Origin of the sequence: Nocardioides sp., assembly GCA_037045645.1 — a bacterium.
Taxonomy (GTDB): Bacteria; Actinomycetota; Actinomycetes; order Propionibacteriales; family Nocardioidaceae; genus Nocardioides.
Window position 1 is genome coordinate 456508 of sequence record JBAOIH010000001.1, and the last position, 230686, is coordinate 687193.

Consider the following 230686-nt stretch of genomic DNA (forward strand, 5'->3'; position numbering starts at 1 on the left):
TTGCGCTCCAGCCGCGCGACCTCGGTTTCGCTTGGCTCGACGGCCTGCTCCTCGACGGGCGTGTAGCCGGCGCCACGCTGCATCTCGCGCACGATCTGGCGGGTCCGGTCCGACACTTGCGCATCGGGCTGCAAGACCACGAAGAGCGAGGGCTCCCGCGCGGCGCTTTGCGCCAGGATCGTCGCGACGCCGTCGAGCCGTTTGAGCATGCTGTCGCGCTGGGCGTCGGTGAGCGTCTCCTCTGTTCGCGCGCGTACGCGTTCCTCACGCGCCAGCAGCGCCACAGCCTGGAAACGCGCCCGAAGTTCGGGCCCGATCTGACCGCGGCCGACCGCGGTCTCGATCTCGCGGACGGCGCGCGCGAGGATGGGCATCACGCCGTCGTTGTCGCGCTTGCGGGACTGATTGCGTCCGCGGCGGTTGCTGCCCGAGCGGCGATCACGCTGAGTGGTCAACCCACACTTCTTTCGATCGTGTTACGTCGCTGCGCCTGACAACACAGCGATCCGGCCCCGGTGGGCGGGTGCGTCCAGAACTACGGACGGCCCGGCGTACGGCAAGAACTGCGGGGTCCGGAGAAGTGGCTGCCGAACTCGTACGCGCCGGGGGAGCCGATCTTCAGGCGCGATTCCGCGCGCTCGTACGACCGGCTCAAAGGCCAGTGTAGCCGCACGCCACCCAGAACACGCGTTCGCTCTCAGTGATGATGCGCGGGTGCCTGCTGCTGAGCGCACTGGCAACGCTCGGACTGCGGCACTCCGGCGAGTGCCTCCTCGATGTGCTCACCGCATCCGGTCCAGGTGGCTTTGCCGCAGACGCGACAGGTGACCGCTTGGCACATGTGTCCTCCTCCGGTGGGGTTCCACTGTTTCACAAACGCGTGTACGACAGGTCGCTATGGTCGCAATAGCGAGTCAACGCCGACGAACAAGGAGCCGTCTTATGGCGACGATCAACGCGACCGAGGCCACTTTCGAGGAACTCGTCACCGGCAACGGCATCGTGCTGGTGGACTTCTGGGCCGAGTGGTGTGGCCCGTGCCGCCAGTTCGCGCCGATCTATGAGGAGACCTCGGCCAAGCATCCCGACATCGTCTTCGCCAAGATCGACACCGAGGCCGAACAGGGGCTCGCGGCGCAGGCACAGATCACGTCCATCCCGACCCTGATGGCGTTTCGTGACCAGGTCCTGGTCTTCGCGCAACCGGGTGCCATGCCCGCGGCGGCTCTGGAGCAGGTCATCGAGGCGGTCCGCGCCCTCGATATGGACGACGTACGCCGGCAGATCGCCGAACAGCAACCGCCGCAGTGATGGCAGGATCGCGACCGTGAGTTATCGCTTCGTCAAAGGACATGGCACGGAGAACGACTTCGTGGTCGTGCCCGGCGACGTCGCACTGACTGTCGAGCGCGTACGCGCGTTGTGTGATCGGCGGGCCGGGATCGGCGGCGACGGCGTCATCGGCGCAGTCCAGCGGGATGGTCGTTGGTTCATGGACTATCGCAACGCCGACGGCTCGATCGCCGAGATGTGCGGGAACGGCATCCGTGTGTTCGCCCGTTATCTGCAGGAGTACGAGGGGGTGAGTTTCCCGCTCGAGATCGACACCCGCGATGGCATCAAAACACTCACGGCGACGCGGGACGGCTTCTCTGCCGACCTCGGTGCCCCGAAGATCGTCGGGATGACGCGGGTCGCTGCCGCCGACGGCAGTTGGCCGGCAGTTCACATCGATATGGGCAACCCGCACGCGGTCGCGTTCGTGGATTCACTCGACGACGCTGGTGGGCTGCTGGAGGCCCCGGCGTACGACGAGTCGGTCTATCCGGATGGGGTCAATGTCGAGTTCGTCCAGCGCGTCGGCCCCCGGCACGTTGCCATGCGCGTCTATGAGCGCGGTGCGGGCGAGACCCGGTCCTGCGGCACGGGCGCGGCTGCGGTCATGGTTGCCGCGGCGCGAGCCGACGACCTCGATCCCTCAGGCTCCCGGCAGGGGCTCGGGATAGACACGACCTACGTCGTAGACGTTCCCGGTGGTCGCCTCCAGGCGACCTGGACCGCGGACGACCGTGTCCTGCTCGCCGGGCCTGCGGTGCTGGTGGCGTGGGGGGAGACCGACCTCTGAGGAGACACCGGGCAGCATGTCGCTAGCCTTCGCGATATGGACATCAACGGATCCTCAGCCATCGTCACCGGTGCCGCCTCAGGCATCGGCGCCGCCGTCGCTCGCCAACTGGCGGCCAAGGGCGCGCGCGTGGTCGTCGCCGACCTGCAAGCCGACAAGGGCGAGGCGCTCGCCGAGGAGATCGGCGGCATCTTCGCCCTGGTCGACGTCACCAAGACCGAGCAGATCACCGCAGCGGTCAACGCCGCCGCCGAGATCGCTCCACTGCGCGCCTGTGTGAACTCGGCCGGCATCGGCTGGGCCCAGCGCACGATCGGTCGCGACGGCCAGCTCGAGTCGGCTCACGCCCTCGACGCCTTCCGCAAGGTCATCGAGATCAACCTGATCGGCACCTTCGACATGACTCGCCAGGCCGCCACGGTGATGTCGCGCAACGAGCCCGACGCCGACGGTCAGCGCGGCGCGATCGTCAACCTCGCCTCGGTCGCGGCCTTCGACGGCCAGATCGGCCAGGCGTCGTACTCCGCGTCCAAGGGCGGCGTCGTCGGCATGACACTGCCGGTCGCGCGCGACCTATCGGCCGCGGGCATTCGTCTCAACACCGTCGCTCCGGGCCTGATCGACACTCCGATCTATGGGGAGGGTGAGCAGTCCGAGCAGTTCAAGGCGCACCTGGGCCAGTCGGTGCTCTTCCCCAAGCGCCTTGGCGTGCCCGACGAGCTCGCCTCGATGGTCATCGAGTGCGTCACCAACTCCTACATGAACGGCGAGACGATCCGCGTCGACGGCGGCATCCGGATGCCTCCCAAGTGAGGTGACCGGCTTCGTCGAGCTGTCGTCGCCCCGAGGGCGCGCGGTCGTCCTCGCGGCGACCCTCGGGTCGGGCATGGCGATGCTCGACGGCACGGTCGTCAACGTCGCTTTGCGCGAGCTCGGCACCGACCTGGACGCCAGCCTCGCGCAGTTGCAGTGGATCACCAACGGCTACTTCCTGACGCTGGCCGGGCTGATCCTGCTCGGTGGTGCGCTCGGCGACCGCTGGGGACGGCGTCGCGTCTTCGAGCTCGGGGTCGTGCTCTTCGCGGTTTCGTCGCTGTTGTGCGGACTCGCCCCCACCGCCGAGGTGTTGATCGGTGCGCGGGTCGTACAAGGCATCGGCGGCGCACTGCTGACGCCTGGTTCCTTGGCGATCCTGCAGTCGGTCTTCGTGCCCGCGGATCGGGCTCGTGCGATCGGCACATGGTCGGGGATGGCGTCGTTCGCGACCGCCTTCGGCCCGCTGTTCGGCGGACTGCTGATCGAGGTGTCGTGGCGGTTGATCTTCCTGATCAACCTGCCTTTGGCGGTACTCACCCTGGTGGTCGCGCGGCGTGCTGTCCCCGAGACCCGAGACGAGTCCGCGACCGGGCGCTTCGACGTCGTGGGCGCTGTGTTGGCGGTCCTGGCGCTGGGCTCGACGACGTACGGACTGATCGAATGGGGGCGCTTCGCCGCGCTGTGGCTGGGCTTGGGCGGGCTGGCGTTGATGGTGTTCTTCGTGTGGTGGGAGCGGCGTACGCCTCGGCCGATGATGCCGACGTCGCTCTTCGGGTCGGTGCAGTTCAGCGCGGCCAACGCGATGACCTTCGTGGTCTATGCCGCGCTCGGCGCGATGATGTTCTTCCTGGTGCTGCAGTTGCAGACCTCGCTGGGCTGGTCGCCGCTGGCCGCCGGGCTGGCGACCCTGCCGATCAGCGTGTGCATGCTGTTGCTTGCCGGACGCGGCGGGGCGTACGGCGAACGCGTCGGCCCGCGCATCCCGATGACCGTCGGCCCGCTCGTGATGGCGTTCGGGACGGCCTGGCTGGCGCTTGTCGACGCCGGCGACGGCTATGTGTTGCACGTCCTGCCGGGCCTGGTGATCTTCGGTCTCGGGCTGGCCTTGATGGTGGCTCCGCTGACCGCGACGGTGCTGGCGGCCGTGCCCGACAACCGCGCGGGCGTGGCAAGTGGGATCAACAACGCGGTCGCCCGCGCGGGTTCACTGCTCGCTGTCGCTGCGTTGCCGGTCCTGGTGGGGTTGTCCGGCGACGACTATGCCGTGCCGGCACTGTTCAGTGACGGCTACCAGGCCGCGATGTTGCTGTGCGCGGGCCTGCTCGCGGCGGGCGGGCTGATCTCGTGGCTGCTGATCCGGACTCCTGGCCAGCCCGCGGCGCGGTGACCCCCTCAATCCTCGGCGGAGAACTGCGGCCGGGGGCGCAGTCGGGCGCCTTCTGACCCGCGCCGCGGCCGCAGTTCTTCCTCCCGAACGCCGTCAGGCGCGCACCCGCTCGCTCTTCGGGTCGTACGCCGGGCGCAGCGAGACGCTCGCCGCGAAACGTTCACCCGCCACGTCGACCTCCCACGTGCCGGAAGCCAACCAGTCGGGCGTCACAGCGTCTGGCGCCGTGACGTACGCCAACCCGACCGCCGCGCCCAGAGTCCAGCCGTAGGAGCCGGCGCGCACATAACCGACCACGACCCCGTCGCGCAGCACCGGCTCGGCGTGGAAGAGCAGTGGACCGCCTTCGCCGAGCCCCTGGTCGAGCACGATCTGTACCAGCCTGGACAGCATCGGACGGCCACGCCGCTCGGCCAACGCTGCTCGCCCGATGAACTCGTGGTCCCAGTCCACGGCGAAGCCCAGGCCGACGGCGAGGGGGCAGTCGGTGTTGTCGATGTCGTGGCCGAAGTCGCGATAGGCCTTCTCCATCCGCAACGACGACAACGCCTTGAGCCCGGTCAGCCGCACCCTCGGGTCGGCCGCGATGGCGTCCCAGACCTCGCCGGCTCGTGCCGCGGCGACATAGAGTTCATAGCCCAACTCGCCCAGATAGGTGATCCGGGCGCAGAGCGATTCCACGCCCGCCACCGTGATCACCCGCGCGGTGCGGAACGGGAACGCGGCCGTGGACAGGTCCTGGTCAGTCAGCCCGGCCAGCACGTCGCGAGACAACGGGCCTTGCAGGTTGATCTGCGCGAGTTTCGCGGTCACGTCGGTGACGGTCACCTCGCCGTGCAGGTGGCGGTTGAGCCAGTCGAGGGCTGCGCCGTGCGCGGTGTCGGAGGCCACGACCATGAACGAATCGGCGTCATGCTTGGTGACCGTCAGGTCAGCTTCGATCAGGCCACGTTCGTTGAGCCACTGGGTGTAGGTGATCGTCTCGGGCGCGCCGTCGACGTCACCGGCCGAGATCCGCGCCAGTGATGCGCCCGCATCCGGGCCTTCCACGAGGAACTTGGCCATGAACGACATGTCCATCAGCCCGGCGCCTTCGCGTACGGCCCGGTGCTCGTGCTCCCACTGCTCGAACCAGGGCGCAGCACACCACGTCGGCTCGGCCGTCGGGGTCTGCCCGGCCCCGGCATACCAGTCCGCCGACTCCCACCCCGAGACCTCGCGCAGATAGCCGCCGGCCGCGACCAGGCGGTCGTGCACCGGCGAGAGCAGCGCACCGCGTTGGGTGTGCAATTGCTTGCCCGGCGTGTGGGCGGCATAGACCGTGCCGAGGATCTCGGTCGTACGTTCGGCGCGATAGGCCGGCGCCAACTGGTAGGGCTGGAAGCGTGCGACGTCGAAGCCCGTCACGTCCACGCCGGGATCGCCCGACACGATCCATTCGGCGATGACTCGGCCCAGGCCACCGGCGGAGAGGATGCCGACCGAGTTCATCCCCGCTGCGACGAAGTAGCCCCGGATGCCGGGCACTTCGCCGACGGCGGGCGCGAGGTCCGGGGTGAAGGACTCGGGACCGCAGAAGAACGTGCGTACGCCGACCTCCTGGGTGATCGGCACCCGCGACATCGCGGTCTCCAGGAAGGGCGCCATCCGATCCCAGTCGGGCTTGAGGGTGGTGAAGGAGGCGTCGCCGGGGATGCCCTCCACGGCCCACGCCGCCGCGTGCGGTTCGAAGAGGCCGACCATCATGCCGCCACCCTCCTCGCGGTAGTAGCCGTACGAGGTGGGGTCTTCGAAGATCGGCCCATCGGGGTCGATGCCGTCGATGGAGTCGGTGATCAGGTAGTAGTGCTCAGCCGCCTGATTGGGGATGACCAGACCGCTGCGCTCGCCGAGTTCGCGAGCCCACATGCCGGTGGCGTTGACCACGTATTCACATTCGATGTCGCCGGCGCTCGTACGCACTCCGGTGACGGTGCGCAGCCCGTCTCCGGACATCAACACGTCCTCGACCGTGACGTCTTCGACGATCCGTACGCCGAGGTTCTTGGCACCGCGCGCCAACGACATGGTCAGGTCTACGGGGTTGACCCGGCCGTCGCCTGGGATGTGGAAGCCGCCGTGCAGATCGTCGGTGCGAGCCCACGGGAACAGATCGCGCATCTCGTCGTTGGAGACCTCGTGCACTTCCAGGCCGAGGTGGCGCTGGAACGCTGCGACCCGACGGTATTCGTGGAGGCGGTCCTGATCGGCGGCGGCCTCGATCAGACCGACCGGGCGGAAGCCCGTGGACATCCCGGTCTCGGCTTCCAGGCGCGCGTACAGGTCGCGTGAATAGAGACGGATCCCGGTGTTGGTCTCGCTCGTGGAGCCGAAGGTGGTCATCAGGCCTGCGGCGTGCCAGGTGGTGCCGGAGGTCAGCTTGTCGCGTTCGATGAGCACGGTGTCGGTGTAGCCGGCATGGGCGAGGTGATAGGCGATCGAGCAGCCGATGACGCCGCCACCGATGATCACGACACGTGCACGTGCAGGAAGGTTCACGCTTGTCACGCTAGTGCTCCGAGGCGCTCTTTGCCGTGCGAATCGCGTTGTCCGTGCGCGCGTCTAGGGTGGCGCCCGTGACGTTGATCGTGCATCGAGCTGAGCGGGCGGACCTGCTGGTCCCGGGCCTTGCCGCGGTGTTGCGCGAGCCGCAGGCAGATCCGTTCGCGATGGAGTTGGTGCTGGTCCCGGCGCGGGGTGTGGAGCGATGGCTCAGCCAGCAGCTCTCACACCTGCTTGGCAATGCCCCGGGGTCTGCCGACGGCGTGTGTGCGGGTGTCGAGTTCCGCTCCCCGGCCTCGCTGATCGCCGAGGTGCTGGGGACGCGCGACGAGGATCCCTGGCACCCCGACGTGCTTGCCTGGTCGGTGCTGCGCGTGCTCGACAGGTCGGTGGGGGAGCCGTGGGCGCGCGTCGTCGTCGACCATCTGGGTTATCTCTTCGAGCCCGGGTCGGACGAGTTCGTGTTGCGTCAGGGGCGGCGCTTTGCCGTGGCAAGACGCCTCGCCGGGCTGTTGGCGGCGTACGCCGGGCAGCGTCCCCACCTGCTCGTCGACTGGGAGGCGGGGGGCAACGGCGACGGGACCGGCCGAGCGCTGCCGGCCGACCTGGCCTGGCAGCCGGAGTTGTGGCGGCGAGTGCTGGCCGATGTCGGGGCACCGTCGCCGGTCGTACGGCATCGCGACGTGGTCGCGGCGCTCTCATCCGGGTCGCTCGCGTTGGACCTGCCCCCACGCCTGAGCCTGTTTGGCCACACCCGGCTCAGTCGCAGCGAGGCCGAATTGCTGGCTGCTGTCGGTGAGCGACGCGAGGTCCACGTGTGGATGCCGCATCCCAGCGATGCGCTCTGGGCCGCGCGCGCGGTGCCGTCGCTGGGCACCCGTCGACTGGACGACGAGTCTCACCTCGCGGTCGAGCATCCGCTGCTGGCGACGATGGGGCGCGACGTGCGTGAGGCGCAGGCGGTGCTCGAAGCGGTGCATGCCCGCGATGGCGGGGCAGTGCCCGGGCCGACGCGACCGCGCACCCTGCTTGGCGCGATCCAGGCCGACATCGCCGCAGCCCGAGCGCCGCGACAGGCAGTCGGCTTGGGCGAGGACACAGGCGTACGCGGGTCGGTCCAAGTGCACGCCTGTCATGGCCCGGCCCGTCAGGTCGAGGTGCTGCGTGAGGTGCTGCTCAATCTGTTGGATGCCGATCCCACTCTGGAGCCACGCGACATCGTGGTGATGTGTCCCGATATCGATGTCTTCGCCCCCCTGATCCAGGCGTCCTTCGGTCTCGGCGAAGCGGTCGCGGGCAGCCATCCTGGTCATCGGTTGCGGGTGATGCTGGCCGATCGATCTCCGACGCAGACCAACCCGTTGCTCGGCGTGCTGACCAAGATCCTCGACCTGGGCGACGGGCGTGCCGAGGCAAGCCGGGTGCTCGACCTGCTGGCGGAAGAGCCGGTGCGGCGACGCTTCGGTTTCTCGGAGTCCGACCTGGAGACGCTGACCCGCTGGGTCACCAACTCGGGGATCCGCTGGGGTTGGGACGAACGGGGGCGAGCGGCGTACGGACTCGACGCGTTCGTGCAGAACACCTGGAAGTTCGGCCTCGACCGAGTGCTCGCAGGCGTTGCCCTTTCCGACGACTCCGACGCGACCCTGAAGACCACCGCGCCCTACGACGATGTCTCGACCACCGACATCGCCCTCGCTGGGCGCTTGGCCGAGGCCATCGAACGACTGCAACGTTGCGCCGAGAGGTTCGGCGGTGCGCACGGGGCGGCCGAATGGTTCGCCTTGCTCTCATCGACCGTCGAGCGGCTCGCGGAGCCGGCATATGGCGAGGAGTGGCAACAGGCACAACTTCACCGAGAGTTGTCCGCGCTTGGCGAAGAGGCGGGCGAGAGCACGGTTCTTCGACTGGGAGACATCCGCGCCATGCTGCACCGACAACTGGGCGGCCGGCCGACGCGCGCGAACTTCCGCACCGGGACGCTGACCATCTGCACGCTTACGCCCATGCGCTCGGTGCCGCATCGCGTGGTGTGCCTGCTCGGCATCGATGACCGTGTCTTCCCCCGCGGCGGCACCCTCGACGGCGACGACGTCCTCGGTCGGATCCCACTCGTCGGCGAACGCGACCAGCGTGGCGCCGACCGACAACTCTTCCTCGATGCGGTGATGGCCGCGACCGAGCATCTGGTGATCAGTTACACCGGTTTCCACGAATCGACAGGTGCCCCACGTCCTCCAGCCGTGCCCCTGCGTGAGTTCCTCGACGTCGTGGAAGTCGCCGCACCGGGGTTCAAGATTGCCGAGCACAAGTCGCAGGCTTTTCACCCGGCCTATCTGGGTGTGCCAGAGCGCGGCGTGTTGCTCCCGCAGTCGTACGACAGCGACTCGGCGCGTGCCGCCCGGGTGGCCGCGTCACCACGACATCCGGCTCCGCGCCTGATCGATGTCCGCCTGCCACCAGCGCCGCTTGGCGACATCGCGTTGACGGACCTGCGTGAGGCGGTGTTCTCTCCGGCCAAGGCATTCGTCCGGCAACGGCTGATGACCGAAGTGCCCCGTGAGCGCGACGAGGTCTCCGACTCGATGCCGGCCGCTGTGGGCGGACTCGCGGCCTGGCAATCCGGCGACCGGATGCTGCAGGCACTCCTGCGTCGTCACGACCTGGGCGACGTCCTCCACCGCGAGTGGCAGCAGGGGGCCGCGCCACCGGGGGCGTACGGCTGGCACGGCGTCAAGGAGGCGGCGAAGACGGCGCACAAACTCGTCGAGGAGTTCAGGTCTTCGATCGGAGAGCAGGAGTCGACCGACACAGACGTCGACATCAAGCTGGCGGATGGCCGTCGAGTCGTCGGCACCGTGCCGGGGGTCTTTGGCAATCGTCTCGTCCGGGTCGGGTACTCGACGTTGGGCGCGAAATCGAGGCTGCAACTCTGGCTGGATCTGGTGGCGCTGAGTGCGGCCGATCCCGGCGCCGGCTTCGTGGGTCGTACGATCGGTCGCGGTCCCGAGGCGGGAGTGGATCCGGTCCGCGGCACCTTCCGCCCGGTGGTCGATCCGCTGGGCGTGTTGGAGTCGCTCGTGGCATTGCATGATCGGGCGCTGACCCAGGTCATTCCGCTGGAGCAGGAGACCGCTCGGGCCTGGGCGTTGGTGGTGCATCGGCGACGCAACGCCCCGGACTGGATGATCCAGCGCGACGCCCGCGAGGCATGGAACAAGAGCCGACCTCCGGAGTTGACCCATGCCTGGGGCAGACGTCCCCGCTGGGAGGAAGCGCGCGACCTCCCCGGCCCTGACGGGCAGCCGGTCTTCGGTCACGAGGCACTCGGTCTCTGGTTGCCGATCCTGCAGTCGGAGGAGGAGTGATGGAAGCCTTCGACCTCACCGCACCGTTGCCGGGCACCGGCATCACCGTCCTCGAAGCCAGTGCCGGCACCGGCAAGACCTTCACGCTGGCCGCCCTTGCGACGCGCTTCATCGCGGAGGGTGCCCGCCTCGACGAGTTGCTGCTGATCACCTTCAGCCGGGCGGCGACCCAGGAATTGCGAGATCGGGTGCGCGAGCAGTTGGTGGCGGCGGCTGCCGAACTGGCCTTGCCGGAGGCCACGACGCCGCTGGGGGGAGTGCTGCGCCGAGACGCCGATCGTCGCGAACTCGACGATGCGTCGATCGAGGTGAGGCGGCGACGTCTGCTGGACGCAGTGGCCCACTACGACGCGGCAACCATCGCCACCACCCACGAGTTCTGCCATGCGGTGCTGCGCTCGCTGGGGGTCGCGGGAAACTCCGACGCCCGCGAGACCTTGCGCGAGGACCTGAGCGGACTGACCGACGATGTGGTCACCGACCACTATCTGGCGCGCTGGTCCGGCACGGCCGAGCCTCCGGTGACGTTCAAAGAGGCGCGCATCGCGGCCGAGAACGCGCTGGCCCAGCCGCACGCCGCGCTGCGCCCTCGTGATTTTGACCAAGACAGCCGCGAGGCGGCCCTGGTGTCCTTTGCCGGGGGCGTACGTGACGAGGTCGCGCACCGCAAGCAACGTGCCGCGATCCTGACGTTCGACGACCTGCTCGATCGACTCGCCACGGCACTCGAGGGCGAGGACTCCGCGGCTGCCGAGCGGATGCGGGCACGCTGGAAGGTGATCTTGGTCGACGAGTTCCAAGACACCGACCCGGTGCAGTGGCAGGTGCTCTCGCGAGCCTTCGCGAAGTCCAGCGTGCTGGTCCTGATCGGTGATCCCAAGCAGGCGATCTATGCCTTCCGCGGTGGTGACACGCCGACCTATCTCAGCGCGGTCGACGGTGCCGAGACCCGCACGCTCGACCGCAATCACCGATCCGACCCGGCGGTCGTCGACGCCTTGCAGGCGTTGTTGCGTGGGGCTGAGTTGGGCGACGAGCAGATCGTGGTGCATCCGGTCACCGCGGCCCGGGAAGGGAGTTCGCTCTCCGGCACCCAGCGCGGCATCGACTATGAGGTCAGGGGAGGAGTGCGGCTGCGTCGCGTCTCGCGCGAGGGACTCGATCTCACCAAGTCGCAGACCATTCGTCCGGCGGACTGGAAGCCGCTAGTGGCGGCTGACGTCGCAGCCGACATCAGCCGGCAACTCAGCGCGGGCGCGTCGGTGACCGACCCCGACGGGACGATCCGTCCGTTGGACGCGGGCGACGTGGCGATTCTGCTGCACTCGATCCGGCTGGAAGGGGGACCGATCCAGGCCGAACTCACCAAGCGCGGCATCCCGTGGGTCGTCAACTCCGCCGACAGCGTGATGACCGGTCCTGCTGCAGCGGCCTGGCTGCGCCTGCTCGAGGCGATGGAGCAACCGTCGCAGCCGCGCCGCATTCATGCCGCCGCGTTGACGCCGTTCTTCGACACGACCGCTGATCAACTCGTCGCCGGCGGCACCGACCTCTCCGATCGACTCGGCGAGCGGATCCGTTCGTGGCTCGACCTGTGCCGCTCACGTGGAGTCGCCGCCGTGCTCGCGGCTGCGCACGCAGACGGGCTGGCCGCACGAGTGCTGGGCTGGGAGAGCGGTGAGCGCATCCTTACCGACCTCAACCACGTGGGCGAGTTGCTCCATTGCGCCGCCCAGGAGGACCGCCTGGGCCTGACCGGTCTGACTCGCTGGCTGCGCGACGCGATCGATGAGGGCAATCGCACCGACGCGCGCCGTCGGCGACTCGATGTCGATGCCCAGGCCGTGCAGTTCGTGACGATCCACGGTTCGAAAGGCCTCGAATACCCCCTCGTCTACCTGCCGGGTCTTTTCGACCGACGGGTCAAGGACTGGGTGACCACGCACCTCTACCACGAGAACGCACAACGATGCCTCGACGTCGCAGGCACCGAACAGGCTCGCGCGCAGGCGCGGGTGGAGGAAGCCCAAGAGGACCTGCGGTTGGCCTACGTCGCGATGACGCGTGCTCGCGCCCAGTTGGTGCTGTGGTGGGCACCCACGTGGGATGGCAAGAACGCGTCGCTCACCCGTCTGCTGTTCGGGCGCGAGCCCGACGGGGCGTACGTCTCGCCCACAGCGCCGTTCCCCGACACCGACGTGGCGTGCGACCAGGTGCTCAAACGCTGGGAGGCGGCGGGTGCGTTCAGGCTGGAGGACGCCGTCGTCCATTCCGGAGCCGTACGCGAGACCGATCCCGCGCCGCGGTTGGCGGCTCGCAGTTTCGACCGCACGCTGGACCTGGCGTGGCGCCGTACGTCGTACTCCGGACTGATCCGCGCCGAGCAGGTGTCGGTCACCTATGCCGAGCCCGAAGTCGCCGGCACCGATGACGAGGTCGAGATCGAGCCAATGCTCGACCTGACCGCGCCGGAGGCCCCCGCAGAGATTGCGCCCGAACTCGTCTCGCCCATGGACGGCCTGGCCGGTGGCGCCACCTTCGGATCTCTGGTGCATGCCGTCCTCGAACTCGCCGACCCCGAGGTGCCGGACCTTCGTGCCGAGCTGATCCGACATCTCGACGTCCAACGTCGCTGGTGGGCGGTCCCGGAGCCGACCGAGACTCTCGCCGATGCCCTCCTGCCGATGAACCACAGCCCACTCGGCCCGCTCGCCTCCGGGCTCACGCTCGCCGAGATTCCGCTACGCGATCGGTTGCGGGAACTCGACTTCGAGATCCCGCTCGCGGACGGCGACCGCGAGGGTGAGCGAGGACGGCGGTTGGCGGACTTCGCGACGGCGATCCGGGCCCACCTTCCGCCCGGCGACCCGGTGCGCGAATACGCCGACAAACTCGACAACCCGTCCCTGGGGGAGCAGGTGCTGCGCGGCTATCTCTCGGGCTCCATCGACGTGGTGTTGCGGATGCTCGACGAGACGGGCAACCCCCGTTTCGTGGTCGTCGACTACAAGACCAACACTCTTGGTGAGCCGGGCCGCTCGCTGACTGCGCTCGACTACACCCCCGACAAGGTCACCGCCGCCATGGTGCATTCGCACTATCCCCTGCAAGCGCTGCTCTACTCGGTCGTGCTGCACCGCTTCCTGCGCTGGCGGCTGCCTGCGTACGACCCGGAGACCCATCTGGGCGGTGTGCTCTACCTCTACGTGCGCGGCATGGTCGGTCCGGCCACGCCAATCATCGACGGCGTGCCGTGTGGGGTGTTCTCGTGGCGCCCACCCACCGCCTTGATCCTCGAACTCTCCAAGATCCTGGACGGGGGACGCCCATGACCATCGCCGGATCAGAACGGCACGTCGCCGATCGGCGCCTGGCGTTGGGGGCTGTCGGGGTGCTCGCCGAGTTCAACCGTGCGGGTGCGCTGGACTCCGCGGACGTGCAGGTCGCGGCTCGGCTCGCAGGTCTGGTGAACGAGTCGGACGAGTCGGTGCGGCTTGCGGTGGCACTGGCCGTACGCGCTGCTCGCGCGGGCTCGGTGTGCGTGGATCTCGCGACCGTGGCACAGCAGCCGATGGAACTCGAAGGAGAGGTGACCTGGCCCGACGCGGCGCAGTGGCCGCAGCGGGTCGCGGCCAGTGCCGTCGCCGAGGCCGGTCTCGTGCGGTTGGCCGGGTCGCTGCTCTACCTCGATCGACACTGGCGTGAAGAAGAGCAGGTCCACGCGGACGTGATGGCGCGCCTTGCCCTGACTGCGCCGAAGGTCGACGAACTCATGCTTGAGGCCGGAGCTCTGCGCCTGTTTGCAGAGGGTTGGGAGGAGCAGCGACACGCGTGCCTGGCCGCTGCGCGGCAGTGGACCACGGTGCTCACCGGAGGTCCCGGCACCGGCAAGACCGCCTCGGTGGCGCGGATGCTGCTGCTGATGGGGGAGCAGTTCGAGCACGAGGCCGGGCGGGCACCTCGCATCGGCCTCGCGGCGCCGACCGGCAAGGCCGCCACCCGACTTCAGGAATCCGTGGCAAGGGAGCGCGCCACGCTCACGGATCCGTCGGCCGGCTATCTCGATGCCTTGGGTGCCACGACGATGCAGCGGCTGTTGGGCACCCGCTTCCCGGACTCGTCCACCCGCTTCAGGCACCATCGGGAAAACCGGCTGCCCTTCGACATCATCGTGATCGACGAGGTGTCGATGCTGCCGCTGTCGATGATGGCGCGGCTGCTGGAGGCCGTACGTCCCGACACCAGACTCATCCTGGTGGGCGACCCTGATCAGCTCGCGTCGGTGGAGGCGGGCAATGTGCTCGCCGATCTGGTGCAGGGCCTGGCGCTGCTGGGGCAGGCACAGCCGGAAGGACCGGCCGCCACGGTGGTGCAGCGGCTCGTACGCACGCACCGATTCGAGGCCGGAGCCGCGCTCGACCAACTGGCAGCGGCGGTGCGCGCCGACGATGCCGATCGCGTGGTTGCTCTGCTGACCGCGGGCGATGGCGCGCTCAGCCTGGTCGACCCCGAGGATGACGAAGCCCTCAAGGCGGCTGAGCTGCGAGTCGTCGATGCCGCATTCGCCGTCACCTTGGCCGCCGATCGCGTAACCCGAGCAGAGGGGCCTTTGGCCGAAGACGACGGACGAGCCGTCACCGATCTGCTCGACGCGCACCGGCTGCTGTGCGCTCACCGCACCGGCCCCTATGGCGTCTCGAGCTGGAACCGTCAGATCCAGCGACTGCTCGCGGAGCGTACGGGGGTGACTCACTACACCGAATGGTTCCCTGGACGGCCGGTGTTGATCACGGCCAACGATCGCGGTCTGGGCCTGTCCAACGGTGACCTCGGTGTCACCGTGAGCCTGCCCGACGGTCGACTGCGCGTCCTGGTCCGGCTCGGCGAGAAGGCGGTGGCGTTCGCGACCACCCGGCTGGCGTCGGCCGAGACCGTCTATGCCATGACCGTGCACAAGAGCCAGGGGTCCGAGGCGCGTGCGGTGACCGTCGTGCTGCCGGCGGAGGACTCCCCGTTGCTCACACGCGAGCTCTTCTACACCGCGGTGACAAGGGCACAAGAGCAGGTCACGGTGATCGGCACCGAGGCTTCCCTGCGGGCGGCGTTGGCGCGACGCGTCGTACGCGCAAGTGGTCTGGCGTTGCGGCTCGCCGGTCGACTGCCGGGGCAATGAGAGAGTGACACCGTCGCCCGAAATATTCGAAAGAGCGCAGGTTCAGTGACATTGTGATCGCCGTCGCTCCACGGTGGGAGTCCCACACCCCACCTGGCCTTCAGGTGTTTCGGGACTGCGTCAGGCTGCGATGGATCGCGCCTCCCGCCCTCTCCCCGACAGCGACGTCAGTTCGCCCACGAGGTGCACCCCAGCGAGATCGCGTACGACTACTGGACCACCGTGCGCACCATGGAGGCGATCGGGCACCGCGAGGCGTTCGGCCTCAACTGGGACCCGTCGCACTTCGTGTGGCAAGACCTCGACCCGGTTGGGTTCTTGTGGGACTTCAAGGACCCGATCTATCACGTGGACTGCAAGGACGCCAAGAAGCAGTCGGCACCGGCCGCAACGGCCGAATGGGCTCGCACTGGCGTTCGACGCCCCGAGGCTGCCTTCAACGCCGCGTTCAGTACGCAGGGCTGACCCCCCAAGCCCGAAGAACTGCGGCCGCTGGGAAGGGCCAGGTCACCTGGACTCTTCCCGCGGCCGCAGTTCTTCGTGTCTTCCAGGGGTCAGTCGGGCGAAAACCCTTCGCCGCTTGTCGGTGCCGCGCCGTAGGCTTGTCGGCATATGACGAACGCACGCGATCTCGACCCGCACTTCTCGCTCTCCGACGCCTTGGCCAAGACGACCGGCTGGGATGACGACGACTTCGATGACGACTCCGTCGACGACTGGGAGTCGGGGTATGCCGATGACACCGACGACGGCACTGACGACGGGGCCGGCGAAGATCCCGAGCTGACCACTGGAGAGCAGGACCTCGCCGAGCGCCACCAACTGCGCCGCGTCGCCGGGATCCGGACCGAACTCGAAGACATCACCGAGGTCGAATATCGCCAGCTCCGTCTGGAGCGGGTGGTGCTCGTCGGCGTATGGACCGAAGGCACGGTCTCCGACGCGGAGAACTCGATGGCCGAACTCGCCCTGCTCGCCGAGACGGCCGGCTCGGAGGTGCTGGAGGCGGTCTTCCAGCGGCGTACGAAACCCGACCCGGCCACCTATATCGGCCGCGGCAAGGTCGAGGCGATCAAAGAGATCGTCCAGGCGACCGGCGCCGACACCGTGATCTGCGACGGCGAACTCGCCCCCAGCCAACTTCGCAACCTCGAAGACAAGATCAAGGTCAAGGTCGTCGACCGGACCGCCCTGATCCTCGACATCTTCGCCCAGCACGCCAAGAGCAAGGAGGGCCAGGCACAGGTCGAGCTGGCCCAGCTCAGCTACATGAAGCAGCGACTGCGCGGCTGGGGTGGCAACCTGTCGCGCCAAGCCGGTGGCCGTGTCGGCGCGGACGGCGGCGGCATCGGTGGCCGTGGCCCCGGTGAGACCAAGATCGAGACCGATCGCCGCCGGATCAACACCAAGATCGCCAAACTGCGCCGCGAGCTCAAGGAGATGAAGGGCACCCGTGACGTCAAGCGTCAGGAGCGGCGCCGCCACCACATCCCTAGCGTCGCGATCGCGGGCTACACCAACGCCGGGAAGTCCAGCCTGCTCAACCGGCTCACCAAGGCCGGAGTGCTGATCGAGGATGCGCTCTTCGCGACCCTCGACCCGACGACCAGGCGTACGACCACCAGCGACGGCCGCGGCTATGTCGTGACCGACACGGTGGGGTTCGTACGCCACCTGCCGCACCAACTCGTCGAGGCTTTCCGCTCCACCTTGGAGGAGGTCGCCGACGCCGACCTGATCCTGCATGTGGTCGACGGCTCGCACGCCGACCCCGAGGGGCAGATCGCAGCCGTACGCCAGGTGCTCGCGGACATCGAGGCGACCAAGATCCCCGAGTTGATCGTGATCAACAAGGCCGACGCCGCGGATCCCCTGGTGCTGAGCAGGCTCAAGGCGCGCGAACCGCACTCCGTCGTGGTCTCCGCCAAGACCGGCGAGGGCATCGAAGCGTTGCTGGAGGCGGTCGAGGCCGATCTGCCCAAGCCCGGCGTGGAGTTCAGTGCATTGTTGCCCTACGAACGCGGTGACCTGGTCGACCGATTGCACAAGGAGGCCGAGATCGGCTCCCTGGAGCACACCGCGGACGGCACCTTGGTGACCGGAAGGGCGCACGAGGACCTGGCTGCGGCGCTGGCGCCGTACGGTTCCTGATCGGGAAAGTGCCCTCCGGATTCGGCGCTGGTTGGACGGTGTTGGATCATTCTTCTCATGTCACGTGGCGTCTGGATCCGCTTTTTGCTCGTGATCGGCCTCTTGGCCGGTTGCGCGGCCCTCGCAATCAAGAAGGAACCCAGGCTCGGTCTCGACCTTCGCGGCGGCACCCAGATCACGCTGCAGACCGAGTCGACCGACCGGGTCGAGGCCAACACGGAGAATACGGACAAGGCGCTCGAGGTGCTGCGTGGCCGAGTCGACGCGCTGGGTATCGCCGAGCCGACACTGACCCGCTCGGGTTCTGACCGGATCATCGTCGAACTCCCCGACGTCCAGGACCCCCGGCGCGCGGTGGCCACGATCGGTCGGACCGCCCAACTGAGCGTGCGTCCAGTGTTGGAGGACACGCTCACGAAGGACGCGGTGAAGAAGGCCGAGAGGGCCGAGAAGAAGTCGGGCAAGGAGTCGGGTATCGCCTACCTGCTCGACAAGGACGCTCCGGAGGAAGGTCCGTACCTGAAACTCGGCCCCGCCGTGATGACCGGCACCGAGATCACCAGCGCCAAGGCGCAGATGCCCGAGAACAGCGCCCAATGGGTGGTCGCAGTCGGCTTCACCGGCAAGGGCAAGTCGGCCTGGCAGAAGGAATCCGGCGAGGCAGCCTGCGCTCAGGGGCGGACGAACCGGGTCGCGTTCGTGCTCGACAAGGAAGTCATCTCGGCGCCGACCGTGGGCCAGGAGTTCTGCCCGGCGGGCATCCCGGGCAACACCCAGATCGAGTCGTTCCCGTTCCAAGAAGCCCAAGACCTCGCCGTCCTGATCGAGGGCGGCGCGCTGCCGCTGCCGGTCAAGGTGATCGAGCAGCGGATCGTGGGCCCGACGCTTGGCAAGGCCGCCATCGAGGCGTCCTGGAAGGCCGGCGTGCTCGGTCTGATCCTGACCCTGCTCTTCATCACCATCGTCTACCGCCTCGTCGGCTTCCTGGCCACGCTGGCGCTCACGTCGTACGCCCTGCTGTCGTACGCCTTCCTCGTCGGTCTCGGCTCCACGCTGACGTTGCCCGGTCTGGCCGGTTTCGTGCTCGCCATCGGCCTGGCGATCGATGCGAACGTGCTCGTGTTTGAGAGAGCGCGCGAGGAGTACGCCGACAATCCCAGTGCGGGCATGCGTCGCGCACTGATGATCGGCTTCAACAAGGCGTGGACCGCGATCATCGACTCCAACGTCACGACCCTGCTCGCGGCGGCCCTGCTGTTCGTGCTCGGCTCCGGACCGATCAAGGGCTTCGGTGTCACGTTGTCCATCGGTGTGGTCGCCTCGATGATCTCTGCCCTGATCATCGCGCGGGTGCTCACCGAGATGGCCGTCTCGACGAAGTGGGTGCAGAAGCGTCCCAAGATCACCGGTCTGGGCGACGTGGGACGCGTACGCACCTGGCTGGAGGAGAAGGCCCCCGACATCATGTCGCGGCGCAAGCTCTGGCTCAGCCTGACCGGCATGGTCCTCGTCGCGTCGATCGCCGGCATCTTCGGTCCGGGGCTCAATCTGGGCGTGGAGTTCACCGGTGGTCGGGTGATGCAGTACTCCACCGGCAAGGTGATCAGCGCCGACACCGCCCGCGCGGCGGTGGCTGATGCCGGCTATCCCGAGGCCGTCGTACAGCGCTCCGAGAAGGAGATTTCGGTACGCGTGGGTCAGGTCTCGGATCAGGAGGCGATCGCGATCGGTGAGGCGATCGGCAAGGTGTCTGACGGCGCCAAGAAGATCCAGGACGACAAGATCGGTGCCTCCCTGGGCAAGGAGTTGCGCAACAAGGCGTTGATCGCCTTCGGGATCGCCTTCCTCGTGCAGTTGCTGTATCTGGCGTTCCGGTTCAAATGGACCTTCGGTCTGTCCGCGGTGCTGGCGATGTTCCACGATGTGCTGATCGTGACCGGCGTCTTCGCCTGGCTGCAGAAACCGATCGACGGCGTCTTCCTGGCTGCCGCGATGACGATCATCGGCCTCTCGGTCAACGACACGGTCGTGGTCTTCGACCGCATCCGAGAACGTTGGTATGCCTCGCGCGGCGAGTCGTTCGCCGCCGTCGCCAACAAGGCCTGCGTCGAGACCATGCCGCGTACGGTGAACACCGGTCTGGGCGCGATGTTCATCCTCGCAGCGTTGGCGATCTTCGGTGGCGATTCGTTGCGCGACTTCTCGATCGCGCTGTTGCTGGGTCTGATCATCGGTACGTACTCGTCCGTGTTCGTCGCCACGCCGATCCTCACCTACCTTCAGGAGAAGTGGCCGCTTTCGCGGGCGCCGAAGGTCAAGCTGGTGCGCGACACCGGTGAGAACGCCGGCGCGGTCGTCTGATCCGGTCGACGGCCTCCGCAGTTGTCGGTGGCCGCGGCTAGGGTGCTCCGGTGCCTGCTGAAGCCTCGGATACCTCGGTCGTACGCGATGTGCTCGCGGCTGCTGTCGAGGCGCTGGGTGGGCAGGAGCGGGCCGGTCAGGTCGAGATGGCCGCGGCTGTGTCTCGGGCGTTCGTGGACGACACGCACCTGCTGGTGCAGGCCGGCACCGGCACGGGCAAGTCGCTGGGATACCTGGTGCCCGCGTTGCTGCACGACTCACGGGTGGTGGTCGCGACCGCGACACTGGCATTGCAGCACCAGCTCGTCGAGCGCGACATCCCCCGGCTGGTGGAGGCGGTCGGGAAGCTGCCTGGGGTCGACGCGTCGTACGCAGTCCTCAAAGGCCGCTCCAACTACGCCTGCCTGCACCGCATCCGCGAGGGGGTGCCCGATGATCAGGGCACTCTGGTCGACGTGCCGGAGGGCTCGCTGGGTGCCGAGGTGCTCAAACTTCGAGCCTGGGCCGAGAAGGAGTCCGAGAGCGGCGGCACGGGGGAGAAGGACAACGCCCCTCGCCACCACGACCGGGTCTGGCGCCAGGTGTCGGTCAACCACCGCGAATGCCTCGGCGCGACCAAGTGCCCCTTCGCCCAGGAGTGCTTCGCCGAGCGTGCCAAGGAGAAGGCGCACCGCTCGCACCTGATCGTCACCAACCACTCCCTGCTCGCGATCGACGCGATCGAGGGGGTGCCGATGATCCCGGAGTACGACGCGGTGGTCATCGACGAGGCGCACGAGGTGGTGTCGCGGGTGACCCAGGCGGCCACCGACGAGTTGGCGGTCGCAGACGTTGAACGTGCCGCGACTCGTGCCCAGCGTTATGTCGACGGTGACGAGGCCGACCGGCTCGCCGAGGCGGCAGACGCGCTGGCCGACGCGATGGCGGCGGCACCTGCTGGCCGCTTCGACGCCGTTCCCGAGCAGCTCGCAGAGGCGCTCGGGTCGGTCCGGGACGCGGCCCGAGCACTCGTGTCCGCGTTCCCCCGCGAGGGGGCCGAGGCCGATGCCGACGCAGCGAAGACCCAAGCCCGCGGGCTGGTCCAGGAGGTCTTCGTCAACGCCGAGCGGATGGCGTCGAACGCCGACGCCGACGTGCTGTGGATGAGCGAGGCGGCCGAGATCGGCACTCGGCGCATCCCCGCGCGGCTTTATGTCGCCCCGCTGCAGGTGTGGGGACCGATGCGGGACAAGCTGTTGGCCGACAAGACGGCCGTCTTCACCTCGGCCACCCTGATGCTCGGCGGCGACTTCCGTACCGTCGCGACCTCGGTCGGCCTCAAACCCTCCGAGCAGGTCACCGCTCCGGTAGTTGAGGAGCCGCGCCAACCGGTGGTTGAGGAGCCTGCGCAGCAGGCGTCTCGAAACCACGACACCCGTCAACCGGTGGTTGAGGAGCCTGCGCAGCAGGCGTCTCGAAACCACGACACCCGGCCCTGGCGCGGTCTCGACGTCGGCTCACCGTTCGACTATCCCCAGCAGGCGATCCTGTACGTCGCGCGCCACCTGCCACAGCCCGGTCGAGACGGTCTCGGCGAGAAGCAACTCGACGAGATCGTGCGCCTCGTCGACGCCGCCGACGGTCGTACGCTCGGCCTGTTCTCCTCCCGCCGAGCCGCGGACCGCGCGGCAGAGGCCGTACGCGAGCGGCTGCCGCACCTGACGACGTTGGCTCAAGGGGATGCCCAGTTGCCCGAACTCACTCGACAGTTCGTCGAGGACCCGCACACCTGCCTGTTCGGCACGCTGTCGTTGTGGCAGGGACTCGACGTGCCGGGGGAGACCTGCCAACTGGTGATCATCGATCGCATCCCGTTCCCTCGCCCCGACGATCCGTTGATGTCGGCGCGCGCGAAGGCAGCTGACGCGGAAGGTCGCAACGGCTTCATGGAGGTCTCGGCGACCCATGCAGCCTTGCTGATCGCGCAGGGTGCGGGCCGGTTGATCCGTACGACCACCGACCGGGGCGTGGTTGCGGTGCTCGACCCCCGCTTGGTGACCGCGCGTTATGGCAACTTCATCAAAGCGTCGCTGCCGCCGATGTGGACCACCACCGACCCGGCGATCGCCGAACAGGCACTCAAGCGGCTGGCTGCCGGCTGAGCACCTGCCGGTGGCTACTAGCGGACGCGCACCTTGATCAGCTTGGCTGTGGACGCGGCGAAGGCGTCGGTGCCGAGGTAGATCGTCTTGATCTTGTACTTCCCCTTGGGCAGGGCGGGGAACTTGACCTTGACTTTGCCGTTGGTCAGCGTCTTGACGAGTCCCTTGCGAGCTTTGGTTGGGGCACCCTTGCCCTTGATCCGCACGCGGACCTTGCCGGTGGGCGTGGCGGTGTCGCTGGCGACCTTGATCTTGACGGTGAATCGCTTGCCTGCCTGCGCACGCTTGGCCTGCTGCTTGGTGAGTTTGGCGCGCGTGGCGGTGACAGCCAGCCGGCGTGCCGGGGACGCTCGACGTCGGTGTCCCGCTTGGCGGCAAGACTGTCGGTGTCCCGCTCGGCGAAGAGACGGTCGTGGTCGTGGTGGGTGTGCTCGTGGTCGGGGTCGTCGTCGGCGTCACCACCACGTGCGGCGTGGCCTTCCACGAGAAGAGATCACCCACGCCGTTGGTGTCCCCCGACACGAGATCTGACGCTCCGGAATAGAAGCCGAGAAGTTGTCCGTCCGCGCTGATCGACGTCTGGTCCGAACCCTGGTTGCCTGATGATCCGGATAGGCCTAGAGAGACGATCCGCGTGGTGCCCGCCACCAAGTCGCGATAGAAGACGTCGCTCTTGCCATTGGTGTCGCCCTCGACGAGGTTAGAGGCTCGGGAACTAAACGCCACGTACCTGCCGCCGCTGCTCACCACCGTATCGATCGAGTCGTCGTTGCCTCGCTGTCCCGCCGCGTCGACGGACACCTTGGCCACTGACCCCGCAGCGAGGTCCCACACGAACGCCTCTTGCAGGTAGTCATCGCCCCCGGGTTGCGCTCGATAGCCGACAAAGAGCCCGTCAGCGCTGATGGTGGCGTCGGTCTGGCTACCGGCCGGAGCATTGGGCTGCGGGACCTTCTGCACACTTCCGGTGGTGAGGTCGCGTACGAAGACGTTGGTGTCTGCGACGTCACCTGGGACCAGGTCCGTGGCGTTCGAGACGAAGGCCACCCGGCGGCCATCGGCACTGAGGGTGGCTCCCCATGCCTTGGTGGCGATCAGGGACGAGGTACTGGTGGTGGTGTCGTAGAGCCGCAATGTGAAGTCAGACCAGTCGCCATATGCGATCCGCGTGCCGTCCTGGCTGATCGCCAGCGGATCGTCGTCGCCGACCCCGTGCCGGATCGGCAGCGCCTTGGTGGTCCCCGCGACCGTGTCGCGTACGTAGACGTTGGCGCTGGCTGGCTTAGTGGAGTCGAGGGTCGTGGCGTCGGATTGGAAGACCACGTAGCGACCGTCTGCGCTGATGCCGGCGTTCCATGACATGCCGTTGCTAGGCGTCCCGTCAGTAGCGACTGAGGCCAGGGAGGTCTGCCCCGTGGCGAGATTGCGTACGAACACATCGAGGTTGCCGTTGGTGTCGCCGGCGATGAGGTTGGTCGAGGCTGAATAGAAGACCACCCAGTTGCCGTCCGCACTCAGGATCGGTGAGTATCCGCCTGCGTCGGAGATCCCGCCCCCCGTTGCGTCGGTGATCAGGGAGATGCCCTGAGCGGTCGGCGCTCCCGTTGCGGCGGCAGCGAGCAGGGTTGTGCCGAGCGCGCCGACGGCTAAGACGGCGAGAGCAGCATGGCGAGCAGTGGTGTGACGAATCGACACGATCAGGTGACTCCTGGGTCCTTGACGGGGCAAGACCCACTCACCTCAACACGCCGGGGCACGACCGTGTGCGGATTCGCTGATCTCCGGCCAACTCCGGACAAAGTCCGAACAAGTCCGGACGCGGCCGCGCCAACTCACACGCGACGCAGCACAGCCGTCACCACGCCCAAGATGGTGGCGTTGGTGCCGTCGATCGGGTCGTAGTTGGGGTTGTGCGGCATCAGCCAGACCTGGCCGTCACGCTTGCGCAGGGTCTTGACCGTGGCCTCGCCATCGATCATCGCCGCCACGATCTGGCCGCTCTCGGCGGTCTGCTCCTGTCGTACGACCACATAGTCGCCGTGGCAGATCGCCGCGTCGATCATCGAGTCACCGGAGACCTCGAGCAGGTAGAGGTTGCCGTCGCCGACGAGCTGCTTGGGCAGCGGGAACACGTCTTCGACGTTCTGCTCGGCAAGGATCGGGCCACCGGCCGCGATCCGACCGACGACCGGGATGTTGACCGCCGCGGGTGCCGCGTTGCCGATGTCGGTGACGTCCACCTCGTGCTCCTCGACGCCGGAGATGCTGCGGCGGGCGGCGAGCACCTCGGGGAGGAACACCTCAAGTGCCCGAGGACGGTTGGGGTCGCGGCGGAGGAATCCCTTCTCCTCCAGGGTCCGCAACTGATGCGCGACGCTGGACGAGGAGGTCAGGCCCACCGCGGCACCGATCTCGCGCATGCTGGGCGGATAGCCCTTGTTCTCCAGCGAGCGCCGGATCACGGTGAGGATCTTCTGCTGTCGCGGTGTGAGCCCGGTGGAGTCGGGAGGGCCGTCGGGGAACTCGCTCACCTTGGCGTTCTTCGCGCGCCCGGTTGCCTTCGCCATGCCTTCACTGCCTCCCAAGTGGCGGCCGGAATCCCCGGCCTCGAATCAGATGCCTCACCGTAGGCCGCCCGGGCCCCAGGATCAAACACCTGTTCGAGTGGCGTGTCGCGCGTTCACCGAAGGTGCGCGACGCCCTCTTCGAGGAGCCCCTGCGCTGCGGTGTAGGTGGCCATCACTGCCGCGTCCCAGCGCGGGTCGGTCGTCTCGAGTACGAACTGGCTCAGTCCGATGAGGCTGTCAGACAGCAAGAAGAGCAAGGCACCTGCTGAGGCGGTGCGGCGGGCGTACGCCGGCTGCCGCGGCCCGAGGTTGAGCGCCGCCGCGGACACCGCAGTGAGTGCGCCGGAGTAGCCGGCCAGCACCGGCCCCAGCGGCGGGTGTTCCATGCTGGCCTTCACCGCGACGCCCGGCGCCCCCAGCGCCCAGCCCGTGGCGAGGACCTTCGCGCTCGTCGTACGCCAACCACCGGGGGAGACCCGCGGGGCGAGCGCGCTCAACCACCCGGTTTGCCCGAGAGCGAAGGCGCCTGCTCCGGGCACGAAAGCCCGGGCGCCCGGGCGCATCAACGCGATGTCGCCGACCCAGCTCCCGGCCAGGGCAGCGTACGTCGCGCGCCGGGCGGGGGCTTGGGTGCGGGCGGCGGTCACCGCCGCAAGGGCCGGCATCAGCAGGGGCTTGGTGACCAGCCGTGCTCGCTGCCGGCCTTTGGTAGCGAACCAGGTGTCGGCGATCGAGAGGGCTGCGTAAGCGAGCTGGCGTCGCCGGTGTGGCTGCATTGGCGCAACCTACGCCGAGGGGTCACGAACTCGCACCGAGGGGTCATGAAATCGCACCGAGGGGTCACGAACCTTTCGAACACGCGTACGGTCGAATGCTTGACTCGTTCGAACATGCGCTCTAATCTCGTACGCATGTTCGATCGGAGGTCTGATCGAACCACCGAGAGTCGGGCGGGCCAGCACGAGGCCGATTCGAAATGTCGGTGGTCGCGGTTAGACATCGGATCAAGCAAGGCACCGACTTCGGTGGCCACCCGGCCGCCACTTCCCCAGGAGGTCCCGATGAGCACCATCGCCATCAACCACACCGTTCGTACGACTCCTCGCTCCGCCGGCAGGGCGCCCCATGGCCAACTGCGGCTGACCCGTCGCGGTCGCGCCGTCGTGATCGCCTTCGGGGTGATCGTGGTGTTGGCGCTCGGGATGTTCCTGGGTGCGGGTTCGGTGGCGAGTCGGTTCGCCGGGCCGACGGAGACGACCGTGATCAAGGTCGAGCCTGGCCAGACCCTGTGGGGCATCGCGGCCGAGGTGACCGACAGCGGGGATGACGTGCGCGACACGATGTACGACATCCAGCGGATGAACGCGATGACGTCCAGCACGTTGCAGGCAGGTCAGAAACTGCGCGTCCCGCTCGCCGACTGAACCCCTTTCGAGTTTCACAACTGAATACAGGCATCGTCGACTCGGCTCGACCCGGTCGACGATGTGGGGAAGACGAGGGGTGGACCGGCTTGGCGGCGGGTCTGCCCCTCGCGCCTTTCCGTTCGGCTTGTCAGTGCCGGTGCGACCTGATCGGTCGGTCGGCCGGCCCGTCGGGAGAGGTGATCCCGAGGGCTCGCAGCAAGCGCAAGCCCAGCATCAGAGCCAGGAAGAGGCACGCCATCGCGCCGACCGTGGCGACGACGAGCAGCCACCAACCGGTGCCTTCTCCCGAGCGGGCGGCCGTACCGAAGTCGATGGCGAGATAGATCAGATATCCCCAAGCGATCAGCGCCAGCGTGATAGCGGCGCATAAACCCAAGACCTGCGGGGAGAACTGCCGAGGCGGCCGTGCTCCCCGTCGTGCCCCCGCCCGTTTCCCGCCCGCCACGTGTCTCATTGTGTCGGATGGGGCAACCCCTTGCGTGGGCGGCGCACCCTGCGATCACCTAGTGGGAAGATCACTGCCACCGGGTGACAGCGATCTTCCAGCTTGTTGCCTTCGAACAACCCTGACCGGTCCTGTCTCGCGGCCGACGCACACGAACGGCCGAGTAATTCGTGGACCGACCCTCATCCCCAGCGGTTGGCGCATGTACGAATTGGAGTTCATCGCCTAACCCGGTGCGCGATCTCTTTCGCTGAAGATCGGGTTATCCCCAGGCCCGATGTGGGCATGGCTAAGGAACGGCCGGATGGATACGCTCGGTGTCGGCTTCTCGGGAAAGCAGGTGTTTGCGTTGCGGATGGTCCGTACGGTCGTGGTGCTGGTCGTGAGTCTGATTGGCCTGGCGGCGTGTGGTGGCGAAGATCCCACGGCGGATCCGACGCCGATCCAGGCGTCCTCGTCGTCCGTGTCTTCCCCGACTGCGTCGGAGTCGGAGTCGGCCGAGCCGGAGGTCGAGTTGTGGCAGCAGAAGTCGCGGGCGGGCGCGAAGGCTTTCGTGGATCACTGGCTTGAGGCCCTTGACGTGGCGCAAACGACCGGCGATCTTGGGCCGCTGCGGGCATCAAGCCACCGAAGGTGCGTTGGATGTACTGGGTATGTCAAGGCTGTGGGCCGGCTTTATGCTGCGGGTGGGCATATTAAGACTGGGCCATGGCTTGCTGCCCACAAGGCGTACGACAGACAACAGTCCCCGAGTTCGCCGCGAATCGTGGTGGATGTTCGGATACCCAAAGCGGTTCAGGTGCTGTCCTCTGGTGCGGAACCAGAGACCTTCCCCGCGGGCCGCGACACATTCGCCGCATGGCTTCGTTGGGTCAACGACCAGTGGGTGATGTGGGAGTGGGAGTTTCTGCGGTGAGGCGACTCTTTGCACTCTGCGTGTTCACCGGCGCGTTCCTGGCAGTTGTCCCCATTCCGTCGGCGGTTGCTGCATGTCCATCCGGCACTGAGCAAGTGAAGGTCGATGGTGGAGGAACGGTCGTGAGAGTCGAACGGGTTCTCTGCGTCCCCGCCATCTATCAGCAATCCGGCAACGGCGAAGACGGGTTCACGTACACCTTCATCAAGATGTGTGAGCGTTCGGGTTTCGGCTGCACTAAGTGGCAGGAGTGTCCGCGGGTCGATGGCAAGTTGGGCAACAAGTATTACGTGATGGCTTGGCCGCTGAAAGGCGGTGAGGCGATCGAGATCGGCGAGCGTTGCTACTACGACGGCGAGCAGATCACGGCTGAGATGGTGGCCAAGGAGTTCGCGAAGGAGACGCCGCCGAGTGTTGAGTTGATGGTGCAGCCGCCGGGCGGGCGGACGTTGGTCAACTTCGACACGGTCTATTCCACGCAGGCGGAGGCGTACGTGAAGCCGGTCCGTCTGCTGGGCGAGACGGTGGAATTGAAGATCAGCCCGGTCCGCTACACCTGGAATCACGGTGACGGCACGGATCAGCACACCACGCATCCGGGCCAGGAGTTCGACGGCCGCGAAGGGGTCGAGCCTTCTGAGGTGGAGGGGATGGTGACGCATCAGTACGTCGCGCTCGGGACGTACGCCGCGAGTGTCGCGGTCGAGTGGAATGCGGTCTATCGCATCCAGGGTGACACGGACTGGACTCCGGTCGACGGCACGGTGACCAGTCAGGGGCCGAGCGTGGACCTGGAGGTCCTGGAGGCCTACGCCAAGCTCGTGGCCTGACTTGTTGGTTCGCCAAGAGATCTCTCGGGAAGCAAGGTGTTTGGGTTGCGGATGGTCCGTACGGTCGTGGTGCTGGTCGTGAGTCTGATTGGCCTGGCGGCGTGTGGTGGCGAAGATCCCACGGCGGATCCGACGCCGATCCAGGCGTCCTCGTCGTCCGTGTCTTCCCCGACTGCGTCGGAGTCGGAGTCGGCCGAGCCGGAGGTCGAGTTGTGGCAGCAGAAGTCGCGCGCGGGCGCGAAGGCTTTCGTGGATCACTGGCTTGAGGCGTTGTACGTCGCCCAGTCGACCGGTGACGTGGGGCCCTTGCAACAGGTGAGCCATCGCAAGTGCTTTGGCTGCAACGGGTACATCCGCGTCACGAGAAACATCTACGGTGCCGGTGGACGATATGAATCCGGGCCTTGGAAAGCCATGCAGAAGTGGATCGATCAGAAGATCACACTGCCTCGCCCCCGCGTCTACGCGAACGTACGAGTTCCGGAATCCGTCGAGTATGCAAATCCGGACGCGGAGCCGGAACGCAATCGCGGCAATACCACGAGATATGCCGCCACCCTGTGGTGGGTCGACGACGGTTGGAAGGTGTATGAGTGGGAGTTCGTGCTGTGAAGGCGCAGCGCGGTCGCCTCGACTCCTGGCAGGTTCGCATTTGGGCCTGCGCCCTTGTGATGCTTTGTGCGGTTTTGCCGATTGATCGTCGTGTAGCGCCGAGCGCCCAAGCAGCCTGCCCAGGAGGGACGGAAGAGGTTACGATTTCCGCGGGTGGCGGCTCGTATCAAGTTGAGGAGTACGCCTGCGTCCCCGTCATCTATCAGCAATCCGGCAACGGTGAAGACGGGTTCACGTACACCTTCATCAAGATGTGTGAGCGTTCGGGTTTCGGCTGCACTAAGTGGCAGGAGTGTCCGCGGGTCGATGGCAAGTTGGGCAACAAGTATTACGTGATGGCTTGGCCGCTGAAAGGCGGTGAGGCGATCGAGATCGGCGAGCGTTGCTACTACGACGGCGAGCAGATCACGGCTGAGATGGTGGCCAAGGAGTTCGCGAAGGAGACGCCGCCGAGTGTTGAGTTGATTGTGCAGCCGCCGGGCGGGCGGACGTTGGTCAACTTCGACACGGTCTATTCCACGCAGGCGGAGGCGTACGTGAAGCCGGTCCGTCTGCTGGGCGAGACGGTGGAATTGAAGATCAGCCCGGTCCGCTACACCTGGAATCACGGTGACGGCACGGATCAGCACACCACGCATCCGGGCCAGGAGTTCGACGGCCGCGAAGGGGTCGAGCCTTCTGAGGTGGAGGGGATGGTGACGCATCAGTACGTCGCGCTCGGGACGTACGCCGCGAGTGTCGCGGTCGAGTGGAATGCGGTCTATCGCATCCAGGGTGACACGGACTGGACTCCGGTCGACGGCACGGTGACCAGTCAGGGGCCGAGCGTGGACCTGGAGGTCCTGGAGGCCTACGCCAAGCTCGTGGCCTGACTTGTTGGTTCGCCAAGAGATCTCTCGGGAAGCAAGGTGTTTGGGTTGCGGATGGTCCGTACGGTCGTGGTGCTGGTCGTGAGTCTGTTCGGCCTGGCGGCGTGTGGTGGCGAAGATCCCACTGCGGATCCGACGCCGATCCAGGCGCCCTCGTCGTCCGTGTCTTCCCCGAATGCGTCGGAGTCGGAGTCGGCCGAGCCGGAGGTCGAGTTGTGGCAGCAGAAGTCGCGGGCGGGCGCGAAGGCCTTCGTGGATCACTGGGCCGCGGTGTGGTCCGAAGCTGTGGTTACCGGTGAGCTCGATGAGTTTCGCTCGATCAGCCATCCAAAGTGTTTCGTGTGCAACTCGTATCTGGATGACGCGGAAAAGGTCTATGGCGACGGTGGCCACGTCGAGTCCGAGCCCTGGCGAGTACTTCGAAAGTGGTATGACCACCGGCAACCGTTGGAGAGTCCGCGCGTGACCGCGGACATGATCACGCCGCGCACCGTTGTGATCTGGAACGCCGAGGGGAAACGCGAAGTGATTCCGCAGGAGCGGACGCGCTACACGGCGGCACTGCGTTGGAGCGCAAGCGGTTGGCGCATGTTTGAGTTGGAGTACATCGCGTGAGGAGGTTCGCCGCCTTGGTGCTCCTTTTGCCACTGTTCCTAATTGCGAGCGCTGCTCCGTCAAACGCTGGCTGCCCCGCAGGGACGGAGTCGGGTCGATGGCAAGTTGGGCAACAAGTATTACGTGATGGCTTGGCCGCTGAAAGGCGGTGAGGCGATCGAGATCGGCGAGCGTTGCTACTACGACGGCGAGCAGATCACGGCTGAGATGGTGGCCAAGGAGTTCGCGAAGGAGACGCCGCCGAGTGTTGAGTTGATTGTGCAGCCGCCGGGCGGGCGGACGTTGGTCAACTTCGACACGGTCTATTCCACGCAGGCGGAGGCGTACGTGAAGCCGGTCCGTCTGCTGGGCGAGACGGTGGAGTTCGACGGCCGCGAAGGGACTGGACTCCGGTCGACGGCACGGTGACCAGTCAGGGGCCGAGCGAGGTCTTGGAGGCGTACGCCAAGCTCGTGGCCTGACTTAGTGGGAAGTTTGCAGTCACCCGGTGACAGCGAACTTCCAGTTAAGCCGGGCAGGATGCCGGACACGCCGCGCCGCGTGACGCGGGCCACCTGCGAATCCATGCGCTGACCTGCGCAGATGCGCCAAGCGGGCGAGCCGTACGAAATCGGGTGCCGGCGGGTCTTGCATGTCTAGTGGTCAGGGCTTACGGTTAACACAACATCTAGTACTTACACCGTTGTGGTTTGTCCACATCTAGTCCCCAGGCTGGGGATGACGATCCACAGGGGAGGGCTGGATGTCCACAAATCATCCACAGGCAGTCGGACCCCGAAAAGGGTCCTCGTTGCCGTGCCCGAAGCGAGGAAGGAGACGCCATGCACTGCCCCTATTGCCGCAATAGCGACACCCGCGTGCTCGACTCCCGCGTCGCTGAGGACGGTGCCTCGATTCGTCGTCGGCGCACCTGCGCCAGATGCGAGAAGCGCTTCACCACGGTCGAGTTGATGCAGTTGACGATCGTGAAGCGCTCGGGTGTCACGGAGCCGTTCAACCGCGACAAGGCGATCGCCGGGGCGAAGAAGGCATGCAAGGGCCGTCCGGTGACCGACGACCAGCTCGCCTGTCTGGGCCAGGAAGTCGAGGACGCGTTGCGTGGCTCCGGCTCGGCCGAGATCCCGGCCCACGAGGTCGGGCTGGCGATCCTGCGGCCGTTGAGGGAGCTGGACGAGGTGGCGTACCTGCGTTTCGCCAGCGTCTATCGCCAGTTCGACTCGGCCGAGGACTTCGAGCGCGAGATCGCGATGCTGCGCCACGAGCGTGGTTTCGAGACGGCCGCCAAGGCGGCCTCCTCAACCACCGACGAGACGGCCGCCAAGGCGGCCTCCTCAACCACCGACGAGACGCCCACCGAGACGGCGTACGAGGCCGTCGTACCCACCGGGTAACCACAGACCGCCCGGCACGTAGTGGGGAAGCTGCGTGCCGGGCTCCATCTTCCTCATCTCCCCAGGCATCCAGCCGCACCGGGCGCGATCGCCCGCACCCCAACACCGCCACCAGTTCACCGACGTACGACGCGTCACCAGGAGAGGAAACCCATGACCGAGACGGTTCGTCCCGAGGCCGAGACCGAGACCGCGAAGGGCGTGAAGATCGAGCGGGTGTTCTCCACCGAGGGCGTGCACCCGTACGACGAGATCACCTGGGAGCGCCGCGACGTCGTCCAGAAGAACTGGAAGACCCAGGCGACCGTCTTCGAGCAGCTCGGTGTCGAGTTCCCCGACTTCTGGAGCCTCAACGCCTCGACGATCGTCACGACCAAGTACTTCCGCGGCGCCGTCGGCACCCCGGAGCGCGAGTCGAGCCTCAAGGAGCTCATCGACCGCGTCGTGAAGACCTACCGCAAGGGCGGCGAGGACCACGGCTACTTCGCGAGCCCGGCCGACGCAGAACTCTTCGAGCACGAGCTCACCTGGCTGCTGGTGCACCAGTACTTCTCGTTCAACAGCCCCGTGTGGTTCAACGTCGGCACCCAGTCGCCGCAGCAGGTCAGCGCCTGCTTCATCTTGAGCGTCGACGACTCGATGGACTCGATCCTGAACTGGTACAAGGAAGAGGGCTTCATCTTCAAGGGCGGCTCCGGCGCGGGCCTCAACCTCTCGCGGATCCGCTCGTCGAAGGAACTGCTCTCCAGCGGTGGCACCGCGAGCGGCCCGGTCTCCTTCATGCGTGGTGCCGACGCGTCCGCCGGCACCATCAAGTCCGGTGGCGCCACGCGCCGCGCGGCCAAGATGGTCGTGCTCGACGTCGACCACCCCGACATCGAGGAGTTCGTCTCCACCAAGGCGCGCGAGGAGGACAAGATCCGCGCGCTGCGTGACGCCGGCTTCGACATGGACCTCGGTGGCGTCGACATCACCAGCGTGCAGTATCAGAACGCCAACAACTCCGTGCGCGTCACCGACGAGTTCATGCGTGCGGTCGAGGACGGCACCGACTTCGGTCTGCGTGGTCGCAAGACCGGCGAGGTCATCGAGACCGTCGACGCGCGCGAGCTCTTCGACAAGATCGCCACCGCCGCGTGGGAGTGCGCCGACCCGGGCCTGCAGTACGACGACACGATCAACGACTGGCACACCAACCCCGAGACCGGCCGGATCACCGCATCCAACCCGTGCTCGGAATACATGAGCCTCGACAACTCCTCATGCAACCTGGCGAGCCTCAACCTGTTGAAGTTCCTCAAGGATGACGACACCTTCGACGCGGCGCTCTTCGCCAAGGCCGTCGAAGTGGTCATCACCGCGATGGACATCTCGATCTGCTTCGCCGACTTCCCGACCGAGGCGATCGGCAAGACCACGGTTGACTACCGCCAGCTCGGCATCGGGTACGCCAACCTCGGCGCCCTGCTGATGGCGATGGGCCTGGGGTACGACTCCGAGGGCGGCCGCTCGATGGCTGCCGCCATCACCTCGCTGATGACCGGCACGTCGTACCGCCGCAGCGCCGAACTTGCCGCCGTCGTCGGGCCGTACGCCGGGTACGCCCGCAACGCCGACGCCCACAAGCGGGTGATGCGCAAGCACCAGGCGGCCAACGACGTCGTGCGTACGCTGCACACCAACGACGCCGCGACCCTCAAGCTCGCCACCCAGGCATGGGCCGACGTGATCTCGCTCGGTGAGGCCAACGGCTTCCGCAACGCGCAGGCCTCGGTGCTCGCGCCGACCGGCACCATCGGCTTCATGATGGACTGCGACACCACCGGCATCGAGCCGGACTTCTCGTTGGTGAAGTTCAAGAAGCTCGTCGGCGGCGGCTCGCTGCAGATCGTCAACCAGACGATCCCGCGGGCGCTGAAGAAGCTCGGCTACCAGGCCGAGCAGATCGAGGCGATCGTCGACTACATCGGCGAGCACGGCCACGTCATCGACGCGCCTGGTCTCAAGACCGAGCACTACGAGGTCTTCGACACCGCGATGGGCGCGCGTGCGCTCAAGCCGATGGGCCACGTACGGATGATGGCCGCCGCACAGCCGTTCCTCTCGGGCGCGATCTCCAAGACGGTCAACCTGCCGGAGTCGGCGACGGTCGAGGAGATCAAGGACGTCTACATGCAGTCCTGGAAGCTGGGGCTGAAGGCGACCGCGATCTATCGCGACAACTGCAAGGTCGGTCAGCCGCTGGCAGACGGTGGCGGCAAGGCCAAAAAGGACGCCGCCGATGCGGCAGCGGCTGCTGAGACGACCGAGGTCAAGGAGATCGAGAAGATCGTCTACCGCCCGACTCGCAAGCGGCTGCCCAAGTCGCGCGTTTCGCGGACGACGTCCTTCACCGTGGGCGGCGCCGAGGGGTACATGACCTCCGGTGCGCACGACGACGGCCAGCTCGGCGAGGTCTTCCTCAAGCTCGGCAAGCAGGGCTCGACCCTGGCCGGCGTGATGGACGCCTTCTCGATCGCGGTCTCGATCGGCCTGCAGTACGGCGTGCCGCTGGAGACGTACGTTTCCAAGTTCACCAACCTGCGCTTCGAGCCGGCCGGTCTCACCGACGACCCGGACGTACGGATGGCGCAGTCGCTGATGGACTACGTGTGGCGCCGCCTCGCGCTGGACTACCTGCCCTTCGAGAAGCGTTCGGCGCTGGGCATCTACTCCGCCGACGAGCGTCAGCGTCACCTCGAGACCGGCTCGTACGAGTTGCTGGTCGAGGAGACCGGGTCAGCCGACGAGTTGATCTCGTCGGACTCGGTGGTTGAGGAGCGGCACGCGTCTCGAAACCAGGTCGTCGAGGCCGAGGTCGTCGCGACTCCCGCGGCCAAGGAGGCGCACACCTCCGCCGAACTGCTGGAGAAGATCACCGGCACCGCGGTCGACTCCCCACTGTGCATGACGTGCGGCACCAAGATGCGCCCCGCCGGTTCGTGCTACGTGTGTGAGGGGTGTGGCAGCACCAGCGGCTGCAGCTGAGCGCGATAACGCCTGACAAGGTGGAAGATCACAGTCACCCCGTGGCTGCGATCTTCCACCTTGTGGCATTTCGCCACGTTATCCACAGGCATCTGGCTACCGAGTTTGACCGGCGTCCCACGCGAGATGCTCTTGAGCATGCTTGCTCTCGGGAGAGTCGTGTTGCCCCTGCTTGCCGTTCTGCTCGCGATGGTGGGGTGCACGACAGAGCCCTCGGTCGACCCCGCCGCGCCAAGCACGACGCATTCGAGCGCGCCAGAGCCAGAACGCGCGATCGACCAGGTGCCCGCGGGTCCCGCCACGCAGACGTGGTCACGCCAGATGGTGGCTGTCGAACAGCCCGAGATCGCGGGTGACGACGTCACCATTGCGGTGGTTCGGGCGCGCGGCGACGAGATGGACATCGTGGCGCTCGACCTGTCCTCGGGCGTAGAGCTCTGGCGCGCTCCCTATTTGCCGCCGCAGGACGTCTATGCGACGTGGCTGGGGTTCTCGGTGTTCGAATCCTCATCGGGGGATGCGTACGTCGTGTTCCAACGTGGAGTCGAGGGTGCGGAGCCCGCGACTCAAGCACCCTACGTCGCGGTTGATCCACGCACGGGCAAGGTGATCGCACGGACCCGGACAGTGACGTCGTATTGGCCGGCCGTGCGGTGCGCAGACGGCAAGGATGTATGTCTGGCCATCGGCCCTGACCGGTTTGCGCCCAAGACGCGTTGGGATCTGGATCGCTTCAAACTTGCCGCGGAGCGGCCACCACGCGCAGTGCCGGAGGGGGCGCACATCGACGACTCCGGACTCGTGACCAGTTATGACGGTGAATTCGAAGAGCGGAGGGTGGGCTGGTTTCACGAGGGGCGGCTCCAGTGGCTCAAGAGCGTGCAGAAGTTCAACCGAGCCAAGGGAGAGTGGATTATCGGTGGCAACGCAGGCCCGATCTACTACGAGTCCGCTGACACCTTGGTGTTGTCGTTCATTCGCCGGCCTACGCCCGGGATGCTGAGGCGACACGCGGAGGGGGAGGTGGTGCGTGATGACATGGTCACCGACCACCGGCAAGTCGGCGTCGATGTCAGCACCGGGAAGGTGGCGTGGACGCGTTCTGGCGTGGGAACCGATTGTGTCGCCGGTCGCAGCTACGAACTTCCCGTGAGGTGCCGGTGGACGGGCGCGAGGATGCATCGGATCGGATGGACGGAGCCCAGGCCGAAGGGTCTCACCCTGACCGTGGAGGGATACGACGCTGCTACCGGCTCGTCGATCTGGGAACGGGCCTTGCCCAACACGACGGCGAGACACCAGATTGCCTCCGAGACCTTCGTTAGCCAAGCAGACCTTGTGGAACGCGGAGAAGTTCGTCCGATCATCTCCAAAGACGGCGCCGAACTGGTCGCACTGGAGGACGGTTCAGGGCGACCCGCCGAAGATGAGGTGTTCCTATGCAGTCGTGGGTTGGAGTTCGACTACTCGACGGACAGGCAAGGACCGCAGTACATGGGACGAGATCGCGTCGTGCTTTACCCCTGTAGCCACCGCGAGAAGCCGATGAAGGCCGACCCGACTGCCGGCGGTCTCGTGACGGCGCTGGGTGTCGAGGAGTCTGGCGTCTATGTGGTCGCGTTGCGCGGGCGGCTGGTGGCGTACGAACTCAGCGACTAGTCCCAGCCCCCGCCGCGCCCTCGTTTGGTCTCACCGCGTCGCTTCTTGGCGGCGAGTCGACGCTCGACCGAGCCCCGGGTCGGCTTGGTGGCGCGACGCTTGCGGGGTGGGGCTGCGGCGGCCGTGCGTACGACCGACGCGAGCCGCTCGCGCGCAGCTCGCCGGTTCGCCAACTGCGTACGGTGCTCGCTGGCGGTGATGGTCAGCACGCCGGCGACCACGCGAGAGCCGAGCCGAGAGAGCAGTCGCGATCGGATCGTGTCGGACAAGACGCCCGACGAGGCGACATCCCAGGAGAGTTCGACTCGGCTGTCGGTGGTGTTGACGCCTTGGCCACCGGGGCCGGACGAGCGGGAGAAGCGCTCGGTGAGTTCGACGGCCGGGATCACCAACGTACGGCTCACGGGCAGGTCGGACATGTCCCTATCGTCTCGCAATGTCGGTGCTCCCGTTTACGGTCAGTGCTGGATGAGGGGAGTGGCGATGACTGAGGTCATGTTGACGGGGTACGACGCGAAGCGATGCGCGCGCCGGGTGCACAACGACTGGGATCCGACGATCGAGAAGGTGGCGTGGGACGTGCCGCCCACTTTGCAGATGAGGTTCGATGCCGGGCGGGCGTACGAGAACGAGGTGCTTGCTCAACTCGTCGCCGCACTGCCGGAGCCTCCCTTCGATTTCAGGCTCAGGCGCGACAAGCAGGAGGCCATCGACGCGACTTTGGTGGCGATGGATACCGGCGCGTCGGTGATCCTGGGAGGCTGGCTGCCCGACGACCCGGTCGGTGGTCGCACGGGACGCCCCGATCTGCTGCTGCGAGTCGATGGCGGCTATCTGCCTGGTGACGTGAAGGCACACAAACTGTTGGCCAAACGCAAGAGGGGGACGGCGTCGCTGGCCACGCTGGCCGACCCGGTCCACCCGGCCGACGTCGACGGCTGGGGTGTGAACGCGTCGGCCAGGTTCGACGACTACCTGCAACTGGCGCACTACTGGCGGATGCTGGAGGCGTTGGGGCGTACGACCGGCGCCGCGCGTGGCGTGATCATCGGGACCGACCGGGTTCAGCAGGATGCCCCCGCCGCAGTCCATCTTGATCTGGCGGCGCCGCTGTTCGAGACCTATTCGCGCTCGCGCGGCACAGCGAAGCGTTCGGCGCTGGAGCGCTATGACCACGAGCACGGCTTCCGAGTCGAGGTTGCGCGCGCGGCGGCCGAGGGGCAGGTGCTCGTGCAGCCGATCTTCACCGACGAGTGCGAGAGCTGCCCGTGGTCAGACTTCTGTCACGGCCAGGTCGAGGGCGACGTGGCCAGCGCCGCGATCACCTCGGGTCGACTCTCGGTGCGCGAGTGGCGGGCGTTGGCTGCGCAGGGTGTCGAATCACTCGAAGACCTGGCAGACCTGACAGCGGACGACGAGGCATTCCTCGGCGACTACCTGCCCGAGGTGACGCACGTCAAAGACCCACGAGGTCGCCTCGGGGCAGCCGTCCGGCGCGCACGGATGGCCCGCGATGGCCGTGAGATCGAGCGCCAGACCACCGGCCCGATCGAGGTGCCGCGTGCCGACATCGAGATCGACCTCGACCTGGAGTGGGATCTCGACGACCGCGTCTATCTCTGGGGCGTGCTGATCAAGCGGCCGGGCGAGGTGGCGAGTTATGAGCCGTTCGTCGACTTCGGCCACCTCGATCACGAAGGGGCGTACGCCTTGGCAACTCGCTTCGCGGGCTGGCTGCGCGACGAGATTGCCCGGGCCGAGGCGGCCGGGCACAGTCTGCTCGTCTACCACTACGCGCACCCCGAGCCTGCCTACCTCAAGAGGATCATGGGGGAGAGCGAGGTGGCCGATCTGACGGCACGATTCGTCGACCTGCTGCCGATCATGCGTACGCACTTCTTCGGGCTGCACGGGCTCGGCATCAAGCACGTGGCGCCCACATTCGGTGCCACGTGGGACGACGACGACCCGGGTGGGCTGCAGTCGCAACTGTGGCTACTCGACGCGAGGCATGCCGACGACGGGGGAGTCCGTGAGGCCGCGCGGGAACGGATCTTGACCTACAACCGTGACGATGTCCGGGCAACGGCGGCGATCCGTGTCGGACTGGCGATGCCTGACACCCGCTGATCTGTGAAGGCAGTCGATCCACAGGGCAGGATCTGGTCGAGTTCCACACCCGTCAGGACGTGCAGTCGACGTACGTCGTCCGAGCCGACCCTTACGCCAAACTCGGCGACCCGAGCCGCTTCCAGTTGAACCGGCGCAACTAAACCCCGGCGCTGAAGCGATCAGGCGTCGCGGATCAACGGTGGATGCAGCCGGGTCGCCGGACCGCGCCGGAACAGTTGCGCCGGGCGTCCGCCGCCGCGGCGTGTCGTTGCTCCGACGGGATCGAGGAAACCATCGGCCTTCGACACCTTGCGGTGGAAGTTGGCCGGATCGAGGCGAGTGCCCCACACCAACTCGTAGATGTGGCGCAACTCGCCGATCGTGAACTCCTCGGCGCAAAACGATGCCGCGAGTGGGTAGTACTCCAACTTCCCGCGCGCCCGCTCGATGCCGTGTTGCACGATCACGGCGTGGTCGAAGGCCAGACACGACGGATCGGCCAGCACCGCGGCAACGTCGTGCCAATCAGCAGAGGCCGCGTCGGAGCCGCCGACGGCGTCGCCAAGGTCTGGCGCGATAGCCAAATAGGAGACCGAAACCGTACGTCCGCGCGGGTCGCGACGCGGGGTGCCGTACGTCGCCAGTTGCTCGACGTGGCCGGGAGCCTGCACAGAGGTCTCCTCGGCCAACTCGCGCCGAGCGGCCGTTTCGAGTTCCTCGTCGATGCCGACGAAGCCGCCGGGCAGGGCCAGCCGCCCTCGATGTGGCTCCTCGCCACGCTCGATCAGCAGCACCTGGAAACGGTCGTTGCGCACCGTCAGGCACACGACATCGACGGTGACCGCAAAGATCGGATAGTCGCTGGTGTAGACCATGACTTTCACCGTACTCCCCATCTCGTCAGGACGACGATTAGGGGACCGCTAAGGCTACGTCCGAGCTGCGCTTGCTCGGACGGATGCTCGCTGCTGTCTGGTGCGTCAGGAGACCATGACTCGCACCGGAGACTATTTGCGATTAAGACACAAGGGGATATATTGTCGATATGACAAAAGATGTAATCAGGTTGACGGCGGCGCAGTCGGATCGCGCCATCGGGGTGCTGTTGGGCTCTGCGGTGGGTGATGCTCTGGGTGCCGGCTATGAGTTCGGAGCAGCCCCGTACGACGGCGCACCGCGCATGATCGGTGGTGGGTTGGGCGACTTCGCGCCAGGGGAGTGGACCGATGACACGGCTCAGGCAGTCGCGATCGCGCGGGTCGCCGCATCGGGTGCTGACCTGACCAGCGAAGCGGCCCATGATCTGATCGCAGCGGGCTTCCTGGAATGGTTTCGCGGTGGCCCTCCGGATGTCGGCAACCAGACTCGCCAGGTGCTGGGGGCAGTTGGCAGCGACAGCAGTGCGCGCCGGATGCGTACGCAGGCCCAACGAGTCCACGAGATCTCTGGTCGCTCCGCCGGCAACGGTTCCTTGATGCGTACGGCGCCGGTTGCGCTGGCGTTCCTGCGCCGACCTGAGTCGGAGCTGGTCGAGGCCGCGATGGCCATTTCTGCACTCACCCACCACGACCCGTTGGCGCGCGAAGGTGCGGCGTTGTGGTGCCTGATGATCCGCCACGCGGTGCTGCACGGGGAGTTCCCCGATGCCGGGTCGGTGTTGGCCCAGTTGCCCCACGCGGACTATTGGGCAGGCGTCCTGGCCGAGGCCGAGGCACAGCAGCCCGACGAATTCAGCCAGAACGGCTGGGTAGTCGGAGCGCTTCGGGCCGCCTGGTCGGCCATCAGGCACACACCGACCCCCGAAGTGCAGCCGTGCCGTCACCTTCAGGACTCGTTGGCCACCGCCATCGGGATCGGACACGACACCGACACGGTCGCGGCGATCGCGGGTGGTCTCTTGGGTGCCCGATGGGGGCAGAGCGCGATTCCGCAGGAGTGGCTGGGACAACTGCACGGCTGGGGTGCTCAAACCCAAGGAGCCGCCCACCTCGTGCGATGGGCCATCGAGACCGTGCAAGGCGGCCCGCAGGCAACGTGGCCGAGCGTCGCGCGCGTGGACTACCCGTCGGCGCCTGGCGTGGAGGCGTACGCGCCGCATCCGCTGGTGGACGGCGTGTGGATCGGCGGCGTACGCCCTCTCGATCGCCTGCCTGACCACATCGACGCCGTGGTGAGTCTGTGCCGGGTGGGAGCGCAGCAGGTGCCCGTGGAGTCGTACGTCGTACGACTGCTCGACACCGACTGCGCCGATAATCCGAACCTCGACTTCGCGGTTGATGACGCCGCCCGCACGGTGCTTCGGCTGCTTAAGCAGGGCAAGCGGGTCTTCCTGCACTGCGTGGCGGCCCACAGCCGTACGCCGACCGTCGCCGCGCGGGTCGCGATGCTGTCCGGTCATGAGTTTCGTGAGTCGCTCGACTCGGTGTGTGCGGCCCTTCCGGCAGCGAATCCGCAGGGGTTCCTGATCGAGGTGCTGGGGCGCTTGAGGCGCTCGGACGCCCGCGCAACTTGAGGCGCGAGCCGTAAGCCCGGCCGGGCGGCGGCAGGTGCCTAGGCTGCTGTCCAGTTGTGGTCGGCCTGGGAGGCGATGAGATGACCCGCGAGACCTATCAGGACGCCGATCTTCTTGCGGCGCTGCGCGCGGCGGCGGTGGGTGTGGAAGGCCCGCTGTCCGTGCAGGCGTACGCCATCTGGCAACGACGAAGCGGCGGGCCGACTTCGGCGCGGATCATCCAGCGGCTCGGCTCGTGGAGCGCCGCGCTGCGTGCGGCCGGGTTGGCGGCGCGTACGGCCGATCGCACCTATCACGCGAAGTGGGATGAGGACGCCGTGCTGGCCGCCGTGCGGGTGTTCTTGGCTGCGGGTGGTCCGAGCAGTTATGCGGCGTACGCCGATTGGTCGCGCGACCAGCCCGATGCGCCGAGCGCGCAGACCGTACGCAATCTGTGCGGCGGGTGGGCCGAAGCCAAGCGGCGCGCGGGCGACTGAGATTTTGCGCCCGATCGGCGCCTGACACGCGTGCACTTGCGCCCGGTCGGCGCCTGACACGCGTGCACTTGCGCCCGGTCAGCGCGTGGTGAGGCGATATACCCCGCGCCAGCCCACCAGACAGGCGCCGACGAACAGCGTCGCCACCACGATGAACGCCGGGTTGGTGCCTTGGTGAGATACCGCTCGCAAGACCATGCCGCCGACGACCGTGGTCAGCCATAGCACCAACCCGGACCACACCGAGGTCACCGCCCAGCCGCGCAAGGTCACGCCCAGCCAGCCCAGAGCCAGGCTGATCAGGAACGGCCACGCGGTGTGCGCGATGCCGCCCAAGCTTAGGCTCTCCTCGTGGCTGGCCCGGCCGATCGTCGCGAAGACGACGACCAGCGCCGCGTCGAGCGCGAACCAGCGTGCGCTCACGCCTGGTCAGCGCCAGTGGCCGGTGGGGACACTGCCCTGTGCTCGCTGGTGCCGCTTCCGGCGTACTTCTGCACCAGTGCCTCCAGGTCCATGCCGGTGGTCGACTTGAGCAGTTCCATGGTCTGGACGAGGTTGTTGGTGACCTGCTTGGGCAACTCGCCCGCGCCGTCGGACGAGATCACGGTCAGCTTGTCGATCGAGCCCATCGGTTTGGCCAACTCGGCCGCGACCTTGGGCAGCACCTCGATCAGCATCTGCAGCACGGCGGCCTCGTTGTATTGCGCGAATGCCGCAGCCTTCTTGTCCATCGCCTCGGCCTCGGCCTGCCCGGCAGCCAGGATCGCGGCACCTTGTGCCTCACCTTCGGCGCGCAGCGCCTCCGCTTCGGCGATACGGCGGGCCTTCTCGGCCTCACCGCGCTTGGCGCCCTCGATCGCCTCGGCCTCGGCCAGTGCCGAGCGACGCGACTTCTCACCCTCACCGGTCAGACGTGACTTCTCGGCCTCGGCTTCGGCAGCCGCGATCGAGGACGCCTTGCGGGCCTCGGCCTCCAGGATCTCGGACTGCCGGCGACCGGCGGCCTCGGTCTCGACGCGGTAGCGCTCGGCGTCGGCGGGCTTGCGGACCTCGGTGTCGAGCTGGCGCTCCTTGAGCGCGGCCTGGCGTACGGCCACCTTCTCCTGCTCGGTGAGGATCATCTGGTCACGGTCGGCCTGGGCCAACGGACCGGCGGCGGCAGCAGTCGCAGCAGCGGCGTCGGTCTCGGCCTTGATCTCCGACTCCTTCAGCGCCAGCGCGCGCTGGGTGATCGCGATCTCCTGCTCGGCTGCGATACGTGCCTGCTCGGCGGCCTGGCGGGCGTTGGCCTCCGCGATTGCCGCGAGCTGACCGAGCTTGGCGGCCTCGGGGCGACCGAGGTCGGCCAGATAGGAGCCGTCGTCGGTGATGTCTTGGATCTGGAAGGTGTCGAGTACGAGTCCCTGGCCGGTCAGCGAGGTCTCCGACTCGTCGGCGACGCGCTGGGCGAAGGCAGCGCGGTCACGGATGATCTGCTCGACCGACAGCGAACCCACGATCGACCGCAACGCTCCCGCGAGGACCTCCTGGGTGAACGTCTCGACCTCACCCTGCTGCGAGGCGAAACGCTGGGCAGCGGCCCGGATCGAGTCCTCGTTGCCGCCGACCTTGACGATCGCGACGCCGTCGAGGTTGAGCTTGATGCCCTGACCGGAGACGGCGCCGCGGATCTGCACCGGGATGCGTCGCGACGACAGGTCGATCGCGGCCAGCCGCTGCACGAAGGGCACCACGAATACACCCGAGCCCATCACGACCTTCTGGCCCGAGAGGTCCGTCGAGATCTCGCCGGTCTCCGGGTTGCGGACCTCCTTGCCCTTGCGGCCGGTGACGATGAACGCCTCGTGGGGGCCGGCCACCTTATAGCGCGTGGTGACCAGCAGGCCGATCAGGATCAGCAGGACGACTAGGCCGATCACGGCGATGACGACGGGGGACATGAGTGCTCCTTGGTGAGGCGATCAGGGGAGGAAGAGTGGCTCGACCTGGACGGAGGTGGGCGACAGGATCGAGACGATGGTGACGGTGGTGCCGGCCGGAACGGGAGCGGACGACTTGGCGTTGAGTCGGGTCACCTGACCAGCGACGCTGAGTGACACCGTGCCGAAACCGCCTTCGGGGATCTCGCTGATCACGGTGCCATTGCGTTCGAGCAGGTCATTCGTACGCACCGTGGCGTGGTCATTGCCGTGTCGCAGTTGGGCCGACACCCAGCCCGCGCCCGCGCCGAGCAGGACGCCCAGGACGAGACCGATGATGACGGACAACCCCATGGAGTCGGTGATGTCGTACGCGATCGCGCCTGCGAAGCCGAAGGCTCCGATGAAGGCCGACACGGCTTCGGTCGAGAAGAGCCCCCCGCTGACGGCGTCGAGAGCGCCGTCCAGATGATCGCCGATGATGAGCGCGATGAGCAGCAACGCGACGCCGACGCCGCCGATGATCAAGAACGCGGTCACGCGGCTCCCTCCGACTCCTGGGCCGATACTAGGCAGGTCCGTCCACCCCTGGGAGGGTCGGTCACTCGGGTTCGTCCCCCTCCGGCAAGGCGCGCAAACCGAACTTTCGTCTCGCCCACATCGTGGCGGTCGCGGTGAGGAGTACGCCGAGTGTGGCCGAGACCACCCACCAGGTCGACTCGCGACCCCAGAAGGCCTCGATCACCGCCCACCCGACCGTCGTATAGATGGTCGCCCAGGCCATCGAGCCGACCACGAGCGCGGGGACATAGCGGCGCCCGGGCATCTGCAATCCACCGGCTGCGACATTCACCGCCGTCTGCACTCCCACGGTCAGGAAGGACGCCGCCACGAGCGGGGCGCCGAAGCGTGCGACGACGCGTTCGGCACGGCGTACGGAGGGACGATCCAGCAACCCGCGCCAGCGCGAATCGACCGTGCGGGCGCCGCGCCCCATCCAATACAGCGCGGTGCCGCGCGCCAGGGAGCCACCCAAGAAGAAGACCCAGGTTGCCGCGATCGGCCAGTCGGCGAAGGGCGCGGCGACCAGAGGCATGGGCCCCAGTCTGCCCCGACCTTCAATCAGACCAGCGAGCGGTAGATCTGCGTCGTCTTGTCGGCGATCGCACCCCAGGAGAAGTGATCCATCGCACGCTGGCGGCCGGCCCGACCCATCTGGGCCGCACGCTCCGGATCAGCCAGCACCTGATTCATCGCGGCGGCGAAGTCCGCGACATACCGCTCGGGATCGAGCGGCGTGCCGGTGCCGTCTGACACCTGCTCGATCGGCACGAGCAGGCCGGTCTCACCGGAGACCACGACCTCGGGGATGCCGCCGGTCGCGGTCGCCACCACCGCGGTCTCGCACGCCATCGCCTCCAGGTTGACGATCCCCAGGGGCTCGTAGACGGACGGGCAGGCGAAGACGGTCGCGGCGGTGAGCAGCGCGGTCACGTCCGTGCGCGGCAGCATCTCGCGGATCCACACCACGCCGTCGCGAGTGGCGGCCAACCCGGCTGCGAGGTCGGAGACCTCCTTCTCGATCTCGGGGGTGTCAGGTGCTCCCGCGCACAGCACGATCTGCACCTCGGGAGCCAGTTCGGCACATGAGCGCAGGAACCACGGCAGTCCCTTCTGGCGGGTCACCCGGCCCACGAAGATCACCGACGGGCGATCCGGGTCGACGCCGAGTTCGCGTACGCGCTCGTGGTTGTGATGCGGCGACCACGAATCGGTGTCGATGCCGTTGTGTACGACGTGCACCCTCGCGGGGTCGACGGCCGGATAGGAGCGCAGGACATCGTCGCGCATGGCCGCAGAGACCGCGATGATCGCGCTCGCGGCCTCGTACGCCGTCTTCTCCACCCACGACGAGATGCGGTAGCCGCCGCCCAGTTGCTCGGCCTTCCACGGCCGCAGCGGCTCCAACGAGTGTGCCGAGATCACGTGCGGCACGTCGTAGAGGAGGGCGGCGAGGTGGCCGGCCATGTTGGCGTACCAGGTATGCGAGTGCACCAGGTCTGTGCCCGCGCAGCCGTCGGCCATCGCCAGGTCGACGCCGAGGGTCTTGAGAGCACCATTGGCGTCGGCGAGTTCGGCGAGTTCGGCGTACGACGAGGTGCCCGTCTCGTCCCGGGGAGCCCCGAACGCCCGCACGCGCGCATCGACCGCGCCGGCTGCGCGTCCGGAGTCACGAAGTGCCTTGACCAATTCGGTCACGTGGACACCGGCGCCACCGTAGATCTCGGGCGGATATTCCTTGGTCAGCACGTCGACTCGCATACCTGGAAGATAGTGCGCCCAGCACCGGCGGTCACGCTTGCGGCACGGCTGGCAAAGGGGAAGGCTGGAGCCATGAGTCCGTCGCGCAAGAAAGTGCTCGTCATCGTTCTGGCAGGCGGCGAGGGCAAGCGGCTGATGCCGCTCACCGCCGACCGCGCCAAGCCCGCGGTGCCGTTCGCGGGCATCTACCGGCTGATCGACTACGCGCTGTCCAACGTGGTCAACTCCGGCTATCTCAAGATCATCGTCCTCACCCAATACAAGTCGCACAGCCTCGACCGACACGTCACGCAGACCTGGCGGATGTCGACGATGCTGGGCAACTACGTCGCACCCGTGCCGGCCCAGCAGCGGGTCAACAAGTCCTGGTATCTCGGCAGTGCCGACGCGATCTTCCAGTCCCTCAACGCGATCAGGGACGAGAAGCCCGAAATCGTGGTGGTCGTAGGGGCCGATCACGTGTATCGGATGGACTTCTCCCAGATGGTGGCGGCGCACGTGGAGTCCGGTGCTGCGGCGACGGTCGCCGCGATCCGCCAGCCGATCAAGGACGCCAATCAGTTCGGCGTGATCGACGTGGTGCCGGAGGACCCGTGGCAGATCCGTGAGTTCCTGGAGAAGCCGCACGACCCGGTCGGGCTGCCCGACGCCCCGCACGAGGTGCTGGCCTCGATGGGCAACTACGTCTTCGACGCGGACGCGCTGGTCGAAGCCGTCACCCAGGACGCCACTCTCGCCGGCTCCAAGCACGACATGGGAGGCGACATCATCCCGGCCTTCGTGGAGAAGGGCGAGGCAGGCGTCTACGACTTCCGCGACAACGACGTACCCGGCTCGGATGACCGCGATCGCAACTACTGGCGTGACGTCGGGACGTTGCAGTCCTACTGGGAGGCGCACATGGACGTCACCGCGCCACTTCCCGTGTTCAACCTCTACAACTTCCAGTGGCCGATCTTCACGTCGTACGGTCCGCAGCCGCCCGCCAAACTCACCAGGGGAGCGCAGGGGCAGTTGTCGGTGGCCGAGAACGCCGTGCTCTCGCCCGGTGTCGTGGTCAGTGGTGGTCAGGTCCACGGGTCGGTGCTGTCACCCTCGTGCCGCGTACGGACGAATGCCCAGGTCACCGACTCGGTGCTGCTGCACGACGTACGGGTGGAGCGCAACGCCAGCGTCCACAACTGCATCATCGACAAGGGCGTCCTCATCCCCGAGGGAGTCGCGGTGGGCGTCGACAAGGAGCACGACCGGGCGCGTGGCTTCGCGGTCGAGGGTGACCTGACGATCATCGGCAAGGGTCAGATCGTGACGCCGTGAGCGATCTGCGATCTGCTCGATCCTCTCGGCGGGCGGTGGTGCTGATGCTCATACTGGCGCTGGGCCTGCTGGCGGGATGCCGGGAAGGTGACTCGGCGAGTGACCCCGCCGCGCAGACCACGACCGCAACCCCGACGAGCCCGACTGACTCCGCATCCGGGAGTCGCTTCGCGACGGTCGTACACGAGACGGCCGCCGGCGGCGAGGTCGGGCCGGTCGTACGTCTGGACTCCGCGCGAGCCGTCGACGAGTTCGTCGCCCAGTTCACCCGGGCAGGGCTGGGGGAGAAGATCAGGGCCGAGTTGGAGGTCCGCGACCTGCGACCTGGTGACGTGATGGTGGGGCGGGTCGTGGCGATCGGGTGCGACGTCCCGCAGGTGCTGATACGTGACGCGGGCGAGTTGCTCGTGGCGCAGCCGGTTCCCAAGTCCACCCACGAGTGCTTCGCGCCGATGACCTCGGTCGCGTTGGCGCCGGTCTCGCAGGACGAGGTTCCTCAGCCGACCGGTGGCGAATAGACCACCTGCAGGCCGTCGGGCACCTTCCGCTCCGAGCCGTCAGAGGGCGAGTTGAGTACGCCCAGCGTGCCGTCGGGAAGCAGGCCCGCCATCGCCGACGAGCCGCCGCCGTCCAGATTCAGCGCGTCCTCGCAGCCCCACTCCAGCATCAGGTTGGCCAGCTCCACCATCGTGTAGCCGCGCGAGAACGACTGCCGTCCGTCGATCACCGTCAAGAAGACCGTGTTGGTGTCGCGGTCGATGCCCACGGCCGTACGCGGGTGCATCTCGCGGTCGTCGACGACCGTACGCACGCCCTCATCGAGCAGTTGCTTGTTGCCCGTGATCGCCACCGGCGGACGTCCGGCGACGCGTGGACGCACCGTGATCCGGGTGCCCTTGCGCAGCGCCCGGAGCTGCTCGGCGCCCTTGCCGCGACCGATCAGCACGGCGCCGAAGATCTCGCGTCCGGTGCTGAGTCTCGTGCGGTTGCTGATCACCCGACCTCGGTCCACGACGACCTCGCGGACCCGCTTGGTCTGCCCGTCGGTGACGCGCGCGCCGACGGTATAGCCCCAGTCGGGGGAGTAGGCGCCGATGCTGCCTGGGGCGACGGTCGGGGAGTTGTAGTTGGCGAGGCGGAGTTTGGGGCGCTGCTTGATCTTGGCCTTGACGGCCAGTTCGCCGATCTGGGGTTTGCCGGCACGGTCGATCCAGAACCCGGCGTTCCAGCCTTCGACCGGGCCGTGGACGACGCCGGGACCGCGGCCGATGCCCACCCCGAGCGGCGCCTGGGTGTCGGCGATGTCGAAGAAGTCACCGTTGACTCCGAGCACCGCTCCCTCGCGCTCGACCATCGTCGAGACCGCCTCGCGGGTGCGTACGGTGTCTGCTCCCAGGTAGTCCATCGAGAGGCCCGGCTCGTCGAGGTCCACGGCCGCGACGTAGCCGCGGACGTTGCCGCGTGCGTCGATGCGGTCGAAGGACGTCACGGTCACTCCGGGCGCCACCGGCCAGACGGAGAGCACGCGGGTGGTCGGGGCCTTCGCGCGCGGGGAGAGCTTCGGGGCGATCTTGCCGATGACGCCGTCGGAGGAGTGGCGGGTACGACTTCCCTGCTGCGGCGTGTCCTCGTCGGCAGCGACCGCCACCGGGGCAAGAGCGGCTGCGAGGAGCATGACGGCGCAGGGTGTGAGGAGTCGTACGGTCCGAGAGCGCATGGCGTTCAGGGTAGGCACTGGTCACGACCCGTGGCTCTCCAGGTCGCGGCGCGTCCGGGATTGGGGTGCGGGGCGAGGTTGGTTTGATAGGGCTGTGGGCGCCACCAATCAACTCTGGGTGGGTGACAACCTGGAGGTTCTGCCCCGCCTGGCCGCAGAGTCGGTGGATTGTGTCTACATCGACCCGCCCTACAACACCGGGTCGACGTTCGCCTATCGCGATGACTTTCGCGACGGCAGCGGATTCGGCTCCCGCGCCACTCGGCATCGTGCCTGGGTCGAGATGATGCGCCCGCGCCTGGTGGCAGCGCACCGGGTGCTCGCACGGCGCGGTGCGATCTTCTGCTCGATCGACGACCACGAGGTGGCCTATCTGAGGTTGCTGCTCGACGAGGTCTTCGGCGAGGACAACTTCGTCTCGCAGATCGTGGTCAACCTCAATGCGAAGGGGCGCCAGCTCGGCCGTGGCTTCGCGACTTCCCACGAATACCTGCTGATCTATGCCAAGGCTCTGCCCGACTGCGCGCTCGACGCTTCCTCGGCCGCCCTCGTCGACCCGGCGGACTTCCCGCTGACGGCTCCGGACGGGCGCCGATTCCGGCACCTGCCGCTGCGCAACACCAACAAGAAGTTCAACCCGGCCACCGCACCCACCTTGGCGTACGCCCTGTGGGGCCACCCTGGCACCGGCCGGGTGAGCACGACGCCCTTCCCGGACGCCACCGAGGTGTGGCCGACTTTCGGCGACGGCGCCCCGGCCGTGTGGCGCTGGTCGCCGGGGCTGATCGATCAGCGACCCGATGATCTGGAATGTCGGCGCTTTCGGGGGCGTACGGGCGAACGAGTCGACATCTTCCAGCGCGATTGGCTGGAGCGTTCGCACCGGGGGAGCAGACGCAAGAAACTGCGTACGATCTGGCCGGCCGCCGAGATCGGTACCACCGACTCCGCCGTGGTCGAGTTGAAGGCGCTGATCGGTCCCGTCTTCGAATCCCCCAAGCCCACGGGGCTGTTGTTGCGGATCCTGGAAACGATGCCGTCGGACTCGGCGGTGCTGGATTTCTTCGCCGGCTCAGGTACGACCGGGCACGCCGTCGCGTTGGCCAACGCCGACGACGGCGGGACTCGGACATGCCTGAGTGTGCAGTCTCCTGAGCCGGTCCGGCCCGGCTCGAACGCCGACCTGGCCGGTTTCGCGACGGTCGCGCAGATCACCGAAGCCCGGTTGCGCCGCGTGGCCGAGATGGTGGGCGGCGGGTTCGAGATGCGGGCAGACTGACGGAGTGAGCGACGACTCGGGCCGCGACCATGTCCTTGACCGTGCCGTGCGACGCAGTCGTACGTCTGTCGGGTCGCGCGTCTCTCGCGTGCGGTCCAAGTCCTGGCAGATCGGCCAATGCGCCCTGGCCGCCGGAGTCGCCTGGTTCGTCGCGGCAGACCTGCTGGGCCACAACACGCCGTTCTTCGCGCCGATCGCTGCGGTCGTCAGCCTCGGCACGTCGTACGGCCAGCGTCTGCGTCGCGTCGTCGAGGTGACGATCGGGGTGGCGGTCGGTGTGCTGGTGGCCGATCTGCTCGTGCAACAGATCGGTTCCGGCGGCTGGCAGTTGGTGCTGATCGTGGCGCTGGCGATGTCGTCGGCCTTCCTGCTCGACGGTGGGCAACTGTTCGTGACGCAGGCGGCGGTGCAGTCGATCGTGGTGGCGACGCTGCTGCCGGATGCTGGTGCGGCGTTCATTCGCTGGTCCGATGCCTTGATCGGCGGTGCAGTGGCACTGGTGGCGGCCACGTTGGTCCCGGCGGCGCCGCTTCGGCGCCCGCGTGAGCAGGCAGCTGTCGTGGTCACCAAGATCGCGGGACTGCTGCGGGCCTCCGCCGACGTGATGCGCTCAGGGGAGACCGACGTGGCGTTGGATCTGCTCGCAGATGCTCGCGAGACCGACTACCTGATCCGGGAGTTGCGCGACGCGGCTGACGAGGGGATGGCGGTCGTGGCGTCGTCTCCCTTCCGCGTGCGCCACAAGCCGGGAATCCGGCGGATGGCCGATCTGGTCGACCCGCTCGACCGGGCGCTGCGCTCCACCCGGGTGCTGGTGCGACACACGGCTGTGTCGGCGTATCGCAGTCGCCCGGTGCCGTCGGCGTACGCCACCTTGGCCGACGACCTCGCTGCGGCCTGCGACCTGGTCGCGACCGAGTTGCACTTCGACCGGATGGCCGTGGACGCGCGCCCGGCTCTGCTCGAGGTGGCGACGGGCACCGGTCAGGTCGAGCGCAGCCAGACTCTTTCGGTGGAGGTGGTGCTGGCGCAGTTGCGCTCGGTGATCGCCGACCTGCTGCTGCTCACGGGTCTGGATCCCTTGGAGGCCTCGGACGCCCTGCCGCCGCCTCGCAGCGCGTGATTTCGCTTAGCCTTCGGTGAAGTCGGGGTGAAAACGTGGGTTATCCCCACCGACAAGATCGTTGATCAGACATCACTATGGTCTGCACAACCATGGGGGTTCGATGACAGATCTGAGCGAGGCTCTGGGAGCCGCGGCCCGACTCCAACAGCGCAGCGCGACGTTGCGCCCTGGTGCGCTGAGCGCCCTGACGCAACGGTGTGCGGACGACTCCCGCGAGGTAGCCCGGGCTCTCGTCGCGGTGGCCGTGGCGTTGCCCAGGGAGGTGTTGGCGCATGCGCCCTTCGTGGGCGTGCTCGCAGCCGAGAGCGCGCTGTCGGCCGGTGACGCCGCGCTGGCGCTGGCCGTGGCCTCGCGGGTCGCCGAGGTCGTGCCGGACTCCACGCCGGCCCACGTGGTGATCAGCGGCACCATGGCGCGTGCGTGCGCGCTGCCCATCCCGACCCCTCGGGCCGGTTGATCGAGTCACTCCAGCGGCGTGGTCAGCGGGCGGCGATCAGGTACACCGCGCCCGAGGCCATCAGGTTGGCCGGCCCGAGCGTACGCAGGCCTGTGGCCGCCGTGCCGTCTGCGGCGAGCAGTGCCCGGCGGCGCACCGTGAAGCCGGTTGCCTCGAAGAGATCCTCCAGATCCACCAGCGACGACAGGTGGATGTTGGGAGTGTCGAACCAGGCGTACGGCAACTCGCTCGACACCGGCATCCTGCCGCGCACCAGCAGCGAGGCACGGTGTCGCCACAGACCGAAGTTGGGCACCGACACGATCCCGTGCCCGGCTATCCGCGCCACCTGACGCAGCAGTTCCACCGGTTCCCTGGCTGCCTGCAGTGTCTGCGACACGACCACCACGTCATAGGAGTCGGGCGAGAACTCGTCGAGTTGGGTGTCGATGTCGAGCTCGATCACCGGGACACCGCGACGGATGGCGGCGACCACCGAGTCGGGATCCGAGTCGACACCGGTGCCGGTGCAGCCACGTTCGGTGAGAGCGGCGAGGAGTTGGCCGTCGCCGCAGCCGAGATCGAGCACTCGCGATCCGGGTGGCACCAGCCCCGCGACGACGTCGAGATCGGGTCTCATCTGATCGCCTCCGCTGCGTGGTCCAAGAACGCCGCGACGGTGCGCAGATAGTCGGGCACTTCCAGCAGGAAAGAGTCGTGTCCGTGTGGGGCCGAGATCTCCCGGAACGAGGTTGCGACCCCGACGCGTTCGAGGATTCGTACGATCCGGCGCGAGTGCTCGGTCGAGAAGCGCCAGTCGGAGTCGAACGACAAGACCAAGAAGCGAGCGCCATCACCTTGCCTGGCGGCATTGCCGAGCGCCTGGACGGCGTCCCAGTCGGCGAATGGGTCGAAGTAGTCGAGCAGTCGCGACAGATAGAGATACGACAGCGGGTCGAAACGATCCAAGAAGGACTGTCCTTGATGTTCCAGGTAGGACTCGACCGCGAAGTCGACGCCGAAGCGACGCCGCGGCTCGTCGGCGTCCTGGATGCGTCGACCGAACTTCTCGGCCATCGCGGCCTCGGACAGATAGGTGATGTGAGCCATCATCCGGGCAATCGCCAAGCCGGTGCGCGGGCCGGGTCCCCCGACCCGGCCGTCGTCGAAGTCCGGGTCCCGCATGATCGCCGAGCGCGCCACCGCGGAGAAGGCGATGTTCTGCGCAGAGAGGCGACTTGAGGCGGCCACGACGACGGCGTGGCCGATCTCCGTCGGGGCGTCGAGTGCCCACTGCAGGACCTGCATCCCGCCGAGCGAACCCCCGACGCAGGCCAGCAAACGTCCGATCCCCAAGTGCTCCATCAGGGCCCGATGCACCACCACCAGGTCACGCATGGACAAGAGGGGAAAGTCCAGGCCGTACGCCTCTCCGGTCGCCGGGTCGATCGACGAGGGGCCGGTCGTGCCGCGACAACCACCGAGCAGATTGGGGCAGATCACGAAGAAGCGATCCGTGTTGACCGGCAGCCCGGGGCCGACCATCGTGTCCCACCACCCCGTGGCGTGCGAGTCACCGGTCAGCGCATGCAGGACGAAGACGGCGTTGCTGGCGTCGGCGTTGAGTTCACCCCAGGTCTCGTACGCCACCTCGACCGGCCCTAGCGTCGCCCCGCCCTCAAGCACCAGCGGGTCATCGCGGGTGAAGAGGGTCGCGAACTGACGCGGATCGGGTCCGCTCAGATCGGGGGCGCTCGCGTCGGGCACGGACGTCAGGCTAGCGAGGCGGAGCTCAGGCGCTCGCCTTCGCAAGGGCTTGGTCGAGGTCGGCGATGATGTCGTCGACGTGCTCGATACCGATCGACAGCCGGACCATGTCCTCCGGCACGCCAGCGGCCTCCAACTCGTCTGGCGTCAACTGGCTGTGCGTGGTCGTGGCGTTGTGGATGGCCAGCGACTTCGCGTCACCGATGTTGGCCAGGTGGCTGAAGAGTTCCAGCCCCTCGACGAACTTCTTGCCGCCCTCGCGTCCGGTCTTGATCCCGAACGAGATCAGGCCGCCGTAGCCGCGGCCGGTGAGCGTCTTGTCGGCGTTGGCCTTGAACTGGTCGTCCTCCAGGCCGGGGTAGTTCACCCACGCGACAGACTCGTGGTTCTTGAGATGCTGCGCGACCTTGAGAGCGTTCTCCGAGTGCCGTTCCATGCGCAGGTGCAACGTCTCCAGCCCTTGCAGGAAGAGCCAGGAGTTCATCGGCGTGATCGCAGCACCGGTGTTGCGCAGCAGCACCGTGCGGGCCCGGATGATGTACGCCAGGTTGCCGACTGCCTCGGTCCACACCACACCGTGGTAGGCGCCGTCGGGTTTGGTCAGACCCGGGAAACGGTCGCTGTGTGCTGCCCAGTCGAAGTTGCCCGAGTCGACGATGATGCCGCCGATCGAAGTTCCGTGACCGCCGATGTACTTCGTCGCCGCGTGCACCACGACGTCGGCACCGAGCTCGAACGGCTTGCACAGGTACGGCGTGGGCGCGGTGTTGTCGATGATCAGCGGCAGACCCTGAGCGTGGGCGGCGTCAGCCCAGGCGCGGATGTCGACCACGTTGATCCGCGGGTTGCCGATGGTCTCGCCGAACACCATCCGGGTCTTGTCGTCGACGTGCTGGGCGAGTTCCTCGGGCTTGTTCGGGTCGACGAAGCGCACCTCGATGCCGAACTGGGGCAGCGTGTGCGCGAAGAGTGCGTACGTCCCGCCGTAGAGCGTGGAGAGCGCGACGATGTTGTCCCCGGCGTAGCAGAGGTTGAGCACGGCGTACGTCGTGGCTGTCGAACCCGAGGCGACGGCGAGAGCACCCACTCCGCCTTCGAGCTGGGTCATCCGCTGCTCGAAGACGTCTTGGGTCGGGTTCATGATGCGGGTGTAGATGTTGCCGGGCTCGGCGAGCGCGAAGAGATTCGCCGCGTGCTCGGTGTCGTTGAAGACGTACGACGTCGTCTGGTAGATCGGCACGGCGCGGGAGTTGGTGGCCGGGTCGGCCTGCTCCTGTCCGGCGTGGACGGCGAGGGTTTCGGGCTGTCGGGTCATGCGGGCAGTGTGGCCGCTCCACCCGAACGAAGCCTGAACATCTCGGATGGCGGGCATGAGTCTCACGATGTGTCTCGCCCGGATGCGGCTCACGACCTCTCGCTGGCCACTGACACGTACTTGGCCACAGGGGCCCACCTCACCCGGGACATTGCCGCGATGCTCACCGGAGACGCCGTCGAACTGCGCGGTACGCCTCGCCAAGCCGAGGAAGCCAGGTACGCCCCGCTGATGCGGATGCTCGCCGCGCAGGCTCGCGATCGCGGGAAGCGAGCCGACATTCGGGCGTCCTCGCGTCCGCTTACCCAGCGCGAATCCGAGGTCGCGGTGCTGCTGGTGGAAGGGTGCAGCGACGCCGTGATCGCGAGTCGGCTGGGCGTGTCGGTACGCACCGCCTCCTGGCACGTTCGCAAGGTGCTGAGTCGATTGGCGCCGCCCCGATCGTCGTCGGACGCCTGCTGAGCCGTCGGCAACGCGAAGTGTGCGTCCTGGTGGTCCGGGGGCTCAGCAACAGGGGCATCGCTGAGGTGCTGGGGTTGAGTGAGCGAACCGTGGAGCACCATATTGCGGCCGCCGCTCAGGCGTACGCAGTCCGCGGCCGCAGCCAACTGGCCGGTGCACTGCTGAAGGAATCGAGCCAGCTCGGGTCCAGCAGAAACCCCTAGTTCTTGCGCTTGGCAACGGCCCGAAGGCCCTCGCCAAAGGTGCGTGAATGACCCGTGCGGGCCATTGTCCGACTCGGGGGAATCCGACAAGGCTGGGCGAATCTCGACAGACCTGAGTCGGAGGAGAAAGCCCATGCGCCTGGCGATGCGGATCCTGGCGATCGTGGCCCTGCTGTGCGGGGTCGGCGCCGCTCTCGGCGCACCCAGCACGGCGACACCGACGACGATGAAGGCACGTGCTGGAACCACAGTGCTCCTCTCATCGGCAGGAGCCGACAATCCCGGGATCGCCGTCGAGAGCACCGGCACGGGGCACATCGCCTACTACGCCACCGACGGCGCGGGCGAGAAGACCCTGAAATACTGCCGCGTCCCGCGCGGCGCCGCAGGCTGTGACGTGAGAGCCAATCGTGGGATCTGCCCGAAACCTCGCTGTTCGGCACACCGGTCGTGGCCGTGACTGCCCCGGGGCGGATCGTGATCGCGGCGTACGCGTGCTGTGGCCCGGGCGAGGGGACGTACGCCGTCACCTCGACCGACGGCGGAGCCACCTGGGGGCAACCGATCCTGGCGGGCACCGTTCAAACGGACCGAGGAACGGGCGGTCCGGGTCCCTATTCGATGACGGTCCAAGAATCCACCACCAACGGCGTCAAGACCCAAGTGCTCTCTGCGACCGGCCCGCAGACGACCGAGGTCGCGGTGCTCGACCCCAACTATTGGTATCCCGGCGGCACCGCCATGGTGGACAGCCTGGTCCCGGCGGCGGCGATGACCGACCTCATCAATACGCAGGTGCGGGTCTTCAACCCCAGCACGGGGACGTCCTACGGCGACCCAGCCAACTGGCGGCCTCCCCAGATCCTCCCCGGCGAGGATGAACCCTCCATGGCAAGCACCGCAGCCGCTGCGTACGTCATGACGCACGCCGAGTTGAACGGTGACGCACTCCAAGACACCTATCGGGTCCGCAAGGTCAACAGCGATGGCACGCTGGGCGCTCCCGTACAGGCAAGCGACGTGGGCAACGTCATCTTCGGGCGGCTCGCGGCATCGCCGAGCGGTGGATTGAGTACGTTCTGGAGCACCGGTGGTGGCACGGAGGCAGACATCATGTCCTCGTTCAGCGCTGACGGCGTCACGTTCCAGCCGGCGCGGATGTTGGTCGAGAACGCCGACAGTTACGACCTCGCCCCAGCGATCACATCCGATGGCTCAGGATTCGTCGCGTGGGACGACAACGCCGGCAGTGTCTGGATGACCGGCATTCCTGCTGCCGTCGACGCCAACGCGTGTCGTCGTGAGTTGACGGTGCGCACCGGTGTCGTCGCCCGCGTGTCCGCGGGCTGCTGGACGAAGTCGGGCAGCAGTTACAAGACCAAGGCCGACGTCTCGATCAACGGCATCGAGTTCGTGACGGGCAGTGGGCCGGACACGGTGACGATCGACATGAGGACCCACAAGTTGACGGCGGGCAAGGGAGTCGTACAAAAGGCGGGGTTCATCGTCTTTGCGAAGGATTCCGGGACGTGGGATCTGGACAAGCTCACCACGTTCGACCATCTGACGGGCAGCCTCTTCGACTTCGGCATGGGAGGACACGCGACCGTCTCCTTCGCGGCTGGCAAAGCCACACTGAAGATCAACGTGAAGTTGCCCGATCCTTTCGACCCGGTGACCGGCGTCGCCACCTTGTTCACCACCCTCGACGGAGGACTTCAGGCCAACGAGGTGCGCGTCGAGGCCAAGCACGCCACGGTCGGTCCGATCACGATCGACAACTTGTTGATGTTCTATGACAGTGCTCAATCGACCTTCGGCGGGAATGCGACCCTCGGTCTGCCCGGCGGCGGAAGCATGTCGGTCGGCATCGGCTTCAACCATGGCGATCTGGTCGCTCTCTTCGCGGCCTACAAGGATGGCCCGCCGTTCCCGATCCCGCTGACTGCAGGCGTCTGGCTCAACGGCGTCGGCTTCGGGTACGACGGCACCGACGGCTTCCGGCTGTCAGGTGGGGCCGACCTGGGGATCCCCTCACCCAAGGGGGCCGTGGAGATCCGTGCCATCGGGGACCCGCCCGGCACCGGGGGTGGCATCAACTTCTGGGTGCCCAAGTCGCATGCGGGTTTCCAAATTGACGTCACTGCGCAGCTCTATCTGTGGGACTTCCACCTGGGTTCGGCATCCGCCGTTTATAGGTGGCCGGCCGACTTCAGCTTCAACGTCCAGGTCGGGATCGGCTGGGAATACCTGGGGATTCACGGCGGTGTCAGTGGACGAGTCAACCCGCCCAGCACCTACGAGATCGGCGGAAATGTCGAGGTCTGCGTCGTCTTCTGTGGCGGCGGTGACTTCTATCTGGGCACCAAGGGATTCGGCGCCTCGGCACACCTCAAGTTCTGGGGCAAGAAGTTCTGCATCATGGCCGGCTACATCCCCGGAGACGGCATGACCGGCGGCTTCACCTGCAACATGGGTCGCTTCACCGTCACTGGTGTCGGCGTGCCGGGCCCCGGCGGTGCGTGGATCGACTCCAGCCACACCGTGCACTTCCCGAGTTCGCAGCAGGACCAGACCTTCGCGCTCGACATCCCCGGCAATGGTGGGTTGCCCTCGGTGCGGATCAAGCAACCGGACGGGTCGGTGCTGATCGAGAGCGATCCGGCTGACCTGACCAAGGCGTTGCAGGTCGACAAGGCGCTGCTGCTGCCGCTGCCGGACCAGAACTCCGTACGCGTGATGGTTTCGATCCCGCCGACCACGGCTGGAGCGTCGTTCACCCTCGAGCCGGGGGAGGGAGGGGCTCCGATCGTGAAGGGCGCCAACCGGTCGGTCGAGTTCGCGGAGACCGGCAAGGGCGGTGGCAAGCAGTTGAAGTCGTACGCCAGGTCGAAAGGCAAGTTCACTTATCGGGCTTCTCCTGGCAAGGCAGGCAAGCGCAAACTCGTGATGCGCGTGCTCAACGCCGATGGCCTGCCGATCTCCCAGCAGGTGGTCGCCACTTACCAGGTGCCGGGCTGGACCAAGCCGAAGAAGCCGACCGCAATCAAGCTGACCTGGCGCAAGGGCAAGCTCAAGGTCACCTGGAAGGGCACAGCGCCGATGTTCCGGGTCACCGCGAAGATCGCGGACGGCCGGATCCTGGTGCTCCCGACCAAGAAGCACGCTGTAGTGATCCCGGCCGTGGACAAGAAGGAGCGAGTCGTGGTGTCCGTGCGCGGCCTGCTCAAGAACGGAGTCACGGGGAAGTCGGCGACCAAGAAGCGCCAAGTCGTGCGACGACGTCCTGATAGCGCGAGCCGGTCAGCCGGGCGAAGTGGTGCAGCGCATGGGCGTCCAGGCCGACCAGGCAGCGGGCCTGGTTCTTCAAGATCGCCCGCACGATGATCTGCGCGGCACGCTCAGGCGACATCTTGGCGAGCTTGTCGTCAAAGGTGCTGGCCACCTCGGCCTTGTCCTCCTTGTCGCTGACCCGGGCGTTGCGGGCGATCGCGGTCTTGATGCCGCCTGGGTGCACCGCCGTCACGCCGACCGGGTGGCCTGCGATCAGCATCTCCTCGCGCAGGGCTTCGGTGAGGCCGCGTACGGCGTACTTCGTCGCGTTGTAGAGCGACTGCCCCGGCATGGAGACGAGTCCGAACAACGATGACAGGTTCACCACGTGCCCGTCGCCGCTGGCGATCACGTGCGGCAGGAACTCCTTGGTGCCGTGGACGACACCCCAGAAGTTGATCGCGACGATCCACTCCATGTCGTCGTACGCCAGATCGGCGAAGTCCCCGGTGAGGGAGACGCCGGCGTTGTTGATGATCACGTTGACCCGGCCGAACTCGTCGGCGACGTCAGTCGCGTACGCGGCCATCGCTTCGCGGTCGGTCACGTCGAGGCGGTTGCGGCGTACGGTGCGTGCACCGGCGTGCTCCACGAGTCTTGCCGTCTCGGCAAGCCCGACCTCATCGACATCGCAGATCGCGACGTGCGCGCCCTTGCCCGCGGTCTCGACCGCCAGCGCCCGCCCGATCCCGGATGCTGCGCCGGTGATGACGACGACCTTGTCGTCGAGGCTCTTCATCGAGGTTCCGTGGTTTCGAGACGGGCTGCGCCCTCCTCAACCACCGGATGGCGGGCTGTGCCCTCCTCAACCACCGGTTGGCGGGCTGTGCCCTCCTCAACCACCGGTTGGCGGGCTGTGCCCTCCTCAACCACCGGTTGGCGGGCTGTGCCCTCCTCAACCACCGGTTGGCGGGCTGGGCGCTCCTCAACCACCGGGGCGGCGCTGACTTCGTACGCCTCGGGGTCCCAGTGGGCCAGGAGGGAGCGGAACTTGAAGGTTGTCCGTGGCCACAGCACGGTGTTCTTGCCGTGTTCGTCGAGGTACCACGACGAGCAGCCACCGGTGTTCCACACAGATTTCGTCAGGCGCTTCTGGACGTCGCCATTCCACGCGTCCACCGCCTGCTCGGTCGGCTCGATCGCCGCATAGCGATTGCGGCGCATCGCGCCCACACATTCGCGGATGTAGGCCACCTGCGACTCGATGATGTGCACCATCGACGAGTGTCCCAGCCCGGTGTTGGGTCCGACGATGAAGAACAGGTTCGGGAAGCCGCGCACCGTGGTGCCCTTGTAGGCCTGCATCCCCGACGCCTGCCAGGTTTGCGCGAGCGTTTGTCCCGTCCGCCCGGTGAGGCGTTCGGCGATCGGCAGATCGGTGGTGTGGAACCCGGTGGCGACGACGATCACGTCGACCGGTCGCTGCGTGCCTTCGGTCGTCGCAATCCCGGTTGCGGTGACGCGCGCGATCCGGTCGGTGACCAGGTCGACATTGGGTGCAGCGATCGCCGGGAAGTAGGTGTTGGAGATCAGGATCCGCTTGCAGCCGATGTCGTACGAAGGCGTCAACCTACGGACGAGGTCAGGGTCGCTGACGTGGTCGGTGAGGTTCTTCAGCGCCATCTTCTTCGCGGGCGCCGCCAACTTCGGGTTGATCGCGAAACCCGGCACATAACACTCGCGCCCCCAATAGATGCCCGCGCGGTAGGCCTTGCGGACGGCCGGCACATGCCGAAACAGGAAGCGCTCGGCTTTGGAGTACGCCCGGTCGTTGCGCGGCATCACATACGGCGCGCTGCGCTGATAGACGTCGAGATGGGCTGCGACCTTCTGCAGTTCCGGGACGATCTGGATCGCGCTCGCGCCGGTGCCGATCACTGCGATCCTCTTGCCGGTCAGGTCCACGCCATGATCCCAGCGAGCCGAGTGGAAGATCGCGCCCTCGAACTCGCCGAGGCCTTCGATGTCGGGAAGCCGCGGCTCGGACAGCCCGCCTGCGGCGCTGATCAGGGTGTTGGCGCGCACCGTGCCACGGGAGGTCTCGACGACCCACTCGTACGCCTGGTCGTCCCACTGCGCGCTCTCGACGAGCGTGTCGAAGACGAAGCGATCCAAGGTGCCGGACTCGTCGGCCACCCGCTTGAGGTACGCCTGGATCTCCGGCTGGGGCGAGAACGACATCGACCAATCGGGGTTGGGCGCGAAGCTCAACGAATAGAGCTGACTCGGTACGTCGCAGGCTGCACCGGGATAGGTGTTGTCGCGCCAGGTGCCGCCGACATCGGCGGCCTTCTCGATCACCAGGAAGTCGCGCTCGCCGTCCTCCTGGAGCTTGATCGCGGTACACAGCCCACCGAATCCGGCGCCGATGATGAGGTGTTCTACACGTTCCTTCACAGCGGGAGGCTAGCCGCCTGGAGACGTGATCGCCTTGGCTAGTAGGAGCGACGCCCGCCGCTGACGACCGGGTGCGGCCAGTGCTCGCCACCGACGCGACGTCCGGTCAGCGTGTCCCAGGTCAGTCGCAGGGTCAGTGAGTGGTCACCCTCGGCCCAACTCGCCACCTCCTCGTCCTCCTCCTCGCGGGTCACCGGCACGCAGCGCCCCAGCGCCAGGACGCTCCACCCGCGCTGCCGTTCGTAGTCGAGGTGATCGATCTCGAAGGCGATGGGACTGTGCACGGCGAAGGCGGCCAATTCGCTGTGCGGAGACGTACGGAACTCGACCGCCGTCACGGGGTCGCCCGGGACAAGCTCGTAGTTGACCGGGACGATGCACGGGCCGGCGGCGGTGGAGTACGCCACGCGGCCGACCAGGTCTGTGGCGAGCAGGTCGACACATTCGGCTGCGGTGAGTTCCATGGCTCTACCCCCTCGTGATCAGCGTGTCCTGTCAAGCGTGCCCCGTCAGTGGGGGAACGTCACCCGGATTGTGGTGTTTCCCGGGCTGCTGTGGAGGGTGACGTCGCCACCGTGGGCTCGGGTGATGGCGTCGACCAGTGACAATCCGAGCCCGGCGCCGCTGGCAGCCTCGTCGTCTGGCCGGGAGCGGGACTCGTCACCTCGTACGAACCTCTCGAATGCGTGTTCCGCGAGCCCCTCCTCGAAGCCCGGTCCGTCGTCGTGCACGGAGAACTCACCCGCCCGCACTCGTACCGTCACGGTGGTGCCGGGCGGTGTGTAGCGCCGGGCGTTGGTCAGCAGGTTGCTCAGCACCTGATGCAACCGCAATGCGTCGCCGGTGACCTCGACGCTCTCGTCGGGCAGATCGAGTTGCCACCGGTGACCGGGTGCGAGTACGCGTGCGTCCGCCACGCCTTCGAGGGCCAGGAGTGACAAGTCGACGGGCGCGGACTCCAACGGCCGGCCCGAATCGAGGCGAGCCAACAACAGCAGGTCCTCCACGAGACTGCTCATGCGCCCGGACGCGGTTTCGACGCGCTCGAGCGCGGTCTGTGCGGCCTGGGCATCGTCGGGCCGGCGGCGCGCGAGTTCGGCGTACCCCTTGATCGTGGCCAACGGCGTACGAAGCTCGTGCGAGGCGTCGGCGACGAACTGGCGGACCTGCTGTTCCGAACGGTGTCTCTCGCTGAGGGATTGCTCGACGTGGTCGAGCAGACTGTTGAGTGCGGCGCCGACCTGACCGATCTCGGTATGGGGATCGGTGAGTCGGGCAGGGACACGGTCGTGCAACTCGATCTCGCCGGTGGAGAGAGGCTGTTGGGCGACGCGGTGCGCGGTGCCCGCGACTTCGCGCAGTGGCGCAAGTTGGCGTCGTACGACCAACAGGCCGAGCACCCCGGCGCCCGCGACGCCGATCAGTCCGGCGAGCAGTTCGAGACGAATGAGGTTGCCGAGTGTCTCGTTGACGCGCCGCATCGGCAGGCCGGCTACGAGGATTCCGTCGCTGAGTTCCTCGCCCACGACGCGGTAGTTGCCCAGCCCTGGCACGCGCACCGTGTGCAGGTCGTCATCGTCGGGTGTGCTGTCGTCGAGGGCGCCGCGCAGCGCGGACAGTTGCTCTTGCGTGAGCGCCGTCGAGGCGGTCCAGCCTGGCCCGTCCTTCTCGGACAGGACCTGCCCTTGGGGGGTCCCGGATTCGGGGTAGATCGCGCGGAGGGCGCCGATCTGCTGGCCCGGTCCGAAGTCGTCCCGGCCCCCGTCGGTACCCCCGTCAGTACCCCCGTCCGGGTGGCCGCGTCCTCCGGCGTCGCCCAAGGTGCGCGACAGTGTGTCGCGCACCTCCGAGTCGAGTTGGCGGCTCAGGTGTTCGCGCATCGCGAGCGCGGTCGCGATGCCGATCAGCAGTGTGGTCACGGTGACCAGGAGGACCGTGATCGCGATCAGTCGCGTGGTGAGCGACCTGGGCCTGATCTTGGGCATCAGTCCGCCGGCTTCAATACATAGCCCGCGCCCCGCATGGTGTGGATCATCGGCTCCCGACCAGCATCGACCTTCTTGCGCAGGTAGGAGACATAGAGTTCGACCACGTTGGCCTGGCCACCGAAGTCGTAGTTCCAGACTCGGTCCAGGATCTGCGTCTTGCTGAGCACCCGCTTGGGGTTGCGCATCAGATAGCGCAACAGTTCGAACTCGGTGGCCGTCAGATTGATCTGATCACCCGCCCGGCGGACTTCGTGGCTGTCCTCGTCCAGCGACAGATCGCCTACTTGCAGCAGGCTCGAACTCGCAGCAGCCTGAGCACCGGCCCGGCGCATCAGCCCCCGGAGCCGGGCCACCACTTCCTCGAGCGAGAACGGCTTGGTGACGTAGTCGTCGCCACCTGCGGTCAGGCCCGCGACACGATCTTCGACGGAGTCACGTGCTGTCAGGAAGAGCACGGGAACATCGGCGTCGGCCGCGCGCATCCGCTTGAGGACCTCCAACCCGTCGAAGTCGGGGAGCATCCAGTCGAGGACGACCGCGTCGGGCCTGAACTCCTTCGCCGTCGACACGGCCTTCGACCCGGTGTGCGCCATCCGCACCTCCCAGCCCTCGTACTTCAACGCCATCGTCAGCAATTCGGCGAGGTTGACCTCGTCGTCGACGACGAGCACTCGTACGGGCGAACCATCGGCGCGGGTGAGTTCCATATCCCAATCGTGGCGGCTCAACCTGTGTGACTGCTGTGAGTCGAGTGTTGCCGATCCGGTGTGGTCGACCACAATGGTCCTGCCGTGAAGATCACCTACCCCGCCAATCTGCCCGTCTCGGCCCGCAAGGACGACATCGCCCAGGCCATTCGCGACCACCAGGTCGTGATCGTCGCGGGCGAGACAGGGTCCGGCAAGACCACCCAACTGCCCAAGATCTGCCTCGCGCTCGGTCGTGGCCAGGGCGCACGCAAGATCGGCCACACGCAGCCGCGCCGGATCGCCGCTCGCTCGGTCGCCGAAAGGATCGCCGAGGAACTCCAGACCCAGCTGGGAGACGCCGTCGGCTACCAGGTGCGATTCACCGACCGGACGAGCAAGGGCACCCGCATCAAAGTGATGACGGACGGCATCCTGCTTGCCGAACTCCAACGTGATCGACTGCTCAAGGCGTACGACACTCTCATCATCGACGAGGCGCACGAGCGTTCGCTCAACATCGACTTCCTGCTCGGCTACGTGAAACGGCTGCTGCCCAAGCGGCCCGACCTCAAGATCATCATCACCAGCGCGACGATCGACCCGGAGCGGTTCGCCGAGCACTTCAAGGACCGGCAGGGGAAGCCGGCACCGATCATCGAGGTGTCGGGCCGGACGTTCCCGGTGGAGATTCGCTACCGGCCGCTGATGGAGGTCGACCAGGACGACGAGGACGGTGAGGTCGTCGTACGCGATCAGACCGAAGCGATCCGCGAGGCCGTGACCGAACTCGGCAAAGAAGGCCCCGGCGACATCCTGGTCTTCCTGCCCGGGGAGCGAGAGATCCGAGACACCGCCGATGCGCTGGCCGACCTCACTCAGGACAAGCGTCCCGGCAAGACCTTGGAGATCACGCCGCTCTATGGCCGCCTCTCGGCCGCGGAGCAGCACCGCGTCTTCACCAGTCACCCGGATTCAGTACGCCGGGTCGTGCTCGCCACCAACGTGGCGGAGACCTCGCTGACGGTCCCCGGCATCCGGTATGTCGTGGACACAGGGGTGGCGCGGATCAGCCGGTTCTCCGCCCGTACGAAGGTGCAGCGACTCCCGATCGAACCGATCAGCCAGGCGTCGGCCAACCAGCGTTCTGGTCGGTGCGGACGCGTGGCGGACGGCATCGCGATCAGGCTCTATTCCGACGAGGACTTCGAAAGTCGACCGCGGTTCACCGACCCCGAGATCCTGCGGACCAATCTCGCGTCGGTGATCTTGCAGATGACATCCCTGCGTCTCGGGGATCTGGCCAACTTCCCGTTCCTCGACCCGCCGGACCGGCGCCACATCACCGCCGGCATGCAACTGTTGGAGGAATTGCGCGCACTCGAAACCCGCAAGACAGGGGAACGACCGCGCCTCACCCGGATCGGCCAGCGGCTGGCGCGGCTCCCGATCGATCCCCGGCTCGCCCGGATGATCCTGGAGGCCGAACGCCGCGGTTGCGTGCGCGACGTCATCGTGATCGCGGCAGCGCTGTCCCTGCAGGACCCGCGTGAGCGCCCGGAGGAGCAACGCCCCCAGGCCGACCAACAACACGCCCGCTTCACCGACCGGTCCAGCGACTTCCTGACCTGGCTGAACCTCTGGCGCTACGTGTCGACCCAGCAACAGGACCTGTCATCCAGTGCGTTCAGGCGGATGTGCAAGCGCGAGTTCCTCAACTATCTTCGCGTGCGCGAATGGCAGGAGTTCGAGTCGCAACTGCGCCAGGTTGCCCGCGAGATGGGCGTAGATCTCGGCAAACCTCACACCCCGTCACGCCGGACGCCGGAGACTGTCCCGCCGGACGCGGACAACATCCACCAGTCCCTCCTAGCGGGGCTCCTGTCCCACATCGGGGCGCTCGAAGAGCGTGAGCGCAAGACGCATTCCAAGGACAAACGTCCCGGACCGCGCGAATACCAGGGCGCTCGTGGTTCGCGGTTCGCGATCTTCCCCGGCAGCGCGCTGAAGGGCCAAAACCCCGACTTCTTGATGGCGGGGGAACTCGTCGAGACGGGGAGGCTCTGGGCGCGTCAGAACGCCTCCGTCAAGGCCGAATGGGCCGAACGCATCGGCGCTCACCTGGTGCAGCGTTCCTACTCCGAGCCGCACTGGTCCAAGAAGCGGGCGGCGGTGATGGCGCACGAGAAGGTGACGCTTTATGGCGTCCCGATCGTGGCCGACCGGTTGATCAACTACGGCAGGGTCGACCAGGAACTCGCGCGAGAGATCTTCATCCGGCACGCGCTGGTATACGGCGAGTGGCAGACCCGTCACCACTTCTTCCACACCAACCGCAGGATGCTCACCGAGGCCGAGGAACTCGAGCACCGAGCCCGGCGCCGCGACATCGTCGTCGACGAGCACACCCTGTTCGACTTCTACGACCAGCGGATCGGCCCGGAGGTCGTCAGCGGGGCGCATTTCGACACCTGGTGGAAGTCCCAACACAAGGACCTGTTGACCTTCGACCCCGACATGCTCACCCACGACGGGGCAGGCGTACGCGAGCTCGACTTCCCCGGCGTCTGGCGTTCCGATAGCAACCCGGCGTCCTCGCACCCCGAGCAGGATTCGGGCCTCACCTTCAAGATCAGCTATCACTTCGCGCCGGGCGCGGTCGACGACGGACTCACGATCGACGTCCCCGTCGCGACCCTCAACCAGGTCGATGCTGCGGACTTCTCCTGGCTGGTCCCGGGGCTGAGGGAAGAACTCGTGACCAGCCTGCTCCGCTCGCTGCCCAAGCACTTGCGGGTCAGCTTCGTTCCGGCCCCGAACACCGCACAGGCGTTCCTCAGCCACGTTCCCGCCGGGCAGGAGCCTCTCCTAGTTGCGCTGGAGCGGTATCTGCGTGGCACGACGGGCGTCCAGGTGCCGCGCGAGGCGTGGGACTGGACCAAGGTGGCACCGCACCTCCAACCGACCTTCCAGGTCGTCGACGAGAGGGGCCGGCCCGCGGCCAGGGGCAAGGACCTGGACGCCCTGAAGGCCCCGCTGCAGCCCGAGTTCGAGGCCGCCATGAGGGCGCTGGTCGACGAGGTCGGTGACCGTGCGGCGCGTCACCAGACCACCTGGACCTTCGGTGATCTCGCCGACACCTTGACCAGTCGTCGTGCCGGGCACGAGGTGCTGGGCTTCCCCGCGCTGAGCGACGAAGGTCGCAGCGTAGGTCTCAAGGTGTGCGGGAAGCTCCGAGGAGGCCGACGCATCGCACCGAGAGGGCGTACGCCGCCTGCTGCACCTTGCCTTGCGTCCCCAGGTGAAGCCCGACGAAGGGCTCGACAATCGCGACAAGCTGACGCTGGCCGGCTCGCCGTACGCCTCCGTCAGCGCCCTGCTCGACGACCTCGTCCTCGGCATCCTCACCGACGTCGTCGACGCGCGGCCCCTGCCGCGCACCAAGAAGGCGTACGACGACCTGGAACGGCTCGCCGCGCAGCAGCTCACCGCCGACCTGCCCACCGCGCGATTCGACCTGTTCCGCACCCTCACCGGCTGGCGCGAGACCGAGAAGTCCCTCTCGGGCCGAGCCGAACTCGCGACCCTGCCCGCGATGACCGACCTCCAGGCACAACTCGCCCGACTGGTGCACGACGGCTTCCTGGCAGAGGCGGGCGCCCAGAGGCTGCGCGAGTATCCGCGCTACCTCGAAGCGATCCGGCTGCGTAGATCGAAGGTGGATCAGGACCCGCTGCGGGACCGGACCATGATGGATCAGGTGCGCGACGTGCAGGACGCCTACCTCCACGAAGTCGAGGCGCTGCCACCAGGACGGGCCCACCCCGACCGACTGCGTGAGGCACGCTGGATGATCGAGGAACTGCGGGTGTCGCTGTTCGCCCAGCAACTCGGCACCAAAGGCAAGGTCAGCGATCAGCGGATCCGACGTACGCTGGCCAGATGACGCGCGAGCATCATCGCCCCTTCACCCCGGGCGCGGCCTTCTTCGAGGCGCGCGACGGCGGTGTCGGGGCGGAGCAGTTGCGCGAGGCCGCTGATCGCACCGCGACGCTGCTCGTACGCGGTGCACGCGACACCGACGACCCCGCACTGGCCCAACGCGTCCTTCATCTCGCGGACAACGAGGGTTTGGAGACGCTCGCAGAACTCTGGCGAGGCGCGCCGCCGGAATCCCTGGCCGGCGTGCTGTGGCGGCTCTATGTGCTGCGCACCTGGGTGCACGCAGCCCCCGTCCAGGCCGCTCGCGAATTCGAGGCAGGGCGTGGTCGGCACGACGTCGCCGAGGTCCTCGCGGGTGTGGCCGATCCACCCGGTCCCGACGAGGTCCGCGCCATGATCGACGACGCGTTGCGAGGCATCTGCGAGGGCGAGTTCGCCGACGTACTCCTCCGAGCGGGAGCTTTCGCGAGGGTGGTCGCTGCTGGCCGCGCAGCCGGCGCAGACCAGCCCGCTGACCAGGTCGTACGCATGCTCGCCCTGGCCGAGCACCTGGAGCGTGCCGGTCATGAAGAGTTGGCCGGGCGCCTGGCCTGAGGCGCGCGCGTGTTTTCGCGACCACGCGGGTCTACCATGTTCGGGCAGTACGCCGGGCTGAGGCAGCCCCGGGTCCCAAAATCAGCCGCCACGAGCGGCCACGCGCCGTGAGGCGCTCCCGGTCCGGCGTACTGCTCACCACATCCGGTCCACACGCGCCGACATGCCCATTTGCCGGGTCGGTAGTGTTCGCGCGTGACGTCGTGGATGCCTACGCCGAGGAGGCTTCGCCACATTTGCGCCTGTGTCGCGGCGCTGATGCTGTTGGGACTGGCGGGTTGCACCGAGAAGACCGACCCTGAACCGACGAAGTCCACTCCGACCACGACTCGGCCGGTCCAGGTGGCCGACCTCACCTTCGGTGTGTTCGGCTCGACCGAGGAGACGGTTGGCTTCCAGGCGATGGTGCGCCGATTCAACGCAGTCTCCGATACGTCGACCGTACGCATCCGGCGCTGGCAAGACAGCGAGCAGGCGGTCCGTGACATCGACCGCGGGCACGTGCCCGATGTCTTCCTCGTCTCGCGCCAGGACCTGGCCGCGCTGGTCGAGGACAAGAAGGTGCGACCGGTCGATCAACTGCTGGACGCCCGCGGCGTCGACTTCGGCGACGACTACGCGCGCGACGCGCTGCGTGCGTTCAGCGCCAACGAGGCACTGCAGTGCATGCCGTTCAGCATCTCCCCGATGGTGATCTTCTACAACACCGACTTGATCGACTTCGAGACCATGCGCGCGCAGGGGCTGGCGGCCCCGAAGTTGGACGACGAGGGCCGGCCGCCACGTTCGTGGTCCTTCGACCAGTTCATGGCGGCTGCGAAGTTCGGCACCAAACCGCGCAAGCAGATCAAGGGCCTGGCGATCGAGCCGAACCTGCGCGGACTCGCACCGTTCGTGCTCAGCGGTGGTGGCTCGCTCTTCGACGACGCCGCCACTCCTTCGTCGTTGGCATTGTCAGACGACGGCTCGGTCGACGCACTCGAGCGCACCCTGACGCTGCTGCGCGACGGTTCGCTCAACCTGAGCCAGACCCAACTCGACCGTGGCACGCCGATGCAGTGGTTCAAACGCGGCAAGGTGGCGATGGTGGCGGGATTTCGAGACTCCGTCCCCAGTTTGCGCCGGGTGCAGGGCCTGGAGTGGGACGTGATGCCGATGCCCAACCTCGATCGCCAGAGCACCATCGGTGACATCAGCGGGCTGTGCATCAGCGCGGATTCGCCGACCCCGGGCCTCGCCGCCGACTTCTTGACCTACGCCATCGGTTCCGACGCCGTGGGCCTGGTCGCGCGCGAAGGTTTCATGGTGCCGGCGAACCTGACGGTCGGCACCAGCGACGTGTTTCTTCAGGAGGGGCGTGCGCCCCGCAACAGCCGAGCCTTCATCCAGGCTGTGCCCAACATCTATGTGCCGCCGATGATCGACGTCTGGCCTGAGCTCGATGCCGCGACCGCACCCGGACTGCACCAACTTGTGCAGCGCACCGTCTTGGACCGCGACGGCATCCTCGACATCACCTCGCAGATCGACGAGGAGTCCGTGAGCCTGCTCGCGCCCGACTCGACGGGAAGCCCGACAGGATCTCCCACGAGCCGTTAGTCGGGTTCGTCCGCCTCGCGGATCGCCGCACACAGCGGCTCGGTGGTGAGCCCGATCTGCCACTCCCGGGCGCCCATGGCGCGCAACTGCTGGCCGACCGCCGCCTCGAGTTCCTCCGGAGCGCGGGCGGAGGGGGGCGCCCAGAGCAGGCGGCGCATCGTGTCGGGGGTCAGGAGGTTCTCCACCGGGACGTGCAGCGCTTCGGCGAGGGCTTGCACCGACGTACGGGCGGCGCTGAGCCGACGCGCCGCCACCGGATCCCGGTCGGCCCACAACCGCGCCTGCGGTGGGCCGTCGCCGCGCGGGGGTCGCCCGGGCAACTGGGCCTCCGGCATTTCGCGTGCGATCTCGAGGGCCTGGAGCCACTCGCGTGCATAGCGCCCCGCGCCGCGCCCGTGGAATCCCTTGAGGCCCAACAGTTCGCGGCGCTCGCGCGGCATCGCTCCCGCGGCGACCACGATCGCCGCGTCGGGCAACAGGCGACCAGGAGCGACGTCCTTGTCGCGCGCGATCTGGTCTCGGGCCTCCCACATCGCACGTACGGCAGCCAGCGCGCGCCGTCCGTGCACCCGGTGGGCGCCCGATGTGCGTCGCCACGGCTCCACGCGTACGGCCGGGGTGAAACCCAGCAGCGACTCGAACTCCTGCCGAGCCCACTCGGTCTTGTCCGCAACCGCAAGTTCTTCGATCAGGGCGGCTCGCAACTCGATCAGGACCTCGACGTCCAGGGCGGCGTACTCCAACCAGGAGTCCGGCAGCGGGCGCGTCGACCAGTCGGCCGCGGAGTGCTCCTTGCGCAATCGCTGTCCCAGCACCTCCTCGACCAGCGTCGCCAGGCCCACGCGAGGTTTGCCGAGCAGCCGCCCGGCCAACTCGGTGTCGAAGAGCGCCGTCGGGTGCAGGTCGATCTCCGCCAGGCAGGCCAGGTCCTGCGTGGCGGCATGCAGGATCCACTCGGTGCCGTCGAGGGCGTGGGAGATCGGCGCCATCGAGGACACGGCAGTGGGGTCGATCAGCGCGGTGCCTGCGCCGTCTCGACGCAGTTGCACCAGATAGGCCCGCTGCGAATATCGGTAGCCGGAGGCACGTTCGGCATCGATCGCCACCGGGCCGGTGCCTGCGGCGAGCAGTTCGGCGTACGCGCCCAGCGCCTGGTCGCTCTCGATCACACCGGGCAGGCCGTCACGCAACGACAGCCAGGGCAACTGCGGTGGCGCCTCCTCGTCGAGGGGATCGAGGCTTTCGTCGGTCATCGCAGGTCGGACCTGCCCGACCCTCGCTGACCACGTCGGCTCGGCATCGTGGCGACGCCCTCGGGCACAGGTTGCATCCCGGCGGCCTGACACAACAGCTCCGCCCAAGCGCGTACGTGTGCCGCGGCGTCTCGTGTTCCCACCAGGGAGGGAGTCCAGGAGGCGCGCACCTCGATCTGGCCGCTCCCGGGGTCGTCGGCCATGGTGCCGTAGCTCTCCGTGATCACCCGAGTGATCGTGCCCGAGGCGTTGTCCGCCTGAGCGCCGTGGCTGTCCAGGGCCTCTTCGAGCCAGGTCCAACCGACCTGGCCGAGCAGCGGATCGGTGACCATCTCCAACTCGAGGTCGGCGCGGGCATACGAGACGAAGCGGAAGACGCCGTCCCACGCGTCGTTGCCCGCCGGATCGTGCAGCAGGATCAGGCGACCGGTGGCGACGTCGATCCCGTCGATCGTCACGTCGGCGGACAGCGCGAACGCGTACGGCGCGATCCGCTGCGGTGCGGGCATCTCCTCGCACAGGATCTCCGAGCGCAGGGCAGTGGCGCGCATCGCCTCGACGGCGTCTGCGAACTCGTCCGGCACCATCCGCGCAGCGCGGCGGTGCGCCTCCTGCCCGGCGACCATGTGCCCACCGTAAGTCGCCGCTCCCGGGCCCGATAGCCCGCCACGCCGTCTGACCTGCCAAGATCGACCGGTGAGCACCGCTGATTCGAGACTTTCCGACAGCCCCTTCCTCAAGGCCGCCCGCGGCGAGCGTCCCGACCGTACGCCGGTCTGGTATATGCGCCAGGCGGGTCGTTCACTGCCCGAATATCTGGCCGTCCGCGAAGGCGTCGGGATGCTCGAATCGTGCATGACGCCCGATCTGGTCGTGGAGATCACCATGCAGCCGGTGCGCCGCTACGGCGTCGACGCGGCGATCTTTTTCTCCGACATCGTGCTTCCGCTCAAAGCCGTGGGGGTGGACCTCGATATCAAGGCCGGCATCGGGCCAGTGGTGGCCAACCCGGTGCGTACGCTCGACGACGTCGCCGCGATCCCCGACCTGACTGCCGAGCACGTCCCCTTCATCACCGAAGCGGTGCAGCGACTGGTTGCGCAGTTGGGCGGCACTCCGCTGATCGGCTTCGCGGGCGCGCCCTTCACCGTCGCGTCCTACCTGGTGGAAGGTGGACCCTCCAAGGAGCACGCCAAGACCAAGGCGATGATGTTCGGCGCGCCCGAGGTGTGGGACGCACTTATGCGAAAGATCGGGGCGATGGCCGCGACCTACCTGCGAGTTCAGGTCGAGGCCGGCGCCTCAGCGGTGCAACTGTTCGACTCCTGGGCAGGCGCGCTGACCCCGGCGGACTATCGCGAGCACGTGATGCCGCATTCGGCCGCCGTGCTCTCCTCAGCGGGCGACCTCGGTGTGCCGCGCATCCACTTCGGTGTCGGTACTTCGAACCTGTTGTCGCTGATGGGTGAGGCGGGCGCCGACGTGGTCGGCGTCGACTGGCGTACGCCACTGGCCGACGCCATCCCCAGGGTTGGTGGCCGCGCGGTCCAGGGCAACCTCGACCCGACACTGGTCTTCGCTCCCACCGAGGTGATGACCGCACGCGCCGCCGAGATCATCGAGGCGGGCCGGGCCGCGCCCGGTCACATCTTCAACCTTGGTCACGGGGTGATTCCGTCGACGGATCCGGGGCAGTTGGAGGAGTTGACCCGATTCGTGCAGACCTACGCCGGGTAACACGGCGCAACAGCAGCACGGGAGTCAGCAACAGCACCGTCAGGACCAGCAGCCACGGCAGCAGCCAGCCCGTCAGCGTCAACAGGCCACCGCCGAACGCCACCAGCGCCGACCAACCCGACTCCAGCCCGCCCAGGAACCCGTCTCGGTCGTCGGGTGCGTCCGCAGTCCGCGAGATCGACAGTTCGATCGTCGACATCGCGGTCTGATCCTTCAGGTACGCCTGCTGCTGGGCCAGCGAGTCCAACTCGGTCTGCCGCTTGGTGAGTTCCTCCTCGATGCGGATCACGTCTTGCATTGATTCGGCTCGATCCAGCAGGACCTCGATCCGGCGGATGCTGCGGCGCTGGGCGCGCACGCGTACGTCGTTGTCGATCACCTGGGTGGTCACGTCCTCGGCGCTCGACGAGACCGAGACCAGTTCCCCGACAGCCTTCAGTGCGGAGATCGCCTCGACGAAACTCTCCTCTGGCACCCGCACCGTGAGCGTCGCGTCCGTGACGTCGCCGTCCTCGTCGGTGTAGGCGTCCTCGGACCCGATCGTGCCGCCGAACTTGGCGATCACGTCGGCCGCATCGTCGCGTGTGGCTGCGACGTCGTCGCTGCGCAGTCGCACCGAGCCCGTACGGATGATGGCCCGCTCAGTCGGTTTCGACTCACGCTCGGCGGGCGGAGCGTCGGCTTGCAGACTGTCGCCCCCCGCCTCGTCGGCGCTCGACATCGGGTTCCCCGAGCCCGAACATCCGGTGAGGAAGAGCAGGGCCAGGAGGGCGGCGGCCAGCACGGTACGAAGTCGGTTCATGGCCATGCGACGTAGCGTGCCCGCGATCCGTTCCGTGGGGCCAGCGCCCACCGGTGGTTGAGGAGGGCGGAGCCCGTCTCGAAACCATGTCCGTCGTTCGCTCCTCGACCACGGAGGTGGCCCGCCGGTGGTTTCGAGACGCTCACTTCGTTCGCTCCTCGACCACCGAGGTGGTCCGCCGGTGGTTTCGAGACGCTCACTTCGTTCGCTCCTCGACCACGGAGGTGGTCCGCCGGTGGTTGAGGAGGGCGGAGCCCGTCTCGAAACCATGCCCGTCGTTCGCTCCTCGACCACCGAGACGGCCCGCCGGTGGTTTCGAGACGCTCACTTCGTTCGCTCCTCAACCACCGAGGTGGCCCGCCGGTGGTTGAGGAGGGCGGAGCCCGTCTCGAAACCACGCCCTTCGTTCGCTCCTCAACCACCGAGGTGGCCCGCCGGTGGTTGAGGAGGGCGGAGCCCGTCTCGAAACCACACCGCGCGCCAACCCCGCCTGCGATCGCCGCGCCGCCCGGTGCGACAGTGGAGCCATGGCTCGTGTCGCGATCGTCGGAGGGGGGATCGCCGGTCTCGCCGCCGCACACGCGCTGGCCGACGATCACGAGGTGCTGGTGCTCGAAAGCAGCGACCGGGTGGGCGGCAAACTGCGCTCCGAGACGATCGCCGGAGTCCGGGTCGACGTCGGTGCCGAGGCGATGCTCAACCGGCGACCGGAGGGTGTCGAGCTGGCCCGAACCCTCGGTCTCGCCATCGTCCACCCGACGACCGCCACGTCGCGGATCTGGGCGCGCGGCGCACTCAGGCCGCTCCCGCGCAGCCTGATGGGCGTACCCCTCGACGGCGACGACCTGGCCCGCAGTCACACGCTCTCGCCCGAGGGTCTGGCCACGGCGCTGGCCGAGAAGGACCTGCCGCCGAGCCAGTTCGACGACGACCGCACGATCGGTGACCTTGTCGCCGAACGCTTCGGCCCCGAGGTCGTCGACCGGCTCGTGGAGCCACTGCTCGGAGGCGTGTACGCCGGCCACGCTCGCGAGATCTCTTGTCACGCCGCGCTGCCGCAACTGGCTTCGCTGGCCTCGAAGGGGTCGATCCTGGCTCAGTCGCAGCACATCACGGGCAGTTATGCCGCCGAACACTCGCCGGTCTTCGCCGCGATCGACGGCGGGATGGGCCGCTTCCCCGAGGCACTCGCGGCCGACCCGCGGATCGCGGTGCGCACCCGCGCGGTCGTACGCCGACTCACCCGGTCCGGCCACGGTTTCACGCTCACGTTGGGCGCGACCAACGCCGAGGAGACCCTGACCGCCGATGCGGTCATCGTGGCCGCCCCGGCGTCTGCCGCGGCTCGGCTGCTCGGCGACCTGGCACCCGCCGCGTCCGCGGAACTCGTCACCTTCGAGTCAGCGTCCGTCGCGGTCGTGACCTTCGCGTTCCGTGCCGACGACCTGCCAGACGGTCTGGATGAGATCAGCGGCGTCCTGGTCCCGCCGATCGAGGAGCGTGACATCAAGGCCAGCACGCTGTCCTTCGCCAAGTGGGACTGGGTCCGAGCCGCGGGTGGAGACCTGCGATTCCTGCGTACGTCCCTGGGCCGCCACCGAGAGGAGGCGTCGCTGCAGCACCCCGACGAGGAACTCGTACGCCGCTCGCGCGCAGATCTCGCCGACCTCCTCACGCTCTCCGCCGAGCCCGTGGAGGTCCATGTCCAGCGCTGGGGCGGTGGGTTGCCGCAGTATGCGCTGGGTCATCTCGACCGGGTCGCGCGCATCCGCGAGTCCGTCGCCCAGGTGCCCGGCCTGGCGATCTGCGGGGCGGCGTACGACGGCGTCGGCATCCCCGCGGTGATCGCGTCCGCGCAGGCGGCTGCGACCCGGATCCGGGGCTGAACCGCGACCAGGGACAATGGACTCATGAGCAAGGTCAAGAAGGCACGGGAGATCAACGACACCCAGCGTTACACGATGTGGTCGGTCTTCCGGCTGCGCGACCTGCTGGGCGACGCGGACCGCGCGGCCGAGGCCGCCGAAGTGGACGACCTGCTCGACAAGCTCGCGGCCGACGACGTGGTCACCCGCGGTGTCTACGACGTCTCCGGACTCCGCGGTGACGCGGACGTGATGTTCTGGTGGCACGCCACCGAGGTCGAGCAGGTCCAGGAGGCCTACAACCGGCTCCGGCGCACCGCCTTCGGTCGCCGCCTCGACCCCGTGTGGAGCCAGGTGGCCCTGCACCGACCGGCCGAGTTCAACAAGTCCCACGTGCCCGCGTTCATGGCCGATGAGCGCGCACATGGCTACGTCTGCGTCTACCCGTTCGTACGCTCGTACGACTGGTATCTCCTGCCTGACGACGAGCGCCGTGCGCTGCTGGTCGAGCACGGCCAGATGGGCCGGGAGTACGCCGATGTGCGCGCCAACACCGTCTCGTCGTTCGCGCTTGGTGACTACGAGTGGATCCTGGCTTTCGAGGCCGACGACCTGGGCCGAATTGTCGACCTGATGCGCCATCTGCGCGGGTCCGAGGCGCGTCGTCACGTGCGTGAGGAGATCCCGTTCTACACCGGACCGCGTGCCGAGCCCGCGGACCTGATCGCGCGCCTGCCCTGACCTCCTGTCGGCACGCGACAGTTTCTCGGACGCAGGGGTGCACCCACCCCAACGGGTGAGAGGATTCGAGTGCGGGTGCTGCCGGAGCACCTCGAATCTGTGAGGTGACCCCCCATGTCGCGAGCGACTTCGACCACGCACCGCCGCCGGGCGGCTACCGGTGCCCTTGCCGCTGGTGCTCTGCTGGCCAGCACGCTCGTGGCGGCGACCGGATCGGCCCTCAGCGCGCCGGTGGAGTCGAATGCCCCGGCTTCGCAGCCGTCTGGTGACACCCCCCGATACCGTGGAGCCCCGGTCAACCCCGAGCCCTACACGATCACCCAGCCGGACGGGACGCAGATCCGGGCGGTCAACTTCGGCGACGCCCTCACCCAGGGGGTGGCGACGGCCAAGGGGCGCAACACCCTCGTCCGCGGCAACGACGGCGTGTGGCGCTACGCCAAGGGCCTGGACGCCGACGGCGACCTGGTGGCCTCCAGCGTGGTCGCGGGTCAGGGCAAGGCACCCAAGGCCGCGCACGGTCTGGCGCCTGCTCCCGCGGGGGCCGTGGACGACTCACAGACACCGAAGGCCGGCACCGGCACAGACAACCAGTTGGTGATCTTGGTGCGCTTCACCGACCGGGCTCCTGTGGGCACGACCGAGGCCGACTGGGCGGCGCAGTATTTCGGCGCCGCCAACAGCGTCGGCTCGTACTACAAGCAGGCCAGCAAGAACCAGTTCACCCTGGCACCCGCTGCTGAGACCTTCGGCACGGCCAACAACGGTGTCGTGGGCTGGCTGAGCCTGCCGTACGCCCACCCCAACACCGGCATCGACACCACCGCCAAGGAGACCTATGTCGCCGACGCCATCAAGGCGGCCAACCCGTACGTGAACTTCAAGTCGTTCGACACCAACAACAACGGTTCGCTCGACACCGACGAACTCCACATCACCGTGATCGGCGCCGGGTACGAAACCTCGTACTCCGGCACCACCGGCACCTGTGGTTCGAGCATCTGGGGACACCGGTGGAACCTGGCTTCGGCGGGCGTGCCCGTCCCCAACGTCGACGCGGTCAACGTGGGCGGCTTGGGCTATACGACCTTCGGTGAATGGCACTGCCGCTCCACCGACAATCCCGGCCACAAGGCAACCATCGGGATCATGGCCCACGAGTTCGGCCACGACATCAACTGGCCAGACCTCTACGACACCGACGGCTCGTCTGAGGGGATCGGCAACTGGAGCCTGATGGCCGGTGGCTCCTGGGGCCGACTCGCGGGTCAGCAGGCGGGCACATCGCCGACTCTTCCCGACGCGTGGTCGCGGATGTATCAGGGCTGGGCGTCACCACAGGTGGTTACCGCCACGACCAACAACATCTCGGTGCCGACCGGAGGCATCGTGCAGATGTCGCCGAACCCCGGTGGGATCGACTGGATCTTTCACCAGCAGATCGGCACGGGCCAATACTTCCTGGTGGAGAACCGTCAACTGACGGGGTACGACGCCTCGCTGCCTGGCTGTGGCCTGGTGGCGTACCGGATCAACGAAGGCGTCGAGATCAACAAGCCCAACCGGGACGAGACGAATCCGCTGGTCAAGGTGCTGGAGGCCGACGGTGACAACGCACTGGCACTCGGGGGCAATCGTGGCACGGCGGGTGATCCCTACCCGGGCACGAGCAACAACCGCGATCTCAACAACACCACCAACCCCAACACGAAGCTGAACAACGGCACCGCCACGAACGTCGCGATGCATGTGGACTCGACCACGTGTGGTGCCACCATGCAGATCGACGTCACGCCGCCCGCAGTTGTCCCGGTCGTACGCCCGGCCAACGACAATTTCGCCGCCGCCAAGGTGATTTCGGGGACCTCGGGCAACCAGAGCCAGACCACGACCAACGCCACCGTCGAGGTGGGCGAGCCCACCTCGACCACCTCGATGTCGGCCTCGGTGTGGTTCCGATGGACCGCGCCCGCGAGTGGCACCCTGACCCTGACGACGGCTGGCAGTTCGTACGACACCGGCCTCGGCGTGTACACCGGCACGGCGGTGAATGCGTTGATGCTGCGGGCGAGCAACGACGACGAGAACCTGGATGCCGGCATCCTGACGAGCAGACTGTCGATGTCCGTGGTCGCGGGCACGACGTACGCGATCCAGGTCAGTGGCTACAACGACGCGACCGGCAATCTGACTCTCGCGCACTCGTTCGCGCCGACCGCGACCCCGACGATCACCCCGACGGTCATTCCTACGGTGGTCCCCACGATTACGCCCACGGTCGCCCCGACCATCACGCCCACGGTCGCCCCGACCATCGCGCCCACAGTGGTCCCGACCGTGGTGGTCGACACGACCGCGCCCGACACCAAGATCGTGCGCAAGCCCAAGAAGCGCACCTACAAGCGCAAGTTCCGCTTCCGGTTCACCTCAACCGAGGCCGGCTCACACTTCGTGTGCAAGATCGACAAGCGTCGGGTCAAGCCGTGTACCTCACCGCTGCGCGGGAAGGTCAAGGCGGGCCGCAAGCACGTGCTTCGGGTCTGGGCGATCGACGCGGCGGGCAACAAGGACGCCACCCCGGCGAAGTATCGGTGGAAGGTCAAGCGCCGCTGATCGCGGGTTTGTCCTGCAGGCTCAATGAGATCGAGTTGATGCAGTAGCGATCCCCGGTGGGCGTGCCGTACCCATCGGGGAAGACGTGCCCCAGATGTGAGCCGCAGTTGGCGCAGCGCACTTCGACGCGCTTCATGCCGTGTGAGTTGTCTTCGAGGTATTCCACCGTGTCGGTGATGGGCTGATAGAAGGACGGCCAACCGCAGCCGGAGTGGAACTTGGTGTCCGATTCGAAGAGTTCGCTGCCGCAGGCCTTGCAGGCGTAGATCCCGGTCGTCTCGGTGTCGGTGTATTCACCGGTGAAAGGCCTCTCAGTGCCTGCCTGACGCAAGACCGCGTACTCCTCCGGCGACAGGGCGGCACGCCACTCGTCGTCTGACTTCTGCACGGTGTAAGCCATGTCGCCAGCCTACGTCGAGGTGAAAGCCACCCCCGGTGGTTGAGAAGCGCCCCACCTCCGGTGGTTGAGGAGCGCCCGCAGGGCGCGTCTCGAATCCACGCCCGCCCCACCCCCGGTGGTTGAGGAGCGCCCGCAGGGCGCGTCTCGAAACCACATCGCCCGACACTAACGTGGTGACCATGGCGAAGGCAGCGGCCGCCGTGGTGCGGGCGGGGGAGCGCGACGTACGCGTCTCGAGTCCCGATCGGGTGATCTACGAAGCGACCTCGCGGACGCCCGAGATCACCAAGTTGAGGGTGGCCCAGTACTTCGCCGACGTGGGTGACGGCCTGATGCGGGCGCTGCGTGATCGCCCCACCGCGCTGGAGCGCTGGACCTCGGGCGTACGCCCCGGCATGCGACTCGCCACCGGCCCCTTCGACAAGGGCGCCGACGCGTTCTATCAAAAGCGGGTGCCTAAGGGGGCGCCCGACTATCTGGAGTCCGTCGAGATCACCTTTCCGAGTGGCCGCAACGCCGACGAGGTGTGTCCCACCGAGATCGCGGTACCGGTCTGGTGCGCGCAGATGGGCACGCTGACCTTCCACCCGTGGCCGGTGCGCAGCAGTGACGTGGATCGTCCAGACGAACTCCGGATCGACCTCGATCCTCAGCCCGGGACGACGTTCACCGACGCCGTCCGTGTCGCCGCCGTCGCGCGGGATTTGTTGGAGGAGAAGGGGATCCGCGGCTTCGTGAAGACCAGCGGCAACCGGGGTGTGCACGTGTTCGTACGCATCCAGCCACGCTGGGAGTTCCTGGACGTACGCCATGCGGCAATCGGGTTCGGCAAGGAACTCGAACGCCGTGACGAGCGCGTCACCACGGCCTGGTGGAAGGAAGAACGCGGCCAGCGGATTTTCGTGGACTACAACCAGAACTGTCGGGACCGGACGATCGCCTCGGCGTACTCCTTGCGACCGCTGCCTGGTGCTCCGGTTTCGATGCCCTTGTCCTGGGAGAGATTGGCCAGTGTGACCGACCCCGGCGAGTTCAATCTCGTGACCGTGCCGCAGGTGCTCGCCGAACACGGCGACGCCTGGGCCGAGATCGACGACGTCGCGCACGACCTGACTCCACTGCTTGACCTCTTCGACGGAGTGGAGATGTCGTTTCCACCCGACTACCCCAAGATGCCGGGGGAGCCGCCGCGCGTCCAGCCGAGCAAGAAGGTGGCATCTCATTGGGATGACGCCGGGAACAGGATCGAGTCATGAGCGGACAGCAGCCAGATCCCGCCAGCGGACTGCCGCACGGCGCGAATCGTCCGCAGCACATCTACGGGGGCTCCGGTCCCGCGGGCGGCCCCTACATTCCGGCACCGCGCAAGAGCAATGCCGCAGCCGTGCTGCTGGGCGTCTTCTTCGTGATCTTCCTGCTCTGCGGCGGCTGCGTGGCGCTCGGGGTGGTCGCCTCCATGGTCACCAGCGGGGACGGCGACACGGTTGTTGTCGAATCCTCCTGGTCCGACACCGAGTGGCAGGACGACGAGACCGAGGAGCCGGCGCCGGTCATGGCGCTGCGTAAGGTTCGTCCGGGCCAGGCCTTCAAGATCAAGGGGTACGCCGTGCAGCCAGGCTGGGCGGCCCACCTCGACGGCACCATCAGCAAACTTCGCGTCAAGAGCCTCGACGGCGCGCAGGAGGGCCAGGAGTTGATCTTCCGGATCGCCGACGGTCAAGGCGCCCGCGCTGAGGCGTTCTGCCCCCTCGACCTGACCCGCAAGCCCAAGCCCGTCTTCTGCGCCACTGTCAACCCACCGGTTCTCGACCAGATCAGCACCATCAAGGCCGGCCTGCGGTAGCCGGCCTGCAACACCCGAGAAATCAGGAGAAATCCCATGTCCAGCAACCCTCCCGAGAACCCCTACGGTTCCAGCGATCCGACCGGTGGCCAGCCGCCGAGCGAGCCGAACGGCGCTAGCTCACAGCCGCCCAGCGATCCGTACGGCGCTAGCTCACCGCCGCCGAGTGATCCGTACGGTGCCCAGGCAAACAACCCCTATGGTGGCCAGCAGCCGAGTGCGCCATACGGTCAGCCGGGACAGCCCTACGGTCAGCCCGGGCAGCCGTACGGCGCCAGTGGCCCGTACGTTCCGCCGCAGAAGTCGAACAACAAGACCATCTGGATCGTACTCGGCGTGATCGGCGCCGCCATCGTGCTTTTCTGTGGAGGCTGCCTCGCCCTGGGCGCAATTGGCTTCAACGAGGCCAAGAAGGAGGTCGAGAAGCAGACCCAGCCCTACGACGGTGAGGGCGGCAGCGGCAACCCGATGACAGTGTCCGAGGGCGCCGAGTTCACCATCGATGACGTCACCTTCCTCTCCGGCTGGAGCGTCGACTCGATGGGCAACATCGTGGGCCTGAAGGCGACCCCGTCCGGTGGTGGCTTCTTGTCCTCGTCGACAGTGGAGTTCCGGATGCTCAAGGGCGGTTCGCCGATCGCCTCGGCCTCGTGCTTCGCGGTGGTCGCCGAAGACGAGACCGAAGACGTGAGCTGCATCTCCGATCAGTTCGAAGAGATCGGCGCGTGGGACGAGATCGAGGTCGAGGAGACCAACTGAGTCGAGCGCACGGGGGAGAGGTCGCCACCGGTAGCCTCTCCCTCGTGCCCGACGAATCCGCTGCCCCATCGAGCGCAGCCCGTGAGCGTCCGCTCTGGCTGCTGATCACCGGGTCGGGCCGCAGCGGCACCTCCTCGGTGGGTGGCGCTCTCAAGCGTCTGGGACTGCACGTCCCGCAGCCCGAGGTCGAGGCCGATCACAAGAATCCGCGCGGCTACTACGAGCCGGCCTGGCTCGCCGCGCTGCTCAAAGACTTCCTGGAGCCGATCCCGGTCCGCACCATCGACAGCCGACCGCGCACCGCCGAGATCGCGATGGCGGCGCTGGCCGACAGTGACGTCGAGTCGCAACTACGCGAGTGGTTGCGCGACCTGTTGGCCTACGACCAGGTCGCGATCAAGGACACCCGCGCCTACTGGGTCTATGACCTGTTCACTCGACTCTCTGCCGAGTTGGGTGCCGACCTGGCGTCGTTGACCATGCTGCGGCACCCGACGGAGGTCGTACGTTCGCGCGACACTGCTTATCTCTCGGGGCAGTCCGAAGAATTCCGTCGCGAACGCGAGACCACCAACGTCGCGGCCTGGATGAACTCCATCTTCGAGACCGAGCGCGCGACCCGCGCCAACCCGCGCGCGTTCGTGCGCTACACCGACTTGCGCGAGGACTGGCGTACGGCCCTGGCGCGGGCGGGAGACCAACTCGGTCTCAGTTATAACGCCGACCTGGCGCCACTCGACCAGGGTGGCGCCCACCACGACGTCGACGACTTCATCGACTCCGGGCTGTTCCGCTCCCAGGTCACCTGGGACGACATCCAGGTCGCGCCGGTGCTGCAGGAGATGGCCGAGGCCACCTGGCGGGCTGTCAACGCACTTGTCGACGACCCGCAGGACCAGGCCGCGATCGCCGAACTGCAGCGCCTGCGCGGCGAGTACGACGATCTCTATGCCTTCGCCTCGGCGATGACCATGGACGAACGCACCGCGCAGGTCGCTGCTGCCAAGCGGGACCTGAAGGAACGGCTGGCCAAACGCCGCCAGCGGATCACTCGGCTGGAGGAGCAGTTGGCGCAGGCGCGCGCTGAGGGCGCTGGCGGGCGTACGACACTCGAACCCGCCTTCCGACGGATGCTCAGTCGGCTGCGCCGCCGCTGACGATCGCCTCGAACAGGCGCTCCCAGCGCAGCGCGAGGGTGGCCGGATCCCACTCGGCCGACCGGACGAGCGCCGCCGCGCCAAGGTCGTGACGCAAGCGGTCGTCGAGTGCGACCCGTTGCAGCCCGGCGGCCAGCGCGGGCACGTCGTCGGCCGGTGTGAGCAGTCCGTCAGTGCCGTCGGTGATGATCTCGCGCGGGCCGGACGGGCAGTCGTACGACACGCAAGGCACTCCGGCCGCCATCGCCTCCTGCAGCACCAACGGGTAGCCCTCCGCGCGCGACGAGAGGGCCGCGATCGACGCCCGTGACCACTCGGTCGCGATGTCGTCGGTGCTGCCGGGCAGGTCGACCCGGTCCTGGATGCCCCGCGTGGCCGCAAGGTCTTCCAGTCGCTCGCGTTGGGGGCCGTCGCCGAAGATCCGCAGTCGCCAGCCGGGCAGGTCGTCTGCCACACGGGCAAAGGCCCGGATCAGGTGGCCGTACTGCTTCTCGGCGACCAATCGGCCTGCCGTCATGATCACCCGCGAGTCCAGCGTCGAACGGTCGAACGCCACCGGCGGCAACGGGTTGGGGATGACCTCCAGGCGCGCGGTGTCACCGAGACGATCACACAGCCAGTCTCTTTCGGCCGCGGTGAGCAGCACGACGGCCGCCGCCTCGGGAGCCGTACGCAACAGTGGCTCCAGGCCGCCTTTGCGTTGCGAGGTCGCACGGTGCTCCTGGTGTACGACCGGCGTGTGCGGCAGGAACCGCCGGGCCAGCGTCAGCAGCGCCGGGGTGACCGTGACGATCACGTCCGCGTCGATCTTCGGCAGTCCCGCCGCGATCCCGGCGTCCATCGCGGCGTCGAACTGCGCGTCCCACTCCTCCGGCACCAACCGCGACGGTTGAGTTGGGCCTCCCTGGGCGTTGAGTTGGGGATCCCTGACCGTTGAGTTGAGCCAGGTCAGCCGGATCGTCGGGTCGACCTCATACAGCGGCTCATCTGCTTGGCGTACGACACTGACCAACTCGACTTCATGCCCGTGGTCGAGGCCGACCAACGCGTTGGCCTGACTGATCACCGAGCGGGTCGTACCTCCGGGACCGGTGAGGTTGAAGACGAGGTACGCGACCTTCACAGGCCGGTAACGCCCTCGCCGTGCCCCGCCTGCTCGTCGAAGTTCTCACGCTCGAGCAGATGCAGAACGGGTACGCCCAGGCGCCGCCGCGCCCGCGAGGTCCAGTCGACGTGGAAGAACTCCGAGACCACATGGGAGCGAGTCAAGATAATGGCCTCACGGCCGTCGACCTGCTTGACCTTCGTCGCAAGTGCGTCGATCGGGTCATCGTGCACGATCTCGCCGTTGACGGTCGCGCCCGTGGAGCGCAGCGCGTTGAGCGTCGTGTCGCGCTCCTGCTCCGCCTGTTCCTCGGAGTCGTGCCGGATGGCCTCGAGGTCCTCCGGGTCCATCATCATCGCCGGGCTGGCCATGATCTCGCCTGCGGCCAACGAGCCCATCGAGGCCTCGATCCGGCTGGCGGCGTCGTCGTAGGGGATGAGCACGTGATAGACGACCTCGTCGGCGATCTCCTCGTGCAACGAGTGCACCTGGCGAGCATCCGCGGCCGTCAGCTCGTTCTCGATGAGCAACACCACGTCGTACGTGCCGATGCCATCGGCGATGGATTCGTTGGTGCCCTCGGTCATGTCGTCCTCCTGCGGCGCGTCACTCGACACTAAGAATCCTAGACAGGTCGTATTTCACGGGCTGTTCGAGTTGGTCATAGCCGCAAGATTCGGGGTCCCGATCGGGACGCCAGCGCTTGAAGTGGGCTGTGTGCCGGAAGCGCCGGCCCTCCATGTTGTCGTACTTCACTTCCAGCACCCGCTCGGGGCGCAGGGGCGTGAACGACAGGTCCTTGCCCTGACTCCAGCGACTGCCCGTGCCCGGAACCCGGTCGGGGTTGGCGATCATGAACTCCGCCCACTTGCCCCACGGATGTTCCTCGATGGGTACGACGAGCGCCTGGAGTTCCTCGATCAGCTCCGCGCGGCGTACGGCGGTGAAGTTGGCGCTCACCCCGACGTGCTGCAACTCGCCGTCGTCGTTGTAGAGCCCGAGCAGCAGGCTGCCCAGCAACGGCTGCTCGGGCGTGGAGTTCTTGTGCTCGCGATAGCCCGCGACCACCACGTCGGCGGTGCGCTCGTGCTTGATCTTGAGCATGGTGCGTTTGTTGGGTTCGTACGTCGCCCCGAGCGGCTTGGCGATCACGCCGTCGAGACCGGCCCCTTCGAACTCGTGGAACCACTGCTCTGCAAGCCGGGTGTCGGTGGTCGTACGCGTGAGGTAGCACGGACCGGTCAGGCCGCCGAGTGCCTGCTCCAATCGCATGCGCCGCGTATGGAATGTTTGCGCCCTCAGGTCCTCGTCACCCAGGGCCAGCACGTCGAACGCGACGTACGACGCGGGCGTCTTCTCGCTGAGCATGGTGATCCGCGAGACCGCCGGGTGGATGCGCTCTTGCAAGACCTCGAACTCCAAGCGCTTGCCGATCGCCACGAAGATCTCCCCGTCCAGCACACACCGATCGGGCAACTGCTCACGCATCGCCTCGACCAGTTCGGGGAAATAGCGAGTCAGCGGCTTGGTGTTGCGACTGGCGAGCTCGACCTCGTCGCCGTCCTTGAAGACCAGGCAACGGAAGCCGTCCCATTTGGGTTCGAAACTCAAGCCGCCGTACTTCGCGGGGTCAGGGACCCCCGACACCGCCTTGGCCAGCATCGGCAGCACGGGCGGCAGTACGGGAAGGTCCACTGCGCGAGCGTAGTTGAGACTGGCCGGTTCGCAGCGCTGCCAACGTGCTAGTTGACTGCGAAGGCGCTGATCTCGAACGCCGACCCGCAATCGTCGGTTCCGGGCCCGCAGTGGTTGTAGGCGCGCACGGGGAACCCCCAGCGTTTGTCGTAGCTGACGCCGAACTCGCGGGCACGTCGGTAGTAGCTCAACTTGTCGAAGAGGTCCTCGATCGTGAAGGCCTGCTCGACCGGCATCTTGCAACGTCTCTGGTTGCTGGTCACTTCCACGGCGCGGCCGTCCTTCACACTCACCCGCCACGGGCAGGGCGAGCACATCCCCTCGCAGGTCTCATAGGTGAATGCGTACGACTCCGGTTCGCGCGACTCCCACAACTGCCTGGCTGCATCCTGCTCGCGCCCGTCTGCCCCGGCGCGCCAGATGAAGACGACCACCAGGCCGACGAAGCCGAGGAGTGCCAGAATGAGAGCCGCGCGTCGCATCATGACGAGTGGACGTGCCGGACCGGGCCCAGGTTCCGGCTTTGAAGGTTCACTCCGGCGAGGAGTCGCGGACACCCACTCCGCCGGCAAGAACTGCGGCCTCGGACGGCCGCGGATCGCCGCCAAGTCCTCCCGCGGCCGCAGTTCTGTGGTCTCGTCGTCCGTGCGGATGCCGAAGGTGCACGTTAAAGGTGATGAAAGCCACATTGCTGCGCAAGTCGGGCATTTGTCCCTGTTTAGATCATGACCGCACACTCTTTACCAACGACGAGTGTCGGTCTCGGGAGCAGACGATCGAGGACATCATGACCCCACTCAGCCGCCGCAACGTCCTGCGGGGCGCGGCCTGGACCGTACCTGCGGTGACTGTCGTCACCGCTGCCCCCGCGTTCGCTGCAAGCCCGGAAGCCTCGGGCACCCCTATTTCCTGGTACGCCGAGTCGCTCACGCAGACTTCTCTGGCTGACTACTCCAATAATGGGTACGTCGAGATCTACGTCCATCACGACGATCCGTCGCAACCGGGTTATCTCAAGGTGATGCACTGGGCGTACAACAACACGCTGTACTGGCGCCCGGCGTTCGGCGCTGGCTTCGCCATGACCGGCGCCGTCATCACGTTCACGCTGCCTAACGATCAGGTGCTGAATGCGGTGAGCCCGACCGGCAACCAGTTCGGGGTGGCCCAGTTCAATGCGTTCACCTCGAGCCCAGCCGGCAAGTACATCTACGAGCAGAACCAATGGTCTGTCGCGCAGTCGGGCAACACCGTCACGCTGACCTACAGCGGTGACGTGCCGGCCCAATCTGCGGCGGGTTGGGTGTTCACGAGCAAGCCCGTGTCGGGCACTGTGGACCCGAACTACGCCTACCACGCCTCGGCCACGTTGGCCGCCTCCGCGCTCTGAGCATCGATAGCTCAGTTCGGTCGCTCGCGCCGGACGGCGCTCGACTCCGTCGCTCCCCGGCCTGAATGGGGGAGCTCGGTCGCTCGCGCCGGACGGCGCTCGACTCCGTCGCTCCCCGGCCTGAACTGGCGAGCTCGGTCGCTCGCGCCTGACGGCGCTCGACTCCGTCGCTCCCCGGGTAGGAGTCGAACCTACGTCGCTAATCCTGATTCAAAGTCAGGCGGGCCCTGCCGGCAGACCAACCGGGGATAGACCGCTAACCCTAGATGTCGACACCACAAGCGAGCACATCGGTGGGGGCGAAACTCGCTCGCCGCGCTGCTCCGGCCGAACGATCTCGCCGATCTCGTGATCTCCACGGCAGGAACCAGTGGGCACTTGGAGACGCCCGACGCCTGCTTCGGTGACTCCGACTGCCCACTCGACGAAGCGTTCGTTCTACCCTGACCACATGGCTCATGACGTGACCGTGATCGTCCTCGCCGCCGGTGGCGGCACCCGGATGAAGTCCAAGACCATGAAGGTCCTCCACCCAGTCGCCGGGCGCAGCATGGTCGGTCACGTGCTTACCGCAGTCAGGGCGGTGCAACCGACCCAACTCGTCGCGGTCGTCGGCCACCAACGCGACCAGGTCGGCCCGCACATCCAGCAGCTCGCACCCGATGCGGTGCTCGCGGTCCAGGAGGTGCTCGACGGAACGGGTGGTGCCGTACGGATCGCCACTCAGGCGCTCAAACCCAAGGGCACGGTGCTGGTGCTGACCGGCGATACCCCACTGCTCGAAGGCGCGTCGCTCAAGGCGTTCGCCGAGGAGCACGAGGCAGCCCAGCGTGCCGTCAGCATCCTGACCGGAGTCGTCGAACGCCCCACCGGCTATGGCCGGATCGTGCGCAACGACGAGGGTGATGTCGAGGCGATCGTCGAGGAGAAGGACGCCAGCCCCGAGCAGCGCGGCATCCACGAGATCAACTCCGGCATTCTCGCGTTCGAGGCGGAGTTCCTGCTCAGCGCACTGCCGCGGCTGAGCAACGACAACGCCAACGGCGAGTTCTATCTGACCGACACCGTCGGCATCGCGCGCGAGGACGGGCTGACGGTCGGCGCGTATCAGATCCACGACGTACGCCAGACCGAGGGCGCCAACGACCGTGCTCAACTCGCCGAGCTCGGCCGCGAACTCAATCAGCGCATCGTCAACCGCTGGATGAAGGACGGCGTGACGATCATGGATCCGGCCACTACCTGGATCGAGACCGACGTCGTACTCGAACCCGACGTCACGATCCTGCCGGGCACCCAACTCCTCGGCGCCACCCTGATCAGGGAGGACGCTGTCGTCGGCCCGGACACCACTCTCAAGGACTGCGAGGTCGGCGTCGGTGCACGCGTCAGTCGTACGCACGGCGAACTCGCCGTGATCGGTGACGGCGCCAACGTCGGACCCTTCACCCACCTGCGCCCGGGCACCCAACTCGGCGCCGGCGGCAAGATCGGTTCCTTCGCCGAGACCAAGAACGCGGTCATCGGGGAGAACGGCAAGGTGCCCCACCTGATCTACGTCGGCGACGCCGAGATCGGAGCTGACGCCAACATCGGCGCAGGCACGATCTTCGCCAACTACGACGGGTCCAAGAAGCACCGGACCACCGTCGGCGCGCGGGCTCGGGTCGGGTCCAACAACACTCTCGTGGCGCCGGTCAGCGTCGGAGAAGGTGCGGTCACCGGTGGCGGCGCGGTCATCCGAGAGGACGTACCCGCGGGTGCGCTCGCCGTCTCGGCCGGCAAGCAACGCAACATCGAGGGCCACGTCGAACGCAAGCGATCGGGTGCGGCAGAATCCTGACGTAATGCCCCACCCAGCCTCGACGCCGAAGTGAGCATGTTGTGACCCACGCGAAGACCCGGAAGACCACCAAGAAACAGCTCATGGTCTTCACCGGACGCGCACATCCCGGCCTGGCCGAGGATGTCGTCGAGGAACTCGGCACAGACCTGGTCCCCACCATCGCGTACGGCTTCGCCAACTCCGAGCTCTACGTCCGATATGAGCAGTCGGTCCGCGGTTGCGACGCCTTCGTGATCCAGAGCCACACCGCGCCGGTCAACGAGTGGATCATGGAGCACCTGATCATGGTCGACGCGCTCAAGCGCGCGAGTGCCAAGCGGGTCACGGTGGTGCTGCCGTTCTACGGGTACGCCCGCCAGGACAAGAAGCACCGTGGCCGCGAGCCGATCAGTGCCCGGCTGATCGCCGACCTCTTCAAGACCGCAGGTGCCGACCGGCTGATCTGCGTGGACCTGCACTCCGACCAGATCCAGGGCTTCTTCGACGGCCCCGTCGACCACCTGTTCGCGCTGCCGATCCTGGCGGACTATGTCCGCGAGAAGTACGCCGAGCAGTCGCTTGCCGTCGTCTCACCAGACGCCGGCCGGATCAAGGTCGCCGAGCGTTGGTCGGCTCGCCTGGGTGGCGCACCCTTGGCGTTCATTCACAAGACCCGTCGTACGGACCGGCCCAACGAGACCGTCGCCAACCGCGTCGTGGGTGAGGTCAAGGGCCGGGTGTGCGTGCTGGTCGACGACATGATCGACACCGGTGGCACGATCGTGCAGGCCGCCGAAGCCTTGGTGAAGGACGGTGCCGCCGGAGTGATCGTCGCCGCGACCCACCCGATCCTGTCCGGCCCGGCGGTCGAGAGACTCGTTGCCAGCCCGATCACCGAGGTCGTCGTGACCAACACGCTGCCCTTGACCGAGGAGCAGCGCTTCGACAAGCTCACTGTGCTGTCGATCGCTCCGCTGCTGTCTCAGGCGATCAAGGAAGTCTTCGAGGACGGCTCCGTGACCAAGATGTTCGACGGCCAGGCCTGACCGCCAACTACGCGAGAGGGGCCGCGATGTCGTCCAGCGCGTCCTCCCACCGCCTCCGCAAGACGGTCGGGATGTCATCGCCGGCCAGTCGCGCCTCGAAGAGTGCGAGTTGGTCAGCCGTGAGCGGCAGCGCGGGGAACGCCTGACCCAGGGTCGCGGCCAGCGCTGGGGTCGTCGTCGCCAGCCTCGGTGCCTCGTCGACATAGCGCGCGACGAGTGGCGCGAGTTCGACCGCGCGAGCCGGGTCCCACAACCCGACCACGATCGCCTTGGCCTCCCGGTTGGAGGTGTCGACGTCCAGCAGGCGTACGAATGCTCGCTCCTTCTCCGCCGGTGCATCCAACGCGGCCAGCGCCGACGCCGCGCCCAGCACAGCCTCGAGGTCTCCGTCAGCCAGTCGCGCGTGCTCGATCTCGGCAGGGCCGACGGCACCCAATCGCGCAAGGCGGATCAGACACGTCCAACGCAGCGTCCTGTCGAGTCGGACCCGGCCGGCGGTGCCGTCCACGAAGCCATCTGCGACCCATCGCTGCAGCAATCCGACATCTCGCGTCGTTTGCGCCAGGGTCTGGGCGAAGGCCGTCCAGGTCTGCGGATTCGAGGACTGGTCCATCCCACGCGTGCAGGTGGAGGCGAGCAGTTCCTCGGCCGCGAGGTGTGAGTCGACGGGGGTCCACCAGTGCAATGGCGCCCCGGTCGCCCAGGTCAGCATCTCGGTCACGGTCGTCGTCGAGGTCTCGGCGGGCAGCGCCTCGGCCAGCATCGCGAAGGCCTCACGTGCGTCGAGGCGCCCGCATCGCACCTGCTGAGTCAGGTGCACCCACAAGACTGCCCGCACCTGCCGGTCCTGAAGCAGACGCAGCCCGTCGACCAATGCCGCCGTTGTCACGGGATCGAGGTCCAGCGCCGCGAACGTCTCCCCGCCCGCATTGGGTACGACGTACGCCCCCTCGGGGAGGGCGACCGGCTCGTCTGCGAGATCCACCTGCACCCGTTGGACCAGAGACCAGTCCTCATCGAAGATCGCCACCGAGCAGTGATGGGGCCGGGTCCCGATGCGCTGCACGCGAGAGCCAGATTCCGCCCGCGTCACTTGCAACGTGTCGAAGCCGGTCGTGGTCAGCCATGCGTCGACCCAGGTGCGGACGTCTCGTTCGGTCACCGAGTCCAGGCATTCCACGAAGTCGGTGAGCGACGCGTTGGACCACGCGAAGGCACTCAGGTAGGCGTTCGACCCTGCCAGGAATGCCTCATCCCCGAGCCAGTGCACCAGTTGCCGCAAGGCCGCACCGCCCTTGGCGTAGGTGAGGGCGTCGAAGTTGCCGCGCGTGGTGTCGACGTCCGGCACGTCCTGCGTCGGTACGGCGACCGGGTGTGCTGAACGTCGCGAGTCCGCGGCGTACGACTCGGGGAGCGCCTGGACGGTGAAGTCGACCAGGAGGTCCGCGACCCCCGACGCCTCCTGTGCCATCCGATAGCCCATGTAGTCCGCGAACGACTCGATGAGCCAGGCGTCCTCCCACCACCGCATGGTGGCCATGTCTCCGAACCACATGTGCGCCATCTCGTGGGCGATGATCATCGCCCGGCGTCGCCGCAGCGGCAGTCGCAGTTCCTGGGGCGGCAACAGTTCGTCGCGATAGACCACACAACCGGGGAACTCCATGGCACCCCAGTTCAGCCCCGGCGCCATCACCTGGTCGTAGGAGTCGAAGCCGAAGGGTTCGTCGAAGAGCTCGCGATAGCGGTCGAAACAGGCTTCGGTGAACGTACGCAGTTCCTCGAGGTCGCGATCGAGTGCCTGCGACAACGAAGCGCGGGCGTGCCAGCCCATCGGAACCCCGGCGTACTCCCACTCCCGCGAGACCCATGGCCCGGCGCACATCGTGAACAGATACACCGGGATCGGCTTGGTCGGCACAAAGCTCCAGCGTTGCCCCCTGTCGCTCTCCCAGGCGCCGCCCAGCGCGGCGTTCGCGAGGACCGTCCATTCCCGCGGAGCCACGACGCTCAGCGTGAGAGGCGCCTTCAGGTCCGGTTGGTCGAAGCACGCGAACACGCGTTGCGCCACATCGAGGGAGGTGTACGCCGACACGTACGTCTCGCCGTCGACCGGGTCGGTGAAGGTGTGCAGCCCTTCGCCGTCGGTGACATAGGGGACCCGGGCGAGGACGGTGACGACGTTGTGGGCGGCCAGGTCGCGCAGCAACACGCGACCGGACGAGGCGTCGTACGAGCCCGACGCGCCCTCGATCTGCACGGCCTCGGCACCGGCCAGCTCCAGAAAGGTCGCGTGGTGGGGACGGCTGAAGTCGAAGGTCACCGTCACCCGCGACATCGCGTACGCCCGATCGGTCACATCGAGTTCGATCTCGTAGGAGTGCACGCGCACTTGCTCGGCGCGATCTCGCGCCTCCACCAGGGTCAGTGACACAACCGGCGAGCCTACGCCGAATTGGACGACACGCAGGCTGCTTCTAGACTTTCCCGGTTGCCTCGGCGAGGGACGCCACCAGTGGGTGCGAGTCCGTGATCGACAGGGCCGGCTCAAGATCAGCCGCGCTGTCGCGCGGCTTTCTTCGTCTCGGGGCAGTCCCAGACCACGAAGTTAGAGGAGAGTCATGTCCACCGAGAAGATCGCCGCCGACCTGCGCACCGAGTTCGGCAAGGGCGCCGCGCGGCGCATCCGCCGCGAAGACAAGATCCCCGTCGTCGTCTACGGCCACGGTGCCGACCCCGTTCACCTGATCCTGCCCGGGCACGTCACGATGATGGCGCTCAAGCACGGCGGCGCCAACGCCGTCGTCGAGCTCGAGTTCGACGGCACCAGCCAGCTTGCGCTGACCAAGGACGTCCAGGTCGACCCGATCCGCCGCGTCATCGAGCACATCGACTTCGTCGCGGTGAAGAAGGGTGAGAAGGTCGTCGTCGAGGTGCCCGTGCACGTCATGGGCGAGGCCGGCCCGGAGACGCTGGTCGTCACCGAGAACGCCACGTTGCGTGTCGAGGTCGAGGCCACGCACATTCCCGAGTCGTTCGAGGTCTCGGTCGAGGGCGCCGAGGTCGGCACCCAGATCCTGGCCAAGGACATCGCGCTGCCCGGCGGCGCGGTCCTGGTGGACGACGAGGAGCTGCTGATCGTCAACGTCACCCAGCAGATCTCCGCTGAAGCCCTCGAGGCCGAGCTGGAGGAGGCCGAGGCCGGGGCTGGCATCGAGCGCGACGAGGAGGCTGCCCCGGTCGCACGCGCCGACGAGGCAACCGAGGCTGAGGGCTCCGACTCGGAGTGACTCCCACCGATGTCTGGCTGATCGTCGGGCTCGGCAACCCGGGCCCGGCGTACGCCGGTCACCGCCACAACATCGGCTACCTGGTCAACGACGAGTTGGCCGACCGGCTCGGTGCACCATTCCGTGCGCACAAGACCGGACGTGCCGACGTGGTGGAGGGGCGGTTGGGTCCGATCGGACCTGACTCACCCCGGGTCGTGCTCGCCCGGCCTCGTTCCTACATGAACGAGGTCGGCGGGCCGGTCAAGGGGCTGGCCACCTTCTACAAGGTGGCACCCGAGCGCATCGTCGCGATCCACGACGAACTCGATATCGCCTTCGGCACGCTGCGACTCAAGCTGGGTGGCGGCGACAACGGCCACAACGGTCTGCGTTCGATGCGATCCGCGCTCGGCACCGGCGACTTCCACCGGGTGCGCTGCGGCATCGGTCGCCCACCCGGCCGTCAGGATGTTGCCGACTTCGTGCTCTCCAACTACTCCTCGACCGAGCGGCGTGAGTTGCCCTTCCAGGTCGGCGACGCCGCGGATGCCGTGGAGACGCTGATCCAGCAGGGGTTGGAACGCGCCCAACAGCAGTTCAATTCGTGAAAGGGTCCTCCTCGTGACCGACTTCGTCCCCACCACCGTCCTGCCGACCGACGCCGACGACCACGTGCTTGCCCCCTGGCTCGCCGACGCCGCGGGTGAGCGGCTCCTGCAGGTCCGTGCGGAGGGACTCGAAGGTCGCGAACTCAAAGACGCCGGAGACCAGGCCGCACAGGCGGTGTTGGCGGCCTTGCTCGCCGAGCACCGACCCGACGACGCGGTGCTCAGTGAGGAAGCCCGCGACGACCTGGCCCGACTCGACGCGTCTCGGGTGTGGATCATCGATCCGCTCGACGGCACCCGTGAGTTCAGCGAACCGCCGCGCGACGACTGGGCCGTGCACGTGGCGTTGTGGCAGGACGGCGACCTGGTGGCTGGCGCGGTCGCGCAGCCGGCGTTGGGGGAGACGTTCAGCACCGCACAGGCACCGACCGTGCCGGCGCGTACGAGCACCCGCCCGCGCATCGCCGTCAGCCGGACCCGTCCGCCTGCGTTCGTCGAGGCGCTGGCCGCGGAGATCGACGCCGAGCTCGTCCCGATGGGCTCCGCGGGGGTCAAGGTGATCTCGGTCGTACGCGACCTCACCGACGCGTACGTCCACGCCGGTGGGCAGTACGAATGGGACAACGCTGCTCCCGTGGCCGTCGCCCGGGCGGCCGGCCTGTTCTGCAGCCGGGTCGACGGCTCGGAGTTGGCCTACAACCAGCGCGACGTGTCACTGCCCGACCTGATCGTGTGCCGTCCCGAACTGGCCGAGCAGATCGTGGATTTCGTACGCCGGCACGGCACCGACTGACGAGGGGTCACGAAATCCGGCCGAGGAGTCACGAAACGCAGGTCTCGGCCCAATCCGACGCCAGACCGTCCGAGATCGCCTGCACCTGCAAGCACACCTGCTCCTTGGGCTTGGCAGTCACGAGCAGCGACCGGTCCGCCGTACGCTGCGAGTCGCCGGTCTCCGGGCGTCGCCACAGATAGGAATCCACGCCACCCTCGGGTTCGGTCCAGGAGAACTTCACGCCCTTGGGCGTGCGCGCGGCCGTGACCTCGGGCGGTCCCGAGGGGCCGTCTCCCAGGGGAGCCGGCGTCGAGGACGTCTGGGGGACCTCGATCGGGTCCTTGGGACGCTCACCACCTCGGATGATCAGCCAACCCACGAGCACACTCACCACGAGCGCGCCACCCGCGAGCGCCACCAGAGCTGAGCGTCGCTTGGGCTCGACCGGCAGATCCTCCGCGGGACGAGGCCGCGAGGCAGACGCCACGCCCGGATCAGGGCCGACCACACGTGGGCTCGAGGTCGAGCTCACCGACACGGGCTTGGCCCGCGTGTAGTCGTCATCCTCGCGCGGCGACGCCTGCGCCGCAGACGGGGCGAAGCTCGGCATGCCACCCTCGACCGCGATGGTCGTACGCGCGAAGCCGAGGGCGGACTCGATCCGCTGCAACGCCAACGCCAGGTCCATCGCCGACTCGGGTCGGTGCGTCGGCTGCTTGGCCAGCGTCTGCTGGAGCAGCCGATCCAGTGCGGGTGGCACGTCCGCCCGCTGAGTCGCCGGAGGCGCGGCATGCAGGATCCGGGCGCTGAGCGCCCGCGTCGAGTTGTCGCCGCCGGGGATCGCGTACGGCGAACGCCCCACGAGCAGGTGCCAGATCGTGGCGCCGAGCGAATAGACGTCGGAGGCCACCGAGCCGTTGGAGCGCCCGTCGAGCATCTCCGGCGGCGACCACGGGTACGAGATGCGTACCTCGTCGTCCGCCGCGACCTCCTGCATCTTTCCCGCGATGCCGAAGTCGGTGAGCGCCGGCTCGTTGTAGGTCGTCACCAGCACGTTGCTGGGCTTGATGTCACGGTGCACCATGCCGACTCGGTGGGCGGTCTCGATCGCGCTGGCCAGTTTGATGCCGGTACTGATCGCCTCCTGGACCGTGAGCGGGGTGGACCGCACGCGTACGCCCAGATCCGGCGGCGGGCAGTAGCGCATCACCAGGAACGGGCGTCCGTCCGGCGCGGTGCCGGCCGTCAGCACCGGGACGATGAACGGGTGATCGCCCAACCGACCCATCGCGTTGGCCTCGGACGTGAACATCGTCCGTTCGCGTTCGTTGAGGGTGACGTCCTCGCGGACCACCTTGATGGCGACGCGCTGTTGTGGCCACTCCTGCTCATAGGCGAAGACGTCGGCGAAGCCGCCACTGCCGAGGTGTTCCAGGAACCGGTAGCCGGGAAGGACCGGTGGTCTCACTGCATGGTCTCCTGGGTCACTTCGAAGGTCACTGCATAGACGTCGGCCAGATCGAGCACCCAGCCGTGCTCCAGGACGTACGGCTCGTGCGGACGGATCAGCTCGGGCTCCCGGCCCGGCACGTGCAGCCTGGTGCCACCTTGGGAGCCGAGGTCGCGCGCCAGCACCAGCCAGCCGTCCAGTTCGATCTGGAGATGCATCCGGGACAGGTACGTCGACTCGGTCGGCAGGTGCACCAGGTGCGGCCAGCGTTCGCCACCGGGGACGGCAGCCGGGCGGCGCCCGAACACGATGCCGCGGTCGACCGGCACCATCTCGCCACTCGGCAGGCGCAGCACTCCGAGTTGCGGTCGCGGGATGCGGACGGGCTCCTGCTGGCCCACCGGCTGGTGGCACACGCGGCAGGACACCGCGAATGCCGGGGTGGGGTGTCCCAGTCCGCAGCGCATCGCCAGCACGGTCTCGCCGTCCTCGTGGCGAAACACGGTGTGCTCGACCGCCTCGTCGTTCTCTCCGGCTGCGGTTTCGAACTCACCAGAGAGCACCCGCATCATCGTGTGACCGTCGTGGTCGCCGGTGTCGCGTGGTTCCTCGGTCGGAGCGGGGACCACTTCGCGCGGGGGAGTCGCGACCTGGGGTGCGAAATGGTCCGCGACGGGCACGGGCGTCGGGCGTACGGCCGGCCGCGACGGTGGACTGCTGGCTCGGGCGGCCAGGATGTGTTCGGGTACGCCCGCGATCAGGGGTGCGCCAGACAGGGCGGCCGCACCTGAGTTCGCAGCCGCGGTGTGCACCAGCGAGACAGCGCAAGCGGACACGACGCCACCGATCAAGGGCAGTCGCGGGTCGGCCATCGCGCCCAGCGACAGGGTGCGCTCGGAGCCGTCGGTGCTCAACCTGCCCTCACCCCGAGTCGCGGACTCGGCGCCGCCAGGTGTCAGGTCGGCCACGACCATCGACGGCAGTTCGACGGGGAAGTCCTTCTCGATGCGCAAGACGACATCCTCCACGACGCTTCCGGGTCGCTGCAGGAGCCGCCAGATGTCGTCGAGGGTGCGCTGGCTCAACTCGGCCGACACCAGAACCCAGCGCGCGTCCATGCCGATCAGGGTGCCCTGGCCGGGCGCGTACGTCGCCGCGATGGCCATACGCATCTCCTCCCGAGTCCCCGTCAACCGATGTCAAGGCTATGCTCCCCGCCCTGCACCCCTGACATTCTCGTCGGAGGTCAAGGTTTCGTCACGCTCGTCTCGGGGCAGGTTCGCGCGCGAGCCAAGGCCTCCGCTCGGGCGCGGTGTCAACTCACGGTATTAACTAAGACGGGCGCGGCAGTTGTCGTGTCGCCAGCCACAAGTTTCGGGGAGAGCATGCGTCAGGGTGGATTCATACAGCGCCACCGTGTCGCGATCGCTTCCTACGCTGCGACTCTGTTGGCGGTCGGTGTGGTCGCGGGGTACGCGATCTCGGCCGACGGCTACGAGTCGCACAAGACGCGACTCAACGACGGCGGCATCTGGGTCACCGGCAACGCCGACGGAGTCTTCGGACGCTTCAACAAGCCCGTGGACCAGGTCGACGGATTCTGGTTCACCGAGCCCGACCAGGATCTCGACGTCGTCCAGCAGGGAGCCGCGGTCGTCGGGATCGATCGCACCTCGGCGCAGTTGATCGCCTTCGACCCGACCACCGTACGGGCGGCCGAGGGCGGGGAGGGCGCGCTGCCCGCAGGGGCCGACATCTTGATGGCCGGCGGCACGCTGGCCACCCTGGTGCCGAACAGCGGCGAATTGCGAGCCGTACGCGTGGACACCGCCGCCGGGAAGCCGCTCGTCAGTTCCGTGGCCGAGGGCGCCGAGCCGATCAAGGTCGGCAAGGGCGCCGCTATGACGATCACCAGCGCGGGTGAGGTCGTGGCCGTGTCGGCTGACAACGACCAGGTGACCCGACTCACTCCGGCGACCGGCGCGATGACCGGGTTCGCCAAGCCCAGCAAGGCCGAGGCCGGCTTCGACGTCGGGGCTTTGACGACCATGACCTCCGTCGGCAAACGCCTCGTGTTCCTCAATGGTGAGACCGGTCAGCTCAACGTCCTCGGTGGTGGTGCCGCGACGCTCGACGAGTCCGCCGTACTGCAACAACCCGGTCCGTCCGCGGACACCGTGCTCGTCAGCAGCGGCGGCGAACTTCTCGAGGTCGATCTGGACACCGGCGACATGACCGGGGTCGCGGAGGGATTCTCCGGGGACGCCACCCAGCCCGTACGCCTGGGGGCGTGCGTGTTCGGCGCCTGGTCGGGTGGCCAGGGTGAGGTCGTCGGCGCCTGCGGCTCCGACGAACCGCAACGCGAGTCGATCGCCGATGACGCCAGCGACCTCGTGTTCCGCGTGAACCGCGGCGAGATCCTGCTCAACGACCGCGCCAGTGGCGCGGTGTGGAACATCGACGACATCGTGCTGCGCCGCCTCGACAACTGGGATGCCCTGCGCGCGGACGACTCCAAGGACGAGGACAAGGACGACAACACCAAGAACCGAGAGGGCGAGGAGCAGCCTCCGCGTGCCAACCCCGACGAGATGGGCGCGCGCCCAGGGCGCCTCAGCGTGCAGCACCCCCTCGACAACGACACCGCAGGGGAGGGCCGGATCCTGGCCATCCGCGGCATCAACGCCAAGACGGGCCCGGGCGAGATCTCGATCGGTCCCGATCGCCAGACCGTCCAGATTCTGCTGCCCGCCGGCGCCACCGGCACCACGAACTTCACCTACGTCATCGACGACGGCCGCAAGGACATGGTCGCCCAAGCCACGGTCTCGGTCGCCGCGCGCGGGCGTGGCAGCAACGAGGACCCCGAATTGCGTACGGGCTACAAGCCGCGCCAGTGGACGGTGCCGGCCAGCGGCACCATCGACGTCCCCGTGTTGGGTGACTGGCGCGACCCGGCCGACAGCGACCTGGTGACGCTGGCCGGCGCGACGGCCGTAGGCGGGGAGCGATCGGGTGCGATGGCGCGTACGACCGGCGACGGCCGGATCCGATTCACCGCGCCCGCCGAGGGCGGGTCGGTGACGGTCAAGTACGACGTGTCGGACGGGTTCGGTCGCCCGGTGCAGAGCGAGTTGACCTTCGCGGTGCAGTCGCCGACCGCGACCGACTCGATCCCCGCCGTCGCCGAGCCCGACATCGTGGCGGGCGAGGTCGGGCAGCCGATCGTGATCCGCCCGCTGGGCAATGACCTGCCCGGTGCCGACCCCCTGGCCCCCGACGCCGTACTCGAACTTGCGGGGAAGGTGGCGGCCAAGGGTGGCCTGGAGGTCAAGACGGACCTGGCCGAGGGCACGATCACCGTACGGTCGCGCGTCGCCAAGACCTTCTTCTTGTCCTATGCCGCCGCGTTCGGCTCTGCGAAGAACTCCGAGGGCCAGATCCGTGTCGATGTGGTGGAGCCCAAGGGGGACGTCCCCCCGGTAGCGATGCCGGACCAGGCGACGGTCTTCGGCACTGCGCCCACGATGGTCGACGTGCTGGCCAACGACGTGGATCTGCGCGGTGCCGTGCTGGTCACCACGAGTGCCTCGGCCGAGACCGAGAACCAACTCGACCTCGCCGTGATCCAGGGACGCTGGATCAGCATCCGACCTCGACAGGCGGTGATGGAGCCCCAGGTGCAGGTGGTGCGCTACCGGATGACCAACGGCACCAGCCGCCCGGTCGAGGGCGAAGTCACCGTCATCCAGCGCGATGCGGTGGCGGACAACACCCCGGTGACCACGAACGACCGCGCCAAGGTGCGGGCGGGATCCGGCATCAGCGTGGCCGCGCTGGACAACGACTTCAGTCTGTCCGGCGAGCAGTTGAGCCTGGTGAGCGATGCCGGTGGCAAGTCGGCGGGAGAATTGCGCGTCACGGGTGGCGGGAAGGATGCCGAGCGAGGCTTCGCGTACGTCTCGGGGCGTCTGGTGCGCTACGTCGCTCCCGTGGCCACCGAACCGCAGTCCTTCCAGATCCACTACGTCGCGACCAATTCCGAGGGGCTGACGGCGCCCGGCACCATCACCGTCGACGTCGTGCCGACCAAGGCGCGCAATCAGCAACCGCAGCCGCCGACCCTTGAGGGCCGGGTCGTGTCGGGTGACACCGTGAAGCTGCGACTCCCAGGTGCCGATGTCGACCCCGACGGCGACGGTGTCACGATGACCGGCATCGCGTCCGCGCCGAAGTTCGGTCGGATCGTGCGGATCGGCGCCAACTCGATCGAATACCGGGCGTTCCCCGATCAGGGCGGCACCGACGAGTTCGGCTATTCGGTGATCGACGCCAACGGTGCGATCGCCGAGGGCGTCGCGCGCGTCGCCGTCGTCCCGGCCGGGATCCCGCAACCTCCCCTGGCGGTCAACGACACGGTGGTTGCGGCGCCCGATCGACAAGTCCGCGCCGACGTGATGGCCAACGACCTGATCGCCAGTGGTGACTACGCCACCGTGGAGCTCATCGAGCCCGTCCCCGACGGAGTGGAACTCGACGGCCCTCTCGGTCCCATCCTGGTGGACGCTCCAGCCGACGGCGGCAAGAACATCCAGGTGCGTTATCGACTCACCAACGGCATCGACGAGTCACCGGCCACCCTCACGGTGCGCACGGTCAAGGGGCACAACAACCCGCCCGTCGCCTTCGACGCATTCGGCAGCAGCAGGGACGGCGATGCCGTCAGCGTCGACGTGCTGAAGACGGCGTACGACCCGGACGGCGCGAAGGCCGACCTCTCGGTCGAGGTCTTCGGTCCCACCGAGAGCGCGCCGACCGTCGAGGGTGCCGAGGTCACGGTGACGCGCCGGGAGTTCCCCCAGGTCGTTCCCTTCCGCATCGTCGATGCCGACGGTGGCGCCGCGACCGCCTCCATCTTCGTGCCCGCCAAGGCGCACAACGCGCCTTACCTTCGTGAGGGTGCCCAGATCACGCTCGACCCGGGGACGCGACGGACCGTTCCGCTCGAAGACCTGATCGTCGACCCGGCGGGCGGCAGGGTGAGGCTGACCAGGACGGGCGCCGTGAGCGCGGCGCCGGGTTCCCTTGCGGCACGCGCGACGAACCGCACCTCCCTGGAGGTCATCGCTGCCAAGCAGCCGGGCCCGGGCGTGGCGATCGTGGAGGTCGTCTCGTCGAAGGAACCGGCCAAGGGCGAGCAGCAGGCCGAAGCCACCTTGAGCATCCCCGTCCAGGTCGGCAAGACCCGCCCTATCCTCAACTGCCCCCAAGAGCCGATCCGGATCGACGCAGGCGACACGTTGGACGTCCAGATCGCCGCCCGCTGCCATGTCTGGCTGGCCGATGAGGCAGCAGGGCAGGTTCCCGCTTTCGAGGCGAACTGGCGCAGTCAGGCCGAAGGTCTGTCGATCGCGTCCCAGGATGGTTCGCAGGTAAGTGTTCAGGCAGCGCCGGATGCTCGTGACGGCGCCGAGGGCGTGCTGGCCGTACGCGCAGACGGGTCGGCGCCCGGCCTCATCCGCTTCGTCGTGCGAGGCCGCGACGATGCCCCACAGCCTACCCTGACCACGGCGACGATCGACGACATGGAGCCGGGCGAGTCCAGGACCCTCGACCTGGCGCAATATTTCACTCCCGGTGTCACCGATCCCGAACCGACCATTCTCGAGACCACTCAGCGCACCAGACTCGACGCCGACATCTCGTCCAGCGGGACCGAGGTCACGATCCGGATGGGGCAGGGCGCGAACGGGCGTGCGGAGTTCCTGGTCCGGATGAGTGACGTGCCGCGCGCGCAGACCAGGCCGCGTCGCCAGGCGCAGGGTCTGATCGTGGTCAACGTGCTCGGTGCGCCCGAAGCTCCCTCGGCTCCGGTCGCGTCCGTGGGCAAGGTGAGCCAGACCGCCACGGTGTCGTGGCGCGCGGCCGTCGCCAACGGCTCGCCCGTGAGTGGCTATGAGGTCCAGCCTTCCGGGATGCGCGTGCGACCGTGCCGGACCACCTCGTGCGAGATCGACGGCCTGCAGAACGGGCAGGCGTACCGCTTCCGGGTGCGTGCACTCAGCGCTGCGGGGACCTCGCCTTGGAGCGGCTGGTCCAACTCAGTGCGTCCGGACGCCCGTCCGGGCCAGGTCGGCGCCCTCCAGCAGCGCAAGGCCGACGACGGGGTCATCGTGCTCAGTTGGTCGCGGCCCAAGGACGACACCTCGGTCGACGGCTACCTGGTCCGCTGGGACGGCCGGGAGAAGTCCGTCACCGACCCGGGCGTGCTGCTCAACGGGCTCAACAACAACCGTCGCTACAAGGTGCGGGTCTATGCCAGGAACTCGGTCGGGCTGGGTCCCGTACGTGAGGGCACGTTCCAGTCCCAGGGGCCGACGAAGCCCCCTGCGCCGCCGGCTGTGCTGCCCGAGGACGCGGGCGGTGAGCAGGCGACGCTGCGGATTCGGTGGGACGCGGTGCCGCCGAATGGTGAGGGAGACATCTACTACCGGGTGCTGCACAACGAACGCCCGGTGGGTCACTGCACCGACATCTTGGGCACCGAGTGCGTGATCACCAACGTCGTCTACGACGGCAGCGATCACTCCTTCCGCATCGGTGCCTACGTGCCCGGATACGAGTTGCCCCGCTACGGCACTCCCGCGACCTGGAAGGCGGTCACCTCGCCGGCACCCTTCGATCCCTCCTGGAGTGTGTCTCCGACCGGCGTCGACAACCAGGCGGTGTTGCGTTTCAGCGTGCCGAACCTGCACGCGTCCGGTGGCACCATCTCGGTCCTGGTGGATGGGGTGGAGCGATTGTCGCGAGATGCGCTCGCGACCAACGGCCGCGAGGTGATCACCGTGCCCGACAACGCCGGGCCGCACGCGGTGGCGCTGCGCGCATGCAACGACCATGGCCTGTGCAACCAGACGTCGGCACCCAAGAACGTGCAGACCTTCGGGCCTTTGCAGGAGCGCCACTTCATCGCCGTCAACAGTGCGGTGATCGATGGCAACAAGATCCAGTGGACGATCAACATCGACTCCAACGGCGATCCTGCCCAGTTGCGCGTACGCCGCGAGAACGGCACCGTCGAGGGCCCGTTCGTCGCCACCACGCCGGGGCAGCAGGTCTTCACCACGAGTGCGGTCGAGATCGGGTTCTCCGCGACCGAGGACATCGTGGTGTATCTGGAGGATCCCTCGACGGGTCGTGGCCCGGTGCAGATGGGCCGCACCTCGGTGCTGACAGCCAAGCCACCGGCCCCGACAATCGCGATCTCGAAGGGCACAGCCTGCAAGGACGGCACCACCAACCCGTGCAGCTTCTATCCGAACGGCTGCACAGAGGACTCCTGCGCCAAGATCCGGGTCGTGTGGTCCAACTTCCCCAGTGGGGTTCGTTGCAGTCTGCACGACCAGGCCGGCTACCAGATGGGCTTCGACGTGGACGCCGGCAGCGGCAACGCCGACTCGGGTGCCTACTACGCGACGGTCGGCGGCCAGATCTATGCCCGGTGTGACTTCGGCAGGGATGCGGCGGGCGATCCGGTGGTCGCGACCTCCAACACCCTCACCTGGCCCGGGTAGCCGGACCCTACGCAGCCTTCCCACGCCCTCCTAGAAAGCACCCGACATGGCACTCTCCACCGAACAGGCCGACTGGTTCAAGCAGACCTTCGACGCCCTCACCGACAACATGGCCAAGGCCGTGCTTGGCAAGCGGCACGTCGTACGCCTCGCGCTGACCTGTCTGCTCTCGGAGGGTCATATCCTCCTCGAGGACGTCCCTGGCACCGGCAAGACGATGCTGGCGCGCGCGCTGGCCAATACGGTCCAGGGCAGCAACGCCCGGATCCAGTTCACCCCGGACCTGCTCCCCTCAGACGTGACCGGCGTGACCGTCTACGACCAGCACAAGGGGACCTTCGAGTTCCACCCGGGGCCGATCTTCCACACCATCGTCTTGGCCGATGAGATCAACCGCGCCTCGCCCAAGACCCAGAGCGCCCTGCTCGAAGTGATGGAGGAGGGTCACGTGACCGTGGAGGGCACCCGGCATTCGGTCGGCCGTCCCTTCATGGTGATCGCGACGCAGAACCCCATCGAGCAGGCCGGGACCTATCGGCTCCCCGAGGCGCAACTCGACCGGTTCCTGATGAAGACCTCTGTCGGCTACCCAGACCGCGCCGCAACGGTCGAGCTCCTCGACAACGCCCGCGTGCGTGACCGCGCCGGCCTCGTCGCGCCGGTGATCACCGCGGAGACGATCGCGCAGATGAGCGAGTTGGCCGATGACGTGTACGTCGACCCGGCCGTCGTCGGCTACGTCGCCGAGATCGCCGAGGAGTCTCGTCGGCAACCCCACGTGAAGTTGGGACTGTCGCCGCGCGGCTGCCTGGCCTTCATCCGCGTAGCCAAGACGTGGGCGGCGGCGGACGGGCGCCAGATGGTCGTGCCCGACGACATCAAGCAACTGGCCGAGCCGGTGCTGTGCCACCGCCTGCTGCTGGATGCCGAGGCCCAGTTCAGCGGTGTCACCGTCGACGGCGTGATCGCGAACCTGCTCGACTCCGTGGCCCCACCGACCGACCGCGTCCACTGACCGCGACCCTGCTAGGCACTCGACCATGACCAGAATCCGCAGCCTCATCGCGCTGATCAACCCCTTGGGTTGGGCCGTCGCGGTCCTGGGGGGGTGCGCCGGGCTGGCCGCGTGGCTGCTGCACTGGCGTGAGTTGGCAATCTTGGCGGTCGCCTGCGGACTGCTCCTGGCCTTCGCGATCCCCTTCCTGATCGGCAGCACCAAGGTGGCTGTCCGGTTGGTGTTGGAGCCCGAGCGCGTGGTCGCAGGCGAGTCCGTGGCAGCAGGCGTCGACGTGGCGAACGTGTCGTCTCGCCGCATGCTGCCGACGCTGCTCGACCTGCCGGTCGGCACCGCGTCGCACCGCTACGGGCTGCCCAGCCTGCCTGCCGGCGCGCACCACGAGGAGGCATTCACGATCCGCACCGAGCGTCGTGGCGTGATCCCCGTAGGTCCCGCGACCACCAGGCGCGGTGACCCGGTGGGCCTGTTCTCCCGCGACGTCACCTGGACCGACCAGCGCGAGGTGCTCGTACGCCCACCGCTGGTGCCGCTGGATTCGTTGGGCGCCGGACTGCTGCGCGACCTCGAAGGCGTCTCGACCGATGCGGTGTCGCAAAGTGATCTCGCCTTCCACGCGCTGCGCGAGTACGTGCCCGGTGACGACCTGCGACACATCCACTGGCGCTCCTCGGCCAAGGTGATGGCAGCGGCAGGGGAGAGTCAACTGCTCGTGCGCCAATACCTCGACACCCGCCGCAGCCATGCCACGGTGGTGGTGGATGACTCTGAGGCCTCGTGGGGCGACGAGAACGACTTCGAGATCGCGATGTCGGTCGCCGCTTCGTTGGCGGTACGTGCCGTACTCGACGAGTTCGAGACCTCCTTCGTCTGCGGTACGCACGCCGCCACCGGGGCTGACGGCAATCGCGCCCTCGACGCGGTGTGCCGGGCCGAGTTGGGTGCTGACGGCGCCGGAATAGGCCTGGTCGGCGCTGCTCGGCGGGCCGCCGTGCTGGCTCCCGACACGAGCCTGCTGTTTCTCGTCGGAGGCGCCGAGACAACGTTCGAGACCTTCGAACGCGCAGGCGTGACCTTCCCGCCCGAGGTGCGCAAGGTGGCGCTGATGGTGACGCCCGGGGAGACCAGCCGCGGCATCGAGTCCGGTGGACTGCAGGTGCTGCGACTTGCCGTCAAGGAAGACCTGGGCGCCTTGTTGCGATGGAGTGTGCGATGAGCCGCCGACGTGCCGAGCGGTCGGTGCTGCCGACGCGCGACCAATGGTGGGACGCCGCCTTCCTGGTCGTGGGCTCCGCCACGGCCTTGCTCGGCCTCGGCTCGACCTACCCGGGATGGAGTTTCCTCGTGGTCGGGATGGCCGGCCTCCTGCTGGCGATGGTGATCGCTCATCTCACGCACGTGTCCCGGCTCCCCGGCGTGGCCGCTGTGGCGGGGGCGATCGTGGCGTTCTTCCTGCTCGGGCCGGTGTTGTGCCTGCGTGCCGAGGGCTACGTGCTGCCCGGTCCTGGAGCGTGGAGCGCCTTGACCGATCAGGTGGTCTTCGGCTGGAAGGACCTGCTGACGACGCTGCCGCCGATCGACGGACGCGGGCCGTTGCTGGTTCTGCCCTTCGTCCTCGGACTGTCGACCGGGTTGTTGGGCACGTTGGGTGCGCGAGTGCAGGCCGGGCCCGCCTGGCTGCGCGTCGTGCTTCCGGTCTTCGCGCCGCTGCTTCTGCTCGCCGCCGTGATCCTGCTCGGCCTGCGCCAGCCCCACCATCTGATGCTGTCTGGTGGGTTGACGGCGGCTGCGGCGTTGGGGTGGCTGATCCTGCGCTCGCACCGCACCCAGACCCAGGTGCGTGGTGGCGCGGGTCGTCTGAGCAGGCTTGCCGCCGGTGGCGCGATCTTGGCGCTGGCCGCAGGCGCCGCCAGCCCGGTGGCCACCTGGGCCACCGGGGGCGACGACAAGGGCCGGGTCGTGCTCAGGACGTACGTCGAACCCCCCTTCGACGTCGGGCAGTACCCGTCGCCGTTGGCCGGCTTCCGGACCTACGTCAAGTACCCGAGCAACCCACCCAAGAGCAACGTGTACGACCGCGAACTCCTCACGGTGCAGGGAATGCCGGCGGGACGACGACTGCGCTTCGCGGTGCTCGACAACTACGACGGCGTCGTGTGGGGTGCCTCCAATCAGGCGCTCCCCGGAGTCGACAACGACACCTATCAACGTGTCGGTCCCAGTCTCGACAACGACACCGACGGCGAGGAGATCGAGGCGAAGGTGGTGCTGGGCGAGGCGTACAAGGGCGTCTGGTTGCCGTTGGCCGGCAACTTGCAAGACATCGACTTCGAGACCCAGGCGGACCTGCACTCCCAGGAGTTCCGCTACAACCTCGAGGCCGCCGGCGGCGTGATGCCCACGGGCTTGCGTCCGGGCGACGCGTACACCTTCACGTCCGTGATCCCGGCCGACGACGTGACCGAGAAGGAGCAGCCGTCGGCCGTGCTGAGCAGTGCCGGGATGGACCAGCCGTGGCTGGTCGAGGCCGCTGACAAGCTGTCCGATCCCGCGGCGCCACCGATGCAGCGGGTCTTCCAGATCGCCAACAAACTGCACAGCCAGGGCAAGTACTCCGACGGAGTGGCGGGCCGCGAGGTCATCTACACGCCCGGTCACTACGTCGAGCGGCTGGGGCGCGGCTTCCTCAACGCGACTCAGATCGTCGGCAACGCCGAGCAGTACTCCGCGGCGATGGCACTGCTGGCCAACAGTGTCGGCGTGCCGGCTCGCGTCGTGCTGGGCGCCGTGGTGCCCGAAGGCGGCCAGGTCAAGGGTGCGGACGTGACCGCCTGGGTGGAACTTCGGGTCGCCGACGGATCCTGGCGCACGCTGTCGACCGAGACCTACATGTCGCGCCAGAAACCGGCTGACGAACAGACCAAGAAGAAGCAGCAACAGTCCGGCGTGGTCATCCCGCCCCCCGCGCAGGTGCCCCCGCCCTCCACGATGGGGGAGCAGACCGACACCGAGATCACCCCTCGCGTCATCAAGCAGGCGGAGAAGAAGAAGGCGATCGCCACGATGCCTTCGTGGCTGCGCGCGATCCTGCTGTACGCGGGTGGCCCGCTGCTCGGCATCGCGCTGCTGTTGGCGATGATCGTCGGGCTCAAAGTACTGCGTCGGCGCCGTCGTCGTACGGCTGGTGCGACCTCGTCGCGGATCGTCAGTGGCTGGCGGGAGTTGACCGACCATGCCCGCGACCTGGGCGTGGCCGTACCCACCCGCGGCGTCACCCGTAGCGAACAGGCGGCGCTGTTGCCGTCGGGGGGTGCGTCGGCGTTGGCCCGGCGTACGGATCTCGTGGTGTTCGCGCCGACGGCTCCCGACTCCGATGCGGTGACGGCGTACTGGGCCGAGGTGGCCGCCGAACGCCGCGCGCTCTCCGAGGGAGCATCACGGCTGCGACGCTGGCGCGCGGTCGTGGACCCGCGTACTCTGTTCCGGCGTTGACCCGGGGTGGTGGGGTGTTCGGCCGCGGTCCCCGGGAATTGGGGAAAGTCTCGGCCCCCTACTAGACTTCATCGGTCGGCCCAACGTGGGCTGCATTTCGCGGTGCCTCGCGGCTGCCCGGATCTCACGCTGACCAGCGTCCTAGTTGGTTCGTCGTGCGCCTGGGATTGAGGTGCCCGGACAGTTGCACGAGGTCCACCACGCACGCGTGGAGGTTCCCGGGTCGGCAGACGTTGATCGTCAAGAAACAAATGGTCATCTCACAGATTGCGGAGGACATGCCGAAGAAAGAAGGCGTGATCGAGATCGAGGGCACCGTCGTGGAGGCCCTCCCCAACGCCATGTTCCGAGTCGAACTCTCGAACGGACACAAGGTGCTCGCCCACATCAGCGGCAAGATGCGCCAGCACTACATCCGGATCCTCCCCGAGGACCGCGTGGTGGTGGAACTTTCTCCGTACGACCTCACGCGGGGTCGCATCGTCTACCGGTACAAGTAACCAGCCACCAGAAAGGCCTCCGTCATGAAGGTCAACCCCTCCGTCAAGCCCATGTGCGACAAGTGCAAGGTGATTCGTCGCCACGGTCGTGTCATGGTGATCTGCGAGAACCCGCGCCACAAGCAGCGTCAGGGCTGAGGAGTGAGCCCGGAGGTAGCGACGAAGTCGCTGCCGTAGGGCGAGCCCCGCAAAGCCCTGACAATTCAAGAACGGCAAGGCTGAAGCGCCGCGCTCGAAGAGCGCGGGGCGTGTCAGCCGCAGATTGAGCACGCCCTCCGGCCGAGCATGCGAGGCCGGAACGGGCGCGTCGGAAATCCCGCAACGGACAAGACGGCCCGACCAACTGAATAACACCACACATCGTGATCGCTAGGCCGTACGCCCGTACGGACCGAAGCCACCTCCGGAGCGTTGGCCGGAGCTTCGCCCAGGCAGGCGAAGACGCGACACGACCGAAACCACCGCAGATTCAAGAAAGGCCACCACATGGCTCGCCTCGTTGGTGTGGACCTGCCGCGCGACAAGCGCATCGAGGTCGCACTCACCTACATCTACGGCATTGGCCGTACCACCGCCCAGAAGCTCCTGGAGACCACCGGCGTCAGCCCGGACCTCCGTGTGCACCAGCTGGGTGACGAGGAGCTGGTCAAGCTCCGCGACGCGATCGAAGCCGAGTACAAGATCGAAGGTGACCTCCGTCGTGAGGTCCAGGCGGACATCCGCCGCAAGATCGAGATCGGCAGCTACCAGGGTCGCCGCCACCGCATGGGCCTTCCGGTCCGCGGTCAGCGCACCAAGACCAACGCCCGCACCCGCAAGGGTCCCAAGCGCACGGTTGCCGGCAAGAAGAAGGCCAAGTGACCGATTCCGCTGGTTGAGGAGCCCGCCAGCGGGCGCCCTCGTTGCCATCGGAGTCGTCGCGAGTCCTCTCGTACGAAGCTTCCAGACCAGAACCTCAGGAGTAATACATGCCTCCCAAGAGCCGACAGGCTGCGGCAAAGACCAAGGTCCGCCGCAAGGAGAAGAAGAACATCGCTCAGGGCGAAGCCCACATCAAGAGCACCTTCAACAACACCATCGTCACGATCACCGACCCGACCGGTGCGGTGATCTCGTGGGCGTCCGCCGGCACCGTCGGCTTCAAGGGCTCCCGCAAGTCCACCCCGTTCGCCGCGCAGATGGCTGCCGAGGCCGCCGGACGCCGGGCGATGGATCACGGCATGAAGAAGATCGACGTCTTCGTCAAGGGTCCGGGCTCGGGCCGCGAGACGGCGATCCGTTCGCTGGGTGCGATCGGCCTTGAGGTCGGCACCATCCAGGACGTGACCCCCACGCCGCACAACGGCTGCCGGCCCCCGAAGCGGAGGCGTGTGTGACCGGTGGTTTCGAGACGCCTGCTTTGCAGGCTCCTCAACCACCGGGCGTACGCCCTCTCATCCAGGACTTGAAGGAGAACTAGAACAATGGCCCGTTACACCGGTCCCTTGACCAAGAAGTCGCGTCGTCTCGGCGTCGACCTGGTCGGCGGCGACGCCGCATTCGACAAGCGCCCCTACCCTCCCGGCCAGCACGGCCGCGGTCGGATCAAGGAGAGCGAATACCTGCTCCAGCTTCGTGAGAAGCAGAAGGCCCGCTACACCTACGGCATTCTGGAGCGCCAGTTCCACAACTACTACACCGAGGCGAGCCGCCGTCAGGGCAAGACCGGTGACAACCTGCTCCAGCTGCTCGAGTGCCGTCTGGACAACGTCGTCTACCGTGCCGGCTTCGCGCGTACGCGTCGCCACGCCCGCCAGCTCGTCACGCACGGTCACTTCCTGGTCAACGGCCGCAAGGTCAACGTGCCGTCGTTCCAGGTCACGCAGTACGACATCATCGACGTGCGCGAGAAGTCGCTGGAGATGACCCCGTTCATCGTGGCTCGTGAGACCCACGGTGAGCGCATCGTTCCGGCGTGGATGGAGGCGCACCCCAACCGGATGCGCATCCTGGTGCACCAGGTGCCGACTCGCGACCAGATCGAGATGCCCATCCAGGAGCAGTTGATCGTGGAGTTCTACTCCAAGAAGTGATCCGGTGGCTCCCCGGCCCTCCGGGGAGCCCTCCCAAACTCCATCTCCGCCAACCTCGCAGATTCGGGCCCGTCAAATAGCGGTCGAGCCCGGAAAGGAAGAAATCAGTGCTTATCGCACAGCGCCCCACCCTGTCGGAGGAGACCGTCGACGAGTTCCGCTCGCGGTTCGTCATCGAGCCTCTGGAGCCCGGCTTCGGCTACACCCTCGGCAACTCGCTTCGCCGTACGCTCCTCTCCTCGATCCCCGGTGCCTCGGTCACCAGCATCAAGGTCGACACCGTCCTGCACGAGTTCTCGACCATCGAGGGCGTCAAGGAAGACGTCACCGAGATCATCCTCAACCTCAAGGGCCTGGTCGTCTCCTCCGAGCACGACGAGCCCGTCACCATGTACCTGCGCAAGCAGGGTGCCGGTGACGTGACCGCCGCCGACATCGCGCCGCCGGCCGGTGTCGAGGTGCACAACCCCGACCTCAAGATCGCGACCTTGTCCGACAACGGCAAGCTCGAGATGGAGCTGGTCGTCGAGCGTGGCCGCGGCTACGTGTCTGCGGTGCAGAACAAGGGTGCCGACAACGAGATCGGCCGAATGCCGGTCGACTCGATCTACAGCCCCGTGCTGAAGGTCACCTACAAGGTCGAGGCCACCCGTGTCGAGCAGCGTACGGACTTCGACAAGCTCGTCATCGACGTCGAGACCAAGCCCTCGATCCGTCCCCGCGACGCGATCGCGTCGGCCGGCAAGACGCTGGTCGAGCTCTTCGGTCTTGCCCGTGAGCTCAACGTCGAGGCCGAAGGCATCGACATCGGCCCGTCGCCCGTCGACGAGCAGCTTGCTGCCGACCTGGCACTGCCGGTCGAGGACCTGCAGCTCACCGTGCGTTCCTACAACTGCCTCAAGCGCGAGGGCATCCACACCGTGGGTGAGCTCATCGGTCGCTCGGAGCAGGACCTCCTCGACATCCGCAACTTCGGTGCGAAGTCGATCGACGAGGTCAAGGCCAAGCTCGTCGAGATGGGTCTGTCCCTGAAGGACAGCGCCCCCGGCTTCGACCCGCACGCTGCGCTCGCGGCGTACGGCGACGATGACGACTACGGCGACGAGGCCTACATCGAGGACGAGCAGCTCTAAATCCCCAACCCTCTACTCCGGTACCTGACACGGCCGGGGAGAAACGAGAAACATCATGCCTACCCCCAAGAAGGGTCCCCGCCTCGGCGGCAGCCCCGCGCACCAGCGCCTGATGGTCGCGAACCTGGCCACCCAGCTCTTCGAGCACGGCCGGATCACCACCACCGAGGCTCGGGCGCGGTTCCTGCGCCCGGTCGCGGAGAAGCTGATCACCAAGGCCAAGAAGGGTGACCTGCACAACCGTCGCGAGGTCCTCAAGACCATCCGCGACAAGTCGGTCGTGCACGTGCTGTTCACCGAGATCGCCCCGCAGATGGCGCAGCGGCCCGGCGGCTACACCCGCATCACCAAGCTCGGTCCGCGCAAGGGCGACAACGCCCCCATGGCGGTCATCGAGTTGGTGACGGAGGCCTACGACCCCAAGCCGTCGGCGTCGAAGAAGAAGGCCGAGCCGGTTGCGGCTGCACCTGACGCCACCGACCCGGTCGAGGCCAAGGCCGAGGACGCGGACATCGCGACCTTCGCCGAGGTCGCGGGCGACGGTGACGCCGAGGTCGGCGCGGAGACCGAGGGTGGCGTGTCCGGCAAGTACGCCGGATCGCACGCGCCGCTGGAGAACGCCGACGAGGCTCCCGAGGGCTTCCCGATCAAGGGCAACGAAGACTCGATGAAGTTCCACGAGCCCGACGGCCAGTGGTTCGACCAGACGGTCGCCGAGGTGTGGTTCGACTCCGTCGAGTCCGCCGAGGCCGCTGGCTTCACCCGCGCCGGCGAGTGATCTGATCTAGCGACAAGTGGCCCGTCCCCGATGGGGGGCGGGCCACTTGGCATTTCATGCGGTACGAATTGCCCATGACGCATGCGTTGGTGATCGGCGAGGCCCTGGTCGACGTGGTGCGCCGCGAAGGTGAGCCCGAGGTCGCGTACGCGGGAGGTTCGGCGGCCAATGTCGCCGTCGCACTGGCCCGCCTGGAGCGAGACGTACGCTTCGCCACCTGTTTCGCCGAGGACGACTACGGCGCACTCATCGCGGCGCAGTTGTCCGATTCACGGGTGCGGCTGGCCGTCGACCCGCACACGATCGGGCGTACGTCTTCGGCAATCGCCAGCATCCAGCCCGACGGCTCGGCGGAGTATGTCTTCGACCTCGACTGGCGTCCGGCGGATCCTGGTGAGGACGTCCCGCTGGTGATTCATACGAGTTCGATCGGAGCCGTCCTGGAGCCGGGGGCGGATACCGTGCTGGAGGTGTTGGAGCGCTTCGCCGCCCGCGCGAGCATCTCGTACGACATCAATGCGCGACCGAGCATCACCGGAACCGGCCCCGAGGTGATCGAACGCGTCGAGCGACTCGTGTCCATCGCGGATGTGGTGAAGGCCTCCGACGAGGACTTCGAGGCGCTGTGGCCGGAGCGTTCCATGTCGGAGTCGTTGTGGGCGTTGTCCGAACTCGGCCCCGCGGCGGTGATCGCGACGCGAGGTCCCCAGGGGGTTCGTTTCGTCGCCGGTGGACAGGAGGAGACCGCGCCTGCGGTGCCGACCTCGGTGGCGGACACCATCGGCGCAGGCGACACGTTCGGCGCCGGACTCATCGACGCACTATGGCAGCGTGACCTGCTCGGCGCGGCCCGACGAGACGCCTTGGCCGAGCTGACCGCGCAGGAGTGGGTCGATCCGTTGCACTGGGCGGCGCGCTGCGCCGCGATCACGGTGTCCAGGCCGGGGGCTGACCCGCCGCGAAGGGCTGACCTGGCATAGCCGGTGTCGGTTTGGTGGTGAGCACGTCCAGGCCCCAGCACAAGGCGCCGATGAAGACCGGTTGGGCGAAGCCCAAAATCATCGAGATCAGCCCCAGCAGCCAGGTCGGCACGTTGCCCACAAGGGTCGGGAACCAGGCGAAGTAGCCGGCCAAGATCACGAATCCGGTGACCAAGCCCACTGGCCACACCCGTCCGTGGCGACGCGCCAGTCCCCACGCCAGCACAACGCCCAACGTGGAGATGATCCCCAGCACTGCGAAGGCAATCCGGAAACGGTCATATACCTCGAAGGAATAGCCCGTACCCCAGATCAGTGAGGGGATGAGGCTGGCCGTCGCAGCGGCGGCGACGGCCAGCAGGGCGTACGAACGCCGCTGTGCCGTGCGTGCACGCCAGCCCACGATCAGGGCCGCCAACCCGAAATAGAGCAGGGTTGACAACACGACCGCGGCAGTGAACCACCCGCCGACGATGGACAGGGCCCACGAGGTGATGGCGTTGACCACGATCGAGATGAGGAACGCGCCGCCTAGGACCGCAGCGGAGATCAGGGTCTCGCTCGGCGGGTCGGCCGTACGCCGGGTGTCGAGCCCAGCCGCGCCATGGGAAACGGTCATGTCGCGGATTGTTGCCCTCGGTGAGCATCGGGGACAGGTAGTTCACCAGGGCGGTCGGCTCGCGCGCGCTGAGCCGGAGGGCTTCTCACTCACGCATTGCGCGCGGCCTGGATAGCGGCCAGATCGAGGCGACGCATCCCGAGCATCGCCTGGGTCGCGCGCTGGTTCTCCTCGGGTGTTCCCCCTGACAATGCCTCCACGAGACCGTCGGGGATGACCTGCCACGACAGTCCGTACTTGTCCTTGAGCCAGCCGCACTGGCTCTCCTCGCCTTCGGCGACCAGCGTGTCCCAGAGCAGGTCGGCGGTTGCCTGATCGGGCAGGGTCACCTGGAGCGAGACGGCTTCGTTGAGGGTGAAGTGCGGCCCGCCGTTGAGGCCGGTGTACGGCACTCCGGCCAACGTGAACTCCACGACGAGTGGCTCCCCGTCGGGACCGCCGGGTGACGACCCGGTGATCAGCGAATCGGGCAGCAACGAGGTGTAGAACTCGGCGGCGTGGCGGGCCTGGTCGTCGAACCACAGGCACGTGGCCAGGCCGGTCACGGCGGTGATGGTGGACACCGGTGAACCGTACCGCCAACTCAACCCAGGTAGGTGTGGACCAGCGACACCACGCTCGCCCCCTCGCCGCTGGCAGCGGCGACGCGTTTCATCGACCCCGCGCGGATGTCCCCGGCCGCGAAGATCCCCGGCACCGTGGTGGCCAGATCGGCGGGCGGTATTCCGTCGGACCAGGCCCGCTGGGGCACGTCACGCCCGGTGAGCACGAAACCACGCTCGTCGCGGGCGACTTCGGGTGACAGCCAGTCGCAGCGGGGTTCGGCGCCGAGCAGCAGGAAGAGCCCGCGGACGTCTCGCCGGACGCGCTCGCGAGTGTGCAGGTTCTCGATCTCGACCCACTCCAACGCCGCCTCGCCGCCGCCGTTCACGATGTGGGAGTCGCCCACAACCTGGATCCTCGGGCTGAACTCGATCTCGTGGATCAGGTACGCACTCATCGTGGCGGTGAGGTCGGGGCGGCGTACGAGGATCGTCACCGATCTGGCGAACCGGGCCAGGTGGACGGCGGCCTGGCCGGCGGAGTTGCCGCCGCCGACCACGATCACATCCGCCCCCTGCATCTCCCGGGCCGCCGCCATCGCCGCGCCGTAGTGCACCCCGCGCCCGACAAGCTCCTCCAGCTCGGCAATGTCGAGGCGCCGGTAGGCGACACCGGTCGCGATCACGACGGCACGGGCGCGCACGTCGCCACCGTCCGTGCGTACGACGTGCGGCTCACCGTCACGTCCTACCGATAGCGATTCCACCGGCCAGCCGGTGAAGAAGCGCGTGCCGAAGCGCAAGGCCTGCGTCCGCGCGCGCTGGGCCAGTCGCATCCCGGAGATGCCACGTGGGAATCCGAGATAGTTGCGGATCATCGAACTCGTCCCGGCCTGACCGCCGATCACGTCACTCTCGATGGTCACCGTCGACAACCCCTCCGAGGAGCCGTACACGCTCGCGGCCAGACCGGCCGGTCCCGCGCCGACCACGCACAGGTCGACGACCTCGGTGACGTCGATGTCGTCGGGGCGGCCGTAGAGGCGGGTGGAGATGTCGCGTACCGAGGTGATGTGGGTGGCTTCGAGTCCGAACGCGTCCACGACCGGCCAGTGGTCGGCGGGTCCGGTGAAGCGCGCCACCACTTCGCGTCCCACGTCGCTGTCGGGATGGTGGATCTGGCAGGGCGCGCCGACGCGGTCAGCGAATTCCTTGAGGGCGTACGCCAACCCGTCACGCGTGGGCGAGATGATCTTCATCGAATCGACGACGGGCGCGGCCACCGTCGCTCCCCAGTCGTTGAGCAACTCGACGATCGCGGAGTGGAACTCCTCGTCGCGCACTCCACGAGGCAACAACAAGAACGCGTCGAAATCGCCGGCTGCCTGGCCCGGACGAAACGCCGGGCCTTCCTCGCGGAACCTCGACCACGGCGACAACACGACGCGCTTGGCGGTCGGGAGGTATCTGCGCATCTTGCCGATCGCCTCCAACACCGCAGCGTCGGGCAGCACGGTCTCGGTGACGAACAACGCGACCGGCACGTCCGCTTGGCCGAGTTCGTACGCACACCGGTACGCCTCGGCGGCACTGCGGCAGACCCGGACGTCGTACTCGCGCGCATAGCGGGCGAACTGTGCCTCAAGGACATCGGCGTGGTCGGCGCTGATCAAGACGATCGCGGGGTTGGCGGCCATGGCGCTCACTCTAGGGAGGCCCGGCTCTAGGGTGGGCGCGTGCGGATGCGGATCGACCTCGCCTACGACGGGACCGGCTTCCATGGCTGGGCGGCGCAGCCGGGTCTGCGTACGGTCCAGGGTGAGTTCGAGGCGGCGTTGTCGACGGTGCTGCGGGTGCCCGAACTTGCCGCGGTGGTGGCAGGTCGTACGGACACGGGCGTGCACGCGCGGGGACAGGTCGTCCACGTGGACGTGCCCAGCGGAGTCGTCGAGGAGTCGGCGGGCCGGGCACTCGGAGATCCGTACGACGCGCTGGTCCGTCGGTTGAACGGCGTGCTGCCGGTCGACGTCCGGGTGAGCCGCGCCCTGCCCGCCGCCCCCGGATTCGACGCGAGATTCGGCGCGACCTGGCGCCGCTATGTCTACCGCGTGACCGATGGCGTACCCGACCCGCTGACGCGTGGATTCGTGCTGTCCTGGCCCAAAGCCCTCGACGTGGACGCGATGAACGAGGCGTCGGCGCAGTTGCTCGGGCTTCGCGACTTCGCGGCCTTCTGCAAGCGCCGCGAGGGGGCGACGACGATCCGTACGCTGCTCGACTTCAGGTGGGCACGCGACGGCGCCGCCCTCACGGCACACGTTCGCGCCGACGCGTTCTGTCACTCCATGGTGCGCTCTTTGGTGGGATGTGTGCTCGCGGTGGGGGACGGACGACGCGGCGTGCGCTGGGCCGCGCAGGTCGCGGCGGCAGCCGTACGCGACTCCGCCGTCGCCGTGGCCCCGGCGCACGGCCTGACCTTGGAGGAGGTCGGCTACCCGGTCGATGCCGAACTCGAGGCCCAAGCAATCCGCGCCCGATCCAGGAGAGATGCATGAGCGACGACCACTACTTCGCCGCCGATCCCGGCGTCCCCTTCGAGCGCGAATCCTTCAGCTGCGAGGTGTGGGGACGTGAGTTGACGCTGACCTCCGGCGCGGGCGTCTTCAGCCGGGGTCACCTCGACCATGCGACCGGCGTGCTGTTTCGCGAGGTCGAGGCTCCGGTGCAGGGACGGTTCCTCGATCTGGGTTGTGGCTATGGCGTGATCGGGCTGGCGATCGCACAGGCGGTGCCGTTGGCCAACGTGATCGGCGTCGACGTCAACGAACGCGCGGTGGCGCTGGCCAACGAGAACGCCCGCGCGTTGGGGCTCTCGGGTCGTTTCGTCGCCACGCTTCCGGCGCAGGTGCCCAGCGACTGGTCCTTCGACGAGATCTGGTCCAACCCGCCGATCCGGATCGGCAAGGCGGCGCTGCACGACCTGCTGTTGACCTGGCTGCCCCGGCTGGAGCCAGGGGGACGGATGGTGATGGTGGTCGGCAAGAACCTCGGCGCCGACTCGCTCCAACGTTGGCTCGGCGAGCAGGGCTGGCCGACCACCAGGCTGGCGTCGGCGAAGGGCTTCCGGGTGCTGGAGTCGCGGCGCTGACCGCTCGGCTGGACCGACCTGGGAGGCTGGTCGGATGCAGCGCATCGTGGTGATCGGGGCCGACGCGACCGGAATGAGCGCAGCGCACCAGGCGTTGCGGCGGGCGAAGTCGCGTGGTCAGGACGTCGACATCGTCGTGCTGGAGCAGACGCAGCACACCTCCTACTCCGCCTGCGGGATCCCGTACTGGATCGCCGGCGACGTCGACTCCGGAGCCGACCTGGTCGCCCGGACGGCGCAGGAGCATCGCGACGCCGGACTGGACCTGCGACTGGGCGCGAAGGTGACCGCGGTCGACCTGGCCGCCCGCACCGTCACCGTAGGCGGTGAGCGGCTGTCGTACGACGACCTCGTCTTCACCACGGGTGCGCACCCGATCGTGCCCGACTGGGCTCGAGTGGATCAGGTCGAGGGGGTCGCACCGGTCAAGACGCTCGACGACGGCGCGGCCTGGCTCGATCGGCTGTCCGGAATGGGCCGGCGGGTGGTGATCGCGGGGGGCGGCTATATCGGCGTCGAGATGGCGGAGACGGCGCTGCGGCGCGGTCACGTGGTCAGCCTGATCACGCGCTCGCGGGTGATGAGCGCGCTCGATCCCGACATGGGCGAGTTGGTGGCGCAGCGACTGCGCGACGCCGGCGTGGAGGTCCTGGAGAACGCGGAGGTCAGAGGGCTGGTCGATGTCGACGGCCGCGTGAGCACCGTGGACACCACCCGAGGCAGCCACGACGCCGACCTGGTGGTTCTCGCCATGGGGGTGCGCCCCAACACCGAGTTGCTTGCCGGGCAGGTGGACCTGGCCGACTCCGGTGCGCTGCGCCCCGACGGACACGGGCGCGTCACCGAGCACCTGTGGGCCGCCGGCGACAACAGCGAGGTGCGCCACCGGGTCACCGGCGAATGGGCCTATCTCCCGTTAGGTACGCATGCCAACAAGCACGGCCGGGCGCTGGGGGACAGCGTCGCCGGGGGTGACCTGACGTTCGACGGGGCGCTGGGGACCGCGATCACCCGGTTCGCGTACGAGGGCGCGTACGCCGAGATCTCGTGCACCGGCCTGAGCGAAGCCCAGTCGGCCGACCTCGACACCGTCGCGGTCGTCACCGAGGGCACGACCGCGAGCGGCTATCTGCCCGACGCCGAACCGATCACGATCAAGATGCGCGCCGAACGCGGCTCGCGGCGACTGCTTGGCGTGCAGATCGTCGGGGGCCACGGCGCTGGCAAACGCATCGACACCGCCGCGGCCGTGCTCTGGCACCGTGAGACGGTCGACGACCTGGCGTGGATGGACCTGTCGTACGCCCCACCGTTCGCCACGGCCTGGGAGATCCTCCAGATCGCCGCGCGCCGGGTCGCCGAGCGTCTCTGAGGGGTAGTCCAGTGCGAAATGGTGGTGAATTCACCCCGCAACACGACCATTTCGCACTGGACTACGTCAGTTGGGGTCAGGCCGTCCGGCGGATCCGCCCCTCGTACTTGGCCTCCAACGCCTGGTTGTGCTCGTCGCCCTCGGGCACGTTGGCCGAGAGGTAGACCGGCGGGCGCGTGCCCGCGTCGGCAATCCGGCGTACGACCTCGGCCGTCACCATCTGAGCCAGCAGCGCGGCGGTGATCGACGAGACCGCGCAGGCCGAACCGCCCTGGGGCATCTCCAAGACGGCGTCCCCGTAGGGCGCGCCGTTGTCGAGCACCACGTCGGCATAGTCGATCAACTTCTTGCCGTCGGGGTGACGCGACTCCACGCCGCTCGTGTGTTGCATCGAGGTGATCGCGATCAGCGGGTGGCCGTGCTCCTTGACGATCCTGGACATCTCCACGATCGATCCGTTGACACCGGAGTTCGAGGCGATCACGAAGACGTCGCTGGGACGCGGTGCTGCGAGGTCATAGAGCCTCTGGGCGATATCCGGGTCGCGTTCCAAGATGCCACGCCCGAGCACCTCGGGGGATTCCCCGCCGTGCACCACCACGTCGCGCAACGAGATCCGATTGCTGGGCACCAGCCCACCGGCACGGCCCGCGAGCTCCATCGCCAGGCCCTCGGAGTGCCCGGAGCCGAAGGTCTGCAGTACGCCGTCGGCCAGCACGCTGCGCGCGATCAGGTCGGCGGCCTCCTGGACCGGACCGTCAGCCTGCTGGGCGACCTGGGCCATGATCGGGGTCAAGACGTCCAGGTAGCCCTGGGCGCTGAGTGTGGTCATGTTCGACACCTTCCTTGTGGAGTTGCTAGGAGTTGCGGATGGAATCTTGCGAAGAGCCCGACGCGCTGGTGCTGGGCGGTGACATCGGAGGAACGTCGACTCGCATTGCCGTCGCCGACCTCGATGGTCGCATCCTCGGTCGAGCCGAGGGCGTCGGCGGCAACCCGGTCGCGCACCCGGAGGCAGCGCTTCGCGTGTTCACCACCACGTTGCGCTCGGCGCTGCAGGGGCTCGATCCGGTACGTGTCCGGGTCGGCGTGATCGGCATGGCCGGGGGCGGGGCGCTCGCGGATCCTCAGGTGCGCGCGCCGTACGACGCTGCCTGGCGCGAGGCGGGTCTCAGCGGCGTGCCCGAGGTCCGCGGTGACGTGGAAGTGGCCTTCGCGGCCGGCACCGAGCACCCCCACGGCGGGGTGCTGGTCGGGGGCACCGGCTCGGTCGCCGGCAGGGTCGTCGCGCACCGGCTCGTCGCTACGGTGGGGGGCCACGGTTGGCTGCTCGGCGATGACGGCTCCGGTTTCTGGCTGGGGCGAGAGGCCGTACGCCTGGCGCTGCGCCACCTCGACGGGCTCGCCGTGCGCGGCCCGCTGGTCGACCAGGTCATGGCGTCGTTGGACGCCACCGAACGCCACTCGATCATCAACCGAGCCCACGCGCGCAGTCCCGTCGCGTTGGCCGGTCTCGCGCGGCTGGTGACCCAGGCCCACGAGGCGGGCGACCGGGACGCCACCGCCATCCTCGACGGCGCGATCGCTCACCTGGAGGGTTTGGCCACCGATCTGCTTGCCGGAGGTGAACTGCGCGGCCCGCTCGTGTTGGCGGGCGCCCTCGCGGGCGGGCAGTCGTACGTCGGCATCGGCTTGACGCGGCGCCTTCAGGCGCGGGGGCTGACGACCGGGATCGCGGCAGATCCGGTGCTCGGTGCGGTGCGGCTCGCGCAAATTCGGGCCAGCCGCGACCGAATTTGATCGATTTAGGGGTTGCTCGCTCATACTCGAACATCTTAGGCTGTGGAAAGGTCGTCAAACCAGCGGCTTCATCAGGGAAGGACCCCACCACATCATGGCCAACATTCACCCGTCCCGCCGATCACTGCTCCAAGGTGCCGGACTCGCCGCGCTCGCCGTGGCAGGGCTCTCTGCCTGTGCCTCCTCGGGCAGCGAGAACGAAGAGACGAACACGGCGGAGAAGACCGACGACAACCCGTTCGGTGTCGACAAGGCAGCCGCGCTTTCCGTTGTGATCTTCAACGGTGGGTACGGCGACGACTACGCGAAGTTCCACGAGAAGCTCTACAACAAGGTCTTCCCCGACGCCAAGATCACCCACAAGGCGATCACCGACGTCAAGCAGCAGATGCAGCCGCTGTTCAACGCCGGCAACCCGCCCGACGTCCTCGACAACGCCGGTGCCGAGGCGATGCCGATCTCGACGCTGGCCGACACGGGCCAGCTCTCGGACCTGTCCGACCTTTTCGCGGCTCCGGCGATCGGCTTCGACGACATGACGGTCGAGGACACCCTCAACGCCGTGGCGATCGAGTCGGGTCAGTACGACGGCAAGCCGCTGGTGCTCAACTACGCCCTGCAGGTCTACGGCCTGTGGTACGACAAGGCTCTGTTCGACGAGAAGGGCTGGACCCCCGCGGAGACGTGGGAGGACTTCATGGCCCTGTGTGAGGAGATCAAGGGCGCTGGCATGGCGCCGGTCGCCTACCAGGGCAAGTACCCCTACTACATCGAGCAGGTCCTGTGGGACATGGCCGTCAAGCACGGCGGCCCCGAGGTCGCGTACGCCATCGACTCCCTGGAGCCCGGTGCTTGGGAGAACGAGTCCGTGAAGGCCGCGGCCGGCGCGATCGCGGAGATGGTCGAGAAGGGCTACTTCCTCGACGGCACCGAGGGCCTGGACCACATCCAGTCCCAGACCGCGTGGAACGAGCACAAGGCCGCCTTCATCCCCTGTGGCTCCTGGTTGGAGAACGAGCAGAAGGAGGTCGCGCCTGAGGGCTTCGAGACCACGCTGGCTCCGACTCCGCTCCTCGACGGCGCCAAGCTGCCGTTCGAGACCGGTCGCGTGGAGGCCGCCGAGGCGTTCATCGTGCCGGCAAAGGCTGCCAACGTGCCCGGCGGACTGGAGTTCATGCGCCAGATGCTGTCGAAGGAGGGCGCGGCCGAGTTCACCAAGCTCACCGCTGCTCCGACCGTGGTCAACGGCGCCACCGAGGGCGTGGACCTGACGCCGGGCGCCACGTCGGCCATCGCACTGATCGACGCGGGCGGCGACCAGAACTGGAACTACTACTACAACAAGTGGTACTCCCCGATGGAGCCCAAGATCGGTTCGGCCGTCGCCGAACTCGCCGCGGGTCGCATCGACGCCGACGAGTTCTGCAAGCGGGCCCAGAAGGCCGCGGACGAGACGGCCAGCGACCCGGCCACGGTCAAGCGCACCCGCTCGGCCTGATCGAACGTACGAAGAGAGGACGGGCGCGTGAAGCATGGGCGGATCCCCTTCATCGTGGGCTTCCTGGCTCCGGGGCTCCTGCTCTATGCCGTGTTCGTCCTCTCTCCGTTCGTCCAGGCATTTCATTACTCCCTGACCAACTGGACCGGCATCACGCCGGAGTTCGAGTACGTCGGTTTCCAGAACTTCCGCCGCCTGGCCCACAACTCGGTGTTCTTGGCGGCCTTGAAGAACAACGCGCTGTTGCTGCTCGTCGTCCCGGCCCTCACGGTGTTTCTCGCGTTGGTGTACGCCTTCCTGCTCAACGTCGGGGGCTCGGCCAGTGCCGGGATCCGGGGCATCAAGGGCAGCGGCTTCTACAAACTGATCTTCTTCATGCCCCAGGTGCTGTCGATCCCGGTCATCGCGGTGATCTGGTCGGTGATCCTCGAGCCCACCAAGACCGGTCTGGCCAACTCGGCGCTGGGCTTCCTCGGGCTCGATACCAAGAGGTTCCTGGCCGACCCCGATCTGGCGCTGTGGTCGGTGATCTGGGTGGTCGTGTGGGGCAGCGTCGGCTTCTATCTCGTGCTCTTCAACGCGGCGATCAGTTCGGTGCCGCGTGAACTCTTCGAGTCCGCCGCCATCGACGGTGCGGGCAGGTTCCAGAGCTTCGCGCGCGTGACACTCCCGCTGCTGTGGGACACGGTCCAGACCTCATGGGTGTACCTGGCGATCCTGGCGCTCGACCTCTATGCCCTGGTGGCCGTGATGACGGTCGGCCCCGGCGGTCCTGACAACGCCACCCAGGTGATGTCGCTGCAGATCGCCCAGAACGGCTTCCAGTTCGGGCGCGCCGGCTACGCCTCGGCGATGGGCGTCGTGCTCTTCTTCATCACCCTCGTGATCGCCGCGATCATGCTGCGCATCACCCGACGCGATCGCGTGGAGTTCTGATGAGTGACGTACGCCAGTCCGAGCGCGGCGACCGGATGGCGGTCGCGACCAGCCATGCCGTGCTGATGTTGTGGTCGCTGCTGGTGATGGTGCCCTTCTTCTGGGCGCTCCTCGGCTCGGTCAAGACCTCGCGGGAGATCTTCGGTCACCCGTGGTCGCTGCCCGAGCAGTGGAAGTGGTCCAACTTCGCCGAGGCCTGGGGCCGCGGCCGGGTCGGCGAATATCTGCTCAACAGCGTCGTCGTCGTTACCGGCGGCGTGCTGCTCACGATGCTGCTCGGCTCGATGGTGGCCTATGTCCTGGCGCGCTATGAGTTCCGCGGCAACCGCATCATCTACTACCTCTTCGCCGCTGGGATGATGTTCCCGGTCTTCTTGGCGATCGTCCCGCTCTTCTTCGTCGTGCAGGGCTTCGGGTTGCTGTCGACCTACACCGGCCTGATCCTGGTCTACGTCGCGTACTCCCTGCCGTTCACCGTCTTCTTCATGTACGCGTTCTTCCGCACGTTGCCGACCAGCATCGCGGAGGCGGCGATCCTCGACGGCTGCTCGCACAGCCAGGCCTTCTTCAAGGTGATGCTGCCGATGGCCAAGCCCGGCCTGCTCAGCATCGGCATCTTCAACGTGCTCGGCCAGTGGAACCAGTTCATCCTGCCGGCGTTCCTCTCGCCGGAGAAGCCGGTGCTCGCCCAGGGCATCGCGACCTTGCTGGCTCAACAACGCTATGAAGGCAACTGGGGTGTGATGTTCGCAGCCCTGGCGATCGCGATGGTGCCGGTCGTGATCGTCTATGTGATCTTCTATCGCCAGATCCAGGGCGGATTGACCAGCGGCAGCCTGAAGTAGGTCAACCCCGCAACAACACCAGCAATCGGGTCACCTCGGCGGCGACGGCGTCGCGTCCTGGGCCCAGATACTTGCGGGGGTCCACCAACTGCTCGTTCGCAGCGAGCGCCGTGCGTACGGCCGAGGTCATCTCCTTGTTGAGATGGGTGGCGATGTTCACCTTGCGCATCCCCGCGCCGACGGCGCTGGCCAGTCCGGCGTCGGGGACGCCGGAGGAGCCGTGCAGCACGAGCGGTACGGGCACGACGGCCGCCAGTGCGGCGATCAGTGCGTCGTCGAGCACCGCGTCGCGCGTGAGCATCGCGTGACTCGAACCGACGGCGACGGCGAGAGCATCCACACCGGTTGCCGCGACGTACGCAGCAGCCTCGTCGGGATCCGTACGCACACCCGGCGCATGCACGCCGTCCTTGCCGCCGACCTCGCCGAGCTCGGATTCGACCCAGACGCCGGTCTCGTGCGCCGACGCGACAACGGCCGCGGTCTGCTCCAGGTTGGTGGCGTGATCCAGGTGCGAGGCGTCGAACATCACCGACCCGATCCCGAGGTCGATCGCCTCGGCGATCAGGTCGGTCCGGGTCGCGTGGTCGAGGTGCACCACGACCGGGACGGCAGCGGCTTCGGCCAGTGCGAGGCTGGCGCGCGCGATCGGAGCGAGCGAGCCGTGATAGGCCACGGTGTTCTCCGAGATCTGCACGATCACCGGCAGCCCGGCGGCCTCGGCCCCGGCGACGATGGCCTCGGCGTGTTCGAGTTGGATCACGTTGAACGCACCGACGGCGCCCACGTGGGCGGTCATCACGTCGGCCATGCGGGCCAGGGTCATCGGGTTCCTTCCAGATGGGTCACCAGGATGCGGGGTTTGAGGCAGTCGTACGTCGCGCGGTCGAAGTCGCCGGCCACCGGTGCCGCGACCGCCGCTGCCGAGAGCGCCACGGCGTCGGCGACAACCTCGGCGGGAGGACGGCCGGCGGCGAGTCCGCGCGCGATCGCCGCCGCGGCGGCGTCACCGGCGCCGGTCGCGTTCCCGGTGACGGTCTCGGGGGAGCGGGCGTGCCACTGCCCGTCGGTCGAGGTCAGCACCATGCCGTCCGCACCGAGGGTGGCGATGACCGTACCCACGCCCTCGGCCACCAGACGGCGGCTGTGCGAGGCGACATCGTCCAGGCTTTCGACGGGACCGACAAGTTCGCGCAACTCCTCGGAGTTGGGCATCAAGACGACGCCCGGCACCTGCGCGGCTGCCATGAGCGCTGCCCCGGAGGTGTCGGTGATGACGGGCTTGCCGGCGGCCAGCGCGCCGCGGGCCAACCGCGCGACCAGATCGTCGGACGCCCCGGGCGGAAGGCTCCCGGAGACGACCAGGCAGTTGATTTCGGGCAGCAGATCGTGGACGCGTACGACCAGATCGTCCAGAGCGGTCGCAGGGACCGCCGCACCGGCCTCCCAGAAGCCGGTCGTGTCCCCTTGGGCCACCACCGCGATCGTGCGCCGGACCGACGGGAGGGACGTCACGAAGTCGGAGGTGATGCCCCGCGCGGCCACCGCTGCCGCGAAATCCTCGGCCGCCAGACCCGTGGCACACGCCGGCTCGTGCAGGGCGTGCAGCACCGCCGCGACGTTTATGCCTTTGCCCCCGGGACGGATCACGACGTCGGTGACCCGATGGGCCTGGCCGACGTGCAACGCGGGCAGCGTGTAGGTCACGTCCCAGGCCGGGTTCGCCGTCACGGTCAGGATCATCGGATCTGTTCCCCCGCACGCCAGACCTCGACCACGTGCCACTGGTCGTCGAAGACGGCCAGGTCGGCGCGCAGACCCGTCGCCAGGCGACCTCGGTCGGTCAGGCCGAGCGAGGCGGCCGGGTTCGTCGTGGCGGCGCGCAGCACCGCGACCGGGTCGAGTCCGGCCGAGACGATGCACCGGCGTACGACATCGCTCAAGTGCGCGGTCGAGCCGGCGATCGAGGGCTTGTCGCCGCGGGTCCAGGCCACGGCATCGCGCACGTCCACCCGAAGCGGGCCGAGGTCGTACTCTCCGTCGGGCATGCCCGCAGCCGCCATCGCGTCGCTGATCAGCAGCACCCCGTCGTCCGGTGCCAGAGCGAACACCAGCGCCACCGTCTCGTCGGCAAGGTGGGTGCCGTCGGCGATGAGTTCCACGCGTGCGGTCCCAGCAGACACCGCCGCCAGGCCCGCGGCGACCGGTCCGGGCTCGCGGTGGTGCATCGGCGCCATCCCGTTGAAGAGATGGGTAACCGTGTCGGCCGGTCCGGCCAGAGCGGCGGCGAATGCTGCTGCGGACGCGTCGGTGTGCCCTACGGCCGCGATCGCCCCCTGCGAGACGAGCAGGTCCATCACCGCCTGCGCTCCGGGGAGTTCGGGTGCCAGTGTCATCATTCGCAGGGTGCCGTCGCCCGTACGCAGCCAGCGGCCGGTCAGCTCGGGATCGGGATCGAGCAGCACGGCCGGGTCGTGCGCCCCACAGTGTCCGACTCCGAGGAACGGCCCCTCCAGATGGCTGCCGACGATCGGCCCGTCTTCGCGCGCCACGTCACGGATCGCGGCGACCGCGGCATCAATGGTGTCCGGGTCGGCGCTGACCAGCGACGCCAGCATGGTGGTGGTGCCATGGGCCAGGTGATGCATCGCGACCGCGCGTACGTCTTCGAGCAGGCCGGTCGTCACACTGTGCCCGCCGCCGCCGTGGCAATGGCTGTCCAGGAGTCCGGGGGAGATGAGTGGGACCCGACGCGGGGCGGCGCCGGTCCACGAGCCGGCGGGACCGACATAGGAGAGCGTGTCATCGTCGAAGGCGACGACGCCGTCTTCGACGATCTCGTCGGGAAGGACGACCCGGCCTCGCAGGGCGGTCGCCTGCCCCGTGCTCGTGGCTGTCATGTCGGCCATCCTCCTCGCGCCAGCAGGCCCGCGCCGACCACGCCCGCTCTGGCACCGAACGACGCGGTGATCAATTGCTGGCACCGGGTGGATCCGTGCCCGCGACTCCAACGCGTCAGCCAGCGGGGCGACCAGGACCGCCCCGGCCTGCGCGAGGCCGCCGCCGAGCACGACCACGGACGGCGCCAGCAGCAGCGACACGATGCCGATCGCCTCGGCAAGCGCCGTCACAGCGCTGTCCCAGACATCGGCTGCGTCTGGATCGGTGGCGACCAACCGCGCGACCTCGTCGGCCCCGACCCCGGCACGACCCGAGACCTCGGCATAACGCTTCGCGATCGCTGCCGCCGAGCCGACCGGTTCCAGGCACGAGCGACCACCGCACGGGCAGGGCGCTCCGCCGGGGATGTCGATGTGACCCAACTCGGCGATCTGGCCGCCAGCACCGGTGAGGATCCGGCCACCCGACACGGCCACCGCCGCGACACCCGTACCCAAGATCACGAAGAGTGCCTCCGCGTGGCCGCGACCGGCGCCGAGGCTGATCTCGGCGACCGCCCCCGACATCACGTCATGGCCCAGCCGCACGTCGAGGCCCCACTCGTGGGACAGGGGGTCGGTCAGGGCCAGGTCGCGCCAACCGATATTGGCGCTGTAGCGGGCGACGCCCGCGACCGGATCCACCAGGCCGGGGACGACGATCCCCGCCGCGCTCACGCCAGGAACAACCGGGAGCAACTCTCGCCCCAGGCCTGCCACGGCTGGCACCACCGCGGCGCCGCGTGGTGTCGGTGCCGTGGAGCGTGCCAGCACCGCGCCGTCAGCCGCCTGGATCTCGGCCTTCATCGTCGTACCGCCGACATCGACGGCCAGCACGGGGCCGAGGGCCGAGGCCGGGTCGGACTCCTCAGCTGGCCGCTGGGTCATGAGGACAAGATGATCGAGCGCGTCAGGTTGCGCGGTTGGCCGGGGTCGAGGCCCTTGTCGCCCGCGCGCAAGACGCACAGGCGGTGCACCAGCACGAGTTCGGCGAGCGGGTCGCGGTCATGGGCCAGCAGAGCAGCACCCGTACGCTCGACATCCGCGGCGAAGTCGGGGATCAAGGAATCCAACGCCCACACGGCTCGCCCCGGTGCGGAGTTGGCGATCGGGCCATGGCGGAACTCGGTCTGGTGATAGGACTCCGTCCAGGACTGGGTCGCCTCCTTGAGCTTCAAGGAGGCCTCCTCGGCCAGTCCGAAAGCCCAGCCCATCCCGACGAAGGCGATCTGCTCGGCGGAGCGGACCGGCGCGAGAACCTCGGCGATCTCGTCGTCCGACAGCGCGAGGACGGCCTCGGCCTGGTCGGCGGCGACGCTGACGTCATCACCCAGGTGCCAACGGAACATCGCGATCGCGGTGGTGGCCGTACGCGTCTGCACCACGGCCTCCTCGTCGTAGTCGGCCAGTGAGATCACCTCACCCAGGTCGGCGATGGGGGTGCTGAGGTCCGCTGTGATCACGGTGACAGGGACCCGGTCGCGCAGTCCCTCGAGAGCCTGGAGCACCTCGGTCGTCGTGCCGGAGCGACTGATCGCGATTACCCGGTCGTACGGTCGATCCAGCACCGGATCACCGGCCGGCCACGCGTCGGTCTCACCCTGGCCCCGGCTCTCGCGCATCGCCGCGACGGTGCGCGCGACATAGAGCGACGTGCCGCAGCCGAGGATCGCGACCCGCTCGCCCGGCGCGGGCAGCAGGTCCGCGTACTTCTTGGCCAGCCCCTGGGCATCGCGCCAGTTCTGCGGCTGAGTCGACATCTCGGTCACCATCGCGCTCTGATTCACCCTTCTATCCTTGGGAGGATGATTGGTATTGTCAATCCTCCTTGACAGACGAGCAGAAACAATCACGATGCCTGACTCCACAAAAGTACGCGTGACCACCCTGCGGATCCCCGCCGCCGAACTCGGCGCGCCCGACCGGCTGGCCCACCTCCAGCCCATCCGCGCGCTGGCCGCACCAGGCACCGAATTGCCGTACGCGCGCTTCAGTGACTACGGCCGCGACCTGACCGAGCGCGAGATTCCGGCCCTCGAACTCACCAACGGCCAGGTGACCGCGCTGGTGCTGCCCACGCTCGGCGGCCGGGTCTGGTCACTTTTCGACCACACGCTCGGGCGAGAGTTGCTGCACCGCAACTCGGTGCTGCGATTCGCCAACTTCGGCCTGAGCGACGCGTGGTTCGCCGGCGGCATCGAGTGGAACCTCGGCTCCACGGGTCACTCGCCGTTGTCCACGCGACCTCTCCACGCAGCTGTCCTCGAACTCGAGGGCGGCGACGTGCTGCGCCTGTGGGAGTGGGAGCGCGGCCACGACCTCGTCCTGCAGATCGACCTGACCCTTGACGGACGTCGCCTGCTCGCCTCGACTCGCATCCTCAACCCCGATCAGGAGGAGAAGCCGCTCTATTACTGGACCAACATCGCGGCTCCCGAGACGTCGCTGAGTCGCGTGGTCGCGCCCGCACGGTCGGCCTGGATGTCGGCGTACGACGGGGGGCTCGCCAAGGTCGACCTCGACGAGGACACGACGCGGCCCGCGCAGTCGGACCACTCGGCGGACTACTTCTTCGACCCGGCCGAGTTGGAGCCCGACGGAGTACGTTTCGTCGCCGCGCTGGAGCCGGACGGTTCCGGCTTCGCGCAACGCTCCACGTCCGGACTCGTCGGCCGCAAGCTCTTCTGTTGGGGCCGCGGCGCCGGCGGCGAGCGGTGGCAGGAATGGCTCAGCGGCCCGGGGGAGCGCTATCTGGAGATCCAGGCGGGAGCCTGCCCCACCCAACTCGACTACGGCGTCATCCCGGCTGGAGGTCAGCGTTCCTGGACCGAGTCCTTCGGCGCGGTCGAGGTGAGCAGCCAGGGGCCGTACGACGACGTGGTCGCCGCCGTGAGTGCCTGCCTGGCCGAGCAGGAGTCGGTGGCCGACCTCGAAGCCCGCCACACGGCCTGGCTGCGTGCCGTCGCCGACCGCGCTCCCGATGCGCGCGTCTGGGGTGGCAGCGGCTGGGGACACGTCGAGTCGACCCTGCGCGAACAACCGCCCAACCCGGCCCTGCCCTTCGACGTGGTCGCCGACGACAGCGCGGTGGCGCTGGCCGCCCTCCACGGCACCGATCCCGAAGGCGCCGAGCCGCTGCCGCCGGTCTCCGATCTCTGGTGGCAGCGACTGGAGGGCGCGACGGGTTGGTGGCCACTGGCCGCGCTCGGCTTCAACCTCCAGTGCCGCGATGAAGTAGCCGCGGCCAAAGATGCGTACGAGCGCTCGCGCGCGATCCGGCCCAACCTCACCGCCGAGCGCGGTCTGGCTCAACTCTCGCAGGATCCCGACCAGGCCCTGATCCACTATCGCCGCGCGCTCGACCTCGCACCGGACTGCCGCTCGCTGGCCACGGAGGCGCTCGATCTGCTCGTGCATCAGGCCCGGGCCGATGACGTGCTCGACTGGGCCGAGGCGCTGCCCGAGGGCATCCGTCGACACGGCAGCACTCGGCTCCGATGCGCACAGGCCCACGCGATGCGTGGCGACTCGGCATCGGCACGCGCGATGTTGGATGATCTGATCGTGCCTGACCTCCCGGAAGGCTCTCGGGAGTTGGACCGGCTCTGGGCTCAGGTCTGTCCCGGTGAGCCGTTGCCTGCGCACCTGGACTTCCGGATGGTGACCGAGGAGACCGACCCGTGAGTACGCAACCCGATCAGGCGGCCAGGTGGCACCTGCTGCTCGACGCGCTGGCCGAACGCTCGGCGCTGTCGGTAGCCGAGGCGGCCGATCTGCTCGGGGTCAGTGCAGCGACCGTACGCCGCGACTTCGGCGAGCTGGCGCGCCGACAGTTGGCCTCGCGTACGCATGGCGGCATCGTGGCCACCTCGGTGGCCTACAACCTGCCGGCGAAGTACCGCACGTCCACCGACGATCCTCGCGAACGCATCGCCATCGCGGCCTCCGCGCGGATCGCGCCGGGATCGATCGTCGCCTTCAACGGTGGCACCACGACCACGGCGATCGCACGTCGCTTCGCCGCCCGTACGGATCTGGCCGAGGCCAGCGAGTTCACCACCGTCGTCACCAACGCCCTCAACATCGCCAGCGACCTGGTGCTCCGACCGAGTGTGCGCACGGTCGTGATCGGCGGCGTCGCGCGCCCACAGTCGTACGAGTTGCACGGTCCGTTCGCCAGCCGCGTCCTCAAGGACCTGCTCGTCGAGGACCTCTTCCTCGGCGTCGACGCGTTGGGTCCCGACGGGGCGAGCTGTCGACACCTCGGTGAGGCCGGGATCAATTCGGAGATGACCGAGCACGCTCAACGCGTCACGGTCGTGGCGACCGCCGAGAAGATCGGCCGAGTGTCGCTCGCGCGCATCTGCGGCCTCGACCGTGTCGACGCGTTGATCACCGACACGACCGCCCCGACCGACCTGGTCGAGGGCTTGCGCGAAGCCGGTGTCGACGTCACGACTGTCTGAGCCCTGAGCTATCCGCCGGTGATCAGTTTGCGTAGTTCGTTGACCGCGAGCGTGATGAAGGCGATCGCACAGATCCCCATCAGCACGTTCGACACCCACTTGTTGCGCCACTCGCGAGGCACCCGATCGCTGTTGAGCAGCCACAGCAAGGTGATGGCCAGGAACGGCATGAAGAACGAGCCGAGCACGCCGTACGCCAAGATCAGCCATACCGGCCTGCCCAGGAACATCATGATCATCGGCGGGAAGGTCAGCCACAGGATGTAGGCGCGATACCACTTGCCCCCGGCCCGGGAGTCTTCGTGGTCACTGGACTTCCCGGTGATGTTGCCCATGAAGTCGGCGAACATCATGCTCACGCCGTTCCAGACCCCGACCAGCGACGACATGGCGGCTGCCCAGAAGCCGATCAGGAACACCTTGCCGGCCCAACGGCCATAGCGATCGGCGAGCACTTCGGACAGGTCGAGCAGGCCCTTGTCCTTGGTGTCGATCGCGATGCCCGTCGAATAGAGCAGTTCGGCCCCGACGATCAGCGTGGCGAGCACGAAGATCCCCGTCACGACGTAGGCGACCGTGTTGTCGATGCGCATGACCTTCATGAAGGCCGGCGTTGACCAACCCTTCTCGCGCAGCCAATAGCCGTACGCCGCCAACGTGATGGTGCCGCCCACGCCGCCGGCCAGTGCCAGCACGTTGATCAGCCCGCCGTCGGGGATGCGGGGGACCAGGCCGTTGAGCAGTTGCGGCAGGTTCGGCAGCGTGATCAGCGCGGCGCCCACCATGGTCACGAACATCAATCCGATCAGTGCCCCGAGGAACTTCTCGAACAGCGCATACTTGCCGCCCCAGACCAGGGCGAGTCCGATCAGCCCGGAGAGGATGCCCCACCAGGTGACGGACAGCCCGCCGAGCAACGAATACAGCGGCAGCCCGGTGCCGGCCATCGCGGCCGCTCCGTAGACGAAGCCCCAGATCACGATGTACGGCGCGAAGTACCACGTCGTCCACGCGCCCAACGAGCGCCAGCCTTCGAAGATGGTCTGGCCGGTCGCGAGGCTGAAGCGGCCTGCACCCTCGACCAGGATGATCTTCATCAGGCAGCCGACGACGACGCACCAGAGCAGCAAGTATTCGAACTTCTGGCCCGCGATCAACGTGGCGACCAGGTCGATCGCTCCCACGCCGGTGGCCGCCACCACCAGGCCCGGTCCGATCAACTTCCAACGTGCGGCAGGCACCTGCCCGGCTTCCGAGTCAGCAGACATCTTCCGACCCAATCACAAACCGAGGTGCGACCGCACGACCCGATGCCGGACAATCGTCCCTCGTGGGTCACGTGGAGGTCTCTGCTGTCAGGTTCGATCTGCCCGACGGGCGGGTGCTTCTCGACGACGTCAGTTTTCGCGTGGGCGACGGCGCGAAGGTGGCGCTCGTGGGGGCCAACGGGGCCGGCAAGACCACGCTGCTGCGGATCATCACCGGTGATCTGACACCGAGCGCAGGAGCAGTCGTACGCTCCGGGGGCCTGGGCGTGATGCGTCAGTTCGTCGGTCACGGCGGCGCGGACGAGACGGTCGCGGACCTGTTGCTGAGCGTCGCGTCGGCACGCATCCGGCAGGCGGCCGCCGAGGTGGACCGGCTCGAACTGCGGTTGATGGAGGTCGAGGACGAGAAGACCCAGATGGCGTACGCCACGGCGCTCGCGGAGTACGCCGAGGCTGGTGGCTACGACCTCGAGGTCACCTGGGACGTGGTCACGACCGCGGCGATGGGGTTGTCGTACGACCGGGCCAAGCACCGCTCGCTGGCCACGCTCAGCGGTGGTGAGCAGAAGCGACTGGTGCTGGAGTACCTGCTCGCCGGCCCCGAGGAGGTGCTGCTGCTCGACGAGCCGGACAACTATCTCGACGTGCCGGGCAAGATCTGGCTCGAAGACAAGATCAACGCCTCGCCGAAGACGATCCTGTTCATCAGCCATGACCGCGAGTTGCTCAACAACACCGCGACCCGGGTCGTCACGGTCGAGTTGGGCCACGCAGGCCCTTCGAGAAGGTCGCCTGGCGGCGCCCCCCTGGGGACAGGCAACCTGGTCTGGACGCACCCCGGCGGGTTCGCGAGTTATCACGAGGCCCGCACGGATCGCTTCGCGCGCTTCGAGGAGTTGCGCCGTCGCTGGGACGAGGAGCACGCCAAGATCAAGGCGCTGGTGCTGCGGCTGAAGATCAAATCCGAATACAACGACGGCATGTCGTCGCAATATCGCGCCGCCCAGACTCGTTTGAAGAAGTTCGAGGAGGCGGGACCGCCGATCGAGCAACCCCGCGAGCAGCAGGTCAAGATGCGCCTCAAGGGCGGCCGTACGGGCAAACGCGCGGTGGTCTGCGAGGACCTCGAACTCACCGGTCTGATGAAGCCGTTCGATCTGGAGGTCTGGTACGGCGAACGGGTCGCGGTGCTCGGCTCCAACGGCTCGGGCAAGAGCCACTTCCTGCGCCTGCTCGCCGCGGGTGGCTCGGACCCTGACAAGGAACACCTGCCGGTCGGTGCCGAGACCATCAAGCCGGTCGATCACACGGGCAAGGCGCGCCTGGGCGCGCGCGTACGCCCCGGTTGGTTCGTCCAGACCCACGACCACCCAGAACTCGTCGGTCGCACCCTGCTCGACATCCTGCATCGAGGCGACGAGCATCGAGCCGGACTGATCCGCGAGCAGGCAGCCCGGGTCCTGGATCGCTATGAACTAGCCCATGCGGGGGAGCAGCGTTTCGAGTCGCTCTCCGGCGGCCAGCAGGCGCGCTTCCAGATCCTGCTGCTCGAACTCTCCGGCGCGACCTTGCTGTTGCTCGACGAACCGACCGACAACCTCGATGTGCAGAGCGCCGAAGCCCTGGAGGCCGGACTCGAATCGTTCGAGGGCACGGTGCTCGCGGTGACCCACAACCGCTGGTTCGCTCGCGGCTTCGACCGCTTCCTGGTCTACGGCGCCGACGGCGCGGTGTACGAATCCGACGGCCCGGTGTGGGACGAGGGCCGCGTGACAAGGGCACGCTGACGCACGGGTTTCCCTACCCCGCTGCCAGGGCAGAAGGCTCGCCGACAGATCCGCTATCCGGGAGTGGGGCACGTGGGCGAGACGATCACCTTCGAGTGGGAGAACCTGCCGATGTTCTTCGAGGACGTCGAAGAGGTCGGTGTGCAGGTGACCGAGTTGGAGACCTACTTCAACGACCAGGTCTGCAACAAGAGCGGATTCGCGTACGACACCTGTGCTCTGAAGCCACTCGCCGACATGATGGACACGATGGTCGGGCACTTCTCGACAGTGGTGACCACGTTTGAACAGCGGTACGTCGACTTCGCTCAAGCGGTCGCGGTGAGCGCCAAGAGGTTCGACCTGATGGATGGCGCCGCGCAGTACAACTTCCAGAAGATGATCAAGGACAACGACCTCACGGTCGACGGCATCGGCGAAGCCGTCGACTGGGGCCAGAAGGGCCCGGGGTTGAACGTCCGCGGCATCTCGGTCAAAGACGTCGCCGCCCACCTGGACGAACCCGAGGGGATGAAGAAGCAGTTCCCCAAGGAACACAACAAGAAGTTCCAGGATGTGTCAGCGGGCTGGGACGCGTTGCGCGACGACATCAACGTGTGCATCGACTGGTGCCGCGACAAGGGGATCGACTTTGTCGAGCGCCTCCCGAACACCAGCCTGGAGGAGTACATCGTCTTCCCCCTGTCCGGCAACTACTACCGGATCCAGGCCAATGGCATCGCCGCCCAGAAGCTTCTCCAAGGCGTTGGAGACCTGGGCCGGCAACTTCGCGCTGCTGGCAGCCAAGGGCACCGCGGTGATGCGGGGCGCGGCCGGCACCGCGCTGTATCAGCACACGATGCTCTACAGCTCGGTAACACTGCTGATCTCCGGCGTGATGAAGGGCCTGGCCAAGGTCTTCGCCTCGATCGCCAAGTTGTCGGAAAAGCTCGCCATCCGGGTGGAGAAGATGATCCGGGTGCTGGGCGAGAAGTTGCTGAAACTCTCGAAGTTCATCCTCAAGCGGATCAACGCCGCCGTGCTGATCTTCACCACGCTCAAGGACCTGGCCGAAAAGGGCACCGACTTCTTCAAAGAAGTGATCGACGATGTCAAGACGACCGTCAAGATCATCGCATTGGCCTTCGATCTGGCCGACGATGTCAAGACATGGGCGCAGACTGAGGCTGACCGGCTGGCCACGATCAGCCAGATCTCCGACATGATCAAGCAGTTGCCTCAGGCGCGCGGTTCGGTGAGTTTCGACAAGTTGATGCAGACCGACACCGCTGACATCAAGAAGCAACTGAACTCGCTGAAGGAGGACTTCGGTGATCCCGACGGCGAGGCCTGGAACGACTTGGAGAAGAAGTTGGACTCCGCGGTCGAGGAGTCCGGAGCCAATGACAAGAACTTCTGGGAACACGTCATGGACCACTTCCATGCTGACGTGAACCAGGCGATGCAGGATGCGGCCTTGGCCAACGGCACGCCAGCCAACGCCAATATCGCGGGGCCGAAGCTGCCCAAGAGGCACGACCGCGAGAGTGGAGCACAGTGATGGAGATCTTCGATGCCTCAACCCCGCCTGCGGACGACAAATCGACCGCGGAGGTCCTCGACGAACTGGAGTCCCACGACAGCACGACCCGGTTGCTGAACCGCCTGGACGAGATCGACGAACTTGTGGAGCGGATCCTCGAAGAGGACGCCGGGCAACCACTGGATCCCGACATCGTTGCGGCGCTTGAACAGGTCACCGGTGCACCGGATGCACCTGCCGTGTTCCGGCGATTGTTCGATCGCGTCCGAGACGGCAAGACGACCTGGGAGCAGTTCTGGGCCGATCCAGGTCCAGAACCTGGCGGAATGTCGATCCTGCAAGCAGCCATCCAGCAGAGCTCGCGCGACATCGGCAAGCGGATGGCCGAGTTGGCCGATTGGGGCACCAAGAAGTGATGAGTCTGCGTACGACCGTGGCATCGCTCGCTGCCACTGCGCTGATGCTGAGCGCCTGCGGCGGGGAATCCTCCGACCCCGACAAGTCGCCGAGCTCGGCATCGAGCGCGCTCTCGACCGAAACTGCGGCTGGTGCCGCCGAATGCGCGTCGGCAGATCTGACCAGGACCGCAAGCGAACTCGGTGTCGACAAGTTGGAGCCTGACATTGTCGGAGAAGCGGGCGCGGACGAGTCCTGCACCTTCATGTCGCCCGGTGTCGAGGTTGTCATCTCGGCCGACTATCTGAGCGCCGAGACCGATGTGGCCCACGAGGTCGACAACGAGATCGGCGGTCGCGAGGTGTCGTCGAGCGAGCCGGAGTTCGGTGGTCAGCCGGGTCACCTGATCGTCAACGCGGACGAGCAGGCCCAGATGTTGCTCGTGACGACCTTCGTCGAACTCGCCGATGGGCGAGTGCTGCGCGTACGCGGTCAGAACTCAGCAGGACCCGCTGGTGACGCGACCGCCAAGCTCGAAGCCGCGATCACGAACCTCACCGCCGACCTGGCGGGAGCCGGCTAGTCGGCGTCGGACTCCAGCGTCACGGAGACGTCACCGGCCTTGCCGCCACGGGTGTACGCGATCTGTACCTCATCGCCCGGACGATGTGCTCGAATGGTGGCGACCAGCGAGTCGGCGCCGGTGATCTGGGTGTCGTCGATGCTCGTGATCACGTCGCCCGCACGCAGACCCGCGTCCTGGGCTGCGCCGCCGGGCGAGACCGAGCGGAGCACCGCGCCGGACACTCCGGCATCTGAGGCAGCATCGCCGACCGTGATGCCGAGTCGTGCGTGGGTCGGCGTCTCGCCGGCCTGCATCTGCTCGACGATCGGCAGCACCTCGCCGATCGGGATGGCGAAGCCGAGGCCGATGGAACCCGCCTGACCGCCCGACATGGAACTGGCCGTACGGATCGAGGAGTTGATCCCGACCACGTCGCCGTTCATGTCCACGAGCGGGCCACCGCTGTTGCCGGGATTGATCGCGGCGTCGGTCTGGATCGCGGGGTAAGTCGTGGCGTTCCCGGCCTCGTCGGTGCTCACGTTGACCGGGCGGTCGAGGGCGCTGACGATGCCGCTGGTCACGGTGGCGTCCAGGCCGAAGGGGGAGCCGACCGCGACGACCGGCTGCCCGACGAGCAGGGCGTCGGACGAACCGATCTGTGCAGGAGTCAGGCCACTGACGCCGTCGGCCTTGATGACGGCCGTGTCGGTAAGCGGGTCGGTGCCGACGACGGTGGCGCTGGCGGTCGTACCGTCGTTGAACGACACCGTGAGTCGACCGCCCTGGTCCGCACCTTCGACGACGTGGTGGTTGGTCAGGATCTGTCCGTCCTGGGTCAAGATGATGCCGGAGCCGGAGCCCGCACCCTGGGACGTGACCAACTTGATCTGCACCACCGAGGGCAGCACCTTCGCGGCGACCTCCTCGATGGAACCGGTCTGCACCTTGGCCGGAGCCGCGGGTGACACCTCGTTGGCCGCCCGCTGGCTGGTGGTCGCGGCGTCGTCGTGGGTGGCATCCCACAGCGCCGCGCCGCCGACCCCTGCGCTGCCGCCCACGAGCAGCGACGCGGTGATCACGCCTGCCGCGAAGGCCGTACGCCTCGGCCGACGTGCAGGCGCGGGCTGCTGGGGGAACGGGGGATAGAAGGCTTGGGTGTCGTTCATACCTACGAACATCTCGCGACGTCCTGTGAGTCGGCTGAGACTGCGCTGCGGATTCGTCAAGAGAGCAAGCGCGCACGTGTGACGTACGCCCATGGACGAAGATCTTGCAACAGTCTGTTACGCCAACCTAGTGTTCGCTCATGCTGCGCAGACTCGCGACCGTTGTTGGTGTTGCCCTCCTCGCGACGGTGTTGACCGCGCCCGCCAATGCGGTGGTCGAGCCGCCGCGACCAACCTTCTATGAGGCGCCGTCCGTGCTGCCCAGCACCAACGGTGCCGTCATCCGTTCCGAGCAGATGACCTACAAACTCGACCCGTTGAAGGCCAACACGGTCGCGATGAACTCGTGGCGCATCCTGTATCGCAGCACCAACCGTGTCGGAAAGCCGATCGCGGTCTCCGGCACGGTGTTGGTACCCAAGGCTGCCTGGTTCGGCTTCGGCCGGCGCCCGGTCATCGGGTATGCCGCGGGCACCCAGGGGATGGCCGACAAGTGCGCCCCCTCGCGGCAGTTCAGCGAGGGTCTGGAGTACGAAGGGGCGTTCATCTCGGGGCTGCTGGCTCGTGGCTACGCCGTGGTGATGACCGACTACGAGGGCCTGGGCACTGCCGGGGTACACACCTACATGGATCGGGTCTCCCAGGGCCGCGCTGTGCTCGACTCCGTACGCGCTGCGCAGCGGCTCTCCGGCACCGGCTTGAGCAGCCTCAACCCGGTCGGTCTTCAGGGCTATTCGCAAGGTGGTGGCGCCGCGGCGTCGGCCGCGGAACTCGCTGCGTCGTACGCCCCCGAACTCTCGATCAAGGGAGCCTCGGTCGGCGCCGTCCCCGCCGACCTCAAGAAGGTGGCGCAGAAGATCGACGGCACCATGTGGGCGGAGTTCCTCCTCTACGCAGCCCGCGGCCTCTCGCAGTCGTACGGCATCGACCCCCACTCGGTCACCAACGACCTGGGTGACAAGAAGATGGACGAGATCGAGGGGCACTGCGTCTTCGACCTGTTCAGCAACTCCTTCGTGAAGTCGTCGACCCTGACCGACTCCGGCCAGTCGCTGGTGCAGATCATGGACTCCGAGCCGTGGCGCACCATGGTGGAGCAGCAGCGGATCGGCACCCTCAAGCCGGCCTTCCCGGTCTTGGTGACCCACTCGGCGCTCGACGACACGATCCCCTACGACCAGGGCAAGGCGATGGCCAAGTCGTGGTGTGCCAAGGGTGCGAACGTGCGCTTCTCCACCAACCTCAACCCTGGTCACCTGGGCGGGATGCTGGCCACCTCGACCGAGATGTACGGCTTCTTCGAGGCGCGCTTCGCCGGCCTGCCGCAGTGGAGCAACTGCTGGATCCTGTGAGGGGCTAGCCGAGCAGCCGCTCGCCCAACCAGCCGCCGCGCTCGAATCCGGGCAGGATGGCGAACTCGGCACTGCCGATCGCGGTCGTCCACTCGTTGAGCGCGTCACCCTCGTCCAGGCGTTGCTGCAAGGGCACGAACTGGGTGGCGATGTCGGCCTGGAAACTGCAGAAGATCAGCCCGGCGTGACTGCGCCCGGACGCGGCGTCGAACTCCGTGTAGTTGAGACCTCGGCGCAGGATCCTCGCGCCGCCGTTCTGGCTCGGGTGTGACCGGCGTACGTGCGAGTCGGCAGGCACGATGAGACGGCCACCGCTGTCGCGTGCGGAGAGGTCCGGCTGGTCGCGCTCCGACCCGCCGGTCAGCGGCGCCCCGGTATCAAGGTCGCGCCCGACGGAGCGCTCCATCTCGTCTCGGGTGAGCGACTCCCACACGTCGAGGTCCATCTCGATGCGGCGTACGACCAGCGTGGTGCCCCCGGCGAACCAGTCGGGTGTCTTGGCCCACACGGTGGAGTCGAAGAGCGGGTCCTCGGGCCGCAGATTCCCGGTGCCGTCGACCTGTCCGAAAAGGTTGCGCCCGGTCGTCGGGGCCTGGTCGGCGTCCAGGCCCCGCCACGATCCCACCTGCTCCCAGCGGGGTCGGGCGAACGGCTCGGCATCAAGCATCAGCCGGCGTACGAGATGCACCACGCTGGTGTCGTCGGCCGCGCCCACCATCACCAGCAGGTCGCCACCGTTCCAGCGTTCCAGGAGCTTGTCGTGGCGGAAGGCCGGCACGGGGGAGAGACCGCCAGGAGCAGCCAGACCGAGACGACGAAAGAGTCGCGGTCCCCAGCCCACCACCACGGACAGGTCGACGTTGTCTTGGGCGAGGTCGCGGATCGTGTCGCCAGGCGGCGCATGCCCCTGGGTGGCCGCTTCGATCGTCCCGGTCCACTGCCGCATCAGCCGGCCCAACGCTTCGGCGTCGACATCTCGCCTGAGGTCCAAGGCGAGCAGTCGGTTGGCACGCGGGGTGCGCGACGTGACGCCCGGCTGGTGCAGGCCGTACGGGCTGATCCGACCGGGCACGGTGGGGGAGACGGTGGCGACTGCCTCGTCTTGGCCGGAGAGCGCCAGTGCACCTCCCACGCCGGCGAGCAGGCCCGCTCCGCCCGCTCCGGCGTAGCCGAGCAGACCGCGACGAGACGGACGAGACGAGGTCACCGCGAACGCCTCAACTCGAGTGCGAGGGTGACGGTGAATGGGTGTGATAGTGGCCGTCCTCCTCGGTGAACTCCTTCACCGGGAGGGTCACGTCCAACTTGTCGCCGTTGCCGAACTCCAAGGTGAGGTCCACCTCGTCACCGGGTTTGAGCTCCTGGTTCAGATCCATCAACATCACGTGCCAGCCGCCCGGCTTGAGTTCGTCCAGGTGGCCCGCCGCGATGGTCAGTCCCGTCTCGGACTTCTGCATCACCATGGCGCCGTCCTCGCCCATCACCATCTCGTGGATCTCGGCCATGCCGGCGACGGGAGAGGAGGCTCCCACCAGCGTGACGTCCTCGTCGGTCTGGTTGTCGATGACCATGAAAGCCGCTGACATCGACGGGTCTTGAGTGCCGGTCGTCGCTCGGACCCAGCCATAACTGGTTTCGACCTTTCCCGCCGAGTTGTCCTTGCCGGTCGGCGTCTCTGCCGAGCCGCAGGCGGCCAAGGCTGAGATCAACATGACGAAAAGGACGCTGATCCCGATTCTGTTCCGCATGCCCTCACCGTAGCCGGATACCGCTGGGGGTATTGCGAGATGTCGATCACAGCCGGCTCGCATCAGATAGCTCGCCCGCGCGAGTCGGCCCGGGTGAAGCCGACGGCACAGACCGCTACCGCGCACCCGGCGGCCATCACCGCCAGGGCGACCGGGAAACCGTACGTCGCGGCGATCACCCCCGCGACGACCGAACCCACCGCGGTGCCGGCGTCGAAGCCGATATTCCATCCGGCCGACGCCGCGGGCACCTGATGGGCAGCTACGGAGGCGAAGGCGACGACCAGTGTCAGGTTCTGCAACGCGCCGTACGACAACCCGAGCGTGGTGGCCGCAGCGACCAGGGCGACCGCATGCTCGGCGTGGATGGCCCAGGCGCAGGCAGCCGTCGCGACCGCGGCCAGGCCCAGCAGCGGAGCCAGGAACTGCCGCGCCCCGAGTCGATCGGCCACGGAGCCGATCAGCCAACGCGAGAGCGCCGATGTCGCGCCCAGCAGAAGCAGTGCCAGCGCCGCGGTCCCGGGGCTGGTGAACTGCGGTGCGAACGAGATGATCGCCCCGCCGGCCATCGTGACCGCGAACAGCACGAGGGTAGGTGCCACGATCGCCAGCAAGGCGCGCCGGCCCGGGGTCGCTTCGTCCGGATCGGGCCGGTCGTGGCCCCCCTCGAGCAGTGCTCGTCCCAGGCGCAAGGCGGCCGGGACGCCGAGCACCGGCAGCGCGGCGGTGAGGAACACCGGCGTGAAGCCCCACCGCTCGACCAGGGGCACCGAGGCGGGCAACAGCGCCAGGTTGGGGATCGCGACGCAGAGTCCGAACGCCCCGATCGCGGCGCCGCGACGTGCCGGCGGCACCAGATGCGCCGTTGCCGCCGAGCCGGTGACCGTCAAGATGCCGAAGCCCGCACCGCGTACGCCCGAGATCAGCAGGTTGAGGGCCAGGCCCTCGTCGAGGAGGTACGCCGGCGCGGGCGCTCCGAGAAGAAGCAGCCCGACACAGAGCACAGGCCCGGTTCCCCAACGGCGCAGCGCCCGCGGCACCAGCAGCTGCGCCAGCACCGTCGCGCTGAGCAGGACGCCGTTGACCAGCCCAGCGCCCGCCTCGCTGGCGCCTCCGTGCACGGCCCACAGTGGAGCGGTCGTGAGCAGCACGGCGTACCCACTGAAGCCGGTCACCGCGACCACGCCCAGGTCGGGCATACCGCGGTAGCCCCAGACGCTGCGGCTCAAGGTCTGGGCACTAGCTCCAGCGCTCGCTGGAGGGTGTGAAGTCGAGTGTCCGGTCCCCGGTGTAGATCTGCTTGGGCCGGGCGATCTTCTGCTCCTTGTCGGTGACCAGCTCTTGCCACTGCGCGAGCCAGCCCGGCGTACGCCCGATCGCGAATAGCACGGTGAACATCTCCGGCGGGAACTGGAACGCCTCGTAAATCAGGCCGGAGTAGAAGTCCACGTTGGGGTAGAGCTTGCGGGAGACGAAGTACTCGTCTTCCAACGCGATCTTCTCCAGCTCGAGCGCGATGTCGAGCAGCGGGTTGGTGCCGGTGACCTCGAAGACCTCTTCGGCCGACTTCTTGATGATCTTGGCGCGCGGGTCGTAGTTCTTGTAGACGCGGTGGCCGAAGCCCATCAGACGTTCGTTGCCGTCCTTCACGCCCTGCATGAAGTCGGAGATGTTGTCCTTGCTGCCGATGCGACGCAGCATCTTCAGAACCGCTTCGTTGGCGCCACCGTGCAGCGGGCCGTAGAGCGCCGCCACCCCGGCCGAGACGGCCGAGTAGGGGTCGACCTGGGTCGAGCCGACGGAGCGTACGGCGTTGGTCGAGGCGTTCTGCTCGTGGTCGGCGTGCAGGATGAAGAGCGTGTCGAGAGCGCGTACGAGCCGCTCGTCGGCCTCGTACTTCTGCTCACTCATCTTGAACAGCATCGACAAGAAGTTCGCCGTGTAGCCCAGGTCGTTGTCGGGATAGACGAATGGCTTGCCCTGTGCGTGCCGGAACGCCCAGGCGCCCAGTGTCGGCAGCTTGGCGATCATCCGGATGATCTGGATCTCGCGGGTGTGTTCGTCTTGGATGTCGCGCGCGTCGGGGTAGAACGTCGACAGCGCCGCGACGGACGCCATCATCATCCCCATCGGGTGGGCGTCGTAGCGGAAGCCGTGCATGAACGACTTCACGTTCTCGTGGACGAACGTGTGGTAGGTGATGTTGTGCACCCACTCGTCGTGCTCCTGCTTGGACGGCAGATGCCCGTTGATCAGCAGGTACGCCACCTCGAGGAACGTGGACTTCTCGGCCAACTGCTCGATCGGGTAACCCCGGTATTCGAGGATGCCCTTGTCGCCGTCGATGTAGGTCACCGACGACTTGGTCGACGCGGTGTTGACGAAGCCCGGGTCGTAGGTCGCCAGACCCGGTTCGTCCTCGGCTACCTTGATCTGCCCCAGGTCCTTGGCGGCGATCGTCCCGTCGGTGATCGGGATGTCGTACTCCTGACCGGTGCGGTTGTCCCGGACAGTGAGGGAGTTCGTGGTGTCGGTCACCTTCTCAACCTACCGAGCGCGGCCCGGCGTCGAAACCTGGGTGACCAGCGGACGGACCGAGTTACCCCTTCGGGTGTGTCCTCCGGTCCCGGCGCACTGCCACTGTGGATCCATGCGGCGCATCGTGGCCGCGAGGGTTGCGGCGACGAGGTCGACGGTCGCCGTGCCGCCCGTTTCCGGGGTCGGCGCGTCCGGGTCTCGGGGCTGGGCGCGCCAACTCCGACTTCGCTGATTTGGCCGGCCGCGAACGTACGCCGTAATCTGCTGGTCGCGACTTCTGCCGCTCCCGCACGTGCGCACGCAGGTGCGAGGGCAGACCCGTTGAGCCGCTCCCTCATCAAGGGCCGATCGATGGGCAGTGTTCGTCAGTCGTCGCTGCATTGCCCGGCCGGGTCCCCGGCTCGGGTTCCACGAACAAGTGAGGATGAGCCGTGCGCACGTACGCCCCCAAGTCCGCTGATATTCAGCGTGAGTGGCACGTGATCGACGCCGAGGACGTAGTCCTGGGCCGGGTCGCCACCACCGCCGCGAATCTGCTTCGCGGCAAGCACAAGCCGATTTTCGCCCCCAACGTCGACACCGGTGACTTCGTGGTCATCGTGAACGCGGAGAAGGTGGCGCTGTCGGGCAACAAGAAGACCACCAAGATGGCCTACCGCCACTCCGGTTACCCGGGCGGTCTGACCGCGACCCCGATCGGGGAGGTCCTGGAGAAGGACGCGCGCAAGGCGATCGAGAAGGCGGTGTGGGGCATGCTCCCGAAGAACCGCCTCGGTCGTCAGATCATCAAGAAGCTGAAGGTCTACTCCGGCCCGAACCACCCGCACCAGGCCCAGAAGGCCCAGCCGTTCGAGATCTCCCAGGTCTCCCAGTAAGCGACGAAGGAAACAATCAAGTGTCTGAGAACAGCACCGAGAACACCAACGTCGACGCCGAGGAGACCTACGAGGTCAACGAGGACGGCGTGGCGTACTCCTCCGAGAGCAGCCCGGCGGCCGACCCGGCCCGCCCCGCGACCATCGCCCCCGGCGCGGCCACCGGCCGTCGCAAGGAGGCCGTCGCTCGCGTCCGCATCGTCCCTGGCACCGGCCAGTGGCGCATCAACGGCCGCACCCTCGACTCCTACTTCCCCAACAAGCTGCACCAGCAGGTCGTGAACGAGCCGTTCACCGCGCTGCACCTTGAGGGTCGTTTCGACGTGATCGCGCGCATCCACGGCGGCGGCATCACCGGCCAGGCCGGCGCGCTGCGTCTGGGCGTGGCGCGTTCGCTGAACGCCATCGACGTCGAGTCCAACCGCCCGACCTTGAAGAAGGCCGGCCTGCTCACGCGCGACGCTCGCGCGATCGAGCGCAAGAAGGCTGGTCTGAAGAAGGCCCGCAAGGCGCCTCAGTACAGCAAGCGCTGATCGAGCAAGGCCTTCCTCCTCATGGGAAAGTCGCTCTTCGGCACGGACGGGGTCCGGGGTCTGGCCAACGGTGCACTCACCGCTGAGCTGGCCCTGGACCTTTCCGTTGCCGCTGCACATGTGCTGGCCGAGCGCGGCGACTTCGCCGGGCATCGTCCTGTCGCGGTCGTCGGGCGTGACACCCGCATTTCGGGCCAGTTCCTTGAGGCTGCTGTCGTCGCGGGCCTGGCATCTGCCGGCGTCGACGTCCTGCTGCTCGGTGAGCTCCCGACCCCGGGCGTGGCCTATCTGACCGACAAACTCGGTGCCGATCTCGGCGTGATGCTGTCGGCCTCCCACAACGCGATGCCCGACAACGGCATCAAGTTCCTTGCGCGCGGTGGCGTCAAACTCGACGACGAGGCCGAGATCGCTATCGAGGCGCGGATGAAGGAGCCCTGGCAGCGCCCCACGGGCGGCGACGTCGGTCGGGTCACGCATTACACCTCGGCAGTCACCGAATATGCCCAGCATCTGATCGGCACGACCACCAAGCCGCTTGCCGGTCTCAAGGTCGTGCTGGATTGTGCCGAGGGCGCCGCCTGGGCGGTCGGTCCGCGCGCGCTCGAAGGCGCCGGGGCCGAGGTCATCGCCATCCACGCCGCACCTGACGGGCTCAACATCAACGACGGTTGCGGCTCCACCCACCTCGGGCCGGTGCAGGCAGCCGTACGCGAGCACGGCGCCGACGTCGGCTTCGCAGTCGACGGCGATGCCGACCGCTGCCTCGCGGTCGATGCCGACGGCAACGTGGTCGACGGTGACCAGATCCTGGCCATCTTGGCGACTTCGCTGAAGGCCGGTGGGCACCTGCCCGACGACACGGTCGTCGTGACGGTGATGTCCAACCAGGGGTTCGTGAACGCCATGGACGAGGCGGGCATCAAGGTCGTCCGCACGAACGTCGGCGACCGCTATGTCCTCGAAGCGATGCGCAACAACGGTTTCGGCCTGGGCGGCGAGCAGTCGGGTCACGTGATCATGAGCGAGTACGCGACCACCGGTGACGGCCTGCTCACTGCGTTGCACCTGCTGGAGCGGATGGCGGTGACGGGGGAGTCGATGGCGTCCTTGGCGTCGCTGGTGACCCGACTGCCGCAGGTGCTGGTCAACGTGTCGGGCGTGGACAAGCAGCGTTTCGCCACCGACTCCGGACTTGTGGCCGCCGTCGAGGCCGAGGAAGTCGCGTTGGGCGACACCGGCCGCGTACTGCTGCGTCCTTCCGGCACCGAGAATCTGATCCGCGTGATGGTGGAAGCCGGCACTCCTGACCAGGCGCAGTCGGTCGCGGATCGGTTGGCCGACGTCGTCCGCGCTCGGCTGCCGCTGCCCAAGAGTTGAGTTGCCCCTCGCTTGGTGTTGAGTTAGGCCTCGCTTGGTGTTGAGTTAGGCCTCGTGTTGGAGATCGTGGAGTTGGACCCTCGCCACGACGCCGATCTGCGCGCCTGGCACCAGGTCTACTTGGCTGCGGAGGTCTTCGAGCGCGAGGCACCGGCGCCGTGGCAGTACGACGAACTCGCTGCCCAGGCACGTACGCCCAACCAATACCGCGAGCGCTACTTCCTGGGACGCGTGGACGGCGCTCCGGTGGCCTGCTCGATGGTCAGCAACGACACGTTGTCCAATCAGACGATCGGCGACCCGCAAGTCCATGTGCTGCCGTCGCATCGACGCCTTGGCCACGGGAGTGCGCTGCTGGCCCTCGCGGAGGATGCCGCGCGAAGCTTGGGGCTGCACCACCTTGATGGCGGAAGCGTCGTGGTCGTCCGATTCAGGGCCTTCGGGTGACGGGTCGCCGGGTCGTGAGTTTGCCCGGCGGCATGGCTATCGCCTTGGGATCGTCAATCACCAGCGGGAGTTGGCGTTGCCCGTCGATGGCGCGCTGCTGACCGATCTGTCGGACTCTGCCGCGCACCGCTCGGGTGGACATCGGCTGGTCGCCTGGACCGGGGCGGTGCCCGATGACATCGCCGAAGGAGTCGCGCGCTTGCAAGCGCTGGTGGGCACCGAGGCGCCCATGGGTGACTTGGAGTTCGAGGAGGAGTCGCCCGATGTCGACGCGATGCGCCAGCGTGAGGCCGTGCAGGCCGCCCAGGGGCGTACGAAGTACGGCGTCGCGGCCCTCTCGTCGTCCGGATTCGTCGCGGCGTACACCGATCTCGTCACCACAATCCACGAACCAGGGGTTGCCTATCAGTGGGGGACGCTGGTGGACCGGGAGCATCGTGGCCACCGGTTGGGCTTGGCGATCAAGGTCGAGAACGTACGCCGCCTCATCGCGGAGCGCCCCGACATCACCCGTCTCGTGACCTACAACGCGCTCGATAACCCGCACATGGTCGACATCAACGACCTGCTCGGCTTCGTGCCGGTCGAGTACCTCGGAGAATTCCAAAAGCGCCTCGGCCCAGCGACTGACAAGCTTTGACCGTGGACGTCTCCGTGCAAGTCGTGGACAAGCAGGACGAGGCCCAGTTGCGGGCCTGGTGGGAAGTCGGATTCGCCGCCACCGCGGATCGTCCGGGCGTGCCGTGGCCGCCGTGGGAGGTCAGTCGCCGGATGCTCCCGAAGGACAACGCCGAGCAAGACACCGAACTCGTCACGATCTCGGACGGTGATGTCGCGGTTGCCGCTGGCCTGCTCGTGTTGCCGCGCGTCGAAAACGTGCACACGGCCTTCGTCGATGCCTTCGTACGCCCGGACAGGCGTCGGCAAGGCCTGGGCAGCGCGGTCGTGGCTGCGCTTGAGTTACGCGCGAGTCAGCAGGCCCGGACCTCTTTGCTCGGGGAGGGTTTCGTCCCCACCGGTGGCACCGGGCCGGCCGAGGCGTTCGCCTCGGCCCATGGCTATCAGGTCGCGAGTCGAGAGGCGATCAAGGAGTTGGCCTTGGCGGACTTCGTGGCACGCCGCGAGTCCCTCAACACAGCCGTCGGCTCCGCGGCGCAGGACTACCGACTCGTCACCTTCGACACCGTCTGTCCCGAAGAGCACCTAGAGTCGTTCGGGCGCCTCCTTTCGATGCTGCTCGCGGAGATCCCGCTGGGTGAGCTCGACCTGACAGACGAGGAGTGGACGCCCGCGCGGCTGCGAGACGCCGAGGCACGCAATGTCTCGGTCGGCCGGCACGTGCTGACGGCGTTGGCATTGGCGCCGGACGGTTCGGTCGCGGGATCGTCGGACGTACGCGTCAACGACGATCACCGCGAGAATGGTCAGGTCGGGATCACGCTGGTCGATCCGGCCCACCGCGGGCACCGGCTGGGCTTGGCTCTGAAGATCGCGACCCACGATCTGCTCATCTCGACCTATCCCGAATGCGAGACCGTGGACACCTCGAATGCCGAGGTCAACACGCACATGAATGCGGTCAATGAGCAGTTGGGCTATCGCTCGATCGAGACGCTGCTGGAGTTGCACAAGCGCGTACAGTCCGACGCCTAGCGTGAGGGGCATGAACGAAGACAGCCGGATGAGTAGAAATCCGCTCTGCTCCACATGGAGCAGCGCTGGTTCGTCTGGGGCTTCCTCGGCGACGAGGTCGCCGCGCCGTGGGGTGACTGGACTGTCGACGACCCCTCGGTGGAGTCGGGACCAGTTGTGCCTGTGTGGCATGTCGAAGAGGGGATCGAAGCCGAGGTCATCGCTGCGCAGTTGCGAGCAGTGGGACGGCGAACGCGCCAGACCCTTCTCGTCGATGGCCTCGGACAACGTGCCGCGGTCGGGGGCCGCTTCACCGACGACCCACCTACCCTGGAGTGGATTTGCTTCCACGTCCTGGCGGAGTACGCGCGCCACGCCGGGCATCTCGACATCGTCCGCGAGTTGAGCGCAACGCCAACGCTGCAGTGATGAGTGGCTGGCTGAGGTGCCCGTTCAGGCGTAGTGCGCGGTGAGCCGCTGGGTCACGCCATCGACGGTGACCTCGCCGCCGTAGGGCAGCACCCACTGGGGTCGGGTGTGGCCGAAGGGAACCCCGACCACGACCACCGCATCAGGGTTGTATTCGTGGATGGTTCCGATCGCCGCCTCACGCTGATCGACGCGCGCCTGAGCGCGCTCGGCCGGTGATGGCATGACCTCGAAACTGGACGCGGGCGGTCTGGCGATCACGACCGCATCCACGGCGGCGAGGATCCCGCGCTCGCCCAGCGAGCGGGTGATCCAGGCGAACTCGCGGGCGGGGATCAACTCCTCTGATGACTCAAGCGGCCAGCCGTCAGCACCCACTGGATGACTTCGATGCAGCCGCCCACGTACCGCAGGTGACGGCGCGTCTTGGTCCGGCCCCGGTCCACGGTTCGGTCGGCTCACGGTCGCCGAACTCGGTCAGCGCCTTGGGGTCCTGCCAGTCCCGGCCGAAGTCCTCCGACTCGCCGGGCTCGGTGATCTCCAACGATTCGGCGGTCAGCAACGCGGCGCGCAACGACTGGGCATAGATGTCGTCCACGGCCGGTCCGGGCCCGAGATGGACTTGAGTCGAGCCGCCGTGGAACGCGCTCACACCGTGGGTCCAGAACCAATTGAGGATGTTGGTGTTGTCGCTATAGCCCAAGAACGGTTTCGGATCGGCCCGCAGCAGATCCGCGTCGAGGTGCGGCACGACCTTGATCTGATCCTCGCCGCCGACAGTTGCCATTAGGGCGCGGATCTCCGGATCGGCCAATGCCGCGTTGAAGTCGCGAGCGCGCTCTCGTGGCGACGCCCCGAGCTGGCGCGTCGTGGGGTATTCGACAGGCACGAGCCCGGTGATCTCCGTCAGCCGCGACATGGCTTGCTCGTGGAGCTTTGGCGCAACCGCCGGGGCAGCAAAGGACGGAGAGAGCACTGCGACCTTGTCGCCCGGCTCAGCCTTGCGCGGTGACTGCATGGCGACCAGTCAACCTCACGCCATCGGGTAGAGGTCGACGCCTTGGGGTGCGTCGTAGATCATCTGGGCGTGTTCGGGGTCGATGCGGCGGGTGCCGGTGTGGTCGACGAGGATTCCGAGGCCGTGTGGGGTGAGCCAGACGTATCTGCCGTCGCCAGCTTGTCTGGACTTGTATCCGGCATGTGTTTTCCACCGGTGATGACGCCTGCCCAGAGGCCCGCTGTTGTGGGTGCCGGTCTGCCCGGGCGAATCTCGACCGTCTTCACCGTGTTGGTAGGGGGTGGGGTGGTCGTAGTCGACCTTCCGCGAGGTCGAGGTGGCCCAGGGCCAGTAGTCCCCGCCGGTGATCAGATGGACGCGTTCCTTCAACGCTTCGGGGTGCTCGTACGCGGTGGACCGGACCCGGTCGGACAGGTCCAGCACCGGCTTGACCGTCACGTCCGCACGCCCGAGCAGGCTCTGGAGTTGAGACAGGGTGTGCGGGCCGAGTCCTTCGACCCGGGCGACACCCGTGGTGCCGTTGAGGGCGGCCTGGTGGAGGTGGACGTAGAGGACGACCTTCGGTGCCAGCGGGGTCAGGTCCAGGCTCTTGAGTGCAGCCAGGAGGTCGGCGGGGAATGCCAGTGAGCGGGTGAGGTGGCCCGGACCGTCCCCCACGACGGCGTCGCCGAGGTCGAGGACGGCATCGGTCTCCGCGTCGGTGTCGGCTGGGTCGGGGGTGGTGTGTTCGAGGAGGAGTTGGAGGAGTTCGGTGGGGCGGGCCAGCCACCCGAACGCCACCGCCCGGACTTCATCCACGCCCGCGTCGGGCATCGACGGTTCGAGGATGTCGGCGACCCGGGCGATGACGGCGTCGACATAGACCGCGTCGCCTGCCTCCACGCGGGCGATGATCGTGCGTAGCCCGTACTCGTCGGTGCGGCCCAGCCCGACGTAGCGGCGTTGCTTCTCGGCCTCTACACGGGCCTGGTGGGCCTCAGGGTCGGCCTCGATGATCTTGGCTTCGGCAATCTCTAAGACCCGGCCAGCGGATTCGCGGTCGATGACCCTCGCGATCGCGGCATCCACGACACCGACCCGGTCGAGTGGGAGGCGGCGGGAGAGTTTCGCGACCCGCCTCGCGACCCACACTTCAGCCTCACCGGCCACACAACGCCGCCACACCCGCGGCAGCCGATGCTGCAGGTCCAGCACATCCGCCAGTGCGTTGCGGGTGGCGGTGTCCCCGGTGCCGCGGGCGATCGCGATCTCCCCCAGGCTGAAGTCCTGCACCGAAGGCGTACCCTCGCCACCGACCTGGACCAGCACATCACCCAGGATCCGGGCATGCCGCCCGTACGGCCCGTCCGTCGGGTCGGACGCGTGCAGGCCGGCCCAGTGCGCGAGCACCTCCAGATCCGCCACCTCAGCCAACCTGCGCGACCGCACCGCGCCAGTCGCGGCAGCCAACGTGGCCGCCGCATCCAATGCGCTGAGATCGGGATTCATAACCATCACGCTAGAGCCGACCACCGACACTCAGACGCCCGGAAGACCCTCATCCACAAGGCAAAACGAGGTCGTTACCCAGTCGTGACGTGGTTTCGAGACGCGCGCAACGCGCGCTCCTCAACCACCGGGAACGACGCCCGGTTCCGAGCCCTTCGAGCCCTTCGAGCCCTTCGAGACGCCGACTACGTCGGCTCCTCAGGAACCAACGCCGACTACGCCGCCTCCTCAGGAACCAACGCCGACTACGTCGGCTCCTCAGGAACCAACGCGCGCTCCTCAACCACCGGGAGCTGCGGCCTCCCCAACGACTGAGCTCGACGCCAGCCACCGGACCATGGCTAGGGTCGAAGGATGACCAACACACCCAGCGAAATCGTCTACACCGCCCGCGCCACCGTCAACGGCGGACGCCGCGGCGGACACGGCAAGACCGACGACGGCCAGCTCGAGGTCGACCTCCAGGCTCCCAAGGAGATGGGCGGTCCGGGCGGCGGCACCAACCCCGAGCAGTTGTTCGCGGTCGGGTACGGCGCCTGCTTCACCGGCGCCCTCGGCCTGGTCGCCAAGAAGGAGGGCGTCGACACCTCCGGCGCCGTCACCGAGGTGGCGGTCGGGTTCGGCCCCGAGGGCGAGTCGTTCGGCATCACCGCAGATCTGACCGTGACGATTCCCGGCGTCGACGATGAGACGGCGCAGCGCCTCGTGGACGCAGCCCACCGGGTCTGCCCCTATTCGAAGGCCACCCGCGGCAACATCCCCGTCACCGTGACGGGAAAGGGGACGGGCACGGGTGCCTGACCGAAGATAGCCAGCTCAGCAGCGCTTCTTCTTGGGCAGCTTCTGCGTCCCCGTCGGCTCGAGATTCCACATGTAGCCATTGCGGTAGTTGCCGAGAGTCGCATAGACGCCGTGCACGACGTCGCCAGCCTGGGGCGGCTCGTACGTCGAGGTCCACTGGAGGAAGCGACCACAACTGTTCTTGCCCTTGCGCTTCTTGGTGGTCCGCGAAGACGTGGCGTAGATCGATCCGTTGAGGCTGCGATAACTCAACTTGAAGTTGTCGTGCACGGGGCTGGTGTCGAACCCGCGCGCCTTCTTGCACGCGGGCAGAGTCTTGGTGAAGACCCGCAACTTCAGGTAGTTGGCCGTGCCGTATTTGATCTGCATGCGACAGTCGGCGATGGCGAAGGACGGCGTCCACTTCTCCATCGGGGCCTGGTAGTGGGCGCCGTCCCCGTCTGCCGCGACCGCACCGTTCGCAGTCGGCATGACGACGGTCGACAGGGGTGCAACGGCCACGGCGAGTAGGGCCGCGCTGGCAAGTAGTCGTCTGGTCATTGTGCGACCGTGCCCCCGCTGCCGCCGGAGCAAACGAGTCACTGCTTGCGCAGTCGGACCCAACTCACCGCATGATCGTCGCCCTTGCGCAGCACCAGTCGTGCCCGCGAGCGCGTGGGGGTGATGTTCTGCCGCAGGTTGGGGCCGTTGATCGTGTCCCAGATGTGTTCGGCGGCGGCGATCGCTTGGCCGTCGTTGAGCGAACCATATTTCGCGAAGTACGACGCCGGGTCCGCAAACGCGGTCTCGCGCAGGCGCAGGAACCGCTCGACATACCAGCGCCGGATCGTCCTCTCGGAGGCATCGACATAGACCGAGAAGTCGAAGAAGTCCGACACGGCCAGTCCGGAGCGCCCCGACGCGTCGACCCGTGCGGGTTGCAGCACGTTGAGTCCTTCGACGATCACGATGTCGGGACGCTTGAGGACGCGCGCCTCCTCGGGCACCACGTCGTACGTCAGGTGCGAATAGTGCGGCGCAGAGATCTCGTCTCGCCCGGATTTGATGTCGACGACGAACTTCAGCAGAGCGCGCCGGTCGTACGACTCGGGGAAGCCCTTGCGGTGCAAGATCCCGCGCCGCTCCAACTCGGCGTTGGGCAGCAGGAAGCCATCGGTGGTGACCAACTCGACGTTGGGATGGGCGGGCCAGCGGGCCAGCATCTGCTGCAGTACGCGAGCCGTCGTCGACTTGCCGACCGCGACCGAGCCGGCGACGCCGATGACGTACGGCGTACGTCGCGGCAGCGGACGGCGCAGAAACCTCTCCTGCTCGCGATAGAGCCGACCAGCGGACTCCACGCGCAGGGACAGCAGCCGCGACAGCGGCAGATACACCTCGCGCACCTCGTCGAGATCCAACGAGGTGCCCAGACCGCGGAGTCGGTCGATCTCGGTGGGAGACAGCGGAGTCTCCATGCCCCGCGCGAGCGCCGCCCAGGCCGCACGGTCGAGTTCGACATAGGGCGACTCGCTGCCCACGTCCTTGCTCACGGGATCCTTGAGCGGTGGCTCAGGAGGGGCAGAGCCGGGGGTCGCCATGAGTGCGATTCTTGCAGCCCGCGAGCACTAGACTCGCGCCCATGTGCGGAATCGTGGGTTATGTCGGTCACCAGCAGGCGCAAGGCGTGGTGATCGAGGGGCTTCGGCGCCTCGAATATCGAGGGTACGACTCGGCGGGCATCGCGTTGGTGCACGAAGGCGACATCGCCACCGACAAGAAGGCCGGCAAGCTGGCGAATCTGGAGAAGGAGATCGCCGAGTCCCCGCTGCCGCCCTCCTCGACCGGCATCGGCCACACCCGCTGGGCCACCCACGGCCCGCCGACCGACCACAACGCCCACCCCCACCTGGGCCGCGAGCGCCGCCTCGCGCTGGTACACAACGGGATCATCGAGAACTTCGCCGCGCTGCGGGGCGAGTTGGAGACTCACGGCCACACGATGCTCTCCGACACCGACACCGAGATCGCTGCCCACCTGCTTGAGATCGAACTCGAGAACGGGTCCGATCTGACCACTGCCATGCAGGTGGTGTGCCGTCGCCTGGAGGGCGCCTTCACGCTGGTCGCCGTGGACTCCAAGGACCCCGAGCGCGTGGTCGCCGCCCGCCGCAACAGTCCGCTCGTCGTAGGCCTGGGTGAGGGCGAGAACTTCCTCGGGTCCGACGTCGCGGCCTTCATCGAGCACACCCGCGATGCCCTCGAACTGGGGCAGGACCAGGTCGTGACCATCACCGCCGACGGGGTGAGCGTCACCGGGTTCGACGGGACTCCGGCACAGGGCAAGCCCTACCACGTCGACTGGGATCTCTCGGCAGCGGAGAAGGACGGCCACGACTGGTTCATGCGCAAGGAGATCTACGAGCAGCCGCGCGCCGTCGCGGACTCGCTGCTGGGCCGGCGTACGGAGTCCGGTGCCCTGCGGCTGGACGAGATGCGGCTGTCGGAGGAGGAACTGCGCTCGGTCGACAAGGTGATCGTGGTCGCGTGCGGCACCGCCTTCTATTCCGGCCTCGTCGCCAAGTACGCCATCGAGCACTGGTGCCGCATCCCGGTCGAGGTCGAACTCGCCTCCGAGTTCCGCTACCGCGATCCGATCCTGACCAGCGACACCCTGGTCGTGGCGATCAGTCAGTCCGGCGAGACCGCCGATACCTTGCAGGCCATCCGGTACGCCCGCGAGCAGGGCTCGCGCGTGCTCGCGATCTGCAACACCAACGGCTCCACGATCCCGCGTGAGTCCGACGCGGTGATCTATACCCACGCCGGGCCCGAGATCGGTGTCGCGTCCACCAAGGGCTTCTTGACCCAGGTCGTCGCGTCGTACCTGCTGGCGCTGTATCTCGCGCAGGTCAAGAACACTCGCTTCGGCGACGAGATCGCCGAGATCCTGGACCACCTCGATCGGATGCCCGAACACATCCAGTCCGTGCTCGATCAGGACGAGGCGATCTATGCGCTCGCGCGCGAGTACGTAGGCGCCAAGACGGTGCTCTTCCTGGGCCGGCACGCCGGCTATCCCGTGGCGCTGGAGGGAGCCCTCAAGCTCAAGGAGATCGCCTACCTGCACGCGGAGGGCTTCGCGGCCGGTGAGTTGAAGCACGGGCCGATCGCGCTGATCGAGCCAGGGCTGCCCGTGCTGTGCGTGGTGCCGCCCAAGGGGCGCGACCAATTGCACGAGAAGATGGTCTCGGGCATCCAGGAGGTACGTGCGCGCGGCGCTCGGACGATCTGTCTGGCCGAGGAGGGTGACCAGGACATCACCCCGTACGCCGACGTGCTGATCCGACTTCCGCGGGTGCCGGTGCTGTTGCAGCCCCTGGTGGCGACGGTGCCGCTGCAACTCTTCGCATGTGAACTCGCCTCGCAGTTGGGACACGACGTCGACCAGCCGCGGAACCTGGCCAAGTCGGTCACGGTCGAATAGTCGCGAAGTAGCACCCAGTGGCAGTCGTCGGCATCGGGCTGGACCTGGTGGACATCGACCGCTTCGCCGAGTCGTTGACGCGTACGCCTCGACTGCGTGAGCGGCTCTTCACACCGCAAGAGGCGTGCCTGCCCGACCACTCCCTGGCTGCTCGCTTCGCCGCCAAAGAGGCCATCGCGAAGGCTCTCGGCGCGCCGCCACAATTGGGCTGGCACGATGCGGAGGTCGTCTGCGACGACACCGGGCGCCCGCACTTCGTACTCCGTGGGACGGTCCTGGCTCGCGCGGACCACCTCGGTGTGGTCGGGGTGCACGTCACGCTGAGCCACGACGGTGGGATGGCTGCGGCGATGGTGGTCCTGGAGTCCTGACGCCGACTATCGCGGCCGGTGACCATGGGGGATAAGTTGGGCGCTGCCGCCGCCGGTGGCCCCGGCCAGCCGGGACAGAAGATGACGAGAGGTTCTCTTCCCATGGGACTCATGGACAAGATCAAGGACGCCTTCGACGGCGACGACGACAAGCCGGCCACCTCGACCACCGACGCCCCGGTCGACCAGGCGCCTGAGGCCTCGGCTGAGGAGACCCCCGCTCCCCCCGACGGCGGTGCCACCGCGAGCGACAGCCCTGCGGTGCAGGACATCCTGGAGGCGCAGCGCGACACCACCGGCGGCGCGTCCGCGAGCGCGAGCCCGGCCGTGCAGGACATCCTGGCCGCCACCGAGGAGCGTGAGGCCGAGGAGGCCCGCGAGGAGCGCAAGGCCGAACGGCAGGAAGCTCGTGAAGAGCGTCGCGAGGAGCGGGAGCAGGAGCGCAAGGAGCAGGAGCGTCGCGAGGCCGCTGCCGAGCGTCGCGAAGCTCAGCAGCAGCAGACCTACACGGTGAAGTCCGGCGACACCCTGGGCGAGATCGCTGCCCGCTACGGCGTCAACTACATGGACATCGCGCGGCTCAACAACATCGAGAACCCCGACCTGATCTTCCCGGGTCAGGTATTCAAGATCCCGAAGCACTGATCCGGCTTTCTGCGTGGCCCGTCCCCTTCGCATCATCGGGGTCGGGCCACGACACGTTCCCGCCAGGGACGCGTTCTAAGTTGGGTACATGAGGCGCGCCCATACCGTTGCCCAGGTCCGCGCGGCAGAGCAGGCTGCGATGGCAGTCCTGCCCGACGGTGCGTTGATGCAACAAGCCGCTGCGGGGCTGGCCGCCGCGGTCTCCCGATTCCTGGGGCGGACCAATGGGGCGCGGGTGCTGCTGTTGGTCGGCTCCGGTGACAACGGCGGTGACGCTCTCTTCGCAGGTGTGCGACTGGCGAGGAGGGGGGCGTACGTCGAGGCGGTGCTGCTGGCCCCGGCGCGTGCGCACCAGGGCGGGCTGACTGCCTTCGAGGCCGCGGGTGGGCGTGTCGTCGCCACTCCGCGTCGACCGGACGTCGTGGTCGACGGAATCGTGGGGATCGGCGGAGTCGGTGGCCTGCGACCGGATGCCGCGGCGCTGGTGGACAGCCTGCGCGGCGTCCCGGTCGTCTCTGTCGATCTTCCGTCGGGGGTCGACTGTGACTCCGGCGAGGTCCACGGGGCCCACGTCGTCGCCGACCTGACCGTTACCTTCGGCACGCACAAGGTCGCGCACCTGGTCGATCCGTCGGCTCGCGTGTGCGGCACGATCGAACTGATCGAACTCGGCCTGGATCTTCCCGAGGCGGCGGTGGTCGCCCTCCAGGCCGAAGACGTACGGCGGTTGCTGCCGCGGCCCGAGACGGCCGCGCACAAATACACCCGCGGGGTCGTCGGTGTGCGTACGGGTTCGGCCGACTACCCCGGAGCCGCCGTCTTGTCCGTCGCCGGGGCGAACTGTGGACTGGCCGGCATGGTCCGCTATGTGGGGACCGCTGCCGACGACGTGGTGCGGGCGCATCCCGAGGTCGTCGCCGGTGCCGGTCGGGTGCAGTCCTGGGTGGTCGGCTCAGGCGGGGGCCAGGACGCGGCCGGCGCCCTCGAAGCCGCCCTCCAGGACGGTGTGCCCGTCGTGATCGACGCCGACGCGCTGAGTCACCTCGGGGCGTACGACCTCTCGAACTGCGTGCTGACCCCTCACGCGGGCGAACTCGCGGCGATGCTGCACGTGGAGCGCGCGGTCGTCGAGTCCGCGCCGTTGCAGCAGGTACGTGAGGCTGCGGCACGCTGGGGATGCGTGGTGTTGCTGAAGGGCCCGCACACCCTGATCGCCGAGCCCTCCGGCTCGGTCTTCGCCAACACCACCGGCACCTCGTGGCTGGCTACCGCGGGTGCGGGCGACGTGCTGGCCGGATTGATCGGGTCGCTGTTGAGTGCGGGCCTCGCTCCGGCTGAGGCGGCGGCGGTGGGCGCCTGGTTGCACGGCGCATCGGCCAGTCAGGCAGCGACGCGGCGTACGTTGACCGCCGGCCCTGTCGCCGCCGAACTGCCGCGGTTGATCGCAGCCATGCTGCGCGCCTGAGTCCCCGTCGCGGCCAGTCTTTGCCATGATCTGCTCGTGAGCCCCCGCGCCGAGATCGTTGTCGACCTTGCGGCGTTTCGACACAACATCGCCTCGCTGGCCGAACTCGTCGCTCCCGCCAGGCTGTTGGTCGTCCTGAAGGCCGATGCGTACGGTCACGGCTTGCTCGAATGTGGCCGCGCGGCGCGCGAGGCTGGCGCCGGCTGGCTCGGAGTCGCCACGCTCGACGAGGCGATGGCGTTGCGTACGGCCGGCGACACCGGGCGGCTCTTCGCCTGGCTGACCGTGCCTGGGGAGGACCTCGCGAGCGCGCTCGACGCGGACATCGATCTCGCGGCCTATGGTGTGGACCAACTCGACGAGATCGCACTGACCGGGCGACGGGCCCGGGTGCACCTCAAGGTCGATACCGGGATGGGGCGCGGGGGAGCAGCCGAACCCGACTGGGCCGCCTTCTTCGCTCGCGCGGGCGAACTGGCCCGCGAGCACAAGATCGAGGTGGCGGGCATCTGGAGTCACTTCGCCGCGGCCGATGCTCCCGTGGATCCGCTGAATGACGCCCAGGAGAACAAGCTTCCGGCGCGCATTGGCGTTGGCCGGCGACCATGGGATCGAGCCGGAGACCCGGCATCTGGCCAACTCGGCAGCGTCCATCCTGCGCCCGTCCAGCCGGTTCGATCTGGTCCGCTGCGGACTGGCGACGTACGGCCTCGACCCCGCACCGGGACACCTGCCCGCCGACCTCGACCTGCGACCGGTCATGTCCGTGCGGACGAGTCTGGTGATGCGCAAGACGATCCCTGCGGGTGGCGGAGTGTCGTACGGACACACGTGGACAGCGCCCCGAGAAACGCCCGTCGGGCTGGTGCCGCTGGGCTATGGCGACGGCATCCCGCGCCACGGCTCCTCGCGCGCCGAAGTCATGGTCGCCGGGGCCCGGGTTCGGGTGCTGGGCAGGATCTGCATGGATCAATTCGTCGTGGATCTGACGGGGGTGGCTGCCGAGCGCGGGGCGCAGGTGACTATCTTCGGGAATGGAACGGCCGGGGAACCGACCGCTCAGGACTGGGCCGAGGCCTGCGACACGATCAGCTATGAGATCGTCACGCGGACGGGCGGACGCCTGGTGCGTAGACAGACCGACTCGGGGGCCACGACCGGAGGTGACGACGAGTGGGTGTGAAGAGCAAGGTCCTCGGAGTCGCGAGCGCAGCGGCGGGCGTTGCCGGTGCTGCCGCCGCGGCCAGGATGATCAACCAGCGCGCCCACATCACGCACCGTGACGTCGGCGACGACACGCCTCTGGGCTCCGTACGCTCCGCGCCCATCACCGTGGTCGCCGATGACGGTCTCCGACTGCACGCCGAGATCGACGAACCCGAGAACGCCGAGACCAGGCCGCCGGTGACGGTGGTCTACATCCACGGGTTCTCGCTCAACCTGGACTGCTGGCACTTCCAGCGGGCGGGGTATCGCGGCCTGCTGCGCTCGGTCTTCTACGACCAGCGCTCCCACGGGCGGACCCAGCGCTCCAGCGCCGAGCACTGCAACATCGAACAACTCGGCACCGACCTGGTGCGCGTACTCGACGACCTGACCGGGGACGACCGAGTCGTCCTGGTCGGTCACTCGATGGGCGGCATGACGATCATGTCGCTGGCGGAACAGCGCCCCGATCTCTTCGGCTCCAAGATCGTCGGAGTCGCGCTCATCGCCACGACCGCCGGCGGACTCGACCCGGGCCGCATCCTCTTCCCGATGCTGCCCGCCGGGATCGGCGGCGGCGTGATCGACCGGCTCGTCTCGACCCTGTCGAGGGGCTCCTCGACCGTAGACCGGTTGCGCCGCTTCGGCCACGACGTGGCCTCGGCCGTCATCGACGCCTATGCCTTCGGCAGCGACGTTCCCCAGTCGTACGTCGATTTCGTCTACGGAATGCTGGACATGACTCCGTTCGCGGTGGTGGCCGACTTCTTCCCGGCGTTCGCCGCGATGAACAAGTGGGAGCACCTGGAGCCGCTGGCCCGGATCCCCACCGCGTTGATCTGCGGCACCGGCGACAAGATCACCGCCATCGGCCACAGCCGCAAGCTGCACGCCCGGATCCAGGGTTCGGACCTGCTCGAATGCGAGGGCGCCGGTCACATGGTGATCATCGAACGGCACAGTTCCGTCAACGACGAGCTGGACTCCCTCTTCGACCGCAGCGTCGAGTACGCCCTCACCCGACCGTGGGAGCCCCGTCCGGCGGGCCAACTCCCCGCAGAGCCCGCGTGACCTCAGTTCGCCGGGTGGGTCCCGAGGCGGCCGACGAGGTGCTGGCAGTCGTACGTGAGGCTTTCGGCAGCCGGCCGCAACTAGATCCGCCCGCGGACGCGCTTTCCGACACACCCGACTCGATCGCCGCCGCTCTGGCGCATGGGGGTGGGCTGATCGTGGAGGTCGACGGCCACGCGGCGGGCGCGCTGCTGCTCGATCCGCAGGGCGACACCACCTTCCTGCGTCGCGTCGGCGTGCTGCACGAGCACCGCCACTCCGGCGTCGCCTCGACCCTGGTGCGGGCGGCTCTCGAAGCCGCCGCCGGTGCTGGTCGTGTGGTCGTGCTGGCCCGTGAGGAGCTGCCCGCGACCGTGGAGTTCTGGGTTCACCAGGGTTTCACCGAGGTCGCGCGAGACGCCCCCTACGTACGCCTGGAGCGGGCCGGGGTCCTCGCATACGACGTGCCCGATGCCGAGGCGATGCGAGACCTCGGCCGTGATCTGGCCACCCGGCTGCGCGCTGGCGATCTGGTCGTCCTCACCGGCGGGCTCGGCGCGGGCAAGACCACGTTGTCCCAGGGAATCGGCGCCGGCCTGCGGGTGCGCGGCGACATCACCTCGCCCACCTTCGTGATCGCGCGCGTGCATCCGTCCCTGGTCGACGGACCGTCGCTGGTACACGTCGACGCCTACCGCCTCGGTGGCATCGACGAGTTGGACGATCTCGACCTGGAGGCTTCGCTCGAGGATGCGGTCACGCTGGTCGAGTGGGGGGCGGGTCTGGCGGAGGGGCTGGCGCAGTCTCGACTGGAGGTGCGCATCGCGCGGGCTGAAGGCGCCGAGACGACCGAGCATCTCGACCCCCGTCGGGTTTACGTCGGCGGAGTGGGCGCGCGCTGGCTCACCGCTGGTTCCGACGGCTGACACACTGGCGACGATGTTCACGATCGCGCACGTCACCGACACCCACTTCGGCAACCGGGCAGGCGTACGAGCCCGCAACGAACGGGTCGTGGAGCACCTGACCACACTGCGACCCGACGTCGTCCTGATCACCGGCGACGTGGCCGACCACGGTCTGCCCGAGGAGTACGCCGAAGCGCGCGAGGTGTACGGCTCCTGGGACGGTCCACTCTTCTGGCTGCCGGGCAACCACGACGTACGACACGCGTACGCGCGCCACCTCCTCGGCATCGAACCGCCTGCCGGGGACGGCCCGGTGCTCGGCGCGCACGAGAGCAACGGTGTGCGCTTCCTGATGCTCGACTCGCTGGTCTCGGCCGTCGAGGGCGACCGGATCGATCACGGCGAGTTGTCCGAGACCTCGCTGCAGTGGCTGCGCGCTGAACTGGCGGACGACCGGCCGACCTTCGTCTGCCTGCATCATCCGCCCGTGACGATCGGGGTCGACTTCATGGACAAGATCCGGCTGCGTGATCCCGACTCGCTGGAGGAGTTGATCCACGCCCATCCACACGTGGTCGCCACCCTCGTCGGCCACGCGCACGGCATGATCACCTCGACGTTCGCCGGCCGTCCGCTGCTGATCGGTGGTGCGGTGTCTTCGATGATCCCGCTGCGCGGCGAGGGCTATGCGAAGAAGATCGTCAACGAGGGGCCGGTGTCGTACGCCTTGCACCTACTGCTCGACGACGACCGGGCATCGACGGGGCGACGCCTGGTGACGCACTGGCGCGCGCTGGCGGACTAGAGTCGCCGACGTGCTGCTGGCCCTCGACACCGCGACCGAGTTCGTGTCCGTGGCGCTGCACGACGGCGAGCGAGTGGTCGCCGAGCAGACCTCGACCGCGGCGATGAAGCACGGCGAGCAGTTGGCCCCGCTGATCGAGGCAGTCATGGCGCAGGCGGGCAGCACGCGCCGCGATCTGACCGCGATCGGTGCGGGCGTCGGGCCCGGCCCGTTCACCGGACTGCGCGTGGGGCTCGTCACCGCGCGGACCCTCGCGATGGTGCTGGAGTTGCCGGTCTACGGCGTCTGCACCCTCGATGTGATCGCCGCCGAGGTCTCAGCGCGCGTCGACGAGCCGTTCCTGGTGGCGACCGATGCTCGACGCAAGGAGGTCTACCTCGCGTCGTACGCCGAGGGTGTCCGAGTCGAAGGCCCCGTCGTGACCAAGCCCGCAGAGGTCGCCACGGACCTGCCGGTCGCGGGCAAGGGACCGGTGCTCTATCCCGAGGCGTTTCCCCACGCGCTGCCGATCGTCCAGCCCTCCGCCGGTTGGCTGGCGCACGTGATCACCAGCGAGGCCGCCGAACTGCTCGATCCCGAGCCGCTCTACCTCAGACGCCCAGACGCCGTCGCACCCGGCAAGCCCAAACCGGTCTCGTGATCTCGGTCCGGACGGCGACGCCGACCGATCTCGACGCGATCGCGGCACTCGAAGCAGCGGCGCTCGCGGGCGACGCGTGGTCTCGCGGGTTGATCGAGGAGGGTCTGGCCAAGGCGCTGCCGACCATCCACTACCTCGTCGCGGCCGAAGAGGACGCCGTGGTGGGCCATGCCGTGGTCAGTTGTGCCGGAGATATCGCCGAGTTGCAGCGGATCGCGGTCGACGGCGGGCATCGGCGCCGGGGGATCGCAGGGCGACTGCTGGACGAAGTCGTGGCCCTCGTGCGCTCGACCGAGGCGGAGCGCCTGCTGCTGGAGGTGCGCGTCGACAACCAAGGCGCGCGCGCCTTCTACCTCGATGCGGGTTTCGAGGAGATCGGCGAACGGATGCGCTACTACGCCGACGGTGCCGCTGCCGTGATCTACGCCCTGGGAATTGAGAGCCTTGCGAATTGAGAGAGGATGAGCGACATGTCTGACGGACCGCTCGTGCTCGGCATCGAGACCTCCTGCGACGAGACCGGGGTGGGGATCGTCCGAGGACACACCCTGCTCGCCGATGCGGTCGCCTCGTCGGTCGACGAGCACGCCAGGTTCGGCGGAGTGGTCCCCGAAGTCGCCTCCCGGGCGCATCTCGAAGCGATGGTGCCGACGATCGAGCGCGCTGCCGAGACGGCCAGCGTACGCCTCGACGACATCGACGCGGTCGCTGTCACCAGTGGCCCGGGTCTGGCGGGGGCGTTGCTGGTGGGGGTCGCTGCGGCCAAGGCGCTCGCGATCGGGCTCGGCAAGCCGATCTACGGCGTCAACCACCTGGCCGCCCATGTGGCGGTCGACCAGTTGGAGCACGGACCGCTTCCGGAGCCCTGCTTGGCGATGCTGGTGTCCGGCGGGCACTCGTCGCTGTTGCGGGTCACCGACGTGACAGTAGGGGTCGATCCGCTGGGCGCCACGATCGACGACGCGGCGGGCGAGGCGTTCGACAAAGTGGCCCGGTTGCTCGGCCTGCCGTTCCCCGGCGGTCCGCACATCGACCGGATGGCCCGCGAGGGCGACTCGGCGTACGTCGACTTCCCTCGTGGTCTGACCTCGCGCCGCGACCTGGAGCGGCACCGGTTCGACTTCTCGTTCTCGGGTCTGAAGACCGCTGTCGCGCGCTGGGTCGAAGCCCGCGAGCGTTCGGGTGAGCCGGTGCCTGTCGCCGATGTCGCGGCTGCCTTCCAGGAGGCCGTCTGCGATGTGCTGACCCGCAAGGCGATCGACGCCGCAGTCACCCAGGGCATCGACGACATCCTGATCGGTGGGGGAGTCGCCGCCAACTCGCGCCTGCGTGCGATGGCCGAGGAGCGGGCCGCCTCCCGGGGGATCCGGGTCCGCGTCCCGCGCCCCGGCCTGTGCACCGACAACGGTGCGATGGTGGCGGCGCTGGGCGCCGAGCTGGTCGCGCGTGGACGCGAGCCGTCGGCCCTCGATCTGCCCGCCGACTCCTCTCAGCCGATCACGCAGGTCGTCGCCTGACCCGGCGCCGACTCTCAGGAGCGCAGCCTGAACGGCGGGCTGAACTCGTCCGCTGCGCGCGGTGCCACGGCGTACTCCATCTGACCGTCGAGCCCCATCCGCACGATCGACCACTGCCCCTTGGAGAAGATCGTGAGCAGCACGTGCTCGTCGTCCTCCCAGGCGTAGTCCATGATCGTCGCCTGGTCGTCGGCTTCAGACTGTCGGTGTGCCATGAGCTCCGCGGTGTCGCTGGTGACAATGGCCGCATCCCCGTCGCCGAGTCCGTCCGCGTAGCTGCCTACGGCGAAGATGTGCCGGCCGTCCGGGCTGAACTCCACGAGCCGGAACGCGCAGGTACCCCAGTCCGGCTCACGCCAGTCGTTCTCGGTGACCAACTGCGAGCAGGTGCCCTGGTCGGTGACCTGGGTGATCCCGGCCGCCAGTGGCCATCGCGTGGCGGTGGTGGTCTTGAAGGAACCGTTGAGCCGATCCACGATCCCGTGGGACGAGGTGGAGTAGGTGGCCGGTTCTGCGCCCAGGATGTTCACGATGACGGCGCAGCCTGCGTCGGTCGTACGCCCTTCGACACAGTCCTCGCTCGACACCGAGACGGCGTCCAGAGGCCCCTCGCCAGGGATTGGGTTCAAGGTATAACGCTCATCGCCTTCGGCCTGTACGACCGTCACGCGGCGGTCCGGCCCCGCCCACGCGACGACTTTGCCCTCCGGTGAGGTCGCCAGGCCACCGTCGAGGGGATATGTACGCGGCCCCGGCGTGCCGTCGGCATTGATGAAGCTGACTCGCGAGTCGTAGGCGGCCATCACCCCGCTGCCCATCGGGGCGAACTCGCGGGTGTCGGCGGGCAGGACCCCGGTAAGTGTCGAGCCGTCCGCGAGGTGGACGTCAGCCCCTTCGGCCCAGGCGATCCTGGGAGCCTGCCCGACGGACAGCCCCGTGACGCGCAACCCGTCGGCCTCGGTGCGTTCGATGGCTTCGGAAGGCTGCGGTGGCGGTGTGGACTGTGTCGGCTCGGGCTCGTGGGTCACGACGGTGCGTGTGACCGAGGACGTCGGGTCCAGTGACGGGGGCACGGATCGCGGCTCGTCATGGCCCAGCAGGGCGAACGATCCCGCCAGGATCGTCACGGTCGCAGCCGCAGCCGTACCGATCATCAGATTCTGGCGGCGCCGCGAGAATCTGGCGCGCTGCCTGACGTGGTCGATCGACGTCGGGGCGTACTCGGTGCTCTCGGCACGCTCTGCCAAGGTGTCGCGCAGCAGGCGCTCGGTGTCGTGGGGGTTCACAGCTCTGCCCCTTCCAGGGTGCGTCGCAGGTTGGCCATGGCCTTGCTGGTCTGAGACTTGACCGTCCCGACGGAGACCCCGAGCACATCGGCGATCTCGCGTTCGGAGAGGTCTTCGTAGTAGCGCAGCACCACGACCGCGCGCTGTCGGGGCGCGAGGGTGACGAGGTAGCGCCAGACCGCGTCGCGGCCGGGGTCGTACGACGCCTCGACCCCGCGGTCGGGGACCTCGCCGCGAGACACTTCTCGACGACGCCAGGCGCGCCGCCAGGTCGAGGTGTGCTCGTTGACCATGATCCTGCGGACGTACGCGTCGAGATGGCCCTTGTCGTCGAGGCGATCCCAGACCAGATAGAGCTTGGTCAGCGCGGCCTGAACGAGATCTTGGGCGGAGTGCAGATCGCCGGTGATCAGATGGGCCGTGCGCTGCAGTGCGGGCTCTCGCGCGGCCAGCCACTCGGTGAACTCGCGATCGCGGATCGACTCGCGGGTGCCTTCGCTCACGCTCACCATCCTGGTCACTTCCATGACCCCAACACGACATCACGCGGCCGCAGGGTTGCCGCTCCGTGCCGGAATTCTCGCCCCAACCTCACCCCAACCAGTCATGTGATTGCATCCGCGCATGCACAAGGTGAAAGCAGTCGTCGCCCGCGCCAAGGGCCAGCCAGTCAGCGTCGAGACCATCAACATCCCCGACCCGGGGCCGGGCGAGGCATTGGTGCAGGTGCAGGCCTGCGGCGTGTGCCATACCGACCTGCACTACCGCGAGGGCGGCATCAACGACGACTTCCCGTTCCTGCTCGGCCATGAGGCTGCGGGAGTAGTCGAGTCAGTGGGAGAGGGCGTCACCAACGTGGCACCCGGCGATTTCGTGATCCTCAACTGGCGTGCGGTCTGCGGCAACTGTCGTGCCTGCAACCGCGGCGAGCCGTGGTACTGCTTCGCGACCCACAACGCCACGCAGAAGATGACGTTGGAGGACGGCACCGAACTCAGCCCGGCGCTGGGCATCGGCGCGTTCGCCGAGAAGACCCTCGTGGCCGCCGGCCAGTGCACCAAGGTCGACGAGTCCGCGCGCCCGGCTGCGGTGGGTCTGCTCGGCTGCGGCGTGATGGCCGGCCTGGGTGCCGCGATCAACACCGGCAATGTCGGGCGTGGCAAGTCCGTGGCCGTGATCGGCTGCGGCGGCGTCGGTGCTGCCGCGATCGCGGGTGCCGCGCTGGCTGGTGCCGAGACGATCATCGCCGTCGACATCGACGACCGGAAGCTCGAAGGTGCCAAGAAGATGGGTGCCACCCACACCGTCAACTCCAAGAACGAGGACGCCGTCGAGGGCATCCGCCGGATCACGGCCGTCACCGACGGCACCGGTCACGACGGTGGCGCCGACGTCGTGATCGACGCCGTCGGCCGCCCGGAGACCTGGAAGCAGGCCTTCTACGCCCGCGATCTGGCCGGCACGGTCGTCCTGGTCGGCGTCCCGACCCCGGACATGAAGATCCCCGACATCCCGCTGATCGACGTCTTCGGTCGTGGCGGGTCCCTGAAGAGCAGTTGGTACGGCGACTGCCTGCCCAGTCGCGACTTCCCGATGCTGGTCTCGCTGTATCAGCAAGGCCGACTCGACCTCGACGCATTCGTCACCGAGGAGATCGGCATCGACGACGTCGAGGCGGCATTCGAGAAGATGCACCACGGTGACGTGCTGCGGTCGGTGGTCGTGCTGAGCCGGAGCGACGAGGGAGCCCCGGCGTAGCCGGGAGCGAGTGAGGAGTGCAGGTGAAGACGACAATTCAGGTGGATCTGACGTGACCGTACGCATCGACCACGGCGTGGTTTCAGGGACGTTCTCCTTGGACGGGGAGACCTTCGACGTCGACAACAACGTGTGGGTGATCGGCGACGACGAGCAATGCCTGGTCATCGACGCGCCGCATGACGTGGACGCGATCATGGCGATCGTGGGTGAGCGGGCTGTGAAGGCGATCGTGTGCACCCACGCGCACGACGACCACGTACGAGTGGCTCCCGCGCTTCGTGAACGCACCGGTGCTCCCATCCTGCTGCACCCGGACGAGAAGCCGGTCTGGGAGCTCACCCATCCCGACACCCTGTGGGACGCCGACCTGTCCGACGGTCAGTCGATCACCGTCGGGGGAGCGGCAGTCACGGTTTTGCACACGCCGGGTCACGCGCCCGGAGCGGTCTGCCTCTATGTCCACGACCTGGGCTGCGTCTTCACCGGCGACACGCTCTTCAACGGCGGCCCAGGGGCGACTGGGCGCTCGTTCAGTGACGCGGATCTGATCAAGGAATCGATCCGGGCCAAGCTCTTCGAACTGCCGGACGAGACGGTCGTGCACACCGGTCATGGAGACGACACCTCGATCGGGGCCGAGCGCGTCAACGTGTGAAACCCGGCATCGCCGGGTTTGTTCTCAGCCTCAACGGGGAGCCTTCGCAGCGTCAAGCCCCGAACAGGCGAGGAGTTGCAGGTGATCGATCGCGAGGCCATCCGTAGGGTCTCCAGTCCGGATTTCGTAGGCACCGTCGAGGTGGAAGTCGCGGACGAGACCAACCGGGTCGAGGTGCGAATCGGCACGCGCGGACAGCTGCTGGGTGTCCGGGTCTTGCGACTGGACCACTCGTTGAAGTCCGAAGCTGGCCTCCGTGACGCGCTCCTCGGTGCGGCTGCGCGCGCCGAGACTCATCGGACGTTGCAAGAGTTGGCGCTGTGCGGAGCGTTGGACAACGTCTCCGAGGCGGACGCCCACGAGCCCCTCGCGCCACTTCCGGGTCCGACCGCGCCCCCGCTGGTGATCCGCTCACCACGGGAGCAGGCAGACGCCTTCGCTCGCTATGTCAACAGCGGTGCGCTTGCGCAACTCGACTCCATCCCCGGGCTGACCTGGAGCACTTCGGACAACACGTACGTGTCCCTCGGGCTCGACCAGCGGGGGCGACTCCAAGATGTGCGCGCCGATGACCTGTGGTTGTCGGCCGTGACCGAAGACAGACTCCAGAACTCACTCACGCAGGCGGTGACCAACCCATGACCGGCCCGACCCAGACGATCTATGCGGAAACCCAGGCACTCTATAACGCTGCCTCCGCCTGGCGTGATGTCGTCAGCCCAGCAATTGGGGAGGCGCAACAGTTGGCGTCCAACGGGGAAGGTCAGGGATACCTCTTCGGCGTCGCCCTTGCCGAACTGCAGGAACCCCACAACGACTTCGCCGAGATGTCGGCCAGTGTCCTCGGCGGCGGCAAGTCCACCACGCAAGAGTTCGGCGAGGCCATCGAAAAGGCCGCTAAGAACTTTGAGGCCACCGACGCACAGCGCGCGACGCTGCTTACCAAGGAGGAGGCGGGGATTCCGTGAACGATCGTCTTCCAGGATTACCGCCGTACGACGCGCCAGCCTTGCCGAGTCAGGTCTCCAGCCTGCTGATCTTCGGCACCCCCGACATGTGGTTCAACCGCATGTGCGAACTCAACGATGTGGTGATCAAGCACGTTGAAGACTTCGGCGCCAAGATCCAAGCCAAGATCAACAGCCTGAGTGAGTGGGACGCCGCGATCATCGGGGGCACGATCGGCCTCGGGGTCGGTGGCCCACTCGGCGGCCTGGTGGGAGGTCTCACCGGCGCTGCGTTGATCGGCACGGTGAAGGACTGGCTCAACGGCAAGTTTGGCGACCTGTTGCGGGAGATCTGGGACGCCCACAAGTTGCTGGTCGACGCCATGCAAGCCGGCGTGGACGCGATCTGGGGCAACCCCGAGAAGCTGCGGGGTCTGGGGGCGGGCTATCAGACGGCAATGTCCAAGCTCAACGGCTCCTATAGCGACGTCAAGTCGGCCACTGACGACGTCAGCATCTTCTGGGGCGGGCGTGGCCAGGAGGCCTATGCGAATGCCGCCGGGCAGCAGATGTCTGCGATGGAGGCCATGGCCGGGAAGATGGGCACTGCCAACCATCTCATGGCTGATGCGGCCGAGATGATCCAGCAATGCTGGTCGGACATCATCCAGGCACTGATCGCGCTCGGAGCTGATCTGCTGAGCACAGTCGGCGACGAGGTGCACATCACCAAGCTGCCGACCTTGAAGGTGACGGCAACTTGCAAAGTCATCTCCAACTGCGTGAACTTCCTCAACGCCGTCATCACCGCCATCCGCAATGTCAACATCACCGCCCGCAACACGTCGATGATGGAATGGACCGACCTGACCGCAGGAGAGATGGCGCTCGACGACAACTCGTGGCCGGCGCCCTCGTCGATGGCATCGAGCCAATACGGCGGCAACGGCAACTGGAACACTACGGACAGTTGATGCGTCGACTTGGCTTAGGGATTGGTGCGCTCACTATCGCGGCGACTCTGTCCGCCTGTGGCTCCGATGAGGAGCCGAGTGGTCGACAGGTCCGAGGCGGTGATGCCGTGGCGGTCTCGGCGACTGCGTTCGAACGTACGAGTCTCGCGAAGGTCTCGCTTCCCTCCGGTGTCCTCACCTTGGGCCTCGCGCCTGACCTTGCCGAGGTCGAGTCCGGCGATGACACGCTCACTCCGGCCACTGACGTCACCCTGATCGGCGTGACGTGGACATTCGAGCAACACCGCAACTCCAACACCTTCGACGTGATCTTGAACGGCTCGGGTCGTCAGGCGCTGCCCGTGCCGACCCTGCAGATCGCTGACGGTGACGCTGGGATCGATCTGCCCGGCGACGTCGAGTCCAGTGGGGGAGCGGTGGCGGGAGTGGAGAGCGGATCGAGCGCCCTCCAGGTCGAATACGACGGGATCGTGGCGTCGGTCGACCTCGCGAGCGGCACGGTGAACGCCGGGAAGGTCGAAGGTCTGGAAGACCTCGAAGCCTTGGAGACGCGGAAGTTCGAGTCCTGTCCGTCCCGAGACTTCCCTGTCTCGGCGGTCTTGGACCACGCCTGCGGGATCGAGGCGGTCTTCAGGGTGCCCTTCATCAACGGGCTCGGCTGGGCGCCGAGCGACAACGGTTGGCTCGTGGTCGACACGCGAGTCCAAGGTGGTCCGGCGAAGGTCACGATCAACGGCGAACGCGGCGAGCCCCTTGCACAGGTCGGCCAGGGCATCGAGCGACTCGCCTTCGGCGTGATCGGTGGCTCCAAGACGGTGGAGTTCGACTTCGGCGGGGACGTGGGTGTGGTCTCGGCACGTCTTCCGGACTGAGTCCGACCTGCCTGGCCCCCATGTGTCGGGGAACACGTTTGCGGCGATTACTACATATTGTCGTAACTACGACAATATGTAGTTGCAGAAATCCTGCAGATCGGGATCGCCTCGGTCGCCACTTGGGAGGACGTCCACCTAATGCGCTCCACACTCGACAAACTGCTTTCCTGGTTCGGACTGGCCGCAGCACTCATCCTGCTGGTTGCCGGCGGACTGCTCACCTGGGCCAACGGATTCATCGGAGACCAGGTCGCCCAACAGTTCGGTGACCAGCAGATCACCATGCCGACCACCGAGATGATCGACGGCGACGAGGGTCTCTCCGCCACCGACAAGACCGAACTGAAGAAGTACCAGGGCTCCAAGTTGGACTCCGGCCCCGAGGCCAAGGCGTACGCCGACCACTACATCCTCGCCCACATGAACCACTCCACCGGTGGCGAGACCTACTCCACCCTGGGCCCGAAGGTGACCGAGGCGTGCGGCGTGAACCGTGAGAACGCCGACAGCGAAGAGTGCATCGCGGTCAACGCGCAGCGCGACACCGCGTTCAAGGGCAGCACCCTGCGTGGCCTGCTGCTCTACGGCTACGCGTTCGCGACCATGGGCACCATCGCCGGGATCGCCGCGATCGGCGCCTTCATCGGCGCACTGCTGATGCTGGTCTTGTCGTTCCTCGGCTTCCGCCACGCGAAGCAGGCACAGACTGCCTGAGTCTGTTCTCTGGCCCGGCACCTCTCCCCCCGGAGGTGCCGGGCCGTTGCCATTTCCGAATGCGTGTCAGGATGTGCCGGTGCTGCGCCGAGATGGATCCATGAGGCGAGTCCGGCTGGCGATCGCGGTGCTGCTCACCACGGGTGTGGTCGCGGCTTGCGACTCGGGTGACCCCACGAGCGATCCGGCATCTCAGGTGTCCACCAGCCAGTCGCCCGCACCCCCGCCACCCCCCAGCGCCGCGGACAAACTCGGTCTGGAGTCGGGGTGGGGGCCCAGTGACAAGCAACTGGTCAAAGCGGCCAAGCAGGTCCGCCGGATGTCGCTGCCTGATTTGGCCGGGCAGGTGATCGTGGCGTCCTTCGTCGGGACGGCGGCGCCGGTGGCACTCGTACGCCGGCTTCACCTCGGCGGCGTGATCGCGTTCTCCGACAACGTCGCGACGACCGGGCAGGTCCGTGGGATGACGACCGCTCTGCGCAAACAGATCTCACGTCCGTTGATCGTGTCGGTCGACCAGGAGGGCGGCAGCGTCGAGCGGGTCAAGGACGATGCCACCAGGTTCCCGGCCTTCATGTCGGCAGGCGCCGCCGGCGATCCGGACCTCACCGAGAAGGCGTACGCCGCGTCGGGCCACGAACTCGCAGGCCTCGGCTTCAACGTCGACTTCGCGCCAGTCGCCGACGTCACCTCGCCGGGCGACCCTACGATCGGTGCTCGATCGGCGGGGGACGATCCGGCAGCTGTCGGTGAGCAGGTCGTAGCGGCGGGTCGCGGCTTCCTGGATGCCGGGGTGATGCCAGTGGTCAAGCACTTCCCAGGCCACGGGTCCGTGCCCGCCGACAGCCATTTCACGCTGCCCGTGCAGAAGCGGCGCCTCAAACAACTGCGCGCGGTCGAGTTCGCTCCCTTCGAGGAGGCGATCGCGGGTGGGCTTCCGGCGGTGATGGTGGGCCACATCGACGTACGCGCGGTGGCTCCCGGCGTACCGTCCTCCATCTCGCGCAAGGTGGTCACCGGGTTGCTGCGCCGCGAGCTGGGGTTCTCCGGCGTTGTCTTCACCGACGCCATGGACATGGCCGGGGTGGCGACGAGGTACCCCTCGGGCAGGTCCGCACCCTTGGCCCTGGCCGCAGGTGTCGACGTCGTGTTGATGCCACCGGACCCCGCTGCTGCAAGGGCGGGGATCATCTCGGCGGTGCGCTCGGGTCAACTGCCCGGCTCGCGACTCAGGCAGGCAGCCGCGCGAGTGCTCGCCCTGTTGTCCTATCAGCGGTCACGGCGAGCGCGGGGCCTTCCCCCCGGAGGCGCGGGCCCGGTTGCGGGGAAGTTGTCCGCTCGAGCCATCACCGCGGCTTCGGGACCGTGCTCGGGACGCTTGGTCGGCTCGGCGGTGACGCCGATGGGTGACTCGGCCGCAGTCTCGGTCTTCGCCGCCGCAGCACAGCGGGCAGGCCTGCCGGTCCTGCTGCGCCGGCCAGCGCCGGCGGAGTTGGTCACCCCTGCTCCACGCCCCGCGCCGCCGACCAGGCCGGTGAAGCCGCGTCAGCGCAAGGACCGGGCTGAATACCGGCGCAAGCTGCGTGCCTATGAGCGAGACCTGGCCTCGTACGAGAAGCGCGCCGCCGCCTGGCGCCGATCCGAACGCCAGCGGCGCTCCGAGTTGCGGTCGTGGCAGTCAGCGGAGAATGCCCGGCTCGCGGCCGGCACGAGCATCGCCTTCGCAGGCCCCGGATCTCGGGGATACTCGGCCGACATCGTGGTCGCCACCGACTCCCCGTACGTCCTCGGACGCAGTGCCGCGCAGTCCAAACTCGCCACGTATGGCTCCACCCCGGGGGCCATGCAGGCCCTGGTCGAGGTACTCCTCGGCCGACGGCAAGCGCCGGGGCGACTCCCGGTGCGGGTGGCAGGTACGCGCACGGGCTGTGGGTGAGCGAACCGGCTAGCAAAGTCGGCGATAAGTAAAGAACGGTGCCAGACAAGTGCAAGTGCCCGGGTCAGGGCACTACGAGCGAGGAGTACGCCTACTACCTCAAGTTCTGCGTCACCAGTTCCTGTGTGACGAACGTGGTCACGGTCAAGCAGTTCTCCGATAGCAAGGTCGACTCGCCGCCCCGGTGTGACGCGACCACGGGCGACACCGAGTGCTCCGCCTGCGTGTCGTGAGCTGAGTCGGTTCACAGGGGCCGCACGAGCAATGCGGCACCTGTGGCGGCGATCCGCGTGAGCACCAGCGTCGCCTCCTGGTCGCCGCTCAGAGCCAGCCGTTTGCGCAACTGCTCGGGGACGACGTCGACGCCACGCTTCTTGATCGTCAGGATGCCGATGCCGCGGGCACGCAGCGCCGCCTTGAGGTGCTTCTCGCGGAACGGAAGTTCTTCGAGCACCTCGTAGGCCCGGGCGAACGGGGTCAGGAACGCGGCATCCGAGGTGACGTACGCGATCTTGGCGTCGAGCAAGCCGCCTTGAGTGCCAGCTGCCACCGCCGTGACCAGCCCTGCCCGGATGACCGCGCCGTCAGGTTCGTACACGAATCGTCCGAGGGGGCGTACGTCCGCGCCAGGGTCATCCTCATCGGTCAGCGTGGCCAACCCGCCGTCGCCGATCACCGTGGCGCGTCGCGACACCGTCGCAAGCGGGCGCGACCACAGGGCCGCCTCCTTGACCTCTCCGTGATCGGAGACCCACTCGGCCTCGACTCCGTCCGGGACGAGCGAGTGCGGGATGCCGGGGGCGGTCTTGATGCAGGCCGCTTCCTTGAGAAGCCCCTCGACGAAGGGCCACGGTGGGCTCCAGACGTTCGCGTCGAAACTACGACCGCGACCGTCGCGGCGGGCGGGATCGCAGAACGCCGCCCCGAAGGGCGAGCGGTCCACGGTGGTCGCGTCCGCGACGGTGACGGCTCCGTCGAGTCCCAAGGCGCGCAGGTTGTAGCGCGCCAGGATCACCCTCGTCTCGTCCAGATCGACACCGGCGGCCACCAGGCCGGCTCGGGCGAAGGCGATCAGGTCCCCGCCGATCGCGCACCCGAGATCCACGACTGAGTCCACGCGGGCGGCTGCGAGCCGAGCCGCGCGGTGTGCCGCGACTCGGGCGCGGGTGGCCTGCTCCAGCGCCTCGGAAGTGAAGAGCATGAGTGCGGCGTCGTCGCCGAACTTGGCCCTGGCCTTCGTACGCAGGTGAGCTTGGGTCACCGCAGCCGCGGCTTCGGCGCCGTCGAGGCCAGGACACTGGCGGCGAAACGCTGCGCTCAACCGGATCGGATCGGGTTCGACGAGGGCCAGCTCCCCGGCTACCGTGACCGCTCGCAGGCCGGGCTCGGTCGTCAGCCACTCGGCTACCGCGGGATCCACCCGGCCAACCCTGTCATTACCGGTCGTCGTTGGCACTCGCTCGGGTCGAGTGCTAGTTTCGGGGCTGGCACTCTCGACCCGAGTGTGCCAGCGCAAGCGAGTCGGATCATGACCCCCGCGACGGCGTGAGTCGAGGCGCTTGCGAAGACGTTCGGCGAGCATCCGTTCGCCACACCCACGAAACCAGAAAGTGGAGGTTGATCCGAAGTGTCGGTCAACATCAAGCCCCTCGAGGACCGTCTCGTCGTCAAGCCGCTCGACGCCGAGCAGACCACGGCTTCTGGCCTGGTCATCCCCGACACCGCCAAGGAGAAGCCCCAGGAGGGCGAGGTCCTGGCCATCGGCCCCGGTCGCATCGACGACAACGGCAACCGCGTTCCCCTCGACGTCGCGGTCGGTGACAAGGTCATCTACAGCAAGTACGGCGGCACCGAGGTCAAGTACGGCGGCGCCGAATACCTCATCCTGAGCGCGCGCGACGTGCTCGCCGTCGTCTCCTGATCGGGTAGCCAACATGCCGAAGATCCTGGAATTCGACGAGAGCGCACGCCGCTCTCTCAAGCGAGGCGTCGACGCGCTCGCCAACACCGTCAAGGTGACGCTGGGCCCCAAGGGCCGCTACGTCGTGCTCGACAAGAAGTGGGGCGCCCCGACCATCACCAACGACGGTGTGACCGTCGCGCGTGAGGTCGAACTGGACGACCCGTTCGAGAACCTTGGTGCGCAACTGACCAAGGAGGTCGCCACCAAGACCAACGACGTCGCCGGTGACGGCACTACGACGGCCACCGTGCTTGCGCAGGCGATGGTCCACGAGGGCTTGTCCGCGGTCGCTGCGGGCGTCAACCCGATGGGCCTCAAGCGGGGCATGGACGCTGCCGCCGAAGCCCTGGGCGACGCGCTGCTGGAGGCGTCGCGCGAGGTGGAGACTCGTGACGACATGGCCAACGTCGCCACGATCTCCAGTCGTGACAGCCACATCGGCGACCTGCTCGCCGAGGCCTTCGACAAGGTCGGCAAGGACGGCGTGATCACCGTCGAGGAGTCCAACACCATGGGCACCGAGTTGGAGTTCACCGAGGGAATGCAGTTCGACAAGGGCTACATCTCGGCGTACTTCGTCACCGACCCCGAGTCGATGGAAGCGGTGCTCGACGACCCGTACATCCTGCTGCACCAGGGCAAGATCTCCTCGATCCAGGAGCTCCTGCCGCTGCTGGAGAAGGTCATCAACGCCGGCAAGCCGTTGTTCATCCTTGCCGAGGACGTCGACGGCGAGGCGCTGTCGACCCTGGTGGTCAACAAGATCCGTGGCACCTTCTCGGCCGTGGCCGTGAAGAGCCCCGCGTTCGGTGACCGTCGCAAGGCGATGATGCAAGACATCGCGACCTTGACCGGTGGTCAGGTCATCGCCCCCGAGGTCGGGCTCAAGCTCGACCAGGTCGGCCTCGAGGTGCTCGGCACGGCTCGCCGTGTCGTGGTCACCAAGGACAACACCACCATCGTCGACGGCGGTGGCGACAGGTCCGAGGTCGAGGGCCGGGTCAACCAGATCAAGGCCGAGATCGAGAACACCGACTCCGACTGGGACCGCGAGAAGCTCCAGGAGCGCCTCGCCAAGCTCGCCGGCGGAGTTTGTGTGATCAAGGTCGGCGCCCACACCGAGGTGGAGCTGAAGGAGAAGAAGCACCGCATCGAGGACGCCGTCTCCGCGACTCGCGCCGCGATCGAGGAGGGCATCGTCGCCGGTGGCGGCTCGGCTCTCATTCACGCCGCGTCGGTGCTCGAGGGCGACCTCGGCCTGACCGGTGACGAGGCGCAGGGCGTACGCATCGTGCGCAAGGCGGTCGACGAGCCGCTGCGCTGGATCGCCGAGAACGGTGGCGACAACGGCTATGTCGTGGTCGCCAAGGTGCGCGAGTTGGGTCAAGGCTTCAACGCCGCGACCGGCGAGTACGGCGACCTGGTCGCCCAGGGTGTCCTCGACCCCGTCAAGGTGACTCGTTCCGCGCTGGTCAACGCCACCTCGATCGCGGGCATGCTGCTCACGACCGAGACCCTGGTCGTGGACAAGCCCGAGGAAGAGGAGCCGGCGGCTGCCGGTGGCCACGGCCACGGGCACGGTCACTAACCACGCGAGCGGGCACAAAAGCACGCCTCAAACACGCTGACCGGGCACAAAAGCATGAGCTTTTGTGCCCGGTCAGCGGCGTTCTCGCGTGCTTTTGTGCCCGGTCAGTCGAGCCACTCCACGAGAGTCTGGGTCATCCCCTTGGCGAAGTTCTCCGGCGTACGCCAGATCAGGTGATCGGCGGGCATGACCAGGCCGGTTTCCCCGCCGTACGACGCGGTGCCCGAGGTGGCCTTCACGAACTCACCGGACCCGAGGTCATAGACGTAGGTGCCTGCCTCGCCCAGGCCGAACGCCTCGACCATCACCTGGTCGCGGCCTTGCCCGATATGTCCCTCGACGTCGCTGCCCTGGATCGTGGTGATCGATTCGCCGTCGGTCGAGAGCACCTGGACGCGGTCGTCGCGGATGCCGTCGTACTTCCCGCAATACTCGCTCATCGCGATCCGGTCCCCGCTCAGCGTCAGATTGAGCAGGTTGCACTTCTCGCCCATCTTGGGATTGAACGAGGTCTCCTCGCCGGTGGCGAGGTTGCGTACGTGCACGTCGCCCGCGTCGCCGTTGGTGGAGTCGGTGTAGACCAACCGTCCCTCCGAGAAGGCGAACGAACCGACCCGCACGTGTTCGTTGCGTACGTCCGTCGAATCGGTCAGCGACACCGACCACAGGGCCGAATCCTGGCCGGGAGAGTCGACCTCGAAGCCGCTCGGCTCCCAGCCAGGGGGAGGCTTGAGTTGCTGGGTGTCGAGCGTGAGGTAGAGCCTCCCGTCGGGACCGAGCGCCATGGCGTACGGCGAGTAATCGTCGCTCACAGGCAGTGTCGGCCAGTCGAGTGTCGACCAAGACCGGGTGACCCGGTTGAAGATCGACACGGCAGGACGTGGGTTCCAGTCACCGTTCGGCATCTGGCCGAGTTCGTGCTGGAGCACGATCTGCTTGTCGCTGAGTTCGAGGACGAACGTCTGCGACTGCCCCACGCCGGGGTCAGGCAGCCAGTCCTTCTCGCCGGTCGCCGGATCCATGAGTGCGAATCGGGTGTGCTCGTCGATTCCGTTTGCAGCATCGCGAAAGAGGATCAGCCCGTCGTCGGTCAGGCCGTCGAAATACTCGCCGTTGGCCGCGTCGAGGTTCTCATTGGTGTACGACGCCAGCACCCGATAGTCCTTGCCCGCCACCGCAGCGCGGGCATCCTCTAGTCGAGTCACCGACCCTTCCGGCACCGGCACCCCAGCCGCTGCCATCTCGGCGCCGCTGGTGCCGTCGGGCCAATAGGTGACACCGAGGCCCACCGCGGCGATCGCCGCGACGGCCGGGATGCCGATCAGCTTGGCGCGACGACGTCGTACGCGCCGACGGCCTGCGCTCAACAGGTCATCGTTCGACGACGTGTCGGCAGGGGAGTGCGCCACGCTCTCATGCAGCAGTTCACGAAGGTCATTCATCACCAGGCTCCTTTCAGCGCCAGCTCGCCGGTCGGCGATTCGCAGAACATGGAACGAAGTGAGGCCAATGCCTTCGACGTCTGACTCTTGACCGTGCCCTGCGAGCAGCCGAGCACCTCGGCGGTCTGGGCTACGTCGAGGTCCTCGAAAGAGCGCAGTACGACGCACGCCCGCTGCCGAGGAGGCAGTTGCGCGAGGTTGGCCATCAGCGCCACTCGGGCCGAGACGTCGCGTGCCAGGTCGCCGTCGGCGGCCTGTTGCGGGTCGGGCTCGACCGCGAACTCCCTGCTCGACCGCCTTCTCGCGTGGTCGAGGAAGGCGCTCACCACGGCTTGGCGGGCGTACGCATGCTCGCCGCCCTTGCGCGTCAACCGTGGCCACGCGACATAGACCCGGATCAGTCCTTCTTGGACGAAGTCCGAGGCCCGGTCCCAGTCGCCGCAGAGGAGGTACGCAGTCCGCCGCAACCGCTCACGGGCGGCTGCGGCGAACTCGACGTACGACTCCTCGTCACGCATCAGTCACTCGTTCCATGCCTGCCTGAACGAGGTGAGCGGCGATCCGGTTGCCTGAGCTCATCCGGTGGCATTGATCAGGGCGATGAGTCCCACGCCAAGCACGGTGAGTGCGGGGAGCAGCCGGGGAGTCACGCGCATCAGGAGGGCGGTCTGTCGAGCGTTCGGATCACCGTGCAGTGGGTCGGTCACCACGTCTGGATCGGCCTGACCTCGGGTGGCGACGACACACGCGGCTTCGAGAGCGACCGAGATCGCGACGGCCAGCCACCGGTTGATGTGGAAGAGCGGACTGTCGAAGGCGAGTTGCAGCGCAACGATGGCCCCCCAACCCAAACCCACCACGAGTGACGCCAGCCACATCCGCGTCAAGATCACCGCAGGTTTCCAGACCAGGATCGCGGTCAGCGCGACGATGCCGCAGCCCCCCAGGAACAAGCCTGCGCTAATGGGGGTGCCGGTCTGGCTGCTCCAATGGGACGTCGTGGCGAGAGCAAGCAACATCCCCGCAAGCCCAAGGAGAGTCGGCCAAGACGAGGCCAGGGTGTCTGCTGTCGAGTTCGCGGTTTCGGCGGCCGACAAGGGGTAGTGGGCGGCGTACGCCAGCGGCTGGCCGAACGCGTCCACGGCACTCTCACCACTGTCGGCGCAGTGCGCCTCGGCCTCGGCTAGGACCGAACCGATGGTGGCACCGGAGGCTCCGCGAGACCGCAGGCCGAGCGAGACCTGCTCACGCCACTTTGCCGGGAGATGGGGGTAGAGCTCGGTGGTGTTCATGAGGGGGTCCTTCCCTTGCTGGTGGCGGGGGTGTGGGTGACGAACTCGGCCACGTGGTTGGCGAACGCCGCCCACCGTGCGCCGTCGGCCTCGAGCGCGGAGAGCCCGAGGCTGGTGATCCGGTAGTACTTGCGGCCCGGGCCGCTCTCGCCCTGCTGCCAGTACGTCTCGACGTGCCCGGCCTCCTCGAAACGCCCCAGCAGGGGATAGAGGGTGCCGCCCTTGATGGTGCCGAAGCCGTGGTCGGCCAACGCGACGGAGATGGCATAGCCGTACGTCGGCCCGTCCGCGACGATCCGCATCACGGCCAGCCCCAGCACACCGCGAAGCCAGTCGCTCGGGATGGTGTCGATGTCCATAGGTAGATAGTGGCGCTATCTAGTCAGGCTGTCAATCTAGATCGCCACACTGAAATGCCAGGCCCACCGCCCCCAAGTCGGCAAGAACTGCGGCCGGCGTACGGATCCGAGCGACGTGACGCCCGCTCGCCGCCGCAGTTCTTCGCGTTGGTGGTGGACGATTCCGCTGCAACTAACTACCGGTCAGGGCTGGAGGGAGAGGGCGTACGGCGCCGCGCTGATCCCATCCGGGGTCTCGGCTCGCTCGATGTCGCAGGTCACGTCGTCGCCGGGGGTGGAGCCGGAGGGGACGGCGATGCGTACGAGCGCGTTCTGGCCCTCCTCGGAGGTGAAGGCCCCCAGCAGTGTGTTGCCGCTCTCCCACGTCAAAGGCCCTGCCCCGCTCATGTTGATCGACTCAAGGTCGGCCGCGTTGCACAGGGGCTTGCCCGAATTCGCGTCCAGGATGCGTGGAAGTCCGGTGTCGCCGTCATATCCCACGATCAAGGACCCATCCTGACTGAATGACCCGAGGCTCATCGCATCGCTCGTCCACTTCGTCGACCCATCTTGGAGATCCACGACCACGGCCTGCATGGACGAGTCGTCAAAGCCAGAGACCAGGCCCGTTGCCGGGCTGGCGGTGAAGGCGTGGGCGATGACGTCGACCTTGGTCGGTTTCGACACCATGTCGGTGACCCACACTCCATCCTGGGTGTAGACCAGCCGACCATCCGGCAACAGGCCGTTGATGGTTGCCGAGCCGTCCACCTTCTGAGTCCTCTCCCCATCGCCCATGCCCGATGCGATGCCGAAATGCAGCGTCGTTCCCTCGTGGGTCACCGTGGCCCAATAGGGCGAGTAGATGTCCGGCGTCACCACGGGCCTTCCGTTCGTGCGACGCGACCACAGTTCGGCGCCTTGCCCGTCGAAGAGTCGGAGCCGCCACTGCGCCGTGTTGGTTCCGTTCGACAAGACCATCCAGCCCCCGTGATAGCTCGTGAACGCCAGCGCGTTCTTGGCCGGGAAGTCACGCGTCGACCCGTCGGTGTCGACGAACGTCGAGCCGGAGACGTACGCGATCGTCGGCGCGTCCCCGACCGGCAGGCTGGCCAGGTCCCGTGTTGTCGGCGCCGAACTCTGCGTGGCCACTGGTGGAGTGATCGGGGAAGTTCCACCGCCGAGCGACAGCGGCAGGATCACCGCGGCGACGGCCAGAGCCCCCACCACGCCCGCGCCGACCCGGCGGCGACGGATCTGGCGGGCCCGGCCATAGACGCCGTCGAGATCAGCCGACCCGACCACATCCCCGCGCCGGGTCAAGGTGTCGCTCAACGTCTGCTCGATGTCATTCATCGTCGCTCCAGGGATTGTTCGAGGGGTGATCGGCGAGGGCACGCCGAAGGCCGGCGAGGCCCTTGCTGGCTTGGGACTTGACGGTTCCCGGGCTGATGCCTAGAGCGTCGGCGATCTCGGCCTCGGAGAGGTCCTCGTAATAGCGCAGCACCAGGACCGCCCGCTGCCGCGTGGGCAGGGTCTGCAGGAAGTCCCAGACCGCGCGGTCGGTCGCGCATTCGCCAGCTTCGCTGACCCGCTCGGGCAAGGAGTCCCAGGTGCGCTCACGTTTGAACCAGGCTCGGCGCCACAGTTGCCGCTGCTCGTTGAGCACGGCCTTGCGGGCGTACGCCTCCAACGCATCGCGCGAACGCACCCGATCCCACGCCAGCCACAGTTTCGCCAACGCCGACTGGCAGGCATCCTCGGCGTCAGCTTCGGGATCCGCACGTCAGCACCGCGAACCGCAGCAGTGCCGGATACCGGGCCGCGACCCATTCCTCGAAGTCCGCGCGCTTGGCGCCGTCGCGCGAAGCCATCGCACCTCCCACCTGGGGCGCGACCTGCGCCGATTCCAGTCTGCCTGTCATGCCCCCCAGATGCACCGAAGTGACGATCCGGTTGCCCTGATGGCAGTCTCTTTCTCGATGTCGACCCCGAGCCCCAGCGGACGCAGTGCGCTGATCCTGATTCCCGCGCTGCTGGCGTCGCTGTCGATGCTCGGCCCCTTCTCGATCGACACCCCGCTGCCGGCCTTCAAGGAGATGGCCGGGGCGCTGAGCGTCACCAGCGCCGAGATGCAGTACGTCATCTCGGCCTACATGCTCGCTTTCGCGCTGATGTCGCCCTTCCACGGCCCGATCTCGGATGCCCTGGGTCGCAAGCCGGTGATGATCACCGGTGTCGCGCTCTATGTGCTCGCGTCCCTGGGATGCGTACTCTCCACCAGCCTGGAGATGCTGCTCTTCTTCCGGGTCTGTCAGGGCTTGAGCGCGGGCGGTGGGGTGATCGTGTCGCGCACGGTGATCCGCGACCTCTACGACGGCGCCGACGCCCAACGCCTGATGAGCAGAGTGATGCTGATCTTCAGCGTGGCCCCCGCGATCGCACCGATCATCGGCGGCTGGCTGCTCACCGTCGGCGACTGGCGGGTGATCTTCGGGTTCATGGCGGCGTACGCGGCGATCGTCGCGCTGGTCATCACCGTGGCGCTGCCGGAGAGTCATCCGCCCGAGGCCCGGCTGCCGTTCGCCGTACGCCCGATCGTCGGCAGCCTGATCCACGTCAGCCGCAACGCCGCATTCCACCGCGTCTCCTGGGCCGGCGCCTTCACGTTCGCGGGCCAGTTCGTCTACGTCAGTGGCGCCTCGATCTTCCTGGTGGACCTGCTGGGCAAAGGCGAGCAGGACTTCTGGTTGCTCTTCGTGCCGATGATCGGCGGCCTGGTGCTCGGCTCGTGGTTCGCCGGCCGTACGGCTGGTCGCATCCCCGGCCGCAGCCTGGTCACCGCGTGTCTGTGCGTGAGCCTTGCGGGAGCGGTCATCGCGGTCATCCTCGGCGTCTTGCCGACCGCAGAGACCTGGCCGTCGGCCGTGGTCGGGCCGACGCTGATCGCGGTCGGCACCGGCGCGTCCTACCCGATCACCCAGTTGATCCTGCTCGACATGTTCCCCGCCGAGCGTGGTGCTGCGGTCTCGATGTTCACCTTCTTGACGCTGCTCACCAACGGGCTGATCGCGAGCCTGGTGATCCCGCATGTCACCGATTCGGTGCTGCATCTTGCGATCACCTCGCTGGTGATGGTCGTCCTCGGCTTCGCGGCGTGGTGTTGGCATTTGGCGACCAGCGTCGAGCCGGTGCCGATCACTCCAGATCTCGAGGCCCACGAGCCCGAGGTGTGATGAACGGGCCCTTGCGGTGCTTGCAGGTGCCACCAGGTGACACCTGCAAACATCACAGCGCGCAACAACTGCCTAGACTCCACTACCGTGGAGACGCCGGAGAAGTTCGCGAACCTTGGCCTGACCTACGACGACGTGCTGTTGCTGCCGGGCTATTCGGATCTGGCGCCTGACGAGATCGACACCAGCACTCGGTTGACCCGTGAGATCACGCTCAAGGTGCCGCTGATCAGCGCCGCGATGGACACGGTCACCGAGTCCCGGATGGCGATCGCGATGGCGCGCCAAGGCGGCATCGGCGTGCTGCACCGCAACCTCTCGACCGACGATCAGGCCTATCAGGTCGATCTGGTCAAGCGCACCCAGACCGGCATCATCACCAACCCGATCACCATCGGCCCCGACGCGACACTGGAGGAACTCGACCGGGTCTGCGGCGAATACCGCGTCTCCGGGCTGCCGGTCGTCGACGTCGACAACCGGCTGATCGGCATCATCACCAATCGCGACCTGCGCTTCACCCCGGTCGCGGAGTGGGCGACCACCAAGGTCGACGAGATGATGACGCCGATGCCGCTGATCACCGGCCCCGCCGGCATCTCGCGTGAGGACGCCACCACGTTGCTCCGCCAGCACAAGCGCGAGCGACTTCCGCTGATCGACGACGCGGGCCACCTGGCCGGCCTGATCACCGTCAAGGACTTCGTCAAGGGCGAGCAGTTCCCCAAGGCGTCGTACGACGGCCACGGCCGCCTCATGGTCGGTGCCGCCATCGGCTACTTCGGTGACGCCTGGGAGCGTGCCGGTCGGCTGATCGAGGCCGGTGTCGACGTGCTGGTCGCCGACACGGCACACGGGCACGTACGGATGCTGCTCGACATGGTCAAGCGCCTCAAGACCGATCCCGCGACCAAGCACGTGCAGGTCATCGGCGGCAACGTCGCGACCAAGGATGGTGCCCAGGCGTTCGTCGACGCGGGCGCAGACGCGGTCAAGGTCGGCGTCGGTCCCGGCTCGATCTGTACGACCCGCATCGTCACGGGTGTCGGCGTACCCCAGATCAGCGCCGTCTATGAAGCCAGCCTCGCGGCCAAGGCGGCTGGCGTCCCCGTCATCGCCGACGGCGGCATGCGCCACTCCGGCGAGATTGCCAAGGCGATCGTCGCGGGTGCCGATGCGGTGATGGTCGGGTCGATGCTGGCGGGGTGCGAGGAGAGCCCTGGTGAGGTCATCTTCGTCAACGGCAAGCAGTTCAAGTCCTACCGCGGCATGGGCTCACTGGGTGCGATGAGCAGCCGAGGCAAGAAGTCCTATTCCAAGGACCGCTACTTCCAGGCCGAGGTGACCAGCGACGACCAGATCGTGCCCGAGGGCATCGAGGGGCAGGTCGCCTACCGCGGTGCGCTGAGCCAGGTCGTGCACCAACTCGTCGGTGGGCTGAACCAGTCGATGTTCTATGTCGGTGCGCGCACGATCCCCGAGTTGCAGACGAACGGCAGGTTCGTCCGGATCACCAGTGCGTCGCTGAGCGAGAGCCACCCGCACGGGGTGCAGATGACGGTCGAGGCGCCGAACTATTCGGGGCGCTGAGTCAGCTTGCGTACGCGCTTCGGCGTGACCTGCTTGGCCTTGCTCCACGCGCCGACACCGTTGGTGGTGTGACGAGCGGTCACCTTGCCCAGCGCGGTGGTGGCGATCAGCCAGGTGCGCCCCTTCGCGTCCCCGGTCAGGCGCGGACTCGTGAACGGCTCCCACGACTCCAGGTCGGCGAAGGCCATCTGGGTGAACGTCTCGCCGGAGAAGCCCGTGGTGGCCCACATCAGTGAGCCGGTGCGGGTCACCGCGGCGACCCACGTACGCCCGGCCAGGTCGGTGTGCACGGCCGGTGAGGCGTACGCGGAATAGGTGCCCGCATCGCCAAGGCGCTCGGCCTTGCTCCAGGTGCGGCCACTCGAGTGAAACTCGGTCAGGTCACCTTCGGCGGTGACGGCGATGACGCGTACCCAGTCGTTGCCCGTAGTGACGATGCTGGGGGAGGCGCCGGTGGCGAAGTCCTCACCCAGGGTCCGGGGGCTGCTCCACGTGCCGTCCGAGGCATCGGTGTACGCCACCTGGAGGCGTCCGTCACGTGCGACGGCTGCGACCCGGACGCGATCCTCCGCGTCGACGGTGATCGCCGGCGCGGCCTTCGGTGACCAGGCATCCGTCTTGCCCAGACGGGTACGCCCGTGCGGCCCCTTGACTGCCAGTCGGCCGTCCTCGTCGACCTTCGCGGTCCACTTCTCTCCGGACTGATCGAGTGCGGTCACCTTGCCGGTGTTGTTGGTCGCTTCCGGTCCGGGTGCGAGATCGGCGAGGTGGAGGTATTCGAACTCTGACGCCGGCACCCGCTGGATCGAGTAGCCACCCGCGACGACGGAGTTGTATTCCTCGATCGTGATCGTGCCGTCGCCATGGACCTCCTTGACCCACGCGACGTGGCCCACGGCGCCTCGATCACTCTGTGCCACCGCACCGACGGCCGGGATGTCGTCCACGCGATAGCCGAGCACCCTCGCGGTCTCGTCCCAGTGATTGGCGTTGCCCCAGCGCCAGCCTCGGCTGGTGTTGGTGAAGTCGTAGAGCCCGTTGGTCGTACGCAGCCGCCACGCGACGAACGACGTGCAGTTGCGCAGCGCGAAACCCCACGGGTCGCCGTACGAACCGTTGACGTACCACAGCCGCTTCTCGCAACCGAGTTTGAGTGGCAGCGGTTCCTGGCCCGGCGCGAGGGGGACCTGGGCGTTGAGGTCGACGACCTTGCACTCGCCGGTCCATTTGTAGGGATAGTCGTCGCCGTCGGCGTGTGCTGCCGGAGCGATTCCGAACCCCAGGGCGGTGAGGCCGCCGACGACCACGAGACGTACGCCGCTGAGCGCGCGCGAGCGCGACGTCGTGAAGACCCCCATGTCTTCTCCCTCAAGAATCGGTGGTGCGCTGACTATCTGGCCGGTCGTACCCACAAGTCGACCGACCCATCAGATCCTATGAGACGGACGGCTAGCCTGAGCACCGTGACCGAGTTCGAGATCGGCCGCGCCAAGCGCGCCCGCCGTGCCTTCTCCTTCGACGACATCGCGATCGTGCCCTCGCGGCGCACCCGCGACCCCGAAGAGGTGAGCACCGCCTGGCAGATCGATGCCTATCGCTTCGACATCCCGATCATGGCGGCGCCGATGGATTCGGTGATGAGCCCCGAGACCGCGATCGCGCTGGGACGTTTCGGCGGTCTCGGCGTGCTCAACCTGGAGGGTCTGTGGACTCGTTATGAGGACCCGACCTCGCTGCTCGACGAGGTCGCCGGCCTCGAAGGCACCGCGGCGACGGCGCGGATGCAGGAGATCTACACCGAGTCGATCAAGCCCGAACTGATCACCGAACGGCTGCGTCAGATGCGTGACGCGGGGGTGACCGTGGCCGGGTCCCTGTCGCCGCAGCGCACCAAGGAGTACGCCAAGACGGTGGTGGACGCGGGCGTCGACATGTTCGTGATCCGCGGCACGACGGTCTCCGCCGAGCACGTCTCCTCGCAGGCTGAGCCGCTCAACCTCAAAGAGTTCATCTACGAACTCGACGTCCCCGTGATCGTCGGTGGCTGTGCGACCTATCAGGCCGCACTGCACCTGATGCGTACGGGCGCGGCAGGCGTGCTCGTCGGCTTCGGCGGCGGCGCGGCACACACCACGCGTACGGTCCTGGGCATCGCGGTGCCGATGGCGTCCGCGGTCGCCGACGTGGCTGCGGCTCGGCGCGACTACCTCGACGAGTCGGGGGGTCGCTATGTGCACGTGATCGCGGACGGTTCGATCGGTCGCTCCGGTGACATCGCCAAGGCGGTCGCCTGCGGTGCCGACGCCGTGATGGTCGGCTCGCCCTTCGCGCGCGCCACCGACGCGCCGGGGCGTGGCTTCCACTGGGGAAGCGAGGCGACGCACCCGGAGTTGCCGCGTGGTCGAGCGGGTGAAGTTCGAGCAGATCGGCACGCTGGAGCAGATTCTCTTCGGCCCCTCGCATATGGCCGACGGCACGATGAACCTGGTTGGTGCGTTGCGGCGCGCGATGGCCACGACCGGCTATACCGAGGTCAAGGAGTTCCAGCGCATCGAGGTCGTGGTCGAGCACTGAGTCGTTGAACTCTGAGTAGCCGAACGGATGGTTCGCGCCGGAGCGTGACCATCGCGCGACTTCGTCACCTGGCAGAACTCCGGCGCCAAGGGGGACCGCCGCCGATGCCTGCTGTGGCGTCGGAGACGGCCACCTCGGATTGCTCCGGAAGAAATCCGTCCTGTCAGGAAGAACGCAGCCAGTCGCCCAGCAGCGCCACGGTGTCGGGCATGAAGGACCGCGACGGATCGTCGAGCGCCTCGATCAATTGCTCGCGCGACCACCAACCACCCCAGGCAACCTCCTCGGGTTGCCACGTGATCTGGCCGTCCCACTCGCACACGTAGAGGAAGCCCCAATAGCGGGTGTGCTCGTCGGCGAAGAAGCCGCGTCCTAGCGAGGTCAGCTCGACACCGCGTACGCCCAACTCCTCGTGGAGTTCGCGCAAGGCTGCCTCGTCCGGATCCTCGCCAACCGCGAGCACACCACCAGCCGCGAAGTCGTACCGTCCCGGATAGACGTCCTTGGTGTCGGTGCGCCGGTGCACATAGATCTGGCCCGACGAGTTGCGTACGACCACACCCGTCGCGCCGTGGATCAGATTGTCGGCGCGCATCACTGAACGTGGGGCCGTCCCGGCTGGCTCGCCCGCCTCGTCAAAGAGCTGACCTGCTCCTCCATGACTCCATTGTGCCCAGGCAGAATGGAGTCATGATCCTCGCCAAGGCCCTCAGTGCAGACCAGCGTGCCGATGCCCTGGAGAGGATGGGCACTGACGAACTCGACGTGCTGGTCGTCGGCGGCGGCATCGTCGGCGTCGGCGCCGCCCTGGACGCGGTCACCCGGGGCTTGAGTGTCGGCCTGGTCGAGCAGCGAGACTTGGCCAGTGGTACGTCGAGCCGCAGCTCCAAGTTGGTGCATGGTGGTCTGCGCTATCTGGAGATGTTCGACTTCGCGCTGGTCAAGGAGGCGCTGGAGGAGCGCGGGCTGCTGCTGACCCGGCTGGCGCCGCACCTCGTACGCCCGCAGCCTTTCCTGTTCCCGCTGGAGAAGGCGATCGAGCGGCCGTACGTCGGCGCGGGCATCGCGCTCTATGACGCGCTGGCGATGCTGGGCAACTACGACAAAGGGGTGCCGCGGGGGCGGCACATCTTCAAGAAGAAGCTCGCCCGGATGGCACCGGATCTCAACCTGGACGGCCTGCACGGCGCGATCCGCTATTACGACGCCCAGGTCGACGACGCACGCCTGGTGATGTCGGTGGCGCGTACGGCCGCCTCCTACGGCGCGCACGTCGCGACGCGCACCAAGGTCACCGGATTCCTGCGCAGCGTGGACGGCACTCGGGTCGTCGGCGTCACCGCCCGCGACCTGGAGAACGACCGCGAGGTCGAGATCCGCGCCAAGTCGGTGATCAATGCCGCCGGCGTGTGGACCGACCAGATCCAGGACCTGCTCGGCCCCGACCAGGCGCTCGACGTCGACGCGTCCAAGGGCATCCATCTGGTCGTGCCCAAGGACCGCATCCGCTGTGAGGCGGGCATCATCACCAAGACCGAGAAGTCCGTGCTCTTCGTGATTCCGTGGCGCAACTTCTGGATCATCGGCACCACCGACACGCCGTGGGACCTCGACCTGGCACACCCGGCCGCGTCCAAGGCCGACATCGACTACCTGCTCGAACACGTCAACAAGATCCTGAAGGACCCGCTGGACCACGAAGACGTGATCGGCGTGTACGCCGGCCTGCGCCCGCTGCTCAAACCGACCCGCAAGAAGCCGGGCGAGGGCGCGACGACGAAGTTGTCGCGCGAGCACACCACGATCAGCCCGATCCCGGGCCTGGTGCTGATCGCGGGCGGCAAGCTCACCACCTACCGCGTGATGGGCAAGGACGCGGTCGACCTGGCGGTGCGCGAGTTCCCCGAAGCGCGTGGCTCGATCACCGACCGGGTCCCGCTCGTGGGTGCGTCGGGCTTCGAAACGCGTACGAACCAGCGCGTCGCACTGAGTCGGGCTTCGGGGCTGGAGATCGGCCTGATCGACCACCTGCTGAGTCGCTATGGCGGGCTCGTCGACGAGGTGTTGGCGCTGATCTCGCAGCGTCCCGAACTCGGCGTTGCTCTTGGGGGCGCCGAGGACTACTTGGCGGCCGAGATCGTCTACGCCGTCACCAACGAGGGGGCTCGTCACCTCGACGACGTGCTGGCGCGGCGCACCCGCATCTCCATCGAGACCTTCGATCGTGGCGTCAAGGCAGCCGCGCCCGCAGCCGTGCTGATGGCCGGTGAACTCGGCTGGTCCGACGCCCAGCGCGACGACGAGGTCGATCATTATCTGCGTCGCGTCGAGGCCGAGCGGCAGTCGCAATTGATGCCGACCGATCAGGAAGCCGACGAGGCACGAGTCAGCGCTCCGGAGATCGTCTGAAAAGTTCTCCTGATCGTCACTACTGGTCGGTAACGCGGACTACTGTCGGAAATATGTCCCAGTCCTCCCTGCCTGAGTCGCCTCTCACCGACGGCCCGCACGACCCCGAGATCGATCCGCGGGGGGCCTACGTCTTCGATCCGCGCGAGGCGCGCAAGCTCACCGATCGGATCGTGGCTACCGGCAAGGGCACCCACGCGGTCTTCAGCCCCCTCAACGGCCAGCCGCTGGCACACGTACCGCAGTCGACGACCGACGACGTACGCGAGGCGTTTCGGCGCGCGCGAGTCGCGCAGCGCGCGTGGGCGCGGACGTCCCTGGAGACGCGGTCGGCCGCGTTGCTGCGGCTGCACGATCTGGTGCTCGAGCGGCAGAACGAGATCCTCGACCTGATCTGCTGGGAGTCGGGCAAGGCGCGCAAGCACGCTTTCGACGAGCCGCTGCACGTGGCGCTCACGGCGCGCTACTACGCCCGCACCGCGCACCGGCACCTCGGGACCCAACGCCGCCTCGGCGTGATCCCGGCGCTGACTCGCGTCGACGTCAACCACGTGCCGAAGGGTGTCGTCGGCATCATCAGCCCGTGGAACTACCCGTTCACGATGGCGCTCGGTGACGGCCTGGCCGCCCTGCTCGCGGGCAACGCGGTGGTCGCGAAGCCGGACAGCCAGACCATGCTGACCGCGTTGTACGGCGCCCGCCTGCTGGAGGAGGCCGGCTTCCCGCGCGACCTGTGGCAGATCGTGGCAGGCCCCGGCCCGGACCTCGGTCCGACGATCGTCGAACTCAGCGACTACGTGTGCTTCACCGGCTCGACCCGCACCGGCAAGGTGATCGCGGCGCAATGTGCCGAGCGGCTGATCGGCTGTTCGCTGGAACTCGGTGGCAAGAACCCCCTGCTGGTGTTGCGCGACGCCGACATCGAGCGGGCGGCCGAGGGTGCCGTACGCGCGTCCTTCTCCAATGCCGGTCAGTTGTGCGTCTCGATGGAACGGATCTTCGTCGCCGACCAGGTGTACGACCGGTTCGTCGACCGGTTCGTTGCGCGTACGCAGGCGATGTCCTTGGGCGCGAGCATCGACTGGGGAGTCGACATGGGCTCGCTGATCAGCCAGGACCAACTCGACACGGTGAGCGCGCACGTGGCGGACGCCCGCGCCATGGGCGCTCGCGTTCTCGCCGGCGGCAAGGCCCGCCCCGATCTCGGGCCGTACATGTACGAACCCACGATCCTCGAGGGCGTCAGCCCGGAGATGACCTGCTTCGCCCAGGAGACCTTCGGACCGGTGGTGAGCCTGTATCGCTTCCGTGACGAGTCGGAGGCCGTCGAGCGCGCGAACGACGGGGCGTACGGCCTGAACGCGGCCATCTACTCCCAAGACGGCGCTCGTGCCCGAAGTCTGGCCAAGCAGATCAAGTGCGGCACCGTGAACATCAACGAAGCGTTCGCCGCCACGTTCGCCTCGATCGACGCGCCGATGGGTGGCATGCGCGAGTCGGGTCTGGGCCGGCGGCAAGGCCCCGAGGGTGTGTTGCGCTATACCGAGACCCAGGCCGTGGCCACGCAGCGATTGCTGCGGTTCGCGCCGGTGCTGGGGATGTCGGATGAGATGTACGGCCGGGTGATGACGGCGAATCTGAAGCTCCTGAAGAGATTGGGTCGAGCATGAGCACGCACTATGACGTCGTGGTGATCGGATCGGGCTTCGGCGGCTCGGTGGCGGCGCTGCGACTGACCGAGAAGGGTTACCGCGTCGCGGTGTTGGAGGCAGGTGACCGCTTCGACGAGGGCTCGTACCCCGCCACTTCCTTCGACACCAAGCGCTACCTGTTCGCACCCGCTCTGGGGTGCTACGGCATCCAGCGCATCGACATGATCAAGGACTGCATGATCGTGGCCGGGGCTGGTGTCGGCGGTGGCTCCCTGGTCTATGCCAACACGCTCTATGAGCCGCTGGAGCAGTTCTACGACGACCCGTCGTGGGCGCACATCACCGACTGGCGCGCCGAGTTGGCGCCCTACTACGACCAGGCCAAGCGGATGCTCGGTGTGGTCACCTATCCCGGTTTCACCCCGTCCGACCAGGTGATGAAGGACGTCGCCGACGAGATGGGGGTGGGCGAGACCTTCCACCCGACCCCGGTGGGGGTTTTCTTCGGTGGCCCGGAGCAGGCGCCCGGCACTGCGGTCGCCGACCCGTTCTTCGGCGGGAAGGGGCCCGAGCGCAAGACCTGCACTGACTGCGGTGAGTGCATGACCGGGTGTCGCCACGGCGCCAAGAACACCCTGGTCAAGAACTACCTGCACCTGGCCGAGCAGGCTGGTGCGGTGGTCCACCCACTGACGACCGTGACCCGCGTACGTCCTCGCCTCGACGGTGGCTTCGTCATCGACACCAAGTGGACGAAAGCCAAACGTCGCGGCGCGACCAAGACCTTCACCGCCGATCAGGTGATCTTCGCGGCGGCTGCGCTGGGGACGCAGAAGCTGCTGCACCGGCTCAAGGCCGAAGGTGACCTGCCGCACCTGTCCGACCGCCTGGGCTACCTGGCCCGGACCAACTCCGAGGGCATCCTGGGGGTGGTCGCACCAGCGGACTCGGGCGTGGACTACAGCCAGGGTGTGGCGATCACGTCGTCATTCCACCCCGACGCGCACACCCACGTCGAGCCGGTGCGCTATGGCAAGGGCTCCAACTTCATGTCGGTGCTGCAGACGGTGCTGGCCGAAGGTGGCGGCGACGAGCCGCGGTGGCGCACCTGGCTGGGGGAGATGTGGCGCCAGAAGGGACAACTGCGTGACCTCTATGACATGAAGCACTGGTCTGAGCGCACCGTGATCGCGCTGGTCATGCAGTCCCACGACAACTCGATCACCACCTTCCCCAAGAAGACCCCGCTCGGCTGGATCATGTCGTCGCGCCAAGGGCACGGCAAACCCAACCCGACCTGGATCCCCCAGGCCGGGCAGGCCGTACGCCTGATCGCCAAGCTCATCGGTGGCGTGCCCACCAGCAGCATCAGCGAGCCGTTCAACCGCCCGTTGACGGCGCACTTCATCGGTGGTTGCACGATCGGCGACTCTCCCGAGACCGGTGTGGTCGACGCCTATCAGCGGGTGTACGGCTACCCGGGCATGCACATCACCGACGGCTCGGCGATCTCGGCGAACCTGGGCGTGAACCCGTCGCTGACCATCACCGCTCAGGCCGAGCGGGCGATGGCGATGTGGCCCAACAAGGGCGAGAAGGATGCGCGCCCCGAGCTCGGGTCGGCGTACGTCCCGGTGGCGGCCGTGGCGCCGCTGTCCCCGGTGGTACCCGACAGTGCCCCTGGCGCGCTCCGGCTGCCGATCGTGGGTGTTTCCTGACCGCGTAACCCCGTGCGATCCGCCTCGTTGGAGGAGTGATTCACCGGGGAGGTACGCCGACTCGGTGGGTCATCTCGGGTCCGGCTTCGGCTGGGCCGGTGATCAGGATCGGCCAATCTCCCTCCCCGGTCGACCCTGGTTCGGCCACTGGCCGGGTGTCGCGGGCCTCACCGGGGGGTCGGTCCCGCGACACCCACCGGGGGCAGCGCGGATAGGATCGGGCGGTGACCGACCACGATCTTGTCCTCGTCGTCGATTTCGGCGCTCAGTACGCCCAGTTGATCGCGCGCCGCGTGCGTGAGGCGCGGGTCTATTCGGAGATCGTGCCGCACACGATGCCCATCGCCGAGATGTTGGCCAAGCAGCCGAAGGCGATCATCCTCAGTGGCGGGCCGTCGAGTGTGTACGCCGACGGTGCCCCCGGCATCGACGCGAGCGTCTTCACCAGCGGCACCCCGGTCTTCGGCATGTGTTATGGCTTCCAGTTGATGGCGCGCGGGCTGGGCGGTGAGGTCGCGCCTACTGGTGCGCGGGAGTACGGCCGTACGCCCGTCTCTGTCGTGGAGTCCGGCACTTTGCTCGCGGGCATCCCCGAGCAGCACAAGGTGTGGATGTCCCATGGAGACGCGGTCACGGCCGCGCCGCAGGGCTTCACGGTGCTCGCCTCGACCGAGGTGACGCCGGTGGCCGCCTTCGAGGACGTCTCCCGTGGACTGGCCGGCGTCCAATGGCACCCCGAGGTGCTGCATTCCGAGCACGGTCAGCAGGTCTTGGAGCACTTCCTGCACGACATCGCGGGTTGTCGCCAGACCTGGACGATGGTCAACATCGCCGAGGAGCAGATCGAGCGCGTACGCGAGCAGGTCGGCGAGGACGGCGTCGCGATCTGCGGCCTGTCCGGTGGCGTCGACTCTGCTGTCGCCGCCGCGATCGTGCAGCGCGCGATCGGGGACCGGTTGCACTGCGTCTTCGTCGACCACGGCCTGCTGCGCCAGGGCGAGGCCGAGCAGGTGGAGCGCGACTTCGTCGCCGCCACCGGGGTCAACCTCCACGTCAAGGACGCCCAGGAAGTCTTCCTCGACGCGCTTGCCGGGGTCACCGATCCCGAGGAGAAGCGCAAGATCATCGGCCGGGAGTTCATTCGCGCCTTCGAGGCCGCGGAGGCCGAGGTCTTGGGCGAGGCCGCGTCGTCGGGGCAGAAGGTCGGGTTCCTCGTGCAGGGCACCCTCTATCCCGATGTGGTCGAGTCCGGTGGTGGGGCCGGCACGTCCAACATCAAGTCCCACCACAACGTCGGCGGCCTGCCAGAGGATCTGGAGTTCGCGCTGGTCGAGCCGCTTCGCACCCTCTTCAAGGACGAGGTACGCCTGGTCGGCGAGCAACTCGGCCTGCCGCCCGAGATCGTGTGGCGCCAGCCGTTCCCGGGGCCCGGGCTGGGCATCCGGATCATCGGCAGCGTCGACCGCGAACGCCTCGACATCCTGCGTGCCGCCGACGCGATCGCGCGCGAGGAACTCACTCGCGCGGGGCTTGATCGCGACATCTGGCAGATGCCCGTGGTGCTGCTGGCCGACGTACGCTCGGTCGGCGTGCAAGGCGACGGCCGGACGTACGGCCATCCGGTCGTGATCCGCCCGGTCACCTCCGAGGACGCGATGACCGCCGACTGGGCGCGGTTGCCGTACGACGTGCTCGAGCGGATCTCGACGCGGATCACCAACGAGGTTGCCGAGGTCAACCGGGTGGTGCTGGACGTGACGAGCAAGCCCCCGGGGACTATTGAATGGGAGTGACCGAGGAGTGAGCCGGAGGTGTCCTCGCGGTGCGAGGGCGCTGATGGTGAGCCCCGCAGTGTCGCGACCCAAATGAATGGGAGTGACCGAGGAGTGAGCCGGAGGTGTCCTCGCGGTGCGAGGGCGCTGATGGTGAGCCCCGCAGTGTCGCGACCCAAATGAATGGGAGTGACCGAGGAGTGAGCCGGAGGTGTCCTCGCGGTGCGAGGGCGCTGATGGTGAGCCCCGCAGTGTCGCGACCCAAATGAATGGGAGTGACCGAGGAGTGAGCCGGAGGTGTCCTCGCGGTGCGAGGGCGCTGATGGTGAGCCCCGCAGTGTCGCGACCCAAATGAATGGGAGTGACCGAGGAGTGAGCCTCGCGTCGGGCTACTCGTTGAACTCGTCGCTGGTGAAGTCCACCGACCGCTTCGCGTTCACCAACGACGTCACCATCGATTGACCGATCAGGCCGTCGCGATCGAAGACTTCGGCGACCCCGATCGCGATGCCGTCTTGCTCCGTACGCTCCACGGCGCGAAATCCCATCTCGCGCGACGACGGCAACCGCGAGATCCCGACGGTCAGGTCGGTGTTGATGAACTGCACACCCTGATCGCCCCAGTTGCAGACCAGGCTGGTCGAGTCGGCCAGCGATGCCACCATCTGGAACGGGGTCGGCTCCTCGCCCTCCACGATCGGGATCCCCACCTGCCAGATGGTCTTGCGCGACGAATTTTGGTGGGCCTTGAAGTCTTGCGACCAGCCGATGTCGCTGTGCAGGAACGGCACCCGCGGCTCCTGGGATTCGGGTACGACCGACGGGTCGGGCGCCTCGGGGCGCTCCGAGGGTTCCCACACCACGCCGTCGGGAGCCTCGTCAGGTGCCAGGAAGATCGCCGCGGCTCGTGCCGGGCGTCGGTCCTCCTGCACCAAGGTGGCCTCGACCATCAGGATTCGGCGACCTTCACGCAGCACGGTCGTTTCGACGGTCGCAGGGGTCATGGTGGCGGGCTGGAAGAGATCGACGGTGATCCGGGCCGGCCGCATGTCTGCTCGGCCGAGTTCGTCCACACGACCCTCGATCGCGCGAGCCAAGGCGCCACTGACCGCGAGCCCGTGCATCTGGTTCTTCGACCAACTGCTGGCCGCCAGTGCGGTCGGGGTCAGAGTGTCGCCGTCAGCGGTAAAGAAGACCAGGTCCATGAGCCAACCTTGGCAGACGAAGGCCGGCCAGCAGAGCGGGGTGCTCGCATGGCCGGCCTTCGACGCGCGCTACTTCTTGATCTGGTCCTTGCCAGGCCCGCCCTTGATCTTGTCCTTGCCGGGGCCTCCGACGATCTTGTCCTTGCCTGAGCCACCGAAGATCTTGTCGGCGCCACTGCCACCCCACAGCCGGTCCTTGCCGCTACCGCCCTTGAGGGTGTCGGCGCCGCTGCCACCCTTGATCGTGTCGGCGCCGCTGCCGCCGAGGATCTTGTCCTTGCCGCCGTTGCCGCACAGATAGTCGGCACCGCCTCGACCGGTGATGGTGTCGTGGCCGCCGCGTCCCACGATGACGTCGGTCCACAGCGTGCCCTGCAGGACGTTGTCGGCGCCGTCGCCGTACGCCGTCGCATAACGCCCCGCGCACTTGGGCACCGCGTCGCCGACCAGGCCATAGAGCAGCCCCGACTCCTGGGCGTCCACTCCGGTCGCCACCACTCGCCCGCCCCACTGCACGATCAGGCCGGTCGCCCGGGTCCCCGGGTTGGCGTCGGCGAAGGTCCCGTTGAATCCCCAACTGGTGTCGAAGGCTCCCGTCGAAAGCAGGCGTACGACGGCCGTCTTGTTGCCCGAGATCGACGGCAGCAGGATCTTGTCGTCGCCGGTCTTGGCGAGCATCCCGTTGAGGGTGAAGTTGTAGTCCCGGTGCGTGGCGTACGAGGTATCCAGCGCGCCCGAGGGCGTGAAGCGGGTGACCACCATGGCGCTGCGCGTGTTGTTCCCGGACTTCTCGCGTACGCCACCCGCGAGCACGATCGAGCCGGTGTTGGTCTGGGCAGCCGAGGCCGGAGTCATCCCGTTGATGGCCCACGCGCCGAGCGGGGGAGCCACGTCGATCGTGGCGCGCCCCTGGTTGCCGAAACCGGAGTCGACGGTGCCGTTGCCGAGCAGGCGTACGACGTCCAGGCTCTGCGCGCCGCGGCCGGCAGCCAGGATCTTGCCGTCACCTTGCACACTCAGGTGATCGACCACCGCCAGCGGCGTGGCGGTGCCGCCGGCGGCGCCGAAGCTGGAGTCCACCTTGCCCTCGGGCGTCATCCGGTAGACCGAGGACCGGTCCGCGACCACGAGCTGCCCGTTGGGTGCCATCGCGATGTCGGTCAGTTGCGCCTGGTTGAAACTGGCTCCGCCACCCTTGCCCCAGGTCTGGTCCCAGGCTCCCCACGGAGTGAATCGCCAGATGCGGCTGGTGTTGTTGTCGGGATTCCAGGCGCTGACATAGATGTTGCCGGTGGTCTTGTCGACGGCCGTGGCGGGCATCCGCCAGGCGCCCGAGTTGCCGAAGTAGCGCTGTCCGTTGCCGGCGAAGCCGGTGTTGGCGGTGCCGTCGGCGTTGAAGACTCGCAGGTTGAGCGCGTTCGAGGTCGCGTTGTCGCGCACCGAGACCGTAATGACCATGTCACTGTTGCCGTGGTCGAGTGCGACCGGTCGGTTGCCGCCGCCACCCAACGTCACGCGTCCGCCGCTCGCGAACGTGGTGTTCGTACGCACCCGCGGCGTACGCCGGGGACGGGACGAGCAGCGCGCCGGAGAGCGCCAGAGCGGAGGTCGCGCCGAGCGCGGCGACCCTTCGGCCGAGTCGAGCATGCTGGGCAGTCATCTAGAACCTCCGAGAGCCAGGGCACCCGCCGAGTCGGGCGACCGCGTGATTGCTCAGATGCTCCCCAACGAGAGTTGGTTCACACGCCGGGGTTGTAGAGCCGCTCCAACACGTCGGAATACTTCGTGGTCACCACGCGTCGTTTGAGTTTCAGCGTGGGGGTCAGTTCGTCGGACTCCGCGGTCCATTCCATGGGCAGCAACTCGAAGGCCTTGACCTGCTCTGGCCTGCTCAGTCGTGCGTTGGCTGCATCCACGGCCTCTTGCACCATCGCCCGGATCTGCGGGTGCTCGGTGAGCTCGGCCAGATCCTGGAACTCGATGCCCATCTTCTGCGCGATCAGCGGCGCGATCTCCCCGTCGAGGGTGAGGACCGCGACCACGTACGGCTTGGCGTCACCCACCGCCATCGCGTGGCCGATGAGCGGCGACTCCTTCAGGAAGTTCTCGATGTTCGACGGCGCGATGTTCTTGCCCGCGCTGGTGATGATCAGTTCCTTCTTGCGGTCGATGATCGAATAGAAACCATCGTCGTCGACGGTGCCGATGTCGCCGGTATGGATCCAGCCGTCCGCATCGACCAGCGTGCCCGTCGCCTCGTCGTTGCGGTAGTAGCCCGGCGTGTTCACCGGTCCGCGGGTCAGGATCTCGCCGTCCTCGCCCAGCATGACCTCGATGCCGGGGTTGGCGCGACCGACGGTGCCGAGTTTGAAGCCGTCGGGTCCGTTGGCGGTGAACGCGCCGGTGGTCTCGGTCATGCCATAGACGTCATAGACGTGCAGGCCGAGCCCGCCCATGAACCTGGCGACCTCGAGCGGCATCGGCGCCGCAGCGCTGGCGGCCCACTTCACCTGGTCGAGCCCGAGCAGCAGGCGCAGGAAGCCGAGGATCGCGCCGTCGGCCTGGTCGTACGCCTCCTGGATCTCAGGCGTCACCTCGTTGCCGAACTCGTGTGCCTGCGTCCACGCCAGGCCTGCGGCCATCGCGTCCTGGACCATCTTCTGGTTGTCGGGGTTCGGGTCCTCCGCGAGCTTGGCCGAGATCCCGGTCTTGATCTTCTCCCACACCCGAGGCACCCCGAAGAACGCCGTCGGGTGCACCTCGCCGAGCGCACCCAGCAGCCCGGCCGGGTCGGGAATGGCGTGCACGTGACTGCCCAGGAAGGGCGGGCCGTACGTCGCCAGCACCCGCTCGGCGATGTGTGCCAGCGGCAGATAGCTGACGGTGCGCTGTTGGCCGGTCAGACCGGCTGCATCCATCGTGGAGGTGGCTTCGTACATCACGTTGTGGTGAGTCAGGACGACGCCCTTGGGGTTGCCCGTCGTACCACTCGTGTAGAGGTAGGTAGCCGGCGTGTCGGCGGTGATCTGCGCCATCCGGTCTGCGACCACGCTGGTGTCGTCGCCCTTGGCGAGGAAGTCGGCCCAGGTCAGGACGCGCGGGTCGTGAATGGCCTCGGTGTCGCCGAACATCACGACGTGCTTGATGGAGTCGACCTCGGCGAGCGCGCGCTCCCACCGCTGATATCGGTCAAGATCCTCCAGGACGATGACCACCGGCCGTGATTCGCCGGCGATGAAGGCGACCTGCTCCTGGGAGAGGGTGTTGTAGATCGACATCGGCACCGCCGCTGCGGTCATCGCGCCATAGTCGGCGATCGTGTGAGCCGTACGGTTGCTCGCCATCAGCGCGATGGCATCGCCCTTCTCGACGCCCAAGGCGATGAATGCCGCCGCGCAGCGCTGGGTGAGGTCCCAGGTCTCGGCCCAGGAGATGGTGTTCCACGACTCGCCCTCGGGCACGTCGAAGCGGTCGGAGAAGGCCGGGTCGTCAGCGAATTCCTGCGCTGCTTTCTGGACCATGAGCGGCATGTTGACGCCCTCGATCCGGGACTCGTAGTCAGCGCGTGCGGCAAGGACGTCGTCGGTCATGGTGTGCTCCCAAGGCGGCGGCGGATGTGATGACCGTCACCCTAGGTGATCGCCCCGCGCCTTCCCGAAGAACTGCGGCATTAGGCGGCAAATCGGAGCGAAAAGTCTCGCTTTTGGCCGCAGTTCTTCCGCAGTGGGGTCGGTTGAATGGCCGCAACCCCGTCGCCCGTACCCACTAGAGCCCGAGCGACCGGCCGATGATCTCCTTCTGGATCTCCGTCGTGCCGCCGTAGATCGTGGAGATGCGGGAGTCGAGGTACGCCCGGGCGATGGGGTACTCCAGCATGTAGCCATAGCCGCCGTGCAGTTGTACGCCCTGGTTCACCAACTTGTTCTGCAATTCGGTGGTCCACCACTTGATCATCGCGGCGTCGACCGCGGTCAGTTCGCCCGCCAGGTGCTTGGTCAGGCAGGAGTCGAGGAACGCGCGTGCCACGGTCGCCTCCGTGGCCATCTCGGCCACGAGGAAGCGGTTGTGCTGGAACTTCCCGATCGGCTTGCCGAACGCCTCGCGGGTCTTGGCGTAGTCCAGGCACAGTTCGACGATCAGCTCACAGGCTGCGACCGCCTGAGCCCCGATGATCAGCCGCTCCTGCGGCAGATTCATCATCAGATAGAGGAAGCCTTGGCCCTCCTCGCCGAGCAGGTTCGCCTTGGGCACGCGTACGTCGGTGAACGACAACTCGGCGGTGTCCTGGGCGTGCAACCCGATCTTCTCCAGGTTGCGACCACGCTCGAACCCCTCCATCCCACGCTCGACCACGAGCAGCGAGATGCCCTTGTGGCCGGCCTCGGGGTCCGTACGCGCCACCACGATCACCAGGTCGGCGTTGATGCCGTTGGAGATGAAAGTCTTCGACCCGTTGACCAGATAGTGATCGCCCTGGTCGACGGCGGTCGTACGCACGCCTTGCAGGTCCGAGCCCGCGCCCGGCTCGGTCATCGCGATAGCCGTGATGATCTCGCCCGAGACGCACCCGGGCAACCAGCGCTGCTTCTGCTCCTCGGTGCCGAGCGAGGAGAGGTAGGGCACGATGATGTCCGTGTGGACCGAGAAGCCCGGACCGTTCGCTCCCGAGCGGGCCTGCTCCTCGGACAAGATCACGTTGTAGCGAAAATCGGACACGCCTGCGCCGCCGTACTCCTCGGGCACATCGAAGCACAACAAACCGGCTGACCCGGCCGACTCCCACAGGGACCGCGGCACGATCCCGTCCTTCTCCCACTGGTCGTGGAAGGGCGTCACCTCACGTTCGAAGAACGCGCGGGCCGTACGCCGGAAGTCCTCGTGCTCGGCCTCCCAGAGTGTGGTCACGAGACAAGTTCCTTGAGTTCGGCGATCGTCGCCGCGGGGTCCTCGGACGCGGGCATCACCTGAAGACGCGTCACCCCGGCCTCCTCGAAAGCCGCGATCCGCTCCTTGAGGTACGACTTCGGGCCGACCAGGTTGGCTGCCTCCAGCCAGTCCAGCGGGATCAGCGCCTCGGCCTCCTTCTTCTTGCCCGACAGGTAGAGGTCCTGGATCTTCTCGGCTTCCTCCTCATAGCCGTACGCCTTGGCGACGTCGTTGTAGAAGTTCTTGCCCTTCGCGCCCATCCCGCCGACGTAGAGCGCGAAGAGGGGGCGCGCGAAGTCGAGCAGCGCCTTGGTCTCCGGGCCCTCGCCGATCGCGACCAGACCGCCCGCCGTGATCTCCAACGGCGCCAGGTCGGCTGAGCGCTTCGCGGCGCCGGCCCGCAACGCCGAGCCCCACACGCGGTCGGCCTTCTCGGGGTGGAACAGGTGCGGGATCCAGCCGTCGGCGATCTCGGCGGTCTGCTCGACCGACTTCTCGCCCAGCGCGGCGATCCAGATCGGGATCGAGGAACGCTCGGGCTTGGTGAGCAGCTTCAGCGGCTTGCCCAGGCCGGTGACGCCGCCGTCGGCCTTGGTCAGCGGCAGTTTGATGATGCCGTCGTTCTCCAGCACCTCGCGCTTGAGCCCACGCCGCACGAGGTCGATGATCTCGGCGGTGCGGCCGAGCGGCTTGGCGTACGGCACCCCGTGGAAGCCTTCGATCACCTGCGGCCCGGAGGCGCCCAAGCCGAGGATGGCGCGACCTGAGGAGACGTTGTCGAGTCCCGCGATCGTCTGGAGGATCGCGCCGGGCGTTCGCGAATAGATGTTGAGGATGCCCGAGCCGATCTCGATCGTTTCGGTCTTGGCGGCCAGATAGCCCATCAACGTGGGGGAGTCGAAGCCGTACGCCTCGGCCACCCAGACCGTGTCGAGTCCCGCCTTCTCGTACGCCACGACCTGGTCGGCAGCGGCGCGCGGGTTGCCGTCGTACATCAAGAGCATCGAGAGCTTCATGCCCGCGATTGTGACAGTGGCACTGTCACGGTACAAGTGGCTGCCCCGAGGTTCACCACACCCGGCGCGGTGGCTCCAACTCGCCTGGCCGTGCGGGTGCAACCGGCCTCCCTTGCCACTCGCCCGCGGTGTTCCAGATGGTGCGGAGTTGTTGACGGTGGTCGGACACCAACATCTCGGCAGCCTGCTTGACGTCTGCGCAGAACTGCTGCTCTGAGAGGCCGCGCAAACTTCCTGGCGTGATCTGCACGGTCCAGGTCAGCAGCCCAACAGAAGCCACGTTGATCACTCCGTCACTGGAGCGGCCGGTGGCCTCGATCTGGTTCCGTGCTGCTTCGCGCTCACGCTGTACGTCGCTCCTCGGCGCAGGCTCTGTGCGGATCTCGCGACCCACGAGTTCACTTTGCATGCGAAAGAACTCTTTGACGCGTGCGACCCAGAGCAACTTCGCGACCTTTGCGACTTTGTCGGCGAGTCGGGCTTCGTCTGCCGTGGCGTAATAGCCGGGCACGAGCGAAAACGTCACATCCCGGTCGCCACGGATAGTCGCGAAGGCAATGCCGTCGGGAGTTTGGGCCGAGATGGAGGTGGATTCCATGTGTTCTGCGACGGTGGTCATGTCGTCTCCTCAGGCTTCCGGCTCGCCGAATCCATCGGGAATCTCGGACTCAGGGAGATCGGCCAAGTCGGGCCGAGGCATCGTGAATTCGTGGACTGTGTCTTGGCTGTAGGTGTGATCCGTCCCGCCACCGTAGGGCGGGTAGTCGCGCGGACGGGGCGGTGTCCCCGGCGGGGCGGTGTAGCCAGCCAGGAGGTCGGCAAGAGTCCGGATCTGGTCGCGAATGAAGATCTCGTCCTCGAGCAACTGCATCCTGAGCTTGCCGATTTCCTCACGCAGCGACTCGGCCATGTCGGCGGGCCAGTCGCCCTTGATCTGGAGTTCCTTCTCAGGCTCATTGGGCAGCGCAACGGCTGCGCCGGCCACGGAGAAGCTGGCGCTTGCGATTGCCCAATAGACCATTGCTGACGTCCCGCCTGTGAAAGGGACGGCAGCGACCGCGATGATTGCTCCGATCAGCCCGAGCGCGAAGCTTTCGGCGCCCGGATTGCGCTGTCCTTCATAACTGTTCAAAGCCGCGTTGGACGCGTCGATCAAATTGCACACATCGGGGCGAGCTTTTTCCCACATTGCGGCCGAGGCCAGCATCGGGCCGCGCAGGCTGACAATCGCCTCGAATTGATTGTGTACGACGCGCTCCAGTGGCGGAATGAAGTTGTCCTTGAAGGCAGAGATCGTGAGCGCGGTCCAGTCCTTGAGTTTGGTGTCGATGACCGACAACTGCTCAAACGCCGCCGAGGGTGAGTACTCGTGACTCTCGCTGATGTCCGTGTGACCGCTGGGGCCGGCCATCTGGCTGAGTGCGGCCGTGAACTGGTTGGCCCTGGAGCGCAGGGGGCCAGGTTCGGGGAAGTCGGCGAGGTCGTCGAACAGGTCTTCAATATCGGCGAACCATGAGCGGATCTCCCCACGCCACTGGTCGCTCCAGATCTGTAACTTCTCGAGTTTCTCCTCGTGAGTCCAGTCGTGCGCGTCGGGGTTTTGCTCCGCGTACGTGCTGAACGCTCTGTTCGCTTGGTGGTCGACCTCGAGGTCGGTGAACCGCTCCACCAACGCCGTGGCGGCGCTGCGGACATTCCCATAGTCAGTCATAGGGGAGAGCCGCCTTCCGATTGTTGAACTCGGTCATGGTTGCTTCGTCCTGCTCGGTGAAGTACTTGATGCACAGGTCCATCGCATGTGCGCTGTCTCGCAGGCTCTGGGCGTTGGTGCTCAACATGGTGGTGATGGCCTCCTGCAGGGCTTCCCAATCGGCGAGGTAACCCTTGGCGCCCAGTCCGATCGTGTCGGGCCGATCGAGCGCATAAGACGCACCGACCGCACCGACCGTCGAACTGGCGCTGCTATGCGCATCCGCAAACTCTCGCAACGCCTTGGAGACCCACCACAGATCGTGGAGGTCCAGAGCAATCTGTTGAGGTGTGGGCATAAGGCTCTCCTGACGTGAAAACGATGCGATGTTGAGATGGGTGGAGCTAGTTGTGGACTGTGACCGACCCGGTGAACTCGACTTGATGTTGAGCGGGTGCCTGCCCGACCGGTCCGGCGTCGGGCGAAAGTTGGTAACTTCGGTTGAGCGTGAGTTGCCACGGTCCGTTCCCAGTGACGGGCACCGCGTAGGTGGCAGTGAAGACCTGCGATTGCAGTTCGCGCTCATCCACCACGACACCCTCGCCGGAGTCAGACGCGATCGTGCCGGCCTGGGTGTCGATGCGGTAGCGGACCTCGTCAGTTCCAGTGTCTGAGTAGGTGAACGACCCCGGCGTAACGGTCGCGTCGACTACCAACCAGCGCGCTTCATCCTGTGTCCAGCCGGCCCCTGCGACATAGGGGACAAGCGTGCCCTTTGAAACGTGACACCGGACGTCATAGCGGAACCTGGCGTCGGGCGCCGAGTCCGTCGCGCAGTCAGGTGAGTCCGTCTGCTCTACCTGAGCGAACTGGTCTGCCGGGCTTGCTGCGACATCGCCCGTGGTGGTGTCGATATCCACGGAGAGTCCGTCGTAGGTGACCTCGAGTGTGGACGACGCGTCGTCGGGAACACGTACGAAGACGGTGCCTTCAGGGCGACTCCCTTGCGGGTCTTGTACGACGGGAGGCAACTCGATGCGGTTGCCCGCGACGGAGAGTGCTTGAGCGGCCGGGAGTGGGTCCGTCCCGTGCAGGACGGCGCCGAATGCTGGGGCGGGCCCGGTCTGAGTCCACTGAATGCCCAGGTAGTCGGTTCCTGACGCCGCGGTGAGAGGTTTTCCGTTTTCGGTGGAATCGCCAGGCACTTCTTGTGCGGGCTTGGCAAAGGTGAACTCGAACTGTCCGCTGGGCAACGTCAATGTCGCTCTTTGGCCCTCCAAGACGACATTCTGTGCGCCCGGCACCAACTTGCGAACTGCGGAATCGCCAGGGTCGGAACCGCATCCGGACAACACCAGGGCCAGCACCGCAAGCAGGCCGATATTCCTCATGCTGTGAGCCCTACCGTCTTCGACGATCCGCGAAACACCTGTCGATGCGTAAGAATGAGCGACGTGAAGCCCCAGGCGGCAGCCCTCGTCGATCACATCCGCGAGAACGTCATCGGCGACGACCAGGTGATGCCGGGGCCGTACGGTCCGCGCCGGGTGACGTACGCCGACTACACCGCGAGCGGTCGCAGCCTGGCCTTCCTGGAGGACTTCATCCGAGCCGAGGTGCTGCCCAGATACGCCAACACGCACACGGAAGCCAGCGGCACCGGGCTGCAGACGACGCGGCTGCGCGAGGACGCGAGGCGGCTGATCCGCGATTCCGTCGGCGGTGACGATGACACGGTCGTGATCTTCACCGGCTCCGGCAGCACTGCGGCGATCGACAAACTCATCGGCATTCTGGGCCTGCGGATCCCGGCCGAGCTCGACGAGGATTTCGACTTATCCAGCCACATCCCAGCCGACCAGCGACCGGTGGTGTTCATCGGCCCCTTCGAGCACCACTCCAACGAGATCTCCTGGCGCGAGACGATCGCCGACGTCGTCACCATCCCCGAAGACGCCGACGGCCACATCGACCTCGGCGCCCTGCGCGAGAGGCTGGAGCAATACTCCGGTCGGCCGAAGTTGATGGGGTCTTTTTCGGCCGCCAGCAACGTGACCGGCATCGTCAGTGACACCTGGGCCATCTCCGAGCTGCTGCACGAGTACGGCGCCTTCAGCTTCTGGGACTTCGCGGCCTGCGCGCCGTACGTCGACATCGAGATGTATCCGCCTCCGGAGCGTCGCAGTGAGAAGAACGCCGCCAAGGACGCGATCTTCATCAGCCCGCACAAGTTCATCGGGGGGCCGGGAACGCCGGGGATCCTGGTCGTACGCCGCGAGTTGATGACCAATCCCGTCCCGGTCGTGCCCGGCGGCGGCACGGTGATGTACGTCAACCCGACCGAGCACCGCTATCTCGACGATCCCGCCCATCGCGAGGAGGGCGGCACGCCTGCGATTGTGGAGTCGATCCGGGCCGGACTGGTCTTCCAACTCAAGGAGGCCGTGGGGGTCGAGACGATCGAGAGGCGCGAGAGCGCGTTGCTGCAACGAGCCGTCGAGCGCTGGCAGCAGGAGCCAGCCCTGGAAATCCTCGGCAACCTCGACGCACGCCGACTCTCCATCGTGAGCTTCGTGGTCAAGGCGCCGTCGGGAAAGTTCCTCCACCACAACTTCGTGGTGGCCCTGCTCAACGACCTCTTCGGCATCCAGACCCGCGGGGGGTGCTCGTGCGCGGGACCGTACGGTCACCGCCTGCTCGGCATCGACCTCGAACGCAGCCACGAATTCGAACGCCAGATCGCGACCGGCTGCGAGGGCATCAAGCCCGGCTGGGTGCGGGTCAATTTCAACTACTTCGTCGACGAGGCGGTCTCGGACTACATCATCGAGGCCGTCGCGCTGGTGGCTCGCGAGGGCTGGAAGCTGCTCGGTGACTATCGGTTCGAGCCGGACACCGGACTGTGGCGCCACCGCAACGGCCCGGTCGAGCCACCGCTGCGGTTGAGCCAGATCCGCTATGACACTGGCGAGATGACCTACGAGCGGCACGACACGACCGCACCCATCGACGCTCTGGCCGAGCATATGGACCAAGCGCGGCAGATCTTCGCCCAGGCAACATCGAAGCCCTGCGACCCGGCCAGCGTATCGCAGGACTTCGATGAGTTGCGGTGGTTCGAGTTGCCGAGCGCCTCGCTCGGCTGATCAGTTCGTACGTCGACGTCCCGCCAGCAGCAGCGCCAACACGCCCGCCCCTCCGGCGAAGAGCCACGGCAGCGGCAGCAGCCAACGGGCATCCGTAACGTCGTAGTTGCTGGCCTCCCAGACCCCCCAGATCGCGACGAAGCCCAAGAAGGCCAGTCCCATCACGAGGTGGGCGACATTGATCGGGTGAATGCCGGACTCGGAGGCGACCGGCTCGTCGAAGGCAAGTTCGGTGGTCTCGTCGTTCATCGCGGTGTTCATTCCTGAGCTCCATTCGGGTTGATGCTGGGCAGCGGGTGGAGGCTGGGCAGCGCCTCGGTGTCGAGCACGATCTCGCCCACGTCGAGTTGCAGGTCGAGGCTGATCTGCGCCACGTCGCGCGGGCCGGCGTTGGTGCCGCCCCGAGTGACGTCGAGACCGCCCGAGTCCGAGCCGTCGACTCGGATGTTGCCGATGTCGACTCCCGCCTCCCAGCTGACCGAGACCCGCTCAGGGATCCGAATGTCGAGTTGGCCGACCTCCCCGGTGACCTCGATCGTGCGACCGTCGAGTTCCTTGAGGTCCTTCACGCCGGTGAGATCGAGGACGAGCACGCCGGACTCCAAGGTGTAGAGCGGCTTGACCCCCGCGGCCGAGGTCGGCTCCTCGACGAGCCGTTCGCCGTCCCAACTGCCCACGGCGGTGCTGATCGCCAGCGGCGGCAGGAGCAGCAGCCCCAGCAGGATCAGACCACCTGCACGGCCAAAGAAGGCGCCGACGAGCAGCATCAGGCCGGTGATGCCCAGAGCCAAGGCGGGGTAGGCGGCGGCCACCACGTCGGTGCCGGTGACGTCGAACATCCCGAGGATGCCCACGCCCAGGGCGATCAGGGCCAGGGTGAGCCAGAAGAGGACCGGGCCTCGCTTGCGCGGATCGACCGGGCGCGGTGGTGGCGGTGTCCAGGCCGGCGCGTTGCTCACCGGCGGCGGAGGGGGGCCGTACGCGGGGGCGTCGCCGACCGGGACGTCGCTCTCGGTGGGCACCTGCCCGTACGCGGGAGTCGCGCCGTAGGCCTGCGGACCTGCCGGTGGTCCGTAGACCGCCGTCGAGCTCTTGCGCCGGTCACGCACCAGCAGCACGACCGCGAGGACACCGGCCAGAACGACCGGCCAGACGAACCACTGATCGGTGGTGGCACCCAGGACCAGGGCCGCGCCGAAGACCGCGACCCCCACGAGGGCGAAGGTCAGGCTGCGGTGGTCGAGAGGGATCAGCGCCCGGCTGCCGAGGTCGTCGGGAAGCAACACCCAGAGCGCGACGTACAAGAACAGGCCGCCGCCGCCGAAGAGCGCCATCACGACGAAGGCGACCTTCACGATCAGGGGATCGACATCCAGGTAGCGCGCGACACCGCCCGCGACCCCACCGATGGTGCGGTGGGGCCCGCTCGTACGCCGCAGTCGGGTGACGTTCTTGAGGTCGTCGCGGGTGATCCTCGGGCCGGTGTCGAGGGGGGCGGAAGGAGGAGCTGGGCTGGGGTTCTCGGGTGCTGTCGTACTCATGGCTCCACTCTCATCTTCCTTCGCGCCGTCCACCATCGGGGACGACCCTGATCCTTCGGCGCTCGACCCTGAGCCGGATCAGGGGCGTCTCAGGGGCGATCCTCATGGTTGTACGCAGGGTGGCGTGTGACGATTGAGCCATCATGACCGCAGCACCCCTCCTCGCCGCGTCGCCGCCCCCGCGGCGCGCCTTTCGCGATTCCTGCGACACCGTCTTCGGCGGCGTCGCATCCGGCCTCGCGCGGCACCTGGGTCGCCAGCCGCTGACGGTCCGGGCAGTCTTCGTCGCGCTCGCGGCCCTGGGGGGTCTGGGCATCGCGCTCTACGGCGGGCTGTGGATGGTGCTGCCCTCCGACGCGCACTTCCAGCGCGATGCACCCGGGCTGGAGAGCGCGAGTCGTACGGGCAAGCGGCCCGGCCGCGTCCGCAGACTGACCGACTCCGGGCCCGCGCTGGTGCTGGGAGTGCTCGCCGTCGGGCTGCTGATGGTGGTCAACGCGGTGCTCGGGACCGGCGCGCTGCTCTGGCCCTTCGTGATCGCCGGACTCGGTATCGCCCTGCTGTGGCGCCAGGCAGACGAGGCGCAACGCGACCGTTGGGTCGTGGAGGGCCGTCTCAACCCGGTCCGCGCGGTCTTCGGCGCGGGCGGCTGGGCCAGTTATGCCCGCGTCGGTGCGGGGCTGGTGCTCGTCTTCATCGCCTTGCTGATGTTCGCTGCCATGACCGGTTCGGCCAGCTCGGCAACCGCGGCGGTCGCGGCAGGACTGCTCGGCACCGTCGGACTGGCGCTCGTCGTCGGCCCGTGGTTCTACCGGCTCGCCGCCGACCTGAACGCCGAGCGTGAGGAACGCGTACGCACCCAAGAGCGCGCCGACGTTGCGGCTCATCTGCACGATTCGGTGCTCCAGACGCTGGCGCTGATCCAGCGCAACAGCGCCGACGCCGCCACCGTGTCGCGGTTGGCCCGCGCCCAGGAGCGCGACCTGCGTGCCTGGTTGTACGCCGGTGAGGCCGCCGACGAGTCGTCGCTGGCCGCCGCCCTGCGCGCTTTCGGAGCCCAGGTCGAGGATGATCACGGCGTGGTCGTGGACGTCGTCACCGTGGGAGATGCGCCGTTCGGTGAATCCGTACGCCCGATCCTCAACGCCGCCCGCGAAGCGATCACCAACGCCGCCAAGCACGCCGGCACCGGCCGGGTCGACGTCTTCGCCGAGGTCACGCCGGGCGAGGTCGCGGTCTTCGTACGCGACCGCGGCGTCGGCTTCGACCCCGACGACGTCGCCACCGACCGACACGGCGTACGCCACTCGATCCTGGACCGGATGACCCGCCACGGCGGGCGTGCCGAGGTCACCTCGACGCCCGGTCAGGGCACCGAGGTCCGCCTGTTCCTGCCGCTGCAAGAGGAGATCCGATGAGCACCCCGATCACCGTCGTGATCGTCGACGACCACGCCATGTTCCGCACCGGCGTACGCGCCGAACTCCAGGCTGCCGGTGTCGGCCGCGTCGACATCCTGGCCGATGCCGAGGATGTCGACACCGCGGTCGCCGCGATCAAGGACGCACAGCCGCAGGTGGTGCTGCTCGACGTGCATCTGCCCGGTGGCGGCGGCGTCGAGGTGATGCGCCGACTGCACGGTTCGGGCAGTGCGCCGCAGTTCCTGGCGCTGTCGGTCAGCGACGCCGCCGACGACGTGATCGGCACGATCCGCGGTGGTGCCCGTGGCTATGTCACCAAGACCATCACCGGGCCACAGCTCGTCGACGCGATCGAGCGGGTCGCCGGGGGAGACGCGGTGTTCTCGCCGCGCCTGGCGGGTTTCGTGCTCGACGCGTTCGCGGGTTCGATCGCGGTCGCCGACGTCGACGAGGACCTCGACCGGCTCACCGAACGTGAGCGTGAGGTGATGCGGCTGATCGCGCGCGGGTACGCGTACAAGGAAGTGGCGAAGGAGCTGTTCATCTCGATCAAGACCGTCGAGACGCATATGAGTTCGGTGCTGCGCAAGCTGCAACTCTCCTCGCGTCACGAACTCACCCGCTGGGCCAGCGACCGCCGCCTGCTCTGATCCGGCACCCCTTCGGGTGGTGACAGGCGACGCGGGCGTCGGGTTGCGTGGCTGAGACACCTTTCGGGAGGTTCCATGGCTGACGCTGCGGGCGCAACCGCTGACGATGTCGGCGACTACCCAGAGTCCGAACTCGAACGCAGCGTCACGGGCAGGCTGCTGTTCTTCTACGTCCTCGGAGACGTGCTCGGCTCGGGCATCTATGTCCTGATCGGGGCGGTCGCGGGCGAGGTCGGCGGCGCCTTCTGGCTGGCCTTCGCGGTCGGCGTCACGATCGCGGCGATCACCGGTTTGGCGTACGCCGAACTCGCCACCAAGTACCCCCAGGCTGCCGGTGCCGCGCTGTATGTCAACAAAGCCTTCGGCAATCGACCGCTCACCTTCCTGGTGACGGTGACCTTCCTCTCGGCCAGTTTCGCCGCAGCGGGGTCGCTGGCCGCCGGCTTCGCGGGCTACTTCGGTGAACTCTGGTCGCCGCCCCCGGCACTGGTGGTCAGCCTGGTCTTCATCGTGATCCTGGCCGTCGTCAATTTCATCGGCATCACCGAGTCGGTGGTGATCAACATGCTGATGACGTTCGTGGAGGTCGCGGGTCTGGTGATCATCGTGATCATCGGCATCTGGTACATCGCCCAAGGCGACGCCGACTTCGGGCGGCTGACCCAGTTCGAGTCCGAGGCCAACCCGATCTTCGCGATCGTGGCCGGGGTGGCATTGGCCTTCTTCGCGATGACCGGATTCGAGAACACCGCAAACCTGGCAGAAGAGACGATCGAACCTGAACGGAACTTCCCGCGCGCGCTGATCGGCGGCATGGTCGCGGCCGGTGTCATCTACGTCCTGGTGGCGATCTCGGCGTCGCTGGTGGTCAAGAGCACCGTCCTCGCCGAGTCGGAGACTGCGCTGATCGAGGTCGTGAAGGCTGGCGTACTCCCGATCTCGGTGACGATCCTGACCACCGTGTTCGCGGTCATCGCCTGCATCGCGATCACCAATACCACCCTGGTCGCGGTCGTCACCCAGCCGCGCATCCTCTACGGCATGGCCCGCGAGGACGTCGTACCCGGCGTCTTCGCCAAGATCCACGCGACCCGGCGCAGCCCCTGGGTCGGCCTGCTCTTCTGTGCGTCGGTGGTGATGCTGCTGCTGGTGATCGGCAACGCCGTCACGGCGGCAGGAGGCGAGGACATCGTGGCCCGTCTCGCCACGGTCACCGTGGCCCTCACCTTGTTCATCTACATGCTGGTGATCGGCGCGGCGTTGAAGCTCAAAGGGGTGGACGAGACCGACAAGACGTTCAAGGCGCCGACCTGGCTGCTGGGTCTAGGAATCGTGGGCAACCTGGTGCTTCTGGTCTACGTGATCGTGACGGACCCGACGTCGCTGTTGTGGTGCGCCGGTCTCATCGCGGTCGGAGGCGTGCTTTTCGTGGTCGAATACTTCTTCGGCCGCCGCAACCGCGACGACGGCGAGGAGCGCGGAGATCCCGAGATCGAGCCCACTCACACCGGTATCTGACCAGAGGAGAGACCCGTGCACGTCATCATCGCCACCGACGGTTCCAAGCAGTCGCTGACTGCCGCGCGTACGTTCAAGAGCTTCGTCGATCCCGAGAAGGTCAGCGACATCTCGGTGATCGCGGTCGTACGCCCCTACTCCGCGGTTGCCTTCGCCGACGACATCTCAACCTCGGGGAAGACGACCTCGGCAGAGTTGTCGTTTCGCAAGGCGGCGCAGAGCGCGACGGAGCGGATCGCCGAGGAGTTCTCCGATTGGGGTCCCAAGGTGCACACCAGGATCCGCGGGGGGTCGCCGGCCAACGAACTCATCAAGGCCGCCAAGCAGCTCAACGCAGGGCTGATCGTGATTGCGGCGGGTGGACGCGGGCTCAGCGACACGGTGCTGATGGGCTCCACCGCCCAGCGAGTGCAGCACTATGCGCCGTGCCCGGTGCTGGTCGTACGCCCCGCTCCACGCCAGCGCAAGAAGAAGGCCTGATCGGCGTTTCCTCTTCTCTTGCCTGGGGTGGGTAGCCTGCGCCGCATGACGATCCTCAAGTCCGCTTTGGTCCTCCTGCACTTCATCGGTTTCGCAGCCCTGCTGGGCGGATTGCTGGTTCAGGTGCGTGAGCCGATCAAGCGGGTGCTCCCGATCATGCGCGACGGGATCGCCACGGCGTTCGTCGCCGGCATCCTGATCGTCGGGGTGTTGGAGGCCGACAAGGACGCCGACGTCAACCACGCCAAGATCGGCGTGAAGTTCACGGTCGCGCTGATCGTCTTCGTGCTGACGATGGTCAACATGCGCAAGGAGCGCATCCCCAACGGGCTCTTCTGGGGTCTGCTCGGTCTGACCCTGCTGAATATGGGCGTCGCCGTCTTCTGGTGAGCCTTCCTCGACCCTGCGGTGTCGGTGCCGCCGACTAGGGTAGGGCCGACATGAGCGACACCCTCCCGCTTCCAGAATTCCAGGCCGATCCGACCCCGCGCACCGAGCGTCGCGGACCTTCGCAGGAGGAATTGCTCGACGGGCTCAACGAGCCACAACGCGCCGCGGTCGTGCACGAGGGGGCGCCACTGCTGGTGGTCGCGGGAGCAGGGTCAGGCAAGACCCGCGTCCTCACGCGCCGCATCGCGTGGCTGGTCTCGCAGCGGCGTGCCCACCCCGGCTCGATCCTGGCGATCACCTTCACCAACAAGGCCGCCGCAGAGATGAAGGAACGCGTCGAGGACCTCGTCGGCAAGCGCGCCCGGATCATGTGGGTGTCGACCTTCCACTCGGCCTGCGTACGCATCCTGCGCAAAGAGATCGACAAGCTCGGCTTCAAGTCCAACTTCTCGATCTATGACGCCGCGGACTCCAAACGGTTGATGAGCCTGGTGCTCGGCGATCTCGAACTCGATCCCAAGCGATATCAACCGGCCGCCGTGCTGCACTGGGTCTCCGATCACAAGAACGATCTGCGCGACGCCGACGATGCCGCCAAGGACACCCGCAACTCCTTCGAGGAGGCGTACGCACGGGCGTACGCCTCCTATCAACGACGGTTGCGCGAAGCGAACGCGCTGGATTTCGACGACCTGATCATGTTGACGGTGCGGATCTTCCAGCAGTTCCCGGAGGTGCGTGAGACCTATCGCCGGCGCTTTCGGCACGTGTTGGTCGACGAATACCAAGACACCAACCACGCGCAGTACGCCCTGATCCACCAACTCTGCGCGGACTCCATGGAGGAGACCGGGGACGACCACGATCGGGTTGCTCCCAGCGAACTCATGGTTGTCGGCGACGCCGACCAGTCGATCTATGCCTTCCGTGGTGCCAACATCCGCAACATCCTCGACTTCGAGCAGGACTTCCCGCAGGCCACCACCATCTTGTTGGAGCAGAACTACCGCTCGACTCAGACGATCCTCGACGCGGCCAACGCGGTGATCACCCGCAACGAATCGCGCAAACCCAAGCGCCTGTGGACCGATCAGGGCCCCGGGGCGGCGGTGGTCGGCTATGTCGCCGACGACGGCTATGACGAGGCGCGCTTCGTCTCCGACGAGATCGATCGGTTGACCGATGGCGCACATGCCCGCGCCGGTGAGGTCGCGGTCTTCTATCGGACCAACGCACAATCGCGTGCGTTCGAAGAGGTGTTCATCCGCACCGGTCAGCCCTACAAAGTGGTCGGAGGTGTCCGCTTCTATGAGCGGCGAGAGGTGCGTGACGCGCTGGCCTACCTGCGGATGCTGGTCAATCCCGCCGACGAGATCTCCTTGCGGCGCGTGCTCAACACGCCCAAGCGCGGCATCGGTGATCGGGCCGAGGCCTGCGTGCAGGCGCTCGCCGAACGCGAGCGGATCACCTTCTGGGACGCGCTCCAGCGAGCAGACGAGGCACCTGGGTTGGCGACCCGATCGTTGCGCAACATCGTCGGCTTTGTCGGGCTGGTCCAGGAGTTGCAGTCGATGGTGGACGCTGGCGAACGCGCCGACGTGATCTTGGAGTCGGTGCTCGACCGCACCGGCTATCTGGCCGAGTTGGAGAACTCCGACGACCCCCAGGACGGCACCCGGGCCGAAAACCTCGCCGAACTCGTCGCGGTGGCCCGCGAGTTCAGCGACGATCCGGTGGCCGGGCCGTCGGCAGACCCGGCGGATGTGGACGCCGGCCAGGTCGCGCCGGGGCTCGCCGACTTCTTGGAGCGGGTAGCGCTCGTCGCCGACTCCGACCAGATCCCCGACGCTCCCGACGAGGACGACGGGGGAGTCGTCACCTTGATGACGCTGCACACCGCGAAGGGGTTGGAGTTTCCGGTCGTGTTCTTGACCGGGTTGGAGGACGGCGTCTTCCCGCACTCGCGTTCCTTGGGCGATCAGCCTGAGTTGGAGGAGGAGCGGCGGCTGGCGTACGTCGGCCTTACCCGCGCCCAACAGCGGCTCTATGTCTCGCGGGCGCTGATGCGTTCGGCCTGGGGCACCCCGGCCCACAACCCGGCCTCGCGTTTTCTCGACGAGATCCCGGCGGAGTTGGTGGACTGGCGGCGCACCGCACAAGCTCAGACCAGATGGAGTCGCCCCGACTGGTCGTCCTCGTCCCCTGCGGCCAGCGGCATGGGCAGCCCGACGGCGGCGGGTCGGCGCAACTTCACCGCCGCCGCGGCGCGTGCGGATGCCGCCTCGAAGTCGAAGCCCGCGCGCGACGTACCCTCTCTCGAGCCGGGGGACAGGGTGCTGCACGACTCGTTCGGGATGGGCACGGTGGTCGCGCTGGAGGGTGCGGCGGAGAAGGCCGTCGCCTCGATCGACTTCGGCTCCGAGGGAGTCAAGCGCCTGCTGTTGCGCTACGCGCCGGTGCAGAAGCTCTGAGCCCCGTCGTCAACTCTGAGCCCTGTCGTCGCCCCGACCTGAGTCGAATCGAGCCCCCGTCGAGATCGCTCAGAACGCCAGGCCGTGCTGCGCGAACGCGCCGACAGGGTCGACGGGGTCACCCGCGCCGGGGCGCACCTCGAGGTGCAGGTGGGGACCGGTGGAGTTGCCGGTGCTCCCCACGGTGCCGATCACGTCGCCACCGTTCACGCGCTCGCCGACGTTGACGTAGATCGAGGTCTGGTGACAGAACCAGATCTCGGTGCCGTCGTCGAGGGTGAGGATGGTGCGGTTGCCATAAGAGCCGGCATAGCCGGTCTCGGTGATGGTGCCGTTCGCGATCGCGTGGATCGGCGTTCCGATCGGAGCCGCGAGGTCCTGACCGGTGTGCACCCGAGACCAGAGATAACTGGCCGCACCGAACGTGGCACTGATGCGGTAGCCGCTCAGCGGCATCACCCAGGCGTTCTCCAAGATGTCCTGAGCGCGGCTCTGCACCTTCTGGTCGACCTGCGCAAGCGCGCTGTTGCGCTCCTTGAGTGCGGTCTCGGCCTGCTTCAGCAGACCGGCTGAGGCGCCACTGCCGCGCGAGGAGGAGGACCGGCTGACCTGTGCGCCCCTGCCGGAGAGCACGTCGCTCGACATCGTTGTCGTGGTTCCGCTCAACGCGCCGGCGGGCGTGTAGGCGAACTCCATCGGTGCCGGTGTGATCTCGGCTGCCTCGACCGCTGTGGTGGCACCGAAGGCGGCGACGGCCAACGTCGCCACACCCGCCACGAGCGGGCCGGACGGCAACAGTCGCAGCGCGCGACGCGGCGGTTTGGCGGCGCGGCGCTTGCCGGCCGTCGGCTGCGTCGAGAGGTGGGGGTTCTCGGTCGGAGACACCTGCGCAATGGCACGGCGAGACGTGCGCGGCGCGCGGTGGTCACCCATAAATCCGATTCCCTTCCCAGAAGTTTGCCTGGCTCGCCCGAGGGGAAAGACCGCCCTTGGAGGTCTGCCCCGAGGCCCAGCGACTTCGGAACGATAACGGAACGGTTACGCATGGCCGAAATCGTGGGGCGACCGCATCATGCCAACAGCGTTCAGCCGTCCGCACGCGTTCTCCACAATTCCGCTGCCCCACGCGGGGAAGACGTGTCCCGAGTTCGCGTTTCGACCGTTCGGCGCACCGAACCGTACGCGTGTCAGATCTCATGCCGAACAGGGGTGAGCACCCCCGGCGCTAACGACTAGGGTGCGGAGAGGACCTGGCCAGGTCGCGCCCCGCAAGGCTCTGGGGACCCCGCGATGGTCGTACGGCCCGCTCAACTACACCCAACAGAAGGACTGATCAGTGGATCTGATGGAGTTTCAGGCGAAGGAGCTCTTCGCCAAGCACGGCGTGACCACCACGCTCGGCACGGTCGTCGAGACCGCCGACGAGGCCAAGGCCGCCGCTGAGCAGTTCGGCGGCGTCACCGTCGTCAAGGCCCAGGTCAAGGCCGGTGGCCGCGGCAAGGCGGGCGGCGTGAAGATCGCGAAGACGCCCGACGAGGCATTCGAGTACGCCAGCAACATCCTCGGCATGGAGATCAAGGGTCTGACGGTCAACCGCGTCCTGGTCACGCCGGCCACCCCGCCGGTGGAGGAGTACTACTTCTCCTATCTGCTCGATCGCTCCAACCGCTCGCACCTGTGCATCGTCTCGGTCGAGGGTGGCGTCGAGATCGAGGAGGTCGCCAAGACCAACCCCGAGGCCGTCCGGAAGATCGACATCAACGCCCTTGAGGGCGTGACACCCGAGAAGGCCGCCGCGATCGTCGACGAGGCCAAGTTCCCCGCAGAGTTGCGCGACCAGGCCATCGAGATGGCCCAGCAGTTGTGGAAGGTGTACGTCGAGGAGGACGCCACCCTCGTCGAGGTCAACCCGCTGGCCCGGTTGGAGGGCGACAAGCTCGAGGCGCTCGACGGCAAGGTGTCGCTCGACGACAACGCCTCGGAGGTCCGCCACCCCGATCACGAGCAGTTCGAGATCCGCGAGGAGGCCGACCCGCTGGAGGCCAAGGCCAAGGATAAGGGCCTCAACTACGTCAAGCTCGACGGCCAGGTCGGGATCATCGGCAACGGCGCCGGTCTGGTGATGAGCACGCTCGACGTGGTGGCGTACGCAGGGGAGAACCACGGCGGCGTCAAGCCCGCCAACTTCCTCGACATCGGCGGTGGCGCCAACGCGCAGGTGATGGCCGACGGCCTCGACGTGATCCTCAACGACCCCGACGTCAAGAGCGTGTTCGTCAACGTCTTCGGCGGCATCACCGCGTGTGACGAGGTCGCCAACGGCATCGTGGGTGCCCTGGGCATCTTGGGCGACGAAGCGACCAAGCCGTTGGTCGTACGACTCGACGGCAACAACGTCGAAGAGGGCCGACGCATCCTCGCCGACGCCAACCACCCGCTGGTGACCATGGTCGACACCATGGACGGCGCCGCCGACAAGGCCGCCGAACTGGCCAACGCCTGATCGCCCGAGACGCTTCGATAAGGACTTAGAACAAGATGTCTATCTACCTCAACAAGGACTCCAAGATCATCGTCCAGGGCATGACCGGCGGCATGGGTGCCAAGCACACCACGCTGATGGTCGAGTCCGGCGCCAACATCGTCGGTGGTGTCAACGCGCGCAAAGCCGGTACCACCGTCGAACTCGGGGGCAAGGAACTGCCCGTCTTCGGCACCGTTGCCGAAGCCATGACCGCGACGGGCGCCAACGTGTCGGTCGCGTTCGTACCTCCCGCTTTCACCAAGGATGCCTGCCTGGAGGCCATCGACGCCGAGATCCCGCTTCTGGTCGTGATCACCGAAGGTGTGCCGGTGCAGGACACCGCCGAGGTCGTGGCGTACCTGGACGGACCCAATAACACTGGGGCGACCCGGATGATCGGCCCCAACTGCCCGGGCATCATCACGCCCGAGGAGTCGCTGGCCGGCATCACGCCGCACACGATCGCGGGCAAGGGCCCGGTCGGTCTGGTGTCGAAGTCCGGCACGCTGACCTACCAGATGATGTACGAGCTCAAGGACCACGGTTTCACCACCGCGATCGGCATCGGGGGAGACCCGATCATCGGCACCACGCACATCGACGCGCTCGAGGCGTTCGAGAAGGACCCCGAGACCAAGGCGATCGTGATGATCGGCGAGATCGGCGGCGACGCAGAGGAGCGCGCGGCGGCGTACATCAAGGAGCACGTGACCAAGCCGGTGGTCGGCTATGTCGCGGGCTTCACCGCCCCCGAGGGCAAGACGATGGGCCACGCCGGCGCCATCGTGTCGGGATCCTCGGGCACCGCGCAGGCCAAGAAGGAGGCCCTCGAAGCTGCGGGCGTCAAGGTCGGCAAGACTCCGTCCGAGACCGCGCAGCTGATGCGGGAGATCCTCGAGTCCCTCTGACCTGTCGCGTTTGTTCCGCCGACAGGCCTCGACCTGTCGCGTTTGCTCCGCGAGACCCCGCCGACCTGTCGCGTTTGCGCACTCCCCTGTGGATGAAAAGTGCATTAGCGACAGGTCGGCGCTGTCTTGGCGAGCAGATGCGACAGGTCAGCAGCCGGCCTGGGTGAAGCCGCACAGCCCGGGGATCAGGTCGGCTGTCACCGAGGTGAGCCCCTCGGCCGCGTCTGCGGACAACGGTCCAGGTGCGTACTCTCCCGAGGCGGCCGTGATCAAGATGCCGCGCCCGCGGCGGGTGAACTGGAAGACCTCGCCACCCATGGCGCCCTCGAACGACTGCCCGAAAGTGGTCGAGTCATAGCCGGTGTCGGAGTCGAGCACGGTCCACAGCAGTTTCGTCCAGCCCATGTCGACGCCCGCGGGAGGAGTCTGGGAGGGACACGTGGCCAGCCGCTCGCGCAATTGTGCGAGCACCTGCGCGGCGCGCTCCGCCGAGTCGTACGAGATCACCTGTCGGGTCTGCGACCACTCCGGCCCATGCCCGCTGCCCACCAAGCGCCCGGTCAGGCCCTCGGCAGGGATCAGCGGCTCGCCACACAGCAGGGTCCGGTCGACCCCGACGAGATCACCGGCCGGCCCCTCCAAGCCGCCACCATCACCGGAGTTGTCGGGGATGCCGGCCAGCAGGTCCAGATCGGGTACGTCACCTTGGCCGACGAGCTCGGACTCGACAGGGTCAGAACTCCAGAAGAGGGCAGCAGCCTCCTCCTGGGGGCTGATCGCCTCGCGGTCTTCACCGAACGCCGCCGCAGCTATCACGGGGCTGAGAGCGCTGGCGTTGGCATCCGGACCGTTCGGTCCGCCGCCGGGCATGCCGTACTGCCACAACAGCACACGGTCGCCCTTCTGCACCACGATCTGTCGGGTCCACCAGCCGGCATCGCAGTTCTGGCAGTCTCCCGACGGTTGCGACCAGCCACCGATCGTCCAGCCGTCGAAGCTGGTGCTCCCGATGTCGAACGCCTGGGAGTCATCAGGACTTTGATTGCCACCGCCGTGCGGCCGGGTGCACTCGGTCACCCACAGCCCAGCGGTGCTGAAGGCGATCTCCGCCGCAGCCTTGTCCTTGAAGAGCAACACCGTCTCCCGCACCTCGGCAAACGGCACCTTGCTGCCTTGAGCCGTCGTCGCGACCGTCTGGCTCGCAAGGTCTTGAGCTCGCAGCAGCCGAGCGACATCTTCGGACGGCTGACAATCCAGGGTCGTCTTGTTGGCGACCACCTTCCAACCGGACAGCGGTACGACACCGGAGTCGAGGCCGTCCTCGGACATGGCGTCGGGAGAGACCAGGACGCCGTCCTCCAGGAGGCGTTCTGTCCCGCCGGTCGGGGTCGTCGAGGCTGTCGTACGCGAAGCCGGGTCGAGGGGGCGATGGGAATCGGTCCCGTTCGAGGCGAGCAGGATGGAGCCGCCCGCGATCGCGGCGACGACCGCGGCACCGGCTCCGACCGCGATGGCGTTGCGGCGCCTTCGGTGTCGGGTGCCCAGGCGGCGTACGTCGGCCGCGTCGAGCGGCTGCGCCACGGGCACGTCGCGCAGTGAGTCGAGGTGCGGCAGGTGCTCAGGCATGGTGTGCTCCTTCGTCGAGCAGGGCGGCAAGCGCGGTGCGGCCTCGTGAGAGTCGAGCCTTGACGGTCCCCTCGGGGGCACCGACCTCGGCGGCGACCTGCGCGACCGGAAGGTCGGCGAGGTGATGCAGCACGATCGCCTGGCGTTGCGCGAAGGGCAGTTGCTTCAGCGCATCCACGACGGCGACGCGGACTTCCGAGACGGGGTGTGCGCTCGATTCCGGAGCCAAGGCTCGGTCGGGAGCGCGGCGCCCAAGCCTCATCCGGCGCCAGCGTGAGATCGCGAGTCGATGGGCGGTCGTACGGATCCAGGCGTCGGGGTTGCCGTCCGACTGCAACTGTGACCGGTGCGCCCAGGCTCGTACGAACGCCTCCTGGACGCAGTCTTGTGCCTCGACGCGGTCACCGATCATGGCGTAGAGCTGGCGGGTCAGCCGTGGGTAGGACCCGGCGTACCACGCGTCGAACTCCGCGGCTTCCATCGCGACGCCCTCTCAGTCGTGTGAAGTTCATCCTGGCCGGAGACCGGCGTGCCCTGGATACGCCGCACCGCAGCATCGGGTTGCGTCGGACCAGCGAGAGAATCCCGAAAGATCAGCGGACTCGGTAAGAAGGCCGGCGAGTCAGCCCTTCTTGCCGGGCTGGTGTCCTGATTGCTGCTTGACCTTCTTGGGGCTCGGCAGGGCGCTGAGGCGCTCCTGACCGCGCCGGGCGACGTTGACGAAGTCGAGATCGGACATGCCGACGCCGGGTGCGGGGATGAAACCGATCTGGGTAACGGCGGTGCCCTGACGCACCAGCGCCATCAGATAGCTCACGCTGCGTTCCTCGGTGACCTCCGTGGTGATCCGCCAGACCAGCAGGTCCCGGGCGGCGGACTCCTCGGCACGCAGTGGCGTCGCGGTAGTGCCCAGGCGCTTGTCGACGCACGTGGCCAGACGTTTGCGAACGTCGCGCACCCACTGGCGTGCCTCGGCGGTCGCAAGTGCCCCCGCGGTCTGGGTGATGCCGAACGTCGCGGGCAGTTTCGCTCGTGGCACCAGGAACGATCGGGTCACCTGTCGAGACATCGTCTCGAGGTTGAACGGCGCTCGCGCGCAGCCACTGGCCGCGAAGTTCGCCTTGGCCTGACGTGGCTCGGTGCCGACCCACGGACGCTGCACCTTCGAAACGGCCGGCAGGTCGATTTCCGCTCAGCAGAGCGGGCGTGCTGCCCACGGGGTAGGGCCTACGTCCGACGAGGTGCGCGCCGGTGCCGCACGCGCCACCCCCCTTGGCTTTGCAGGCGCGGGTGATCGAGCCGCTGAGCAGTCGGACCGTCGCGTCCAGGTCGCGTCCGACCCCGGCTCGCCGGGTCGTGACGATGCTGGTGATCCGGCCGGTGCGAGCCATCGCCACTACCTCGGTGGTCAGCGCCGGGCGCCAACTGCGCAGCACGAACGCAGCGGCGTCGTCGCCGACTCCCGCAAGGTCGTACGTGCCCAAGAGTTGCATACGCGGGTCACGGCACTGCGAGACCCAACGCCTGGCCTGCTTGAGTGCCTGCTGAGCGGTCGTGTCCGAGGCCGAGAGTTCGGCGAGTTGGCGCACGCGGATGTCCGGCTTGCGCTTGACCGACTTGGCCGTGATCGTGCGAAGCAGCGCGCTGGCCGGATCGGGGTCGGCGTACCGCTGCTGCTGGCAGGGCAGCACCAGGCCGTCGCCGTCGGTGTTGCCCGAGGTCGCGCGTGCCTTCCAGGTCCGGCTCTTGTCGAGGCGACGCGCGTCCTTGGTGCGTACGAGATCGGCAGCGACCAGGGCGTCCGGAACCTCGGGTGCCTTGTCGGCCGAGACCTGCGTCGTGGTCTGGTCGGCGGCAGCGAGTGCGGGGCGTACGTCTCCCTGCCCGACGACGATTCCGCTGGCGACCAGCGCCGTGACTGCGGCGGCAGCGCCCAGGACCGTATGGGCCCGTCGCCGGGCGGTGCCGGCGCGGCGGATGATCGAACCACGCGCCCAGCGGTCCTGGGTGAGTTCGGAGCCCAGCGCTTCCAACGTGGCGGGGATCGACACGGTGGGGATGTCGCGGCGTACGGAGAATTGTGCGTTGGCCTGCTGAAGCGCGGTCGCTCCCGCTTCCTCGGAGAGGCCCACTTCGCGTGCGTGCTCGGCCAAGGTGCCGGGTGCGAGCACGGTCAGCAACAGCATCCGGCGTTGTGGCGCGGTGAGCTTGGCCAGGGCGTCCAACGTCGCGGCGTTCTCGGGCGCGAGCCCCTTCTCCTTGTGCCAGACCCGCGCGTTCGCGCGGCGCTGGGCCAACGTCCAGGCCCGGGGGCGTACGTCGGTCTCGGGGTCGGCGAGTCGCGAGACCTTGCGCCAGTGATGCCACGACAAGATGAACGCATCGCGGACTGCTGCGCGCGCGGCCGGCAGGTCGCCGGTGAGCGCGAAGGTCTGCAACAGCAGTCGGTCGCGGGCGTCCTTGTAGAACGCGTCGAAGGCGAGGGTCTCGGGCATAGCGCCCCCAAATTACGCGGTCTTGGGCCGGCGAGCACAACCGCCGTGTGGGGGGTGCGTCGGCGTGGGAACTCCTGGCCGTTCGGAGGGTCGGTGATGATGACAGGGTCATGGTTTCGCTGATCACGTCTTCCCCGACGAACATGGACGAGAGTCCCGCGCCTACGCGCCCGCTGCCGCTCATCGCGGTCGGCGGCGGACTCGTGGCTGCGATGATCACGCTGGCGGGCAGTCTCACAGTCGGCATGCTGGGCTGGTTCCTGGCCGATTCGGGCGCTCACGGCGCCCCCCGCGACGGTCTGCGCATCGGTGCCTTGGGCTGGCTCAGCGCACATCGCTCAGCAGTCACGATCGAGCGCGTGTCGGTGACCATGGTGCCCCTGCTGGTCACGTTGTTGTGTGCGATCGTGGTGTGGAAGGTCGCGCACCGTGTCGGCGACGCCCTCTCGGGTCATGGACCGGATGCGGACCGGCTCGCAGACGGAGAGCGCGACTGGACCGTTCCCGTGGCCACAGGGGGTTTCGCCACCGGCTATGGCGCGGTCCTGCTCGTCACGCAGGCGCTGCTGGCCGACTCGGGTGCCTCCCTGCTGCGCGTGCTGCTCGCGTTGCTCGTGCTCACCGGGGTACTGGTGTTTCCCGCGGTGGCCGCAGGATCAGGGCGTGCCGCGATCTGGGCCTCGCAGTTGCCATCCGCGGTCGTGCCGGCGGCGTTGGCGACGCGTCGGGTGGTGCTGTGGTTCTGTGGCACCGCGTTGGCGCTGCTGGTGGCGGCGCTGGCTCTCAACGCGGGCACCTTCGTCAACGTGATCTCGCAACTGCAACTCAACAAGGGCGGAGTCGTCGCCTATCTCGGGCTGACCCTCGTGCTGGTCCCCAACGCGGTGCTGTGCGCGGGTTCCTATCTGCTCGGCGGCGGGTTCGCGGTCGGGGTGGGTACGACGGTGGCTCCCTCGGGCGTCGTGGTCGGTGCCCTCCCGCTCTTCCCGTTGCTCGCGGCCGTGCCCGGTTCGGGCGAGGTCCCCGTCTGGTCGTCGGCCCTGATCGCTGTGCCTGTGCTGGTGGCTGCCTGCGCGGTCGGGGTCACTCAACGTCGCTTTCCCACGGTGCGCTGGGAGGAAGGCATCGTGCGTGGACTCGGCGCCGGTGTCGCCGCAGGCGTCGTGGTGGTGGCGTTGCTGATGCTCGCCGGCGGCTCGGTCGGCCCGGGTCGGATGCAACAGGTCGGCCCCTTCCTCTTCGACGCGCTCCTGCACGCGATCACGTCCTTCGGTCTCGGCGGCCTGATCGGTGGCGTGGCCCTCACCTGGTGGCAGCGCCGCTCGCTCGCGCGCTCCGACGCCTGACGTACGCTGCCCGCCGTGCGGATCGTCGTCCTCGTCTCCGGTTCGGGGACCAACCTGCAGGCTCTTCTCGACGCTTGCGCCGACCCCTCCTACGGAGCGCAGGTCGTCGCAGTGGGAGCTGACCGTGACCAGATCGAGGGGCTCGCCCGGGCACAACGAAATGGCGTCCCCACCTTCGTAGAGCGGGTCAGCGCCCATCCGTCTCGCGACGACTGGGACACGGCCCTCACCTCGGCGGTGGCCGCGCACGCCCCCGACCTGGTCGTCTCGGCGGGCTTCATGAAACTCCTCGGGCCGCGGTTCCTGGCCACGCATCCCAGCGTCAACACCCACCCGGCGCTGTCGCCGTCCTTCCCCGGGATGCACGCCCCCGCCGACGCGTTGGCGTACGCCGTCAAGATCACCGGTGCCACCCTCTTCGTGGTCGACTCGGGTGTCGACACCGGCGCCATCGTCGCGCAGGTCCCGGTCGCGGTGCTGCCCGACGACGACGTCGAGTCCCTGCACGAACGGATCAAGGTGGCCGAGCGCGCGATGCTCGTCGACACCGTCGGGCGGATGGCGCGGGAGGGCTGGACGGTCGAGGGCCGACGCGTGAGCATCGGGGGATGAGCGTCACGCTGGTGGTCTTGCGCCACGCCAAATCCGATTGGGACGTGCAGGCCTCAGATCGACTGCGACCGCTCGCCAAGCGGGGCGTACGACAGGCGCGGGAGGCCGGCGAGTGGCTGCGTACGCACGGCCCGGTGCTCGAGGTCGCGCTCGTCTCACCTGCGACCCGTGCGCAGCAGACGTGGCAACTGGCCGGCGACCCGGAGGTTGACCGGCGAGATGTCGAGGAGGTCTACACCTTCGACGGGTCCGACCTGGTGGCGGTCGTACGAACCCTGCGCGACGTGCGGTCCGCCGCCTTGGTCGGGCACAACCCCGCGGTGGAGGAGTTGATCCACGCGCTCACCGGGCAGTGGGTCGAGATGCCGACGTCGTGCCTGGCGGTCGTCGAACTCGACGACTGGACGAACGCGGGCGACCGCAGCGGACGTCTGGTGGCCCATGGCCGCCCACCGGCCTGAGGTCGGTTAGCCTTGGCGTCACACGACTGGCGCGGGTGGGTCACCACCAGGGAGTGAACGCCGGAGCATCGTCCGCCTGGGTGCTCCTCTCGCCACCCGAGAGGACCGTCGTGACGTCACCCCAGATCCCGATCAAGCGCGCGCTCGTCAGCGTCTATGACAAGACCGGTCTGGAGGCCTTGGTCACCGCCCTGCACGAACGCGGGGTCGCGCTCGTCTCGACCGGTGGCTCGGCCGCGCTGATCGCAGGTCTCGGTCTGCCGGTGACGAAGGTGGAGGACCTGACCGGCTTCCCGGAGTGCCTCGATGGTCGCGTGAAGACCCTGCACCCTCGTGTGCATGCCGGGATCCTGGCCGACCGGCGCCTAGAGAGCCACGTCGCACAACTGGCGGACCTCGACATCGAGCCCTTCGACCTGGTGGTCTCCAATCTCTACCCGTTCCGCGAGACGGTCGCGTCCGGCGCGACTCCCGACGAGTGCGTCGAGCAGATCGACATCGGCGGCCCGTCGATGGTGCGCGCCGCGGCCAAGAACCACCCCAGCGTCGCGATCGTCACGTCGCCAGATCAGTACGCCGACCTGCTCGCCGCCGTGGATGCGGGTGGCTACACGTTGGAGCAACGCCGGCACCTGGCAGCAGCCGCCTTCGGGCACACGGCGGCGTACGACGCGGCGGTCTCCGCCTGGATGGCCGAGGTCATCGCGCCGGTCGAGGGCGCCCCCGCGACCGTCGCGCACACGTACGCCAAGTCCGCCGACCTGCGCTATGGCGAGAACCCCCACCAGCAGTCGGCCCTCTACGTGGACGGCTCCGGGACGGGACTGGCTGCCGCGACCCAACTGCACGGCAAGGAGATGTCGCACAACAACTACGTCGACACCGATGCAGCCCTGCGGGCGGCGTACGACTTCGACCAGCCCGCGGTGGCGATCATCAAGCACGCCAACCCTTGTGGCATCGCCATCGGCGAGACCATCGCCGAGGCGCACCAGCGCGCACACGCCTGCGACCCGACCTCGGCCTTCGGTGGTGTGATCGCGGCCAATCGTCCTGTGTCGGTGGAGATGGCGCGCGCCGTGGCGGAGGTGTTCACCGAGGTGATCGTCGCCCCGGCGTACGAGGAGGGCGCGCTCGATGTGCTGACCCAGAAGAAGAACGTCCGCGTGCTTGTCGCCGCGCCCGCCCCCGCTGATCGCGAGTTGCGCGCGGTCTCAGGCGGACTGCTCGTGCAGTCGGTGGACCGCGTGGACGCCGACGGTGACGATCCGTCGACCTGGACGCTGGCGGCGGGCGCTGCGGCGTCGTCGGAGGTGCTGGCGGACCTGGCGTTCGCGTGGACGGCCTGCCGTTCGGTCAAGTCCAACGCGATCCTGCTTGCCGCCGACGGCGCGTCCGTGGGCATCGGCATGGGCCAGGTCAACCGAGTCGACTCCTGCCGCCTGGCGGTGGCCCGAGCCGGGGAGCGGGCCGCGGGCTCAGTGGCTGCCTCCGATGCGTTCTTCCCCTTCGAGGACGGCCCGCAGATCCTGCTCGACGCGGGGGTCAAGGCGATCGTGCAGCCCGGAGGATCCGTACGCGACGAGCTCACCGTCGCCGCCTGCGAGACCGCCGGGGTAACGATGTATTTCACCGGGACGCGGCACTTCGCCCACTGAACTACGTCACACTGGCGAGATGATCACTGCGCTGCACCTGCTCATCTACTCCGACGATGCCCCCGCGACCCGCGCCTTCTTCAAAGACGTGCTGCAGTGGCCCTTCGTGGCCGACGACGGCGACTCCGACTGGCTGATCTTCACGACCGGTCCGTCGGAGTTGGGCGTGCACCCGACCCGATCCGAGCACGGCGGAGAGGAGTGGTCCGCGCCTCGGCACCACTCGGTGTCGCTGATGTGCGACGACCTCGACGCCACGATCGGCGACATCGCGTCGCGAGGTGCGCAGCTCAGCGGGGAGCCGATGGAGATGGGCTTCGGCCGCGGCGTGATGGTGCAGGTCCCTGGCGCGGACGACGTACTGCTCTATCAACCGCACCACCCGACCGCCTACGACCGCGCCTGAGCCGCCAACTCGTCGTCGACGAACACCGGCTGGGCAACTCGCATGCCCGCCCAGGTGAACGGGATCGCGGTGGCTGCGAGCAGGATCAGGACGAGTGTCCAGTCCCCGGTCGCCTCGTGGATGATGCCGATCAGGATCGGTCCCAGCCCCGCACAGAGGTAGCCGATCGGTTGCACGAATCCGGACAGTTGCGCAGTCACTGCAGGGTCACGCGTACGCGCCGGGATCAGCGCGATCACGGTCGGGAAGGCGAACCCTGAGAACCCCATCAGCACGGCCCACAGCCACGGCACGGAGGCCGGTGCCACGAGCAGGCCGAGCCAGGAGACCCCGAGCAGGGTGCCGAAGAGCAGGAAGAGGGGGCTCAGGTTCGCCGACCGCGCGATCACGCTGGGCATGACCAGCCCGCCGATCAGCATCACCGCATTGAGCAGCGCGACCATGCCCCCGGCGTACGCCGCGGACAGCCCGGCATCTCGATAGATCTGCGGCATCCAGCCCAGTTGTACGTAACCGGACATCGACTGCATCCCGAAGAAGAGCGTCATCGCCAGTGCCGTAGGGGAGTGCGCGATCCGGCCCGACGGACGTACGACGACAGGGCGTCCCGCGCGGTCGGCGCGATCGCGGAAGGCGAAGAGCAGCCACAACGGCAGTGCCAGCACCGCGAACACGCCCCAGGCGCCCAGCGCCTCCCGCCACCCACGCGACTGCTCCACCAACGGCGTCAACCAGGGCGACAGCGTCCCGCCGACGATCAGGCAGGTGCCGTAGACGGTCGCGAGCATCACCTGCGCCTGACCGCCGTGCTGCTTGATCCAGGCCGGGACCAGCACGTTGCCGATCGCCATCCCGCCGAGGGCGAGCACGCTGAGCAGCAGGAAGCCGGTGATCGACTCGGTGACAGCGCGAGCGATCAGACCGGTGACGATGGCGACCACGCCCAGGGCGATGCCGCCACCCAGTCCGACCCGACGAGAGAGCGCGACCGCGAGCGCCCCGATCAGCCCGAAACACAGGCCGGGCAGACCGGTGAGGACACCGGCGGTCGAAGCGCCCATGTCGAGTCCGCCGCGGATCTCTTCCAGCAGTGGGCCGATCGACCCGGCGCCTGGGCGCAGGTTGATCCCGACCAGCACCACCGCGATCAGCGCGATCAGCGCACCCTCAGTGCGGTGCGTCGAGCGTGGGTCAGATGACACCGGTGCAGCGTATGACCTGGCAGGCTGGACCCGTGCCCGATCTCGTGTTCTCCGAGCCCCGACTCGCCCGCCTCTATGACCTCTTCGATCCCGATCGCTCTGACTTGGACCACTACCTGGCGATCGTCGACGAGTTCGGCGCCCGCCGGGTGCTCGATGTCGGCTGCGGCACGGGGGTCTTCGCACTCCTGCTGGCCGAGCGCGGATTAGACGTCACCGGCGTCGATCCTGCTACGGCGAGCCTCGACGTGGCACGCGCTAAGCCAGGGGCCGAGAGGGTGCGCTGGGTCGAGGCCGACGCGACCCAGTTGCCGGTCGCCGAAGACTTCGATGTGGTGACCATGACGGGCAATGTCGCCCAGGTCTTCTTGACTGACGAGGAGTGGGAGAGGGTCCTCACCCGCGCAGCGGCAGTCCTCGCACCCGGAGGTCATCTCGTCTTCGAGACCCGCGACCCGGCCCAGCGCGCCTGGGTCGACTGGACGCCCGACAACTCCCACATCCGCGCGCATGACGAGGTCGAGGGCTGGGTGGAGACCTGGCACGAGGTGACCGACGTACGCCCACCCCTGGTCACTTTCTCCGCGCACACCACCTTCGCCGACGGGTCGAAGTTGCGCAGCGAGTCCACGCTGCGTTTTCGCACCCGCGACGAGGTGGAGGCATCCCTCGAAGCGGCGGGCTTCGACCTGGTGGACGTACGCGATGCGCCCGACCGCGCGGGCAAGGAATTCGTCTTCATCGCGCGCAAACCCGCTGATGAGCGAGACAACCGCGACCGGGGATGGCGTGACCTCGAACGCATCGATGCGGCTCTCGAACGCGGCGATATCGACGAGGCACAGTGGCATCAGCGCATCCTGGACCTGATCGAACCCGCGTACTTGGCGGGAGAAACCCCGCACGCTCAGTCGGGCAAGGGTGGAGACGCTGCGGCCTGGGAGCACGGTCGCAGACTGCTGTGCGACGCGATCGATCGCGACGGCAGCTTCCTCGACATCGGCTGCGCCAACGGGCTGCTGATGGCAGACGTACGCCGTTGGTCGGGCGAGGACGGTCACGATCTCGAGCCCTACGGACTCGACATCAGCGAGCGCCTCGTGGAGTTGGCCCGCTCGCGCTATCCCGAGTGGGCCGATCGCCTCGTGGTCGGCAACGCCCTGCACTGGCGTCCGTCACGTCGCTTCACGTTCGTGCGGACCGGCCTGGAATACGTACCTCGGCACCGCCGCGCCCAACTGCTGCAACACCTCCTCGATCACGCGGTCGAGCCAGGCGGCAGGCTG

General features: G+C 67.6%; 206 protein-coding genes, 1 tRNA gene, 4 pseudogenes and 1 riboswitch (2 of these 212 running past the window's edge). Of the genes and pseudogenes, 130 read left to right on the plus strand and 81 right to left on the minus strand.

Features of this window, described 5'->3' with window-relative positions; all coding sequences use genetic code 11:
* Positions 1–455, minus strand: partial view of a DEAD/DEAH box helicase gene (locus tag V9G04_02265; GenBank protein ID MEI2712129.1) — the 5' portion only. The gene continues 1681 nt to the left of window position 1, outside the view; the window shows 455 of its 2136 coding nt (coding positions 1–455); the start codon lies at positions 453–455; its stop codon lies beyond the left edge, outside the window.
* Between the two features lie 242 nt (positions 456–697).
* Positions 698–841 (minus strand): hypothetical protein, encoded by a 144-nt coding sequence (locus V9G04_02270; GenBank protein ID MEI2712130.1) that lies wholly within the window; start codon positions 839–841, stop codon positions 698–700.
* Positions 842–897: 56 nt separating this feature from the next.
* Here V9G04_02270 and trxA point away from each other — a divergent pair, with 56 nt between their 5' ends.
* Genes trxA through V9G04_02290 form a run of 4 tightly spaced genes read left to right on the plus strand, consistent with a single transcriptional unit; the run spans position 898 to position 4328 of the window.
* Entirely contained in the window at positions 898–1311 is a 414-nt protein-coding gene (gene trxA / locus V9G04_02275) for a thioredoxin (protein MEI2712131.1), read from the plus strand.
* Between the two features lie 16 nt (positions 1312–1327).
* The gene (gene dapF / locus V9G04_02280) at positions 1328–2125 is read left to right on the plus strand and encodes a diaminopimelate epimerase (protein MEI2712132.1); all 798 of its coding nucleotides are present in this window, start codon (positions 1328–1330) and stop codon (positions 2123–2125) included.
* A gap of 36 nt (positions 2126–2161) precedes the next feature.
* Positions 2162–2938, plus strand: a complete 777-nt coding sequence (locus V9G04_02285) for an SDR family NAD(P)-dependent oxidoreductase (GenBank protein MEI2712133.1) — start codon at positions 2162–2164, stop codon at positions 2936–2938.
* A 1-nt stretch (position 2939) separates the two neighbouring features.
* Entirely contained in the window at positions 2940–4328 is a 1389-nt protein-coding gene (locus V9G04_02290; GenBank protein ID MEI2712134.1) for an MFS transporter, read from the plus strand.
* Positions 4329–4421: 93 nt separating this feature from the next.
* Here V9G04_02290 and V9G04_02295 read toward each other — a convergent pair whose 3' ends face one another.
* A complete protein-coding gene (locus V9G04_02295) occupies positions 4422–6866 on the minus strand; it encodes an FAD-dependent oxidoreductase (GenBank protein ID MEI2712135.1) in 2445 nt (814 codons plus the stop codon).
* A 77-nt stretch (positions 6867–6943) separates the two neighbouring features.
* Here V9G04_02295 and recC point away from each other — a divergent pair, with 77 nt between their 5' ends.
* The 7 genes from recC to V9G04_02330 all read left to right on the plus strand — a co-directional run bounded on the left by recC (position 6944) and on the right by V9G04_02330 (position 22063).
* Positions 6944–10237 (plus strand): exodeoxyribonuclease V subunit gamma, encoded by a 3294-nt coding sequence (recC, locus tag V9G04_02300; protein ID MEI2712136.1) that lies wholly within the window; start codon positions 6944–6946, stop codon positions 10235–10237.
* Positions 10237–13569, plus strand: a complete 3333-nt coding sequence (locus V9G04_02305) for a UvrD-helicase domain-containing protein (GenBank protein ID MEI2712137.1) — start codon at positions 10237–10239, stop codon at positions 13567–13569. Before recC ends, V9G04_02305 begins: the two co-directional genes overlap by 1 nt.
* Positions 13566–15410, plus strand: coding sequence for an exodeoxyribonuclease V subunit alpha (recD, locus tag V9G04_02310; GenBank protein MEI2712138.1), 1845 nt, complete (start codon positions 13566–13568; stop codon positions 15408–15410). Before V9G04_02305 ends, recD begins: the two co-directional genes overlap by 4 nt.
* Before the next feature lie 183 nt (positions 15411–15593).
* The gene (locus V9G04_02315; GenBank protein MEI2712139.1) at positions 15594–15875 is read left to right on the plus strand and encodes a hypothetical protein; all 282 of its coding nucleotides are present in this window, start codon (positions 15594–15596) and stop codon (positions 15873–15875) included.
* A gap of 147 nt (positions 15876–16022) precedes the next feature.
* Positions 16023–17561 (plus strand): GTPase HflX, encoded by a 1539-nt coding sequence (hflX, locus tag V9G04_02320; protein ID MEI2712140.1) that lies wholly within the window; start codon positions 16023–16025, stop codon positions 17559–17561.
* A gap of 57 nt (positions 17562–17618) precedes the next feature.
* Positions 17619–19922 carry a protein translocase subunit SecD gene (gene secD, locus V9G04_02325; GenBank protein ID MEI2712141.1) on the plus strand — a complete coding sequence of 768 codons (2304 nt, stop codon included), beginning with the start codon at positions 17619–17621 and terminating at the stop codon, positions 19920–19922.
* A 146-nt stretch (positions 19923–20068) separates the two neighbouring features.
* On the plus strand, positions 20069–22063 hold the full coding sequence (locus V9G04_02330) for an ATP-dependent DNA helicase (GenBank protein ID MEI2712142.1): 1995 nt from the start codon (positions 20069–20071) through the stop codon (positions 22061–22063).
* A 17-nt stretch (positions 22064–22080) separates the two neighbouring features.
* On the opposite strand, the gene V9G04_02335 is transcribed toward V9G04_02330, so the two are convergent.
* Positions 22081–22395: an Ig-like domain-containing protein gene (locus V9G04_02335; GenBank protein ID MEI2712143.1), complete on the minus strand. Its 315-nt coding sequence runs from the start codon at positions 22393–22395 to the stop codon at positions 22081–22083.
* Positions 22396–22400: 5 nt separating this feature from the next.
* Between V9G04_02335 and V9G04_02340 the strand changes: the two genes are divergently transcribed.
* Together V9G04_02340 and V9G04_02345 are read left to right on the plus strand one after the other, a co-directional pair.
* Positions 22401–22607 carry a hypothetical protein gene (locus tag V9G04_02340; protein MEI2712144.1) on the plus strand — a complete coding sequence of 69 codons (207 nt, stop codon included), beginning with the start codon at positions 22401–22403 and terminating at the stop codon, positions 22605–22607.
* Between the two features lie 591 nt (positions 22608–23198).
* Positions 23199–23327 (plus strand): hypothetical protein, encoded by a 129-nt coding sequence (locus V9G04_02345; protein MEI2712145.1) that lies wholly within the window; start codon positions 23199–23201, stop codon positions 23325–23327.
* Between the two features lie 568 nt (positions 23328–23895).
* Here V9G04_02345 and lexA read toward each other — a convergent pair.
* Both lexA and V9G04_02355 read right to left on the minus strand, forming a co-directional pair.
* The gene (gene lexA, locus V9G04_02350) at positions 23896–24630 is read right to left on the minus strand and encodes a transcriptional repressor LexA (GenBank protein ID MEI2712146.1); all 735 of its coding nucleotides are present in this window, start codon (positions 24628–24630) and stop codon (positions 23896–23898) included.
* Between the two features lie 113 nt (positions 24631–24743).
* Positions 24744–25406, minus strand: a complete 663-nt coding sequence (locus tag V9G04_02355; protein ID MEI2712147.1) for a lysoplasmalogenase — start codon at positions 25404–25406, stop codon at positions 24744–24746.
* A gap of 285 nt (positions 25407–25691) precedes the next feature.
* On the opposite strand from V9G04_02355, the gene V9G04_02360 reads away from it, so the two are divergent.
* Positions 25692–26054, plus strand: coding sequence for a LysM peptidoglycan-binding domain-containing protein (locus V9G04_02360; GenBank protein ID MEI2712148.1), 363 nt, complete (start codon positions 25692–25694; stop codon positions 26052–26054).
* Between the two features lie 130 nt (positions 26055–26184).
* Here the strand turns inward: V9G04_02360 and V9G04_02365 are convergent, their stop codons facing one another.
* A complete protein-coding gene (locus tag V9G04_02365) occupies positions 26185–26502 on the minus strand; it encodes a hypothetical protein (GenBank protein MEI2712149.1) in 318 nt (105 codons plus the stop codon).
* 304 nt (positions 26503–26806) lie between these two features.
* Between V9G04_02365 and V9G04_02370 the strand changes: the two genes are divergently transcribed.
* From V9G04_02370 to V9G04_02410, 9 genes are all read left to right on the plus strand, one after another.
* Complete coding sequence (locus V9G04_02370) at positions 26807–27418, plus strand: DUF6318 family protein (protein ID MEI2712150.1); 612 nt, start codon at positions 26807–26809, stop codon at positions 27416–27418.
* 122 nt (positions 27419–27540) lie between these two features.
* A complete protein-coding gene (locus V9G04_02375; GenBank protein ID MEI2712151.1) occupies positions 27541–28248 on the plus strand; it encodes a hypothetical protein in 708 nt (235 codons plus the stop codon).
* Positions 28249–28299: 51 nt separating this feature from the next.
* Positions 28300–28860 (plus strand): DUF6318 family protein, encoded by a 561-nt coding sequence (locus V9G04_02380; protein ID MEI2712152.1) that lies wholly within the window; start codon positions 28300–28302, stop codon positions 28858–28860.
* 251 nt (positions 28861–29111) lie between these two features.
* On the plus strand, positions 29112–29732 hold the full coding sequence (locus tag V9G04_02385) for a hypothetical protein (protein ID MEI2712153.1): 621 nt from the start codon (positions 29112–29114) through the stop codon (positions 29730–29732).
* 51 nt (positions 29733–29783) lie between these two features.
* Positions 29784–30344 (plus strand): DUF6318 family protein, encoded by a 561-nt coding sequence (locus V9G04_02390; GenBank protein ID MEI2712154.1) that lies wholly within the window; start codon positions 29784–29786, stop codon positions 30342–30344.
* Between the two features lie 42 nt (positions 30345–30386).
* Positions 30387–30752, plus strand: a complete 366-nt coding sequence (locus tag V9G04_02395; protein ID MEI2712155.1) for a hypothetical protein — start codon at positions 30387–30389, stop codon at positions 30750–30752.
* 413 nt (positions 30753–31165) lie between these two features.
* Positions 31166–31735: a transcriptional regulator NrdR gene (gene nrdR / locus V9G04_02400; GenBank protein MEI2712156.1), complete on the plus strand. Its 570-nt coding sequence runs from the start codon at positions 31166–31168 to the stop codon at positions 31733–31735.
* 153 nt (positions 31736–31888) lie between these two features.
* The gene (locus V9G04_02405) at positions 31889–34762 is read left to right on the plus strand and encodes a vitamin B12-dependent ribonucleotide reductase (GenBank protein MEI2712157.1); all 2874 of its coding nucleotides are present in this window, start codon (positions 31889–31891) and stop codon (positions 34760–34762) included.
* A 282-nt stretch (positions 34763–35044) separates the two neighbouring features.
* Positions 35045–36421 carry a hypothetical protein gene (locus V9G04_02410; GenBank protein MEI2712158.1) on the plus strand — a complete coding sequence of 459 codons (1377 nt, stop codon included), beginning with the start codon at positions 35045–35047 and terminating at the stop codon, positions 36419–36421.
* Here the strand turns inward: V9G04_02410 and arfB are convergent.
* Positions 36418–36840, minus strand: a complete 423-nt coding sequence (arfB, locus tag V9G04_02415) for an alternative ribosome rescue aminoacyl-tRNA hydrolase ArfB (protein MEI2712159.1) — start codon at positions 36838–36840, stop codon at positions 36418–36420. The two genes, V9G04_02410 and arfB, sit on opposite strands and share 4 nt — an antisense overlap.
* A 64-nt stretch (positions 36841–36904) precedes the next feature.
* Here arfB and V9G04_02420 point away from each other — a divergent pair, with 64 nt between their 5' ends.
* Positions 36905–38551 (plus strand): TM0106 family RecB-like putative nuclease, encoded by a 1647-nt coding sequence (locus tag V9G04_02420; GenBank protein MEI2712160.1) that lies wholly within the window; start codon positions 36905–36907, stop codon positions 38549–38551.
* A 161-nt stretch (positions 38552–38712) separates the two neighbouring features.
* Here the strand turns inward: V9G04_02420 and V9G04_02425 are convergent, their stop codons facing one another.
* Positions 38713–39408, minus strand: coding sequence for an NUDIX domain-containing protein (locus V9G04_02425; GenBank protein MEI2712161.1), 696 nt, complete (start codon positions 39406–39408; stop codon positions 38713–38715).
* A gap of 170 nt (positions 39409–39578) precedes the next feature.
* Between V9G04_02425 and V9G04_02430 the strand changes: the two genes are divergently transcribed.
* Entirely contained in the window at positions 39579–41045 is a 1467-nt protein-coding gene (locus V9G04_02430; GenBank protein ID MEI2712162.1) for an ADP-ribosylglycohydrolase family protein, read from the plus strand.
* 80 nt (positions 41046–41125) lie between these two features.
* Positions 41126–41521: a hypothetical protein gene (locus tag V9G04_02435; GenBank protein ID MEI2712163.1), complete on the plus strand. Its 396-nt coding sequence runs from the start codon at positions 41126–41128 to the stop codon at positions 41519–41521.
* A gap of 78 nt (positions 41522–41599) precedes the next feature.
* Here the strand turns inward: V9G04_02435 and V9G04_02440 are convergent, their stop codons facing one another.
* The 5 genes from V9G04_02440 to glgA all read right to left on the minus strand — a co-directional run bounded on the left by V9G04_02440 (position 41600) and on the right by glgA (position 45762).
* On the minus strand, positions 41600–41944 hold the full coding sequence (locus tag V9G04_02440) for a DUF3054 domain-containing protein (protein MEI2712164.1): 345 nt from the start codon (positions 41942–41944) through the stop codon (positions 41600–41602).
* Positions 41941–43461, minus strand: a complete 1521-nt coding sequence (locus tag V9G04_02445; protein ID MEI2712165.1) for an SPFH domain-containing protein — start codon at positions 43459–43461, stop codon at positions 41941–41943. Before V9G04_02445 ends, V9G04_02440 begins: the two co-directional genes overlap by 4 nt.
* A 21-nt stretch (positions 43462–43482) precedes the next feature.
* Entirely contained in the window at positions 43483–43980 is a 498-nt protein-coding gene (locus tag V9G04_02450) for a hypothetical protein (GenBank protein ID MEI2712166.1), read from the minus strand.
* 61 nt (positions 43981–44041) lie between these two features.
* On the minus strand, positions 44042–44536 hold the full coding sequence (locus V9G04_02455) for a VTT domain-containing protein (GenBank protein ID MEI2712167.1): 495 nt from the start codon (positions 44534–44536) through the stop codon (positions 44042–44044).
* A 26-nt stretch (positions 44537–44562) separates the two neighbouring features.
* Positions 44563–45762, minus strand: a complete 1200-nt coding sequence (gene glgA, locus V9G04_02460; protein ID MEI2712168.1) for a glycogen synthase — start codon at positions 45760–45762, stop codon at positions 44563–44565.
* Between the two features lie 72 nt (positions 45763–45834).
* Between glgA and glgC the strand changes: the two genes are divergently transcribed.
* Complete coding sequence (gene glgC, locus V9G04_02465) at positions 45835–47079, plus strand: glucose-1-phosphate adenylyltransferase (GenBank protein MEI2712169.1); 1245 nt, start codon at positions 45835–45837, stop codon at positions 47077–47079.
* Entirely contained in the window at positions 47076–47597 is a 522-nt protein-coding gene (locus tag V9G04_02470) for a hypothetical protein (protein ID MEI2712170.1), read from the plus strand. Before glgC ends, V9G04_02470 begins: the two co-directional genes overlap by 4 nt.
* Here V9G04_02470 and V9G04_02475 read toward each other — a convergent pair.
* Positions 47576–48796 (minus strand): phosphodiester glycosidase family protein, encoded by a 1221-nt coding sequence (locus tag V9G04_02475; protein ID MEI2712171.1) that lies wholly within the window; start codon positions 48794–48796, stop codon positions 47576–47578. The genes V9G04_02470 and V9G04_02475 overlap by 22 nt on opposite strands.
* Positions 48797–48890: 94 nt before the next feature.
* Here V9G04_02475 and V9G04_02480 point away from each other — a divergent pair, with 94 nt between their 5' ends.
* The 3 genes from V9G04_02480 to V9G04_02490 all read left to right on the plus strand — a co-directional run bounded on the left by V9G04_02480 (position 48891) and on the right by V9G04_02490 (position 51658).
* On the plus strand, positions 48891–50075 hold the full coding sequence (locus tag V9G04_02480) for a site-specific DNA-methyltransferase (GenBank protein ID MEI2712172.1): 1185 nt from the start codon (positions 48891–48893) through the stop codon (positions 50073–50075).
* A gap of 4 nt (positions 50076–50079) precedes the next feature.
* Positions 50080–51198: an FUSC family protein gene (locus tag V9G04_02485; GenBank protein MEI2712173.1), complete on the plus strand. Its 1119-nt coding sequence runs from the start codon at positions 50080–50082 to the stop codon at positions 51196–51198.
* Between the two features lie 103 nt (positions 51199–51301).
* On the plus strand, positions 51302–51658 hold the full coding sequence (locus V9G04_02490) for a hypothetical protein (GenBank protein ID MEI2712174.1): 357 nt from the start codon (positions 51302–51304) through the stop codon (positions 51656–51658).
* Between the two features lie 22 nt (positions 51659–51680).
* Here V9G04_02490 and metW read toward each other — a convergent pair whose 3' ends face one another.
* From metW to V9G04_02505, 3 genes are read right to left on the minus strand one after another with little or no spacing between them, the layout of a single operon-like run.
* On the minus strand, positions 51681–52277 hold the full coding sequence (gene metW / locus V9G04_02495; GenBank protein ID MEI2712175.1) for a methionine biosynthesis protein MetW: 597 nt from the start codon (positions 52275–52277) through the stop codon (positions 51681–51683).
* The gene (locus V9G04_02500) at positions 52274–53404 is read right to left on the minus strand and encodes a homoserine O-acetyltransferase (GenBank protein ID MEI2712176.1); all 1131 of its coding nucleotides are present in this window, start codon (positions 53402–53404) and stop codon (positions 52274–52276) included. Before V9G04_02500 ends, metW begins: the two co-directional genes overlap by 4 nt.
* A gap of 25 nt (positions 53405–53429) precedes the next feature.
* A complete protein-coding gene (locus V9G04_02505; GenBank protein MEI2712177.1) occupies positions 53430–54719 on the minus strand; it encodes an O-acetylhomoserine aminocarboxypropyltransferase/cysteine synthase family protein in 1290 nt (429 codons plus the stop codon).
* 69 nt (positions 54720–54788) lie between these two features.
* Between V9G04_02505 and V9G04_02510 the strand changes: the two genes are divergently transcribed.
* From V9G04_02510 to V9G04_02520, 3 genes are all read left to right on the plus strand, one after another.
* A complete protein-coding gene (locus tag V9G04_02510; GenBank protein ID MEI2712178.1) occupies positions 54789–55181 on the plus strand; it encodes a helix-turn-helix transcriptional regulator in 393 nt (130 codons plus the stop codon).
* Between the two features lie 29 nt (positions 55182–55210).
* A complete protein-coding gene (locus V9G04_02515; protein MEI2712179.1) occupies positions 55211–55384 on the plus strand; it encodes a LuxR C-terminal-related transcriptional regulator in 174 nt (57 codons plus the stop codon).
* A 133-nt stretch (positions 55385–55517) separates the two neighbouring features.
* A complete protein-coding gene (locus tag V9G04_02520) occupies positions 55518–55844 on the plus strand; it encodes a hypothetical protein (protein MEI2712180.1) in 327 nt (108 codons plus the stop codon).
* 2778 nt (positions 55845–58622) lie between these two features.
* On the opposite strand, the gene V9G04_02525 is transcribed toward V9G04_02520, so the two are convergent.
* The 5 genes from V9G04_02525 to V9G04_02545 are packed head-to-tail and all read right to left on the minus strand — an operon-like array spanning position 58623 to position 63809.
* Positions 58623–59456: an SDR family NAD(P)-dependent oxidoreductase gene (locus V9G04_02525; protein MEI2712181.1), complete on the minus strand. Its 834-nt coding sequence runs from the start codon at positions 59454–59456 to the stop codon at positions 58623–58625.
* Positions 59453–61114 carry an NAD(P)-binding domain-containing protein gene (locus tag V9G04_02530; protein ID MEI2712182.1) on the minus strand — a complete coding sequence of 554 codons (1662 nt, stop codon included), beginning with the start codon at positions 61112–61114 and terminating at the stop codon, positions 59453–59455. The genes V9G04_02525 and V9G04_02530 overlap by 4 nt, the downstream gene beginning before the upstream one ends.
* A 38-nt stretch (positions 61115–61152) precedes the next feature.
* Positions 61153–61578: a pyridoxamine 5'-phosphate oxidase family protein gene (locus tag V9G04_02535; protein ID MEI2712183.1), complete on the minus strand. Its 426-nt coding sequence runs from the start codon at positions 61576–61578 to the stop codon at positions 61153–61155.
* A gap of 45 nt (positions 61579–61623) precedes the next feature.
* Positions 61624–63099, minus strand: a complete 1476-nt coding sequence (locus V9G04_02540) for a HAMP domain-containing sensor histidine kinase (GenBank protein MEI2712184.1) — start codon at positions 63097–63099, stop codon at positions 61624–61626.
* Positions 63099–63809 carry a response regulator transcription factor gene (locus V9G04_02545; GenBank protein MEI2712185.1) on the minus strand — a complete coding sequence of 237 codons (711 nt, stop codon included), beginning with the start codon at positions 63807–63809 and terminating at the stop codon, positions 63099–63101. The genes V9G04_02540 and V9G04_02545 overlap by 1 nt, the downstream gene beginning before the upstream one ends.
* Before the next feature lie 84 nt (positions 63810–63893).
* Between V9G04_02545 and hrpA the strand changes: the two are divergent.
* The 3 genes and pseudogenes from hrpA to V9G04_02560 all read left to right on the plus strand — a co-directional run bounded on the left by hrpA (position 63894) and on the right by V9G04_02560 (position 69923).
* A pseudogene (gene hrpA / locus V9G04_02550) lies at positions 63894–67734 on the plus strand (ATP-dependent RNA helicase HrpA).
* Positions 67731–68324, plus strand: a complete 594-nt coding sequence (locus V9G04_02555; protein ID MEI2712186.1) for a hypothetical protein — start codon at positions 67731–67733, stop codon at positions 68322–68324. Before hrpA ends, V9G04_02555 begins: the two are co-directional and overlap by 4 nt.
* 195 nt (positions 68325–68519) lie before the next feature.
* A complete protein-coding gene (locus tag V9G04_02560) occupies positions 68520–69923 on the plus strand; it encodes an extracellular solute-binding protein (protein MEI2712187.1) in 1404 nt (467 codons plus the stop codon).
* Here the strand turns inward: V9G04_02560 and V9G04_02565 are convergent.
* Both V9G04_02565 and V9G04_02570 read right to left on the minus strand, forming a co-directional pair.
* Positions 69920–71176 (minus strand): HRDC domain-containing protein, encoded by a 1257-nt coding sequence (locus V9G04_02565; protein MEI2712188.1) that lies wholly within the window; start codon positions 71174–71176, stop codon positions 69920–69922. The genes V9G04_02560 and V9G04_02565 overlap by 4 nt on opposite strands.
* Complete coding sequence (locus V9G04_02570) at positions 71173–71802, minus strand: DUF3000 domain-containing protein (GenBank protein MEI2712189.1); 630 nt, start codon at positions 71800–71802, stop codon at positions 71173–71175. Before V9G04_02570 ends, V9G04_02565 begins: the two co-directional genes overlap by 4 nt.
* 70 nt (positions 71803–71872) lie before the next feature.
* On the opposite strand from V9G04_02570, the gene hemE reads away from it, so the two are divergent.
* Positions 71873–72913: a uroporphyrinogen decarboxylase gene (hemE, locus tag V9G04_02575; protein MEI2712190.1), complete on the plus strand. Its 1041-nt coding sequence runs from the start codon at positions 71873–71875 to the stop codon at positions 72911–72913.
* Here hemE and V9G04_02580 read toward each other — a convergent pair.
* Positions 72828–73721, minus strand: coding sequence for a DUF4349 domain-containing protein (locus tag V9G04_02580; protein ID MEI2712191.1), 894 nt, complete (start codon positions 73719–73721; stop codon positions 72828–72830). The genes hemE and V9G04_02580 overlap by 86 nt on opposite strands.
* Before the next feature lie 521 nt (positions 73722–74242).
* On the opposite strand from V9G04_02580, the gene hemG reads away from it, so the two are divergent.
* The 3 genes from hemG to V9G04_02595 all read left to right on the plus strand — a co-directional run bounded on the left by hemG (position 74243) and on the right by V9G04_02595 (position 78934).
* Positions 74243–75601: a protoporphyrinogen oxidase gene (hemG, locus tag V9G04_02585; protein ID MEI2712192.1), complete on the plus strand. Its 1359-nt coding sequence runs from the start codon at positions 74243–74245 to the stop codon at positions 75599–75601.
* Positions 75602–75625: 24 nt separating this feature from the next.
* Entirely contained in the window at positions 75626–76321 is a 696-nt protein-coding gene (gene hemQ, locus V9G04_02590; GenBank protein ID MEI2712193.1) for a hydrogen peroxide-dependent heme synthase, read from the plus strand.
* Positions 76322–76435: 114 nt separating this feature from the next.
* On the plus strand, positions 76436–78934 hold the full coding sequence (locus V9G04_02595; protein ID MEI2712194.1) for a M6 family metalloprotease domain-containing protein: 2499 nt from the start codon (positions 76436–76438) through the stop codon (positions 78932–78934).
* Here V9G04_02595 and msrB read toward each other — a convergent pair.
* Positions 78921–79334 (minus strand): peptide-methionine (R)-S-oxide reductase MsrB, encoded by a 414-nt coding sequence (gene msrB, locus V9G04_02600; GenBank protein ID MEI2712195.1) that lies wholly within the window; start codon positions 79332–79334, stop codon positions 78921–78923. The genes V9G04_02595 and msrB overlap by 14 nt on opposite strands.
* Positions 79335–79513: 179 nt before the next feature.
* Between msrB and V9G04_02605 the strand changes: the two genes are divergently transcribed.
* From V9G04_02605 to V9G04_02620, 4 genes are read left to right on the plus strand one after another with little or no spacing between them, the layout of a single operon-like run.
* On the plus strand, positions 79514–80590 hold the full coding sequence (locus tag V9G04_02605; GenBank protein ID MEI2712196.1) for a DNA polymerase domain-containing protein: 1077 nt from the start codon (positions 79514–79516) through the stop codon (positions 80588–80590).
* Entirely contained in the window at positions 80587–81177 is a 591-nt protein-coding gene (locus tag V9G04_02610; GenBank protein ID MEI2712197.1) for a hypothetical protein, read from the plus strand. The genes V9G04_02605 and V9G04_02610 overlap by 4 nt, the downstream gene beginning before the upstream one ends.
* A 36-nt stretch (positions 81178–81213) precedes the next feature.
* Positions 81214–81936 (plus strand): hypothetical protein, encoded by a 723-nt coding sequence (locus V9G04_02615; GenBank protein ID MEI2712198.1) that lies wholly within the window; start codon positions 81214–81216, stop codon positions 81934–81936.
* 44 nt (positions 81937–81980) lie between these two features.
* Positions 81981–83093, plus strand: coding sequence for a hypothetical protein (locus V9G04_02620; GenBank protein MEI2712199.1), 1113 nt, complete (start codon positions 81981–81983; stop codon positions 83091–83093).
* Here the strand turns inward: V9G04_02620 and V9G04_02625 are convergent.
* Genes V9G04_02625 through V9G04_02640 form a run of 4 tightly spaced genes read right to left on the minus strand, consistent with a single transcriptional unit; the run spans position 83071 to position 86375 of the window.
* The gene (locus V9G04_02625; protein ID MEI2712200.1) at positions 83071–84216 is read right to left on the minus strand and encodes a glycosyltransferase family 4 protein; all 1146 of its coding nucleotides are present in this window, start codon (positions 84214–84216) and stop codon (positions 83071–83073) included. The genes V9G04_02620 and V9G04_02625 overlap by 23 nt on opposite strands.
* Entirely contained in the window at positions 84213–84815 is a 603-nt protein-coding gene (locus V9G04_02630; GenBank protein MEI2712201.1) for a hypothetical protein, read from the minus strand. Before V9G04_02630 ends, V9G04_02625 begins: the two co-directional genes overlap by 4 nt.
* Positions 84805–85893, minus strand: coding sequence for an ATP-dependent DNA ligase (locus tag V9G04_02635; protein ID MEI2712202.1), 1089 nt, complete (start codon positions 85891–85893; stop codon positions 84805–84807). Before V9G04_02635 ends, V9G04_02630 begins: the two co-directional genes overlap by 11 nt.
* A 47-nt stretch (positions 85894–85940) precedes the next feature.
* Positions 85941–86375: a DUF6174 domain-containing protein gene (locus V9G04_02640; protein ID MEI2712203.1), complete on the minus strand. Its 435-nt coding sequence runs from the start codon at positions 86373–86375 to the stop codon at positions 85941–85943.
* A 305-nt stretch (positions 86376–86680) separates the two neighbouring features.
* Here V9G04_02640 and V9G04_02645 point away from each other — a divergent pair, with 305 nt between their 5' ends.
* The gene (locus tag V9G04_02645; protein ID MEI2712204.1) at positions 86681–87283 is read left to right on the plus strand and encodes a hypothetical protein; all 603 of its coding nucleotides are present in this window, start codon (positions 86681–86683) and stop codon (positions 87281–87283) included.
* 170 nt (positions 87284–87453) lie between these two features.
* On the opposite strand, the gene V9G04_02650 is transcribed toward V9G04_02645, so the two are convergent.
* Positions 87454–87532: transfer RNA gene (locus tag V9G04_02650), tRNA-Gln, on the minus strand.
* 202 nt (positions 87533–87734) lie between these two features.
* Here V9G04_02650 and glmU point away from each other — a divergent pair.
* Both glmU and V9G04_02660 read left to right on the plus strand, forming a co-directional pair.
* Entirely contained in the window at positions 87735–89126 is a 1392-nt protein-coding gene (gene glmU, locus V9G04_02655; protein ID MEI2712205.1) for a bifunctional UDP-N-acetylglucosamine diphosphorylase/glucosamine-1-phosphate N-acetyltransferase GlmU, read from the plus strand.
* A 41-nt stretch (positions 89127–89167) separates the two neighbouring features.
* Entirely contained in the window at positions 89168–90154 is a 987-nt protein-coding gene (locus tag V9G04_02660; protein MEI2712206.1) for a ribose-phosphate diphosphokinase, read from the plus strand.
* A 7-nt stretch (positions 90155–90161) separates the two neighbouring features.
* On the opposite strand, the gene pepN is transcribed toward V9G04_02660, so the two are convergent.
* The gene (gene pepN / locus V9G04_02665; GenBank protein ID MEI2712207.1) at positions 90162–92588 is read right to left on the minus strand and encodes an aminopeptidase N; all 2427 of its coding nucleotides are present in this window, start codon (positions 92586–92588) and stop codon (positions 90162–90164) included.
* 187 nt (positions 92589–92775) lie between these two features.
* Here pepN and V9G04_02670 point away from each other — a divergent pair, with 187 nt between their 5' ends.
* From V9G04_02670 to V9G04_02680, 3 genes are read left to right on the plus strand one after another with little or no spacing between them, the layout of a single operon-like run.
* On the plus strand, positions 92776–93444 hold the full coding sequence (locus V9G04_02670) for a 50S ribosomal protein L25/general stress protein Ctc (protein MEI2712208.1): 669 nt from the start codon (positions 92776–92778) through the stop codon (positions 93442–93444).
* Positions 93441–94034, plus strand: a complete 594-nt coding sequence (pth, locus tag V9G04_02675) for an aminoacyl-tRNA hydrolase (protein ID MEI2712209.1) — start codon at positions 93441–93443, stop codon at positions 94032–94034. Before V9G04_02670 ends, pth begins: the two co-directional genes overlap by 4 nt.
* Before the next feature lie 13 nt (positions 94035–94047).
* Positions 94048–94827, plus strand: coding sequence for a 3'(2'),5'-bisphosphate nucleotidase CysQ (locus tag V9G04_02680; GenBank protein MEI2712210.1), 780 nt, complete (start codon positions 94048–94050; stop codon positions 94825–94827).
* 28 nt (positions 94828–94855) lie between these two features.
* On the opposite strand, the gene V9G04_02685 is transcribed toward V9G04_02680, so the two are convergent.
* Together V9G04_02685 and V9G04_02690 are read right to left on the minus strand one after the other, a co-directional pair.
* Positions 94856–96277, minus strand: a complete 1422-nt coding sequence (locus V9G04_02685) for a protein kinase (GenBank protein MEI2712211.1) — start codon at positions 96275–96277, stop codon at positions 94856–94858.
* The gene (locus V9G04_02690; protein MEI2712212.1) at positions 96274–97425 is read right to left on the minus strand and encodes a hypothetical protein; all 1152 of its coding nucleotides are present in this window, start codon (positions 97423–97425) and stop codon (positions 96274–96276) included. The genes V9G04_02685 and V9G04_02690 overlap by 4 nt, the downstream gene beginning before the upstream one ends.
* A gap of 282 nt (positions 97426–97707) precedes the next feature.
* On the opposite strand from V9G04_02690, the gene V9G04_02695 reads away from it, so the two are divergent.
* From V9G04_02695 to V9G04_02750, 12 genes and pseudogenes are all read left to right on the plus strand, one after another.
* Positions 97708–103833: an Ig-like domain-containing protein gene (locus V9G04_02695; GenBank protein ID MEI2712213.1), complete on the plus strand. Its 6126-nt coding sequence runs from the start codon at positions 97708–97710 to the stop codon at positions 103831–103833.
* 46 nt (positions 103834–103879) lie between these two features.
* Positions 103880–104848, plus strand: coding sequence for a MoxR family ATPase (locus tag V9G04_02700; protein MEI2712214.1), 969 nt, complete (start codon positions 103880–103882; stop codon positions 104846–104848).
* 25 nt (positions 104849–104873) lie between these two features.
* Positions 104874–106064 carry a DUF58 domain-containing protein gene (locus V9G04_02705; protein ID MEI2712215.1) on the plus strand — a complete coding sequence of 397 codons (1191 nt, stop codon included), beginning with the start codon at positions 104874–104876 and terminating at the stop codon, positions 106062–106064.
* Complete coding sequence (locus tag V9G04_02710; GenBank protein ID MEI2712216.1) at positions 106061–108340, plus strand: transglutaminase-like domain-containing protein; 2280 nt, start codon at positions 106061–106063, stop codon at positions 108338–108340. The genes V9G04_02705 and V9G04_02710 overlap by 4 nt, the downstream gene beginning before the upstream one ends.
* Positions 108341–108618: 278 nt before the next feature.
* The gene (gene infA / locus V9G04_02715; protein MEI2712217.1) at positions 108619–108840 is read left to right on the plus strand and encodes a translation initiation factor IF-1; all 222 of its coding nucleotides are present in this window, start codon (positions 108619–108621) and stop codon (positions 108838–108840) included.
* Between the two features lie 24 nt (positions 108841–108864).
* Positions 108865–108978 (plus strand): 50S ribosomal protein L36, encoded by a 114-nt coding sequence (gene rpmJ / locus V9G04_02720; protein ID MEI2712218.1) that lies wholly within the window; start codon positions 108865–108867, stop codon positions 108976–108978.
* A gap of 348 nt (positions 108979–109326) precedes the next feature.
* Positions 109327–109701 carry a 30S ribosomal protein S13 gene (rpsM, locus tag V9G04_02725; GenBank protein ID MEI2712219.1) on the plus strand — a complete coding sequence of 125 codons (375 nt, stop codon included), beginning with the start codon at positions 109327–109329 and terminating at the stop codon, positions 109699–109701.
* Positions 109702–109808: 107 nt separating this feature from the next.
* Positions 109809–110216, plus strand: a complete 408-nt coding sequence (gene rpsK / locus V9G04_02730; GenBank protein MEI2712220.1) for a 30S ribosomal protein S11 — start codon at positions 109809–109811, stop codon at positions 110214–110216.
* Positions 110217–110303: 87 nt separating this feature from the next.
* Positions 110304–110912, plus strand: coding sequence for a 30S ribosomal protein S4 (gene rpsD / locus V9G04_02735; protein ID MEI2712221.1), 609 nt, complete (start codon positions 110304–110306; stop codon positions 110910–110912).
* Positions 110913–111019: 107 nt separating this feature from the next.
* Positions 111020–112045 carry a DNA-directed RNA polymerase subunit alpha gene (locus V9G04_02740; GenBank protein MEI2712222.1) on the plus strand — a complete coding sequence of 342 codons (1026 nt, stop codon included), beginning with the start codon at positions 111020–111022 and terminating at the stop codon, positions 112043–112045.
* 55 nt (positions 112046–112100) lie between these two features.
* Positions 112101–112454, plus strand: a pseudogene (gene rplQ / locus V9G04_02745) (50S ribosomal protein L17).
* Positions 112455–112897: 443 nt separating this feature from the next.
* On the plus strand, positions 112898–113803 hold the full coding sequence (locus V9G04_02750; protein ID MEI2712223.1) for a carbohydrate kinase: 906 nt from the start codon (positions 112898–112900) through the stop codon (positions 113801–113803).
* Here the strand turns inward: V9G04_02750 and V9G04_02755 are convergent.
* The 3 genes from V9G04_02755 to V9G04_02765 all read right to left on the minus strand — a co-directional run bounded on the left by V9G04_02755 (position 113751) and on the right by V9G04_02765 (position 116661).
* Positions 113751–114422 carry a hypothetical protein gene (locus tag V9G04_02755; GenBank protein ID MEI2712224.1) on the minus strand — a complete coding sequence of 224 codons (672 nt, stop codon included), beginning with the start codon at positions 114420–114422 and terminating at the stop codon, positions 113751–113753. The genes V9G04_02750 and V9G04_02755 overlap by 53 nt on opposite strands.
* Positions 114423–114511: 89 nt before the next feature.
* On the minus strand, positions 114512–114985 hold the full coding sequence (locus V9G04_02760; protein MEI2712225.1) for a VOC family protein: 474 nt from the start codon (positions 114983–114985) through the stop codon (positions 114512–114514).
* 20 nt (positions 114986–115005) lie between these two features.
* Positions 115006–116661, minus strand: a complete 1656-nt coding sequence (locus tag V9G04_02765; GenBank protein MEI2712226.1) for an FAD-dependent oxidoreductase — start codon at positions 116659–116661, stop codon at positions 115006–115008.
* Positions 116662–116700: 39 nt separating this feature from the next.
* Between V9G04_02765 and truA the strand changes: the two genes are divergently transcribed.
* The 3 genes from truA to V9G04_02780 are packed head-to-tail and all read left to right on the plus strand — an operon-like array spanning position 116701 to position 119484.
* A complete protein-coding gene (gene truA, locus V9G04_02770) occupies positions 116701–117519 on the plus strand; it encodes a tRNA pseudouridine(38-40) synthase TruA (GenBank protein MEI2712227.1) in 819 nt (272 codons plus the stop codon).
* Positions 117516–118112, plus strand: coding sequence for a methyltransferase (locus V9G04_02775; protein MEI2712228.1), 597 nt, complete (start codon positions 117516–117518; stop codon positions 118110–118112). Before truA ends, V9G04_02775 begins: the two co-directional genes overlap by 4 nt.
* 34 nt (positions 118113–118146) lie before the next feature.
* The gene (locus V9G04_02780) at positions 118147–119484 is read left to right on the plus strand and encodes an FAD-dependent oxidoreductase (protein ID MEI2712229.1); all 1338 of its coding nucleotides are present in this window, start codon (positions 118147–118149) and stop codon (positions 119482–119484) included.
* 76 nt (positions 119485–119560) lie between these two features.
* Here the strand turns inward: V9G04_02780 and V9G04_02785 are convergent, their stop codons facing one another.
* Positions 119561–120316: an SIS domain-containing protein gene (locus tag V9G04_02785; GenBank protein ID MEI2712230.1), complete on the minus strand. Its 756-nt coding sequence runs from the start codon at positions 120314–120316 to the stop codon at positions 119561–119563.
* A 38-nt stretch (positions 120317–120354) separates the two neighbouring features.
* Between V9G04_02785 and V9G04_02790 the strand changes: the two genes are divergently transcribed.
* The 4 genes from V9G04_02790 to V9G04_02805 all read left to right on the plus strand — a co-directional run bounded on the left by V9G04_02790 (position 120355) and on the right by V9G04_02805 (position 124563).
* Complete coding sequence (locus V9G04_02790; protein MEI2712231.1) at positions 120355–121284, plus strand: BadF/BadG/BcrA/BcrD ATPase family protein; 930 nt, start codon at positions 120355–120357, stop codon at positions 121282–121284.
* A 94-nt stretch (positions 121285–121378) separates the two neighbouring features.
* Positions 121379–122782 (plus strand): N-acetylglucosamine/diacetylchitobiose ABC transporter substrate-binding protein, encoded by a 1404-nt coding sequence (ngcE, locus tag V9G04_02795; protein ID MEI2712232.1) that lies wholly within the window; start codon positions 121379–121381, stop codon positions 122780–122782.
* A 27-nt stretch (positions 122783–122809) separates the two neighbouring features.
* On the plus strand, positions 122810–123718 hold the full coding sequence (locus V9G04_02800; protein MEI2712233.1) for a sugar ABC transporter permease: 909 nt from the start codon (positions 122810–122812) through the stop codon (positions 123716–123718).
* Positions 123718–124563, plus strand: a complete 846-nt coding sequence (locus V9G04_02805; protein MEI2712234.1) for a carbohydrate ABC transporter permease — start codon at positions 123718–123720, stop codon at positions 124561–124563. Before V9G04_02800 ends, V9G04_02805 begins: the two co-directional genes overlap by 1 nt.
* Position 124564: 1 nt before the next feature.
* Here the strand turns inward: V9G04_02805 and V9G04_02810 are convergent, their stop codons facing one another.
* Genes V9G04_02810 through V9G04_02825 form a run of 4 tightly spaced genes read right to left on the minus strand, consistent with a single transcriptional unit; the run spans position 124565 to position 129289 of the window.
* Positions 124565–125389 (minus strand): class II fructose-bisphosphate aldolase, encoded by an 825-nt coding sequence (locus V9G04_02810; GenBank protein ID MEI2712235.1) that lies wholly within the window; start codon positions 125387–125389, stop codon positions 124565–124567.
* A complete protein-coding gene (locus tag V9G04_02815; GenBank protein ID MEI2712236.1) occupies positions 125386–126294 on the minus strand; it encodes a hexose kinase in 909 nt (302 codons plus the stop codon). Before V9G04_02815 ends, V9G04_02810 begins: the two co-directional genes overlap by 4 nt.
* A gap of 8 nt (positions 126295–126302) precedes the next feature.
* Positions 126303–128390: an ROK family protein gene (locus V9G04_02820; GenBank protein ID MEI2712237.1), complete on the minus strand. Its 2088-nt coding sequence runs from the start codon at positions 128388–128390 to the stop codon at positions 126303–126305.
* Positions 128387–129289 carry a sugar isomerase gene (locus tag V9G04_02825; GenBank protein MEI2712238.1) on the minus strand — a complete coding sequence of 301 codons (903 nt, stop codon included), beginning with the start codon at positions 129287–129289 and terminating at the stop codon, positions 128387–128389. Before V9G04_02825 ends, V9G04_02820 begins: the two co-directional genes overlap by 4 nt.
* A 67-nt stretch (positions 129290–129356) precedes the next feature.
* On the opposite strand from V9G04_02825, the gene V9G04_02830 reads away from it, so the two are divergent.
* On the plus strand, positions 129357–131186 hold the full coding sequence (locus tag V9G04_02830; protein ID MEI2712239.1) for a DUF5107 domain-containing protein: 1830 nt from the start codon (positions 129357–129359) through the stop codon (positions 131184–131186).
* Entirely contained in the window at positions 131183–131968 is a 786-nt protein-coding gene (locus V9G04_02835; GenBank protein ID MEI2712240.1) for a DeoR/GlpR family DNA-binding transcription regulator, read from the plus strand. Before V9G04_02830 ends, V9G04_02835 begins: the two co-directional genes overlap by 4 nt.
* An 8-nt stretch (positions 131969–131976) precedes the next feature.
* Here V9G04_02835 and V9G04_02840 read toward each other — a convergent pair whose 3' ends face one another.
* Positions 131977–133236 (minus strand): Nramp family divalent metal transporter, encoded by a 1260-nt coding sequence (locus V9G04_02840; protein ID MEI2712241.1) that lies wholly within the window; start codon positions 133234–133236, stop codon positions 131977–131979.
* A gap of 62 nt (positions 133237–133298) precedes the next feature.
* Here V9G04_02840 and V9G04_02845 point away from each other — a divergent pair, with 62 nt between their 5' ends.
* The 4 genes from V9G04_02845 (at position 133299) to V9G04_02860 (ending at position 137524) form a co-directional block, all read left to right on the plus strand.
* On the plus strand, positions 133299–135023 hold the full coding sequence (locus tag V9G04_02845; GenBank protein MEI2712242.1) for an ATP-binding cassette domain-containing protein: 1725 nt from the start codon (positions 133299–133301) through the stop codon (positions 135021–135023).
* Positions 135024–135735: 712 nt separating this feature from the next.
* Complete coding sequence (locus V9G04_02850) at positions 135736–136563, plus strand: hypothetical protein (GenBank protein MEI2712243.1); 828 nt, start codon at positions 135736–135738, stop codon at positions 136561–136563.
* Positions 136563–136961, plus strand: coding sequence for a hypothetical protein (locus tag V9G04_02855; protein ID MEI2712244.1), 399 nt, complete (start codon positions 136563–136565; stop codon positions 136959–136961). Before V9G04_02850 ends, V9G04_02855 begins: the two co-directional genes overlap by 1 nt.
* The gene (locus V9G04_02860) at positions 136961–137524 is read left to right on the plus strand and encodes a hypothetical protein (protein MEI2712245.1); all 564 of its coding nucleotides are present in this window, start codon (positions 136961–136963) and stop codon (positions 137522–137524) included. The genes V9G04_02855 and V9G04_02860 overlap by 1 nt, the downstream gene beginning before the upstream one ends.
* On the opposite strand, the gene V9G04_02865 is transcribed toward V9G04_02860, so the two are convergent.
* Positions 137521–138672, minus strand: a complete 1152-nt coding sequence (locus tag V9G04_02865; protein MEI2712246.1) for a trypsin-like peptidase domain-containing protein — start codon at positions 138670–138672, stop codon at positions 137521–137523. The two genes, V9G04_02860 and V9G04_02865, sit on opposite strands and share 4 nt — an antisense overlap.
* Before the next feature lie 140 nt (positions 138673–138812).
* Between V9G04_02865 and V9G04_02870 the strand changes: the two genes are divergently transcribed.
* Positions 138813–140024, plus strand: coding sequence for a lipase family protein (locus V9G04_02870; protein MEI2712247.1), 1212 nt, complete (start codon positions 138813–138815; stop codon positions 140022–140024).
* A 4-nt stretch (positions 140025–140028) separates the two neighbouring features.
* Here V9G04_02870 and V9G04_02875 read toward each other — a convergent pair whose 3' ends face one another.
* The 4 genes from V9G04_02875 to V9G04_02890 all read right to left on the minus strand — a co-directional run bounded on the left by V9G04_02875 (position 140029) and on the right by V9G04_02890 (position 144310).
* On the minus strand, positions 140029–141231 hold the full coding sequence (locus tag V9G04_02875; protein MEI2712248.1) for a Dyp-type peroxidase: 1203 nt from the start codon (positions 141229–141231) through the stop codon (positions 140029–140031).
* 10 nt (positions 141232–141241) lie between these two features.
* Positions 141242–141772 (minus strand): copper chaperone PCu(A)C, encoded by a 531-nt coding sequence (locus tag V9G04_02880; protein MEI2712249.1) that lies wholly within the window; start codon positions 141770–141772, stop codon positions 141242–141244.
* 62 nt (positions 141773–141834) lie between these two features.
* Entirely contained in the window at positions 141835–143001 is a 1167-nt protein-coding gene (locus V9G04_02885; protein MEI2712250.1) for an MFS transporter, read from the minus strand.
* Positions 143002–143011: 10 nt separating this feature from the next.
* The gene (locus tag V9G04_02890) at positions 143012–144310 is read right to left on the minus strand and encodes a citrate synthase (protein ID MEI2712251.1); all 1299 of its coding nucleotides are present in this window, start codon (positions 144308–144310) and stop codon (positions 143012–143014) included.
* Between the two features lie 431 nt (positions 144311–144741).
* On the opposite strand from V9G04_02890, the gene rplM reads away from it, so the two are divergent.
* The 7 genes from rplM (at position 144742) to V9G04_02925 (ending at position 149606) form a co-directional block, all read left to right on the plus strand.
* Positions 144742–145185, plus strand: a complete 444-nt coding sequence (rplM, locus tag V9G04_02895) for a 50S ribosomal protein L13 (GenBank protein MEI2712252.1) — start codon at positions 144742–144744, stop codon at positions 145183–145185.
* A gap of 89 nt (positions 145186–145274) precedes the next feature.
* Complete coding sequence (gene rpsI / locus V9G04_02900) at positions 145275–145718, plus strand: 30S ribosomal protein S9 (GenBank protein ID MEI2712253.1); 444 nt, start codon at positions 145275–145277, stop codon at positions 145716–145718.
* A gap of 21 nt (positions 145719–145739) precedes the next feature.
* Positions 145740–147098 carry a phosphoglucosamine mutase gene (gene glmM, locus V9G04_02905; protein ID MEI2712254.1) on the plus strand — a complete coding sequence of 453 codons (1359 nt, stop codon included), beginning with the start codon at positions 145740–145742 and terminating at the stop codon, positions 147096–147098.
* Between the two features lie 54 nt (positions 147099–147152).
* On the plus strand, positions 147153–147545 hold the full coding sequence (locus tag V9G04_02910; GenBank protein ID MEI2712255.1) for a GNAT family N-acetyltransferase: 393 nt from the start codon (positions 147153–147155) through the stop codon (positions 147543–147545).
* Positions 147502–148185 carry a hypothetical protein gene (locus tag V9G04_02915; protein MEI2712256.1) on the plus strand — a complete coding sequence of 228 codons (684 nt, stop codon included), beginning with the start codon at positions 147502–147504 and terminating at the stop codon, positions 148183–148185. Before V9G04_02910 ends, V9G04_02915 begins: the two co-directional genes overlap by 44 nt.
* 2 nt (positions 148186–148187) lie before the next feature.
* Positions 148188–149198 (plus strand): GNAT family N-acetyltransferase, encoded by a 1011-nt coding sequence (locus tag V9G04_02920; protein ID MEI2712257.1) that lies wholly within the window; start codon positions 148188–148190, stop codon positions 149196–149198.
* Between the two features lie 54 nt (positions 149199–149252).
* Positions 149253–149606, plus strand: a complete 354-nt coding sequence (locus tag V9G04_02925; GenBank protein MEI2712258.1) for a DUF664 domain-containing protein — start codon at positions 149253–149255, stop codon at positions 149604–149606.
* 24 nt (positions 149607–149630) lie between these two features.
* Here V9G04_02925 and V9G04_02930 read toward each other — a convergent pair whose 3' ends face one another.
* From V9G04_02930 to V9G04_02940, 3 genes are read right to left on the minus strand one after another with little or no spacing between them, the layout of a single operon-like run.
* A complete protein-coding gene (locus V9G04_02930; GenBank protein MEI2712259.1) occupies positions 149631–149945 on the minus strand; it encodes a hypothetical protein in 315 nt (104 codons plus the stop codon).
* Positions 149946–149973: 28 nt separating this feature from the next.
* The gene (locus tag V9G04_02935; GenBank protein ID MEI2712260.1) at positions 149974–150624 is read right to left on the minus strand and encodes an LD-carboxypeptidase; all 651 of its coding nucleotides are present in this window, start codon (positions 150622–150624) and stop codon (positions 149974–149976) included.
* Between the two features lie 15 nt (positions 150625–150639).
* Positions 150640–152112: a hypothetical protein gene (locus V9G04_02940; GenBank protein ID MEI2712261.1), complete on the minus strand. Its 1473-nt coding sequence runs from the start codon at positions 152110–152112 to the stop codon at positions 150640–150642.
* Between the two features lie 354 nt (positions 152113–152466).
* On the opposite strand from V9G04_02940, the gene V9G04_02945 reads away from it, so the two are divergent.
* Positions 152467–152913, plus strand: a complete 447-nt coding sequence (locus tag V9G04_02945; protein ID MEI2712262.1) for an organic hydroperoxide resistance protein — start codon at positions 152467–152469, stop codon at positions 152911–152913.
* Between the two features lie 15 nt (positions 152914–152928).
* Here the strand turns inward: V9G04_02945 and V9G04_02950 are convergent, their stop codons facing one another.
* A complete protein-coding gene (locus V9G04_02950; protein MEI2712263.1) occupies positions 152929–153453 on the minus strand; it encodes a hypothetical protein in 525 nt (174 codons plus the stop codon).
* A 38-nt stretch (positions 153454–153491) separates the two neighbouring features.
* Positions 153492–154493 (minus strand): type I pantothenate kinase, encoded by a 1002-nt coding sequence (gene coaA / locus V9G04_02955; GenBank protein ID MEI2712264.1) that lies wholly within the window; start codon positions 154491–154493, stop codon positions 153492–153494.
* A gap of 41 nt (positions 154494–154534) precedes the next feature.
* Here coaA and glmS point away from each other — a divergent pair, with 41 nt between their 5' ends.
* The 12 genes and pseudogenes from glmS (at position 154535) to tsaD (ending at position 164986) form a co-directional block, all read left to right on the plus strand.
* Positions 154535–156379 (plus strand): glutamine--fructose-6-phosphate transaminase (isomerizing), encoded by a 1845-nt coding sequence (gene glmS / locus V9G04_02960; GenBank protein MEI2712265.1) that lies wholly within the window; start codon positions 154535–154537, stop codon positions 156377–156379.
* Positions 156380–156396: 17 nt separating this feature from the next.
* The gene (locus V9G04_02965) at positions 156397–156750 is read left to right on the plus strand and encodes a holo-ACP synthase (GenBank protein MEI2712266.1); all 354 of its coding nucleotides are present in this window, start codon (positions 156397–156399) and stop codon (positions 156748–156750) included.
* 102 nt (positions 156751–156852) lie between these two features.
* A complete protein-coding gene (locus tag V9G04_02970) occupies positions 156853–157395 on the plus strand; it encodes a LysM domain-containing protein (GenBank protein MEI2712267.1) in 543 nt (180 codons plus the stop codon).
* 88 nt (positions 157396–157483) lie between these two features.
* Positions 157484–158860 (plus strand): NAD(P)H-hydrate dehydratase, encoded by a 1377-nt coding sequence (locus V9G04_02975; GenBank protein ID MEI2712268.1) that lies wholly within the window; start codon positions 157484–157486, stop codon positions 158858–158860.
* A 36-nt stretch (positions 158861–158896) separates the two neighbouring features.
* Positions 158897–159364 (plus strand): annotated as a pseudogene (locus V9G04_02980) (alanine racemase).
* A 49-nt stretch (positions 159365–159413) separates the two neighbouring features.
* Positions 159414–160043, plus strand: coding sequence for an alanine racemase C-terminal domain-containing protein (locus V9G04_02985; GenBank protein MEI2712269.1), 630 nt, complete (start codon positions 159414–159416; stop codon positions 160041–160043).
* Positions 160040–161137 carry an alpha/beta hydrolase gene (locus tag V9G04_02990; protein MEI2712270.1) on the plus strand — a complete coding sequence of 366 codons (1098 nt, stop codon included), beginning with the start codon at positions 160040–160042 and terminating at the stop codon, positions 161135–161137. Before V9G04_02985 ends, V9G04_02990 begins: the two co-directional genes overlap by 4 nt.
* On the plus strand, positions 161134–162042 hold the full coding sequence (gene tsaE, locus V9G04_02995; protein ID MEI2712271.1) for a tRNA (adenosine(37)-N6)-threonylcarbamoyltransferase complex ATPase subunit type 1 TsaE: 909 nt from the start codon (positions 161134–161136) through the stop codon (positions 162040–162042). The genes V9G04_02990 and tsaE overlap by 4 nt, the downstream gene beginning before the upstream one ends.
* A 13-nt stretch (positions 162043–162055) precedes the next feature.
* Positions 162056–162829, plus strand: a complete 774-nt coding sequence (locus V9G04_03000; GenBank protein ID MEI2712272.1) for a metallophosphoesterase — start codon at positions 162056–162058, stop codon at positions 162827–162829.
* 10 nt (positions 162830–162839) lie between these two features.
* Positions 162840–163469 (plus strand): tRNA (adenosine(37)-N6)-threonylcarbamoyltransferase complex dimerization subunit type 1 TsaB, encoded by a 630-nt coding sequence (tsaB, locus tag V9G04_03005; GenBank protein MEI2712273.1) that lies wholly within the window; start codon positions 162840–162842, stop codon positions 163467–163469.
* On the plus strand, positions 163466–163924 hold the full coding sequence (gene rimI / locus V9G04_03010) for a ribosomal protein S18-alanine N-acetyltransferase (protein MEI2712274.1): 459 nt from the start codon (positions 163466–163468) through the stop codon (positions 163922–163924). The genes tsaB and rimI overlap by 4 nt, the downstream gene beginning before the upstream one ends.
* A gap of 15 nt (positions 163925–163939) precedes the next feature.
* The gene (gene tsaD, locus V9G04_03015) at positions 163940–164986 is read left to right on the plus strand and encodes a tRNA (adenosine(37)-N6)-threonylcarbamoyltransferase complex transferase subunit TsaD (protein ID MEI2712275.1); all 1047 of its coding nucleotides are present in this window, start codon (positions 163940–163942) and stop codon (positions 164984–164986) included.
* A gap of 14 nt (positions 164987–165000) precedes the next feature.
* Here the strand turns inward: tsaD and V9G04_03020 are convergent, their stop codons facing one another.
* Together V9G04_03020 and V9G04_03025 are read right to left on the minus strand one after the other, a co-directional pair.
* A complete protein-coding gene (locus tag V9G04_03020; GenBank protein MEI2712276.1) occupies positions 165001–166272 on the minus strand; it encodes a hypothetical protein in 1272 nt (423 codons plus the stop codon).
* On the minus strand, positions 166269–166775 hold the full coding sequence (locus tag V9G04_03025) for a SigE family RNA polymerase sigma factor (GenBank protein MEI2712277.1): 507 nt from the start codon (positions 166773–166775) through the stop codon (positions 166269–166271). Before V9G04_03025 ends, V9G04_03020 begins: the two co-directional genes overlap by 4 nt.
* A gap of 121 nt (positions 166776–166896) precedes the next feature.
* Here V9G04_03025 and V9G04_03030 point away from each other — a divergent pair, with 121 nt between their 5' ends.
* The 9 genes from V9G04_03030 to V9G04_03070 all read left to right on the plus strand — a co-directional run bounded on the left by V9G04_03030 (position 166897) and on the right by V9G04_03070 (position 174367).
* Positions 166897–168030: an S-(hydroxymethyl)mycothiol dehydrogenase gene (locus V9G04_03030; protein ID MEI2712278.1), complete on the plus strand. Its 1134-nt coding sequence runs from the start codon at positions 166897–166899 to the stop codon at positions 168028–168030.
* A gap of 52 nt (positions 168031–168082) precedes the next feature.
* The gene (locus V9G04_03035; GenBank protein MEI2712279.1) at positions 168083–168688 is read left to right on the plus strand and encodes an MBL fold metallo-hydrolase; all 606 of its coding nucleotides are present in this window, start codon (positions 168083–168085) and stop codon (positions 168686–168688) included.
* 81 nt (positions 168689–168769) lie between these two features.
* Positions 168770–169330, plus strand: a complete 561-nt coding sequence (locus V9G04_03040; protein ID MEI2712280.1) for a hypothetical protein — start codon at positions 168770–168772, stop codon at positions 169328–169330.
* The gene (locus tag V9G04_03045; GenBank protein ID MEI2712281.1) at positions 169327–169656 is read left to right on the plus strand and encodes a hypothetical protein; all 330 of its coding nucleotides are present in this window, start codon (positions 169327–169329) and stop codon (positions 169654–169656) included. The genes V9G04_03040 and V9G04_03045 overlap by 4 nt, the downstream gene beginning before the upstream one ends.
* A complete protein-coding gene (locus V9G04_03050) occupies positions 169653–170609 on the plus strand; it encodes a hypothetical protein (protein ID MEI2712282.1) in 957 nt (318 codons plus the stop codon). The genes V9G04_03045 and V9G04_03050 overlap by 4 nt, the downstream gene beginning before the upstream one ends.
* 107 nt (positions 170610–170716) lie before the next feature.
* Positions 170717–171481: a hypothetical protein gene (locus tag V9G04_03055; GenBank protein ID MEI2712283.1), complete on the plus strand. Its 765-nt coding sequence runs from the start codon at positions 170717–170719 to the stop codon at positions 171479–171481.
* Between the two features lie 141 nt (positions 171482–171622).
* Complete coding sequence (locus tag V9G04_03060; GenBank protein ID MEI2712284.1) at positions 171623–172198, plus strand: hypothetical protein; 576 nt, start codon at positions 171623–171625, stop codon at positions 172196–172198.
* Between the two features lie 100 nt (positions 172199–172298).
* The gene (locus V9G04_03065) at positions 172299–174134 is read left to right on the plus strand and encodes a glycoside hydrolase family 3 protein (GenBank protein ID MEI2712285.1); all 1836 of its coding nucleotides are present in this window, start codon (positions 172299–172301) and stop codon (positions 174132–174134) included.
* 38 nt (positions 174135–174172) lie between these two features.
* Positions 174173–174367, plus strand: a complete 195-nt coding sequence (locus tag V9G04_03070; GenBank protein ID MEI2712286.1) for a hypothetical protein — start codon at positions 174173–174175, stop codon at positions 174365–174367.
* 11 nt (positions 174368–174378) lie between these two features.
* Here the strand turns inward: V9G04_03070 and V9G04_03075 are convergent, their stop codons facing one another.
* Positions 174379–175554: a class I SAM-dependent methyltransferase gene (locus V9G04_03075; protein MEI2712287.1), complete on the minus strand. Its 1176-nt coding sequence runs from the start codon at positions 175552–175554 to the stop codon at positions 174379–174381.
* Positions 175555–175761: 207 nt separating this feature from the next.
* Here V9G04_03075 and groES point away from each other — a divergent pair, with 207 nt between their 5' ends.
* A complete protein-coding gene (gene groES, locus V9G04_03080) occupies positions 175762–176055 on the plus strand; it encodes a co-chaperone GroES (protein ID MEI2712288.1) in 294 nt (97 codons plus the stop codon).
* A 13-nt stretch (positions 176056–176068) separates the two neighbouring features.
* Complete coding sequence (groL, locus tag V9G04_03085; protein ID MEI2712289.1) at positions 176069–177685, plus strand: chaperonin GroEL; 1617 nt, start codon at positions 176069–176071, stop codon at positions 177683–177685.
* 104 nt (positions 177686–177789) lie between these two features.
* Here the strand turns inward: groL and V9G04_03090 are convergent, their stop codons facing one another.
* The 6 genes from V9G04_03090 to V9G04_03115 form a co-directional block, all read right to left on the minus strand.
* A complete protein-coding gene (locus V9G04_03090; GenBank protein ID MEI2712290.1) occupies positions 177790–179127 on the minus strand; it encodes a hypothetical protein in 1338 nt (445 codons plus the stop codon).
* Positions 179127–179645 (minus strand): SigE family RNA polymerase sigma factor, encoded by a 519-nt coding sequence (locus tag V9G04_03095; protein ID MEI2712291.1) that lies wholly within the window; start codon positions 179643–179645, stop codon positions 179127–179129. The genes V9G04_03090 and V9G04_03095 overlap by 1 nt, the downstream gene beginning before the upstream one ends.
* A gap of 57 nt (positions 179646–179702) precedes the next feature.
* Positions 179703–180419, minus strand: a complete 717-nt coding sequence (locus V9G04_03100) for a hypothetical protein (GenBank protein MEI2712292.1) — start codon at positions 180417–180419, stop codon at positions 179703–179705.
* Positions 180416–180778, minus strand: coding sequence for a PadR family transcriptional regulator (locus V9G04_03105; GenBank protein ID MEI2712293.1), 363 nt, complete (start codon positions 180776–180778; stop codon positions 180416–180418). The genes V9G04_03100 and V9G04_03105 overlap by 4 nt, the downstream gene beginning before the upstream one ends.
* 183 nt (positions 180779–180961) lie before the next feature.
* Positions 180962–182113, minus strand: coding sequence for a hypothetical protein (locus tag V9G04_03110; GenBank protein ID MEI2712294.1), 1152 nt, complete (start codon positions 182111–182113; stop codon positions 180962–180964).
* Positions 182106–182498, minus strand: a complete 393-nt coding sequence (locus V9G04_03115) for a sigma-70 family RNA polymerase sigma factor (protein ID MEI2712295.1) — start codon at positions 182496–182498, stop codon at positions 182106–182108. Before V9G04_03115 ends, V9G04_03110 begins: the two co-directional genes overlap by 8 nt.
* Positions 182499–182721: 223 nt before the next feature.
* On the opposite strand from V9G04_03115, the gene V9G04_03120 reads away from it, so the two are divergent.
* Together V9G04_03120 and guaB are read left to right on the plus strand one after the other, a co-directional pair.
* Positions 182722–183993 (plus strand): multidrug effflux MFS transporter, encoded by a 1272-nt coding sequence (locus V9G04_03120; GenBank protein ID MEI2712296.1) that lies wholly within the window; start codon positions 182722–182724, stop codon positions 183991–183993.
* An 87-nt stretch (positions 183994–184080) separates the two neighbouring features.
* Positions 184081–185583: an IMP dehydrogenase gene (guaB, locus tag V9G04_03125; protein ID MEI2712297.1), complete on the plus strand. Its 1503-nt coding sequence runs from the start codon at positions 184081–184083 to the stop codon at positions 185581–185583.
* Here guaB and V9G04_03130 read toward each other — a convergent pair.
* The gene (locus V9G04_03130) at positions 185568–186941 is read right to left on the minus strand and encodes a CHAP domain-containing protein (protein ID MEI2712298.1); all 1374 of its coding nucleotides are present in this window, start codon (positions 186939–186941) and stop codon (positions 185568–185570) included. The genes guaB and V9G04_03130 overlap by 16 nt on opposite strands.
* A 78-nt stretch (positions 186942–187019) precedes the next feature.
* Here V9G04_03130 and V9G04_03135 point away from each other — a divergent pair.
* A pseudogene (locus V9G04_03135) lies at positions 187020–188157 on the plus strand (GuaB3 family IMP dehydrogenase-related protein).
* A gap of 163 nt (positions 188158–188320) precedes the next feature.
* Here the strand turns inward: V9G04_03135 and V9G04_03140 are convergent.
* On the minus strand, positions 188321–188752 hold the full coding sequence (locus V9G04_03140; GenBank protein MEI2712299.1) for an NUDIX domain-containing protein: 432 nt from the start codon (positions 188750–188752) through the stop codon (positions 188321–188323).
* Between the two features lie 95 nt (positions 188753–188847).
* Between V9G04_03140 and V9G04_03145 the strand changes: the two genes are divergently transcribed.
* The 4 genes from V9G04_03145 to guaA all read left to right on the plus strand — a co-directional run bounded on the left by V9G04_03145 (position 188848) and on the right by guaA (position 195729).
* The gene (locus V9G04_03145; protein ID MEI2712300.1) at positions 188848–190566 is read left to right on the plus strand and encodes a glycerol-3-phosphate dehydrogenase/oxidase; all 1719 of its coding nucleotides are present in this window, start codon (positions 188848–188850) and stop codon (positions 190564–190566) included.
* 53 nt (positions 190567–190619) lie between these two features.
* Positions 190620–192236, plus strand: a complete 1617-nt coding sequence (locus V9G04_03150) for a succinic semialdehyde dehydrogenase (GenBank protein ID MEI2712301.1) — start codon at positions 190620–190622, stop codon at positions 192234–192236.
* Positions 192233–193936, plus strand: a complete 1704-nt coding sequence (locus V9G04_03155) for a GMC family oxidoreductase (GenBank protein ID MEI2712302.1) — start codon at positions 192233–192235, stop codon at positions 193934–193936. The genes V9G04_03150 and V9G04_03155 overlap by 4 nt, the downstream gene beginning before the upstream one ends.
* Positions 193937–194160: 224 nt before the next feature.
* A complete protein-coding gene (gene guaA, locus V9G04_03160; GenBank protein ID MEI2712303.1) occupies positions 194161–195729 on the plus strand; it encodes a glutamine-hydrolyzing GMP synthase in 1569 nt (522 codons plus the stop codon).
* Positions 195730–196097: 368 nt separating this feature from the next.
* Here the strand turns inward: guaA and V9G04_03165 are convergent, their stop codons facing one another.
* The 9 genes from V9G04_03165 to V9G04_03205 form a co-directional block, all read right to left on the minus strand.
* Entirely contained in the window at positions 196098–196913 is an 816-nt protein-coding gene (locus V9G04_03165) for a thioesterase family protein (protein ID MEI2712304.1), read from the minus strand.
* Between the two features lie 69 nt (positions 196914–196982).
* Positions 196983–198560, minus strand: a complete 1578-nt coding sequence (locus tag V9G04_03170) for a hypothetical protein (protein ID MEI2712305.1) — start codon at positions 198558–198560, stop codon at positions 196983–196985.
* Positions 198561–198652: 92 nt separating this feature from the next.
* The gene (locus V9G04_03175; GenBank protein ID MEI2712306.1) at positions 198653–200503 is read right to left on the minus strand and encodes a long-chain fatty acid--CoA ligase; all 1851 of its coding nucleotides are present in this window, start codon (positions 200501–200503) and stop codon (positions 198653–198655) included.
* A 175-nt stretch (positions 200504–200678) separates the two neighbouring features.
* Positions 200679–201818, minus strand: a complete 1140-nt coding sequence (locus V9G04_03180; GenBank protein MEI2712307.1) for an acyl-CoA dehydrogenase family protein — start codon at positions 201816–201818, stop codon at positions 200679–200681.
* On the minus strand, positions 201815–202855 hold the full coding sequence (locus tag V9G04_03185) for an LLM class F420-dependent oxidoreductase (protein ID MEI2712308.1): 1041 nt from the start codon (positions 202853–202855) through the stop codon (positions 201815–201817). The genes V9G04_03180 and V9G04_03185 overlap by 4 nt, the downstream gene beginning before the upstream one ends.
* A 52-nt stretch (positions 202856–202907) precedes the next feature.
* Entirely contained in the window at positions 202908–203474 is a 567-nt protein-coding gene (locus V9G04_03190; GenBank protein MEI2712309.1) for a hypothetical protein, read from the minus strand.
* 9 nt (positions 203475–203483) lie between these two features.
* Positions 203484–204566, minus strand: a complete 1083-nt coding sequence (locus V9G04_03195; GenBank protein MEI2712310.1) for a hypothetical protein — start codon at positions 204564–204566, stop codon at positions 203484–203486.
* The gene (locus V9G04_03200) at positions 204559–204903 is read right to left on the minus strand and encodes a hypothetical protein (GenBank protein ID MEI2712311.1); all 345 of its coding nucleotides are present in this window, start codon (positions 204901–204903) and stop codon (positions 204559–204561) included. The genes V9G04_03195 and V9G04_03200 overlap by 8 nt, the downstream gene beginning before the upstream one ends.
* Before the next feature lie 46 nt (positions 204904–204949).
* Positions 204950–205936, minus strand: a complete 987-nt coding sequence (locus V9G04_03205) for a hypothetical protein (GenBank protein MEI2712312.1) — start codon at positions 205934–205936, stop codon at positions 204950–204952.
* Positions 205937–205990: 54 nt separating this feature from the next.
* Here V9G04_03205 and V9G04_03210 point away from each other — a divergent pair, with 54 nt between their 5' ends.
* Positions 205991–207691, plus strand: coding sequence for an aminotransferase class V-fold PLP-dependent enzyme (locus V9G04_03210; protein MEI2712313.1), 1701 nt, complete (start codon positions 205991–205993; stop codon positions 207689–207691).
* Here V9G04_03210 and V9G04_03215 read toward each other — a convergent pair whose 3' ends face one another.
* Both V9G04_03215 and V9G04_03220 read right to left on the minus strand, forming a co-directional pair.
* Positions 207692–207952 (minus strand): hypothetical protein, encoded by a 261-nt coding sequence (locus tag V9G04_03215; protein ID MEI2712314.1) that lies wholly within the window; start codon positions 207950–207952, stop codon positions 207692–207694.
* Positions 207949–209232 (minus strand): PspC domain-containing protein, encoded by a 1284-nt coding sequence (locus V9G04_03220; GenBank protein MEI2712315.1) that lies wholly within the window; start codon positions 209230–209232, stop codon positions 207949–207951. The genes V9G04_03215 and V9G04_03220 overlap by 4 nt, the downstream gene beginning before the upstream one ends.
* 143 nt (positions 209233–209375) lie before the next feature.
* Between V9G04_03220 and V9G04_03225 the strand changes: the two genes are divergently transcribed.
* From V9G04_03225 to pcrA, 6 genes are all read left to right on the plus strand, one after another.
* On the plus strand, positions 209376–210650 hold the full coding sequence (locus V9G04_03225) for an ATP-binding protein (protein MEI2712316.1): 1275 nt from the start codon (positions 209376–209378) through the stop codon (positions 210648–210650).
* Positions 210647–211303 (plus strand): response regulator transcription factor, encoded by a 657-nt coding sequence (locus V9G04_03230; protein MEI2712317.1) that lies wholly within the window; start codon positions 210647–210649, stop codon positions 211301–211303. Before V9G04_03225 ends, V9G04_03230 begins: the two co-directional genes overlap by 4 nt.
* 75 nt (positions 211304–211378) lie before the next feature.
* The gene (locus V9G04_03235; protein ID MEI2712318.1) at positions 211379–212821 is read left to right on the plus strand and encodes an APC family permease; all 1443 of its coding nucleotides are present in this window, start codon (positions 211379–211381) and stop codon (positions 212819–212821) included.
* Between the two features lie 15 nt (positions 212822–212836).
* Positions 212837–213301 (plus strand): universal stress protein, encoded by a 465-nt coding sequence (locus V9G04_03240; protein MEI2712319.1) that lies wholly within the window; start codon positions 212837–212839, stop codon positions 213299–213301.
* Positions 213302–213346: 45 nt separating this feature from the next.
* On the plus strand, positions 213347–213691 hold the full coding sequence (locus tag V9G04_03245; GenBank protein ID MEI2712320.1) for a hypothetical protein: 345 nt from the start codon (positions 213347–213349) through the stop codon (positions 213689–213691).
* 50 nt (positions 213692–213741) lie between these two features.
* A complete protein-coding gene (pcrA, locus tag V9G04_03250; GenBank protein MEI2712321.1) occupies positions 213742–216162 on the plus strand; it encodes a DNA helicase PcrA in 2421 nt (806 codons plus the stop codon).
* Positions 216163–216231: 69 nt separating this feature from the next.
* Here the strand turns inward: pcrA and V9G04_03255 are convergent, their stop codons facing one another.
* A complete protein-coding gene (locus tag V9G04_03255) occupies positions 216232–217047 on the minus strand; it encodes a M23 family metallopeptidase (protein ID MEI2712322.1) in 816 nt (271 codons plus the stop codon).
* A 451-nt stretch (positions 217048–217498) separates the two neighbouring features.
* Between V9G04_03255 and sucC the strand changes: the two genes are divergently transcribed.
* Together sucC and sucD are read left to right on the plus strand one after the other, a co-directional pair.
* Positions 217499–218665 (plus strand): ADP-forming succinate--CoA ligase subunit beta, encoded by a 1167-nt coding sequence (gene sucC, locus V9G04_03260; GenBank protein MEI2712323.1) that lies wholly within the window; start codon positions 217499–217501, stop codon positions 218663–218665.
* A 35-nt stretch (positions 218666–218700) separates the two neighbouring features.
* Positions 218701–219594: a succinate--CoA ligase subunit alpha gene (gene sucD, locus V9G04_03265; protein MEI2712324.1), complete on the plus strand. Its 894-nt coding sequence runs from the start codon at positions 218701–218703 to the stop codon at positions 219592–219594.
* A 147-nt stretch (positions 219595–219741) separates the two neighbouring features.
* Here sucD and V9G04_03270 read toward each other — a convergent pair whose 3' ends face one another.
* The 3 genes from V9G04_03270 to V9G04_03280 form a co-directional block, all read right to left on the minus strand.
* Positions 219742–221220, minus strand: a complete 1479-nt coding sequence (locus V9G04_03270; protein MEI2712325.1) for a hypothetical protein — start codon at positions 221218–221220, stop codon at positions 219742–219744.
* Positions 221213–221701: a SigE family RNA polymerase sigma factor gene (locus V9G04_03275; protein MEI2712326.1), complete on the minus strand. Its 489-nt coding sequence runs from the start codon at positions 221699–221701 to the stop codon at positions 221213–221215. Before V9G04_03275 ends, V9G04_03270 begins: the two co-directional genes overlap by 8 nt.
* Before the next feature lie 112 nt (positions 221702–221813).
* Complete coding sequence (locus V9G04_03280) at positions 221814–223715, minus strand: hypothetical protein (protein ID MEI2712327.1); 1902 nt, start codon at positions 223713–223715, stop codon at positions 221814–221816.
* Positions 223716–223825: 110 nt separating this feature from the next.
* Between V9G04_03280 and V9G04_03285 the strand changes: the two genes are divergently transcribed.
* The 5 genes from V9G04_03285 to V9G04_03305 all read left to right on the plus strand — a co-directional run bounded on the left by V9G04_03285 (position 223826) and on the right by V9G04_03305 (position 228198).
* On the plus strand, positions 223826–225061 hold the full coding sequence (locus tag V9G04_03285; GenBank protein ID MEI2712328.1) for a DUF6350 family protein: 1236 nt from the start codon (positions 223826–223828) through the stop codon (positions 225059–225061).
* Between the two features lie 15 nt (positions 225062–225076).
* Complete coding sequence (purN, locus tag V9G04_03290) at positions 225077–225673, plus strand: phosphoribosylglycinamide formyltransferase (protein MEI2712329.1); 597 nt, start codon at positions 225077–225079, stop codon at positions 225671–225673.
* Entirely contained in the window at positions 225670–226134 is a 465-nt protein-coding gene (locus tag V9G04_03295) for a histidine phosphatase family protein (protein MEI2712330.1), read from the plus strand. The genes purN and V9G04_03295 overlap by 4 nt, the downstream gene beginning before the upstream one ends.
* A gap of 12 nt (positions 226135–226146) precedes the next feature.
* Positions 226147–226223: riboswitch (ZMP/ZTP riboswitch) on the plus strand.
* A 21-nt stretch (positions 226224–226244) separates the two neighbouring features.
* The gene (gene purH / locus V9G04_03300) at positions 226245–227792 is read left to right on the plus strand and encodes a bifunctional phosphoribosylaminoimidazolecarboxamide formyltransferase/IMP cyclohydrolase (GenBank protein ID MEI2712331.1); all 1548 of its coding nucleotides are present in this window, start codon (positions 226245–226247) and stop codon (positions 227790–227792) included.
* Positions 227793–227811: 19 nt separating this feature from the next.
* Positions 227812–228198, plus strand: coding sequence for a VOC family protein (locus tag V9G04_03305; protein MEI2712332.1), 387 nt, complete (start codon positions 227812–227814; stop codon positions 228196–228198).
* Here the strand turns inward: V9G04_03305 and V9G04_03310 are convergent.
* Complete coding sequence (locus V9G04_03310; protein MEI2712333.1) at positions 228183–229400, minus strand: MFS transporter; 1218 nt, start codon at positions 229398–229400, stop codon at positions 228183–228185. The two genes, V9G04_03305 and V9G04_03310, sit on opposite strands and share 16 nt — an antisense overlap.
* A 32-nt stretch (positions 229401–229432) precedes the next feature.
* Between V9G04_03310 and V9G04_03315 the strand changes: the two genes are divergently transcribed.
* Positions 229433–230686: the 5' portion of a class I SAM-dependent methyltransferase gene (locus tag V9G04_03315; protein ID MEI2712334.1), read on the plus strand. It continues 150 nt past the right edge of the window; only the first 1254 of its 1404 coding nucleotides appear in the window; the start codon lies at positions 229433–229435; its stop codon lies off the right edge, out of view.

Excerpts from the sequence above, each read along its gene's own strand:
- V9G04_02330 (MEI2712142.1), top strand. The coding sequence starts at position 20,069 with ATGGCCGCGGCTGTGTCTCGGGCGTTCGTGGACGACACGCACCTGCTG.
- V9G04_02765 (MEI2712226.1), bottom strand. The coding sequence starts at position 116,661 with ATGGCCGCCAACCCCGCGATCGTCTTGATCAGCGCCGACCACGCCGAT.
- ngcE (MEI2712232.1), top strand. The coding sequence starts at position 121,379 with ATGGCCAACATTCACCCGTCCCGCCGATCACTGCTCCAAGGTGCCGGA.
- V9G04_02820 (MEI2712237.1), bottom strand. The coding sequence starts at position 128,390 with ATGACCCAGCGGCCAGCTGAGGAGTCCGACCCGGCCTCGGCCCTCGGC.
- V9G04_02970 (MEI2712267.1), top strand. The coding sequence starts at position 156,853 with ATGGGACTCATGGACAAGATCAAGGACGCCTTCGACGGCGACGACGAC.
- V9G04_03195 (MEI2712310.1), bottom strand. The coding sequence starts at position 204,566 with ATGACTGACTATGGGAATGTCCGCAGCGCCGCCACGGCGTTGGTGGAG.
- V9G04_02475 (MEI2712171.1), bottom strand. The coding sequence starts at position 48,796 with ATGCGCTCTCGGACCGTACGACTCCTCACACCCTGCGCCGTCATGCTC.
- V9G04_02390 (MEI2712154.1), top strand. The coding sequence starts at position 29,784 with ATGGTCCGTACGGTCGTGGTGCTGGTCGTGAGTCTGTTCGGCCTGGCG.
- rpsK (MEI2712220.1), top strand. The coding sequence starts at position 109,809 with ATGCCTCCCAAGAGCCGACAGGCTGCGGCAAAGACCAAGGTCCGCCGC.
- V9G04_03110 (MEI2712294.1), bottom strand. The coding sequence starts at position 182,113 with ATGAATGACATCGAGCAGACGTTGAGCGACACCTTGACCCGGCGCGGG.
- V9G04_02605 (MEI2712196.1), top strand. The coding sequence starts at position 79,514 with ATGGCGAAGGCAGCGGCCGCCGTGGTGCGGGCGGGGGAGCGCGACGTA.
- V9G04_03045 (MEI2712281.1), top strand. The coding sequence starts at position 169,327 with ATGACCGGCCCGACCCAGACGATCTATGCGGAAACCCAGGCACTCTAT.
- V9G04_03155 (MEI2712302.1), top strand. The coding sequence starts at position 192,233 with ATGAGCACGCACTATGACGTCGTGGTGATCGGATCGGGCTTCGGCGGC.
- trxA (MEI2712131.1), top strand. The coding sequence starts at position 898 with ATGGTCGCAATAGCGAGTCAACGCCGACGAACAAGGAGCCGTCTTATG.
- hemQ (MEI2712193.1), top strand. The coding sequence starts at position 75,626 with ATGAGCAAGGTCAAGAAGGCACGGGAGATCAACGACACCCAGCGTTAC.
- secD (MEI2712141.1), top strand. The coding sequence starts at position 17,619 with ATGTCACGTGGCGTCTGGATCCGCTTTTTGCTCGTGATCGGCCTCTTG.
- V9G04_02405 (MEI2712157.1), top strand. The coding sequence starts at position 31,889 with ATGACCGAGACGGTTCGTCCCGAGGCCGAGACCGAGACCGCGAAGGGC.
- V9G04_02565 (MEI2712188.1), bottom strand. The coding sequence starts at position 71,176 with ATGACCGACGAAAGCCTCGATCCCCTCGACGAGGAGGCGCCACCGCAG.
- V9G04_02380 (MEI2712152.1), top strand. The coding sequence starts at position 28,300 with ATGGTCCGTACGGTCGTGGTGCTGGTCGTGAGTCTGATTGGCCTGGCG.
- V9G04_03030 (MEI2712278.1), top strand. The coding sequence starts at position 166,897 with ATGCACAAGGTGAAAGCAGTCGTCGCCCGCGCCAAGGGCCAGCCAGTC.
- arfB (MEI2712159.1), bottom strand. The coding sequence starts at position 36,840 with ATGTCCGACCTGCCCGTGAGCCGTACGTTGGTGATCCCGGCCGTCGAA.
- V9G04_02645 (MEI2712204.1), top strand. The coding sequence starts at position 86,681 with ATGACCCCACTCAGCCGCCGCAACGTCCTGCGGGGCGCGGCCTGGACC.
- V9G04_02580 (MEI2712191.1), bottom strand. The coding sequence starts at position 73,721 with ATGGCCATGAACCGACTTCGTACCGTGCTGGCCGCCGCCCTCCTGGCC.
- V9G04_02855 (MEI2712244.1), top strand. The coding sequence starts at position 136,563 with ATGGAGATCTTCGATGCCTCAACCCCGCCTGCGGACGACAAATCGACC.
- V9G04_02455 (MEI2712167.1), bottom strand. The coding sequence starts at position 44,536 with ATGCCTCTGGTCGCCGCGCCCTTCGCCGACTGGCCGATCGCGGCAACC.
- tsaD (MEI2712275.1), top strand. The coding sequence starts at position 163,940 with ATGTCTGACGGACCGCTCGTGCTCGGCATCGAGACCTCCTGCGACGAG.
- V9G04_03120 (MEI2712296.1), top strand. The coding sequence starts at position 182,722 with ATGGCAGTCTCTTTCTCGATGTCGACCCCGAGCCCCAGCGGACGCAGT.
- msrB (MEI2712195.1), bottom strand. The coding sequence starts at position 79,334 with ATGGCTTACACCGTGCAGAAGTCAGACGACGAGTGGCGTGCCGCCCTG.
- V9G04_02830 (MEI2712239.1), top strand. The coding sequence starts at position 129,357 with ATGCCTGACTCCACAAAAGTACGCGTGACCACCCTGCGGATCCCCGCC.
- lexA (MEI2712146.1), bottom strand. The coding sequence starts at position 24,630 with ATGGCGAAGGCAACCGGGCGCGCGAAGAACGCCAAGGTGAGCGAGTTC.
- V9G04_02355 (MEI2712147.1), bottom strand. The coding sequence starts at position 25,406 with ATGCAGCCACACCGGCGACGCCAGCTCGCTTACGCAGCCCTCTCGATC.
- V9G04_02690 (MEI2712212.1), bottom strand. The coding sequence starts at position 97,425 with ATGGCCATCGCGGCGACGTACGCGCCCGGCCAGGGCACCCTGATCGGC.
- V9G04_02950 (MEI2712263.1), bottom strand. The coding sequence starts at position 153,453 with ATGACCAGACGACTACTTGCCAGCGCGGCCCTACTCGCCGTGGCCGTT.
- V9G04_03205 (MEI2712312.1), bottom strand. The coding sequence starts at position 205,936 with ATGAGGAATATCGGCCTGCTTGCGGTGCTGGCCCTGGTGTTGTCCGGA.
- rpsM (MEI2712219.1), top strand. The coding sequence starts at position 109,327 with ATGGCTCGCCTCGTTGGTGTGGACCTGCCGCGCGACAAGCGCATCGAG.
- coaA (MEI2712264.1), bottom strand. The coding sequence starts at position 154,493 with ATGGCGACCCCCGGCTCTGCCCCTCCTGAGCCACCGCTCAAGGATCCC.
- V9G04_03210 (MEI2712313.1), top strand. The coding sequence starts at position 205,991 with ATGAGCGACGTGAAGCCCCAGGCGGCAGCCCTCGTCGATCACATCCGC.
- V9G04_02385 (MEI2712153.1), top strand. The coding sequence starts at position 29,112 with ATGTGTGAGCGTTCGGGTTTCGGCTGCACTAAGTGGCAGGAGTGTCCG.
- pcrA (MEI2712321.1), top strand. The coding sequence starts at position 213,742 with ATGAGCGACACCCTCCCGCTTCCAGAATTCCAGGCCGATCCGACCCCG.
- infA (MEI2712217.1), top strand. The coding sequence starts at position 108,619 with ATGCCGAAGAAAGAAGGCGTGATCGAGATCGAGGGCACCGTCGTGGAG.
- V9G04_02915 (MEI2712256.1), top strand. The coding sequence starts at position 147,502 with ATGGCGGAAGCGTCGTGGTCGTCCGATTCAGGGCCTTCGGGTGACGGG.
- V9G04_02780 (MEI2712229.1), top strand. The coding sequence starts at position 118,147 with ATGCAGCGCATCGTGGTGATCGGGGCCGACGCGACCGGAATGAGCGCA.
- V9G04_02935 (MEI2712260.1), bottom strand. The coding sequence starts at position 150,624 with ATGCAGTCACCGCGCAAGGCTGAGCCGGGCGACAAGGTCGCAGTGCTC.
- V9G04_03145 (MEI2712300.1), top strand. The coding sequence starts at position 188,848 with ATGATCCTCGCCAAGGCCCTCAGTGCAGACCAGCGTGCCGATGCCCTG.
- V9G04_03225 (MEI2712316.1), top strand. The coding sequence starts at position 209,376 with ATGACCGCAGCACCCCTCCTCGCCGCGTCGCCGCCCCCGCGGCGCGCC.
- V9G04_02860 (MEI2712245.1), top strand. The coding sequence starts at position 136,961 with ATGAGTCTGCGTACGACCGTGGCATCGCTCGCTGCCACTGCGCTGATG.
- V9G04_03150 (MEI2712301.1), top strand. The coding sequence starts at position 190,620 with ATGTCCCAGTCCTCCCTGCCTGAGTCGCCTCTCACCGACGGCCCGCAC.
- V9G04_02750 (MEI2712223.1), top strand. The coding sequence starts at position 112,898 with ATGACGCATGCGTTGGTGATCGGCGAGGCCCTGGTCGACGTGGTGCGC.
- V9G04_02555 (MEI2712186.1), top strand. The coding sequence starts at position 67,731 with ATGACGCGCGAGCATCATCGCCCCTTCACCCCGGGCGCGGCCTTCTTC.
- V9G04_02435 (MEI2712163.1), top strand. The coding sequence starts at position 41,126 with ATGACCCGCGAGACCTATCAGGACGCCGATCTTCTTGCGGCGCTGCGC.
- V9G04_02525 (MEI2712181.1), bottom strand. The coding sequence starts at position 59,456 with ATGAAGAGCCTCGACGACAAGGTCGTCGTCATCACCGGCGCAGCATCC.
- V9G04_03100 (MEI2712292.1), bottom strand. The coding sequence starts at position 180,419 with ATGAACACCACCGAGCTCTACCCCCATCTCCCGGCAAAGTGGCGTGAG.
- V9G04_02595 (MEI2712194.1), top strand. The coding sequence starts at position 76,436 with ATGTCGCGAGCGACTTCGACCACGCACCGCCGCCGGGCGGCTACCGGT.
- V9G04_03200 (MEI2712311.1), bottom strand. The coding sequence starts at position 204,903 with ATGCCCACACCTCAACAGATTGCTCTGGACCTCCACGATCTGTGGTGG.
- V9G04_02615 (MEI2712198.1), top strand. The coding sequence starts at position 81,214 with ATGTCCAGCAACCCTCCCGAGAACCCCTACGGTTCCAGCGATCCGACC.
- metW (MEI2712175.1), bottom strand. The coding sequence starts at position 52,277 with ATGAGACCCGATCTCGACGTCGTCGCGGGGCTGGTGCCACCCGGATCG.
- V9G04_02775 (MEI2712228.1), top strand. The coding sequence starts at position 117,516 with ATGAGCGACGACCACTACTTCGCCGCCGATCCCGGCGTCCCCTTCGAG.
- V9G04_03170 (MEI2712305.1), bottom strand. The coding sequence starts at position 198,560 with ATGCTCGACTCGGCCGAAGGGTCGCCGCGCTCGGCGCGACCTCCGCTC.
- V9G04_02425 (MEI2712161.1), bottom strand. The coding sequence starts at position 39,408 with ATGGTCTACACCAGCGACTATCCGATCTTTGCGGTCACCGTCGATGTC.
- recD (MEI2712138.1), top strand. The coding sequence starts at position 13,566 with ATGACCATCGCCGGATCAGAACGGCACGTCGCCGATCGGCGCCTGGCG.
- V9G04_02810 (MEI2712235.1), bottom strand. The coding sequence starts at position 125,389 with ATGACCCTGGCCCGCATGGCCGACGTGATGACCGCCCACGTGGGCGCC.
- V9G04_02710 (MEI2712216.1), top strand. The coding sequence starts at position 106,061 with ATGAGCCGCCGACGTGCCGAGCGGTCGGTGCTGCCGACGCGCGACCAA.
- V9G04_03245 (MEI2712320.1), top strand. The coding sequence starts at position 213,347 with ATGACGATCCTCAAGTCCGCTTTGGTCCTCCTGCACTTCATCGGTTTC.
- rpmJ (MEI2712218.1), top strand. The coding sequence starts at position 108,865 with ATGAAGGTCAACCCCTCCGTCAAGCCCATGTGCGACAAGTGCAAGGTG.
- V9G04_02490 (MEI2712174.1), top strand. The coding sequence starts at position 51,302 with ATGACAGATCTGAGCGAGGCTCTGGGAGCCGCGGCCCGACTCCAACAG.
- V9G04_03090 (MEI2712290.1), bottom strand. The coding sequence starts at position 179,127 with ATGAATGACCTTCGTGAACTGCTGCATGAGAGCGTGGCGCACTCCCCT.
- V9G04_02945 (MEI2712262.1), top strand. The coding sequence starts at position 152,467 with ATGACCAACACACCCAGCGAAATCGTCTACACCGCCCGCGCCACCGTC.
- sucD (MEI2712324.1), top strand. The coding sequence starts at position 218,701 with ATGTCTATCTACCTCAACAAGGACTCCAAGATCATCGTCCAGGGCATG.
- V9G04_03140 (MEI2712299.1), bottom strand. The coding sequence starts at position 188,752 with ATGCGCGCCGACAATCTGATCCACGGCGCGACGGGTGTGGTCGTACGC.
- V9G04_02370 (MEI2712150.1), top strand. The coding sequence starts at position 26,807 with ATGGATACGCTCGGTGTCGGCTTCTCGGGAAAGCAGGTGTTTGCGTTG.
- V9G04_02520 (MEI2712180.1), top strand. The coding sequence starts at position 55,518 with ATGCGCCTGGCGATGCGGATCCTGGCGATCGTGGCCCTGCTGTGCGGG.
- V9G04_03185 (MEI2712308.1), bottom strand. The coding sequence starts at position 202,855 with ATGAAGCTCTCGATGCTCTTGATGTACGACGGCAACCCGCGCGCCGCT.
- V9G04_02445 (MEI2712165.1), bottom strand. The coding sequence starts at position 43,461 with ATGTCCCCCGTCGTCATCGCCGTGATCGGCCTAGTCGTCCTGCTGATC.
- V9G04_03065 (MEI2712285.1), top strand. The coding sequence starts at position 172,299 with ATGAGGCGAGTCCGGCTGGCGATCGCGGTGCTGCTCACCACGGGTGTG.
- V9G04_02670 (MEI2712208.1), top strand. The coding sequence starts at position 92,776 with ATGTCCACCGAGAAGATCGCCGCCGACCTGCGCACCGAGTTCGGCAAG.
- V9G04_02865 (MEI2712246.1), bottom strand. The coding sequence starts at position 138,672 with ATGAACGACACCCAAGCCTTCTATCCCCCGTTCCCCCAGCAGCCCGCG.
- V9G04_02545 (MEI2712185.1), bottom strand. The coding sequence starts at position 63,809 with ATGGAACTCACCCGCGCCGATGGTTCGCCCGTACGAGTGCTCGTCGTC.
- V9G04_02940 (MEI2712261.1), bottom strand. The coding sequence starts at position 152,112 with ATGAATCCCGATCTCAGCGCATTGGATGCGGCGGCCACGTTGGCTGCC.
- V9G04_03130 (MEI2712298.1), bottom strand. The coding sequence starts at position 186,941 with ATGGGGGTCTTCACGACGTCGCGCTCGCGCGCGCTCAGCGGCGTACGT.
- V9G04_02610 (MEI2712197.1), top strand. The coding sequence starts at position 80,587 with ATGAGCGGACAGCAGCCAGATCCCGCCAGCGGACTGCCGCACGGCGCG.
- V9G04_02430 (MEI2712162.1), top strand. The coding sequence starts at position 39,579 with ATGACAAAAGATGTAATCAGGTTGACGGCGGCGCAGTCGGATCGCGCC.
- V9G04_02805 (MEI2712234.1), top strand. The coding sequence starts at position 123,718 with ATGAGTGACGTACGCCAGTCCGAGCGCGGCGACCGGATGGCGGTCGCG.
- V9G04_03305 (MEI2712332.1), top strand. The coding sequence starts at position 227,812 with ATGATCACTGCGCTGCACCTGCTCATCTACTCCGACGATGCCCCCGCG.
- V9G04_02975 (MEI2712268.1), top strand. The coding sequence starts at position 157,484 with ATGAGGCGCGCCCATACCGTTGCCCAGGTCCGCGCGGCAGAGCAGGCT.
- V9G04_02535 (MEI2712183.1), bottom strand. The coding sequence starts at position 61,578 with ATGGAACTCACCGCAGCCGAATGTGTCGACCTGCTCGCCACAGACCTG.
- V9G04_02785 (MEI2712230.1), bottom strand. The coding sequence starts at position 120,316 with ATGACCACACTCAGCGCCCAGGGCTACCTGGACGTCTTGACCCCGATC.
- V9G04_03285 (MEI2712328.1), top strand. The coding sequence starts at position 223,826 with ATGGTTTCGCTGATCACGTCTTCCCCGACGAACATGGACGAGAGTCCC.
- V9G04_02840 (MEI2712241.1), bottom strand. The coding sequence starts at position 133,236 with ATGTCTGCTGACTCGGAAGCCGGGCAGGTGCCTGCCGCACGTTGGAAG.
- V9G04_02985 (MEI2712269.1), top strand. The coding sequence starts at position 159,414 with ATGACGCCCAGGAGAACAAGCTTCCGGCGCGCATTGGCGTTGGCCGGC.
- V9G04_02850 (MEI2712243.1), top strand. The coding sequence starts at position 135,736 with ATGGCATCGCCGCCCAGAAGCTTCTCCAAGGCGTTGGAGACCTGGGCC.
- glmS (MEI2712265.1), top strand. The coding sequence starts at position 154,535 with ATGTGCGGAATCGTGGGTTATGTCGGTCACCAGCAGGCGCAAGGCGTG.
- V9G04_02285 (MEI2712133.1), top strand. The coding sequence starts at position 2,162 with ATGGACATCAACGGATCCTCAGCCATCGTCACCGGTGCCGCCTCAGGC.
- hemG (MEI2712192.1), top strand. The coding sequence starts at position 74,243 with ATGGCTCGTGTCGCGATCGTCGGAGGGGGGATCGCCGGTCTCGCCGCC.
- V9G04_03220 (MEI2712315.1), bottom strand. The coding sequence starts at position 209,232 with ATGAGTACGACAGCACCCGAGAACCCCAGCCCAGCTCCTCCTTCCGCC.
- V9G04_03295 (MEI2712330.1), top strand. The coding sequence starts at position 225,670 with ATGAGCGTCACGCTGGTGGTCTTGCGCCACGCCAAATCCGATTGGGAC.
- hflX (MEI2712140.1), top strand. The coding sequence starts at position 16,023 with ATGACGAACGCACGCGATCTCGACCCGCACTTCTCGCTCTCCGACGCC.
- V9G04_02360 (MEI2712148.1), top strand. The coding sequence starts at position 25,692 with ATGAGCACCATCGCCATCAACCACACCGTTCGTACGACTCCTCGCTCC.
- V9G04_03190 (MEI2712309.1), bottom strand. The coding sequence starts at position 203,474 with ATGACCACCGTCGCAGAACACATGGAATCCACCTCCATCTCGGCCCAA.
- V9G04_02270 (MEI2712130.1), bottom strand. The coding sequence starts at position 841 with ATGTGCCAAGCGGTCACCTGTCGCGTCTGCGGCAAAGCCACCTGGACC.
- V9G04_02790 (MEI2712231.1), top strand. The coding sequence starts at position 120,355 with ATGGAATCTTGCGAAGAGCCCGACGCGCTGGTGCTGGGCGGTGACATC.
- nrdR (MEI2712156.1), top strand. The coding sequence starts at position 31,166 with ATGCACTGCCCCTATTGCCGCAATAGCGACACCCGCGTGCTCGACTCC.
- V9G04_03000 (MEI2712272.1), top strand. The coding sequence starts at position 162,056 with ATGTTCACGATCGCGCACGTCACCGACACCCACTTCGGCAACCGGGCA.
- V9G04_02705 (MEI2712215.1), top strand. The coding sequence starts at position 104,874 with ATGACCAGAATCCGCAGCCTCATCGCGCTGATCAACCCCTTGGGTTGG.
- rpsD (MEI2712221.1), top strand. The coding sequence starts at position 110,304 with ATGGCCCGTTACACCGGTCCCTTGACCAAGAAGTCGCGTCGTCTCGGC.
- V9G04_03175 (MEI2712306.1), bottom strand. The coding sequence starts at position 200,503 with ATGACCGACGACGTCCTTGCCGCACGCGCTGACTACGAGTCCCGGATC.
- groL (MEI2712289.1), top strand. The coding sequence starts at position 176,069 with ATGCCGAAGATCCTGGAATTCGACGAGAGCGCACGCCGCTCTCTCAAG.
- V9G04_02420 (MEI2712160.1), top strand. The coding sequence starts at position 36,905 with ATGACTGAGGTCATGTTGACGGGGTACGACGCGAAGCGATGCGCGCGC.
- V9G04_03270 (MEI2712325.1), bottom strand. The coding sequence starts at position 221,220 with ATGCCTGAGCACCTGCCGCACCTCGACTCACTGCGCGACGTGCCCGTG.
- V9G04_02925 (MEI2712258.1), top strand. The coding sequence starts at position 149,253 with ATGGAGCAGCGCTGGTTCGTCTGGGGCTTCCTCGGCGACGAGGTCGCC.
- V9G04_02305 (MEI2712137.1), top strand. The coding sequence starts at position 10,237 with ATGGAAGCCTTCGACCTCACCGCACCGTTGCCGGGCACCGGCATCACC.
- glgC (MEI2712169.1), top strand. The coding sequence starts at position 45,835 with ATGAGTCCGTCGCGCAAGAAAGTGCTCGTCATCGTTCTGGCAGGCGGC.
- V9G04_03230 (MEI2712317.1), top strand. The coding sequence starts at position 210,647 with ATGAGCACCCCGATCACCGTCGTGATCGTCGACGACCACGCCATGTTC.
- V9G04_02540 (MEI2712184.1), bottom strand. The coding sequence starts at position 63,099 with ATGCCCAAGATCAGGCCCAGGTCGCTCACCACGCGACTGATCGCGATC.
- V9G04_03215 (MEI2712314.1), bottom strand. The coding sequence starts at position 207,952 with ATGAACACCGCGATGAACGACGAGACCACCGAACTTGCCTTCGACGAG.
- glmU (MEI2712205.1), top strand. The coding sequence starts at position 87,735 with ATGGCTCATGACGTGACCGTGATCGTCCTCGCCGCCGGTGGCGGCACC.
- V9G04_02570 (MEI2712189.1), bottom strand. The coding sequence starts at position 71,802 with ATGGTCGCCGGGCAGGAGGCGCACCGCCGCGCTGCGCGGATGGTGCCG.
- V9G04_03235 (MEI2712318.1), top strand. The coding sequence starts at position 211,379 with ATGGCTGACGCTGCGGGCGCAACCGCTGACGATGTCGGCGACTACCCA.
- V9G04_02870 (MEI2712247.1), top strand. The coding sequence starts at position 138,813 with ATGCTGCGCAGACTCGCGACCGTTGTTGGTGTTGCCCTCCTCGCGACG.
- V9G04_03095 (MEI2712291.1), bottom strand. The coding sequence starts at position 179,645 with ATGCGTGACGAGGAGTCGTACGTCGAGTTCGCCGCAGCCGCCCGTGAG.
- V9G04_02505 (MEI2712177.1), bottom strand. The coding sequence starts at position 54,719 with ATGACCCGACAGCCCGAAACCCTCGCCGTCCACGCCGGACAGGAGCAG.
- V9G04_03280 (MEI2712327.1), bottom strand. The coding sequence starts at position 223,715 with ATGCCCGAGACCCTCGCCTTCGACGCGTTCTACAAGGACGCCCGCGAC.
- V9G04_02755 (MEI2712224.1), bottom strand. The coding sequence starts at position 114,422 with ATGACCGTTTCCCATGGCGCGGCTGGGCTCGACACCCGGCGTACGGCC.
- V9G04_02700 (MEI2712214.1), top strand. The coding sequence starts at position 103,880 with ATGGCACTCTCCACCGAACAGGCCGACTGGTTCAAGCAGACCTTCGAC.
- V9G04_03105 (MEI2712293.1), bottom strand. The coding sequence starts at position 180,778 with ATGGACATCGACACCATCCCGAGCGACTGGCTTCGCGGTGTGCTGGGG.
- glgA (MEI2712168.1), bottom strand. The coding sequence starts at position 45,762 with ATGCGAGTCGACGTGCTGACCAAGGAATATCCGCCCGAGATCTACGGT.
- V9G04_03165 (MEI2712304.1), bottom strand. The coding sequence starts at position 196,913 with ATGGACCTGGTCTTCTTTACCGCTGACGGCGACACTCTGACCCCGACC.
- V9G04_02640 (MEI2712203.1), bottom strand. The coding sequence starts at position 86,375 with ATGCGACGCGCGGCTCTCATTCTGGCACTCCTCGGCTTCGTCGGCCTG.
- V9G04_02880 (MEI2712249.1), bottom strand. The coding sequence starts at position 141,772 with ATGCGGAACAGAATCGGGATCAGCGTCCTTTTCGTCATGTTGATCTCA.
- glmM (MEI2712254.1), top strand. The coding sequence starts at position 145,740 with ATGGGAAAGTCGCTCTTCGGCACGGACGGGGTCCGGGGTCTGGCCAAC.
- V9G04_03060 (MEI2712284.1), top strand. The coding sequence starts at position 171,623 with ATGCGCTCCACACTCGACAAACTGCTTTCCTGGTTCGGACTGGCCGCA.
- V9G04_03275 (MEI2712326.1), bottom strand. The coding sequence starts at position 221,701 with ATGGAAGCCGCGGAGTTCGACGCGTGGTACGCCGGGTCCTACCCACGG.